This is a genomic window from Lentzea xinjiangensis, from assembly GCF_900110955.1.
GTDB lineage: Bacteria > Actinomycetota > Actinomycetes > Mycobacteriales > Pseudonocardiaceae > Lentzea > Lentzea xinjiangensis.
In genome coordinates, this window is the sequence record NZ_FOFR01000005.1 from 57672 (window position 1) to 288357 (window position 230686).

The window sequence follows — 230686 nt, forward strand, 5'->3', positions numbered from 1 at the left end:
CGCCGACGAGCCCGAGCCCGGACGCGTCCGAGGCCTTGCCCGCGCTCGCCGGCCAGTAGCGCTGCCGGTTGAACGGGTACGTGGGCAGCTCGACGCGCTTGCCGCCCGCGTAGAACGGCATCCAGTCGACGTTGACGCCGTCAACATGTACTTGACCGAGTGCAGTCACCATTGACTCAACGTCGGACTTGGTCCGCGTCAACGTCGGGATCATCCCGTCAACCATTGCCGTCAACTGCGCGTCCGGGCCGATCTCGACGAGCGTGGCGTCGCCCAGACGGGTGACGTTGTCGTGGAAGCGGACGGTGTCGCGGACGTGGCCGACCCAGTAATCGACCGTGGTGACGTCGCCGGAGGTCGACATCGGGATGACCGGCTCGTGGAAGGTGATCCCGCTGATCGCCTCGCGGAAGTCCTCCAGCATCGGCTCCATCAACAGCGAGTGGAACGCGTGGCTGACCTTGAGCCGCTTGTTCTTCCACCGCTCCGCGACCCGGAGGACCTCGTCCTCAACACCCGCGATCACCACCGAACGAGGCCCGTTGACCGCAGCGATCGACACGCCATCAGTCAGGTACTCACGCACCTCTTCTTCGGACGCGATCACCGACACCATCGCCCCGCCGGCCGGCAACGCCTGCATGAGCGCCGCCCGCGCCGTGACGAGGAGACACGCGTCGTCGAGGCTCAGCACCCCGGCGACATGGGCGGCGGCGATCTCACCGATCGAGTGACCGGCGAGCTGCGCGGGCCTGACGCCGAACGACTCCAGCAACCGGTACAGCGCCACCTCCACCGCGAAGATCGCGGGCTGCGCGTAGCCGGTCTGGTTCAGCGCCTCCTGGTCCTCACCCCACATCACGTCCCGCAACGCCGGGTCGAGGTTGACCAGCGCGGCGTCGAGGGCCTCGGCGAACACCGGGAACGCCTCGTACAGCTCCCGCGCCATCCCGGCGCGCTGAGAGCCCTGCCCGGAGAACACGACAGCGAGCGGCCGGTTCCGCGCCACGCCACTGGCGAGCTCGGCGCCGTTCCACAGCACCGCCCGGTGGTCGAACAGCGCGCGCGTGGTCGCCAACGAGAAGCCGACGTCCACAGTGGACGCACCGCCGTCGACCAGCGCGGTGACCCGCTCGACCTGAGCCCGCAGCGACGCCGCGGACTTCGCCGACACCACCAGCGGCACACCATCGGCCTGGATCGATCCCGGTTGACCGGCCCCCTGGGGGTTTTCGGCCCCCATCTCAATGATCTCAGGCAGGTCCGACAGTTCCCGGCCGCCCATTACACCGTCGGGGGCCTCCAGGATCACGTGCGCGTTGGTGCCGGAGACGCCGAACGAGGAGACGGCGGCGCGGCGGACGCGGTCGACGGCGGGCCAGGAGGTGTTGGCGGTGAGCAGCCGGACGGCGCCCGCTTCCCAGTCCACGTGGGACGACGGCGCGTCGACGTGGAGGGTCTGCGGCGCGAGGCCGTGGCGCAGCGCCTGCACCATCTTGATCACGCCCGCGACGCCCGCGGCGGCCTGCGTGTGGCCGATGTTCGACTTGATCGAACCGAGCAGCAGCGGTTCGGAGCGGTCCTGGCCGTAGGTCGCCAGCAGGGCCTGCGCCTCGATCGGGTCACCCAGCGTCGTGCCCGTGCCGTGGGCCTCGACGACGTCGACGTCCGAAGCGGACAGACCGGCGGAGGCCAGGGCCTGCCGGATGACTCGTTGCTGCGACGGGCCGTTGGGCGCAGTCAGACCGTTGGACGCGCCGTCCTGGTTGACCGCGGAACCGCGCACGACGGCGAGGATGTTGTGGCCGTTGCGAACCGCGTCGGACAGACGCTCCAGCACGACGACACCGACACCCTCGGACCAGCCGACGCCGTCGGCGGAGTCGGAGAACGCCTTGCACCGCCCGTCCGGGGAGAGCCCGCGCTGCCGCGAGAATCCGATGAACGCGCCGGGCGAGGCCAGCACGGTCACACCACCGGCCAGCGCCAGCGAGCACTCACCGGCCCGGAGAGCCTGCATCGCCCAGTGCATCGCGACCAACGACGACGAGCACGCCGTGTCGAGAGTGACCGCGGGTCCCTCGAAGCCGAACGTGTACGACACACGGCCGGAGACGACGGACGGCGAACCGCCGGTCGTCTGGTAGCCCTCGGAGTCGCCTTCGAGAAGCAGCGAGTAGTCGTTGTACATGACGCCGGCGAACACGCCGGTCGGGCTGCCCTTCAGCGCCACGGGATCGATGCCCGCGCGTTCCAGCGCCTCCCAGGACGTCTCCAGCAGCAGCCTCTGCTGCGCGTCGGTCGACACGGCCTCGCGCGGCGACATGCCGAAGAACTCGGGGTCGAACTGGTCGGCGTCGTGCAGGAAGCCACCGGACTTCGTGTAGGAGGTGCCGACGTGGTCGGGGTCCGGGTGGTAGAGCGAGTCGAGGTCCCAGCCGCGGTTGGCCGGGAACTCGGTGATGGCGTCGCGGCCGCCGACCACGAGGTCCCACAGCTCGTCCGGGCTCGCGACCCCGCCGGGGTAGCGGCAGGCCATGCCGACGATGACGATCGGGTCGTCCGACGTGGACGTCAGGGCGGGGAGCTGCGCGACGACGTCCGCCGCGCCGAACAGCTCGTCGTGCAGGAAGCCGGCGAGCACCGCGGCGGTCGGGTAGTCGAAGATCAGCGTGCTCGGCAGCCGCAGGCCGGTGACTCCGGTGAGGCGGTTGCGCAGGTCGACCGCGGTGAGCGAGTCGAAGCCGAGGTCCTGGAACGCCTTGGCCGGGTCGACCGCGGCGGTGCCGTCGTGGCCGAGCACGGCGGCGACCTCGGTGCGGACCAGGTCGAGCAGCGCGGTGAGCCGCGCTTCCGGAGCCATCGCGGTGAGCCGCTGGAGCAGACCGGAGTCGGCCTGCGCCGCGGCCCGCCTGGCCTTCACCCGGACCAGGCCGCGCAGCAGCGGGCGGACCTCGCCGTTGTCGCGCAGCGTCGCGAGGTCGAGCCGCAACGGCAGCAGCACCGCGTCCTCACCGGCGATCGCCGCGTCGAACAGCGCGAGGCCCTGCTCCACCGGCAGCGGCGGGGTGCCGCCGCGCGCCATGCGTTCGGCGTCGGCCTCCGACAGCATGCCGGTCTGGTCCCAGGCGCCCCACGCCAGCGAGACGGCCGGGAGCCCGGCGGCCCTGCGGTGTCCGGCGAGCGCGTCGAGGAAGGCGTTGCCCGCCGCGTAGTTGGCCTGTCCCGCCGCGCCGAACGTGCCGGCGGCGCTGGAGAAGAGGACGAAGTTGTCGAGGTCGCCGGCCAGCTCGTGGAGGTTCCAGGCGGCGTCGACCTTGGGCCGCAGCACCGCCGACAGGCGCTCGGGCGTGAGCGACTCGACCACGCCGTCGTCCAGCACACCGGCCGTGTGCACGACGCTGCGCACCTTGTGCTTCTTCAGCACCCTCCGCAGCGCCTTGCGGTCGGCGACGTCGCACTTGACGACGGTGACCTTGGCGTCCAGGTCGGGCAGCTCGCCCTTGCCGGACCGGCTGACCAGCACGAGCTCCTCGACGCCGTACCGCTGCACGAGGTGCCGGGCGATCACGCGCCCGAGCCCGCCGGTGCCGCCGGTGATCAGCACCGGCCCGGTGAACCCGGCCGGTTCCGCCGCCTCGGCCCGCGCGAGCCGCGCCGCGAACACCTGGCCGCCGCGCACCCGCAGCTGCGGCTCGTCGATCGCGAGGACCTGCTCGGAGACCTCGCCGTCGGTGTCGACCAGCGTGAACCGGCCGGGGTGCTCGTTCTGCGCGGCGCGGACGAGTCCGTGGACGGCGCTGGCGGCCAGGTCGTCCTGCCGCGTCAGGAACACGAGCCGTTCCGCGCGGTCCTCGGCGATCCAGCGCTGCACCAGTTCCAGCGCGCGGGCGGCGAGGGCGTGCGTCTGCTCGACGACTTCCCCGTCGCTGACGAGCTCCTCCACGACCACGGCCGCGGGACCCGCGTCGGGCAACGACACCGGCACCCAGTCGAGCCGGAACAGCGAGTCGCGGTCGACGGCGCTGACCTGCTGCGCGGACACCGCGCGCGTCACCAGCGACCTGATCGTGGCGACCGGCGCGCCCGTGGTGTCGGCGACCGCGATCACCCACGCGTCGCCGTCGCGGCGCAGCCGGACCCGGAGTGCCGTCGCGCCGGTGGCGTGCAGCGACACGCCCTCCCACGAGAACGGCAGCCCCGCCTGCGCACCGGCGAAGAACCCGCCGGCGTGCAGGGTGGCGTCGAGCAGCGCCGGGTGCAGCCCGAACGCCGTCCCGTCCACGCCCTCGGGAAGCGCGACCTCGGCGAACACCTCGCTGTCGGTGCGCCAGACCGCCCGCAGCCCCTGGAACACCGGCCCGTACTCGAACCCGTTCTGGGCGAACCGCTCGTAGGCGCCCTCGACGTTGACGCTGTCGGCGTCCGGCGGCCACGTGGCCGCATCGAAATCGGCAGCGTCGAAGTCGCTCGTCGTGGCGCCGCTCGCGAGAACACCGGTCGCGTGCCGCGTCCACGGCGCGTCCGAGCCGTCGGGCCGCGAGAACACCTCGACCGCGCGGCGCCCGTTCTCCTCGGCGCCGACCGCGACCTGCACCCTGATCGCGCCCTGCTCCGGCAGCACGAGCGGCGCGGCCAGCGTCAGCTCGTCGACGCGGTCGAGGCCGACCTCGTCGCCCGCCCTGACCGCGAGCTCCAGGAACGCCGTGCCGGGCAGCAGCACCCGGCCGAACACCGCGTGGTCGGCGAGCCACGGGTGCGAAGCGAGCGACAGGCGGCTGGTGAACAGGTGCCCGTCCGCCCCGGCGACGTCGACCGCCGCCCCGAGCAGCGGGTGCTCCACCCGCGTGAGACCCAGCGCGCCGACGTCACCGGCCTTGCGCACCGCCTTCGGCCAGAACACCTGGTGGTCGAACGCGTAGGTGGGCAGATCGATCTTCCGGCCACCCGCGTACAGCGACGTCCAGTCAACATTGACGCCGTCAACATGTACTTGACCGAGTGCGGTCAACATTGACGTGACTTCATCGCGGTCACGCCTCAACACCGCCGTGGAGCCGTCCACCATCGCGCTCAACTGCGCGTCGGGGCCAACTTCGAGCAACGTGACGTCGCCCAGCCGCGTGACGTTGTCGTGGAAGCGGACCGCGTCGCGGACGTGGCCGACCCAGTAGTCGACCGTGGTGACGTCGCCGGACGTCGACATCGGGATGACCGGCTCGTGGAAGGTGATCCCGCTGATCGCCTCGCGGAAGTCCTCCAGCATCGGCTCCATCAACGGCGAGTGGAACGCGTGGCTGACCTTGAGCCGCTTGTTCTTCCACCGCTGCGCGACGGCGAGCACTTCTTCTTCGACACCCGCGATCACCACAGCACGCGGACCGTTGACCGCAGCGATCGACACGCCATCAGTCAGATGCGGCAGCACCTCGTCCTCGGACGCGATGACCGACACCATCGCCCCACCCGCAGGCAACGCCTGCATGAGCGCCGCACGAGCCGTGACCAGCAGGCACGCATCCTCAAGACTCAACACCCCAGCGACGTGCGCGGCGGCGATCTCCCCGATCGAATGACCAACCAGGTGCTCCGGCGTCACACCGAACGACTCCAGCAACCGGTACAGCGCCACCTCGACCGCGAAGATCGCGGGCTGCGCGAACCCGGTCCGGTTCAGCGCCTCCTGGTCCTCACCCCACATCACGTCCCTGAGCGCGGGGTCGAGGTTGACCAGCGCGGCGTCGAGGGCCTCGGCGAACACCGGGAACGCCTCGTACAGCTCCCGCGCCATCCCGGCGCGCTGCGAGCCCTGCCCGGAGAACAGCACCGCCAGCGGCTTCCCGCCCGCGACGCCCTCGGCGACCACCTCGCCGTCGAGCACGACCGCCCGGTGGTCGAACAGCGCGCGCGTGGTCGCCAGCGAGAAACCGACGTCCACAGCGGATGCACCGCCGTGGACCAGCGCGGTGACCCGCTCGACCTGAGCCCGCAGCGACGCCGCGGACTTCGCCGACACCACCAGCGGGACGGAGCCCGTCCGCGGAGCAGGTGCCTGCGGCGAGGACTGCGGCGGCGAGGACTGCGGGGCCTCGATGATCACGTGGGCGTTGGTGCCGGAGACGCCGAACGAGGAGATGCCGGCGCGGCGCGCACGGGTCACCTCGGGCCAGGCGCGGGACTCGGTCAGCACCTCGACGGCGCCGGACTCCCAGTCGACCCGCGTGGTGGGGGTGCCGACGTGCAGGGTCCGCGGCAGCACGCCGTGGTGCAGCGCCTGCACCATCTTGATCACGCCCGCGACGCCGGCGGCGGCCTGCGTGTGGCCGATGTTCGACTTGACCGAGCCGACGTAGAGCGGCTCGTCGCGGTCCTGCCCGTACACCGCGAGCAGCGCCTGCGCCTCGATCGGGTCGCCGAGCCTGGTGGCCGTGCCGTGCGCCTCGACGGCGTCGACGTCCGCGGGCGTCAGGCCGGCCGAGGCGAGAGCCGAGCGGATCACGCGCTGCTGCGACGGGCCGTTGGGCGCCGTCAAGCCGTTGGACGCGCCGTCCTGGTTGACGGCGGAACCGCGCACGACGGCGAGGATCGTGTGGCCGTTGCGGATCGCGTCCGACCGGCGCTCCAGCACGAGCAGGCCCACGCCTTCACCCCAGCCGGTGCCGTCCGCGTCGTCGGAGAAGGCCTTGCAGCGCCCGTCGGCGGAAAGGCCGCGCTGGCGGGAGAACTCGACGTAGGTGCTGGGCGTCGACATGACCGTCACACCGCCGGCGACGGCGAGGGAGCACTCACCCGACCGCAGCGCCTGCGCGGCCAGGTGCAGCGCCACCAGCGACGAGGAGCACGCGGTGTCGACCGTGACGGCCGGCCCCTCGAACCCGAACGTGTAGGACACGCGGCCGGAGGCGATGCTGCCCGCGCTGCCCTGCCCCTGGTGCCCCTCGAACTCGGCACCGTCCAGGATGGACGCGTAGTCGTTGTACATGACACCGGTGAAGACACCGGTCGCGCTGCCGCGCAGGGAGCCGGGGTCGATGCCGGACCGCTCCAGCGCCTCCCACGTGGTCTCCAGCAGCAGGCGCTGCTGCGAGTCGGTGGCCAGGGCCTCGCGCGGGGACATGCCGAAGAACGCCGGGTCGAAGGCGCCCGCCTCGTGCAGGAAGCCGCCGGCGATCGAGTAGGTCGTGCCCGCGTGGTCGGGGTCGGGGTGGTAGATGCCGTCGACGTCCCAGCCGCGGTTCGCGGGGAACTCGGTGATGGCGTCGACGCCGTCGGCGACCAGGCGCCACAGGTCCTCGGGCGACGACACGCCGCCCGGGTAGCGGCAGGCCATGCCGACGATCACGATCGGGTCGTCGAGGGCGGCCACGGCCGCGGGCGCCGCGGAGACCGGCGCGGAGACCGGCGCGTCGGCGCCGAACAGCTCGTCGCGCAGGAACGCGGCGAGCGCCGCGGCGGTCGGGTAGTCGAACGTCAGCGTCGCGGGCAGCCGCAGCCCGGTGACCTCGCCGAGGCGGTTGCGCAGCTCGACGGCCGTCAGCGAGTCGAAGCCCAGCGACTGGAAGGCGCGCGACGGGTCGATCGACTCGCCGCCGCCGTGGCCGAGCACCGCGCCGACCTCGGCGCGCACCAGGTCGAGCACCGCCTCCAGGCGGCCCTGCTCGTCCAGGCCGGCGAGCTTCTGCACCAGCGAGGACGACGTGGCCGACGCCGCCGCGCGGCGGGCGCGCCCCTTCACCAGGCCCCGCAGCACCGCGGGGACCTCGCCGCGCGCCCGCAGGACCGGCAGGTCGAGCCGCAGCGGCAGCACCAGCGACGCGTCGCTGGACAGCGCGGCGTCGAACAGCTCCACGCCTTCGGCGGGCGTGATCGGCGGCATGCCGGAGCCGGCCAGCCGTTCGGCGTCGGCGCCGGACAGCATGCCGGTGTCCGCCCAGGCACCCCAGGCGAGCGACACGCCGGGCAGGCCACTGGCGCGCCGGTGCTCGACCAGCGCGTCGAGGAACGTGTTGCCGGCCGCGTAGTTGCCCTGCCCGGACGAGCCGAGGACGCCGGCGCCGGACGAGCAGACGACGAAGGCCGAGACGCCGGTCGCCAGCTCGTGGAGGTTCCAGGCGGCGTCGACCTTGGGCCGCAGCACCGCCGACAGGCGCTCGGGCGTGAGCGACTCGACGACACCGTCGTCGAGCACACCGGCGGCGTGCACGACGGACCGGATCCCGTGGCCTGTCAGGAGGTTCGCGACCGCGTGCCGGTCGGCGACGTCGCAGGCCACCACGGTGACCGCCGCGTCCACCCCGGCCACCCAGTCCGGGGTCTCGCCGCGGCGGCTGACGAGCACCAGCTCGCGGACACCGTGCGCGGCGACCAGGTGCCGCGCGATGACCTGGCCGAGCCCGCCGGTGCCGCCGGTGATCAGCACGGGTCCTTCCAGCACGACGGGGTCACCGGCGGCGATCCGGGCGATGCGCGGCACGAACACCTCGCCGCCGCGCACCCGGAGCTGCGGCTCGGCGCTCGCGAGGACCGCGTCCGGCAGGTCGCCGTCGGTCTCGACCAGCGCGAACCGGCCGGGGTGCTCCGACTGCGCGGCCCGCACGAGACCCCACACCGCCGACGCGCCCAGATCGTCGCGGCGCGTGACGAAGACGAGCTTCTCGGCCCGGTCGGCCGCGATCCACTCCTGGATCCTGGCCAGCACGCCGGCCGTCAGGGCGTGCGCCGCCTCGACCGGCGAGCCGGCCGGGGACTCCACGTGCTCCACGACGTGCGCGGCGGGCACCGCCTCGGTGAGCGTGACCGGCACCCAGTCCAGCCCGAACAGCGCGTCCTGCGCGGCGCCGAGCTGCTGCGCCGACACGGCGCGCGTCACGAGCGACCCGATCGTGGCGACCGGCGCACCGGCGGCGTCGGCGATGTCGATCTCCATCGCGCTCTCGCCCGTGGTCCGCAGCCGCACCCGCAGCTCCGTGGCGCCGACCGCGTGCAGCGCGACGTCCTCCCACGAGAACGGCACCGCGCCCTCGGCCTTCCGGTCGGCGAACGCCACCGCGTGCAGCGCCGCGTCGAGCAGCGCCGGGTGGAGGCCGAAGCCGGCGACCGGCACGTCCCCTGGCAGCGCGACCTCGGCGAACACCTCGTCGCCGCGCTTCCAGGCCGCGCGCAGCCCCTGGAACGAGTGCCCGTAGTCGAACCCGAGCTCCGCGAACCGCTCGTAGACGCCCTCGACCCGCACGGCTTCCGCTCCGGCGGGAGGCCACGCGGCCGCGTCGAAGCCGGCGGTCGTGGTGCCGGAGGCCAGGAAACCCGTGGCGTGCTCGGTCCACGGCAGGTCGCTGTCCTCGGGACGGCTGTGGATCGCCACCGGCCGGCGTTCGCCGCCGCCGACCCGGATCTGCACCTGGACGCCGCCGGTCTCGGGCAGCACGAGCGGCGCCGCGATCGTCAGCTCCTCGACGCGGTCGAGGCCCGCCTCGTCGGCGGCCCGCAGCGCGAGCTCGACGAGCGCCGCGCCGGGGACGAGCACCTTGCCGTGCAGCGAGTGGTCGCGCAGCCACGGGTGGGTGCGCAGCGACAGCCTGCTCGTGAACAGCAGGCCCTCGGCGCCGCCGTCCGGGCCGGCCAGTTCGACGGCGGCTCCGAGCAGCGGGTGCTCGACCGAGCCGAGGCCGGCCGACCGGACGTCCGACCTGGTGGAGACCTCCGGCCAGAACCACTGCCGCTCGAACGCGTACGTCGGCAGGTCGATCTTGCGGCCGTGCCGGCAGAACCGCGTCCAGTCAACATTGACGCCGTCAACGTTGATCCGGCTCAACGCCGTCAACATCGACTTGACTTCACCGCCGGTGCGCCGCACGGCGGGAACGCAGCCGTCGACCATCGCGGACAGCACACCGTCGGGCCCGATCTCCAGGAACGTCACCTCGGCCGGACCGGTGGCCAGACGCGTGACGTTGTCGTGGAAGCGGACCGTGTCGCGGACGTGGCCGACCCAGTAGTCGACCGTGGTGACGTCGCCGGACGTCGACATCGGGATGACCGGCTCGTGGAAGGTGATCCCGCTGATCGCCTCGCGGAAGTCCTCCAGCATCGGCTCCATCAACGGCGAGTGGAACGCGTGGCTGACCTTCAGCCGCTTGTTCTTCCACCGCTGCGCGATAGCGAGCACTTCTTCTTCGACACCCGCGATCACGACAGCACGCGGACCGTTGACCGCAGCGATCGACACACCATCAGTCAGGTGCGCACGCACCTCTTCTTCGGACACGATGACCGACACCATCGCCCCACCCGCAGGCAACGCCTGCATGAGCGAGGCTCGCGCGGTGACGAGCTGGCAGGCGTCCTCCAGGCTCAGCACGCCCGCGACGTGCGCGGCGGCGATCTCACCGATGGAGTGACCCGCGAGGTGGGCTGGCCGCACGCCGTAGAACTCGAACAGCCGGTACAGCGCCACCTGGAACGCGAACAGCGCGGGCTGCGCGTACCCGGTCCGGTTGAGCGCCTCCTCGTCGTCGCCCCACATGACCTCGCGGACGGCCGGGTCGAGGTGCACCAGCACCGCGTCCAGCGCCTCGGCGAACACCGGGAACGCCTCGTACAGCTCCCGGCCCATGCCGAGCCGCTGCGAGCCCTGCCCGCTGAACAGCACCGCCGGCTCCCCGGCCTTCGCGACGCCGGAGGCGAGCACCTCGCCGTCGAGCAGCACGGCCCGGTGCTCGAACGACGACCTGGTGGTCAGCAACGAGAACGCGATGTCCGCCGGTTCTCCCGGCCACGCCGTGATCCGCTCGACCTGCGCGGCCAGCGCGGCCGCCGACCGGGCCGACACCACCAGCGGCACCGGGATCGGCTCCTGCCGGATCGTTCCTCCTCGTCCCGCTCCCTCCTGGCCCGGCACCTCCTGGCCCGGCACCTCCGGTTCCGGGGCCTCGATGATCACGTGGGCGTTGGTGCCCGAGACGCCGAACGACGAGACGCCGGCGCGGCGCGGACGGGAAACCTCGGGCCACGAGGTCGCGGAGGTCACCAGCGAGACGTCGCCCGCGGTCCAGTCGATGTGGGTGGAGGGCTGGTCGACGTGCAGGGTCGCGGGCACGACGCCGTGGCGCATCGCCTGGACCATCTTGATGATGCCCGCGACACCGGCGGCGGCCTGGGTGTGGCCGATGTTGGACTTGATGGAGCCGAGCAGCAGCGGCGACGGGCGGTCCTGCCCGTAGACCGCGAGGAGTGCCTGGGCCTCGATCGGGTCACCCAGGGTGGTGCCGGTGCCGTGGGCCTCGACGACGTCGACGTCGGCCACCGACAGGCCGGCCGAGGCGAGAGCCGAGCGGATCACGCGCTGCTGCGACGGGCCGTTGGGCGCCGTCAAGCCGTTGGACGCGCCGTCCTGGTTGATCGCGGAGCCACGGACGATGGCGAGGATGGTGTGGCCGTTGCGGATCGCGTCCGACCGGCGCTCCAGCACCAGCAGGCCGACGCCCTCACCCCAGCCGGTGCCGTCGGCGGCGTCGGCGAAGGACTTGCAGCGGCCGTCCATCGCGAGCCCGCGCTGCTTCGAGAAGGCGACGAACGAGCCCGGCGTCGACATGACGGTCACACCGCCGGCCAGCGCGAGCGAGCACTCGCCGTTGCGCAGCGCGGAGGACGCGAGGTGCAGGGCCACCAGCGACGAGGAGCAGGCCGTGTCGACGGTGACGGCGGGGCCTTCCAGGCCGAAGGTGTAGGCGACGCGGCCGGACAGCACGCTCTGCGCGGTGCCGGTGCCCTGGTAGCCCTCGAAGATGTCGTCGGAGACCAGCGTCGAGTAGTCGTTGGACATCACGCCGGCGAACACCCCGGTCTTGGAGCCGCGCAGGGAGACCGGGTCGATGCCCGCGCGTTCGAAGGCCTCCCAGGCGGTCTGCAGCAGGAGCCGGTGCTGCACGTCGGTCGCGAGGGCCTCGCGCGGGGACATGCCGAAGAAGTCCGGGTCGAACGCCGGGGCGTCGTGCAGGAAGCCGCCCTGCATGACGTGGGTCTTGCCGGGGGCGTCCGGGTCCGGGTCGTACAGGCCGTCGAGGTCCCAGCCGCGGTTCGACGGGAAGCCGGTGACGCCGTCGCGTTCCTCGGCCACGAGGCGCCACAGGTCTTCCGGCGACGACACGCCGCCCGGGTAGTGGCAGGCCATGCCGACGATCACGATCGGGTCGTCGGCGAGCGGGGCGAGCGGCGCCTGCGCCGCCGGCACGTCCGCCGCGTCCGCGCCGAACAGCTCGTCGAGCAGGTAGGAAGCGAGGGCGCCGGCGGTCGGGTAGTCGAAGATCAGGGTGGCCGGCAGGCGGATGCCGGTCGACGCGGTCAGGCGGTTGCGCAGCTCGACGGCGGTCAGCGAGTCGAAGCCGAGGCCCTGGAACGTGCGCGTGCGGTCCACTTCGGACGCGCTGCCGTGGCCGAGCACCGCGGCGACCTCGGTCGCGACGAGGGTGAGCAGCGCTTCCCGGCGTTCGTCGTGGCCGAGGCGCGCCAGCTCCGCGGCGAGCCCGTCCGCCGCGACGGACCGGTCCGCGGCACGGCGCTTCGGCGTCTTGATCAGGCCGCGCAGCAACGGCGGCGGCGCGCCCTGGGAGCGCAGTGCCGGGAGGTCGAGGCGCAGCGGCAGCAGGACGGCGTCCGCGCCGGCGGCGGCGGCGTCGAACAGCGCGAGGCCCTCGGCGACCTTCAGCGGCGGCATGCCGGACCGGGTGATGCGCCGCATGTCGGTGTCCGACATCGTGGCGGTCATGCCCGAGGTCTGCTCCCACGCGCCCCACGCCAGTGCCACGGCGTGCTTGCCGGAGGCGCGGCGCACGCGCGCCAGCGCGTCGAGGAAGGCGTTGGCGGCGGCGTAGTTCGCCTGGCCGGCGCCGCCGAACGTGCCGGCGGCCGACGAGAACAGCACGAACGGAACGTCGGGCAGCAGTTCGTGCAGGTGCAGTGCCGCGTCGGCCTTGGGGCGCAGCACGGTGTCGATCCGCTCGGGCGTCAGGGACTCGACGACGCCGTCGTCGAGCACCGCGGCCGTGTGCACGACACCGCCGACGGAGTGCTTGGCCAGCAAGGACTCCAGTGCCGCGCGGTCGGAGACGTCGCACGCCTCGACGACCACGTCCGCCCCGAGCTCGCGCAGCGCCGAGACGTCCGCGGCACCGCTGCGCGAGACCAGCAGCAGCTCGCGGACGCCGTGCTCCTCGACGAGGTGCCGGGCCACGAGCCGGCCGAGGCCGCCGGTGCCACCGGTGATCAGCACGCGGCCGGACCACGTCAGCCGCTCGGCCGGCAGGGCCGCGCGCGCGAGCCGGGCCGCGAGGACGACGCCGTCGCGGATCGCGAGCACGGGCTCGTCGGTCGTCAACGCGTGCAGCACCGCGCCCGCGGACGCCTCGGCGAGGTCCAGGTCCACCAGCACGAACCGGCCGGGGTGCTCGGACTGCGCCGAGCGCACCAGGCCGAGCGCGGCGGCCGCGGCGAGGTCGTCGCCGTCCACCGCGCCGCGCGTCACGAACGCCAGCCGGCCGGAGGGCCGGGTCACGAACTCCTGGACCAGCGCCAGCACCCGCGCGCACGTGTCGCGGACATCGGTTCCCACCAGGGGAACCAGCGTCAGGTCGGCGTCGGTCAGGGCGTCCACGACCGGACCGGCGGCGAGCGACAGCACGTCCGGCCCGAGCACCGCGACGCTCTGCTCGGCGAACCCGGCCGGCAGCTCGACCGGGGCCCACTCGACGCGGAACAGCGAGTCGCGCTCCACCCCGGAACCCAGCTCGTCCACGGGGACCGGCCGCGTCTGCAGGGCCTCGACGGACGCGACGGGAGCACCGGTGGCGTCGGCGACGGCGATCTGCATCGAGCCGTCCTCGCCGCGCGAGAGCCGCACGCGCACCGCGGAAGCGCCCGCCGCGTGCAGGGTCACGCCCTGCCACGAGAACGGCAGCCCTCCCCTGCTGATCGAGCCGAGGTCGCCGAACCCGGCGGCGTGCATGCCGGCGTCGAGCAGCGCCGGGTGCAGCCCGAACGCCGCGCCGTCGGCGCCCTCGGGCAGCGACACCTCGGCGTAGACGACGCCGTCGCCGCCCCGCCAGACCGCCCGCAGGCCCTGGAAGATCGGGCCGTAGTCGAAGCCCATGTCGGTGAAGCGCTCGTAGGAGCCGGTGATGTCGACGGCCTCGGCGCCGGCGGGCGGCCACACCGAGGCGTCGAACGACACGGCGTTCGCGCCGGAGCCGAGCACACCGGAGGCGTGCTGGAGCCAGGGCGCGTCACCGGAGCCCTCGGGGCGCGAGAAGATCGCGATGCCGCGCCGCCCGGCGGAGTCGGGCGCGGCGACGGAGACCTGCACCTGGACGGCGGTGTCCGTGGTCAGGACGAGCGGTGCGGCGAGGGTCAGCTCCTCGACGCGGTCGCAGCCGGCCTCCTCGGCGGCCCTGATGGCGAGCTCGAGGAACGCGGTGCCGGCGAAGAGGACCCGGCCCATCACGACGTGGTCGGCGAGCCACGGGTGCGTGACGAGCGACAGCCGCGACGTGAACAGGTGCCCCGCCGACCCGGCCAGCTCCACGGCCGCGCCGAGCAGCGGGTGGCCGACCGAGGCGAGGCCCGCGCCGCGCACGTCACCGGACTGCGTCTTGGGGCGCGGCCAGAACCGCTGCCGCTGGAACGGGTAGGTCGGCAGGTCGGCGCGCTGCGCGCCGGTGCCCTCGAAGAGCTTCGCCCAGCCGACCGGGACGCCCGCGACGTGCAGGCGGGCCAGCGCCGTCACGAACGCCAGCTCCTCGCCGCGGTCCTTGCGCGCGGTGGGCACGGCGTCGTCGAGCATCGCGGACAGCACGCCGTCCGGGCCGACCTCGACGAACGTCTTGGCGCCCAGCGCCGTGACGGTGTCGTGGAAGCGGACGGCGTCGCGGACGTGCCGCACCCAGTAGTCGGCCTGCCGGACGTCCCCCGTGGTCACCACGGGGATCGCGGGGTCCTGGAACGTGATGCCGGAGATGGCCGCGCGGAAGTCCTCCAGCATCGGCTCCATCAGCGGCGAGTGGAAGGCGTGCGAGACGTTGAGCTGCCGGGTCTTGCGGTCGCCGAAGTGCTCGACGACGCGCCGGGCCTCGTCCTCGGCGCCGGCGATGACGACCGAGCGGGGGCCGTTGACGGCGGCGATGGAGACGCCGGGGGTGAGGTGCGGCAGGACCTCCTCCTCGGTGGCCTGCACGGCGATCATCACGCCACCGGCGGGCAGCGCCTGCATCAGCGAGGCGCGCGCGGTCACCAGGGTGCAGGCGTCCTCCAGGGAGAACACGCCGGCGACGTGCGCGGCCGCGATCTCGCCGATCGAGTGGCCCGCCACCTGCTCCGGCACCAGCCCGAACGACTCGAGCAGCCGGTACATCGCCACCTCGAAGGCGAACAGGGCGGGCTGCGTGTAGCGGGTCTGCTCCAGGGCCGCGGGGTCGTCACCCCACACGACCTGGCGCAGCGCCGGGTCGAGGTGGCCGAGTGCCTCGTCGAAGGCGGCGGCGAAGACGGGGAACCGGGCGTGCAGCTCGCGGCCCATGCCGAGGCGCTGCGATCCCTGACCGGAGAACAGGAACGCGAGCGTGGTCTCGTCGGCGGCCACGCCGCGGGCGAGCTCGGTGCCGTCCGGCAGCACGACGGCCCGCTGCTCGAACGACGCGCGCGCGGTCGCCAGCGTGAACGCGACGTCGAGCGGCGACAGGGCGGCCACGACCGACTCCAGCCGGGTCCGCTGCTCCTCCAGGGCGGCGGGCGTCCGGCCGGACAGCACCCACGGCAGCACGGCGGGCGCCTCGGCGGGGGTGGTCGCTTCGACGACCAGCGGCGGGGCCTGCTCCAGGATGACGTGCGCGTTCGTGCCCGAGACGCCGAACGCGGACACTCCGGCGCGCAGCGGCCGGTCGACCGAGGGCCACGGCCGGGCCTCGCGCAGCAGCGACACGTTGCCCTTGGTCCAGTCGACCTGGGTGGACGGCGTGCCGAGGTGCAGCGTCTTGGGCAGCACCCCGTTCTGCAGCGCCATGACGACCTTGATCACGCCGGCGACACCCGCGGCGCCCTGGGGGTGGCCGATGTTGGACTTGACCGACCCGAGGTAGAGGGGCTCCGTGCGGTCCTGCCCGTACACGGCGAGAATGGCCTGGGCCTCGATCGGGTCGCCCAGGGTGGTGCCCGTGCCGTGCGCCTCCACGGCGTCCACATCGGACGGTGCGAGGCCGCCGTTCTGCAGTGCCTGGCGGATGACGCGCTGCTGCGACGGCCCGTTCGGGGCGGTCAGGCCGTTGGAGGCGCCGTCCTGGTTGACGGCGGAACCGCGCACGACGGCGAGGATCTTGTCGCCGGCGCGCTGCGCGTCGGAGAGCCGCTTGAGCACGAGCACGCCGACGCCCTCCGACCAGCCGGTGCCGTCGGCGTCGTCGGAGAACGCCTTGCAGCGGCCGTCGCCGGCGAGGCCGCCCTGCGAGGTGAAGGCGGCGAACCCGGCGGGCGTCGTCATGACCGCGACACCGCCGGCCAGCGCGAGGTCGCACTCACCGGCGCGCAGGGCGGACGAGGCGAGGTGCAGGGCGACGAGCGAGGAGGAGCAGGCGGTGTCGACGGTGACGGCGGGCCCTTCCAGCCCGAGCAGGTAGGAGATGCGGCCGGACAGCACGGAGGCGGCGAACGCGGTGGTGGCGTAGAGGCCGACGTCCTCCCCCGAGCGCGAGAGCAGGTCGGCGTAGTCCTGCGAGGTGGTGCCCATGAACACGCCGGTCTTGGTGCCGCGCAGCGTCTGCGCGTTCACGCCCGCCCGTTCGAGGGCCTCCCAGGAGGTTTCGAGCAGGAGGCGCTGCTGCGGGTCCATGACGACGGCTTCGCGGGGCGAGATGCCGAAGAACCCGGCGTCGAACGACGCCGGGTCTTCGAGGAAGCCGCCCTCGATGGTGGCGGTGTCGAGCTCGGAGACGTCCCAGCCGCGATCGGCGGGGAACCCGCCGATCACGTCCCGTCCGTCCGCGACGACCTGCCAGAGGTCCTCCGGCGAGGCCACCCCGCCGGGGTACCGGCACCCGATGCCCACGATCGCGATCGGTTCCACCGCTGCCGCGATGAGCTGCTGGTTCTGCTTGCGCAGCCGGTCGATCTCCTTCAGTGACGACCGCAGAGCCTCGACGTACTGGTTAGCAGAGGTGGTCATCGCGCTTCCTTCTCGGATCGCCCGCTAGTTCATGGCGTCTCCGATCGCCAGACGCAGGAGGGCCTCGCCGTCCATGTCGTCGATCGATTCCGCCTCGGCTGCAAGCACAACATCTCCGGCGCTGTTGTTTTCCCCACTGTCCGCGGCGAGTTGGAGCACCAGGTCCAGCAGGCCGGCCTTGCGCAGGCGGCTGACCGGGATCGACGCCAGGGCGTCGCGGATGTGCGCGTCCGGGTCGTCGGCCTCGTCCGCGGCCTCGCCGAGCAGCTCGGTGCGGATGAACTGGGCCAGCGCCGCGGGCGTCGGGTAGTCGAACACCAGGGTGGCGGGCAGCGCCACGCCGGTGACCGCCTTGAGCCGGTTGCGCAGGTCCACGGCCGTCACCGAGTCGAAGCCCACGTCGCGGAACGCCCTGGACGGCCCGAACGCCTCGGCGCTCTCGAAGCCCAGCGTCGCCGCGGCCTCGGTGCGGACGAGGTCCAGAACCGTGCGCGTGCGCTCGGCCTCCGGCAGCGCCAGCAGCCGCTCCTTGAACCCGGAGTCCGCGGTTTCCGGCTCCTGCAGGGCCTTCTGGACCGACGGGATGCCCGACAGCAGCGGGCTCGGCCTCGACGCGGTGAAGCTCGGCGCGAACTTCTCCCAGTCCGTGTTGGTGATCGTGAGCGACGTGTGGCCGTCCTCGACCGCCTGTTGCAGCGCGGTGATCGCGAGGTCCGGCCGCATCGGGTGGACGCCGCGCCGGCGCAGCTGCTCGGCGCCCTCCTCGTTCTCCGTCGCCATTCCGGAGCCGGCCCACGCGCCCCAGGCGATCGACGTGGCCTGGAGGCCTCGTGCCCGGCGGTAGTGCGCGAGACCGTCGAGGTAGGCGTTCGAGGCGGCGTACGCGGGTTGCGCGCCGCTGCCCCAGCTCGCCGCGCCGGACGAGAAGAGGATGAACGCGTCCAGGTCGCCCGTGAGCTCGTGCAGCAGCCACGCCGACGTCATCTTGGCCTTGAGCAGCCGGTCGAGCTGGTCGATGCCGAGCGCGTCGGTCGGCGCGTTGCCCTCGACGACACCGGCCGCGTGCACGACGGCGCTGAGGTCCGGCACGCTGTCGATCACCGCCTTCAGGCTCTGGCGGTCCGAGACGTCGCAGGCCGCGATGGTGACGCGCGCGCCGAGCTCCTCCAGCTCGGCCCGAAGCTGCGCCGCACCGGGGGCCTGCTCGCCGCGGCGGCTGGTGAGCAGCACGTGCCCGGCGCCGCGGCCCGCGACCCAGCGGGCGACGTGGCCGCCCAGCGCGCCGGTGCCGCCGGTGATCAGGACCGTGCCGTGCGGGTTCCACTCGACCGGTTCCGGCGCGCGCTGCGCCGGGACGAGCCGCCTGGCGTGGACGCCGGTGTCGCGGACCGCGAGCTGGTCCTCGCCGCCGCCGTTGGTGATCGCGGCGACGAGACCCTGCTCGATCTGGCCGTCGACGACCTCCGGCAGGTCGACCAGGCCACCCCAGCGGCGCGGCAGGTCGAGCGCGGCGACCCGGCCCAGGCCCCACAGCGCCACCTGCTGCGGGTGGGCGACGGGGTCGTGGGCGCCGGTCGAGATCGCCTGCCTGGTGACCGCCCAGAACGGCGCGGTGCTGCCGGCGTCGCCGAGCGCCTGCAGCAGCAGGACGTTCAGCGCGAGGCCGGCGGGAGTCGACGTGAACTCGGGGTGCGGCTCGTCGTCGACGGCGAGCAGCGAGATCACGCCGACCGGTTCGATGCCGGCCAGCTCGGTGGCGAGCAGCGCGCGTTCGGCGTCCCTGCGGACGGTGACCCGCACGACGTCGTCGCCGAAGGCCCGCAGGACCCCCTCTACCCACTCGTCGTGGTCCTCCGGGACCGCGGCGAGCCAGGTGCCGTTGATGCCGGTCGCCTGGACGCCGCGCAGCAGCTGCCACGAGTCGCGGTAGCGCCATCCGTCCACAGTGGACTGGGCTTGCTGCCTCGCGCGCCATTCCCGCAGCGCCGGGACGACGTCGCCGGCGTCGACGCCGAGCGCCTCGGTGAGGCCGCCGTTCTCGACGAGCTGCCAGAACGCGCTGTCCTCCGCGCTGACGGCCTTCTCGGCCGCCTTCGGCCAGAACCTGCTGCGGCTGAACGGGTAGGTCGGCAGGTCGATCCTGCGACCTTCGCACCGCCAGCGGACGTCGAGGCCCGCGACCCACGCCTCGGCGAGCGAGGTGGTGAAGCGGTGCCGGTTGCCCTGGTCGCGGCGCAGCGAGCCGATCGCGACCAGCTCCGCGCCGTCGGCGTCGGCGGTGGCCTGCGCGGACATCGTCAGCACCGGGTGCGGGCTCGCCTCGACGAACACGCGGTAGCCGTCCTCGACGAGCAGGCGGGTGACCGCGGCGAACTCGATGGGCCGGCGGGCGTTCTCGTACCAGTAGGCGGCGTCGAGGACGGCGGTGTCGATCCGTTCCGCCTTGACCGTCGAGTAGAACGCGATGTCGCTGGAGCGCGGCGTGATGGTCCCGAGGAGGTCCAGCAGCTTCTCGCGCAGCGGTTCGACCTGCGGGCCGTGCGAGGCGACCGTCGAGGCCACCACCCGCGCGCGGATCTCCCGCTCCTGGCAGAGCCGCACGAACTCGTCGAGCTCCTCCAGCGCGCCGGCGACCGTGCAGGCGCTCGGGCTGTTGATGCCCGCGATGGACAGGGCGGGCCAGGGCTCGATGAGCTCGCGCGCCTGGTCGACGGGCAGCGCCACGGAGGCGACGGCGCCGTTGCCGACGAGCTCGTCCGCGAAGAGCTGCGAGCGCAGCACGACGATCCTGGCGGCGTCGTCGAGGCTGAGCGCCCCGGCGACGTAGGCGGCGGCGATCTCGCCCTGGGAGTGGCCGACGACCGCGGCGGGCTCGACGCCGTTCGCGCGCCACGTCTGGGCGAGCGACACCATGACCGCGAACAGCGTCGGCTGCAGGACCTCGATGCGTTCCAGCAGCTCCGCCTCGCCGCGCAGGACGTCGACGACCGACCAGCCGACGAGCTTGCCGATCGCCGCGTCGCACTCGCGGACCCAGTACGCGAACGTCTCGTCCTCGTCCAGCAGCTCGACCGCCATGCCGTGCCACTGCGAACCCTGACCGGGGAACACGAACACCGGCGCGCTCTCCTGCGCGACGCCCTGGACCACTTCGTCCCCGATGAGCACCGCACGGTGGTCGAACACCGACCTCGTCGTCAGCAACGAGTACGCGATGTCGTTCACATCGCCTTCCAGCGCGCGCACCTGCTCGATGCGGGCCCGCAGCGAGGCCGGCGACTTCGCCGACACCACCAGCGGAATCGATCCCGACTGTCCCCCCTGGGGGGAGTCCGAGGTCCCCACTCCAAGCGTCCCACGGGAGGCCGACGAATCCTGGTCCGCGAGATCGACGACGAGGGACTTGTCCACAGGCGCGGAGTTGTCCACAGCGGCGGAGGAGGCGGTTGACGCGGGTGCTTCCTCCAGGATCATGTGGGCGTTGGTGCCGGAGATGCCGAACGCGGAGACGCCGGCGCGGCGCGGGCGGCCGTCGCTCGACCACTCGCGGGGCTCGGTGAGCAGTGCGACGGAGCCCGCGGACCAGTCGATGTGGGACGATGGCGCGGCGACGTGCAGGGTCCGCGGCAGCAGGTTGTTGCGCAGGGCGAGCACCATCTTGATGACGCCGGCGACACCCGCGGCGGCCTGCGTGTGGCCGATGTTCGACTTCACCGAGCCCAGCCACAGCGGCGTCGACCGGTCCGCGCCGTAGGTGTTGATCAGGGCCTGGGCCTCGATCGGGTCACCCAGGGCCGTGCCGGTGCCGTGCGCCTCGACGGCGTCGACGTCGCCGACGGACAGACCGGCGTTCGCGAGAGCAGCACGGATCACGCGCTGCTGCGACGGGCCGTTGGGCGCGGTCAGGCCGTTGGACGCGCCGTCCTGGTTGACCGCCGAGCCGCGGATCACCGCGAGCACCTGGTGCCCGTTGCGCTCCGCGTCGGACAGCCGCTCCAGCACGACCATGCCGACACCCTCGGACCAGCCGGCGCCGTCCGCGTCGTCGGAGAACGCCTTCGACCGGCCGTCCGCCGCCAGCGCACCCTGGCGGGTGAGCTCGGCGAACGCGTACGGCGTGGTCATGATCGTCGCACCGCCGGACACCGCGAGCGAGCATTCACCGCTTCGCAGCGCCTGCACGGCGAGATGCATGGCCACGAGAGAGGCCGAGCACGCCGTATCAACGGTGACGGCCGGTCCCTCGAAGCCGAACGTGTAGGACAGGCGGCCGGAGATCACCGACGCCGCGAGGCCCGTGGCCGCGTGGCCCTCGGTGTCCTCGGCCGAGTTGGTGAGCAGCGTCGCGTAGTCCTGGCCGTTGGTGCCGACGAACACACCGGTCTGCGAGCCGCGCAGCGACAGCGGGTCGACGCCGACGCGTTCCAGCGCCTCCCAGGTGGTCTCCAGCAGGAACCGCTGCTGCGGGTCCATCGCCATCGCCTCGCGCGGCGAGATGCCGAAGAACGCGGGGTCGAAGTCCGCGGTCCCGGCGAGGAACCCGGCCTCGCGCGTGACCGAGGTCGCCAGCACCGACTCGAGGTCCCAGTCGCGGTCGTCCGGGAACGCGCCGATGCCGTCGCGCCCGTCGACCAGCAGCTGCCACAGCTGTTCGGGGGTGTTCACGTCGCCGGGGAAGCGGCAGGCCATGCCGACGATCGCGATCGGCTCGTCGGCACGCTGGGCCGCCACCTCGGTCTCGACGGGCCCGCCCCGCAGGTGGTCGGCGAGGCGGCGCGGCGTCGGGTAGTCGTAGACGAGCGACGCCGGCAGGGTCTTGCCGGTGGCGGCGGAAAGCTGGTTGCGCAGCTCGACCGCGGTCAGCGAGTCGAAGCCGAGGTCGCGGAACTCCTTGTCCACGCCCACCGCGTGCGGGCCGGCGTAGCCGAGCACCGACGCGACGGCCGTGCGCACGGTCTCCAGCACGTCACCGGTCATGACCGGCTTGCGCTCACGCGCCTTGGGCTTCTCGGGCAGGATCGCGATGGCGATGGTCGGCGCGTCTTCCGCGACCGCGTGCCACATCGACGCCACGGCCAGGTCCGGCCGCATCGTGATGGCGCTGAGGTCGGCGCCGACGCCGCCGGCCATGCCGGAACCGGCCCAGGCGCCCCAGGCGATCGACGTCGCCGGCAGGCCCTGCGCACGCCTGTCCCGCGCGATGGCGTCGAGCACGGCGTTGGCGGCGGCGTAGTTGGCCTGGCCGGGGTTGCCGAGCGCTCCCGCGACGGAGGAGAACAGCACGAACGCGTCCAGCTCGCGCTCGCGGGTCAGCTCGTCGAGGACGAGCGCGGAGGCGACCTTGGACCGGAACACGTCCGCGAACCGGTCCGGCGCGAGGCCTTCCAGCACGCCGTCGCTCAGCACGCCGGCGGTGTGGACGACGGCGTTCGGCCGGTACCGGTCCAGGAGCTGCCGCACGGCTTCGCGGTCCGCGACGTCGCACGCCACGACCTCCGCGCCCAGCTCCGCCCGCAGCTCCTCGGCGCCCGGTGCGGCGAGCCCGCGGCGGCTGACCAGGACGATCCGGTCGACGCCGCGGTCCTTGAGGTCGCGGGCGACGTGCGTGCCGAGCGCGCCGGTGCCGCCGGTGACGATGACGGTGCCGCGCGGCTCCCACATCGCGCCGGCCGGGGCCGCGGCGTCGTAGCGGCGGGCGAACACGCCCTCGGCGCGGATCTCGACCTCGGGTTCGTCGCCGGCGAGGACGGCCGCGAGCGGCGCGACGTCCCCGGTGACGTCGACCAGGCCGCCCCACTGCGCGGGCAGCTCCAGGGCGGCGACCCGGCCGAGGCCCCAGACGGCGCTCTGCGTCGGGCTCGTCCGCGCGCCGCGCGTCACGGCCCACACGGGGGTGGTGACGCCCTTGCGCGCCAACGACTGCACCAGTTCCATGGTCGCGATCACGCCGCGCGGCACGCCATTGGCGTCGGCCTCGTCGTCGAGGGCGAGCAGCGACACGATTCCGTCGAACGGCGTGTCCGGGACCTCCGGCACGATCGTGCCGCCGATCGCCGCCGCGACCTCGCGGGCGAAGTCGTCCTCGGCGCCGAGGACGAGCCAGGTGCCGGAGACCTCGCCGCGCGGGGTGATCTGCTCCCACGACTCGCGGTGGCGCCACGAGTCCGTGACGTGCTTCGTGCGGTCGACCGGCTCCACGTCGAGCACGGTCGGCCAGTAGCGCTCGCGCTGGAACGCGTACGTCGGCAGGTCGACCCGCCGTGCGCCCGTGCCGTCGAACAGCGCGCCCCAGTGCACGGTCGCGCCGCTGACGTGCAGGCGGGCGAGCCCGGCGACGAACGCCTGTTCCTCGCCGCGGTCCTTGCGCAACAACGTGATGCCGCTGACCATCGCGGACAGGACGCCGTCGGGGCCGATCTCCAGGAACGTGCTGCCGTCGAGCGCGCGCACCGTGTCGTGGAAGCGCACGGTCTCCCGCACGTGCCGGACCCAGTACTCGGGTTGCCGGACGTCCCCGTTCGTGACGAGCGGGATCGCGGGGCTGTTGAACGAGATCCCGGCGATGGCCGCGCGGAAGTCGTCCAGCACCGGCTCCATCAACGGCGAGTGGAAGGCGTGGCTGACCTGGAGCTGCTTGACCTTGCGCGGTGCGGCAGCGGTGAGCTGCTCGACGACCCGCTGCGCCTCCTGCTCGGCGCCGGCGATGACGACCGCGCGCGGGCCGTTGACGGCGGCGAGGGACACGCCGGGCGTGAGCAGTGGCGTGACCTCGTCCTCGCTCGCCTCGACCGCGAACATCGCGCCACCGGCGGGCAGTGCCTGCATCAGCGAGGCGCGGGCGGAGATGAGCGTGCACGCGTCTTCGAGGCTGAGGACCCCGGCGACGTGGGCGGCCGCGATCTCGCCGATGGAGTGGCCCGCGAGCCGGTCGGCCCTGATGCCGAACGACTCCGCCAGCCGGTACAGGGCCACCTCCAGGGCGAAGATCGCCGGCTGGGCGTTGCCGGTCCGGTTCAGCGCCTCGGCGTCGTCACCCCACATGACCGACCGCAGCACGGGGTCGAGGTGCGCGAGCACGGCGTCGAAGGCGTCGGCGAAGACCGGGAACCGCTCGTAGAGGTCCCGGCCCATGCCGAGGCGCTGCGAGCCCTGCCCGGTGAACAGCAGCGCGAGGTCGTGCTCGCCCGCCTCTCCCCTGGCGATCTCGACGCCGTCGACGAGCACCACCCGGTGCTCGAAGGCGCTGCGCGACACCGCCAGCGAGTAGGCGAGGTCGAGCTGCGGGGCGTCGACGGTGCCCAGTGCGGCGAGCTGGGCGGCCAGCGCCTCCGGCGACCGGCCGGACACCACGAGCGGCACCACCGACGCGGTGGTCGTGACCTCGGGGTTCTGGGCGGTGACGGCGGGCGCCTCCTCGATGATCACGTGCGCGTTCGTGCCGGAGACGCCGAACGACGACACACCGGCGCGGCGCGGGCGGCCGGTCGCGGGCCAGTCCCGCCTTTCCAGCAGCAGCTCGACGTCGCCGGTCCGCCAGTCCACGTTGGACGACGGCGCGTCGACGTGCAGGGTCTTCGGCAGCACGCCGTTGCGCAGCGCCATCACCATCTTGATCACACCGGCGACGCCGCCGGCGGACTGCGGGTGGCCGAGGTTGGACTTGACGGAACCGAGCAGCAACGGCGTCTCCCGGTCCTGCCCGTAGGTCGCGAGCACGGCCTGCGCCTCGATCGGGTCGCCGAGCGTGGTGCCCGTGCCGTGCGCCTCGACGGCGTCCACTTCGGACGGTGCCAGTCCGGCGTTGGCGAGGGCCTGCCGGATCACCCGCTGCTGCGACGGGCCGTTGGGCGCGGTCAGGCCGTTGGAGGCGCCGTCCTGGTTGACGGCGGAGCCGCGCAGGACGGCCAGCACCTCGTGGCCGTGGCGGCGTGCGTCCGACAGCCGTTCCAGCAGCACCACGCCGGCGCCCTCGGACCAGCCCGTGCCGTCGGCGGCCTCGGCGAACGCCTTGCAGCGCCCGTCCGGGGCCAGCCCGCCGGCCGCGGTGAACGCGGTGTAGGCGTTCGGCGTGCTCATGACCGCGACACCGCCGGCGAGCGCCAGGTCGCACTCGCCGTTGCGCAGGGCCTGCGCGGCCCAGTGCATCGCGACGAGCGACGAGGAGCAGGCCGTGTCGATCGTGACCGCGGGGCCTTCCAGGCCGAGCAGGTAGGAGATGCGGCCGGAGAGCACCGAGGCGGAGAACGCGGTCGTCGCGTAGGGGCCGGTCTCCTCGGCCGACCGGTTGAGCAGCGACTCGTAGTCCTGGCCGGTGGTGCCGACGAACACGCCGGTGGAGCTGCCCTTGAGGGTGGTGGGGTCGATGCCCGCGCGTTCGAGGGCCTCCCAGGACGTCTCCAGCAGCAACCGCTGCTGCGGGTCCATCACGACGGCCTCGCGCGGCGAGATGCCGAAGAAGCCCGCGTCGAAGTCGGCGACGCCGTCGAGGAAACCGCCCTCGAACGTGGCGCTGGTGAGCCGCTCCAGGTCCCAGCCGCGGTCGGCCGGGAACCGCGAGATCACGTCGCGTCCCTCGAACACGAGGTCCCACAGCGCTTCCGGCGTCGTCACGCCGCCGGGGTAGCGGCAGCCGATGCCGACGATCGCGATGGGGTCGTCGTTCACGTTCGCCGCCGCGCGGACCTCGACCTGCCGGGTGCCGCCGAACAGCTCGTCGCCCAGGTGCCGCGCCAGGCTGGTCGCGGTCGGGTAGTCGAAGACGAGGGTGGCGGGCAGCGCGAGGCCGGTGGCGGTCTTCAGCCGGTTGCGCATCTCGACGGCGGTGACCGAGTCGAAGCCCAGCTCGCGGAACGCGCGGCCGGCGGGGACCTGGTCGCTGTCGGCGTGGCCCAGGGTCTTCGCGGCCTCGGCGCGGACGAGGCCGAGCAGCGCGCGCTCGCGTTCGGCCTCGGTCAGCCCCGACAGCTGCCGGCGCAGCTCCGACTCCTCGACGACCTCGTGCGACGCGAGGGCCGCGCGGACCTCGGGGATGCCGCCGAGCAGCGGGCTCGGGCGTTCGGCGGTGAAGCTCGGCGCGAACTTCGCCCAGTCGATGTCGGTGACGGTGAGCTGCGTCTGGTCGTCGGCGACGGCCTGGCGCAGCACCTTCATGGCGAGCTCCGGCGGCATCGCGGCGATGCCGATCCGGTGCAGCGCCTCGTACATGCCGTGGTCGGCGGCCATGCCGGCGTCCGCCCACGCGCCCCACGCGATCGACGTCGCCTTCAGGCCGCGTGCGCGGCGCAGGTGGGCGAGGCCGTCGAGGTAGGCGTTGGCCGCGCCGTAGGCGGGCTGGCCACCGCTGCCCCAGCTCGCCGCGCCCGACGAGAACAGGATGAACCGCGCGTCGGGTGCGAGCTCGTGCAGGTGCCGGGCGGCGGTGATCTTCGTGTCGAGCAGGGCGGTGACGTCGTCGTAGCGCAGCTCGTCGATCGGGGCGTCGCCGGTGCCGATGCCGGCCGCGTGCACGACCGTCGTGAGGTCGTCGATGCTCGCGAGCAGTGCCGCCAGCGCCTCGCGGTCGGCCGCGTCGCAGGCGGCGACCGTGACCCTGGTGGTCTTCTCCAGCTCCGCCGCGAGCTCCCGGGCGCCCGGCGCGTCGAGGCCGCGCCGGCTGACGAGCACCAGGTGGGCGGCGCCCGCCCGGGCCATCCAGCGGGCGACGTGGCCGCCGAGCGCGCCCGTGCCGCCGGTGATCAGCACCGTGCCGGACGCCTCGAACTCGGGGCCGTGCGGGGAGCTCGCGCGGACGAGGCGCCGGGCGAACACGCCGTTGTCCCTGATCGCGACCTGGTCCTCGGAGCCGGTCAGCACCGCCGCGAACCGGTGCGCGGTCTTCTCGTCCAGCGTCGCGGGCAGGTCGACCAGCCCGCCCCAGCGGCGCGGCAGGTCCAGCGCGGCCACGCGGCCGAGGCCCCAGATCGCGGTCTGCTCCGGGTCGACCTCCTCGCCGGCGACGGCGACGGCGTTGCGGGTGACGGCCCAGATCGGTGCGGTGACACCGGCTTGCGCGAGTGCCTGGACGAGCGTGACGGTCGCCCGCAGGCCGGTCATGGCGATGACGCCGTCGATCGTCTCCGGCAGGCGTGCGACGAGGTCCTCGCGGCTGATCAGCTCGTCGACCTCGAGGTGCGCGGCGCCCAGCGCGTCGACCACGTCGGCGGCCGGGGCGCCGGAGGTGACGACGAGCCACGTCCCGGTGGGCGTGCCGCTGACGGGAACCGGGGTCCACTGGTCGCGGTAGCGCCACCTGTCCACAGTGGACTCCGCCTTGCGGCGGCTGCGCCATTGCGCGAGGGTGTGCGCGACGTCCCGCTCGACGCCCAGGTCCTCCAGGCCGCCGTTGTCGACGAGCTCCCAGAACTCGGCGTCCACCGGGTCGGAGGTGTCCTTGACGAGCGGCTCCGGCCAGAACCTCTGGTGGTCGAACGGGTAGGTCGGCAGCGCGACCCGCCTGGCGGCCGGGTACCGCCACCGGACGTCGAGCCCGGCGACCCACGCCTCGGCGAGCGAGGTGGCGAAGCGCCGCCTGCCGCCGTCGTCGCGGCGCAGCGAGCCGATCGCGACGAGCTCGGCGCCGATCGCCTCGGCAGTCTGCTGCGCGGGCAGCATCAGCACGGGGTGCGCGCTCGACTCGACCAGCACGCGGTGGCCGTCCCGCACGAGCTCCTCGACGACCCGCGCGAAGCTGACGGGCTGCCGGGCGTTCTGGAACCAGTACTCGGCGTCGAGGGTGGCGGTGTCGATCCGCCCGGCCGTGACGGTCGAGTAGAACGGCACGCTGCCCGACCGCGGCGTGATGTCCGCGAAGAGGTCCAGGATCCGCTCGCGCAGCCGGTCGACCTGCGCGCAGTGCGAGGCGACGGTCGAGCCGATCACGCGGGCCCGGACGTCGCGGGCGACGCAGCTCGCGACGAACTCCTCCAGCGCCGGGACGGCGCCGGCGACGGTGCAGGCGTGCGGGCTGTTGACGCCCGCGATGGCGAGCTCCGGCGGCAGCAGCTCCGCCACCTCGCTCGCGGGCAGGGCGATGCTGGCGACGGCGCCGTTGCCGACGAGCTCGTCCGCGAAGAGCTGCGAGCGCTGCACCACGATCCGCGCGGCCTGGTCGAGCGTGAGCGCGCCCGCGACGTAGGCGGCGGCGATCTCGCCCTGCGAGTGGCCGACGACCGCGGCGGGCTCGACGCCGTTGGCGCGCCACGTCTGGGCGAGCGAGATCATGATCGCGAACAGCGCGGGCTGCAGGACCTCGATGCGGTCCAGCAGCTCGGCGTCGCCGCGCAGCACCTCGATGACCGACCAGCCGACGTGCGCCGCGATGGCGCGGTCGGCCTCGGCCATCCAGTGCGCGAACGTCTCGTCCTCGTCGAGCAGCGCGACGGCCATGCCGTGCCACTGGCTGCCCTGGCCGGGGAAGACGAACACCGGGCCCGGCCCGGCGTCGGCCGCGGTGCCCTCGACGACCTCGTCGCCGACGATCACGGCTCGCTGGTCGAACCGGCTGCGCGCCGTCAGCGAGAAGCCGACGTCGTTCGCGGGCACGCCGGAGGCCACCAGCGCCTTGATCCGGTCGACCTGCGCGCGCAGCGACGCCGCCGACTTGGCCGAGATGGCCAGCGGAACCGCTGCCGCCTCCTGCGGAATCGATTCCGGCTGACCGGCCCCCCGGGGGGCGCCGGCCCCCACTCCCATCGTCTCAGGCAGGTCCGACACTTCCGGGGCCTCGAGGATGACGTGGGCGTTGGTGCCGCTGATGCCGAACGAGGACACGCCCGCACGGCGCGGCCGTGAGACCTCCGGCCAGTCGCGGGTGGACGTGAGCAGCTCGACGGCGCCCGCGTCCCACTCGACGTGCGAGGACGGCGCGGACACGTGCAGCGTGCGCGGCAGCACGCCGGTGCGCAGCGCCATGATCATCTTGATGACGCCGGCGACACCGGCGGCCGACTGGGTGTGGCCGATGTTCGACTTGACCGAGCCGAGGTAGAGCGGTTCCGCGCGCTCCTGGCCGTAGACCGCGAGCAGCGCCTGGGCCTCGATCGGGTCGCCCAGCGCGGTGCCGGTGCCGTGCGCCTCCACGGCGTCGACGTCCGCGGGGGCCAGGCCGGCCGACGCGAGCGCGGCGCGGATGACCCGCTGCTGCGACGGGCCGTTCGGCGCGGTGAGGCCGTTGGACGCGCCGTCCTGGTTGACCGCGGTGCCCTTCACGACCGCGAGGACGGGGTGGCCGTTGCGCACGGCGTCGGACTGGCGTTCCAGCACGAGCAGGCCGACGCCCTCGGAGAACCCGGTGCCGTCGGCGCCCTCCGAGAACGCCTTGCAGCGCCCGTCCGGCGACACGCCCCGCTGCCGGGAGATCTCGATGAACGTCGCGGGCGTCGACATCACCGCGACACCACCGGCGAGCGCGAGCGACGACTCGCCCGTGCGCAGCGACTGCACGGCCAGGTGCATCGCCACCAGCGACGACGAGCAGGCCGTGTCGATCGTGACGGCCGGTCCCTCCAGGCCGAGCACGTAGGAGACCCGGCCGGACGCGACCGACGGCGACGACCCGGTGCCGTGGTGGCCCTCGAACTCGCCGCCGAGCAGCTGCGCGTAGTCGTTGTACATGACACCGGCGAAGACACCGGTGTCGCTGCCGCGCAACGACACCGGGTCGATCCCGGCGCGTTCGAACGCCTCCCACGCCGTCTCCAGCAGCAGGCGCTGCTGCGAGTCGGTGGCCAGGGCCTCGCGCGGGGACATGCCGAAGAAGGCCGGGTCGAACTCGCCGGCGTCGTGCAGGAAGCCGCCGACGCGGGTGGACGAGGTGCCGGTGTCGTCGCCGGAGAACAACGCGTCGAGGTCCCAGCCGCGGTCGGACGGGAACTCGGAGATCGCGTCGGTGCCGTCCAGCACGAGCCGCCACAGGTCCTCGGGGGTCTTGACGCCACCGGGGAACCGGCAGGCCATGCCGACGACGACGATCGGGTCGTCGTCGGAGGCGGTGCGCGTGGCGACGGCGGCGCCGCCGTCCGCGCCGAACAGCTCGTCGCGCAGGAACGCCGCGAGCACGTGGGCGGTCGGGTAGTCGAACACCAGCGTGGCGGGCAGCCGCAGACCGGTGGCCGCGGTGAGGCGGTTGCGCAGGTCGACGGCGGTGAGCGAGTCGAAGCCGAGGTCGCGGAACGCGCGGGAGGCATCGAAGCCCTCCAGCGCGAGCACGGCGGCGACCTGCGCGCGGATCAGGTCGAGCAGGGCGTCGAGGCGTTCGGCGTCGCCCAGGGGACGCAGCTTCGCGGCCAGGCCGGTCGCCGCGTCCGAGCCGGCGACGGCGCGGCGCGCACGGGTGCGGATCAGGCCGCGCAGCACCGCGGGCACCTCGCCCTGCGCGCGCAACGTCGCGAGGTCGAGGCGCGCGGGCAGCAGCACCGCCTCGCCGGTGGCGAGCGCCGCGTCGAACAACGCGGTGCCCTGCTGCGGCGTGATCGGCGGCATTCCGGCGCGCACCAGGCGTTCCCGGTCGGCGTCGGTCAGCGAGCCGGTGAGGCCGACCGTGGCCTCCCACGTGCCCCAGGCCAGCGAGACGGTGTTCGGGCGGTGTTCGGCGAGCGCGTCGAGGAACGCGTTGCCCGCCGCGTAGTTGCCCTGCCCGGCGCCGCCGAGGATGCCGGCGGCGGAGGAGAAGAACACGATCCTGGCGTCGGGCAGCAGCTCGTGCAGGTGCCACGCGGCGTCGACCTTGGGACGCAGCACGGTGTCGAGCTGTTCGGGGGTGAGCGACTCGATGACGCCGTCGTCCAGCACGCCGGCGGTGTGCACGACCGACTTCACGGTGCGCTTCTCCAGCAGCCGCCGCAGCGCCTCGCGGTCGCTGACGTCGCACTTGACGACCTCGACGGTCGCGTCGACGTCCCAGTCGGGTGCGCGGCCGCTGCGGCTGGCGAGGACGAGCTCCGTGACGCCGTGCTCGGCGACGAGGTGCCGGGCGATCACGCCGCCGAGCCCGCCCGCGCCGGTGATCAGGACGGGGCTCTCCCAGGTGATCTCCCGGGTGATCTCCCGGGCCGCGGCGGCGCGGGCGAGCCGCGGCACCAGGACCTGTCCGCGGCGGAGGCGCAGCTGCGGTTCGCCCGCGGCGAGAGCCCGCGCCAGCACGGCGTCGTCGTCGACGTCGGCCAGCACGAACCGGCCGGGGTGCTCGGTCTGCGCCGACCGCACCAGGCCCCAGACGGCCTGCCCGGCCAGATCTCCTTCGCGGGTGACGAAGACGAGCCGTTCCGCGCGCTCGCCCGCGATCCACTCCTGGAGCTTGGCGAGGACGCGCGCCGTGAGGGTCCGCGTCGACTCGATGACGTCGCCGTCGCCCACGACGTGCTCGATGACCACGTCCTGCGCCGGCTCGGACGGCAAGGCGACGGGCGTCCACTCGACGCGGAACAACGAGTCGCGGTCGATCTCGTCGCGCGGCACCGTCACCGGCCGCACGACGAGCGACTCGACGGTGGCGACCGGCTGGCCCGTGGTGTCGGCGAGCGCGATCTCCATGTCGTCGCCGCGGGAGCGCAACCGGACCCGCAGCTCCGTCGCGCCGGTGGCGTGCAGCGACACGCCCTCCCACGAGAACGGCAGTCCCGCGCCGTCCTTCGCGAGCAGCGCGGCGTGCAGCGCGGAGTCCAGCAGCGCCGGGTGCAGGCCGAAGCCCTTGGTCTCCTGCGTCGTCACGACCTCGGCGTACACGTCGTCGCCGGCGCGCCACACCGCGCGCAGGCCCTGGAACGCGGGCCCGTACTCGAAGCCCATGTCCGCGAACCGCTCGTAGGCTCCTTCGACGTCAACGGGTTCCGCGGCCGGCGGCCACGCGGTCGCGTCGAAGTCGCCGGCCGCGCCGGTCCGGGACAGCGTGCCGGAGGCGTGCTCGGTCCACGGCGCGTCGTCCTCGGTGCGGGAGTAGATGACGACCGGGCGGCGTCCGTCGCCGTCCTCGGCCCGCACGGCGACCTGGAGCTGCACGGGCCCGTCGAGGACGAGCGGCGAGGAGATCGTGAGCTCGTCGAGCCTCTCGCACCCGACCTCGTCGCCGGCCCTGACCGCGAGCTCGACGAACGCCGTGCCGGGCAGCAGCACCGTGCCGCTGACGGCGTGATCGGCGAGCCACGGGTGCGACCGCGCCGACAGCCGTGACGTGAAGAGCAGGTCCTCGCTGCCCGCGACGCTGACGGCCGCGCCGAGCAGCGGGTGCTCGACCGCGCCGAGGCCGAGGCCGGCCGGGTCGCTCGCCCGGACCTGGCCGTCCGGCCAGAACCGCCGGCGCTGGAACGCGTAGGTGGGCAGGTCGACGAGCCGGCCGCCGCGGAAGAACTCGTCCCAGGTGACGTCGAGTCCCTGGACGTGGGCCCGCGCGAGCGCCGTGAGGAGCTGCTTGCGGCCGCCTTCGTCGCGCCGCAGCGTTCCGAGGACCACGGCGTCTGCGTCGTGCTCCTCCACGGTCTGCTCGACGCCGAACGTGAGGACCGGGTGCGCGCTGGGCTCGACGAAGAACCGGAACCCGTCGCGCAGCAGGGCGCTCGTGGCGTTCTGGAACTCGACGGTCTGGCGCAGGTTGGTGAACCAGTAGCCGGCGTCCATGATCGCGGTGTCGATCGGTTCGCCGGTCACGGTGGAGTACAGCGGGATGGTGCTCGTGCGCGGCCGCACGCCCGCCAGGTCGGCCAGCACGCGGTCGCGGATCGCCTCGACCTGCGGGGTGTGCGAGGCGTAGTCGACCGCGATCATCCGCGCCCGGACGCCCTGGGTCTCGCACTCCAGCACGATCTCCGAGAGCGCCTCGACGTTGCCCGCGACGACGGTGGCGCTCGGCCCGTTGACGGCGGCGACGGCGACCTCGTCGCCGAAGCGCGCGATCCTGGGCCGCACCTCGTCGACGGGCAGCGGCACCGACAGCATGCCGCCCTTGCGCGACAGCTCCTCGTCGACGGCCTGGCTGCGCAGGGCCACCACGAGGGCCGCGTCCTGCAGGCTGAGCGCCCCGGCGACCGCGGCCGCCGCGATCTCGCCCTGCGAGTGGCCGACGACGGCGTGCGGCTCGACGCCGTACGAGCGCCAGACCTCGGCCAGCGACACCATGACCGCCCACAGCACGGGCTGCACGACGTCGACGCGGTCCAGCGGCAGCTCGTCGGCGAGCACCTCGGTCAGCGACCAGTCCACGTACGGGCGCAGCGCCGCGTCGCACTCGGCGATCCTGGCGGCGAACACGTCGTTGGTGGCCAGCAGCTCGCGGCCCATGCCGACCCACTGCGAGCCCTGGCCGGGGAACACGAACACGGTCTTGCCCGCGGCCGTGACCTGCCCCGTGACCACGTCCTCGCCGACGACCACGGCGCGGTGGTCGAACCGCGCGCGCCTGGCCAGCGTGAACCCGACGTCCACGGCGTCGGCCTCGACCGCCCTGATCCGCTCGACCTGGGCCTGCACCGCCTCCGCGGACTTCGCCGAGACGAGCAGCGGAATCGATTCCGCCTGGGCCCCCCGGGGGGAGTCCGAGGTCCCCACTCCAAGCATCCCACGGGAGGCCGACGAATCCTGGTCCGCGAGATCGACGACGAGCGAGTTGTCCACAGGGAACGAGTTGTCCACAGAAACCGCGGAAGGGCTTGCGGCTTCGAGGATCAGGTGCGCGTTCGTGCCGGAGACGCCGAACGACGAGACACCCGCGCGACGCGGGCGCGAGACGGCGGGCCACTCGCGCGCCGAGGTCAGCAGCTCGACGCTGCCCGCCTCCCAGTCGACGTGCGAGGACGGTTCGGTGATGTGCAGGCTGCGGGGCAGGACGCCGTGCCGCAGCGCCTGCACCATCTTGATCACCGACGCGACGCCGGCGGCGGCCTGGGAGTGGCCGATGTTGGACTTGATCGAACCGAGCAGCAGCGGCTCGGCGCGGTCCTGGCCGTAGGTCGCGAGGAGCGCCTGCGCCTCGATCGGGTCACCGAGCGGGGTGCCGGTGCCGTGGGCCTCGACGGCGTCGACGTCGGCGGCGGTGAGGCCCGCCGAGGCCAGGGCCGCGCGGATCACCCGTTGCTGCGACGGGCCGTTGGGTGCGGTCAGGCCGTTGGAGGCGCCGTCCTGGTTGACCGCGGAGCCGCGGACGACCGCGAGGATCGGGTGGCCGTTGCGCAGCGCGTCGGACTGGCGCTCCAGCACGACCTGGCCGATGCCCTCGGCCCAGCCGACGCCGTCGGCGGAGTCGGAGAACGCCTTCGACCGGCCGTCCTCGGAGACGCCGCGCTGCCGCGAGAACTCGATGAACGTCGACGGCGTGGACATCACCGTCACACCGCCGGCCAGGGCGAGCGAGCACTCCCCCGACCGCAGCGACTGGATCGCCCAGTGCATCGCGACGAGCGACGACGAGCAGGCCGTGTCGACGGTGACGGCGGGTCCCTCGAACCCGAACACGTAGGACACGCGGCCGGAGGCCACGCTGCCCGCGCTGCCCTGCCCCTGGTGCCCTTCCAGGTCACCGCCGCCGACGACGGACTGGTAGTCGTTGTACATCAGGCCGGTGAACACACCGGTCGCGCTGCCCCGCAACGAGGTCGGGTCGATGCCGGCGCGTTCCAGGGCCTCCCACGCGGTCTCCAGCAGCAGGCGCTGCTGGGTGTCGGTTGCCAGCGCCTCGCGCGGCGACATGCCGAAGAACGACGGGTCGAACTCGGCCGCGTCGTGCAGGAAGCCGCCGGAGCGCGTGTAGGAGGTGCCGACGTGGTCGGGATCGGGGTGGTACAGGCCTTCGAGGTCCCAGCCGCGGTCGGCCGGGAAGCCGGTGACGGCGTCGACCTCGTCCATCACGAGCTGCCACAGCTCTTCCGGCGTCGTGACACCGCCGGGGTACCGGCAGGCCATGCCGACGATCACGATGGGATCGTCCGAAGTGGACACGAGCGCGGGCAGGTCCGGTGTGGTGCCGGTGCTGCCGAGCAGCTCGTCGCGCAGGTAGGCGGCCAGCGCGCCGGACGTCGGGTAGTCGAAGATCAGCGTCGCCGGCAGGCGGATGCCGGTCGCGGCGGTCAGGCGGTTGCGCAGCTCGACCGCGGTCAGCGAGTCGAAGCCGAGGTCGCGGAACTGGTGCGCCGGGTCGACCGCGTGTGCGCCGCTGTGCCCCAGCACGCCGGCGACCTCGGTGCGGACGACGTCGAGCAGCGCTTCGAGCCGTTCGTTCTCGCCCAGCGCGGAAAGCCGGGAGACGAGGGTGACGGCGGTGTCCGAGCCCGCGACGGAACGCTTGGAGCGCGTCCGGACCAGGCCGCGCAGCACCGGCGCCACCTCGCCCCTGGCGCGCAGCACCGCGAGGTCGAGCCGGAACGGCGCCAGTGCCGGACCGCCGTGCGCGACGGCGGCGTCGAACAGCTCGACGCCCTGCTCCACCGGGATCGGCGGCATGCCGGCGCGGCGCATCCGGTCGACGTCCGCTTCGGACAGATGTCCGGCCATGCCGCCTTCCCAGGCGCCCCAGGCGAGCGAGACGGTGTTGGGCCGGTGCGCGGCCAGGGCGTCGAGGAACGCGTTGGCCGCGGCGTAGTTGCCCTGTCCCGCGCTGCCGAGCGTGCCGGCGACGGACGAGAAGAGCACGAACCGGTCGAGGTCGCCCGCCAGCTCGTGCAGGTGCCAGGCGGCGTCGACCTTGGGCTTGAGCACCGCGGAGAGGCGTTCCGGCGTGAGCGACTCGATCACGCCGTCGTCCAGCACACCGGCGGCGTGCACGATCGACCGCACGGGGTGCTGCTCCAGCAGCTCCCGGACGGCCTCGCGGTCCGACACGTCGCACCGCACGACGGTGACGCGCGCGTCGATCTCGTCGGCCCAGCCGGGCTTCGCGCCGCGCCGGCTGACCAGCACCAGCTCGTCGACGCCCCGCGCGGCGAGGTGCTTCGCGATGACGCCGCCCAGACCGCCGGTGCCGCCGGTGATCAGGACCGGTCCCCGCCACGTGACCTCGCGGCGGGCGGCGCTCGCCCGCGCGAGCCGGGCGGCCTTCACCACGCCGTCGCGGATGACCAGCTCCGGCTCGTCGACGCCCAGTGCGCGCGGCACGAGCTCGCCGTCGTCGGCGTCGATGATGCCGAACCGGCCGGGGTGCTCGGTCTGCGCGGAGCGCACGAGGCCGCGCACCGCCGCGCCCGCGAGGCAGCCCATGCCGGTGACGAACACCAGCTTCTCGGGGCGCTCGTCGGCGATCCACTCCTGCAGCCGCGCCAGCGCCTTCGCCGCCAGCGCGTGCGTGGCTTCGACGACCTCGCCCTCCGCGACGACGTGCTCGACCACGACATCGGTCGCGGGCTCGGCCGGCAGCTCGACCTCGGTCCAGTCGAGCTCGAACAGCGAGTCGCGGTGCGCGGTGCCGAGCTGCCCGGCCGAGACCGCGCGCACCACCAGGGAGTCCACGGAGGCGACCGGCGCACCGGTGGTGTCGGCGATGGCGATGGCGAGGTTGCCGCCGTCGCGCGTCAGCTTCACGCGCAACGCCGTCGCGCCGGACGCGTGCAGCGACACGCCTTCCCACGAGAACGGCAGGCCGGCGCCGTCGTCGGTGAGCAACGCGGCGTGCAGCGCGGCGTCCAGCAGGGCCGGGTGCAGCCCGAAGCCCGTGGACTGCACGCCTTCGGGCAGCGCGACCTCCGCGAAGACCGTGTCGCCCGCCCGCCACGCCGCGCGCAGGCCCCGGAACGCGGGCCCGTACTCGAAGCCCATCTCCGCGAACCGCTCGTAGGCGTCGGTGACGTCGACCGCCTCGGCACGCGGCGGCCACTCGCCGAGCCCGGCGACCTCGGCGACCGCGGCGCCGGAGCCGAGGACACCGGTGGCGTGGTCGGTCCACGGCTCGTCGACCGCGTTCTCCGGCCGGGAGTGGATGGAGATCGACCGGCGGCCGTTCTCCTCGGCGCCGACGATCAACTGGACCTGGACGCCCCCGCTCTCCGGCAGCACCAGCGGCGCGGCGAGGGTGAGCTCCTCCACGCGGTCGAGGCCGGTTTCGTCCGCCGCCCGGACGGCCAGTTCGACCAGCGCCGCCCCCGGCACGAGCACCGCGCCGTGCACCGCGTGGTCGGCGAGCCACGACCTGCGCGACAGCCGCGCGGTGAACAGGTAGCCCGCTCCGCCGGCGAGTTCGACGGCCGCGCCGAGCACCGGGTGCTCCACGGCGCCGAGTCCGGCCGACCGGACGTCCGACTTCGCGGTGGTCTCCGGCCAGAACGGCTGGTGGTCGAACGCGTAGGTGGGCACGTCGACACGTCGTCCGCCGGCCAGCAGCGGCGTCCAGTCGACGTTGATGCCGTCAACATGTACTTGACCGAGTGCAGTCAACATTGACTCAACGTCGGACTTGGTCCGCGTCAACGTCGGAATCATTCCGTCAACCATCGCCGTCAACTGCGCGTCCGGGCCGATCTCGACGAGCGTGGCGTCACCGAGTCGCGTGACGTTGTCGTGGAAGCGGACCGCGTCGCGGACGTGGCCGACCCAGTAATCAACCGTGGTGACGTCGCCGGACGTCGACATCGGGATGACCGGCTCGTGGAAGGTGATCCCGCTGATCGCCTCGCGGAAGTCCTCCAGCATCGGCTCCATCAACGGCGAGTGGAACGCGTGGCTGACCTTGAGCCGCTTGTTCTTCCACCGCTCGGCGACCCGGAGGACCTCGTCCTCAACACCCGCGATCACCACCGAACGAGGCCCGTTGACCGCAGCGATCGACACGCCATCAGTCAGGTGCTCACGCACCTCTTCTTCGGACGCGATGACCGACACCATCGCCCCACCCGCAGGCAACGCCTGCATGAGCGCCGCACGAGCCGTGACCAGCAGGCACGCGTCCTCAAGACTCAACACCCCGGCGACGTGCGCGGCGGCGATCTCACCGATCGAGTGACCAACCAGGTGCTCCGGCGTCACACCGAACGACTCCAGCAACTGGTACAGCGCCACCTCCACCGCGAAGATCGCGGGCTGCGCGAACCCGGTCCGGTTCAGCGCGTCGGCGTCGTCGCCCCACATGACCTCGCGCACGCCTTGGAGGTGCTCCAAGACCTCGTCGAGCGCGTGCGCGAACACCGGGAACGTCTCGTACAGCTCGCGGCCCATGCCGAGCCGCTGCGACCCCTGCCCGGAGAAGGCGAACGCGAGCGGCTTGCCGCTCACCGACCCCCTGGCGACGACCTGCCCGCCGAGCACGACCGCCCGGTGGTCGAAGGTGGTCTTGAGGGCGAGCGAGTACCCGATGTCGCGCGGGTCGCCGTCGAGGGGCAGCACCCGGTCGAGCTGGGCGTCCAGCGACGCCGCCGACTTCGCCGACACCAGCCACGGCGTCGGAATCGATCCCGACTGGCCCCCCTGGGGGGAGACCGAGGTCCCCACTCCGATCATCTCACCGGAGGCCGACGGTTCCGCTGCCGGAAGATCGGCAACCGCCGAGTTGTCCACAGCGGCCGGGTTGTCCACAGAGACGGCGGACGGGGTTGCGGCTTCGAGGATGACGTGGGCGTTGGTGCCCGAGACGCCGAACGACGAGACGCCCGCGCGGCGGGGGCGGCCGACCTCGGGCCAGGGGGTGGCCTCGGTGACGAGGGTGACGTCGCCGGCTTCCCAGTCGACGTGGGTGGACGGCTCGTCGACGTGCAGCGTGGCGGGGACCAGGCCGTGGCGCATGGCGTGCACCATCTTGATCACGCCGGCGACGCCCGCGGCGGCCTGGGAGTGGCCGATGTTCGACTTGATCGAACCGAGCAGCAGCGGTTCGGAGCGGTCCTGGCCGTAGGTCGCCAGCAGGGCCTGCGCCTCGATCGGGTCACCCAGCGTCGTGCCGGTGCCGTGGGCCTCCACGACGTCGACGTCGGCGGCGGTCAGGCCCGCCGAGGCGAGAGCCGAGCGGATCACGCGCTGCTGCGACGGACCGTTGGGCGCGGTCAGGCCGTTGGAGGCACCGTCCTGGTTGATCGCGGAGCCGCGCACGACGGCGAGGATGGTGTGGCCGTTGCGGATGGCGTCGGACCGGCGTTCGAGGACCAGCAGGCCGACGCCCTCGGACCAGCCCACGCCGTCGGCGGCGTCGGCGAAGGACTTGCAGCGACCGTCCGCGGACAGGCCGCGCTGGCGGGAGAACTCGACGAACGTCGACGGCGTCGACATCACCGTCACACCGCCGGCCAGGGCCAGCGAGCACTCGCCGTTGCGCAGGGCCTGGGCGGCCAGGTGCAGGGCGACCAGGGACGAGGAGCAGGCGGTGTCGACGGTGACGGCCGGGCCCTCGAAGCCGAAGGTGTAGGAGACGCGGCCGGACGCGAACGTGCCGGCGCTGCCCATGCTCTGGTAGCCCTCGAACTCGCTGCCGCTGATCACCACCGAGTAGTCGGTGTACATGACGCCCGCGAACACCCCGGTCGCGCTGCCCCGCAGCGACACCGGGTCGATGCCCGCGCGCTCCAGGGACTCCCAGGCCGTCTCGAGCAGCAGGCGCTGCTGCGAGTCGGTGGCCAGGGCCTCGCGCGGGGACATGCCGAAGAACGCCGGGTCGAACAGCGGCGCGTCGTGCAGGAAGCCGCCGGAGCGGGTGTAGGAGGTGCCGGCGTGGTCGGGGTCGGGGTGGTAGAGCGAGCCGAGGTCCCAGCCGCGGTTGACGGGGAAGTCCGTGACCGCGTCGACGCCGTCGACGACCAGGCGCCACAGGTCCTCCGGCGACGACACGCCGCCCGGGTAGCGGCAGGCCATGCCGACGATCACGATCGGGTCGTCGGAGGCTTCGGCGCGCACCGGGGTGGACGGCAGGGCGGTGTCCGCGCCGAAGAGCTCGTCGCGCAGGTGGGACGCCAGCGCGTCCGCGTTCGGGTAGTCGAAGATCAGGGTCGCCGGCAGGCGCAGCCCGGTGACGGCGGTGAGCTGGTTGCGCAGCTCGATGGCGGTCAGCGAGTCGAAGCCGAGCGACTGGAAGGCGCGGCCGGGGTCGATCTCACCGGTGCCCGCGTGGCCGAGGACGGCGGCGACCTGGCCTCGCACGAGGTCCAGCAGCGCTTCGCGGCGCGCGGTCTCGTCGAGGGAGGCCAGGCGGCCGGTCAGCGACGCGGCGGTGCCGGAGCCCGCCACCGCCCGGCGCGGCCGGGTCTTGACCAGGCCGCGCAGCATCGGCGGGAGGTCGCCGCGGCCGCGCAGCACGGGCAGGTCGAGGCGCACGGGGACCGCGTTGCCGGCGCGGACGGCGGCGTCGAACAGCTCCACGCCCTGCTCGGCGGTGATGCCGGGGATTCCGGTGCGCGCCATGCGTTCCGCGTCCGCGCCGGCGAGCATGCCCGCGGTCCACGGGCCCCACGCGAGGGACGTGCCGGGCAGGCCGTTCGCGCGGCGGTGCTCCATCAGGGCGTCGAGGAAGGCGTTGGCGGCGGCGTAGTTGCCCTGGCCGGCCGTTCCGATCGTGCCCGCGACCGAGGAGAACACGACGAAGGCGTCGAGGTCGCCGGCGAGCTCGTGCAGGTGCCACGCGGCATCGACCTTGGGACGCAGCACGGTGTCGACGCGGTCCGGCGTCAAGGACTCGACGGTTCCGTCGTCGAGAACACCCGCCGTGTGGATGATGGCGTGGACCTCGTGACGTGCGAGCAGGTCGGCGACCGCGGCGCGGTCGGAGACGTCGCACGCCTCGACGGTCACCGAGGCGCCCAGCGCCTCCAGTTCCGCGACGTCGGCCTCGCCGCGCCGCGAGACCAGCAGCAGGTCGCGGACGCCGTGCGCGGCGACGAGGTGGCGGGCGATCAGCAGGCCGAGGCCGCCGGTGCCGCCGGTGACGAGGACCTTGCCCCGCCACGAGAACCCGCCGGCCGCGGCGAGCCTCGCCAGGCGCGGCGCGAAGACCTGCCCGCCGGCGACCCGGACCTGCGGCTCGTCCAGGGCGAAGACCTCCGCCGGAACGTCGCCGTCCGCCTCCACGAGCAGGAAACGGCCGGGGTGCTCGGTCTGCGCCGACCGCACCAGGCCCCACACCGCCGCCGCGCCCAGGTCGCCGGGACGCGTGACGAACGCGAGGCGCTCCTGCCGTCCATCGGCGATCCACTGCTGCAGGCGGGCCAGCACCCGCGAAGTCAGGGCGTGCGCGGCGTCGGCGGGGGAACCGTCGCCGGAGACGACGTGCTCCACCTCGGCCGCCGCGGTCTCGGCGGGCAGCGCGACGGGCGTCCAGTCGACGTGGAACAGCGCTTCCCGCGCGATGCCGGGGTCGCCGGTGGCGACCGGCCGGGTGACGAGGGAGCCGACCGAGACGACCGGCGTGCCGGTGAGGTCCGTCGCCTCGACCGAGAACGACTCGCCCTGCGGGCGGATGCGCACCCGCAGAGCGGAAGCGCCGGTCGCGTGCAGCGAGACGTCCTGCCACGCGAAGGGCATGCCGCCCTCGGCCGTGCTGAGGTCCGCGGCGTGCAGGGCGGCGTCGAGCAGCGCGGGGTGCAGGCCGTAGCGGTCGGTCTCCTCGGTGACGGCGACCTCGGCGTAGACCTCCTCGCCGCGCCGCCACGCCGCGCGCAGCCCCTGGAACGCCGGTCCGTAGGCGAAGCCGTCGTCCGCGAGGCGCTCGTAGAACCCGTCCAGGGCAACCGGTTCGGCGCCGACGGGCGGCCAGGCCGAGGCGTCGGAGCCGGCCGCCGGGGCGGACTCGGAGGTGCCGGAGGAGAGGAATCCCGTGCAGTGCTCGAGCCACGGCGTGTCCGGGTCGAGCCGGGAGTACACGGCGACGGGACGCCGGCCCGTGGCGTCCTGCGCGCCGACGGCGACCTGCACCTGCACCGGGTCGGTGAGCACCAGCGGCGCGGACAGGGTCAGCTCGTCGAGGCGGTCGAGGCCCAGCTCGTCACCCGCGCGCAACGCCAGCTCGACGAACGCCGTGCCGGGCAGCAGCACCCTGCCGCCGACGACGTGGTCGGCGAGCCACGGCTGGGAGGCGGCGGACAGCCGGCTGGTGAACAGCACGCCCTGGCCGTCGGCCTGCTCCACCGCCGCGCCGAGCAGCGGGTGGCCGACCGGGGTGAGGCCGAGCCCGGACGCGTCGGCGTTCTTGCCGGCCGACGGCCAGAAGCGCTGCCGCTGGAACGCGTACGTCGGCAGGTCGACCCTGGTGGCGCCCTCGTAGAACGGCGTCCAGTCGACCGGGGTGCCCTCCACGTGCAGGCGGGCGAGCGCGGCGATCAGGGACGGCGCTTCCGGCCGGTCCTTGCGCAGTGCCGGGATGCCGCCGCCGACCAGCGCGGACAGCACGCCGTCGGGGCCGATCTCCAGGAACCGCTTGTCCCCCAGGCTGGTCACGGTGTCGTGGAAGCGGACCGCGGCGCGGACGTGGCGGACCCAGTACTCGGCGTTGGCGACGTCGCCGAGGCCGGGGATCACCGGGGTGGAGAAGGTCAGGTCCTCGATGGCGGTGCGGAAGTCGTCGAGCATGGGGTCCATCAGCGGCGAGTGGAACGCGTGGCTGACGGGGAGCTGCTTCGTCTTGCGGCCGTCGAAGCGGGCGACGACGGCGCGGGCTTCCTCCTCCACACCGGCGATGACGAGGGAGTCGGGGCCGTTGATCGCGGCGATGGACACGCCCGGTGTGAGGTGCGGGGTGACCTCGGCTTCGGTGGCCTGCACCGCGATCATGACGCCGCCGGTGGGCAGCGCCTGCATGAGCCGGGCGCGCGCGGCGACGAGCCGCGCGGCGTCCGCGAGGGTGAACACGCCCGCGACGTGGGCGGCGGCGATCTCGCCGATCGAGTGGCCGGCCACGAAGTCGGGCCTGACGCCGAACGACTCGACGAGGCGGTACAGGGCCACTTGGAGCGCGAAGATCGCGGGCTGGGCGTTGCCGGTGCGGTCCAGGGCCTCCGCGTCGTCGCCCCACATCACGCCGAGGCCGTCCAAGTGGCGCGCGACCTCGTCGAACGCCTCGCGGAACACCGGGAACGCCTCGTACAGCTCGCGGCCCATGCCGAGGCGCTGCGAGCCCTGGCCGGTGAACAGCAGCGCGAGCTGCTTCTCGGTGGCGGTGCCGCGGGCGATCTCGGTGCCGTCGACGACGACCGCGCGGTGGTCGAACAGCGTGCGCCGCGACAGCGAGTACCCGACGTCCACCGGGTCGGCGGAGACCTCCGCCAGCCGCGCGAGCTGCCCGTCGAGCGCCGCCTCGGACTTGGCGGACACCAGCCACGGCACGCCCGCGGACCGGGACACCTGGATCGATCCCGACTGGCCGGCCCCCTGGGGGGAGCGAGCCCCCACTCCCATCGTCTCAGGCAGGTCCGACACTTCCGGCGCGTCCGGCTGCGGCGGCGCCTCCACGATCAGGTGCGCGTTGGTGCCGGAGACGCCGAACGACGAGACGCCGACGCGCCGCGGGCGGTCGACGGACGGCCACGGCGTGGCCGAGGTCAGCAGCGCGACGGCGCCCGCCTCCCAGTCGACGTGCGACGACGGCGACGTCACGTGCAGGGTGCGGGGCAGGACGCCGTGCCGCATCGCCTGCACGGCCTTGATCACCGAGGCGACACCGGCGGCGGCCTGCGTGTGGCCGATGTTCGACTTGACGGAGCCGATGTAGAGGGGGACGGCGCGGTCCTGGCCGTAGGTCGCGATCAGCGCGGCGGCCTCGATCGGGTCGCCCAGGGTCGTGCCGGTGCCGTGCGCCTCGACGGCGTCGACGTCGGTGTGGGACAGGCCGGCGGAGGCCAGGGCCGCGCGGATCACGCGTTGCTGCGAGGGGCCGTTCGGGGCGGTCAGGCCGTTCGAGGCGCCGTCCTGGTTGACGGCCGACCCGCGCAGCAGCCCCAGGACCTGGTGGCCCTGGGCGAGCGCGTCGGAGAGCCGCTCCAGCACCAGCACACCGGCGCCCTCGGACCAGCCGACGCCGTCGGCGGAGTCGGAGAACGCCTTGCAGCGGCCGTCCGCCGCCAGCCCGCGCTGCAGCGTGAACTCGACGAAGGCGTGCGGCGTCGCCATGATCGTGACGCCACCGGCCAGCGCCAGGGAGCACTCACCGGACCGCAACGCCTGCATCGCCAGGTGCATGGCGACCGACGACGAGGAGCACGCGGTGTCCACGGAGACGGCGGGGCCCTCGAAGCCGAAGGTGTAGGAGAGCCGGCCCGACAGCACGGACGCGATGAGGCCGGTGGAGGCGTGCCCGTCGCCGTCCACCGACACGAGGTCCGCGTAGTCCTGGCCGTTCGTGCCGACGAAGACGCCGGTCTGCGAGCCCCGCAGCGCGGCGGGGTCGAGGCCGGCCCGTTCCAGGGCCTCCCAGGTGAGCTCCAGCATCAGGCGCTGCTGCGGGTCCATGCCCAGCGCCTCGCGCGGGGAGATGCCGAAGAAGCCGGCGTCGAACGAGGCCAGGTCGGTCAGGAACCCGCCCTCCTGCGCCAGGGAGGCGCCGGCGCGCAACGCGGCCAGGTCCCAGCCGCGGTCGGCCGGGAACGGCGACACGAGGTCCCGTTCCTCGGCCACGGCCTGCCACAGCTCCTCGGGAGTGGTCACCCCGCCGGGGAAGCGGCACGACATGCCCACGATCGCGATGGGCTCGCTGTGCTTCTGCTCCAGCTCGAGGACGCGTTCACGAGTCCGGCGCAGCTCGACCGTGACCCGCCTCAGGTAGTCGGCAACCTTGTCCTGCTGCTCTTCCTGCACTGTCCGTCCTCATTTCGTGCGGGCAACACTGTGTTCTACGAGAGGTCGAGCAACTCGTCGTCGATGATGGTCAGGAGGTCCTCGACGGAGACGTCGCGGAGGTCGTCGTCCGAAGTGGACGCCGGCTTCCGCAGGCGCCCCAGCAGCTTCTCCAAGCGTTCGCGGATCGCGTCGTGGTCGGCGGCGGGGGCGGCGGCGACGGCGGCCTCGAGGCGGGCCAGCTCCGCCAGCGCGGAGCCCTCCACCGGCGAGGAGAGCCCGGCCAGCAGGTGCTCGGCGACCAGGCGCGGCGTCGGGTGGTCGAAGACCAGGGCGGAGGGCACCGGCAGGCCCGTCGCGGTCCTCAGCCGGTCGCGCATCTCCACGGCGGTCAGCGAGTCGAAGCCCTGGTCGCGGAACGCCTTGTCCGCGTGGATCGACTCGGCACCGGAGTGGCCGAGCACCGCGGCGGCCTCGGACCGCACCAGGTCCAGCAGCAGGCGCGCCCGGTCGGCCTCCGCGAGGCCCGCGAGCTTCTCCTGCAACGCGACCTCGGCACCGGCGGTGTCCTCGCCGGCCGACAGCGCGGCGATCGCCTCGGGGATCGCGGAGAACAGCGGCGAGGGGCGTGACGCGGTGAAGCCCGGCGCGAACCTGGCCCAGTCGGTGTTCGTGACGGTCAGCACGGTCTCGCCGTCCGCCACCGCCTGCGCCAGCGCGCTCAGCGCCGGCTCCGGGTCCATCGGCAGCACGCCGTGGCGGCGCAGCTGGTCGTAGGCGTGCGGGTCGGTCGCCATGCCGGCCTCGGCCCACGCGCCCCACTGCACGGACGTGGCCGCGAGGCCCTGGCCGCGGCGGAACTGCGCCAGGCCGTCCAGGTAGGCGTTCGCGGCCGAGTACGCGGGCTGGCCGCCACTGCCCCACGCGGCCGCGCCGGACGAGAACAGCACGAACGCGTCGAGGTCGCCGGTCAGCTCGTGCAGGTTGCGCGCCGACACCGCCTTGGCGCGCAGCACGTTCGCGAGCTGCTCGGCCGTGAGCGACGACAGGGGCGCGTCGCCGGAGTCGATGCCGGCGCAGTGCACGACGGCGGTCAGGCCGGGCAGCCGCGCCAGCAGCTCCTCGACGGCGGCGCGGTCGGCGACGTCGCAGGCCTCGACCGAGACCTCGGCGCCGAAGCCCTCCAGCTGTGCCACCAGGTGCTCGACGCCAGGGGTGGCCCGGCCGCGGCGGGAGGTCAGGACGATGTGCGAGGCGCCGCGCGCCGCGACGGAGCGGGCCACGAACCCGCCCAGCGCACCGGTGCCGCCGGTGATCAGGACGGTGCCGGACGGCGTCCAGTCCCCGCCGTGGTCACCGCGCGGCGCCGGCACGAGACGACGGGCGAACACACCGTTGCCGCGCACCGCGATCTGGTCCTCGCCCAGCGAGTTCGTCAGCGCCGCCTGCAATCCCTGCGCGATCTGGCCGTCCACGCTGCCGGGCAGGTCGACCAGGCCGCCCCAGCGGCGCGGCAGCTCCAGTGCGGCGACCCGGCCGAGACCCCACAGCGCGGTCTGCACCGGCGACGTCACGATGTCGCCGTACCCGGTCGACACGGCGCCGCGCGTGACCGTCCACACCGGAGCGTCGATGCCCTCCAGGGCCCGCAGCAGCTCCACCGTCGCGGTCAGCGGCCACGGCACCTCGCCGGAGCCGAAGTCGTCGGAGACGCCGAGCAGCGACACGACACCGGTGAACTCCCGGCCGGCGAGCCCGGCGACCTCGTCCGGGGTGACGGCGACGCCACCGAGGACGTCCACGACGTCGCGCGTCCAGGTGTCCCGCTCCCCCGGCGGGACGACGACCAGCCACGACCCGGTGAACGCCCCGGACAGCGACAGCCGGCTCCACGACTCCCGGTACCGCCAGGAGTCCACGACGGACTGGGAGCGCTGCCGGGTCCGCCACGTCGCGAGGGCCGGGACCACGGCCGCGGCCACGTCGGGGTCGAGGTCCAGCGCGGTCGCCAGCTCGTCGTTCTCGACGAGCTGCCAGAACGCCGTGTCGAGCGGGTCGGCGCCGCTCGCCGGGACCTCGGGCTCCGGCCAGAACCGCGCACGCTGGAACGGGTACGTCGGCAGGTCGACCCGGACCGCGCCGGTGCCCTCGAACAGCACGGACCAGTCGACCGGCACACCCGCGACGTGCAGGCGCGCCAGCGCCGACACCGCGGAAGCCTCCTCGGGCCGTTCGCGGCGCAGCAGCGGCACGACGACGGTGTCCAGCGGCACCGCGCCGGTCTCGGTCATCTCCGCCACCAGCGCCGACAGCACCCCGTCGGGGCCGAGCTCCAGGAACGCCGACACGCCCTGCCGGCCCAGCGCCCGCACGCCGTCGGCGAACCGCACGGCCTCGCGGACGTGCCGCACCCAGTACTCCGGCGCGGTGAGCTGCCCGCGCACGGCGGGCTGCCCGGTCACGTTCGACACGACCGGGATCTGCGGCTCGGAGAACGACAGTCCCTCGACGACCGCGCGGAAGTCGTCCAGCATCGGGTTCATCAAGGGCGAGTGAAACGCATGGCTGACCGGGAGACGCTTAGTCTTGCGGTCGGCGAACCGGCCGGCGAGCTCCGCCACCGCGTCCTCGGCGCCCGCGACGACCACCGACCGCGGCCCGTTGATCGCCGCCACGGACACGGCGGGCCCCAGCAGCGGCAGCACTTCCTCCTCCGTGGCCTGCAGCGCGACCATCGCGCCCCCCGGCGGCAGCGCCTGCATCAACCGCGACCGCGCGTCCACCAGCCGGCACGCGTCGCGCAGCGAGAACACCCCGGCCACGTGCGCGGCGGCGATCTCGCCGATCGAGTGCCCGCCCACGAAGTCCGGCCGCACGCCGAAGGACCGCGCCAGCCGGAACAGCGCGACCTCGACGGCGAACAGCGCCGGCTGCGTGTAGCGGGTCTCGTTCAGCGCGTCGGCGTCGTGGCCCCACATCACGTCGCGCAGCGCGGGGTCCAGGTGTTCCAGCACCTCGTCGAAAGCGGAGGCGAACACCGGGAACCGCTCGTAGAGCTCCCGGCCCATGCCGAGCCGCTGCGCGCCCTGTCCGGAGAACAGCACGGCCAGCGGCCGTTCGCAGGCGACCCCGCGCGCGATCTCCGCGCCGTCGACGACGACCGCGCGGTGCTCGAGCAGCGTCCGCGTCGACACCAGCGTCGCCGCCACGTCGAGCGCCGGGGCCTGCACCGAGCGGATCCGCTCCAGCTGCGCGTCCAGCGCGGCGGAGGTCTTGGCCGACACCACCCACGGCACCACCGAGGGAACGGAGGTCGGCTCCTGCGGCGTCACCTCGGTCTCGGGCGCCTGCTCCAGGATCACGTGCGCGTTCGTGCCGGAGACACCGAAGGCGGACACGCCGGCACGTCGTTTGCGCGAGACGGCGGGCCACGGCTGTTCCGCGGTCAGCAGCGCGACCCGGCCGCTGCTCCACTCGACGTGGCTGGACGGCTCGGTCACGTGCAACGTGCGCGGCAGGACGCCGTGCCGCAACGCCATCACCATCTTGATCACACCGGCGACGCCCGCGGCGGCCTGCGTGTGGCCGAGGTTCGACTTCACCGATCCCAGCCACAGCGGCACGTCGCGGTCCTGGCCGTAGGTCGCGAGCAGCGCCTGCGCCTCGATCGGGTCGCCCAGGGTCGTGCCGGTGCCGTGCGCCTCGACCGCGTCGACGTCCGAAGTGGACAGTCCGGCGGAGGCCAGGGCCTGGCGGATGACCCGTTGCTGCGACGGGCCGTTGGGCGCGGTCAGACCGTTGGACGCGCCGTCCTGGTTGATCGCCGAGCCGCGCAGCACGGCGAGGACCTGGTGGCCGTTGCGCAGCGCGTCCGAGAGCCGTTCCATGATCACCAGCCCGGCGCCCTCCGACCAGCCGGTGCCGTCGGCGGAGTCGGAGAACGCCTTGCAGCGCCCGTCCGCGGACAGCCCGCCCTGCCGGGAGAACTCCACGAACGTCTGCGGCGTCGACATGATCGTCACGCCGCCCGCGAGCGCGATCGACGACTCGCCCGACCGCAGCGACTGCGCGGCCCAGTGCAGCGCGACCAGGGACGAGGAGCAGGCGGTGTCGACGGTGACCGCCGGGCCCTGCAATCCCAGGGTGTACGCCACGCGGCCGGAGACGACGCTGCCCGCGGTCCCGGTCGTCCAGTAGCCCTCGGTGCCCGCGGGCGCGTCCAGCAGCCCGGCGCCGTAGTCGTGGTACATCACGCCGGCGAACACGCCGCCGTTGGTGCCGCGCAACGAGGCCGGGTCGATGCCCGCCCGTTCCAGGGCCTCCCACGACACCTCCAGCAGCAGCCGCTGCTGCGGGTCCATCGCGAGCGCCTCGCGGGGCGAGATCCCGAAGAACTCGGCGTCGAAGTCGGCGGCGTCGTGGAGGAAACCGCCCGAGCGCGTGTGCGAGGCGCCGTCGAAGAGCTTCTCCAGGTCCCAGTTGCGGTCGGTGGGGAACGGCGACACGACGTCCGCGCCCGACACCACCAGCCGCCACAGGTCCTCCGGCGACGACACCCCGCCGGGGTAGCGGCAGGCCATGCCGATGATCGCGATCGGCTCGTCCGGCGCGGACCGCGCCACCTCCGGCGACGGGACGGAGGCGCGCTCCCCCAGGAGCTGGGCCCGCAGGTGCCGGGCCAGCACCACGGGGGTCGGGTAGTCGAACGCGACCGGCGCGGACAGGTGCAGGCCCGTCGCCGCGGTCAGCCGGTTGCGCAGGTCCACCGCGGTCACCGAGGTCAGGCCGAGCTCGCGGAAGGTCTTCTTCGGCTCCGCGCGTTCCGCGCCGGTCAGCCCCAGCACGCCCGCGACCTCGGTGCGCACCAGGTTGAGCAGGAAGATGTCCTGCTCCTCCGGCGACATGGCGACCAGCCGCTGCCGTAACGCCGACAGGTCGCGCTCGTCCGGTGTGGCGAGCCGCGCGGACACGTCAATCAGGCCGCGCAGCAGCGCCGGCACCTCGGTCGAGGCCGTCTGCTCGCGCAGCGCGGCGCTGTTGATGCGCATGATCACGGCCTGCGCCAGGCCCGCGGAGGTCGCGACGTCGAACATCGCGGCGAACTCCTGCGTCGACAGCTCGCCCACCCGCGACGCCGTGGTCGGCGCGTCCGTCGACCCGACCGCGAGGAACGTCGCCGCCAGCTCCCGCTTGCGGCGGTAGCGGGCCAGCGCGTCGAGGAACGAGTTGGCCGCGGCCTGCTCACCGGAGCCGACCAGGCCGAGCGCTCCGGCGACCGTGCACAGCATGACGAACGCGCTGACGTCGCCGGACTTCGTGAGCTGGTGCAGGTTCACCGCTCCGTCCACGATGGAGCGGAAGACGTCCTCGCGCGGCACCGTCGGCGACGGCTTCGCCGGGTGCTCGCCCTCGGCGTGCACGACCGCGGTGATCGGCCGCTTCAGCTTGCCGAGCACCTCGGCGAGCGCGGCCCGGTCGGTGACGTCGCAGGCCGCCACCGCGACCTTCGCGCCCAATGCGGCCAGCTCCGACTCGAGCCGTGCGGTGGCCTCGTCGGCGCGGCCGCGCTGGCTGATCAGCAGCAGGTGCCGGGCGCCGTAGGCGGCCACGAGGTGCCTGGTCAGCGCGGCACCCATCCTGCCGTCCGCGCCGCTCACGACGACCGTGCGCCGGGGGTCGATCCGCAGCGCGTCGTCGCTGTCGACCGACGCCGACACGCGCTTGAGCCGCGGGATCAGCGCGATGCCCGACCGGATGGCGAGCTGCGGTTCGCCGGCGGCGACCGCGAACGGCAGCACCCCGGCCGAGGTGGGCAGGTCGTCGATGTCGAGGAGCGTGAACCGGTTCGGGAACTCGACCTGCAACGACCGCATCAGGCCCCACACCGGCGCGTGCACGAGGTCGCGCACGTCCTCGACACCGGCCGCGACCGCGTTGCGCGTCAGCACGACGAGGCGCGAGTGCGCGAACCGGTCCTCGTTCACCCACCGCCGCAGCACGCCGCCGACCTCGTGCAACGCCTTCTGCGCCGCCGCCGTCAGCCTGCCCCCGGTGTCCATGTCGTCGGGGCAGCACAGCACCACCACGTCCGGCACGGACTCACCGTCCACAAGGGACATATGGAGCGCGGCCGCGTCGGCGTGGGTGGCGACGTGCGCGCCGGCCGACGCGAGGGAGGCGGTCAGGCCGAACACGTCGGGGCCGACGACGGCCCAGCGCTTCGCCGGCTCCAGGCCGCTGGTGCGCACCGACGGCATCGGCGCCCAGTCCATGCGCAGCAACGACTCGTGCTGCCCTCCGCTCGCCGCCCGCAGCCGGGCCGGCCGGTCGAGCAGCACGTGCCGCGTGATCTTGCCGGAGGTCGTGCGCGGGATGTGGTCGATCTCGTAGAGCTCCTCCGGCACCTTGAAGTTCGACAGCTGCTCGCGGCAGGCGTCGTAGAGGAGCACGGGGTCGAAGCCCTGCTTGCCGGGCACGACGAACGCGATCGGCACCTCGCCGAGGATGTCGTGCGGCTTGCCGACCACCGCGGCGTCGGCGACGCCGGGCACCTTGAGCAGCACCTCCTCCACCTCGCCTGGGTGGATGTTCTCGCCGCCGCGGATGATCAGCTCCTTCACGCGGCCGGTGATCGTGAGGTAGCCGTAGACGTCGCGCCGGGCCAGGTCGCCGGTGCGGTACCAGCCGTTCGGCATCGCCTGCGCCGTCGCCTCCGGCTGGTTGTGGTAGCCCGCCATGAGGCTCGGGCCGCGCACCCACACCTCGCCCTCGACCTCGGCGTCCACGTCGACGGAGGTGTCCGGGTCGACCAGCCGCACCTGCAGCCCCGGCACCGGCAGGCCCACCGAGCCCGGCAGCCTGGTGCCGTGCGTCCAGTTCACCGCGATCAGGCCGCACGTCTCGGTGCTGCCGTACCCGTCGAGCAGCGGGACGCCGAACAGCGCCTCGAACTCCACGCGCAACGCCGACGGGCACGCGGCACCCGCGGTGAGGCACCGGGTGAGCGCGCTCGACGAGACCTCGCGCGTGCGCGCGACCTGCAGCAGGTGGTGGTACATGGCGGGAACACCGCACAGGAAGGTGTAGTCGTCGCCTTCCAGCGCGGTCAGCACCTCGTCGGCCGCGAACCCGTCGAGGATGCGCGCCGAGGCGCCGACCGCGGTGACGCCGACGACGCACAGCACGTGCGCGAGCGAGTGGTGCAACGGCAACGGCCACAGCACCCTGTCGTCCGGGTTCAGGCCGACGACGGGGGCGTAGCAGGCGGCGACCGACCACAGGCAGCTGCGCTGGGTCGAGAGCACGCCCTTGGGCTTGCCGGTGGTGCCGGAGGTGTAGAGCATGAACGCCACGTCGTCCAGGCTCTGGTCGTCGCGCGCCGCGACAGCCGGGTCCTTCGTCGTCAGGTCGTGGTAGGAGGAGATGGGACCACCGCGCGGGATCGGTTCGTCGCCGCTCACGACCACCTGGAGGTAGGGGCGGCCCGGCAGCAGCTTGCGGACCTGGTCGAGGTGCGCGACGTCGGTGATGACGACGCGCGCGCCGCTGTCGTCCAGCACGTAGGCGAGCTCGGCGTCGGCGGAGTGCGGGTTGAACGGCACCGCGACCGCGTTCGCGCGCGTGATCCCCAGGTAGCTCTCGATGGTGTCGACGCCGTTGCCCAGGAAGATCAGCGCCCGGTCCCCCGGTTGCAGCCGCAGCGCGGCGAGGTGCCCGCCGAGCCGCCGGGTCCGCCGCTCCAGCTCCGCGTACGTGACCGCGCGGCGCGAGTCCGCGAACGCGACCTTCTCCGGCGTGTTCGCGGCGTGGTGTCGCAGCAGCTCGGACAACGGCCGGATGAGCTCGGTTCGAAACATGCCGACGGCGCTCCCTATTTCCTGGCGACGAGGCTTGCACCTCGGGCGATGCTAGCCTCGGCCTCCTCGCGCCGGTAAGTAGGAAATCCCCTAGCACCCCCCTAGCACCCCCCTATCCTCCGGCCCGGAACTGCTTTCCCCTCGCCGACGAGTTTTGCGGAGCCCGGCCGGTGCTAATCTTTGATCACCGGCCCGGAAGAGAAGTGCCGAAGAAATAAAGGCTTCACTCCGCACAATGATTTATCGACTCCTCGGAGGGGCATTCAAATGACTCAGGCGCAGCAGGCGGTGAGCCTTCCCGGCTCGATCTTCACCGGCCTGACCGAAGTCAGCGACATCGCGGCCGACGGAAACGTCCTCGGAGTTGTCAACTACACGACCGAGTGCACCGGCCCGCGCGTCGAGAATGGTCTCCTCACGCTGGACCTGCACATGGCCGCCGACGCCGGCGAGGCATTCGCGGAGGTCTGGACGACCACCGGGCCCGTCGAGACCGGCGAGCACCACGGCGTCGTCTACGCCCACGACGGCGAGTACCTCCTCATCGCCGGCCGGATCGCCCCGACGGGCCGCTACACCGACGACACCCGGTCGGCCTACGTCGCGGCGCTCGACCTGATGGACACGCTCGGCTACAAGAACTGCTTCCGCATGTGGAACTTCATCAACCACATCAACGCCGACAACTGCGAGGGCCTCGAGATCTACCGGGACTTCTGCAAGGGCCGCGCGGAGGCGTTCGAGCTCTTCCACTTCGGCGACCAGGAGGTGCCGAGCGCGACCGGGATCGGGTCGCTGGGCGGCGGTATCGCGTTCTACTTCCTCGCCTCCCGCTCCGCCGCGCTCACGTCGGTGGAGAACTCCAAGCAGATGGCCGCCTACCACTACCCGAGGCAGTACGGCCCCCGCCCGCCCAAGTTCGCGCGGGCCACCTACCTCGCCTCCACGCACACCGACCGCAGGTCAGGGCAGATCTACGTGGCCGGCACCGCCAGCATCCGCGGCCACGAGACGCTGCACGCCGGTGACATCGCCGCGCAGGTGAAGCTGTCACTGGACAACATCGAGCACCTGATCTCCGACGAGAACCTGGCGGACTACGAGATCGCGCAGGGCAACTCCCTGCTCGACCTCGACAACATCAAGGTCTACGTCCGGCACCGCTCCGACATCCCGCTCGTGCGCAGGATGTGCGAGGAGCGCTTCTCCCCGAACGCCCGCGTCCAGTACCTCAACGTCGACGTCTGCCGCTCCGATCTCCTCGTGGAGATCGAGGGCGTCGTCGCCTGACCCCGCCGGCCGAACCAGGACCAGGAGCGAGACCGATGCCTCAGACGGTGAAGCTGACGGAGTTCACGACCACGCGGACCGACGCGCCGTGGATGACGCTGCCCGCGACGCAGCAGCCCCACTGGCACCACCACCCCGACTTCGACCTGATCGAAGCCGAACTGTCCGGCGCGCTCCCCCTCGTGGCGCATTCCGAAATTCGCGAGGCCAAACGTGCTCTTGGTCTCGCCGCCCTCGGTGAGGCGCGAGTGCTGCAGCTCGGCGACTGCGCGGAGTCCTTTTCCGACGCCGATCCGCTGACAACTTCCCGAAAGGTGCGGAACGTGCAGCGCGTCGCCGCCCGGATGGCGGAGCGGACCGGTCAGCAGGTGGCCCGGTTCGGGCGCATGGCGGGCCAGTACGCCAAGCCCCGGTCGAGCAACTTCGAAACCGTCGACGGAATCGAGCTGCCCTCTTTCCGCGGCGAGCTGATCAATTCGTTCGAGAACAGCGTCTCCGCCCGCCGGCACGACCCCGAGCGAATGTTGCGGGCCTACGACGCCTCGGCCGCCGTCATCCGGGAAGTGCGCGCCCATTGGTCGGGAATCGTCGAGGAACTGTCCGGTGGCCCGTGGGTAGCTCACGAGGCATTGGTGCTGGACTACGAGAACGCGCTCATCCGCACCGACGAGCGCACCGGCGAGCAGTTCCTCACCTCGACGCACTTCCCGTGGATCGGCGAGCGCACCCGCCAGCTCGACCACGCGCACGTCTCGATGTTCGCCGCCATCGCGAACCCCATCGGCGTCAAGGTCGGCCCGACCGCGGACCCCGAGACGGTGGTGCGCCTGTGCCAGGTGCTCGACCCGCACCACACGCCCGGCCGCCTGACCCTGATCGTCCGCATGGGCCGGGAGGACGTGCACGTCGCCCTGCCACCGATCGTGCGCGCCGTGCAGCGCGCCGGGCACCCGGTCGTCTGGGTCTCGGACCCCATGCACGGCAACACGGTCAAGGCGAAGTGTGGGCGAAAGACTCGACTTGTCAGCCATATCATCGAGGAGGCCACGGCGTTCCGGCACATCCTGGAGACCGAGGGCGCGCACGCGGCCGGACTGCACCTGGAAGTGGCCGCGACCGACGTGACGGAGTGCGTCGGCGGGCCCGTGCCCGACGAGTCGGCCCTCTCCGAGCGCTACGAGACCCTCTGCGACCCCCGCCTGAACCCCGACCAGGCGCTCGGAGTGATCGACTCGGTTTTCTGACCCCTACCGACGAGCACTGCGCAGACAGGGAAACAGATGACGTCACCGCAGCTGGCCGGCCGGGCCGCCGCCGACACCACCCCGGGGTCTGTTACGGCAGACGTCGCGGTGGTCGGCTGCGGCCCGGTCGGCCTCGTCCTGTCCATTCTCCTCGCGCACAAGGGATGGCGGGTCGTCATCCTGGAGAAGTACCGCGACCAGTACCCGTTCCCGCGGGTCGTGGCGTTCGACGGCGAGACGGCCCGCTCGTTCGCCTCCGCCGGCATCGGCGCCGAGCTGATGGAGCTCGGCGAACCGCTGGGGCAGTACATGTTCCAGAACGCCGAGGGCCGCGAGCTGTTCTCGTTCGAGGCGCCCTACGAGCCCGGCCGCGACGGCTGGCCCATCGCGACCGTGATGCACCAGCCCACGTTCGAGCGGGCCCTGCGCGCGCACGTCGCGACGCTGCCGAACATCACCACCCTGTTCGGGCACAAGGTGGAGGCGATCGAGGACAACGGCTCGGTCGTCTCGATCACCGCACCGGGACCGGACTTCGAGGGCCCGGTGACGGCCTCGTGGGTGGTCGGCTGCGACGGCGCGAACAGCTTCGTGCGCGACGTCATGGGCACGCGGATGATCGACCTCAACTTCAAGCACGACTGGCTGCTGGTCGACGTGGTCTTCCACGAGAAGCGCTCCTTCCGCCCCAACGACGTGCAGGTGTGCGACCCGGCCCGGCCGACCACGATCGTCGCGTCCGGCCGCGGGCACCGGCGCTGGGAGTTCATGCGGCTGCCCGGCGAGTCCATCGAGGAGCTGTCCACTCAGGAACGCATGTGGGAGCTCCTCGCCCCCTACGACGTGACCCCCGACAACGCCGATCTCACCCGCAACATCGTCTACACGTTCCAGGCGGCGATGGCGGACAAGTGGCGCGAGGGCCGGCTGCTGCTGGCCGGCGACTCCGCGCACCTGATGCCGCCGTTCGCGGGCCAGGGCATGTGCTCGGGCATCCGCGACGCGGTGAACCTCGCGTGGAAGCTCGACCTGGTGCTGCGCGACGTCGCCCGGGACTCGCTGCTCGACGCCTACCAGGCCGAGCGCTCCCGGCAGGTGCGGCACACCATCGAGATGTCCATCGAGGTGGGCAAGATCGTGTCGGAGCTGGACCCGGTCGCCGCGGCCCGGCGGGACGCGTTCCTGATCGCGATGCAGTCCAAGCCCGAGGGCGTCGACCTCGCCCCGTCCGCCTACGCGCTGGAGGACGGCGTCGTCCGGCGCCGCGCCGCCGGCGTCTCGCTGCCCGACGGCGAGCTGTCGCCGCAGGGCGTGGTGGCGCGGGGAACCGCGCGGGACCGCTTCGACGAGGTCGTCGGGCGCGGCTGGCAGCTCATCACGACGCTCGACCCGTACGAGGCCCTGGGCGAGGACGAGCTGGAGTTCCTCAAGGTGCTGGGGGCGCAGCTCGTGCGGGTGATGCCGGCCGGGATCCCGCCGAAGATCGTCCGGGCGCACGAGGTCGTGGACGTGGAGCGGACCTACCTGCCGTGGCTCGCCGGGCACAAGAAGGTGGCGGCCCTGGTGCGGCCGGACTACTACGTGTTCGGGTTCGCCGACGACCGGGCGGACCTGCCCGAGCTGGTGAAGGAGCTGAAGGAGCAGCTTCCGCTGCTGTGAGCCCGCACTGCGCGGAGAACAACCGTGCGGTGCGGGGACCGGCATGACTCGACGGGGTTGTCCTGCCGGTGCGAGGTCGAGGACTCCGCAGTCGCCGTCCTGTCACGGGAAGGAGGGGTGGCGCCACCGGGCGGCGCCACCCCTCCTGTCAGCCAGAGCGGCGGCGGGTTCTCACCAGGAGCACTCCGAGCCGGCACGCGAGCACCACGATCCGCCACCGTTCCCACGACGGTGGCGAAGCCGGAAAGCGCACCGAGCCCGCTCTCGACCTTCTCCCGCCACCGCTTCCCGCCCCTGTCCGGACCACGTTCCTCCGGAAGAGGCTCGGCCTCCAGGCCACCCGCGCCTGGATTGCAGGACAGACGCGGACGACCCTGCACCTGCGAGGCAGGCACCCGAAAACTCCACCCGTTCCGGCGATACGCCGCCGGAACGGGCAGGAATGGGCGGACAACCGTCACCCGACGGCGAGGCCGGCGTTCAGGTGGCTCTTCAAGCCGTGCTCGGCAGGTACGAGTGCAGGTCCGCGGGCAGGTCCTTGCGGTACTTCACGTTCAGCTTCCGGTAGACCCTGGTCAGGTGCTGCTCGATGGTCGACGGCGTGATGTAGAGCTTCGACGCGATCTCCCGGTTCGTGTACCCGACGGCCGCGAGCGCCGCCACCCGCCGCTCGGCGTCGGTCAGCGTGGCGATCGGGTCCACCGGCCTCTCCTCCGCCGGCGCGTCGTCGGCATCGGCCTTGCCGCGGGAGGGCAGCAGCTCCTCGGCCAGCTCCGCCGCGTCGCAGACGTTGGCGACGTGCCAGCCGCGCCGGGCGACGGTCCAGGCCCGGCGGTGCTCGCGCAGGGCCTGGTGGGCCTTGGACAGGTCGGCGAGGGCACGGGCCAGCTCGTACTGGTCGCCGTACTCCTCCAGGATCGCCACGGCGTCCTGGAGGAGCTGCGGCCGGTTGTGCGGCTGGTTGGTGGCCGCGAGCAGCCGCAACGCCACGCCTCGTGTGCGGGTGGCCTCCGGGCCCAGCCGCGCGAGCTGTTCGTTGATCAACCGCTTGGCCTCGTCCCGGTTGGCGCCGTGCTGCAGCCACGCCTCCGCGGCCGAGGTGCGCCACGGCACCACGCTGGGCTGGTCCACGCCCCAGGACGTCATGAGCTCACCGCAGGACAGGAAGTCCGCGAGAGCCGCGTAGTGCCGGGAGGTCGCGAGGTAGTGGTGGCCGCGGGCGTACAGGTAGTGCAAGCCGTACCGCGACTGGAACATCGCCTCGGGCACCGGCTGGTCCAGGAACGCGGCGGCCTCCTCGTGGCGTCCCCTCTTCGTGGCGGCGTTGACCAGGACCCCCAGCGGCAGCCCCACGGCGACGCCCCACCCGCCGGCGGGCATGAAGTCGAGCGCGTTCTGGGCGTGCTCGAAGGCGTTGGCCAGCTCGCCCCGCCGCAGCGACACCTCGGCCCGCACGCTCGAGAAGAACGCCCGCGCCACCGCGAGGTTCTTCGTCCGCGCCTCGTCCAGCAGCCGGTCGCACCACTGCGCCGCCACGTCCAGCCGGTCCGCGTACACCAGGGCCTGCAACGCGAGCATCGCCGACTCCGGGCCCCAGGAGCCGCTGTCGGACGGCCGCACCGCCTGCAGGACGTGCTCGGCGTCGGTGACCGAGGCGTCGTTGGAGCCGTAGGTCAGCACGTTGGCCAGCGCCGTGACCGCCTTGAGCATCGGGCCGGACGTGAGGCTCACCGTGCGCGTCTTCACGGGCTCGACCTGCGGGCGCCGGGCCAGCGTCGGGTGGGAGCAGGCGAGCCACAGCTCCATCGCCCGCTGCCCGCCGGACGGCGCGCGCCGGACCCGTTCCAGCGCCTCGGTCGCCTCGTCCACCAGGCAGTTCCACAGCATCGGCTGCACCAGGGAGGTCACGTCGCGGTCGGAGAGCTGGCCCGCCCGCATCGCCGGCACCACCGTGCCGAGCCGGCGGCCCGCGGCGGACGGGTTGACCCGCCACTCCACGCGCACGAGCTTCGCCGCGATGGCCGCCCGCCCGTGGACCTCGACGCACGCGCGGTGGGCCAGTTCCAGGTACCGCAGCGCCGTCTCGATCTGCTCGTCGCGCAACGCGTGCTCGGCGGCCTCCTCGAACACCGGGACCATCCACGGGTTCTCGGAGTGGTCGGCCATCACCAGGTAGGGGGCGACCTCGGTGGCCGGCGCGCCCTCGTCGTGCAGCAGCAGCGCCGCGCCGAGGTACATCTCCTTGCGGTCCTGTGTGGACAGGTCGTCCAGGACGGCCGCACGGGCCACCGGGTCGCGGAACCAGCCGTCGCGCAGCAACCCGGCCTCGTTCATGACGTCCAGCGCCGACATGACGGTCTCGGTGTCGACCCGGGCCAGGCGTCCCAGCGACTCCGGCGTCGCCTGCTCCCCCGTGACCGCCAACGCCCGCGCGACGGACAGCACGGGGTGGTCGCAGCGGTGCAGGCAGCTGACCAGCGCCCGCCGGAAAGCGGGGCCGATGACCAGCCCGCCGTCGTCCCGCGGCTTGCACAGCCGCTGGTCGTCGAGCAGCGACCGCACCAGCAGCGGGTTGCCGCCGGTGAGGTCCATCGCCTGCGCGGCGTGCGCGGGCGCCTCGAACAGCCCGTCCAGCGCGCCCAGCGGCGCGAGCTGGACGTCGCGGCAGTGCGGGTGCCGCAACAGCTCGGTGTGCAGGGGCGTGTGCGCGGCGCGCGGCGACGCGGTCTCGCTCAGCATCAGCAGCACCTTCGCCTGGCCGAGCCGGCGGATCAGGTAGAGCAGCCAGTGCAGCGACGACGAGTCGGCGTGCTGCACGTCGTCGACGCCGATCACCAGCGGCCGCTCGGCCGTCAGGTCCATCAGCGCGATGCACAGCGCGTGCAGCTGCCGGGCGGACGGCCCGTCGGCGGACCGGGCTGCCGCGTCGAGCAGCTCGTCCACCTCGGCCGGGGCGTCCAGCGGGTGGAAGATCTGGCTCACCACCCCGAAGGGCAGGTCGCGCTCGAACGCCGAGCAGCTCGCCTTCACGAAGCTCACCCCGGACGCCTCGCCGAACGCGTGCAGCAGCTCGGTCTTCCCGCTCGCCACCGGACCGGTCAGCAGCGCGACCCTTCCGGATCCTGACAGGGAGTCCGACAACAGCGCCTCCAAGGCGGCCCACTGCTCGTCGCGCTCGATCAGGCCCGCGAGCCGCGCCTCGGTCATGCTGTTGTCGGACGTCCCGGTCATGATGATGTACCTCTCGCCAGGAAAGCCGTCGTGCCACAGAGCGGCGGTGTCGATGAGTCACCGCCACGTCCCCCAGGAGCGGGCAGGAGAGTCGGCACCGAGCGTCGCAGGCGAGCACATCCGCATCAAATCGATACGTGCCGGTTCTAGGTTTTCTCCTGGACTGCCGGGCATCCCAACACTAGGGCTTCTCCTGGACAAGACCGCCTTCCCGGGACACGCGGCCGCACCGTCCGGCAGGCTCGCGGTCACCAGGCGCCAGCGCGGAGGGTGAAGTCATGAGCCAGCGGCCCGTCTTGTTCGTCAGTCTGCCGGAGAGCGGCCTGCTGAACCCGATGCTCGTGCTCGTGGAGGAGCTGTCGCGCCGCGGTGTCGAGAACCTGTGGTTCGCCACGGACGACAAGGCGCGCGACGAGGTGCGGGCGGCGGCGGTCGGGTCCCCGATCGAGTTCGTCTCGCTGGGCGACGTGGTGCCGGAGATGTCGTCGGTGACGTGGCCGGACGACGTCTACGCGAAGGTGACGCAGCGGTCGCGGTTCAAGGCGCGCAAGGCCGTCATCGCGCAGACGGACCGCCCGGAGCTGCGGATCCCCAAGTACCGCAAACTCTCCGCTCTCGTCGACGAGATCGAGCCGGCGCTGATGGTGATCGAGTCGATGTGCGTGTTCGGCTTCGAGGTCGCCATCACCAAGAACATCCCCTACGTGGTCAGCAACCCGTTCGTGCCGTCGAACCTGGTGACGTCCGCGGTGCCGATCGGCCCGTCCTACACGCCGAAGGACTTCCCCCGCCCGCACACCGGCCTGCCCGCCGACATGACCTGGACCCAGCGCTGGGCCAACAGGCTCTTCGGGTGGCGCACGCTCGCGATGGCGTTCTCGAAGCGGCACCGGGAACGCAACGCCCGCAACGACGCGATCATCGCCGAGCTGGGCATCTCGCCGGAGACGCGCGGCCAGTTCGCGCGAGTCGAGAAGTCCGAGCTGGTGCTGTGCTACTCGATCCCGGAGATGGACTACGAGTTCGACATCCCGGAGAAGATCCGCACGGTCGGCGCGCTGGTGCCGCCGCTGCCCCAGGCGGAGCCCGGTGAGCTCGGCGCGTGGCTGGACGCGCAGAAGTCCGTCGTCTACATGGGTTTCGGCACGATCACGCGGCTGACCCGCGAGCAGGTCGAGGCGTTCGTCCAGGTCGCCCGCACCCTCGACGGCCGGCACTCGGTGCTGTGGAAGCTGCCGCGCGACCAGCAGCGGTTCCTGCCCGGTGAGCTGCCCGGCAACCTGCGCATCGAGTCGTGGGTGCCCTCGCAGCTCGACGTGCTGGCGCACCCGAACGTCAAGCTGTTCTTCACGCACGCGGGCGGGAACGCCTACACCGAGAGCATCTACTTCGGCAAGCCGATGGTGTCGCGGCCGCTGTGGGTCGACTGCTACGACCAGGCCGTGCGCGCCGAGAGCTTCGGTGTCGGGCTGACGCTGGACAAGCCGCACACCGTCGACCCCGCGGACGTCGTGGACAAGCTCACCCGCGTCCTGGACAACCCGGAGTTCCGCGAGAACGCCGAACGCCTCGCCGCGCTGCAGCACGCCGCGGGCGGCCGCAAGACCGCGGCCGACCTGATCCTCTCCCTCCCGGCCCTGGCCCGGCGGGCGCCAGAAGAGCAGCCGGCGTCCCGGAAGCAGACGGCGTCCCAGAACTAGACGGCCCCAGAACCAGACGGCCCCAGAACCAGACGGCCCCAGAACCAGACGGCCCCAGAACTGAACGGCACCCCGAGTAGACGGCACCGAAGTGAGTTGACGATGAGCTACCGCTACCCCGTGTCGATGCCTTCGTTGCGCGGCAACGAGCTCGAGTACACGTCGAAGGCCGTGACCGACGGCTGGATCTCCTCGCAGGGCCCGTACGTGCCGCAGTTCGAGGAGGCTTTCGCCGCCTACAACAACGTCAAGCACGGCGTGGCCTGCTCGTCGGGCACGACCGCGCTGACGCTCGCGTTGCGCGCACTGGGTGTCGGACCGGGTGACGAGGTGATCGTGCCCGAGTTCACCATGATCGCCAGCGCGTGGGCGGTGACCTACACCGGCGCGACCCCCGTGTTCGTGGACTGCGCGGACGACCTGAACATCGACGTCGCGAAGATCGAGGAGAAGATCACCCCGCGCACCAAGGTGATCATGCCGGTGCACGTCTACGGCCGGCAGTGCGACATGGAGCCGATCCTCGAGCTCGCCTACGAGTACAACCTGCGCGTCGTCGAGGACTCGGCGGAGGCGCACGGCGTCCGGCCGACCGGTGACATCGCGGCGTTCTCGCTGTTCGCCAACAAGATCATCACCTCCGGTGAGGGCGGCATCTGCCTGACGAACGACCCGCACCTGGCGCGGCAGATGGCGCACCTGCGCGGCATGGCGTTCACCCGCGACCACAGCTTCCTGCACAAGAAGCTCGCCTACAACTTCCGGATGACCAACCTGCAGGCCGCGGTCGCGCTGGCGCAGACCGAACGCCTCGACGAGATCCTCGCGGCCCGCGCGCAGATCGAGAAGCGCTACGACGAGGGACTGCGGGGCATCAAGGGCATCACCCTCATGCCGCCGCGGGACGTGCTGTGGATGTACGACCTGCGCGCGGAGCGCCGGGACGAGCTGATGGCCCACCTCGCGGAGAACGGCATCGAGACCCGCCTCTTCTTCAAGCCGATGAGCAGGCAGCCCGGCTACCTGGACCCGGTGTGGCCGACGCTGAACGCGAACCGGTTCGCCGAGGACGGCCTGTACCTGCCCACCCACGCCGAGCTGACCGAGGAAGACCAGGACTACATCGTGCGGCACGTCCGCCAGTTCTACGGGGAATGAGACATGACGAGCACTGACCTGGTCCCGTTCATGCTGCGCCGTCCCGGCGCGCCGTTCCCTCCCCCGGAGTACGCGGACTTCCGCGAGCGACCCGGCCTGGTGAAGGCCGCGCTGCCGTCCGGCGAGACGGTGTGGCTGGTCACGCGGCACGAGGAGGTTCGCTCGGTCCTCACCGACCCGCGCATCAGCTCCAACCCCACGCACGAGGGCTTTCCGCGGCCGTCGCGCACCGTGGGCGCGCCGTCCGCGGACGACGTGCCGGGCTGGTTCGTGTCGCTGGACCCGCCCGACCACAACAGGTTCCGCAAGGCGCTGATCCCCGAGTTCACGGTGCGCCGCATCCGGTCGCTGCGCCCGGCGGTCGAGGAGATCGTCGACCGGTCGATCGACCAGATGACGGCCAAGGGCGACTCCGCCGACCTCGTCGAGGACTTCTCGCTCTCGGTGCCGTCGCTGGTGATCTCGTCGCTGCTGGGCGTGCCGAAGGTGGACCGCGACTTCTTCGAGGAGAAGACGAAGGTCCTGGTGACGCTGACGTCGACCGACGAGGAACGCGACAAGGCCTCCGAGCACCTGCTGCGCTACATCAACCGGCTGATCTCGATCAAGTCCAAGCGGCCGGGCGACGACCTCATCAGCAAGCTGCTCCAGGGCGGCCTGCTGACGCCCCAGGAGCTCTCCGGCGTCGCGATGCTGCTGCTGATCGCGGGCCACGAGACGACGGCGAACAACATCTCGCTCGGTGTCGTCACGTTGCTGCAGCAGAAGCAGTGGATCGGTGACGAGCGCGCGATCGAGGAGCTGCTGCGCTACCACTCGGTCGCGGACCTGGTGGCGTTGCGCGTGGCGGTCGAGGACGTGGAGATCGGCGGGCAGCTCGTCCGCAAGGGCGAGGGGATCGTGCCGCTCGTGGCGGGCGCGAACCACGACCCGGAGGTGTTCGAGCGGCCGCACGAGTTCGACCCGTCCCGTTCGGCGACGGGTCACGTGGCGTTCGGCTACGGCGTGCACCAGTGCCTCGGGCAGAACCTGGTGCGGCTGGAGATGGACGTCGCCTACCGCGGCCTGTTCCAGCGGCTGCCGAACCTCGAGATCGCGGTTCCGCTGGAGGAGCTGCAGTTCAAGTACGACGGGGTCCTCTTCGGACTCCACGCGCTCCCCGTGCGCTGGTGATGGGAAGGAACGTCATGGCTGGCATCAGTGTGGACACCGGAAAGTGCATCGGCTCGGCGCAGTGCGTGCTGGCCGCGCCGGACGTGTTCGACCAGGACGACGACGGGTTCGTCGTGGTGCTCGACGACAGCCCGTCGGGTGCGGCGGAGGCGGCCGCGCGCACGGCCCGCGGTCTCTGCCCGGCGCAGGCGATCTCCGTGCACGACTAGCGTCCGCGACCGCGGCGGGGTTTCGCGCGCTTGGCCGGTGGCTGCTGCCGCCGGTCCGGCGCGGGACCCCGCCGTTGCTGTTTCGCGGCCGGCTCGGCCGCGGGCCCGCGGGTGCTGTTGACGGTGCGGCCGCGGACGATGCCGATCAGGTGCTCGACCAGCTCGGGGTTCTCGTCGCGGATCGGGAACGCCAGCGCGACGCGCGACTGCGGGGCGTCGTCCAGCGGCGCGTGCTTGAGGTCCCTGCGGTGGTGCAGCCGGGCCAGCGACTGCGGCACGACCAGCAACCCGGCCCCGGCGGCGACGATCTCGACGGCGTCCGCGGTGGTCTCCGGCCGTTCGACCGGCGGCTGCCCAGGTGGGGAGTCCCAGTCGAGCGTGTCGTCGAGCGGCTGCCACAGGACGTGCCCGCCGAGGTCCTGGAGGGACAGTTCGCCGACGGCGGCGAACTCGTGGTCCTTCGGGAACACGACGACGGTGGTCTCGGTGTAGAGCGGGATGGCGTGCAGGTCCTCGCGGTCGCCGGGCAGCCTGAGCAGGGCCGCGTCGGCCTCGCCGGACCGCACCCTCGGCGCGGCTTCGGCGGCGGCGGTCAGCACGAGGGTCAGCGGGGTCTGCGGCAGGCGTTCCTGCCAGACGCGCGCCCACTTGCCCGGCGTCACACCGGGGACGTACGCGAGCGTGAACGATCCGGTCACGTGCTGAGGCTAGCCTGCCGCCGCTTCCGGCCGGACGAGCCGGTTACTCTTTTCGGCATGAAGTCGCAGCAGACCATGAAGCCCGCCACCGCCGCGAAGAAGCTGGGCGTGTACCTCGAGGCCACCCCCGAGGAGTTCCAGGCGGGTGTCGTGTCGCGCGACGAGCTCGACGAGCTGCAGGCCAACCCGCCGCAGTGGCTGCGCGACCTGCGCCGCAACGGCCCGCACCCCAAGCAGCTGATCGCGCAGAAGCTGGGGATCTCGACCTCGGGTCTCGTGCGCGCCGGCATCACCGAGGCGCTCACCACCGACCAGATCACCGCGATCAAGGAGGAGAACCCGGACTGGCTGGTGCGCGAGCGCGCCACCTACCGGGAGTTCCGCGCCGAGGAGGCGCGCCTCGCGGAGAAGGCGCGCCTCGCCGACGAAGACTGAGGTCACCAGGTCGGCAGGTCACCAGGTCAGCGGGAACTTCTCCAGGCCGCCCGCGAGGCGGCCGCCGGGGTGCGACTCGAGCTCGGCCTCCGGCACCGCGAGCCGCAGCGTCGGCAGGCGCTCGAACAGGGCGGTGTAGGCGACGGCGAGGATGATCCGCACGAGCGGGGCGCCGGTGCAGTGCCGCATGCCGTGGCCGAACGTGAAGTGGTGGTTGGGCGAGCGGGTGACGTCGAACGCGTGCGGGTTGTCGAACGCGCGGGGGTCGAAGTTGGCGAGGCTGAAGTCCAGCATCACCAGGTCGCCCTCCTTGATCGTGACGCCGCCGATCTCGATGTCCTCGCTCGCGTAGCGGGGCAGGACGGGCGAGCTGATGGTGGCGCGCATGACCTCGTCGACGGCGCGCGCCATGATCTCGGGGTCGGCCATGGCCTTCGCGCGCTGCTCGGGGTTGCGCAGGAACAGCAGCACGCCGAAGTCGAGGTGGCTCGCGAGGCCCGCGAGGCCGGTGAACAGCAGCGTGACGACGTGCAGGCCGATCTCGTCGTTGGTCAGGCCGGTCTCGATGAAGCGGGAGATGACGTCGTCGCCGAGGTCCGAGCGGCGCCGTTCGCCGATGTCGGCGGCGAAGCCGAACAGCGGGTCCATGCCCGCCTCGGCGGACTGCTGGTCGGACGCGCCGACGGTGTCCATCATGTCGAGGAGCGCGCGGCGGTCCTCGACGGGGATGCCGACCATGTCGCACAACGCCTGCTGCGAGTAGTCCATCGAGTAGGCGGCGTGCAGGTCGACCGGCGGGCCGGCGGCGATGATCGCGTCGAGCTTGGCGTGCGCGATGGCCTCGACGCGTTCGCGGCGCTCGATGACGCGGCGGGCGGCGAAGCTCTGGGTGTACAGGACGCGCTTCTTCTCGTGGCGTTCCTTCTCGACCTCGATGTCGTCGCTGGTGACGAGCATGTCGAGCATGGGGTTGCGCAGGAACCGCGGCGCGTTCGCCGGGTCCTTGTGGGACCGGCCGAGTTTCTGGTTCTGCAGCAGCGCTTTCACCTCGGCGTGCCGGGTGACGAGCCAGCCCTCGTCACCCGCCGGCGTCCGGATGCGGCACACCGGCGCCTGCTCCTGCAGCCGCAGCCGCAGCTCGCTGAACGTCAGGATCGACGGCAGTTCGACCCCGATCAGGGGCAGTTCCTGCGATGTGGTGGTCATGGACGCCTTCCCGGATTCTCTTCTGCCGAGCGCTGTCGGCTGGTTGTCAGGCCTTGACGGCGGTGAACGCGCCGAGCCAGTCCTCCACGACGCCCGCGACGAGGCCCGCGTCCTCCTTGACCATCGCCATGTGGTCGGTGGCGACGACGCGGATCTCGTCGGCGGGCACGTCGACCTCCTGCTCGGTCGTCACGAGGTCGGTGCCCCTGACCTCGTTGGCGCAGCGGATGAGCAGCTTCGGCGCCGACGTGTGCAGGCCGGTGTCGACGATGAGCGGGAACCAGTGCGCCATCGCGGACAGGCGGGCGCTGTTCATGGTCACCGCGGGCGAGTCCATGGTGGTGAAGTAGTTCGTCGTGACGGCGTCGAAGTCCATGCCCTCGCGGGAGTTGTAGTTCATGCTCAGGGTGTCGAGCATGATCACCGCTTCCGGGGTGACGCCCCAGGTCTGCTCGAGCACGGCGGCGGCGAAGCAGGCGAGCGTGCCGCCGGACGAATGTCCCACGAGGACGAACGGGTCGCCGTCGGTGCCGTCGAGGATGCTCTCCGCGATGAACCTCGCGGCGGCCTCGGTGGTGCGCGGCAGCGCCTCGCCCTCGCCGAAGCCGATGAGCGGCAGCGCCGACACGTGCCGTTTGCCCCGCAGGTGGGCGGCGAGCCGCGCGTACATGTGCACCCCGGCGGTCGCGCCGGGAGCGCTGACGCAGACCAGCCTGGGCAGCGCCGGCCCGTCGGCGAGCGTGACGGGGACGGGCAGGTCCTCCAGCTCGGCCGGGCTGTCGAACATCGGGCGCAGGGTGGCGACGGCCTTGAGCATCCGCAGCCCCTCGACGACCTTGCCCGCGGCGACGCTCTGCATGAACAGCCCGGCCACCGTGTCGTTCGCGCTGACCGCCGCGGCGGTGCCGGTGGGTCCGGTGATGGTGCCGAGCTCGGCGTCGACCCTGGCGGCGAGGGCCGCGGGCGTGCCGCTGTCGAACACGGCGCTGCCCGGCAGCGCGAGGGTGAGCAGGTCGTTGAGCTGGTTGCGCAGCTCGACGGCGATGAGCGAGTCGAAGCCCAGCTCCAGGAAGTTCTTCTCCGGGTCGATCCTGGAGCTGTCCGGGTGGCCGAGGAGCGCGGCGCAGGTGCCCACGACGAGGTCGCGAACCTGGATCGCGCGCTCGTCGGGGTCCGACTCGCGCAACCGGTCGAGCAGCGTGACGGCGGCCGGCCGGCTCTGCCGCGGGGCGGCCTGCTCGTCGACGAGGTCGCGCAGCAGCGGCATCACGCGCTGCTGCGGGGCGTGGCTCACGTGCATCGGGACGACGACGGGCCGGTCGGCGGCGAGCGCCGCGTCGAACAGCGCGAGGCCCTGCTCGACGGCGAGCGGGGGCGTGCCGGAGCGGGCGATGCGGTCCATGGTGGCCTCGCTGAGGCCCGCGGTCATGCCGCTGTGCTGTGCCCACGGTCCCCAGGCGATGCTGACGGTGCCGGGGCGGGTCGTCGCGAGCGCGTCGAGGTAGGCGTTGGCGGCGGCGTAGTTGCCCTGGCCGGGGGCGCCCACGACGCCGGCGGCCGAGCTGTAGAGGACGAGCCGCCGGAGGTCGTGCCGGGCCAGGAGGTGCGCGGCGTCGACCTTGGGGGCGAGGACCGCGGCGAGGCGGTCCGGGGTGAGCGCGTCGACGAGGGCGTCGTCGAGCACGCCGGCCGCGTGGACGGCGGTGGTGATCGGGCGTTCGGTGGCGGCGAACAGCGTCTGCACGTCGTCGGGGTTCGTGACGTCGGCGGCCGCGACGGTGACGGTGGCGCCCGCGCTCTCCAGCTCCTGCCTGAGCTCGCGCGCGCCGGGGGCGTCCTCGCCGCGGCGGCCGGCGAGCAGGAGGTGCCGGACGCCGTGCCGGGTGACCAGGTGCCGGGCGAGTTCGGCGCCGAGGCCGCCGGTGCCGCCGGTGATCAGGACGGTCTCGTCCTCCGCCCACTCGTGCCCGGTGCCGGGGTTCTCCGGCAGTTCCTTCAGCCGGGCGGCCCTGACCCTGCCCTCGCGGACGAGGACCTGCGGCTCGTCGCCGTTGACGAGGCGGGTGAGCAGGGCGCCCGAGACGTCGAGGCCGTCGGTGTCGACGAGCAGGAACCGGCCGGGGTGCTCGTTCTGCGCGCTGCGGACGAGGCCCCACACGGCCGCCGCGGCGGGGTCCTCGCCGGTGGCGGCGCCGCGGCTGACGAAGACGACGCGGGAGTTCTCGAACCCGAGCGCCTCCTGCAGGAAGCCCAGGGCGCGCCGGGTCTGGGCGTGCGCGCTGCGCGGGGTGCCGTCGCCGGTGACGGCGACGACGAACACGTCCGGCGTCCCGGCCTGGGCGGCTTCGGCGAGGGTGTCGCCATAGCCGGTGACGGACTGGCCCGCCGAGTACAGGACGTGGGCGAGGTCGAACTCGTCGCCGCCGATGATGGCCCAGCGCGCTCCCGTGACGGCCGGGGCGTCCGCGGTGGACCTCACCCAGCTGACCTCGTGCAGCGCGGGGCGGCCGGCGTTCGGCCGGGGCGCGGGGGCGGTGGTGGCGCGCGGCCAGAACCGCTCGGTGTCGAACGGGTAGGTGGGCAGGTCCGTCCTCGTGCCGGTCGCGGGCCAGGTGATCCCGGCGCCGGCGGTGTAGAGCCTGGCGAGCGCCGTGACGAACGCCGTGACCTCGTCCTCGTCCCGGCGCATCGCCGGGATGGCGCGGTCGACGAGCGGGGCGAGGACGGCGCTGGGGCCGATCTCGACGAACGTGGCGTCGCCGATGCCGCGGACGTCCTGGGCGAAGCGGACGGTGTCGCGGACGTGGTCCACCCAGTAGCCGGGCTCGTGCACGGGCTTCCGGCCCGCGAACGGGATCTTCGGGCTCCGGAACGTCAGCCCCTCGACGACCGCGCGGAGGTCGTCGAGGACGGGTTCCATCAGCGGCGAGTGGAAGGCGTGGCTGACCTGGAGCTGCTTGGTCCTGCGCGGGGCGAGGCGGGTGAGCCGTTCGACGACGTCGTGCACCTCCCCTTCGGCGCCGGCGAGGACGAGGGAGTCCTCGGCGTTGACGGCGGCGATGGAGACGCCGCCGGTCAGGTGCGGGGTGACCTCGTCCTCGGTGGCCTGGACGGCGATCATCACGCCGCCCGCGGGGAGCTGCTGCATGAGACGCGCGCGTTCGCGGACGAGCCGGGCGGCGTCCTCGAGCGTGAGCACGCCGGCGACGTGCGCGGCGGCGATCTCGCCGACCGAGTGGCCGGCGACGTGGTCGGCGCGGAAGCCGAAGCTCTCCAGCAGCCGGTACAGCGCGACCTCGAACGCGAACAGCGCGGGCTGCGTGCACCCGGTCCGGCCGAGCTCCTCCTCGTCCTCCCACATGACCCGCCGCAGGTCCGGCGGGAGGTGGCGCAGGGCCGCGTCGAGGGCCTCCCGGAACGCGGGGAACGCCTCGTAGAGCTGCTTGCCCATGCCGGCCCGCTGCGCGCCCTGCCCGGAGAACAGCGCGGCGAACGGTTTGCGCGCCACCACCCCTTCGGCGATCACCGCACCGTCCAGGACCACGGCCCGGTGGTCGAACGTCGTCGGGCGCGTGGTGAGCAGCGAGTACGCGATGTCCCGTGGGTCGCCGTCGAGGGCCCGGACCTGCTCGATGCGCGCCTTCAGCGCGGCGGGCGACTTCGCCGACACGACCAGCGGGTGCCTGCCCGCCAGGTCCTGGATCGATCCCGGCTGGCCCCCTCCGGGGGAGGCCGAGGTCCCCACTCCCATCGTCTCAGGGTGGTCTGACGATTCCGGGCCGGCCGGGGTGTGAGTGGACCGTTCAGGGGCGTCGGGGGCCTCCTGGATGATGACGTGGGCGTTGGTGCCGCTCACCCCGAAGGAGGACACGCCCGCACGACGGGGTTTCTCCCCGCGGGGCCAGGGGGTGGTCTCGGTGAGCAGCGAGACGTTGCCCGCGGACCAGTCGACGTGGGAGGACGGCGCCGTGACGTGCAGGGTGGGCGGCAGGGTGCCGTGGCGGAGCGCCTCGACGACCTTGATCACGCCGGCGACGCCCGCGGCGGCCTGGGTGTGGCCGATGTTGGACTTGACGGCGCCGAGCCTCAGCGGGGTCGCCCGGTCCTGGCCGTAGGTGGCGAGGAGGGCTTCGGCCTCGATCGGGTCGCCGAGCACGGTGCCGGTCCCGTGCGCCTCGACGACGTCGACGTCGGATGCGGACAGGCCCGCGGACGCCAGGGCGGCCTTGATCACCTCGCGCTGGGCGGGGCCGTTCGGGGCGGAGAGGCCGTTGGAGGCGCCGTCCTGGTTGACCGCGCTGCCCGCGACGACGGCGAGCACCGGGTGGCCGTGGCGGTGGGCGTCGGAGAGCTTCTCGGCGAGCAGCACGCCGACGCCTTCCGACCAGCCGGTGCCGTCGGCGTCGTCCGAGAACGCCTTGCAGCGGCCGGAGGTCGCGAGGCCACCCTGCCGGGTGAATCCGGCGAAGTTCGACGAGGTGGCCATGACGGTGACGCCGCCGGCCAGGGCCAGCGAGCACTCGCCGTTGCGCAGCGCGGCGGCGGCGAGGTGCAGTGCGACCAGGGAGGAGGAGCAGGCGGTGTCGACGGTGACGGCGGGGCCTTCGAAGCCGAAGGTGTAGGAGACGCGGCCGGAGATGACGCTGGCGGCGGTGCCCATGCCCGCGTGGCCCTCGACGTCCTCTTGGGAGGCCATCAGGACGTGGCCGTAGTCCTGGCCGTTGGTGCCGATGAACACGCCGGTGCGGGAGCCGCGCAACGTCGTCGGGTCGATGCCCGCGCGTTCGACGGCCTCCCAGGTGGTTTGCAGGAGCAGGCGTTGCTGGGGGTCCATCGCCAGTGCTTCGCGGGGCGAGATGCCGAAGAAGCCCGCGTCGAAGTCGGCGGCGTCGTAGAGGAACCCGCCCTGCAGGGTCGCGCTGGTGCCGCCGGCCAGGGCGCCCAGGTCCCAGCCGCGGTCGGTCGGGAAGCCGGTGATGGCGTCCCGGCCGGCCGCGACCAGCTCCCACAGGTCCTCGGAGGAGCGGACGCCGCCGGGGAAGCGGCACGCGATGCCCACGATCGCGACCGGCTCGTGCCTGCCGGACTCGACCTCCTCCAGGCGCCGGCGGGTCTGGGCGAGATCGGCGGTGACCCACTTCAGGTACTCAACGAGCTTCTCTTCGTTCGGCATCGCCGGAAACCTTCCGTCCGGTAAAGGGGTCAGCGCTCGGTGCGTCGGCCGAGTTCGTTGTCGATGAAGGCGAACACGTCGTCCACGGTCGCCGAGTTGATGCGGTCGCTCACCGCGTCCTCGTCGGGCTGGCTGCCGCCGTACCGGGCGAGCAGGGCGCGCAGGCGGGCGGCGACGCCGTCGCGGGCGAGGTCCTCGGCCGGGGTGGCGGCCAGGGCGGCCTCCAGCCGGTCGAGCTCGCCGGTGACCGACGCCGCGGTGTCGTCGCCGCCGAGCAGCTCGCCCGCGAGGTGGGCCGCGAGCTCCGCCGGGGTCGGGTGGTCGAAGACGAGTCCGGCGGGCAGCTTCAGCCCCGTCGCGGCGGCGAGGCTGTTGCGCAGCTCGACGGCGGTCAGCGAGTCGAAGCCGAGGTCGCGGAACTGCTTGCCGGTGTCGATCGCCGCGGGCGAGGAGTGCCCGAGGACGCCGGCCGCGTGGCCGCGGACGAGGTCGGTGAGGTACTTCGGGCGTTCCTCCTCCGGCAACGCGGCCAACGTCGCCGCGAGGTCCGGAGTGGACTCCGCGCCGGTGCCCGCGGTGCGCTTCCCGCCCCGCACGAGGCCGCGCAGCACCGCGGCGACCGGGCCGGTGGGGCGGCCGGTGCCGATGCGCGCGGGCACGAGCACCGCGTCGTCGCGGGACGTCGCGTCGTCGAACAGGGCCATGCCCTGCCGGACGGTCAGGGGCGGCATGCCGGTGCGGCCGATGCGGTCCATCGCGCCGTCCCGCAGACGTGCCGTCATGCCACCGGTTTGCTCCCACGGCCCCCACGCCAGCGAGGTGGCGACGAGTCCCCGCGCGCGCCGGTGTTCGGCCAGCGCGTCGAGGAAGGCGTTGGCGGCGGCGTAGTTGCCCTGGCCGGCGCTGCCGAGCACGCCCGACACCGACGAGTAGAGCACGAAGGCGTCGAGGTCCTGCTCCTTCGTGGCTTCGTGGAGGTTCCAGGCGCCGTCGACCTTGGGCCGGAAGACGGTGGCGAGCCGCTGCGGCGTGAGCGAGCCGATGGTGCCGTCGTCGAGCACGCCGGCGGTGTGGACGACGGCGGTGAGCTTGACGCCCTCGACGGCCTTCCTGACGGCGTCGAGGTCCGCGACGTCGCAGGCGGCGAACGTGGCGGTGGCGCCGTGCGCGGCCAGTTCGGCCTGCAGCGCCACGGCTTCCGGTGCGTCGCCGCCGCGCCGGGACAGCAGCAGCAGGCGCCGGACGCCGCGCTCGGCGACGAGGTGCCGGGCGAGCTCGGCGCCCAGCCCGCCGGTGCCGCCGGTGATCAGGACGGTGCCGTCCGGGTCCCACGCGGCCGGCTCGGCGGTGCCGGTGACGCGGGCGAGGCGGGCGACGCGCACCTGGCCGTCGCGGACGCGGGCCCAGGTCTCCCCCGCGTCGAGCAGGCCGGTGGGCAGCGGCGCGCTGCCGTCGGTGTCGACGAGCAGGAAGCGTCCCGGGTTCTCCGACTGGGCGGTGCGGACGAGGCCCTCGACGGTCGCGCCCGCCAGGCCGCTCGTCACGAACGCCAGGCGGTCTTCCGACCGTTGCACCAGTTCCAGCGCCCTGGCGGCGAACTCGTACGCCTCTTCGACGGTGTCGCCGGCGAACCGGACCTCGCGGACGTCGGCGGCGGGCCGGGTCTCGGGTGCGGGCACCCAGTCGAGGCGGAACAGCGAGTCCTGGTGCCGCTGGGCGGTGAGCGGTGCGCCGAAGACGACCTCGCGCGCCGACACGACGGGCGCTCCGGTGGTGTCGACCGCGGCGAACCCGCCGTCGCGCAGCCTCACCCGCAGCGTGCCGGCGCCGACCGCGTGCAGGCTGACGCCGTGCCATTCCACGGGCACCCCGGTGTCCTCGACGATCCTGGTCGCGGCGTCGAGCAACGCGGGGTGCACCCCGTAGAACCGGGCGTCCGGCACGTCTTCGGGCAGCGCGACCTCCGCGTACACGGCGTCACCCGACTGCCAGATCTGCTCGCCGATGGCGGTCGCGCCCTTCGGCGGCCACTCGGTGACGGTGAAGCCGGCGTGGTGCTCGCCTTCAGCGAGGGTGCCGGTGGCGATCTTCGTGAACGGCTCGTCGCCGTGTCGCGAGTAGACGGTGAGGGCGCGTTTGCCGCCGTCCGGTGCGCCGACCCAGACCTGGAGGTCGCCGGGCGTGAGCGGGCCGGTGACGACGAGGTGCTCGACCGTGCCGCAACCGACCTGGTCCGCCGCCCGGAAGGCGATCTCGGCGAAGGCCGTCTCCGGGAACGCGGCCGTGAGCCGGTTGGTGAACACGACGGCGTCCTCGCCCGCCACGGTCATCGCGGCGCCGAGCAGCGGGTGGTCGGCGGGCCCGAGGCCGAGACCGGTCGCGTCGGCGGGCCGGGCCAGCGGCGTCGGCCAGTAGCGGTCGTGGTCGAACGCGTAGGTCGGGAGGGTGACGCGTTTCGCGCCGGTGCCCTCGAACGCGGGTGCCCAGTCGACGTCGGTGCCCGCGACGTGCAGCCTGGCGAGGGCGGTGAGCCACGCCGTGGTCTCGTCGCGGTCCTTGCGCAGCGCGGGGACGGCGTCACCGACGAGCGCGGACAGCACACCGTCCGGCCCGATCTCGAGGAAGGCTCCGGTGCCGGCGGCTTCGAGCGTCGTGACGGCGTCGGCGAACCGCACGGTCTCCCGGACGTGCCGCACCCAGTACTCGGGCTCGGTGACCTCGGCTCCGGCCAGGCGGCCGGTGACGGTGGAGACGAGGGGGATGCGGGGCGCGGCGAAGTCCAGCGCCGTGACCACGGCGCGGAAGTCGTCCAGCATCGGCTCCATCAACGGCGAGTGAAACGCATGGCTGACCGGCAAACGCTTAGTCTTGCGCCCCTGCTCCGCGAACCCGTCGGCGAGCCGCTGGACCGCGTGCTCCTCGCCCGCGAGGACCAGCGACCTCGGCCCGTTGACGGCCGCGATCGACACCGAGTCCGTTGTCGTGACTTCTTCTTCGGCCGCCTCGACCGCGATCATGGCTCCTCCGGCGGGAAGTGCCTGCATGAGCGTGGCGCGCGCGTTGACGAGCTTGGCGGCGTCTTCGAGGCTCAGCACGCCCGCGACGTGCGCGGCGGCGATCTCGCCGACGGAGTGGCCGCCGACGTGGTCCGGTTCGACGCCGAAGGCCTCCGCGAGCCGGAACAGCGCCACCTCGACCGCGAACAGAGCGCGCTGCGCGTTCCCGGTCCGGTCGAGCGCCTCCGCGTCGTCGCCCCACATGACCTCGCGGACGCCGACGTGCTCCAGCACCTCGTCGAGCGCCGTGCGGAACGCCGGGAAGCGCTCGTAGAGCTCCTTGCCCATGCCGAGCCGCTGCGAGCCCTGCCCGGAGAACAGAACCGCCAGCCTGGGCCTGCCCGCCTGCCCGCGCGCGATCTCCACACCGTCGAGCAGCACGGCGCGGTGCTCGAACCGCGAGCGGGTGAGCAGCGTGAAGCCGACGTCGAACGGGTCGGCCTCGACCGCCGCGACCCGGTCGATCTGGGCGCGCAGCGAAGCCGGGGACTTCGCCGAGAAAACGAGCGGCGCCCCCTTGGGGGGACGCGAAGTCCCCACTCCGATCGTCTCACCCGGGTCTGACAGTTCCGGAACGGCCGGTGCGGCCTCCAAGATCACGTGGGCGTTCGTGCCGGAGATGCCGAACGACGACACACCGGCGCGCCGCGGGCGTTCGGTGGCGGGCCACGGCGTGTTCTCCTGCAACAGCCGGACGGCGCCCGCCGTCCAGTCGACGTGCGACGACGGCGCCGTGAAGTTGATCGTGCGGGGCAGCAGGCCGTGCCGCAGCGCCATCACCATCTTGATCACGCCGGCGACGCCCGCGGCGGCCTGCGTGTGGCCGATGTTGGACTTGATCGAGCCGAGCAGCAGCGGTTCGGAGCGGTCCTGGCCGTAGGTGGCGAGCAGGGCCTGGGCCTCGATCGGGTCGCCCAGGGTCGTGCCCGTGCCGTGCGCTTCCACGGCGTCGACGTCGGCGAACTTGAGGCCCGCCGAAGCCAGCGCCTGCCGGATCACCCGCTGCTGTGACGGACCGTTGGGGGCAGTCAGGCCGTTGGACGCGCCGTCCTGGTTGACCGCGGAACCACGCACGACCGCGAGCACGTCGTGACCGTTGGCCAGCGCATCGGACAGGCGTTCCACCACGAGCACGCCGATGCCTTCCGACCATGCCGTGCCATCGGCGTTGTCGGAGAAGGGTTTGCACCTGCCGTCACGCGCGAGGCCGTCCTGTAGCGAAAACTCCCTGAACGCACCCGGCGCCGACATGACCTGCACACCGCCGGCGAGCGCCAACGAGCACTCGCCGTTGCGCAGGGCCTGCACCGCCAAGTGCAGCGCCACCAACGCCGACGAGCACGCCGTGTCGATCGTCATGGACGGGCCTTCGAGCCCCAGCGCGTACGACACCCGGCCGGCGATGACGCTCGGCGACGTCCCGGTGCCCGAGTACCCCTCCAGGGCTTGCTCGGACGCGAGCACGAGGTGGGCGTAGTCCTGCCCGGACGCGCCGACGTAGACGCCTGTCCGGGACCCGCGCAGGGTCAGCGGGTCGATGCCGGTGCGCTCCAGCGCCTCCCACGACGTCTCCAGCACGAGCCGCTGGTGCGGGTCCATCGACACGGCCTCGCGCGGCGAGATGCCGAAGAACGCGGGGTCGAAGTCGGCGATGCCGTCGATGAAGCCGCCCTGCCCGGTGACGGACTGGCCGGCGCCGTCGCCGACGAGGTTCTCGTCCCAGCCGCGGTCGGACGGGAAGCCGGTGATCGCGTCGCGGCCGCCGAGGACGAGCTCCCACAGCTCCTCCGGCGTCGAGACGCCGCCGGGGAACCGGCAGGCGATGCCGACGATCGCGACGGCCTCGTCGGAGACCCGCACCGAGTCCTCGACGTCGGTGCGCCCGCCGAAGAGCTCGGCGAGCAGGTGCTCGGCCAGTGCCTGCGGGGTCGGGTAGTCGAACACCAGCGTCGCGGGCAGCGTGAGGCCCGTCGCCGTGCCGAGCCGGTTGCGCAGCTCCACCGAGGTCAGCGAGTCGAAGCCGAGCTGCCGGAACTCGCGGCCGGCGTCGATCGCGTCCGCCGCGGCGTGGCCGAGGACGGCCGCGGCCTCGCCGCGGACCAGGTCCACCAGGGTCCTGACGCGCTCGGCGGGCCGGACGTCCCGCAAGCCTTCGAGCGCGAGGGTGCCCTGAGTGCGCGCCGCCGTCCTGCGCCCGCCCCGCAGGAGGTTGCGCAGCAACGGGGGCACCACCGCGGTGGCGGCGGCAGCGCCCGTGACGATGCGGGCGGGCACGACGAGCGGCTCGTCGGCGCCGATGGCGGCGTCGAAGAGCGCGAGGCCGTGCTCCAGCGAGATCGGCGGCATCGAGGACTTCTCCAGCCGCTCCAGCGCGGCCGCGTCCATCTGCCCGGTCATGCCGACCTCGGAGGTCCACGCGCCCCAGGCCAGTGACACCGCGGGCAGGCCGAGGGAGCGCCGGTGCTGCGCCAGCGCGTCGAGGAAGGCGTTGCCCGCGGCGTAGTTGCCCTGCCCGGCGGTGCCGAGCACGCCGGACACCGACGAGTACAGGACGAAGTGCACGTCCGGCACCAGGGTGTGCAGGTTCCACGCGGCGTCGGCCTTGGGCCGCAACACCTTCTCCAGCCGTTCCGGTGTCATCGACGCGATCACGCCGTCGTCGAGGACACCGGCGGTGTGCACGACCGCGGTCACGTCGTGTCCATCGAGGACTTCGGCGAGCGCGTCGCGGTCCGCCACGTCGCAGGCCGCGATCGTGACGTCCGCGTCCAGCCGCCGCAGCTCCTCGGCTCCCGGCGCGTCGGGGCCGCGCCGGCTGAGCAGCAACAGCTTCCGCACGCCGCGGGCGACGAGGTGCCGGGCCAGTTCGGCGCCCAGGCCGCCCGTGCCGCCGGTGATGACCACGGTGCCGTCCGGGTCCCAGCCCGCCGGCACGGTGAGCACGATCTTGCCGATGTGCTGGGCGCGGCTCATGAACCGGAACGCGTCACGCGCCCTGCGCACGTCCCACGACCTGATCGGCAGCGGCTCCAGGACGTTGCGCCCGAACAGGTCCATGAGCGCGACGAGCATGCGCTGGATGTGGTCGGGGTGCGCCTCGCCGAGGTCGAACGGCCGGTAGAAGACGCCGGGGACGTTCTCGCGCAGGTCGGTCTTGCCCATCTCCAGGAACCGGCCGCCCTCGCCGAGCAGTCCCAGCGAGGCGTCGATGAACTCGCCGGTCAACGCGTTGAGCACCACGTCGACGCGCGGGAACCTCCGCGCGAACGACGTGTCGCGGGAGTTGCCGATGTGGTCGTCGTCGAGCCCGAGGCCGCGCAGCACGTCCCACTTGCCCTCGCTGGCGGTGGCGAACACTTCCGCGCCGAGGTGTTTCGCGAGCTGGATGGCGGCCATGCCGACGCCACCGGCGCCGGCGTGGACGAGGACCTTCTCCCCCGGCCGCACGGCGCCCAGCTCCACCAGCGCGTAGTAGGCGGTCAGGAACACCAGCGGCACCGACGCGCCCTGCTCGAACGTCCAGCCGGCCGGAAGCCTGGTGAGGTAGGGCTCCTCGATGACGCCGACCGGTCCCATGCCGCCGAACAGCATGCCGAACACGGCGTCGCCGACCTGGAGGTGCTCGACGTCGGGCCCGACCTCGGTGACGACGCCGGCGGCCTCGGCGCCGAACGAGCCGGCCTCGCCCGGGTACATGCCGAGCGCGTTCAGCACGTCGCGGAAGTTGAGGCCCGCCGCGCGAACGGCGACCCGGACCTGCTTGCCCCGCAGCGGCTCCGGTGTCCACGGCGCGAGGACGAGGTTGTCCAGGCTGCCCTTCGCGGTCGTGTCGAGGCGCCACGGCGTCGCGGGCGGCGGCACCAGCGCGGGCCCGGTCTGCAGGCGCGCCAGCCGTCCGGCGTGGACGGTGCCGTGGCGCACGACGAGCTGGGACTCCTCGGTGAGCAGCATGCCCGGGGTCAGCTCGCTGTGCTCGTCCAGGTCGACGAGCAGGAACCGGCCGGGGTTCTCGGCCTGCGCGGAGCGCACGAGGCCCCACGCGGCGGCCGCGGCGAGGTCGGTGACCGGTTCGTCGCCGATGGCCGCCGCGCCGCGGGTCACGAACACGACGCGCTCTTCGGCGTTCTGGAGGATCTCCAGCACCTGCCGGGTCGTCTCGTGCACGGTGGTGGCGTCGCCGCTGATCTCCACGACCCGCGCGTCGATCCCGGTGGCCTCGCCGACCGGCACGGGCACCCAGTCGACGCGGAACAGCGAGTCGTGCACGGGGTTGCCGGCCGGGCCGGCCGACGGCGTCCTGACCACGAGCGACTTCACCGACAGCACCGGCGCGCCCTCGACGTCGGCCGCGGTGACCTCGACGGCGTCGCCACCGGCGGGCTTGAGCCGGACGCGCAGCCGCGACGGCCCGATGGCGTGCAGGGACACGCCGTTCCACTCGAACGGCAGGCCCTGTCCGGCGCCGTCGACGAACGTGATCGCGTGCAGTGCCGCGTCGAGCAGCGCCGGGTGCACGCCGAACGTGGCGGCGTCGTCGGCGCTCTCCGGCAGCGCGACCTCGACGAGCACCTCGTCGCCGTGGCGCCACGCCTGCCGCAGCCCGCGGAAGACCGGCCCGTACGCGAGCCCGCCTTCGGCGAGGGTGTCGTAGAACCCTTCCAGGTCCAGGGGTGTCGCGGTGGCGGGCGGCCATTCGCCCGTGTCGAGCTGGGTTTGGTGCGGTCCCGCGGCGAGGGTGCCGCCGGCGTGCTGGACCCACTCGCCGGAGTGCTGCCGGGAGTGGATGCCGACGGGCCGGCGCCCGTGGTCGTCCGGTGGCCCGACGCGGACCTGGACGGCGACGGCGTCGCGGTCCGGCAGCACGAGCGGGACGACGATGGTGAGCCCGTCGACGCGGTCGCAGCCGACCAGGTCGCCCGCGCGGATCGCGAAGTCGAGGAACCCGGTGCCGGGGAACAGCACGGCGCCGCCGACGACGTGGTCGGCGAGCCACGGGTGCGTCGCGAGGCTGATCCGTCCGCTCAGGACGAACTCGTCGGCGCCGGCGACCGAGATGGCCGCGCTCAGCAGCGGGTGGCCGCCGGAGGTGAGCCCGTGCGCGGCGGGGTCGCCCGCGCGGCCACCGACCGCGGCCTTGGGCCAGAACCGCTCGTGGTCGAACGGGTAGGTCGGCAGGCTGATCAGCCGGCCGCCGGTCAGCCACGGCGTCCAGTCGACGGTGATGCCGTCGACGTGCAGGCGGCCGAGCGCGGTGGCCAGCGCCGCCGTCTCGGTCCGGTCCTTGCGCAGCGCCGGGACGGCGCCGTCGACCAGGGCGCTGAGCACGCCGTCCGGTCCGGCTTCGAGGAACCTGGTGGCCGGGATCCGCGCGACGTTGTCGGCGAACCGGACGGCGTCGCGCACGTGGCCGACCCAGTACTCGGGGTCGGTGACGTCACCGGTGGTGCTGATCGGGATCCGCGGCTGCCGGAACGCGATGTCGCCGATCGCCTCGCGGAAGCCGGCGAGCATCGGCTCCATCAGCGGAGAGTGGAACGCGTGGCTGACCTTGAGCCGCTTGGTCTTCTCGAACCGCCCGGCGACCGCGAGCACGTCGTTCTCGTCGCCCGCGATGACGACGCTCGTCGGCCCGTTGACGGCCGCGATCGACACGGTGCCGGTGAGGTGCCGGGTAACTTCCTCCTCGCTCGCCTGCACGGCCACCATCGCGCCGTTGCGCGGCAACGCCTGCATGAGGCTCGCGCGCGCCCGCACCAGCTTCGCCGCGTCCTGCAGGCTGAGCACTCCCGCGACGTGGGCCGCCGCGATCTCACCGATCGAGTGACCGGCGAGGTGGGCGGGCTTGATGCCGAACGCCTGGAGCAGCCGGTAGAGCGCCGTCTGGAACGCGAACAGCGCCGGTTGCGCGTTGCCGGTCTGGTTGAGCGCTTCCTCGTCGTCGCCCCAGACGACGCTCTTGAGGCCGGGGTCGAGATGCGCGAGCACGTCGTCGAACGCGTCCGCGAACTGCGGGAACCTCGCGTACAGCTCCTTGCCCATGCCGAGCCGCTGCGAGCCCTGTCCGGAGAACAGCACCGCGAGCACGTGCTCGCCCGCCACCCCGGCGGCGACCTCGGCGCCGTCGACGAGCACGGCCCGGTGCTCGAACAACGCCCGCGACCTCACCAGCGAGTAGGCGATGTCGACCGGCGCCGCCTCCAGCGCGCCGATCCGCTCGACCTGCCTGCGCAGCGCCGCCGCCGACTTCGCCGACACCACGATCGGAATCGATTCCGCCTGGGCCCCCCGGGGGGAGTCCGAGGTCCCCACTCCAAGCGTCCCACGGGAGGCCGACGAATCCTGGTCCGCGAGATCGACGACGAGGGAGTTGTCCACAGGCGCCGAGTTGTCCACAGAAATCGCGCAAGGGCTTGCGGCTTCGAGGATCACGTGGGCGTTCGTGCCGGAGATGCCGAACGACGACACACCCGCGCGCCACGGCCGGTCCACCGGGGGCCAGGCGGTGTTCTCGGTGAGCAGCGAGACCGCACCTGCGGACCAGTCGACGTGCGAGGACGGCTGGGTGACGTGCAGGGTGCGGGGCAGCAGGCCGTGCTGGAACGCCAGCACCATCTTGATCACGCCCGCCACACCGGCGGCGGCCTGCGTGTGGCCCAGGTTCGACTTCACCGAGCCCAACCGGAGCGGGTGGGCGCGGTCCTGCCCGTACACGGTCAGCAACGCCTGCGCCTCGATCGGGTCGCCCAGGACGGTGCCGGTGCCGTGCGCCTCGACCGCGTCCACATCGGACGGTGACAGGCCACCGGACGCAAGCGCTTGCCGGATCACCCGTTGCTGCGCGGGGCCGTTCGGCGCGGTGAGGCCGTTGGAGGCGCCGTCGGAGTTGAACGCCGAGCCGCGCACCACGGCCAGCACCGGGTGTCCGGCGGCGACGGCGTCGGAGAGCCGTTCGACGACGAGGACGCCGACGCCCTCGGACCAGCCGGTGCCGTCGGCGGAGTCCGAGAACGCCTTGCACAGGCCGTCCGGTGCGAGGCCGCCCTGCCGGGAGAAGCCGGAGAACGACGTCGGCGTCGCCATCACCGTGACGCCACCGGCCAGTGCCAGCGAGCACTCGCCGGCGCGCAGGGACTGGGCGGCGAGGTGCAGCGCCACCAGGGCCGACGAGCACGCCGTGTCGACGGTGACCGCCGGGCCCTCCAGCCCCAGCACGTACGAGATGCGGCCGGAGATCACCGAAGCGGCGAGCCCGGTTCCGGCGTGGCCTTCCAGGTCTTCGTTGGAGGCCATCACGACGTGCTGGTAGTCCTGCCCGTTGGTGCCGATGAACACGCCGGTGCGGGAACCGCGCAACGACGAGGGGTCCACGCCGGCGCGTTCGACGGCCTCCCACGACGTCTCCAGCAGCAGGCGCTGCTGGGGGTCCATGGCCAGCGCTTCGCGCGGGGAGATGCCGAAGAACGCCGGGTCGAAGTCCGCGACCCCGGTCAGGAACCCGCCGCGCGTCGTGGAGGTCCGCAGTGACGCGAGGTCCCAGCCGCGGTCCGCGGGGAAGTCCGACATCGCGTCCTCGCCCGCGACCAGCAGCCGCCACAGGTCCTCGGGCGAGTCGACGCCGTTCGGGAAGTGGCACGCCATGCCGACGATCGCGATGTCGTCGGTGGTCCGCACGACCGCTGCGTCCTCGGTCTCGGCGGCCTCGCCGAGCAGGGACGCGAGCAGGTGCTCGGCCAGCGCCCGCGGTGACGGGTAGTCGAACACGAGGCCGGCGGGCAGTGCCAAGCCGGTGATCTCGGTGAGCTGGTTGCGCAGTTCCACCGCGGTCAGCGAGTCGAAGCCGATGTCGCGGAACGCCTTGTCGCTCGCCACCGCCTCCTTGCCGGAGTGGCCGAGCACCCCGGCGGCCCGCGTGCGGACCAGCTCCAGGACGGGCTCGACGCGTTCGGCGGCGGGCAGTTCGCGCAGGCTGCGGCGCAGTTCGGCGGCGGCCGACTCGCTGTCGCGGCGTGCGGCGGCGAGGTCGTCCAGCACCTCGCGGGCGCCGGGCAGCTCGGCGAGCACGGGCGAGGGCCGCAGGCTCAGCAACGCGCCGAGCAGCTGCGGGTGGTGGAGGTCCGCGATCAGGGCGGTGGGCGCGGTCTCCGCGACGACGCCCCGCATCGCCGCGACCGCGAGCCGCGGATCCAAAGTGGACGCGCCGACGGACTTGATCGTCCGGGTGACGCGCTCCTGGCCGGCCATGCCGTCGCCGGCCCACGCGCCCCACGCGATCGACGTCGCCGGGAGGCCGTGGGCGTGGCGCCGGGCCGCGATGGCGTCGAGCACGGCGTTGGCGGCGGCGTAGTTGGCCTGGCCGGGGTTGCCGATCGCGCCCGCGACCGAGGAGAACAGCACGAACGCGTCCAGGTGCCGGTCCCGGGTCAGCTCGTCGAGCAGGAACGCGGATGTGACCTTCGCCCGGAAGACGTCCGCGAACCGCTCCGGCGTGAGCCCGTCGAGCACGCCGTCGTCGAGCACGCCGGCCGCGTGCACCACGGCTGTGACGTCCGGGGTGAGCGCCGCGGCCAGCTCGGCGCGGTCGGCGGCGTCGCACTTCACCACCTCGACGCCCGGTTCCGCCGCGATCTCCGCGGCACCCGGCGCGTCCGGGCCGCGCCGGCTCAGCAGCACGACCTTCTCGGCGCCGCGGGCGACGAGGTCGCGCGCCACGTGCCTGCCGAGCGCCCCGGTGCCGCCGGTGATCACGACGGTGCCGGTGGGCTGCCACTCCTGGGAGGTCGCAGGCGCGACGCGGATGCGCCGCCCGAACACCCCCGCCGCCCGGATGGCGGCTTGGTCCTCGTCGCTCGCGAGGACGGCCGCACACCGTTGCGCGGCCCGTTCGTCCAGTTCGGCGGGCAGGTCGACGAGACCGCCCCACCGGTTCGGGTGCTCCAGCGCGGCCACCCGGCCGAGTCCCCACACGCCGGCCTGCCAGGGTGCGCTGACGGCGTCCGCGCGTCCGGTCGACACCGCGCCGCGGGTCAGCACCCACAGCGGGGCCAGGACACCGGCGTCGCCGAGCGCCTGGATCACCGCGGTCGTCGCGGTGATCGGCGCGAGCTCACCGCCGTCCAGGGCCAGCAGGGAGACCACGCCGTCGAACGGCACCTGGGCGTGTTCCGCGAGTTTCTGCGCGAGGTGCTCGCGGCCGGTCTGCTCGGGGATCACCTCCGTGACGTCGCCGAGCGCGCGGACGAGCACCGGGTCGGCCGCCCCGATGACGAGCCACCGGCCCGGTTTCGCGGTGAGGCCCGCGACGGGCTGCCAGCTCTCCGCGTGCAGCCACGACTCCACAGTGGACTGCGCCTTGCGCTTGCCGCGCCACGCCGACAATGCCGGCAGGACGGCCGCGAGCGTCTCGCCGTCGAGGTCGAGCGTGGCGGCGAGCGACGCGACGTCCTGCTGTTCGACCGCCGTCCAGAACGCCGCGTCGGCCGGGTCCGCCGCGACCGCGCCGGTCGCCACCTCCGGCCAGAACCTCTCGTGCTGGAACGGGTACGTCGGCAGGTCGATGCCGCGGCCACCCCGGTAGAAGCTCGACCAGTCGACGTCGACGCCGCCGACGTGCAGCCGGGCGAGCGCCGCCAGGAACGCCTTGCCCTCGCCGCGGTCCTTGCGCAGCAGCGGGACGGCGCCGTCGACGAGTGCCGCGAGCACGCCGTCCGGCCCGATCTCCAGGAACGCGTTCGCGCCCTGTTCGCGGAGCTTGCCGGCGTTGTCGGCGAAGCGGACCGTGTCGCGGACGTGGCGGACCCAGTGCTCGGGGTCGGTGACGTCGCCGGTGGTCACGACCGGGATGGCCGGGGCGGTGAACGTGATGCCCTCGATCGCCCGCCGGAAGTCGTCGAGCATCGGCTCCATCAACGGCGAGTGGAACGCGTGGCTGACGGCGAGCTGCTTGGTCCTGCGGCCGTCGAAGCGGCTGGCGACCGCGCGTACTTCGTCTGCCGAGCCCGCGATGACCAGCGAGTCGGCCGCGTTGATCGCCGCGATGGACACGCCGGGGGTCAGGTGCGGAGCTACCTCGGCCTCGGTGGCCTGCAGGGCGATCATCACCCCGCCGACGGGCAGCGCCTGCATGAGCTCCGCGCGCGCCTTGACGAGCTTCGCCGCGTCTTCGAGGCTGAACGCCCCGGCGACGTGAGCGGCCGCGATCTCCCCGATCGAGTGCCCGGTGACCAGCCGCGGCACGATCCCGAACGACTCCACCAGGCGGTAGAGCGCGACCTCGACGGCGAACAGGGCGGGCTGGGTGTGTTCCGTCCGGTTCAGCGCCTCGGCGTCGTCGCCCCACATGACCTCGCGGACCCCGGGAAGGTGCGTGAGGACCTCGTCCAGGGCGTGCGCGAACACCGGGAACGCCTCGTACAGCTCCCGGCCCATGCCGAGCCGCTGCGACCCCTGTCCCGAGAACAGCAGGGCGAGCGTCTTCCCCGACGCCTCACCGCGGGCCAGCACCTCGCCGTCGACCAGGACAGCTCGGTGCTCGAACAACACGCGCCGATGCAGCAGCGAGTACCCGATGTCGAGCGCGTCCGCCTCCACCGCGCGGATCCGCTCGACCTGCGCGTCCAGCGCCGCCGCCGACTTCGCGGACACCACGAGCGGAATCGATTCCGCCTGGGCCCCCCGGGGGGAGTCCGAGGTCCCCACTCCAAGCGTCCCACGGGAGACCGACGAATCCTCGTCCACAAGATCGGTATCGGCCGAGTTGTCCACAGGGGACGAGTTGACCACAGGAACCGCGGAAGGGCTTGCGGCTTCGAGGATCACGTGGGCGTTGGTGCCGGAGAGGCCGAACGACGAGACGCCGGCGCGGGCGGGGCGGTCGACGGCGGGCCACGGGGTGGCGGAGGTGAGCAGTTCGACGGAGCCCGCGGACCAGTCGACGTGCGTGGACGGCGAGGTGACGTGCAGGGTGCGGGGCAGCAGGCCGTGCTGGAACGCCAGCACCATCTTGATCACGCCCGCCACACCGGCCGCGGCCTGCGTGTGACCCAGGTTCGACTTGATCGCGCCCAGGTACAGCGGGGCGCCGGCGCGGTCGCGGCCGTAGGTGGCGAGCAGCGCCTGGGCTTCGATGGGGTCGCCCAGCCTGGTGCCGGTGCCGTGCGCCTCGACGGCGTCGACGTCCGCGGCGGACAGGCCGGCGTTGGCGAGGGCCTGGCGGATGACGCGTTGCTGGGCGGGGCCGTTCGGGGCGGTGAGGCCGTTGGAGGCGCCGTCGGAGTTCACGGCCGAGCCGCGGACGACGGCCAGGACGGTGTGGCCGTGGCGGAGGGCGTCCGACTGGCGTTCCACGACCAGCACGCCGACGCCCTCGGCCCAGCCGGTGCCGTCGGCGTCGTCGGAGAAGGCGCGGCAGCGGGCGTCCGCGGCGAGACCGCCCTGGGCGTTGAAGCCGGCGAAGTTCATCGGCGTCGACATGACGGTGACGCCGCCGACGAGGGCGAGCGCCGACTCGCCCGACCGCAGTGACTGGGCGGCGAGGTGCAGGGCCACCAGGGAGGAGGAACAGGCGGTGTCGATGGTGAGCGCCGGGCCCTCGAACCCGAACGTGTAAGACAGGCGGCCGGAGATCACCGCGGCGGCGAGGCCGGTCGAGGCGTGGCCCTCGATGTCGCCGCGCGCCCGCAGCACGAGGTTGGTGTAGTCCTGGCCGTTCGTGCCGACGAACACGCCAGTCTTGGAGCCGCGCAACGTGGCGGCGTTGATGCCCGCGCGTTCGACGGCCTCCCACGCGACCTCGAGCAGCTGGCGTTGCTGCGGGTCCATGGCCAGTGCTTCGCGGGGTGAGATGCCGAAGAACGCCGGGTCGAACTCCGTCGCGCCGTAGAGGAAGCCGCCTTCGGCGGTGCCGCCGGCGGCCAGCGCGTCCTGCTCCCAGCCGCGGTCGGACGGGAAGCCGCCGATCGCGTCGGTGCCGTCGGCGAGCAGCCGCCACAGGTCCTCGGGTGTCGAGACGCCGCCGGGGAACCGGCAGGCCATGCCGACGATCACGATCGGGTCGTCGGCGCCGGGCGCATCCGGGCCGCCCTGCGCGACGACGTCGAGGTCGGCGCCCTCACCGGTGAGCTCGGCGAGCAGGTGCTCGGCCAGGACGAGCGGGGTCGGGTAGTCGAAGATCAGGGTGGCGGGCAGGGTCAGGCCGGTCGCCGCGGCCAGGGCGTTGCGCAGCTCGATCGCGGTCAGCGAGTCGAAGCCGAGCGCGCGGAACTCCTTGTCCGGGGCCACGGTGTCGGCGTTCGGGTAGCCGATGACCTTCGCGGCCTCGGCGCGCACCACGCCGGCGATCGTGCGCACGCGTTCGCCGGTGGGTTGCGCGACCAGTTTCGCGAGCAGGCCGCCGGCGACGACCTCACGCGCGGCGGTTCGCCGTCCCGTGCGGACGAGACCGCGCAGGATCGCGGGCACGTGGCCCCGCGCCACACCGCCGGGGGCGAGCGGCACCAGCACCGGCTCGCCGGAGCCGACGGCCGCGTCGAAGAGCGCGAGGCCCTGCTCGACCGTCAGCAGCGGCATCCGGCGCAGGTCGGCTGAGTCCAAAGTGGACGTCATGCCGGTGTCCCAGGCGCCCCAGGCCAGTGAGAGCGCGGGCAGGCCGAGGCCGTGGCGGTGGGTGGCGAGGGCGTCGAGGACCGCGTTGGCGGCGGCGTAGTTGCCCTGGCCGGCCGCGCCCATGACGCCGGACACCGACGAGTACAGGACGAGCAGCGCGTCTCCGGCGAGCTCGTGGAGGTGCCACGCGGCGTCGACCTTGGGGCGCATGACCTTCGACAACCGCTCGGGTGTCAGCGACCCGAGCACGCCGTCGTCGAGCACACCGGCGGCGTGGACGACGGCGGTGAGCCGCACTCCGCCGAGCAGGTCGGCGACGGCGGCGCGGTCGGTGACGTCGCAGGCCTTCACCTCGACGTCGGTGCCCAGCGCGGTCAGCTCGTCGCGCAAGTCGGCGGCGCCGGGCGCGTCCGGGCCGCGGCGGCTGACGAGCAGCAGCCGGCGCTGGCCGCGCCTCGCGAGGTGGCGGGCGAGGACGGCGCCGAGGCCTCCCGTGCCGCCGGTGATCAGCACGGTGCCGTCGAGGTCCCAGTCGCCGGTGGTGGTGGCGGCGCGCGCGAGCCTGCCCGCTCTCACCTCGCCGGCGCGCACGACGACCTGGGTCTCCCCCGCGTCGATCAGCGCGCCGAGGCCGGGCAGCAGCGCCTCCGACTCGGGCGCGTCGTCGAGGTCGGCGAGCAGGAACCGGCCGGGGTCCTCGTTCTGCGCGGACCGCACCAGCCCCCACACCGCGGCGGCCGCGACGTCGTCACCCGTGACGGCGCCGCGGGTGACGAAGATCAGCTTTCCGGTGGCTTCCTGGAGTGTGCGCAATGCTTCGGCGGCCAGCGCGTGCGCGGACTCCGGCGACTGGTCACCGCGGATGTGGACCACCGTCGCGTCACCGGGCCCAGGGGTGACGGGCCCAGGGGTGACGGGCACCCAGTCGAGGCGGAACAGCGAGTCGGTGCCCGGTGCCGCGGCCTGCTCGCCGAGCGGCTCGAACCGGACCCGTTCCGCGGACACCACCGGGTCGCCGGCCACGTCGACGGCGTTGAGCGCGATCTCACCGTCCACTGCGGACAGTGTGACGCGAACGACCTCGGCGGCGCTCGCGTGCAGGGAGACGCCGCGCCAGCGGGCCGGGACGCCGTCGAGGCCTAGGAACGCCGCGGCGTGCGTCGCGGCGTCGAGCAGGGCGGGGTGGACGCCGAAGCCCTTCGCGTCCACGGGCAGCGCGACCTCGGCGAACACCTCGTGGCCGCGCCGCCAGGCCGCCCGCAGCCCCTGGAACGCTTCCCCGTAGGGGGTTTCGTCGTAGAAGCCGTCGAGGTCGACGACGGTCGCGCCCCTCGGCGGCCACTCGGTGTCCCTGGCGGGCGCGGGAACGCCGTCGCCGAACACGCCGTGGGCGTGCTCGACCCAGTCGCGGTCGCCCCGGCGTGAGTGGAAGCGGAACACGCCATCACGTCCCACCTGGAACTGCACCTGCACGGCGCCGCTGTCCGGCAGCACCAGCGGTGTGGTCTGCGTGAGCTCCTCGACGCGGTCGTGGCCCGTGAGGTCGGCGGCGCGGAACGCCAGCTCCAGCACGCCCGCCGTCGGGAACACGACGTGGTCGGCGAGCCACGACGTCCTGCTCAGCGTTCCGGTGAGGATCAGCTCGCCGGAGCCCGCGACGGTCATCGCGGCCCCGAGCAGCGGGTGGTCGGCGGGCGCCAGGCCGAGGCCGGTGGCGTCGCCGGCGCTGACCGACACCGACGGCCAGTAGCGGTCGCGCTGGAACGCGTAGGTGGGGACGTCGACGCGTTCGCCGCCGGCGTAGAACGGTGTCCAGTCGACCGCGACACCCGCGACGTGCAGGCGGGCGAGGGCCGTGATGAACGCGGTGCGCTCGTCGCGGTCCCGGCGCTGCGCGGGAATCGCGCCGGTCAGCGCGGACAGCACGCCGTCGGGGCCGACCTCCAGCAACGTCCGGTCGCCCAGGGCGGTGACGGCGTCGTGGAACCGGACGGTGTCGCGGACGTGGCGCACCCAGTACTCGGGGTTCGCGACGTCGCCGGTCATGGGGATCGTCGGGCTGCGGAAGGTGATGCCGCCGATGGCTTCGCGGAACTCGGCGAGCACCGGGTCCATCAGCGGCGAGTGGAACGCGTGGCTGACGGCGAGCTGTGTGGTCTTGCGGCCCTCGAAGCGTTTGATGACCGCCCGGACCTCGGCCTCGGCGCCCGCGACGACCAGCGAGTCCGGGCTGTTGACCGCCGCGATGGAGACACCGGCGGTGAGGCGCGGAACCACCTCGTCCTCGGTGGCCTGCAACGCGATCATCACGCCACCCGGCGGCAGCTCCTCCATGAGGCGGGCGCGCGCGGTGACGAGCTTCGCGGCGTCTTCGAGGCTGAACACACCGGCGACGTGGGCGGCGGCGATCTCGCCGATGGAGTGGCCCGCCACGCGCGCGGCGGTGACGCCGAAGGACTCCAGCAGCCGGTAGAGGGCGACCTCGAAGGCGAACAGGGCGGGCTGGGTGGCGCCCGTCCGGTTCAGCGCTTCCTCGTCACCCCACATGATGTCGCGGAGACCGGCCGGGAGGTGGCTGAGCGCCTCGTCGAACGCCTCGCGGAAGACCGGGAACGCCTCGTGGAGCCCTTTGCCCATGCCGACGCGCTGCGCGCCCTGGCCGGAGAACAGCAACGCCGCCTCGGTGCGCCGCGCCAGCCCACTGGCGATCTCCACGCCGTCCAGCAACACGGCTCGGTGCTCGAACAACGCGCGCGTAGTCGCCAACGAGAACCCGATGTCCACCGGATCACCGTCGAGCGCGCACACCCGTTCGACCTGCGCCGCGAGAGAGGCTTCCGACTTCGCCGACACCAGCCACGGAATCGATTCCGCCTGGGCCCCCCGGGGGGAGTCCGAGGTCCCCACTCCAAGCGTCCCACGGGAGGCCGACGATTCCGGCTCGGCGAGATCGACATCGGCGGAGTTGTCCACAGGCGCCGAGTTGTCCACGGAAACCGGGGTGGGGGTTGCGCCTTCGAGGATGACGTGGGCGTTGGTGCCGGAGACGCCGAAGGACGAGACCGCGGCGCGCGGCGCGCGGCCGGAGGCGGGCCACGACACGGCCGAGGTGGCCAGTTGCACGGAGCCTGCGCTCCAGTCGACGTGGGTCGACGGGCGGGAGACGTGCAGGGTGGCGGGCACGACGCCGTGCCGCATCGCCTGGACCATCTTGATGACGCCGGCGACGCCGGCGGCGGCCTGGGTGTGGCCGATGTTCGACTTGACCGACCCCAGCAGCAGCGGTGCGGGGCGGTCCTGGCCGTAGGCGGCCAGGAGGCTGCGGGCCTCGATCGGGTCGCCGAGCGGGGTGCCGGTGCCGTGGGCCTCGACGACGTCCACATCGGATGGTGCCAGGCCGGCGCGGTCGAGGGCGGCGCGGATGACGCGTTGCTGGGCGCGGCCGTTGGGGGCGGTGAAGCCGTTGGAGGCACCGTCGGAGTTGACGGCCGACCCGCGCACCACGGCCAGCACGGGATAGCCCAAGGCCAGGGCGTCGGACAGGCGGGCCAGTGCGAGGACGCCGACGCCCTCGGACCAGCCGGTGCCGTCGGCGTCGTCGGAGAAGGCCTTGCAGCGGCCGTCCCGCGCCAGACCGCCCTGGCGGGAGAACTCGACCAGGGAACCGGGGGTGCACATGACGTTCACGCCGCCGGCCAGCGCCAGCGAGCACTCCCCCGCCCGCAACGAGTGCACGGCGAGGTGCAGTGCGACCAAGGAGGACGAGCAGGCGGTGTCGACGGTCAGCGTGGGACCTTCCAGTCCCAGCGCGTAGGAGATGCGGCCGGACTCGGCGGAGGCGGCGATGCCCGTGCCGACGTCACCGGTCGCGTCGTCGAGGCCGCGGATGAGCAGGTGTTCGTAGTCCTGGCCGTTGGTGCCGATGAACACGCCGGTGCGGGAACCGCGCAGCGACGCCGGGTCGATCCCGCTGCGCTCCAACGCTTCCCACGACACCTCGAGCAGCAACCGTTGCTGCGGGTCCATCGTGACGGCCTCGCGGGGCGAGATGCCGAAGAACGCCGGGTCGAAGTCGGCGATGCCGTCCAGGAAACCGCCCTGCACGGACACGCTGTGGCCGCGTTCGTCGGCTCCGCCGCCCAGCAGGGCGTCGACGTCCCAGCCGCGGTCGGCGGGGAACCCGGTGATCGCGTCGCGGCCGGACGACACGAGCTCCCACAGGTCTTCCGGCGAGCTGACGCCGCCGGGGTACCGGCAGGCCATGCCGATGATCGCGATCGGTTCGGTGGCGGCCGCGACGAGCTGCCGGTTCTGCTTGCGCAGCCGCTCGGCCTCCTTCATCGCGGCGCGGAGAGCCTCGACAACCTTCTCGCTGGAGGTACTCATTCATCAGCTCCGTCAAGCCGGCCGGACACGGTCATCCCGCCGGCAATTGCAGCAGCCGCGGCGGTAGCGATTTCCTCAGAGAAGCGCGCGACCGGCCGCACCCGGTGAGGGTGGGGCCGGTCGCGGGGAACGAGGGGTCAGTCGCCTTGGCCGTCGAGCGCGGCCTGGATCAGGTCGTCGACGCTCATCTCGTCGATGTCCTCCTCCACCGTCTCCGTTCCCTTGCCGATGAGCTGCATCAACGGTTCCAGCACGCCGATCTCGCGCAGCTGGGTGAGCGGCACCCTGGCCAGCAGGTCGCGGATCTCCGCCTCCTCCGAGTCCTCGGCGGCGGCGTCCGGGACCAGCTCGCTCAGCACGTGCCTCGCGAGCTCCTCCGGCGACGGGTGGTCGAACACCAGCGTCGACGCGAGCGACAGGCCCGTGGCGGCGTTGAGCTGGTTGCGCAGCTCCACCACCGCGAGCGAGTCGAACCCGAGGTCGCGGAACGGCCGGTCCGGGCGGACCGCGTCGACGTCGGCCTGGCCGAGCACCTCGGCCGCCCGCGTCCGCACCAGGTCGAGCACCTCGTCGAGGCGTTTCGCCGCGGGCAGCGCCAGCAGCCGATCCCGGAACGCGCCTTCCGCGACCGGCGGTTCGGCCGGGGCGTCGGCCGCGAGCTCGCGCAGCAACGGGTTCGGGCGGAACCCGCCGGAGAACCGGCCCTTGTCCACCGCCGCCACGACCGCGGTCGCCAGGCCCTCGCCGACGAGCTGCCGCAGCGCGACGCACGCCAGGGCGGGGTCCATCGACGCGATGCCGGCGCGTTTGGCGTTGGCCAGCGCGTCTTCGGTGCCGGCCATGCCGCCACCGCCCCACGCGCCCCACGCGATCGACGTCGCCGCCAGGCCGGCGCCGCGGCGGCGGTCCGCCAGCGCGTCGAGCATTGCGTTCGCCGCCGCGTAGTTGGCCTGGCCGGGGCTGCCGACCGACGACGACGCGGACGAGAACAGCACGAAGGCGTCCAGGCCGGTGGTCAGCTCGTCCAGCAGCAGCGCCGAGGTGACCTTGCTGCGGAACACCGCCTCGAACCGGTCCGGCGTCATCTTGTCCAGCACGCCGTCGTCGATGACGCCCGCGGTGTGCACGACGGCCGTCAACGGCTGCGGGATCTCGGCGAGCAGGGCCCGCACGGCCTCCCGGTCCGCCACGTCGCACGCGGTGATCGTGACGCCGGCGCCCAGGCCGGTCAGCTCCGCGCGCAGCTCGGCGGCTCCGGGTGCGTCCGGTCCGCTGCGGCTCACCAGGACCAGGTGCTCGGCGCCCTCGCGGGCGAGCATCCGGGCGACGTGGCCGCCGAGAGCACCGGTGCCGCCGGTGATCAGGACCGTGCCGCGCGGCTGCCACTGCTGTGCCGGGACGGGGGCCGGTGCGGCGACCAGCCGCCGGCCGAACACCCCGGTGGCCCGCACCGCGACCTGGTCCTCGCCGTCGAGTCCGGACAGCACGGACGTCAGCCCGTTCGCGGCCCGGTCGTCGATCACCGGCGGCAGGTCGACCAGACCGCCCCAGCGCTCGGGGTGCTCCAGCGCCACGACCCGGCCGAGGCCGTGGATGGCGGCCTGCGTGAGGTCCTGCGGACCGGTGCCGTTGACGGCGACGCCTTCGCGGGTCGCGCACCACAGCGGGGCGGTGATGCCCGCGTCGCCGAGCGCCTGGATCAGCGCGGCGGTGAGCAGCACGCCCGCGGGGGCGCCGGCCGTTCCGGTGTCGGCGCGGCCGAGCAGCGACAGCACACCGGCGAACGACGTGCCGAGGGACCGCAGTTCCGCGGCGATGGCCTCGCGGTCGGCGGCGGTGACGTCGACGCGCACGACGCTGACGCCGAGCGCGTCGACGACCGCGTCGCTCCAGTCGTCCTGTCCCGCGGTGACGACCAGCCAGGTGCTGGTCAGCTCACCGGTCCGGCCGGTGTCGAGCGGCTTCCAGGTGATGCGGTGCCGCCAGCTGTCGACGAGCGCGAGGTCGGTGCGCTGCTTGCGCCAGTCCAGCAGGGCAGGCAGGACCTGCGACAGCGCGTCGGTGTCGACGCTGAGCACGTTCTGCAGCGACCCGAAGTCCTCGCCCTCGACGGCGGCCCAGAACGCCGCGTCGTCGCTCGCCGGGGTGGCGGTCTTCGCGGAGGAGACCATCGTGGACGGCCAGAACCGCTGGTGCTGGAACGCGTAGGTCGGCAGCGTGATCCGGCGGCCGAGAGGACCGAAGAACGCGGCCCAGTCGACCTTCACGCCGCGGACGTGCAGGCGGGCGAGGGCCGCCACGATCGACTGCTCCTCGTCGCGGTCCTTGCGCAGCACCGGGATGCCGCCCTCGACCAGGCCGGACAGCGTCGCGTCCGGGCCGAGCTCGACGAACGTGGTGACGCCGCGGTCGGTGAGCGTGCGCACGTTGTCCGCGAACCGCACCGCTTCCCGCACGTGCCGGACCCAGTACTCCGGCTGCGTGACGTCGCCCTCGGCCACCACGGGGATGCGCGGACGGTGGAACGTCAGCGACTCCACAGTGGACCGGAACTCGTCCAGCATCGGGTCCATCAGCGGCGAGTGGAACGCGTGCGAGACGCGCAGCCGCTTGGACTTCCAGCGCCCGGCGATGGCGACCACCGCGTCCTGCGGGCCGGCGATGACGACCGACTCGGGGCCGTTGACCGCCGCGATCGCCACGCCGTCGGTGAGGTGCGGCAGCACGACGTCCTCGGCGGCCTGCACCGCGACCATCGCGCCGCCCGCGGGCAGGGCCTGCATGAGCGCCGACCGGACGGTGACGAGCTTCGCGGCGTCGGGCAGGCTGAGCACGCCGGCGACGTGGGCGGCCGCGATCTCGCCGATCGAGTGGCCCGCCAGGAAGTCCGGCTTGACACCCCACGACTCGACGAGCCGGAAGAGCGCGACCTCGACGGCGAACAGCGCGGGCTGCGTGGTGCCGGTGAGGTTCAGCTCCTCCTGGTCCTCGCCCCACACGACGTCCCTCAGCCCGGGGTCGAGGTGCTCCAGGACCTCGTCGAAGGCGGCCGCGAACGCCGGGAACCTGCCGTACAGGGCGCGGCCCATGCCGAGGCGCTGCGAGCCCTGGCCCGCGAAGAGGAACGCGAGCTTGCCGGAGCGGGCCACCTCGCCGCGCACCACCAGCGGGGTGCGGACGTCGGCCGCCAGCGCCGCCAGCGCGTCGGTCAGGTCCTCGCGGCTGCTCGCCAGCACGACCGCGCGCTGGTCGAACGAGGCCCGCGTCGTGGCGGCCGAGCGGGCGATGTCCGCCAGCTCCGCGTCCACGTCGAGCAGGCGGGCGGCCTGGTCGCGCAGGGCGGCGGGCGTGCGGCCGGACACCAGCACCGGCACGACGCCGAAGCTGTCCACAGATTGCTCAGCGTCCCCCTGACCAGCAACTTCGTTCGGTACGCTGGAAATCGGGGGGATCCCCGGCGGCGCCTCCAAGATCACGTGGGCGTTGGTGCCGCTGGCGCCGAAGGACGACACCGCGGCCCGCCGCACCCGGTCCACCGCGGGCCACGGCGTGCGTTCCTGCACCAGCCGCACGGCTCCGGCGCTCCAGTCGACGTGCGAGGAGGGCGTCGACGCGTGCAGGGTCTTGGGCAGCTCGCCCGCCCGCATCGCCATCACCATCTTGATCACGCCGGCGACGCCGGAGGCGGCCTGCGTGTGGCCGATGTTCGACTTGACCGCGCCCAGCAGCAGCGGCGCCGAGCGGTCCTGGCCGTAGACGGAGAGCAGCGCCTGCGCCTCGATCGGGTCGCCGAGCTTGGTGCCGGTGCCGTGCGCCTCCACCGCATCCACATCGGACGGACGCAGGCCGGCGGCCGCCAGCGCCTGCCGGATGACCCGCTGCTGGGCCGGCCCGGACGGGGCGGTGAGGCCGTTGGACGCGCCGTCGGAGTTGATCGCCGACCCCCGCACGACCGCGAGCACCTCGTGGCCGTTGCGCACCGCGTCCGACAGCCGTTCCACGACGAGCATGCCGACGCCTTCCGCCCAGCCGGTGCCGTCGGCGTCGTCGGAGAACGCCTTGCAGCGCCCGTCCTCTGACAACGCGCCCTGAGCGCTGAACTCGATGAACCCGACCGGCGTCGACATCACGCACACACCGCCGGCCAGTGCCATGTCGCACTCGCCTGCGCGCAGCGCCTGGGCCGCGAGGTGCAGCGACACGAGCGACGACGAGCAGGCGGTGTCGACCGAGACGGTCGGGCCCTGCAGGCCGAAGGTGTAGGCGAGGCGGCCGGACAGCAGCGACGCGGACTGCGCGGTCTGCCACTCCAGGCCGGTCTCCTCCGGCGACGGCCGGTACTCGCCGCTGCCACCGCCGACGAACACGCCGGTGACGCTGCCGCGGATCGTGCCGGGGTCGATGCCCGCGCGTTCCAGCGCCTCCCAGGCCGTCTCGAGCACGATGCGCTGCTGCGGGTCCATGACCATCGCCTCGCGCGGTGAGATCGAGAAGAAGTCCGGGTCGAAGTTCGGCACGTCGTAGAGGAAACCGCCGTGCCGGGTGACGCTCTGCCCGCCGTGCAGGGCGGCGAGGTCCCAGCCGCGGTCGGCGGGGAACTCGCCGATCGCGTCGACGCCGTCGAGCAGCAGCTTCCACAGGTCCTCCGGCGACCGCACGTCACCGGGGTAGCGGCAGGCCATGCCGACGATGGCGATCGGTTCGTCCGCCACCGCCCTCGCGGTGACGTGGACGTCCTCCGCGCCGCCGAGGAGCTCGGTGAGCAGGTGCCCGGCGAGCTCGTCCGGCGTCGGGTAGTCGAACACCAGCGTGGCGCTGAGCTGCAGGCCCGACTCGGCCTGGAGCTGGTTGCGCAGGTCGACGGCGGTGAGCGAGTCGAACCCGAGGTCGCGGAACGGCACGTCCGGCTCGATCGCGGCGGTCCCGTCGTGGCCGAGGACCAGCGCGGCCTTCTCGCGGACGAGGGTGAGCAGCGCGCCGTGGCGCTCGTACTCGGGCAGCGCCGTCAGGACCTGCTTGAGGGCCGGTTCGCCGACGGGCTCCCGCTGCTGCTCGAAGTCGCCGAACAGCGTGCCGGGCTGCCGGAACGTGTTCCAGTCGACGTCAGCGACGACGACGTTGGACCGTCCGCTCGCGACCGCCTGCCGCAGCGCGGTGATGGCGTTCGGGGCGTCGAGGACCGGCAGGCCGCTCATCCGCAGGTGCGCGGTCATGCTCTGGTCGGTCGTGCCTTCCCACGGCGCGTAGGCGATGGAGGTCGCCTTGAGGCCGCGGTCCCTGCGCTGCCGCGCGAACTCCTCGACGATGGCGCTGTGGGCGGCCTGCCGGGCCTGGCCGCGGAAGCCCCAGGTGCCGGCGACGGAACCGAACACCACGAACGCTTCCAGGTCGCGGTCGCCCAGCTGCTCGTCGAGCTCCCGCAGCGCGGCGGCGTCGCCGAGGTGGATCACCGCGGTGACGTCGTCGGTGAGCGTGCGGGTGGTGTTCTCGAACGCCTGCTCGAGCTGCTCGCCCATCGGCCCTTCGGCGCCGGACAGCAGGATCCGGCCGGTCGGCGTCCACGGCGTGGTGGCCTCGACGCGCCGCAGCCGCGGGACGAACGTGCCCTCGCGGGTGAACGCCACCTCCTCGTGCCGCGTGGGAACCGCCCAGGTGTCGGTGTCGACGCGGATCAGGCCGCCCCAGCGTTCGGGCTGCTCCAGCGCGGCGACACGGCCCTCGCCCCACACGGCGGGATCGTCGCTGACGCACCACAGCGGAGCGGTGATGTCGTTGTCCGCCAACGTCTTCAGAACCTCGAACGGGCTGGTGCCGCCGACGGAGAGCACACCGGCGTAGTCGCCCGGCACCAGTTCCGTGGCGGTGTCGCCGGCGAAACCGGCCGCGTCGCCGAGGACGAGCCAGGTGCCGTCGGTCGTGGTGGGCACCTCGTGCCGCTCCCACACCACCTCGTACAGCCAGTCGTCGGTGACGGACTTCGGCGTGGTCGTCGGCCAGAAGCGCTCCCGCTGGAACGCGTACGTGGGCAGCGGCACGCGCTTCGCGCCGGTGCCCGCGAAGTAGCGGGCCCAGTCGACGTCGGCGCCCCGGACGTGCAGGGTGCCGAGCGCGAGCGCGAACGCGCTGACCTCGTCGCGGTCCTTGCGTTGCGTCGCGACGGCTCCGTCGACCATCGCCGCGAGCACGCCGTCCGGGCCGATCTCGACGAACGTGTCGACGTGGCTCAGGCTCCGGACGTTGTCGTGGAAGCGGACCGTGTCGCGGACGTGGTTCACCCAGTAGTCGACGGTCGTCACGTCCCCGGTGGTGGCCATCGGGATGCGCGGCGCGGTGAACGTGATGTCCGAGATGGCCGCGCGGAAGTCGTCGAGCATCGGGTCCATCAACGGTGAGTGGAACGCGTGGCTGACGGCGAGCCGCTTGGTCTTCTCGAACTTGCCGGCGACCTTCGCGACCGCGGCGGCGTCACCGGCGATGACGACCGAGCCGGGCCCGTTGACCGCGGCGATCGACACCTTCCGCGACCTGCCGAGCTGCTTGCGCACCTCCTCCTCGGTCGCGAGGATCGACACCATCGCGCCGCCGGCCGGGAGCGCCTGCATGAGGCGGGCGCGTTCGCGGACGAGCCGCGCGGCGTCCTCGAGCGTCAGCACGCCGGCGATGTGCGCGGCGGCGATCTCGCCGATGGAGTGGCCGGCGACGTGGTCGGGCAGGACGCCGAGGCTCTGCACGAGCCTGGCGAGCGCGACCTCGACCGCGAACAGCGCGGGCTGGGTGTTGCCGGTCTGGTCGAGCAGCTCCCGGTCCTCGCCCCAGATGACGTCCCTGAGGTCCGGCCCGAGGTGGGCGAGCACCTCGTCGAAGGCCTCGCGGAACACGTCGAACCGCTCGTAGAGCTCCTTGCCCATGCCGAGGCGCTGCGCGCCCTGGCCGGTGAACAGGAACGCCGTCGTGCCCGCCTTGCGCGCCACACCGCCGGCGACCTCGACGCCGTCGACCAGCAGCGCCCGGTGCGCGAACTGCGCCCGCGTCGTCGCCGCCGAGAACGCCAGGTCCAGCGGATCGGCCTGGACCGCGCCGATGCGGTCGACCTGGGCGCGCAGCGCGGCCGCCGACTTCGCCGACACGACGAGCGGAATCCCCTTGGCGGGCCGCGCGGGGCCCGCCGCCGTCGTCTCACCGCGGTCCGGCAGCTCCGCCGCGGCCGGCGCCGACTCGATGATCACGTGCGCGTTCGTGCCGGAGAGGCCGAACGCGGAGACGCCCGCGCGCCGCGGACGACCGGTGGCGGGCCAGCCGGTGTTCTCGGTGAGCAGCGAGACCGGGCCGGAGGCCCAGTCGACGTGCGAGGTGGGGGCGTCGACGTGGAGGGTGCGGGGCAGCACGCCGTGGCGCATGGCCTCGACCATCTTGATGACGCCCGCGACACCGGCCGCCGCCTGGGCGTGGCCGATGTTCGACTTCACCGAGCCCAGGTACAGCGGCTCGGAGCGGCCGGCGAACGTCGAGAGCAGCGCCTGCGCCTCGATCGGGTCGCCCAGCGTCGTCCCGGTGCCGTGCGCTTCCACGGCGTCGATGTCGGTGACGGTCAGACCGGCGTCGGCGAGAGCGCGCCGGATGACCCGCTGCTGCGAGGGCCCGTTCGGCGCGGTCAGGCCGTTGGAGGCGCCGTCGGAGTTGACGGCCGAGCCGCGCACGATCGCCAGCACCTCGTGGCCGTTGGCCACGGCGTCGGACAGGCGCTCCAGGACGAGGATGCCCGCGCCCTCCGACCACGCCGTGCCGTCGGCGCCGTCGGCGAAGGCCTTGCAGCGGCCGTCCGGCGCGAGACCGCCCTGGGTGGTGAACTCGACGAACGAGTCGGGGCTCGACATGACCGAGACACCGCCCGCCAGCGCCAGGTCGCACTCGCCGGAACGAAGCGCCCGCATCGCCCAGTGCATCGCCACCAGCGACGACGAGCAGGCCGTGTCGATGGTGACCGCCGGTCCTTCGAGGCCGAGGACGTAGGCCAGCCGGCCGGACATCACCGACGCGGTGTTGCCGGTCGCGAGGTAGCCCTGGATGTCCGGGTCGACGCAGCGGCGCAGCACGTTCTCGTAGTCCTGGCCGTTCGTGCCGACGAACACGCCGGTCGTGCTGCCCTTGAGCGACAGCGGGTCGATGCCGGTGCGCTCCAGCGCCTCCCACGCCGTCTCGAGGACGAGGCGCTGCTGCGGGTCCATCGCGAGCGCCTCCCGCGGCGAGATGCCGAAGAAGTGCGCGTCGAAGTCCGCGACGCCGGTGAGGAACCCGGCCTCCAGCGACGCCGACGCGCCGGCGCCCAGCGCGGCCAGGTCCCAGCCGCGGTCGGCCGGGAACGGGCTGATGCCGTCACCGCCGCTCGACACCAGCTCCCAGAACTCCTCCGGCGACGTCACGCCGCCGGGGAAGCGGCAGCCGATGCCGACGATCGCGATCGGGTCGTCGTCGACGCGCGCCACGGCGACCTCGGCCGGCACGTCACCGACCTCGCCCAGCAGGAACTCCGCCAGGTCGTACGGGGTCGGGTAGTCGTAGAGCAGCGAGGCGGGCAGCGTCAGCTCGGTCGCGGCCTGCAGGCGGTTGCGCAGCTCCAGCGTCGTCAGCGAGTCGAAGCCGAGGTCGAGGAACGCGCGGTCCGGGTCGACGTCGGCGGCGTTGCCGTGGCCGAGGACGGCGGCGATCTGGCCGCGCACCAGGTCCAGGGCCGCGCGGTCGCGCTCGGCCTTCGACAGGCCCGCGAGCGCCCTGCGGAACTGCGGCTGCTCGGCCTCCACGACCTTCTCGGTGGTGTGGAAGCGCTTCACCTCGGGCAGGTCGCCGACCAGCGGTGCCGGACGCAGACCCGCGAGGGCGGGCAGGAACCGCTCCCAGTCGATCTCGGCGACCAGCACGGCCGCGTCGCCGTGCTCGATGGCCTGCTGCAGCGCCTGCAACGCGAGCGCGGGCTCCATCGGCGTGAAACCGCCGCGCTTCAGGCGTTCCGCGACACCGTCCGCGACGGCCATGCCGGCCCCGCCCCACGGTCCCCACGCGACCGAGGTGGCCGGAAGCCCCTGCAGGCGGCGGTGTTCGGCGAAGGCGTCGAGGAAGGCGTTGGCCGCGGCGTAGTTGCCCTGGCCCGCGCCGCCGATGACACCGGCGGTCGAGGCGAAGAGCACGAACGCGTCGAGGTCGCGCGTGAGCTCGTGCAGGTTGAGGGTCGCCTGGACCTTGGCGCGCAGCACGGCCGTGAACGACGTGGCGTCCATCGACTCGACGAGGCCGTCCTCGACGACGCCCGCCGCGTGGAACACCGACGTCACCGGGTGCTCGGCGAGCAGCGCGGCCAGCGCGTCGCGGTCGGCGACGTCGCAGGCCTTGACGACCACCCGCGGGTCGGTGACCTCCGCCGTGCCGGTGCGGCTGACGAGGACGACCTGCTCGGCGCCCCGGTCGAGCAGCCACCGCGCGACTTGCGTGCCGATCGCGCCGGTGCCGCCGGTGACGAGCACGCGGCCCGGCCGGTACTCGCGGTGCAGGGCGCTGGGCGCGCTGTGGACGAGGCGGCGGCCGTAGACGCCGGAGGGTCGCACCGCGACCTGGTCCTCCCCCGTGCCGGCCAGCACACCGGCGATGCGGCGCGCGGTGTTCGGGTCGAGGGTGTCGGGCAGGTCGATCAGGCCGCCCCAGCGCTGCGGGTGCTCCAGTGCGACGACGCGGCCGAGGCCCCAGACCGTCGCGAGCTCGGGGTGGGTGATCTGCTCGCCACCGCCGACGGACACCGCGCCCCGCGTGGCCACCCACAGCGGGGCCTCCTGGCCCGCGTCGCCGAGCGCCTGCACCACGACGGAGGTGCGGACCAGCGCGTCCTGCGCGCCGGCGCCGATCGCGAGCAGCGACAGCACACCGGCGTACTCGCCGTGGACCTGCTCGGCGAGCTCCTGCCGGGTGGACGCGGCGTGGACGACCACGGTCTCGACGCCGAGCGCGCCGACCAGCTCGGAGGCGTCGTGGTCGGTGAGGACCAGCCACGGGCCGGTGGGGGTCGCCTTGGCGCTGATGGGCTTCCAGGTGACCGCGTACCGCCAGGACTCCACGGTGGACCGCTGCTTGCGCGAACGCCACTGCGCCAGCGCGGCGAAGTCCTCGCGTTCGACGGCGGCCCAGAACTCGTCGTCGACGACGTCGCCGCCGGCGCCGTTCTCGGCGTCCGCCGGGACGGGCTCCGGCCAGAAGCGCTGGTGCTGGAACGGGTACGTCGGCAGCTCGACCGGCGTGCCGGCACCGGCGAAGTACTTCGCCCAGTCGACGGCCGTGCCGCGCACGTGCAGGCCGGCCAGCGCGGTCAGCAGCGTGACGACCTCGTCGCGGTCGCGGCGCAGCGCGGGAACCAGCACGGCCTGCTCGGTGAGCGACTCCTGCGCCATGCCGGTGAGCACGCCGTCCGGGCCGAGCTCCAGGAACGCCCGCACCCCGCGGCTCTCCAGGTGGGTGACCTTGTCGGCGAACCGGACGGCGTCGCGGACGTGCCGCACCCAGTGCTCGGGGTCGGTGACGTCGTCCGCGACGAGCGGGATCGACGGCTCGGCGAACCGGATGCCGCCGATCGCCGCGCGGAAGTCGTCGAGCACCGGCTCCATCAGCGGCGAGTGGAACGCGTGGCTCACCTTGAGCCGCTTGGTCTTCTCGAACCGGCTCGCGACCGCCTCGGTCTCGGCCTCGTCGCCCGCGATGACGACGGCGGCCGGGCCGTTGACGGCGGCGATCGACACGCGGCCGGTCAGCAGCGGCGTGACCTCGTCCTCGCCGGCCTGGACGGCGATCATCGCGCCGCCGGGCGGCAGCGCCTGCATCAGGCGGGCGCGGGCCGAGATCAGCGTGCACGCGTCGGCGAGGCCGAGCACGCCCGCGACGTGCGCGGCGGCGATCTCGCCGATGGAGTGGCCGGCCAGGTAGTCGGGCGTGACGCCCCACGACTCGACGAGCCGGTAGAGGGCGACCTCGACCGCGAAGATCGCGGGCTGGGCGTAGCCGGTCCGGTCGAGCGCGTCGGCGTCCTCGCCCCACATCACCTCCCGCAGCGGGCGGTCGAGGTCGGCGTCGAGGTGCGCGCACACCTCGTCGAGGGCGTCGGCGAACACCGGGTAGCGCTCGTACAGCTCACGGCCCATGCCGAGGCGCTGCGAACCCTGGCCGGTGAACAGGAACGCCGTGCGGCCGCGCGTGGTCTGCCCGCGGGTGACCGACGCGTCCGGCAGGCCGTCCCGCACCGCCGCCAGGCCGCGCAGCAGCTCGTCGCGGTCGCGGGCGACGACGACAGCACGCCGTTCGAACGTCGACCGCGTGGTGGCCAGCGAAGCGGCCAGGTCGATCAGGTCCGCGTCGACGCCGGCCAGGCGGCCGGCCATCTCCCGCAGCGCCTCGTCGGCCCGCGCCGAGAGCAGCACCGGCACCGCGCCGTGCTGGATCGATCCCGCCTCGCCCCCTCCGGGGGAGGACGAGGTCCCCACTCCCATCGTCTCATCGATGACCGACGACTCGGCCTCGGGAAGATCGACAACGGCGGGGTTGTCCACAGGCGCCGAGTTGTCCACAGGTTCGGGGGCTGCCTCCAGCACCACGTGCGCGTTGGTGCCGGACAGGCCGAACGACGAGACGCCGGCGCGGCGCGGGCGGCCGGTCTCGGGCCAGGGCTCCTCGGCGGTGAGCAGCTTGATCGCGCCGGAGGACCAGTCGACCTTCGTCGAGGGCTGGTCGACGTGCAGGGTGCGGGGCAGCACCCCGGCCCGCAGCGCCAGCACCATCTTGATGACGGAGGCGACACCCGAGGCCATCTGGGTGTGGCCGATGTTCGACTTCATCGAGCCGAGCAGCAGCGGGCGTTCCCGGTTCTGGCCGTAGGTGGCGAGCAGCGCCTGGGCCTCGATCGGGTCACCCAGGGCCGTGCCGGTGCCGTGGCCGTCGACGGCGTCCACCTCGGCCGGTTCCAGGCGCGCGTTCGCCAGCGCCTGCCGGATGACGCGCTGCTGGGACGGACCGTTCGGGGCGGTCAGGCCGTTGGAGGCGCCGTCCTGGTTCACGGCGGACCCGCGCACGACGGCGAGGACGCGGTGGCCGTTGCGGACCGCGTCGGACAGGCGCTCCAGCAGGACCAGGCCGACGCCCTCGGCGAGCGTCATGCCGTCGGCCGCGTCGGAGTAGGCCTTGCAGCGGCCGTCGCGGGCCAGCGCCCGCTGCCGGGAGAAGCCGACGAACGCGCCGGGCGTCGCCATGACCGACACACCACCGGCCAGTGCCAGGGTGCTCTCACCGTCGCGCAGCGACTGGCACGCCAGGTGCAGCGCCACCAGCGACGACGAGCACGCCGTGTCGAGGGTGACGGCCGGGCCCTCCAGGCCGAACAGGTAGGAGACGCGGCCGGACAGCACGCTGGAGAGCGTGCCGGTGATCATGTGGCCCTCGTCGCCGGGCTGGTCGGAGCCGCCCGCCGAGTAGTCCTGGTAGGAGGCGCCGATGAAGGCGCCGGTCAGGGTGCCCTTCAGCGACTGCGGGTCGATGCCGGCGCGTTCGATGGACTCCCAGGCGGTCTCGAGCAGCAGGCGCTGCTGCGGGTCCATCGAGAGGGCCTCGCGCGGGCTGATGCCGAAGAAGCCTGGGTCGAAGTCCGCGACGTCGTGCAGGAAACCGCCCTGCACCGAGTAGGCGCCGCCGGGGGCGTCCGGGTCGGGGTTGTAGAGCGCGTCGCCGTCCCAGCCGCGGTCGGCGGGGAAGCCCGAGATCGCGTCGACGCCGTTCATGACGAGGTCCCACAGGTCCTCCGGCGACGCCACGCCACCGGGGTAGCGGCAGGCCATGCCGATGATCGCGATCGGCTCGTCGGACGCGGCCGAGGCGACGACCGGCGCCGCCGCACCGGTGTCCGCGCCGAGGAGCTCGCCGAGCAGGAACTCGGTCAGCGCGAGCGGGCTCGGGTGGTCGAACACCATCGTCGTCGGCAGGGCCAGCCCCGTGGCGGCGGCGAGCTTGTTGCGCAGGTCGACCGCGGTGATCGAGTCGAAGCCGACCTCGCGGAACGCCCGGTGCTCGGTCAGCGCGTCGGTCGACGCCATGCCCAGCACCGACGCGGCCTCCGCGCGGACGAGGTCGAGGAGCTGCTGCTCGCGTTCGGCGGGCGGCAGGGCGCGCAGCTTGGCCGCGAGGTCGTTGTCCGCGCCCGGCGAGGCCTGCTCGGCGGCGACCGCGAGGGCGCGGACCTCCGGCAGCTCCTCGAAGAGCGTGGTCGGGCGCATCGCCGTGAACACCGGGTGGTAGCGGTCCCAGGCGATGTTGGCGATGGCGATCTCGGTCTCGTCGTCCTCGATCGCCCGCTGCAGGCCGGCGAGCGCCAGCCGCGCCTTCATGAACTCCAGGCCGCTGCGGCGGATCTGGTCGGTGTCGACGCGGCCGAGGCCGATGTCGTCGGACCAGATGCCCCACGAGATCGAGGTGCAGCGGAGCCCGCGGGCGCGGCGGTGCGCGGCCAGCGAGTTCAGGTAGGCGTTGCCGGCGACGTAGGAGGCGTGGTTGCCGGAGCCCCACATGCCGGAGATCGACGAGAACAGCACGAACGCGTCGAGGTCCTCGGTCAGCAGCGCGTCCAGGTTGGCCGCGCCGTCGACCTTCGCGGCGAGGATCTCCCGCAGGCCTTCCGCAGTGGACCCGTCGATCGAGTGCAGGCCGATCACCGCGGCGGTGTGGACGACCGAACGGATCCGGTGGCCGTCCGCGCGCAGGCCGTCGAGCATGCGTTCGACGTCGTCGCGGTTCGCGATGTCGCACGCCACGACGGTCGTGGGCGTGCCGAGCTGTTCCAGCTCCGCGACGAGCTCGCGGGCGCCGGGCGCGTCGAGACCGCGGCGGCTGGTCAGCACCAGGTGCTCGGCGCCCTTGTGCGCGAAGAAGCGGGCGACGTGCGGGCCGAGCGTGCCGGTGCCGCCGGTGATGATGGTCGTGCCGCGCGGCGTCCAGTCGCCCGCGGCCGGACGGGACGGGGCCCGCACGACGCGGCGGGCCAGGGTGCCCGACGCGCGGATCGCGAGCTGGTCCTCGTCGCCCGCGTTGACGAGCGCGGACACGAACCGTTGCGCGGCCCGCCGGTCGAGCTCCTCCGGCAGGTCGATGGAGCCGCCCCAGCGCTGCGGGTGCTCCAGCGCGGCGGTCCAGCCGACACCGATCGCCTGCATCTGCGCCGGGTGGGCGACGGAGTCGGAGCGGCCGGTGGACAGGGCGTTGCGGGAGACGTTCCAGACCGGCGCGGTGATGCCGGCGTCGCCGAGGGCGTTGATCAGGTTGACGGTGAGCAGCAGGCCGACGGGCAGGCCGAGCGTTCCCGGACGTTCGTCGGTGGGCAGCAGCGAGACGATGCCGTCCACGTGAACCAGTTCCTGACCGGTCAGTTCCGGATCGGTCAGCTTGGCGGTGATCGCGGCGCGGTCGTCGTCGGCGTCCAGCACGATCCGCCGGACGTCACCGAGCGCGTCGATGACGTCGGCGTCGTGGACGGCGTCCGTGGTGACGACGGCCCAGGTGCCGGTGAGCTTGCCGTTGTCCAGTCCGCGCAACGGCTTCCACGTCGTGCGGTAGCGCCAGGAGTCCGTGGTGGACTGGTCGCGGCTGCTCTGCCGCCAGGTGTTCAGCGCGGGCAGGACGGCGGCGAGCGTGGCCTCGTCGAGGTGCAGGCTCTGGGTGAGGGTGGCGAGGTCGGACTGCTCGACCGCCTGCCAGAACGCGGCGTCGGCCGGGTCGGACTCGCCGGGCGCCGCGACGGGGTGCTGCGGCGGGCCGATCCAGAAGCGCTCGTGCTGGAACGGGTAGGTGGGCAGGTCGACGCGGCGGGTGCTGGTGAAGCGCCACTTGACCGGGTAGCCGCGGACCCACAGCTCGGCGAGGCTCGTGAGGACGCGGTGCAGGCCGCCGATGTCGCGGCGCAACGTGCCGGTGACGACACCGCGCCTGCCCTCGAGCGCGTCCTGCACGCCCGGCGTGAGCACCGGGTGCGAGCTGACCTCGACGAACACCTGGTGACCCTCGTCGATGAGCCGGTCGACGGCCTCGGCGAGGTGGACGGTCCGGCGGAGGTTCGTGAACCAGTACCCGGCGTCGGTGTTCGCGTCGTTCCACTCACCGGTGACGGTGGAGAGGAACCGCGTGTGCGGGGTCAGCGGGGTGATGTCCCGCAGGTCGTCGAGGACGACGTCGCGGATGTCCTCCACCTGCGCCGAGTGCGAGGCGTAGTCGACCTCGATGCGGCGGACGCGGACGCCCTGCTCGACGAGCTTGCCGCACAGCGCGTCCAGCGCCTCCAGGTCACCGGAGACGGCGACGCTGCGCGGGCCGTTGGTGGCGGCGAGGCTGAGGCGGTCGCCCCACTCGTCCAGGTGCGGCCGGACGTCCTGGGCCGACAGGCCGATGGAGACGATGCTGCCGCGGCCCGACATCACCCGGCCGATGGCCTGGCTGCGCAGGGCGACGACCTGGGCCGCGTCCTCGAGGCTCAGCGCCCCCGAGACGGCGGCCGCCGCGATCTCACCCTGCGAGTGGCCGATCACCGCGTCCGGGGTGACGCCGAAGTCCTTCCAGACCTCGGCGAGCGACACCATCATCGCCCAGCTCGCCGGCTGCACCACGTCGACCCGGTCGAGGCTGCCGCCGGTGCGGATGACCTCGAGCAGGTTCCAGTCGGTGTGGGGTCGCAGCGCCGCGGCGCACTCGGCCATGCGGGCCGCGAACACCGGCGACTCGTCGAGCAGCTGCGCGCCCATGCCGACCCACTGCGAGCCCTGGCCGGGAAAGATGAACACGACCTTGCGTTCCAGGTCCGCGACACCGCGGGCGGTCTCCACACCGTCGATCAGGACCGCGCGGTGGTCGAAGCCCGGCTTGAGGCTGAGGCTGTAGGCGACGTCCGCCGGGTCGGCGGCGACACCGCGCACGTTGTCGATCTGGGCGCGCAGCGCCGCCTCCGACTTGGCCGACACCAGCCACGGAATCGATTCCGCCTGGCCCCCTCCGGGGGAGAACGAGGTCCCCACTCCGATCGTCTCACCGATGACCGACGACGCGGTCGCCGGAAGATCGACAACGGCCGGGTTGTCCACAGGCGCCGAGTTGTCCACAGGTTCCGGCGTGGCGCCCGACGGGCGCGCCGGCGTCGTTACGCTGGAAAGCGGGGGGACCCCCGCGGCCTGCTCCAGGATCACGTGGGCGTTGGTGCCGCTGATGCCGAAGGACGAGACGGCGCAGCGGCGGGCCCGGCCGGTGTCCGGCCAGGGCGTCGTGTCCTGCAGCAGCGAGATGGTGCCGGGGCTCCAGTCGACGTGCGTCGACGGCTCGTCGGCGTGCAGGGTGCGGGGCAGGACGCCGTGCTGCAGCGCCATCACCATCTTGATGACGGACGCGACACCGGCGGCGGACTGGGTGTGGCCGATGTTCGACTTCACCGAGCCGAGCAGCAGCGGGCGGTCGGCGTCGCGGTCGCGGCCGTAGGTGTTGAACAGCGCCTGGGCCTCGATCGGGTCGCCCAGCGACGTACCGGTGCCGTGGGCGTCGAGGGCGTCGATGTCGCCCGCCTCGACGCCGGCGTTGGCGAGGGCCTGCATGATCACGCGCTGCTGCGACGGGCCGTTCGGGGCGGACAGGCCGTTGGAGGCGCCGTCCTGGTTCACCGCCGAGCCGCGGATCACGGCGAGGACGCGGTGCCCGGCGGCGATCGCGTCGGACTGGCGCATCAGCAGCAGCATGCCGATGCCCTCGGAGAGGATCATGCCGTCGGCCGAGTCGGAGAACGACTTGCACCGGCCGTCGCGGGCCAGCGCCCGCTGGCGGGAGAACGCGATGAGCGGCTTCGGGTTCGGCATGATCGTCGCGCCACCGGCGACGGCGAACGCCGACTCACCGGTGCGCAGCGACTGGCACGCCAGGTGCAACGCCACCAGCGAGGAGGAGCACGCGGTGTCGACGGTGACGGCCGGGCCCTCGAAGCCGAACACGTAGGCGACGCGGCCGGACAGCACGGACGGCGAGGAGCCGGTGACCTGGTAGCCCTCTGAGCCGCCGTCACCGCCGCCGTACTCGATGTAGGAGGAGCCGACGAAGGCGCCGACCTTCTTGCCGCGCAACGTCGCCGGGTCGATGCCGGCGCGTTCGACGGCCTCCCACGTGGTCTCCAGCAGCAGGCGCTGCTGCGGGTCCATGCCGGTGGCCTCGCGCGGGGAGATGCCGAAGAACGCCGGGTCGAAGTCGCCAGCGCCGGGCAGGTAGCCGCCGGCGGTGGTGTAGGTGGTGCCGGGGCGGTCGGGGTCCGGGTCGTAGAGCTGCGCCATGTCGAAGCCGCGGTCGGCCGGGAACTCCGTGATCGCGTCCGTGCCGGCGAGCACCATCTCCCAGAACGCCTCGGGCGTGTTGGCGTCGCCGGGGAAGCGGCAGCTCATGCCGACGATCGCGATCGGCTCGTCGGAGTCGGTCTGCGCCACGTAGGCGAGGGCCTCCTCGGCGGAGCCGAGCAGTTCGGCGAGCAGGTGGTCGGCGAGCACGGCCGGCGTCGGGTAGTCGAAGACCAGCGTCGCGGGCAGCGGCAGACCGGTGGCGTCGGAGAGCTTCTTGCGCAGTTCGACGGCGGTCAGCGAGTCGAAGCCGATGTCGCGGAACGCGCGGTTCTCCCCCACCTCCTCGACGGAGCTGTGGCCGAGCGTCGCGGCGGCCTCGGCGCGGACGAGGTCGACCAGCCGGCGCCGCTGGTCCTCTTCGGACAGCGACCGCAGCGTCCTGGCGAACTCGGAGTCGTCGCGCTTGACCTCCTCGACGACGGCCAGGGCCTTGACCTCGGGCAGGTCGGACAGCAGCGGCGCCGGGCGGACCGAGGTGAACAGCGGGAAGTAGGTGTCCCAGTCGATGTCGGCGACGGTGACGCAGGTGTCGTCGTGCACCACGGCGCGGTTGAGCTCGACGACGGCCTGCTCGGGCCGCAGGAACGTCAGGCCGCGGCGCGCGAGGTTCTCGGACATGGCCTCGTGCGTGGCCATGCCGACCTCGGCCCAGGGGCCCCACGCGATCGACGTCGCGCGCAGGCCGCGGGCGCGGCGGGCCTCGGCGAGCGCGTCGCAGTAGGCGTTGGCGGCGCCGTAGGCCGCTTGGCCGCCGCTGCCCCACACGCCCGCGATCGAGCCGAACAGCACGAAGAAGTCGACCTCGCCGACGAGCTCGTCGAGGTTCGCGGCGCCGGTCACCTTGGCGGACAGCACGGTCGCGAAGTCCGGCAGCTCGGTGAGCTCCAGCGGGGCGTGCTGCGCGGCGCCCGCGGTGTGCACGACACCGGTCAGGTCGGGGATGTCCGCGATGACCGCGGCCAGGGCGTCGCGGTCGGCGACGTCGCAGGCCACGATCGAGACGCGCGGGCCGAGCTCTTCCAGCGCCGCCTTGAGTTCCGCGGCGCCCGGCGCGTCCATGCCGCGGCGGGAGGTCAGCACCAGGCCCTGCACGCCGCGTCCGGCGAGCCACTTCGCGGTCGTGGCGCCCAGGCCACCGGTGCCGCCGGTGATCAGGACGGTGCCGTGCGCGGTGTAGTCGGACGGCAGCGCGTCCACCGGGCGGTGCGCCAGCCGGCGGCCCAGGACGCCGGAGGAACGGACGGCGAGCTGGTCCTCGCCGCCGAGCCCGGCGACGCAGGAGACGAAGCGCCGCAACGCGTTCTCGTCCGGCGCGGCGGGCATGTCGATCAGGCCGGCCCAGCGCTGCGGGTACTCCAGGGCGGCGGCCCGGCCGAAGCCCCAGACCGCGGCCTGCGCGGCGGAGAGCGCGGTGTCGGAGGTCTCGGCGGCGACCGCGCCGGACGTCACCGTCCACATCGGCGTCTCGACCGACTTGACCAGCAGGATGGACTGTTCGAGGCCGGTGGTCAGGACGTCGGACGGCGACTCGTCCAGCGCCACGAGGGACACGACGAGGTCGCACTGCGGCACGTCGGTGACCGAGGTGACGACGGTGACCTCGGCACCGTGGGCGGCGAGCACCGCGCGGTAGGGCTCGGCGTCGACGGCCGGGGTCGTCACCACGGTGATGCGGCCGGACAGGACGGGCGTGCCCGTGACGCGGACGGGCGCCCACAGCACGCGGTAGCGCCAGGAGTCGAGCAGCGCCTTCTCCTGGTTGCCCGCGCGCCACGACGACAGCGCCGGGATGAGGGAGTCCAGCGAGGAGCGCTGCTCCTCGCCCAGCCGCAGCAGTGCGGCGAGCTCGCGGGCGTCGCCGCGTTCGATCGCCGCCCACAGCTTGGCGTCCGCCGGATCTGCCTCGGGTGCCGCCGCGGTGGTGGACCCGAGCGGCCAGTAGTACTCGTGCTGGAACGCGTACGTCGGCAGCGCGACCCGCCGGGCCGGGCCGAAGTACGCCTTCCAGTCGACGGTCACCCCGCAGGCGAAGAGGCGGCCCAGCGCGAGCGCGACCGACGCCTCCTCCGCGCGGTCCTTGCGCAGCACGGGGATCGCGCCGTCGACGAGCGCCGAGAGCGCACCCTCCGGGCCGATCTCCACGAACGTCGTCACGCCGGCGGCGCGGGCCGCCTCGACCGCGTCGTGGAAGCGGACGGTCTCGCGGACGTGCCGCACCCAGTACTCGGGCTGCCGGACCTCACCGCCGGCGAACAGCGGGATCGTGGGCTCGCTGAACGTCAGCCCCTCGACGACCGCGCGGAACTCGTCGAGCATCGGCTCCATCAACGGCGAGTGGAAGGCGTGCGAGACCGTGAGGTGCTTGGTCTTGCGGTCGCCGAACCGGTCGGCGACGGCGCGAACCTCCTGCTCGGTGCCCGCGATGGTGACCGAGGAGGGGCCGTTGATCGCGGCGATCGAGACGCCGGCCGTCAGCAGCGGCGTGACCTCGTCCTCGGTGGCCTGGATCGCGACCATGGCGCCACCGGCCGGCAGCGCCTGCATCAGGCGGGCGCGGGCGGAGACCAGCGTGCAGGCGTCGTCCAGCGACAGCACGCCGGCGACGTGCGCGGCGGCGATCTCGCCGATCGAGTGGCCGATCAGGGCGTTGACCTTGACGCCCCACGACCGCACGAGGCGGAACAGCGCCACCTCGAACGCGAACAGGGCGAGCTGGGCGTTGCCGGTCTGCCGCAGCTCCTCCTCGGAGGAGCCCCACATCACCTCGCGGACGGGCAGCCGGTCCAGCACCTCGTCGAGGGCGGCGGCGAACACCGGGTAGCGCTCGTACAGGTCACGGCCCATGCCCAGCCGCTGCGAGCCCTGCCCGGAGAACAGCAGCGCCACCTTGCCCGGCGCGACCTCGCCCTCCACCACGGCGGCGTCGGAGTTCTCCGTCGCCAGCGCGGCCAGCGACCGCAGCAGCGACTCCCGGTCGGCGGCGACCACGGCGGCCCGCTGCTCGAACGCCGACCGCGTCGTCGCCAGCGAGAACGCCAGGTCCCGCAACGACACGTCGGAGGACTCGACGAACGACCGCAGCCGCGCGGCCTGTCCCCGCACGGCGCGGCGGGTGCGGCCGGACAGCACCACCGGCACCACGGCGTCGCCGGACGGCGCGGACTCCGGAACGTCCGCGGCCGGGGGCTGCTCGATGATGATGTGCGCGTTGGTGCCCGAGATGCCGAACGAGGAGATGCCCGCCCGGCGCGGCCGCGAGACCTCGGGCCAGGCCCGCGGCGAGGTCAGCAGCTCGACGGCGCCCTCGGACCAGTCGACGTGCGAGGACGCGGTGGTGACGTGCAGCGTCTGCGGCAGCACGCCGTGGCGCATCGCCTGCACCATCTTGATCACACCGGCGACACCGGCGGCGGCCTGCGTGTGCCCCATGTTCGACTTGATCGAGCCGAGCAGCAGCGGCTCGGTGCGGTTCTGGCCGTAGGTGGCGAGTAGCGCCTGGGCCTCGATCGGGTCGCCCAGGGTCGTGCCGGTGCCGTGCGCCTCGACCGCGTCCACATCGGACGCCGAGAGACCGGCGTTCGCCAGCGCGGCGCGGATCACGCGCTGCTGCGCGGGGCCGTTCGGCGCCATCAGGCCGTTGGAGGCGCCGTCCTGGTTGACCGCGGAACCGCGGACGACGGCGAGGATCTGGTGCCCGTTGCGCACGGCGTCGGACATGCGCTCCAGCACGACCACGCCGGCGCCTTCGGACCAGCCCACGCCGTCGGCGGAGTCGGAGAACGCCTTGCACCGGCCGTCCGGCGCCAGGCCGCGCTGCCGGGAGAACTCGATCAGCGCGGTCGGCGTCGACATGACCGTGACGCCGCCGGCCAGCGCGAGCGAGCACTCCCCCGCCCGCAGTGCCTGCATCGCCCAGTGCATCGCGACCAGCGACGACGAGCACGCCGTGTCGACGGTGACGGCGGGCCCCTCCAGCCCGAGGGTGTAGGAGACGCGGCCGGACACGATGGACGGGGAGGTGCCGGAGCCCTGGAAGCCCTCGAAGTCACCGCCGCCCAGGCGGGCGCCGTAGTCGTTGTACATCACGCCCGCGAACACACCGGTCTGCGTGCCGCGCAACGACACCGGGTCGATGCCGGCGTGCTCGACCGCCTCCCACACGACCTCCAGCAGGATGCGCTGCTGCGAGTCGGTGCCCAGCGCCTCGCGGGGCGACATGCCGAAGAAGCCAGCGTCGAACTCACCGGCGTCGTGCAGGAAGCCGCCGGAGCGCGAGTAGGTGGTGCCGGGGTGGTCGGGGTCGGGGTGGTAGAGGTTCTCGAGGTCCCAGCCGCGGTTGGACGGCAGGCCCGACACGGCGTCGCCGCCCTCGGCCACCAGGCGCCACAGGTCGTCCGGCGAGCCGACGCCGTCCGGGTAGCGGCAGCCCATGCCGACGATCACGATCGGGTCGTCGGAGACACCGGCGCGCACCTCGGCGGGCACGGCGACGTCGGTCTCGCCGTCGAACAGCTCGTCGAGCAGGTGCGCGGCCAGGGCGTGCGGCGTCGGGTAGTCGAACACCATCGTCGCGGGCAGGCGCAGGCCGGTGACGGCGGTCAGCTGGTTGCGCAGCTCGACGGCGGTCAACGAGTCGAAGCCGAGGTCCTGGAACTGGCGGGCCGGCTCGACCTCGTCCCCCGACGCGTGCCCGAGCACCGCCGCGACCTGGCCGCGGACGAGTTCCAGCACCGCGTCCGACCGCTCCTCCGCGCCGAGGCCGGACAGGCGGCGGATCAGCGTGTCGGCGGTCTCCGCGCCGGCGGCCGCGCGCCGGTTCCGCACCCGGATCAGGCCGCGCAGCAACGGCGGCACCTCACCGCGCTGCCGCAGGACCGAGAGGTCCAGCCGCGCCGGCACGAGCACGGCGGCGGAGGACGCCACCGCGCGGTCGAACAGGGCGAGGCCCTGCTCGACGGTCAGCGGCGGCATGCCGGCGCGCGCCATGCGCTGGGCGTCCGCGTCGGCCAGCATGCCCTCGACCGCCCAGGCGCCCCACGCCAGGGACACGGTGTTCGGGCGGTGCCGCGCCAGGGCGTCCAGGAAGTGGTTGCCCGCCGCGTAGTTCGCCTGACCGGCCGTGCCCCACGTGCCCGCGAGCGACGAGAACAGCACGAGCGGCACGTCCGGCAGCGCACTGGCGAGGTGCCAGGCCGCGTCGACCTTGGGGCGCAGCACCGGGTGCAGGCGCTCCGGCGTCAGCGACGGGATCACCCCGTCGTCCAGCACACCGGCGCTGTGCACGACCGCCGTGATGTCGTGCTCGGCGACCAGGGCCGCCACCGCGGCGGCGTCCGCGACGTCGCACGCCACGACGGACGCGGTGGCGCCCAGCTCCTCCAGCTCCCGCACGTCACCCGTGCCGCGGCGGCTGACCAGCACGAGGTCGCGCACGCCGTGCTCGGTGACCAGGTGCCGCGCGACGACCTTGCCCAGGCCGCCCGTGCCGCCGGTGATCAGGACCTTCGAGCCCCACTCGATCCGGCCCTGGCCGGCCTCGGCGCGCGCCAGGCGTGGCGCGTGGGCCTCGCCGTCGCGCAGGGAGAGCTGCGGCTCCTCCGCCCCGGCGGCGGCGGCGAACGCGGCCCGCGACTGCGGGGTGCCGTCCAGCTCGACCAGCGAGAACCGGCCGGGGGACTCGGACTGCGCCGACCGCACCAGGCCCCACACCGCGGCGGCCGCGAGGTCACCGGCGCTCGTCACGAAGACGACGCGCTCGTCGCGTTCCTCCTGCAGCAGCCCGAGCACCCGTTCGGTCAGCTCGTGCGCCGACGCCACGACGTCGTCGGAACCGAGCACCGGCACGACGAGAACGCCGGCACCGGGGGTTCCGCCGAGCTCGAAGACGTCGTCGCCCAGCACGGTGAAGGCGGTGCCCTCCCGCGGCAGCGCCACCGGCACCCAGTCGACCTGGAACAGCGAGTCGCGGTCCGCGGTGGACTCGGTGGCGACCGCGCGCACCACGAGGGAGTCGACCGACGCGACCGGCGCACCGGTGCCGTCGACCGCCGCGATGGCGTAGGCGTTGTCACCGGAGCGGGTCAGGCGGACCCGCAGCGAGGAGGCGCCGGTCGCGTGCAGCGACACGCCCTCCCACGAGAACGGCAGCCCGGCCTCGCCCTCGCCGGAGACCAGGGCCGCGTGCAGCGCGGAGTCGAGCAGCGCCGGGTGCAGGCCGAACCCGGCCGGGTCGACGCCCTCGGGCAGCGCGACCTCGGCGTACACGGCGCCGTCCGCGCCGCGCCAGGCCGCGCGCAACCCCTGGAACACGGGCCCGTACTCGAAGCCCATCGCGGCGAAGTTGTCGTAGCAGCCCTCGACGTCCAGGGCGGTGGCGCCGGCGGGCGGCCACACCGCGGTGTCGAAGGAGACCTCCCGCGCGGGCGCGCCCAGCAGACCGATGGCGTGCTGCGTCCACGGTTCGTCGTCGGAGCCCTCGGCCCGCGAGTAGATCTTGACCGTGCGGCGGCCGTTCGCGTCGGCGTTGCCGATCCACAGCTGCACCTGGACGCCGCCGCGTTCGGGCACGACCAGCGGCGCGGTCAGCGTCAGCTCCTCGACGCGGTCGCAGCCGACCTCGTCGCCGGCGCGGATCGCGAGCTCCAGGTAGGCGGTGCCGGGCAGCAGGACCGCGCCGCGCACGGCGTGGTCGACGAGCCACGGGTGGGTCTGGCGGGTGAGGCGGCCGGTGAGCAGCGCGCCGTCCTGGTCGGCGAACGAGACGGTCGCCGTGAGCAGCGGGTGCTGTGCCGCGCCGAGACCGGCGGCGCGCGGGTCGTGGAAACCGCCGCCGCCGCGGGGCCAGTAGCGCTTGGCCTGGAACGCGTACGTGGGCAGGTCGACGCGGCGCGCGCCCGTGCCGGCGAAGTAGGCGTGCCAGTCGACCTTGGCGCCGCGGACGTGCAGGGCCGCCAGCGCGGACGTGATCGCCTCGACCTCGTCGCGGTCCTTGCGCAGCACCGGGATCGCGGTGATGTCGTCGGCGCTCTCCTGCGCCATCGCGGACAGCACGCCGTCCGGGCCGATCTCGACGAACCGGGTGACGCCGTGCGAGACCAGCCACCGGACGCCGTCGGCGAACCGGACGGCTTCGCGGGCGTGGCCCACCCAGTAGTCGGCCGTGGTGATCTGCTCGACGCGCGCCTGCTCGCCGGTGACGGTGGAGACCAGCGGGATGATCGGCGCCGCGAAGGTGATGTCCGCGATCGCCGAGCGGAACCGGTCGAGCACCGGCTCCATGAGCGGCGAGTGGAAGGCGTGCGAGACCGCGAGCTGCCGGGTCTTGCGGTCGGCGAACCGCTCGGCCACCGCGCGGGCCTCGTCCTCGACGCCGGCGATGACGAGCGACCGCGGGCCGTTGATCGCGGCGATGGAGACGCCGGCGGTGAGGTGCGGGGTGACCTCGTCCTCGGTGGCCTGGATCGCGATCATCACGCCACCGGCCGGGAGGTCCTGCATCAGCGTCGCGCGGGCGGTGACGAGCTTGCAGGCGTCCTCGAGGCTGAACACGCCGGCGACGTGGGCGGCGGCGATCTCGCCGATGGAGTGGCCCGCGACGAAGTCCGGCTTCAGGCCCCACGACTCGACGAGCCGGTACAGCGCGACCTCGATCGCGAACAGCGCGGGCTGCGTGTACCGGGTCTGGTCGAGCTCGCCGGAACTCCAGACGACGTCCTTGAGCGCCGGGTCGAGGTGCCGCAGGACGGTGTCGAACGCCTCGGCGAACACCGGGAACCGGGCGTGCAGCGCCCGGCCCATCCCGACGCGCTGCGCACCCTGGCCGGTGAACAGGAACGCCTGCTTGGCCCGCGCCGCGGTGCCCTGCACCACCCCGGGAGCGGGGGTGCCCGCCGCGAGCGCCGCCAGCCCGGCGCGCACGTCACCGACGATCGCGGCGCGGTGGTCGAACGCCGCGCGGGTGGTCGCGAGCGAGTAGGCGAGGTCCAGCTCCGGCGCGTCGACGGCCAGCAGCCGCTCCGCCTGCGCCCGCAGCGCCTCCCGCGACCGCCCCGACACGAGGAACGGCACCGCGCCCGCCTCGATCGGCGCCACGCCGGACTGGATCGATCCCGCCTCGGCCCCCTGCGGGGAGGACGAAGCCCCCACTCCCAGCGTCCCACGGGACTCCGGCGCAGCGTCCCCGCGAAGATCGGCTCCGGCGGAGTTGTCCACAGGGGCCGGGTTGTCCACAGGTTCGGGATCCGGGGCTTGCTCGATGATGGTGTGCGCGTTGGTGCCCGAGAGGCCGAACGACGAGACGGCGGCGCGCCGGGGCTGGCCGGTCTCCGGCCACGGGGTGTTGGTGGTGACCAGCCGGACGGCGCCGGACTCCCAGTCGACGTGGCTCGACGGGGTGTCGACGCCCAGCGTCTGCGGGACCAGGCCGTGGCGGATCGCCATGATCATCTTGATCACGCCGGCCACGCCGGCGGCGGCCTGGGTGTGGCTGATGTTCGACTTGACCGAGCCCAGGAGCAGGGGGCGCTCGGGCGCGCGGTTGCGGCCGTAGGTGGCGAGCAGGGCCTGCGCCTCGACCGGGTCGCCCAGGACGGTGCCGGTGCCGTGCGCCTCGACGACGTCGATCTGGTCGCTCGTCAGGCGGGCGTTCACCAGCGCGGACTTGATCACGCGCTGCTGCGACGGGCCGTTCGGGGCGGTCAGGCCGTTGGAGGCGCCGTCCTGGTTGACGGCGGAACCGCGCAGCACGGCCAGGACGGTGTGCCCGTTGCGCCGGGCGTCCGACAGGCGTTCCAGCACCAGCATGCCGACGCCCTCGGACCAGCCGGTGCCGTCGGCGGCGTCGGCGAACGAGCGGCAGCGGCCGTCGGAGGACAGGCCGCCCTGGCGCGAGAACTCGATGAAGGTGGCCGGGTTGGCCATGACGGTGACGCCACCGGCCAGCGCCAGGGACGACTCGCCGGCGCGCAGCGACTGCATCGCCAGGTGCATCGCCACCAGGGAGGAGGAGCAGGCCGTGTCCAGGGTGACGGACGGGCCGACGAAGCCGAGGGTGTAGGAGATGCGGCCCGAGATCACCGAGTTCGACGAGCCGAGCAGGACCATGCCCTCGCCGCCCTCGCCGGGGCCGAGCTGGTAGTCCTGGTTCATGGCGCCCGCGAAGACGGCGGTCTGGGTGCCCTTGAGCGAGTGCGGGTCGATGCCCGCGCGTTCCAGGGCCTCCCAGGTGACCTCGAGCAGCACGCGCTGCTGCGGGTTCATGCCCAGCGCCTCGCGCGGCGAGATGCCGAAGAAGTCGGCGTCGAAGTCGCCCGCGCCCTCGAGGAAACCGCCCTGGTCGCTCGACGACAGCGCGAGCATCTCGGGATCCCAGCCGCGGTCGGTCGGGAAGGCGCGGATGCCGTGCTCGCCGTTCACGACCATCTGCCACAGATCTTCGGGACTGCGCACCCCGCCGGGGAAGCGGCAGCCGATGCCCACGACGGCGATCGGTTCCGCCGCGGCCGCCTCGAGGTCCTGCAGACGCCGCTTCGTGCGCTGGAGGTCCGTACTGGCCCGGCGGAGGTAGTCCCGGAGCTTCTGTTCGTTGTCCATCCCTCAACCCATCTCGAGACGCGACCTGTCTGGAATCCTCGCTCCCGGGCGCCTGGCATACCCCTAGAAACGAATAGGGGCACCCCTGCGGCGAGGGGCGCCCCTGACGGTGGAAAGCACTTACCAGGTAACGGGAAGCTCCCGCAGCGAGTAGACGATGGCGCCGTCGCGGAACCGCAGCTCCTCCGCCGGTTTCGCGAGCGCCAGCGTCGGGATGCGGGTGATCAGCGTCAGCAGCGCCACCTGGAGCTCCACCCTGGACAGGAACTTCGCGATGCAGCTGTGGATGCCGTGGCCGAACGCGAGCGGCGTCGAGTCCTTGCGCGTGATGTCCAGCGTGTCGGCGTCGGCGTAGACGGTCTCGTCGCGGTCCGCGGACGACAGCAGCGCGATGACGCCCTCCCCCGCCTTGATCGGCTGGCCGGCGATCTCCAGGTCCACCTTGGCGACCCGGCCGACCCCGCACTGCATCACGTTCTGGTGCCGCAGCAGTTCCTCGACCGCGCTGACGATCAGGTCGGGGTTCTCCCGCAGCTTCACGAGCTGGTCGGGGTGTTCGAGCAGCGTGAGGATGCTCAGCGCGATCGACGACGCCGTGGTGTCGTAGCCCGCGGACAGCAGCATCATGCCGATGACGACGGCTTCTTCCTGCTTCAGCTCGCCCGCGGCCATCTGGTTGACGACGAGGCGGCCGAGCACGTCGTCGGTCGGTTCCTTCTCCTTGCGCGCCACCAGCTTCGTCAGGTAGCCGAACAACGCGCCGGCGGCGGCGTCGCGGTGGCCCTGCGACGACGTGGTCTCGACCAGGGTGTTGATCCAGCGGCCGAACGCCAGCCGGTCCTTGTAGGGCACGCCGAGCAGCTCGCACACGACGGTCAGCGGGATCGGGCGTGCGAAGTGCGTGACGAGGTCGACCGGCTGCGGGCCCTTGAGCAGCGCGTCGATCCTCTCGTCCACCAGCTTCTGCACCGCGGGCCGGACTTCCTCGGCCTTCTTCTTGGTGAACATCGACATGATCATGCGTCGGTAGCGGGTGTGCTCCGGGTCGTCGACGGTGACGAACGCGCCCGGCTGCGGGTCGACCGGGAACAGGTACCGCGGGTAGCCGGGGTTCATCACCTCGGCGGAGAACCGTTCCGTGTCCGCCAGAAGAGCCCGCACGTCGGCGTACCTGGACACGAGCCACGCCGTGTCGCCCGCCGGTGTCGTCACCTTCTGCACCGGCCGGTCGGCCCGCAGCTTCGCGTACTCCGGCGGCAGGTCCAGCGGCCTGTGCGGGTCGCGGGCGAAGGGGAACGGGCACGCCGAGGTCGGCGCGAGTGCTTCTTGCGTCATCGCGGGAACCTTCGCTCAGGAGGTGCGGAACCGGTTGATCGCGTCGATGTTCCTGGCGCGCAGCTCGTGGTCGAGCACGCCGAGGCCTTCGGACGGCGCGAGGCACAGCACGCCGACCTTGCCCTGGTGCACGTTGCGGTGCACGTCGTGCGCGGCCTGTCCCGTGTCGTCCATCGAGTACACCTTGGACACCGTCGGGTGGATCTTCCCCTTGGCGATCAAGCGGTTCGCCTCCCACGCCTCGCGGTAGTTCGCGAAGTGCGACGAGATGATGTGCTTGAGGTTCATCCACAGGTAGCGGTTGTCGTACTGGTGCAGGTACCCGGACGTCGAGGCGCAGGTGACGATCTTGCCGCCCTTGCGCGCCACGAACACGCTGGCACCGAACGTTTCCCGGCCGGGGTGCTCGAACACGATGTCCGGGTCCTCACCGCCGGTCAGCTCGCGGATCTTCGCGCCGAACCGCTTCCACTCGCGCGGGTCCTGCTCCTGCTCGTTCTTCCAGAACCTGTAGCCCTCCGCGGAACGGTCGATGATCAGTTCCGCGCCCATCGAGCGGCAGATCTCGGCCTTCTCCGGCGAGGACACCACGCAGACCGGTGTGGCGCCGCCGTTGAGCGCGAACTGCGTGGCGTAGGAGCCCAGGCCGCCGGACGCGCCCCAGATGAGCACGATGTCGCCCTGCTTCATGTTGCCGCCGTTGACAGACACGAGCTGCCGGTAGGCCGTGGAGTTGACCAGACCGGGGGACGCGGCCTCCTCCCACGTCAGGTGCTCGGGCTTCGGCATCAGCTGGTTCGCCTTCACCAGCGCCAGCTCGGCGAGGCCGCCGAAGTTCGTCTCGAAGCCCCAGATCCGCTGCTGCGGGTCCAGCATCGTGTCGTTGTGGCCGTCCGGGCGCTCCAGCGGCACGTCCAGGCAGTGCGCGACCACCCGGTCACCCGGCTTCCACACGGTCACACCGGGCCCGACGCGCAGCACCACACCGGCGAGGTCGGAACCCACGACGTGGTACGGCAGGTCGTGCTTGCCGCCCAGCTTGCGGAGGAACCCGAACGTCGACAGCGGCTCGAAGATCGACGTCCACACGGTGTTGTAGTTGATCGCGGACGCCATCACGGCGACCAGCGCCTCACCGGGCGCCAGCTCCGGCGTGGCGACCTCCCGCACCTTCAACGACTTGCGCGGATCCTTCTCCCACGTCGGAAGGCCCGCGAACATCTCAGCGTCGCCCTCCTCGACCACGACCGCGCGGTAGCTCTCGGGCACCGGCAGCGCCTCGAAGTCCCGTGCCCCGGCACTGTCCGATTCGATGGCGCTGAGGATCTCGCTCATCGACGCCCGCCTCCCACTTGATCGGCAACGAAGCCACCGTAGGGGCGCGGGTGCTAGGGAATGCCCGAGACAACCGGCGGCGAAGTCTAGGGAAAGACGTCCCCGCCGGTCCGGTTCGCTGGGGCCCGATACCCACATCGCCCTCGGGGAGTGCCGTGTGCTCGTCAGATTCCTGAACCGCCACCTCCGGCCGTACCGGGGGATGCTCGTGCTCCTGGTGGCGCTGCAGCTGGTCCAGACGGCCGCGACCCTGCTGCTGCCCACGCTCAACGCGCGGATCATCGACAACGGCGTGCTGCGGGGCGACGCCGGCTACATCTGGGCCACCGGCGCCACCATGCTCGGCGTGGCCGCGGTGCAGATCGTCACCGCGAGCGGCGCGACGCTGCTGAGCTCCCGGGTCGCCGCCGGCCTCGGGCGCGACCTGCGCACCAGGGTGTTCGGCAGGGTCATGGCCCTGTCGGCGCGCGAGGTCGACGAGATCGGCCCGCCGTCGCTCATCACCAGGACCGTCAACGACGTCCAGCAGGTCCAGAGCATCGTGCTCACCACCGCCGACGTCGCCGTGTCGGCGATCATCATGTGCACCGGCGGCGTCGCCCTCGCGCTCGTGCAGGACGTGCCGGTGTCCACGATCCTGGTGGCGCTCGTCGTCATCGTGATCACCGCCCTCACGTTGAGCCTCAAGCAGCTCACGCCGTACTACGACGCCATCCAGAAGCACCTCGACCGCATCACCCACCTGCTGCGCGAGCAGATCACCGGTGTGCGGGTGATCCGGGCGTTCGTCCGCGACCCGCACGAACGCGCCCGCTTCGACACCACCAACCACCACCTGTACCGCACGTCGTTGCGGATCGGGCGGGCCATGACCTCGATGCCGGTGATGGTCATGACCATCATGAACGTGCTGACCGTCGCGATCATCTGGTTCTCCGGCCACCGCATCGACGAGGGCACCATGCAGCTCGGCGCGCTGCTCGCGCTGCTGTCCTACGTCGCGCTGATCATCATCGCGATCATCATGGCGACGATGGTGTTCACCGAGGCGCCGCGTGCCGCCGTGTCCGCGGCCCGCGTGGACGAGGTGCTGCGGGCCGAGTCGAGCGTCGTGGCCCCGCGCACCCCCGTCGCGGAGCTGCCCGCGCGTGGCCTGCTGGAGCTGCGCGGCGCCACGTTCGGCTACCCCGGCGCGGAGAAACCGGTGCTGCGCGACATCACCCTGACCGCCAGGCCCGGCGAGACGGTCGCGATCCTCGGCAGCACGGGCAGCGGCAAGTCGACCCTGCTGTCGCTCGCGCTGCGGCTCTACGACGTCACCGAGGGCCAGGTGCGCGTCGGCGGCGTCGACGTCCGCGACCTGGACCCGGTGGCACTGCACAGGATCGTCGGTTACGTGCCGCAGAAGGCGCATCTGTTCAGCGGCACCATCGCGTCGAACCTGCGCTACGGCAAGGAGGACGCGACCGACGAGGAGCTGTGGCACGCCCTGGAGATCGCGCAGGCCGCCGAGTTCGTCCGGCCGATCGGGCTCGACGCGCCGATCGCGCAGGGCGGCTCGAACGTCTCCGGCGGGCAGCGGCAGCGGCTCGCCATCGCGCGGACCCTCGTGCGGCGGCCCGAGATCTACCTGCTCGACGACTGCTTCTCCGCGCTCGACCTCGCCACCGAGGCCCGGCTGCGCGCCGCCCTGGACCGCGAGCTGCGCGACGCCACGATCCTGCTGGTGACGCAGCGGATCAGCACCGTCGAGGCGGCCTCGCGGATCATCGTGCTGGAGGACGGCCAGGTCGTCGGCTCCGGCACGCACGCCGAGCTGATCGGCACCAACCAGACCTACCGGGAGATCGCCCTCTCCCAGCCCGTGAGAGGTGCCGTCCGATGACGCTGCTCGCCGAACCCGACGCCCCGGCCGAGACCGGGGAAGCGAAGAAGCCCGGCACCACGACGAGGCTGTTCGGGCTGCTGCTGCCCTACCGGGGCAAGCTGGCCGTGATCGCGGTGCTCGCGGCCGTGACGATCGGGCTCAACCTGCTCGGCCCCATCCTGCTCGGCCGCGCGACCGACATCGTCTTCGCCGGCCTCGTGAGCCGCGGCCTGCCCGCCGGCGCCACCGAGGAGCAGGTCCTCGCCCAGCTGCGCGAACGGGGCGAGAACACGCTCGCCAACGTCATCAGCACCGTCGACGTCGTGCCGGGCCAGGGCGTCGACTTCGACGCGCTCGGCCGGCTGCTGCTGCTCATCCTCGCCCTGTACCTGATCGGGTCGATCTCGATGCTGGTGCAGGGCAGGCTCGTCGCGCACATCGTCCAGCACGCCGTCTTCTCGCTGCGCGCGGAGATCAACGCGAAGCTGACCCGGCTGCCGCTGTCCTACTTCGACCGCAACCCGCGCGGAGAGGTGCTGTCCCGCGTCTCCAACGACGTCGACAACCTGCAACGCACCGTGCAGCTCTCGATCGGCCAGATGCTCACCTCGATGCTGTCGGTCGTGGGCGTGCTCGCGATCATGCTGGCGATCTCCGTCGAGCTCGCCCTGCTGGTGCTGGTGTGCGTGCCGGTCGCGCTGGCGCTGGCCGCGTGGATCTCCCGGCGCGCGCGGCCGAGGTTCGCCGAGCAGTGGCAGTCGACCGGCGCGCTCAGCGCGCACGTCGAGGAGATGTACAGCGGCCACGCGCTGATCACCGCCTTCGGCCGCCAGGAGCAGGCCGCGCGGGAGTTCGCCGAGCGCAACGAGACCATGTACCGGTCGTCGTTCGGCGCACAGGCGATCTCCGGGCTGATCGGGCCCGCGACCCGGTTCGTCACCGACCTGAACTACGTGCTGGTCGCGGTCGCGGGCGCGCTGCGGGTGGCCGGCGGGACCGTGTCGATCGGTGACGTGCAGGCGTTCATCCAGTACTCCGGCATGTTCTCCCGGCCGATCATCGACGTCGCGAACTTCTCCGGACAGCTCCAGTCCGGCCTCGCGTCCGCCCGGCGGGTGTTCGAGCTGCTGGACGAGCCGGAGCAGCCGCCGGCGCCCGCCCGGCCCGCGACCGTCTCACCGGTCCGCGGCCACGTCGAGTTCTCGCACGTCTCCTTCCGCTACACGCCGGAGAAACCGCTCATCGACGACCTGTCGCTGACCGCGGCTCCCGGGCAGCTCGTCGCGATCGTCGGGCCGACCGGCGCGGGCAAGACGACGCTGGGCAACCTGCTGCTGCGGTTCTACGACCCCGACAGCGGCCGGATCCTGCTCGACGGCACGGACATCACCCGGCTGACCAGGGAGGAGCTCAGGTCCTCCATCGGCCTCGTCTCGCAGGACACGTGGCTGTTCCAGGGCACGATCGCGGAGAACATCGCCTACGGGCGCCCCGGCGCGACCCGCGAGGAGGTCGTCGAGGCCGCGCGGGCGATGTGCGTGGACCGGTTCGTGCGGGCGCTGCCCGACGGCTACGACACCGTGCTCGACGAGGAGCACGGCGGGCTGTCCGCGGGAGAACGGCAGCTCATCACACTGGCCCGCGCCTTCCTCGCCCAGCCGGCGATCCTGCTGCTGGACGAGGCGACGTCGTCGATCGACACGCGCACCGAGGTCCTCATCCAGCAGGCCATGGCGTCGCTGCGGGCGGGCAGGACGAGCTTCGTGATCGCGCACCGGCTGTCCACGATCCGCAACGCCGACCTGATCGTCGTGATGGACCGGGGCGCGGTGGTGGAGCGCGGCACGCACGAGGAGCTGATGGCGGCGAACGGCTTCTACGCCCGCCTGTACTCAGCCTAGGACGAACGGGATCGGCAGGTCACCCAGCTCGGCGCGCTCCGCCTCGGTCGGGGCGCGCCGGCCCGTCCCCACCAGCAGCACGTCCTCGTCGCTCCAGGAGGCCGGGAACGCGCCGGCGACGCGCTCCAGGACCTCGCGGCACCGGGCGAGCGGCTCCGGCGGCGGCCCGGCCACGTGCGGCAGGTGCAGGACGAGGTCGAGGTGGTGCAGCGTCCACTCCCAGACGTAGGCGCCCAGGTAGTCGGCCGTGCTGAGCACCATGTTCCGGGTGCTGACCTTGAGCGACGGGTCGGCGAGCTGCGCGGCCCGCACGGCGGCCTGCCCCACGTCGTCGACGTGGAACTTCAGCATCCACGGCTCGCCGTAGGCCGCGGCGAGCCGGACGGTCAGCGCCGACAGCGGATCGTCGGACGGCTCGTGCGCGACCCCCCAGTACGTCACCGAGTCGTGCGTGACCGGGTCCGCGGTGGGGGTCACCAGCGTGATCAGCACGTCCTGCGCGTCGATCACGAGATGGCACACCAGGTCCCGCACCAGCCAGCCCGCGCACCCCGACGGCTGCCCGAAGTCGTCGTCGGCGAGGCCGGCGACCGAGGTGAGGAGCGCCCCCAGCGCTCGCGAAAAAAGATCCACAGCCGCAAACTACAGCGGCTGTGGATCCTCGGGAGGGTGGTTCACCAGCTGGCGGCGGCCAGCAGATCGCCGTACTCGTGCTCGGTGGCGACGTGCTTGAGGTCGGCCTCCACCATCATCTTCATCAGCGACGAGAAGTCGACCTCGGGCTTCCAGCCCAGCTCACCGCGCACGCGGGTGGTGTCGGCGCACAGGATCTCGACCTCGGCCGGGCGCACGAGGACCGGGTCGATGTAGACGTAGTCCTCCCAGTTGAGTCCCACGTGCTCGAACGCCAGGCGCACCGCGTCGCGCACCGAGTGCATCTCGCCGGTGCCGACGACGTAGTCCTCCGGCTCGTCCTGCTGCAGCATCAGGTGCATGGCGCGCACGTAGTCGCCGGCGAAGCCCCAGTCGCGCAACGCGTCCAGGTTGCCCAGCGCCAGCTTGTCCTGCAGGCCCAGCTTGATCTTCGCGACACCGAGCGAGATCTTGCGGGTCACGAACTCCGCGCCGCGGCGCGGCGACTCGTGGTTGAACAGGATGCCGCCGACCGCGTACATGCCGAACGACTCGCGGTAGTTGCGGGTGATGAAGTGGCCGTAGGCCTTCGCCACGCCGTACGGGCTGCGGGGGTGGAAGATCGTGGTCTCGCGCTGCGGCGTCTCGGCGGCCTTGCCGAACATCTCCGACGACGACGCCTGGTAGAAGCGGATGTGCTTGCCGGAGGTGCCGTTGTTGCGGCTGCTGGACAGGCCGGAGACGATGCGGATGGCCTCGAGCATCCGCAGCACGCCCATCGCGTTGACCTCGGTGACGAGCTCGGCCTGCTGCCACGACATCGGCACGAACGAGATGGCGCCGAGGTTGTAGACCTCGTCGGGCTGCACGAGGTCCACAGCGGACACCAGTGATGCCTGGTCCATCAGGTCACCGTCCACGAAGGACAGCTCCGACATGAGCCGGGACACCCGCGACTTGCGGGGGTTCGCCTGTCCCCTGATGAGTCCCCACACCTGGTAGCCCTGCTTGAGCAGGTGCTCGGCGAGGTACGACCCGTCCTGCCCGGTGATCCCGGTGATCAGTGCGCGCCTGGTCATCCCGTTTCCTCTCATCACCTTTTGCGAAGGTCCGCAACGGGACGGACCTGGATCCCTTGTCACGCTAGGGGTTCAGGCACTAGGGGATTCGCCGGAAACGAGTGCCGCCACGGCCTGCCGGTGCTCGGTGAGGTAGAAGTGGCCGCCCGGGAACACGTGCATCGCGAACGCACCGGTCGTGCGCTCGCCCCACTGCCGCACCTCGTCGACGGCCGCCTTCGGGTCGGCGTCACCGGTCAGCGCGGTCAGCGGGCACGACAGGGCCGGTCCCGGCCGGTAGCGGTAGGTCTCGGCGGCCCGGTAGTCGGCGCGGATCGCCGGCAGCACCATCCGGACCAGCTCCTCGTCGTCGAACACGCGCGCGTCGGTGCCCGCGAGCCTGCGGACCTCCGCGACCAGGCCCGCGTCGTCGCGCTGGTGCACGCGGTCGTCGCGGACGATCTGCGGGGCGCGGCGGCCGGAGACGAACAGGTGGGCGGGCTCGGCGCGCAGGGCGACCTCGAACGCGATCATCGCGCCCATGCTGTGCCCGAACAGGCGCAGCGGGCGGTCGCGGTCCAGCAGCGGCGCGACCGCGTCGGCGAGCCGGCGGATGTCGTCGACCAGCGGTTCCGACCTGCGGTCCTGCCGTCCCGGGTACTGGACCGCGACGAGCTCGGCGCGGCCCGCGAAGTGCGGGACGAACGGCCGGTACCAGCTCGCCGCGCCACCCGCGTGCGGGAAGCACACGACCAGGGGCGCGTCGCCGGGCGCTTCGGTGAGCCGCCGCAGCCAGAGACCGGTGTCGTGGGGGCGGGTTTCGGATGTGGACGCCACGCCCGCAGGCAACCACGGTTCGAGCTGAGGAAACGACTGGAACGGGCTAGGTTGGACCGCATGGGCAAGTCCCCGGCTGTGGAGCTCGAGGTGGAGGACCGCGTCGTGCGGATCTCCAACCCCGACCGCGTCTACTTCCCCGCGCGCGGGGAGACGAAACTGGACCTCGCGCACTACTACCTGTCCGTCGGCGACGGGATCGTCCGCGCGCTGCGGGACCGGCCGTGCATGCTGCACCGCTTCCCCGAGGGCGTGACCGGCGAGAAGGTGCACCAGAAGAGGCTCCCGCACGGCGCGCCGCCGTGGGTGCGGACGGTGCGGGTGCACTTCCCGCGTTTCAACCGCCATGCGGACGAGCTCCGCGTCACGCACCTCGCGGACGTGATCTGGGCCGTGCAGATGTCCACTGTGGAGTTCCACCCGTGGAACTCGCGCGCGGCCGACACCGAGAAGCCCGACGAGTGGCGCATCGACCTCGACCCCGGCCCCGCGTGCCCGTTCGACCGGGTGCGGCGGGTGGCCCTGGTGGCGCAGGAGGTGCTGGCCGAGCTGGGCGCGACCGGGTTCCCGAAGACGTCCGGGTCGAAGGGGCTGCACGTCTACGTGCGGATCAAGCCCGACCACGGGTTCCAGGACGTGCGCAAGGCCGCCCTGGCGTTCGCGCACGAGGTCGAACGGCGTGCGCCCGGCGACGTCGAGACCACGTGGTGGCGCAAGGACCGCGACCCGTCGCTGGTCTTCGTGGACTACAACCAGAACACGCGTGACCGCACCATCGCGTCGGCCTACTCGGTGCGCGGCAACCCGGAGGCGACGGTGTCCACGCCGATCCGGTGGGACGAGATCGCGGACGTCGACCCGCGGGACCTCACCATCGCGACCGTGCCGAAGCGCTACGCCGAGCTGGGCGACCTGCACGCCGGGATCGACGACGCGGCCTGGTCGATCGAACCGCTGCTGGAGTGGGCCGCCCGAGACGAACTCGAGGTTCCCGATGAGCAGTAGCCAGATCAAGTTCTCCTCGCTCGACCAGCCGCTGTTCGGCGGCGCGGTCAAGGGCGACCTGGTGGAGTACCTGGACTTCGTCGCCGACAGGTTCGTGCCGGTGCTCGCCGGGCGGCCGCTGTCGGTGTGGCGGGTCCTGCGCGGCCAAGACCCGTTCATGCAGAAGAACGTCCCCAAGTACACGCCGGACTACGTCAAGACCGTCGAAGTCTGGGCGGAAGCGTCGCACCGCCAGATCAAGTACGCGTTGTGCGACGACAAGCAGACGCTGATGTGGTTCGCGAACCAGCGAGCCGTCGAGTACCACGTGCCGTTGTTCCTCGGCGACCACCAGACCCACATGGTGCTGGACGTCGACCCGCCCGAGGGCGCGGACTTCTCCGTCGTCGTCCAGGCCGCGTTCCTGATCCGGGAGGCGCTCGCGCAGGCGGGTCTGGAGGGCGCGGTGAAGACCAGCGGGGCCAAGGGCGTGCACATCTTCGTGCCGCTGGAGAAGCACGACCCGGACGACGTGGCGGCGGCGACGCGGGCGCTCGCGGCACGAGCGGAGGAGCTCGACCCCTCGCTCGCCACCACCGCCTACATCCGGGCGGAGCGGGGCGGGAAGGTGTTCCTCGACTCGACGCGGGCCTGGGGCGCCACGGTCGTCGCCGCCTACAGCCCGCGGCTGCGCGAGGGCCTGCCGATCTCGTTCCCGGTGCCGTGGGAGTCGCTGGCCGGCGTCTCCCCCGCCGACTTCACCGTGCGGACGCGGTTCGACGGTGACCCGTGGACGTCGTTGATGCCCGCTCCTCAGCGGTTGCCCGCCGACCTGATCGCGCAGGGGCACACCATCCCGGTGGCGCGCGTGGTGGCCATGCACGAGGGGAAGCGCCGCAAGAGTCAGCGGGAACGGGAGAAGTAGGCGGCGACCGCGGCCGCGAGCGGCAGCGCCACGTGGGCGACGGTGGTGAACGTCGGCTCGCTGGCCGACACGTACTCGTTGGCGCGGACCAGGAGCCCGGCGGCCACGACCAGGTAGGCGGCGCACCTTGCCGCCCCGCCGGCCAGCGTGGCCGCCAGAGGGACCACGACCAAGCCGGTCGCGCTCGCGTAGTGCACGTACGCCGGAGCGTCCGCCGCGAGGGTCAGAACCGCGTCGGACAGCAGGAGCACCGGCGCGACCGCGCCGAGCCACGCCCGCTCCCGCCCGATCCGGTAGGCGGCCAGCACGGTGAGGCCGATGGCGGCGACGAGGAACAGCAGGCCCGCGGTCTGACCGGTCAGCGCGTCTCCCTCGGCCCCGATCACGTACAGGCCCACCGCGCCGAGCACGCCACCGGCGACCGCGAGCCACCACGGCGTCGCCGCCAGCGCAGTCGCCACCGCCGCCGCCGCGATGCCGAACAGGAGAGACTGGTAGGTGCCGCCGCTGCCACCGAGCAGACCGGTCGTGCCCGCGAGCAGGCCCAGCGCGGCGCCGGGCAGCCACGGGTGGTCGCGGCAGCTCAGCGCGAACAGCGCCGCTGCCAGCGCCCACGGCCACACCACGGCGAACAGCGAGGTGTAATAGCTCATGTCGCCCAGGTGGCCGAGCACCCCGCCGGGGACCGTCACGAGGCCGATGACCACGAGCACCAGCGCGAGTCCTGCGGTCAGGCGCGGCAGTGCGGTCACGATGGGCGGGGCTGCGGGTGCGGCTCCGGACGCGGTGCCGGACGACGCGGTGCCGGACGACGCGGTGCCGGACGACGCGGTGCCGGACGACGCGGTGCCGGACGCGGTTCCCGGTATCCGGCTGCCGACCGAGCCCGACACGGCCGAGCCGGTGCCCGACGCGGTGAGCACGGTCTGCCCCGGCCTCGTCGGAATCGATCCCGCGTGGCCCCCTCCGGGGGAGACCGAGGTCCCCACTCCCAGCGTCTCACGCGGGGCGGACGGCGCCGGGCGGCGGAGATCGGCATCGGCCGGGTTGTCCACAGGCGGCGAGTAGTCCACAGATCGCGGGGCGGGCGTTGACACGGCGGCCGGTGCGCTGAACGTCGGGGGCTTCTCCCCCAGCGCCTCGCGTGCCGCGCCCGCCACCATGCGGCTGTCGTCGTCGGCCAGGCGCCGCAGCGCCAGGCGTGCCGCCAGCACGCGTCCCTCGTGCGCCACCGTCAGCATCCGGCGCAGCTCCGGTATCGCCCCGGCCCGCACGCCCGGCAGCGAGTGGTCGATCGCGTCCTGCAGCTCCGCGGGCAGCGCGGCGGGCACCGAGACCGGGCGGGCGCGGCGGGCGATGCGCAGGTCGCCTCGCACGTCGAGCATCCACTTGCCGGGGGTCTGGTGCGGCGTCACCCGGCGGACGCGGTCGTAGACGTAGTCGTAGAGCTCGTCCAGGCCCACGTGGCCGTCCTGGTCGCGGTCGGCGTCGCCCGTTTCCAAGCCCTCGACCAGGGCCGAGGTGAACACCGACGGCTCACCCCCGGACGCGTCGGCCACCGACGCGCCCTCGAAGGCGTACTCCATGGCCGACGAGGCGGTGATCACGGCGCGGCCGCTGCCGCCGAACTGCTCCTCGATGCCCACCGAGCCGCCGGCGCGGGCGACCATGCCGCGGCCGAACGCGCCGGAGTAGCAGCAGTCCAGCAGCAGCACGATGCGGCGGGAGCGGGAGCGGTTCATGCGGCGGGCCACGAAGTCCGCGGAGACGGCGGTGCCCGCGAGGCGGGAGAGCTTGGTGCCGGAGGTGGCGAAGTGCAGCTCGCCGGCCTCGTCCTTCACGCCGTGGCCGGAGAAGTGCAGGACCAGCAGGTCGTCGGGCTCGCGGTCGGCGAAGAAGTCCTCGACGGCCTCGTTCACCTCGGCGGCCGTGGGGTTGATCAGCGTCCGCACGTCGAACGCGCCGATGTGCGGGTCGGCGAGGACCTCGCCCAGCCGCGCGGCGTCGTGGGCGGGGGCGCGCAACGAGGCCAGGCCGGGGTCGGCGAACTCGTGGCTCGCGATGATCAGGGCGTGGCGGCCGAGGTGGCGGCCCAGCCACGCGGAACGGAGCGCCAGCTCCTCCTCGGTGGGGTCGCCGGTCAGCTCCAGGGGGTCGCCGTCCGCCTCGACGGTCACGGACCGCTCGCGGCGCTGGCCGAGCCACGCGGACACGGCGTTGATCAGCGCGGCCAGGACCGTGGACTGGGAGATCGTGGTCAGCAGGGTGCCGAGCTCGTTCATGTCGAAGGCCTTGGCGCCCTCGGGGGCGGCACCGGGCACCCCGGAGACGGCGACGAGCTCCTGCAGCTCGGCTCGCAGGAACGCGGTGAGCTGCTCGACGCGCTCGTCGTCGGCCCCGTCCTCGCGCACGCGCAGTGTGACGTCGGTCATAGCTGCCTCCCAGTGGAGAGGTCGCTCACCGGGGCCGGAGCATTACGACGGGTCAGATCCCCGGAACGCGCCCCACCACAGACCCAGCACGGCGGCGACCAGCGTAGCGGTGATCCAGCCCGTGAAACCACTGCCGTCCAGGTACGCCCAGAACAGGCCGACGAACGGTGCGGGCACCATGAACACCGCGTCGACGCGCAACTGGGGGCGCAGGCCGCGGGGCGCGCGGACCTCCGGGTCGGGGCGCGCGGGGTTGTCCAGCCGCCGGCCGCGCGGGTGCTTCGTCACGGCCCGGCCGGACGGGTAGAGCGTCACGCCGTCGACCACGGCGACCCGCCCGCCGCGCAGCTCGACGGACACCGGCGACGGCAGCGTCACGAGCACCGGGTCGTAGTAGACGGGCAGCCACCGCTCCACCGGGCCGTCGACCTCCAGCCACGACCGCACCATCAGGCCCGACTGCAACCGGATCCGCCGCACGGACGCGGTGACCGGTGCGGACCTCGCCGACCGGACGGCCAGCAGCACCCGCACCCCGCCGGCGACCAGCACGAGCAGCGCCACCGCGCAGGAGAACGTCACGCCGCCCAGCGCGCGGTCGGTCTCCAGCAACAGGTCGGAACCGGGGATCACCGCGCGGGAGGGGTCCGCGGGGTCGAACGCCACCTGCGTCTGCCGCCCGACGAACCGCGCCCCGTCCTCGTGGGGGACGCGCGCCGAGCCGGACGGCCACCGCACCTCGACCGCGCCGTCGGCGAACGAGACGACCGAACCGACCTCGCGTGCGGTCATGGCCGCCAGGGCTGCTCGTCCGTCCGAATAGGACAGCCAAGACAGCAGCGCGACCACGAGGCAGACGAACAGCACGATCGCCGTGGCGAGAACGCCGTGGCGCAGCGCGCGGACCCGGGAACGCAACACGAGAAGCTCCCAACAGAGAGAAACGGCCCGGCGGGGAGACCCGCCGGGCCGTTCGGCAGCTAACCGCAGATCACTCGGTGAAGCCCATGTGGATGTAGTCGTACGGGCGGTTCGCGTACGCGACGGCACCGAAGTTCGCCACGTTGCTCTTCACCGCGACCGCGCCGGGCAGCTGGTAGAGCGGGAGCTGGTGGCCCAGTTCCCAGATCTTCTTGTCGGCCTCGTTGGCGATCTCGAGGCGCTTGGTGTCGTCCAGCTCGCCGACCGCCTGCTCGAGCAGCTTGTTGACCTCTTCCGAACCGACGCGGCCGTAGTTCTGGTTGGTGCTGGCCGGGTCGAGGTAGTAGATGCCCTTGCTGTCCGAGATCGGCGTGGCCGAGGCCAGCCAGCGGAAGCCGGTCATGTCGAAGTTGCCGACGTTGACGTACTGCTTGAAGAAGTCGGTCGACGGCACGGCCTGGATGTCGACCTTGGCGCCGATCTCCTTGAGCTGCGACTGCGTGAGCTTCGCGATCTGGTCGGAGATGGGGTTCGGCGTCGGGATGACGTAGCGGATCGCCAGTTCCTTGCCGTCCTTCTTGCGGGTCTCGCCCTCGAGCTTCCAGCCCAGCTCGTCGAGCTGCTTCTTCGCCGCTTCCTTGTCGAACGCGGCCACGGCCGAGTTGTCCTTGTAGCCCGCGGAACCGAGCAGGAAGAAGTGGTTGCCGGTGACCTGGGCGTCACCCTTCAGCATCTGGCCGAGCAGGGCCTTGCTGATGACCTTGGTGTCGATGCCCCTCATCAGGGCGACGCGGAGCTTCGGGTCCTTGAGGACCGAGGACTCGGCGCCGTTGAAGGTGATGTGCGAGTAGTCCGGCGTGATCGCCTGGCGGATCGTCACACCCTGCATGCCCTTGGCGCGCGTGAAGTTGTCGACGCTCGAGCCGATGTCGAAGAAGTCGATCTGGCCGTTGGCGAGCGCGTCCGCGAGCGCGGGGCGGTCGACCTGGCGGAAGGTGATCTTCTCCAGCTTGGGCTTCTCACCCCACCACGCGGGGTCGCGCACGACCGTCACGAGCTTGGCGGTGCGGTCGATCGTGCCGATCTTGAACGGACCGCCGGTGATCTTCGGCGCGTCGGCCCAGCCCTTGTTGAACTCCTCGGCGGAGGAGGACATCGCCTTCGGGTAGAAGGGCGTGAACAGGCCCTTCCACTCGGCGAACTTCTTCTTGAAGGTGACCTTGACGTCCTGGTCGGTGGCGCCCTTCTCGACCTTCTCGATGTCCTCGTAGCCGGTGGTGCCGGCGACCTCGAAGGTCTTGTCGGTGCCGTTGAGGGACTTCCACATCGCCTCGAAGTCCTGCCACGACAGCGCGGTGCCGTCCGACCACTTGGCCTTCGGGTTGAGCTTGTACTCGAGGACCTGCGGGTCCGTGGAGGCGAGCTTCGCGTCCTCGAGGTAGTCCTTGTTGATCTCGAACGTCGCGTCGGGCTTCTGCTTGAACATGCCCGGCATCACCGTGTCGATCATGCGGCGGCCGTCGGCGTTGGTGCCGTCGAGCTGGTTGTAGTTCCAGTTGTCCGGCAACTGGTCGACCGGCCAGCGGAACTCGCCGCCGTCCTTGACCTTGGACGCGTCCTGCGGGTTGATGTCCGCCTGGCCGATCGCGTTCTCCGCGCCCTTGAGCCCGGAGTTGGCGTTGTTGCTGGGCCCCCCACACGCGGTTAGCGTGAGGGCGACCGCGACGAGCGCGGACACTCCCACCGTGGTACGTCGACTCACTGTCGTGAACCTCCCTCGTGCCCGGACACCAGTTGCCGGGGACACTGTTCCTTCGTGCTCGCAGGTCTGCTGAGGCGACGGATGCATCAGAGGACCTGACGGATCTGGGCGAAGTGGCAGGCGGCCTCGTGGTCGGGGGCCTGCGTCTCGCGCGGTGGTTCGACCTCGATGCACACGCGCTGCTTCTCCGGCGGCAGCGACGCGTGCAGGAAGCAGCGGGTGCGGAACCGGCAGCCGGACGGCGGGTTCGCCGGGCTCGGCAGGTCGCCGGTGAGCAGGATCCGCTCCCGCTGGCGCTCCTTGACGGGATCGGGGATCGGGATCGCCGACAGCAGCGCCTGCGTGTACGGGTGGCGCGGCGTGTCGAACACCGAGTCCACCTCGCCGATCTCGACGATCTTCCCGAGGTACATGACGGCCACCCGGTCGGCGATGTGGCGCACCACCGACAGGTCGTGGGCGACGAACAGGTAGGCCAGGCCCAGCTTGGACTTGAGCTCCTCCAGCAGGTTGATGACACCCGCCTGGATGGAGACGTCCAGCGCCGACACCGGCTCGTCGAGCACGACGAGCTTGGGCTCCAGCGCGAGCGCTCGCGCGATGCCGATGCGCTGGCGCTGACCGCCGGAGAACTCGCCGGGGTAGCGCGAGAGCTGCTCGGGACGCAGGCCGACGAGGCGCATCAGCTCCGGCACGCGCCGGTTGATCTCGTCCTTGCCGTAGCCGTGGACCTGCATGGGCTCGGCGATGCAGTCGTGGATCGTCAGGCGCGGGTCGAGTGACGCCATCGGGTCCTGGAACACCACCGACATGTCGCGGCGGATCTCGAACCGGCGCTTGGCGTCGATGGCCGACACGTTGGTGCCGAGCACCGAGATCTCGCCGCTCATCGGCTTCTGCAGGCCGAGGATCTCCATCAGCGTCGTGGTCTTGCCGCAGCCCGACTCGCCGACGAGGCCGAGGGTCTCGCCCTCGCGGATGTCGAACGAGATGCCCGCGACGGCGTGCACGGTGCCGACGCGGCGCTTGAAGACCACGCCCTTGTTGACCGCGTACTCCTTGACGAGCCGGTCGAGCTCCAGCACGGTCTCGCGCTGCTCGCGCGGCACCTTGGCGACCTGGGGCTCTCCGATCACCTCGGCGCCGAAGATCTCCACCGCGGCCTCGGCGCCCTCGGCGTCGGTCGCGGCGATCTCGTTGGTGCGGATGCAGGCGGCGCGGTGCTCGGCCGAGCCGTCCACGTCGAACAGCGGTGGCTCGGCGGTGTGGCAGGCGTCGACGACCATCGGGCAGCGCGGCGCGAACGGGCAGCCGGGCGGCAGGTCGGTGAGCGACGGCGGCTGGCCCTTGATGGGCACGAGCGCCTGCTTCTCGCCCACGTCGAGGCGCGGGATCGAGCCGAGCAGGCCGAGCGTGTACGGCATGCGCGGCTGCCGGTAGATGTCGTCGACCAGGCCGGTCTCGACGGCGCGGCCCGCGTACATGACCATCAGCCGGTCCGCGAACCCGGCGACGACGCCGAGGTCGTGGGTGATGATCACGATGCCCGCGCCGGTGACCTCCTGCGCGGTCTCGAGCAGCTGCAGCACCTGGGCCTGCACCGTCACGTCGAGCGCGGTGGTCGGCTCGTCGGCGATGATCAGGTCCGGGTCGTTGGCGATCGCCATCGCGATCACCGCGCGCTGCCGCATGCCGCCGGAGAACTCGTGCGGGAACGCCTTGGCGCGCTCGGCGGCGTTCGGGATGCCGACGAGGTCGAGCAGCTCGACGGCGCGGTTCGCGGCGGCCTGCTTGGACACCTTGCGGTGCACCAGGATGGCCTCGGCGATCTGGTCGCCGACGGTGTAGACCGGCGTCAGCGCCGACAGCGGGTCCTGGAACACCATCGAGATGCGCCGGCCGCGGATCTTCGACAGCTCCGCGTCGTTCTGGCCGATCAGCTCGCGGCCCTGGAACTTGATGGAACCGCTGATGCGCGCCGAGGACGGCAGCAGGCCCATGACGGCGAGCGACGACACGGACTTGCCGGAACCGGACTCGCCCACGATGCCGAGGACCTCGCCGGGCGAGACCTGGTAGCTCAGGCCGCGCACGGCCCGCACGCGGCCGGACTCGCTGGGGAAGGACACGTGGAGGTCCTCGACCTGCAGAACCGGTCCCTCGCCGGCCGGGTCGGCCGGCGCGTCGAACTGGAGCTCCGAGGTGGTCATCAGGCGGCCTTCTCCTTGGTGTCCTTCTTCTCCCTGCGGCGCACGCGCGTGGAGGTGGGGTCGAGCGCGTCGCGGAGCCCGTCGCCGACCCAGTTCACCGCCAGCACGAACACGACGAGGAAGCCCGCCGGGAACAGGAACAGCCACGGGAAGGTCGTCGCGGACTCGGCGTTGCCGCCGATCAGGGTGCCGAGCGAGACGTCGGGCGACTGGACGCCGAACCCGAAGTAGCTCAGACCCGTCTCGGCGAGCACGGCGGAACCGACGTTGATGGTCGCGTCGATGATGAGCAGCGACGCCATGTTCGGCACGATGTGCTTGGCGATGATCTTGCGCGCGGGCTGGCCCATGAACTTGGCCGCCTTCACGAACTCGCGTTCCTTGAGGGTCAGCGTCATGCCGCGCACGATGCGGGCGGTGATCATCCACTGGAACGCCGCCAGCATCAGCACCAGCAGGAACCACGACTTGCCGCGGAACCACGGGCTGAGGATCGCGATGATCAGGAACGACGGCAGCACGAGCAGGAGGTCGACCACCCACATGAGCGCCTTGTCGGCGACACCGAGGAAGTAGCCGGCCGCCGCGCCGACGATCGCGGCCACGGTGGTCGAGATCAGCGCCACGAGCAGGCCGATGATCAACGACTTCTGCAGGCCGCGCATGGTCAGCGCGAACATGTCGGTACCGATCTTGTCGGTGCCGAAGATGTGGTCGGCGTAGGGGGGCTCCAGGAACGCCGAGTAGTCCTGCTGGTCGTAGCTCCACTTCGACAGCAGCGGGCCCACGAACGCCATCAGGTACATCCCGATGATGACCACCAGGCCGACCAGCGCCAGCTTGTTGCGCATGAAGCGGATGAGCACGAGCCTGCCGCGCGTCATCGCCTTGCCCGGTTCGGGCGCCGCGTCGACCGGGCTGCCGGAGGCGGCGCCGGTGGTTCCCGCGGAGTCGCCCTCGTTGAGGATCACGGTCACGTCGTCGTCACCTTGCCTAGTTCACGCGGATTCGGGGGTCGAGCGCGGCGTACAGCACGTCGGCGAGCCAACCGGAGAACAACACGCACACCGCGACGAACAGCGTCACCGTCGCCGTCACGTTCGTGTCCTGCGCCGAGATGCCGGTGACGAGCCAGTCACCCATGCCGAACCAGCCGAAGATCCGTTCGGTGAACGTGCCACCGACGACGAGCAGGCCGAACCCGAACGCGAACAGCGTCGCCATCGGGATCAGCGCGGTGCGCAGACCGTGCTTGAACAGCGCCCGGCGGCGGGTGAGGCCCTTGGCCTGGGCGGTGCGCAGGAAGTCGCTGCCGAGCACGTCGAGCATCGACGAGCGCTGGTAGCGGCTGTAGTAGGCGATCTGGCCGAGGGCGATCGCGAGCGTCGGCACGATGAGGTGCTGCAGGCGGTCGCCGAGGTGTTCGAACCAGTTGCCCTGGAAGCCCGGCGTCGTCTCACCCACGAAGATCAGCACGTTGGAGCCGACCGCGTCGTTGACGCCCTGCGCGCCCATCTTCAGCAGCGTGCCCAGCACGAACACCGGCGTGGACAGCAGTATGAAGCTGAACAGGGTCGCGAAGTAGTCGCTGAACTTGTACTGCCTGATCGCGCTCACCACGCCCAGCAGCACGCCGAACAGGATGCCGATCGTGATGCCGAGCAGGAACAGCCGCAGGCTCACGCCGATGCGCCGCCCGAGCTCGTCGGTGATCGGCCGGTCCGTGATGGTGCGGCCGAAGTCGCCCTGCACCACGCCGCCCATCCACGTGACGAACCGCTGCGGGATCGGCTGGTCGAGGTGGAGGTCTCGTTTCTTCGCCTCGATCGACGCAGCCGGTGGCGGCGGGTTGCGCTGCTGCAGCACCCCGATCGGGTCGAACGTGACGGAGGCCAACGTGAACGCGAGGAACGTCGCCACCAAGGCGAGCACCACGTAGTTGACCAACCGTCGCAACAGAAATCCGGCCACCCGTGTTCAGTCCTCTCCCCGGTGGTTGCGACGTCGGCTCACTGGATTGCAGTGGACGAGTTGCAAGAGGTTAACCGCCGATCCGGCGGACCGCTGCCCACCCCCACCATTCGCGAGGCCCGCTGACCGGGTCATAGTCACCCACGCGTGCTGGAAAGGACGGGCGAACTGCCGCATCAACAGTTGACTCTCGGCAATTGTGTGTCCAAGCGTGACCATTGTGCGTCCGGATCGCTGTATTCAGCGTGAAGTTCTGCCCCGCCACGATCTACTTGACGCATCCGGGTGAATGCATTGACCGGTAGACGTGGGACAAGCAGCGCAATGTGATCCGAAACCGGCATCACGCTGCGGAGCCATTCATGTCGGCACCGTCACTGCATCGATGCGGAGCAGCGCCGCGCTCCGACCGGCCCAGGACCCACTGGACCGAACGTCGTGAAGCACATCACACCTCGCGGAGAACAGCTCGCCCGCGACCGGACCCAGCGCCCCCAGGTGGCGGCGGGCGGCTAGCCGGCTCGCCAGAGCCGGCCTCCGGCGACCACGAACACCCCATCGCCGGCCTTCTCCACGGCCACGACCTCGCCGGAGGGCCCGTCCGCCGGTCGCTCGTCCTTTTCGGACACGAGCCGCACGCCGCCGTGGTCGACGAAGAGCGTCGGGGTGCCGTGCAGCGGCACGGGCGCGGTGAGGGGCTGGTCGTCGGAAACCGGGACGTCCGGCGTCGTCAGCTTCTTCCAGCCGGGACCCGTCCACCAGGCGAGCTTGCCCTTGCTGCGCCCGACGACGTGGCAGGTGCCGTCCCAGCAGCGGGCCGCCAGCGCGGCGTCGCCGTCCGGGAGCGTGGCCGTGGTCCACGTCGTGCCGTCGAACCGCCAGACCGCGGCGCTGACGGCGCCGCTGGCGATCTGCCAGCCCACGACCAGCGCGCCGTCGCCGTCGGGCGTCACGGCGAGCGGGAAGCGGAGCAGCTCCGGCGAGCTCTCCAGCACGGTGCCGCCGGACGGCTGACGGCTCCACGTGTCCGCCGCGTAGGTCCACACCGCGATGTCGAGGCCGGCCTTGGCGCTCTGCCAGGTGCCGATGATCAACGGGCCCTGCTTCGTGCGGACCGGGCCGATCAGCTCACCGGCGCCGTAGCCGCCGAACGTGCTGAAGCCCTGCGGCTTCTCGACGATCTGGCGGGTGTCACCGGTCCAGGCGCTCCACCGGACGTTGCCGTGCGCGCCGCCGCGTTCGCCGCCCACGCCGGTGATCGTGGCTCCGTCGGAGGAGATCCCGTACCAGTGCGCTTCCCTTCCGTACGGGGTGGCCGGGGTCAGCCTGGCGTTGGTGAGCGTGCCGTCGGCGGCGCGCAGGACCACCTCCGGGTGGTCGGCCGGGCGGGTGCCGATCACCAGCACGTCGCCGTGCGCGGCCAGCGCCTCCGGTGTGGCCGTGAGGTCGACGGCGGTGAAGCCCGCCGAGTCGTTCCCGCCGCCGGAGGAGCACCCGGCGAGGACCAGCACAACCGCGAGCGTCAGCCTCCGCATGCGGGCCAGTATGACCACATGCGCCCCGAACCCGGCCAGGTGTTGCACTTCTCCGAAGACCCCTCGATCACCCGCTTCGTCCCGCACCTCGCCGCCACCGCGCGGCAGCCCGGCGAGTACGTCCGGGCGGTGGACGCGCGGCGCTGTCCCGACTACTGGTTTCCCCGCCAGTGCCCGCGGGTGATGGCGTGGACGGGTCCCGGTTCGTCCGCGGCCGACCGCGACCGGATCGTCGGACCCGGCTGCGGTGAGAGGGTGCACGCCGTCGAGTACGGGTGGCTGGAACGCATGCGGACCGTCGAGCTGTACGCCTACCGGTTCGACGCCGCGCCGTTCCGGCCGTTCGAGGCGGACGGGGGAGGAGGCGGGTCCGCGGTGGTGGCGACCGAGCCGGTCGTGCCGCTGGGCCCGGCCGAACGGGTGGGCGACCTGTTCGCGCTGCACGAGGAGGCGGGGATCGCGCTGCGGGTGCTGCCCCGGTTGTGGCCGTTCTGCGACGAGGTCACGCGCAGTTCGCTCCAGTGGAGCGGCATCCGGTTGCGCAACGCCCTGCCGTCGCAGGGGGGATGACCGGGCTCATGCGGGTGCTGCTGGTGGAGTCGCCGGTCTGCGGGCTGCCCGACGCCGACGGCCTCGAAACCGTTCGGGGAGCGGGAGGTCGTCGCACGGATGTGCGCGGTGCCGCGGCGCGCGCGGGTGCGGATCGACCGGCGCGGGCGGCGCGTGCACCTCGGCGGCGCCGAGGTGGAGCTGACGCCGGAGGAGTTCGGCCTGTTCGCGTTCCTCGCCGAGAAGCCGGGCGGTGTTCACCCGCGAGCGCCGCAAGGTCCGGGAAGGCCTGGTAAACGTGGACGCATGGGACTTCTCAGCGGGATGATGGGGAACGCGTCGAAGCTCGACCCGAGGGCGGCCGCGCAGGAGTTCGGGCGCCTGCTGGCCCAGGGGGAACCGGTACACGCGGCGTACCAGCTGCTGCGCGACTCGTTCCTGTTCACCGACCGGCGGCTGATCATGGTCGACAAGCAGGGCGTGACGGGCAAGAAGGTCGAGTACCACTCGGTGCCGTACAAGGCGATCACGCAGTTCAGCGTGGAGACGGCCGGTCACTTCGACCTGGACGCCGAGCTGAAGATCTGGGTCTCGAGCAGTGACGTGCCGATCTGCAAGCAGTTCGGCAAGGGCGTCGACGTCTACGAGGTGCAGGCGCTGCTCGCGACGTTCGTGGCGCGGTAGTCACCGGCGGTCTCCCGCGCCGCGGGCCGGGCGGCCGGCCAGGTCTGCGAGCGCAGCGCGAGGACGGTCTCGCCCAGGCAGAGGACGATCGCGGCGGCGAGGTGGCCCGAGTCCGGCAGGAAGCCCAGCGCGGTGAGCACGGCGGGTGCGACCCGGCCGCGGAGCAGCACTCGCAGGACGGCGGCGGTGCAACGGGTGGTGGACATCTTCGGTTCCTCCCCACGGTTTTCGCTCTCACCCCCACGTCGAACAGGACCGTCCCGTTTCGACAGTGCGAGACCAGAATTCGTGCGCTGCAAGAGAAATCTCGTCATCGAGCGGACCAGGCAGCACGAAGCCCCCGCCGGGATCCGGCGGGGGCTTAGATCCTGCACGCGCGGCTCGAGACCGAGCTCGGCTACACGCTCATGGCCTCCGACACGCCGCCGGGCTTCGAGCACCGCTCCGGCTCCGCCATCACGGTGTCGTTGTCCGGCGACGAAGAGGTGCTGCGCGAGTACTTCGCCAAGCTCTCCGAAGGCGGCGAGGTCCGCACACCGCTCGAGAAGCAGATGTGGGGCGACGAGTACGGCGACCTCACCGGCAGGTTCGGCGTGAGCTGGATGGTCAACCTGGGCTGAGGCTTGCAAGACGGCCCCGCGGGAGGTGCTGTGGGCAGTGGCTCCGCCCGCCGCGGTGACGCATGATGTGGACCATGAGCGAGCGTCTGCGCGAGGTGGTCGGCCAACTCGCGGTCCGCCCAGGCGACCGGGTGCTGGAGATCGGCTGCGGCCAGGGCGTCGCCGCCGCGCTGGTGTGCGAGCTGCTGTCCACCGGCACGCTCACCGCGATCGACCGCTCCACGAAGATGGTCGAGGCCGCGACCCGCCGCAACGCCGCGCACGTGGCGTCGGGCAAAGCGGAGTTCCTCATCGCGTCGCTGGAGGACGTGCACCTCGGCGACCGCCGCTTCGACCTCGTCTTCGCCGTCCGCGTCGGGCTGTTCCACCGCGACCCGGATCGTGCGCACGCGCTGGTGCGCCCGTGGCTCGCGCCGGGAGGGCGGGTGCTGTCGTTCTTCGACGAGCCGGTCGGGGGACGGGCGCCGGGCGGGTGAGGTGGTGCCCGGACCGGCCACCACCCGTCCGAACCGGGCCGACGTCCCCGGAAGTCCCGGTCAGATCCGGCCGAACAGGTCGTCGATCAGCTTCTTCGACGGCTCGACGCCCGCGGGCGAGACCACCTCGATCTGCGTCTTGCCCTTGCGCGCGACCACGGTGTGCTGGGTGGTCTCCGACCCGCCCGCGGTGGTCTCGTAGGCCTCGTCGTGGAAGTTCGCGATGGCCTTGGCCGCCGCCGGCCTGGCCCTGGCGAACGCCGCGGCGGTCGCGCCGGTGGTGAACCGCACCTCGACCGGCATGCCGGGACCCACGTACGTGCAGGTGGTGACGGCCTTCTCGACGGTCTCCCGCTGTCCCTGCAACCGCAGGCCGAGCGCCTTGCCCACGACGGACGAGTTGGCGTTCGCGCAGTTCGGGCCGGTTCCGGCGGGCTGCTCGACGGTCGTCGGCGCCTGCGGGGCCTGCGCCGGCGCGGCCTGCGGGGCCGAGGTGCAGGCGGCGAGCAGCGACGCGGCGGCGAGGAGGGTGAGGCGCACACCCCTCCATCGGCGCCGCCGACCCCGCGTTACCCGAGGCGGCCCGGCGATGCGGGCGTGCGGCCGCTCGCGGTCCACACGGGATGGTCAGGGCCGCCCAGCTGAAACGACTCTCAGCGGACGGGGGCTAGCTTCGGCCACGAGGGGGCGACATGAAGATCGTGATTCCCGGTGGCACCGGGCAGGTGGGCGGCGTGCTCAGCCGCGCGTTCGCGGCGGCAGGCCACGAGGTGGTGGTCATCAGCCGGAGCAGCGGAGTGCGGTGGGACGGGCGGACGCTGGGCCCGTGGGCCCGCGAGATCGACGGGGCCGACGTGGTCGTCAACCTCGCCGGGCGCAGCGTGAGCTGCCGTTACACCGCGGAGAACCTCCGGCAGATGATGCGGTCGCGGATCGACTCGGCGCGGGTGGTCGGCGAGGCCGTCGCGCGGGCCGAGCGGCCGCCTCGGGTCTGGTTGCAGATGAGCACGGCGACGATCTACGCGCACCGGTTCGACGCGGCGAACGACGAGGAGACCGGGATCATCGGCGGGCGCGAGCCGGACGTGCCCGGGTACTGGGCCTACAGCGTCGAGATCGCCAAGCGGTGGGAGGCGGAGCTGGACGAGGCCGACACCCCGCACACCCGCAAGGTCGCGCTGCGGGCGGCGATGGTGATGAGCCCCGACCGGGGCGGTGTGTTCGACTACCTGTCGTGGCTCACCCGGCTCGGGCTCGGCGGGCCGGTCGCCGGTGGGCGGCAGTACGTCTCGTGGATCCACGACGACGACTTCGTGCGCGCGGTCGCGCTGCTGATCAGGGAACCGATCGCGGGCGCCGTCAACCTCGCGGCGCCGGGCCCGCTGCCGCAGCGGGACCTCATGCGCGAGCTCAGGAGGGCCTGGCGCGTCCCGGCCGGGCTGCCCGCGACGCGGTGGATGGCCGAGATCGGGGCGTTCGCGCTCAGGACCGACACCGAGCTGCTGCTGAAGAGCCGGCGGGTCGTTCCCGGCAGGCTCACGCGGGCGGGATTCGAGTTCCGCTTCCCGAACTGGCGGGAGGCGGCGCAGAATCTGGTCGAGCGCAGGAGGTGAGATGCCGAGGATCAACGACGTCGGCGGGCAGGACGGGTTCGGGCCGGTGCTCGAGGAGCTCGACGAACCGCCCTTCCACGCCGACTGGGAAGCGCACGTGCTCGCGATGAACCGCTCGCTGATCGGGCGGGGCATCTACAACCTGGACGAGTTCCGGGACGCCGTCGAGCGGACGATGACGCACGAGTCCTCGTACTACGAGAACTGGTTCCGGGCCATCCGGACGTTGCTCGAGGAGCGGGGCGTTGTCTGAGCGCTACCACGCGGGCGACCGGGTGCGGACGTCCGCGGTGGACCCGGACCACCACACCCGGCTGCCGCATTACGTACGCGGGTGCGTCGGCACGGTCGTCGGCGACGACGGCGTGCACCCGCTGGCGGACCTGCGGGCGCAGGGGGTGGAGCGTCCCCAGCAGGTCTACCTGGTGAGGTTCACGGCACGGGAACTGTTCGGCCACGGCGATCACAGCGTGACGCTGTCCCTTTGGGAGGGCTACCTCAGCGATGAGTGACGACCACGACGACTCCCCGATCGCCGCACGCGTGCGGGAGCTGGAAGCGGTCCTGGAGGAGAAGGGGCTGCTGGACGCGCGGGAGCTCGACCGCGTGCTGGAGGCGTTCACGGCCAAGGCCTCACCGGCCAACGGCTTCCGGGTGGTCGCCCGCGCGTGGACCGACGAGGACTTCAAGGCGCGGCTGCTGGAGAACGCGAACGAGGCGCTGCCAGAGCTCGGGTTGTCGATGGGCGGCGGGCTGCAGGTGCAACGACTGCACGTCGTCGAGAACACCGAGGACGTGCACAACGTCATCGTGTGCACGCTGTGCAGCTGCTACCCGCTCTCGCTGCTCGGACCGTCCCCCACCTGGTACAAGAGCCCGGCCTACCGGTCGAGGGTGGTCAGCCACCCGCGTGAGGTGCTGGAGCAGTTCGGGCTCACCCTGCCGGAGAGCACCGAGATCCGGGTGTGGGACGCGAACGCCGAGTCGCGGTACATGGTGCTCCCCCGCCGGCCGGAGGGCACCGAGCACCTCGGCGAGGAGGAGCTCGCGGCGCGGGTGACGCGCAACGGGCTGATCGGCACCGCGGCGGTCTGAGCCGGCGCCGAGGTCCCGTCGCGGCCGGCGGGACCTCGGCACCGGTGCCCTACCCGGTCTTCATGATGGCGTCGATGGCCTTGCCGAGCTGCGCGTACTTCTGCGTGTACAGCACCGGGAACACGCCGGGCGGGTCGGCCGGGCGCCCGGCGTCGACGTAGTCCATGCCGAGGTTGCCGAACACGACGACGATGTAGTCGCGCTTCTGCTTGCCGGGCAACGACTTCACGATGCCCGCGTCGGTACCGGCGGTGTTGACCCAGCCGGTCTTGTGCGCGAAGGTCACCTCGGCGGCCTCGTTGCACGGGCGCACGTCGCGGTCGTAGACCGCGTCGCCGACCCTGAGGGTGCCGTCCGGCTGGATCCAGCGCGCCGCCACCTGCTGCGGGATGCCCTGCACCGGGTAGTCGCGCCCGCACCAGTTCGGCGTGGACAGCATCTCGTTGTGGCCCTGGTTCGCGAGCGTCTGCTGGAAGAACTGCCGCGACGACGGCGAGAGCTCGTCGGCGGTGACCTGCCTGCCCTGCCCGGTCGTCCACAGCACGTTCGGGCCGCCGTTGACCAGCAGCAGGAGCTTGGCGGTGTCGAGGCCGCTCATGTTCGAGCCGCCCCAGCTGCTGCCGTTGCCGGGGTTGGTCCCGGTGACCATCAGCGTCGGCATGCCCAGGTCGGCGAACGTCCGGTTGACCTCGTCCCACGCGCCCAGGTCGTGGATCAGCTTGACCAGCGCGCAGGTGGACTCGTTCTGCGACTTCGTGATCATCTCGTCGAAGTGCTGCCGGACCCTCTTCACCGACGGCCCGCCGCACGCCTCGCGCACCGGGTTCGGGTCGTAGGCGTAGTCGGCGTCGAGGTCGATCCTGCCCTGGTCGGCCAGGCGCAGCACGCCGAAGCCGACCATCAGCTTCAGCACCGACGCCGGGTACGGCGAGGCGAAGTCGATCGGCGCGTTCTCCCGGCCCGGCAGCACGTCCTGCGTCCCCACACCGGTGAGGTCCCATTCGGCGTCGTCCCACCAGCGGTAGCGCACCTGGTCGGTGGACAGCGCCTGCGGCTGGACCGGCACCACGACCCCGTTCGGGTGCCGGGGGCTGAGCAGCACGTTCGCCACGGTCGTGGGACGACCGGCGGGATCGAGCCCGATGACGGCCACGTCCAGGTTCGGCGTCTGGTGCAGCGGCTTGCCGGTGGACAGCGCCCGTGCCCTGGTCCTCAGCTCGGCTGGGGTGGAGTCGTACTTCTCCTGCCGCCCCGCGGCCCGCGCGCCGGGCTCCGGCGGGGTCAGGTCGATGACGTCCTTGAAGTTCTGCGCGACGACCGCTTCCCGCAGGCGCTCCGCCAGCGGGGAGCTGTCCGCGGCGGCCACCGGCGCGGTGGTGGCGGCAGCCGTCGTGAGCGCCGCGCACAACGCGGTGATCCGCTTCAGCTTCATCCCAGCGTTGTACATCAGGAACCGATGGATCAGCGACTCGAAAGGACCACCGGCGTGTTGCCCACCGACCGCACGGACCGGGACAGCACCATCGCCACCGCCGCGAGCACGGGCAGCGCCGCGCAGCCGAGCAGGGTCGCGGTGATCCCGGCGACGCCCGACACCGGCCCGACGGCGAGCTGGGCCAGGGGCACCGCCACCAGCGACCCCAGCATGTCGTAGGAGTAGACCCGCGCGAGCCGGTCCTGCGGCACGTGCTGCTGCAGCGACGTCTCCCAGGCCACCCCGAACTGCTCCTGGCACAGCCCGCACGCGAACGCCGCGACCATGAGCAGCCACGGCTCCGGGCGCAGGGCGAGCGCCAGCGGCAGGAACGCGAACGCCACCACGCACACCGCGCCGAACAGCAGCGGTCTGCGCATCCTCGTCCGCAGCGCGACGAGAGCCCCCGCGACCATGCCCGCGGTCTGCGCGGCCAGCACGAAACCCCACGTCTCGCGGCCCATCACGGTGTCGGCGAGGACCGGGCCGAGGACCATCGTGCCACCCGCGTACGCCGCGTTGACGAAGGTGAAGGCCACGACGACGACCCACACCCAGGTCCGCGACACGAACTCCGCCCAGCCGGCCCGCAGCTCGGAGAGCGCACCGGGCCGGTGACCGGCGGGGACCTCCGCGGCCGCCACGCGCACGAACGAGAAGCACAGGCCGGCCAGGGCGAACGACAGCGCGTCCACCGCGAGACCCCAGCCCGGCCCGGCGAACGCGATCAGCAGGCCACCCAGCGACGCGCCCGCGATCATCGACGAGTTCCGCCCGAGGCGCAGCAGCGCGTTCGCCCGCTGCCGCTGCTCGGCGGGCACGGTCTGCGGCGCCAGCGCGGCGGAGGCGGGCAGGGAGAAGGCGCTCGACATGCCGTTCACGACCGCCAGCACCACGAACGCCGGGATCGACACCGCGCCGGTCAGCACCAGGACGGCCAGCAGGGCCTGGCTCGCCGCCGACACCGCGGACGAGCCGACGAGCACGAGCTGGCGGGGCAGCCGATCCGCGACGACGCCGCCCCACAGCAGGAACAGCACGTTCGCGGCCGAGCGCGCCGCCACGACGAGGCCGAGCGTCGTGACCGACTCGGTCACGTCCCGCACGGCGAACACGAGCGCGATCTGCGCCATCGCGTTTCCGGCCATCGTCGTCACGCGGGCGCCGAAGAGCCAGCGGAACGCCGGGTGCGCCAACGGCGCGAACGATCCCCCCATGATCGGCACCGTACTGCGCCGGGCTGCCGACGGGGAGCCGCCCGACCCCGAGCCGGGCGGCTCCCCGCGTCATCGCACCCTCGGGCGCGACGAGGCGATGACCACCGCCGCGGCGACGGTCACCAGGTTCTTCAGGATGTACTGCGCTTCGAACGACGCCCGCAGCGGACCCGGCCACATCTCACCGGCGAACAACACCAGCGGTGTCGACACCAGCACGACGTGCCCGATCAGCAGGACCGCGCAGCAGCGCGGTGCGCGGAAGCTCAGCAGGACCAGCGCGATCCCGATCTCGGTGATCGCGGCGGTCAGTCTCGCCCCGTCGGCGTGAATGATCCCGAACGTCAGCGCGGACACCGTGCGTTCGACGAGATCCTCGGCAGGGCTGCCACCGGGAAAGAGCTTCAGCACGCCGAACCAGAGGTACACGACCCCCAGCCCAATGCGCAGCAGCGGAATTCCCGCGTCGCCCGCGAAACGGGTGACGCGTTCTTCCGCGCTTTCGCGTCGTGCGGTTTCCGGACGTGCCATTTCGATCTCCCTCTCCTGTCTGACTGCCACCACCCAGCCAGACAGGAGGTGCCCAGACAAAGGTGCCCAGACAGGAGGTGCCGGACAGGAGATGTGAGGGCGGATCAGGCGCCCGGCTGCGGCGCGCTCTGCGGGTCGCCGAGCGGGTTGAGCAGGTCCGCCTTGCCCTCGAACGCGAACAGCAGCAGGTCGACCATGCGGAACGTGCTGGAGTCCGGTCCGAGCGTCGGCCGCCAGTACGGCGAGCGCACGATCGAGATCCGGCTGCCCTCCATCGCGCGGTGGAAGACCTCCGCGGTGATCCGCCCGCCGACCGGGCCCATCCGCCCGTTGCCGATCTCCGCCTCGCGCAGGACGTAGAACCACAGCGGGGTCGCCGTCACGAGCTGCGTCCGCTGCTCCTCCGACAGGCCCTCGACGACGGCGCCGCCGTTGCCCACGAGGATCTGCTCGGCGGTGAGCGGCTCGACGCCGAAGAGCGCGGCGATCTGCTGACCGGTCGCGAGCTCCATCATCGAGGCCCTGGTCAGGTTGCGGAACGCGAGGTTGCGCTCGATCTCGCGGAACACCGTGCCACGTCCGCCGAACGTGCCGGCGGGGAGCTGCGTCAACGGGTCGACCAGCAGCGTGTCGATCCGCTTGGCGACGTTGCCGCCGCCGAACTCGGCCGGTGGCACCAGGTCGTCGCGCTCGGCCTCGGCGAAGTCGTACAGGCGCCGGAAGTCCGCGATCCAGTTGCTGGGCAGCGTGAAGATCGGGCCCCGGTCGACGTCGTCGAGGTCGCCGGGCGTCTGCGAGCTCGGGTCGAAGTTGCCGCTCACGCCGGTGAACGTGAACAGCGCGAACAGCGTCCCCGGCCCGCCGGGCCCGGTCGAGTTGAACACCCGGTTCCACTGGTAGGCGGCGCGGACCTGGCTGTGCCCGAAGCGGTACGAGGCGACCGAGAACTCGATCGGCATGGTCGGCGAGTTGTCCCGCCCGTAGTGCCGGCCCGGCACCTCGAAGAACCTGCGGCCGTTGGCGAAGACGTCGTCCACGATCGCCGGGTCGACCAGGCGCGGCAGGAAGTCGGTCTTGAGCAGCCACTGGTAGTGCCGCACCACGAGCTCCTTGGCGGCGCGGAACAGCCGCTCGCCCGTGAGACCGGTGAGCGCGAGCTCGTCGACCACCCGGTTGTGGAAGCGGATGAACGCGAGGTGCGTCTGCGCCACCGCGAGGTTCTCGTCGTTGCGGGGGTCGGGGATCAGCGGGAGCCGCCGATCCGCCGCCGTGCCCGCCGTCCCGCCGCGGCGCGGCAGGTCGAAGCCCTCGAACGGCACGTTGGTGCCCTCGTCCGGGAACGGCACCGGCGTCGTGGTGCCGACCTTGAGCTTCACGCCGTCCTCGGCGTAGAACGCCTGGTCGTCCTTGTCGCGCGGACCGCGGCCGTAGACCGAGTCGAGGTCCAGCGCGGGCGAGCGGCCCTGCAGCAGCTCGTCGAGGTTGACGTCCTGGCCGAGCTGCGACTCGGTGCGGTCCATGGTCAGGTCGTGGTCGACGAACTGGCCCAGGTAGGTGAACCCGGCCGGTACCGCCGGGTCGTCGGCCTGCGGCACGTTCGCCGTGATCGCGGTCGCGAGGGCGACCCGCGTCTCCTCGTCCGTGCGCGGGCCTTTCGGCCCGAGCCGCGAGAACCGGAACCTGCGCAACTCCTCGGCCGTGGAGGGCTGACGCGTGAGGGCCTCCCCCTTGTCGTCGATTTCCAGAACACCTTCACCCACGACGAAAAAACTGTCGCGCACGTGCCTCTTCATCTACTCCCCCTGTTTCCCCTCTACCAGGCGACATGTTCTCCCCAACAAGCACCTGCCCCACCGCCAGTCTCCATACGGCGGAAATTACCGTCGAAGCTTTTGGTCATAACCAAAAGCCCATCACCGAACGGATACGAGGCAGCCGGGAATATTCCGGAGAATCGTCCGGCGGTGATCTTCCGTTGGTGGATCAATGATTCACGGCACGTAGCCGCTGTGCTGCGGAAGGGCGACGCCGGACGGGTGGTTTCAAGCGCCGCGAGACCGGGTACGCCTGCGGAATGCTCGAAGTCACGGTGACGAAGACGTCGCCTGCGTCCACCCTGCTCACCGTCTCCGGTGAACTCGCCGGCTCCGGCTCGGAACGTCTGCTCTCCCGGCTCGACCGCCTCCTCGACCAGGGCCACCGCTACGTCGTGCTGGACCTGTCCGCGGTGACCTTCTGCGACTCCAGCGGGGTGAGCGCCCTCGTGCGCGGGCACGCCCGCGCCTCCGCCGCGGCGGGCGGCCTGCGGCTCTCCGCGGCGTCCGACCAGGTGGCACGGGTGCTGGAGCTGTCGGGGCTGTCGCGAATGCTGGGTCTCAAGCCCGCGGTGGACGCGATGGGCGCCGTCGCCCCCTGACGACGGCTCCGCGCACGAACTCCACGCTCGGCCGTCCCGGTCCCGCCGGGCGCGACCGCCCGGCGGCTCCGCGATCTCCGGAAGTGCCATGATGGCGGGGTGGAGTCCACGCGCATCGACCGCTGGTTGTGGGCGGTCCGGCTGACGAAGACCCGGCCGGACGCCGCCGCGGCGTGCCGTGGCGGTCACGTGCGCATCAACGACAAGCCCGCGAAGGCCTCCGCCACCGTCGTACCGGGCGACCGGGTGCGCGCCCGCGTCGGCGACAAGACCAGGATCGTCGAGGTCGTGCGGGTGATCGGGAAGCGGGTGGGCGCGGCGGACGCGGCCACGTGCTTCATCGACCGCACTCCCCCGCCCCCGCCCGACGTCCCGATCGCGCGGCGCGACCGGGGTGCCGGACGGCCGACGAAGCGGGAGCGGCGCGTGCTGGACCGCTTCCGCACGCAGAGCTGACGAAACCCCGACTGCCGGGGCTAACCGGACCGCCGGGTTAGCCGCACCGCCGGGTTAGCCGCACCGCCGAGCCAGCCGCGCCGCCGGGCCAGCCACACCGCCGGAGCAAGCGCACCGCCAGGGCTGCCGCACCACCGGGCCAGCCGCGCCACCGGGCCAGCCACACCGCCGGAGCAAGCGCACCGCCGGGGCTGCCGCACCACCGGACCAGCCACACCACCGGACCAGCCACACCACCCGGCCCACCGGGCCGGCCGGACCTACCGAGGCGGCAGCACCACGTCCGCGAGCCGGGTCAGCGACGCGCCGAGCGGCAGGTCGACCCGCAGCGACGCGAACGGGTCGCCGCGCGTCTCGCCGCGGTTGATGATCACGACCGGGGTGCCGGCCCCGGCCGCGCGGCGCACGAACCTCAGCCCGGACATGACCGTGAGCGACGACCCCAGGACGAGCAGGGACTTCGCCCGGTCGACGAGCGAGTAGCACTGCTCGACGCGCGGGCGTGGCACGTTCTCGCCGAAGAACACGACGTCCGGCTTGAGCACGCCGCCGCACTCGCGGCAGCCGACCAGCCGGAAGTCCCTGACGAGCTCCTCCGGCAGGAAGACGTCGCCGTCCGGGTTGATCTCGTCGGTGGTCGCGTGGAAGTCCGGGTTGGCCTCGCGCAGCCGCCGGTCCAGCTCGGCGCGCGGCGAGAGCGACCGGCAGTCCAGGCAGATCACCCGGTCCAGGCCGCCGTGCAGCTCGACGACGTCCCTGGTGCCGGCGGCCTGGTGCAGGCCGTCGACGTTCTGGGTGATGACGCCGCACAGCTTGGCCGACAGCCGGGTGACGGCGTGGTGGCCGGCGTTGGGGTGCGCGCGGGCGATGGTGCGCCAGCCGACGTGGCTGCGGGCCCAGTAGCGCTGCCTGCCCTCCTCGCTGGTGGTGAACTCCTCGTAGGTCATCGGGGTGTGCTTGCGCAGGGACCCGCCCTCGCCGCGGTAGTCGGGGATGCCGGACTCCGTCGAGAGGCCCGCGCCGCTGAGCACCAGCACGCCGCCCTCCTCGACGATCGGGACGACGTCGGTGAGGGTCGAGGTGCGCGGCAGCGGCGGGCCCGGGGAAGACCAGGTCAAAGTGGGCCTTGTTCGCACCTCACCAGCTTACGTACCACCGGCGCAGTTCTGCCTCCGCCGCGGCCGCGTCACCGCTCGACGGGGCCGTGACCAGCGCGAACTGCCGTCCCGCCGGTGCCCGCAGGACCAACTCGTCTCCCTCGACGGCCGCTGCCGCCGAGCTGATCACCTGCGGTGCGCGCAACGACTGCGGCAGGTGCACCTCGGTCGGCGCGGGGCCGCCGTCGGAGTCCCAGACGAGCACGGCGAACGGAGAGGAGCCGACGAGCGCGCGGACGTTCGGCAGCGGGATCTGCTGCCAGCTCTGGTGGACGCGGTCCTCGTAGGCGAACGCGAGCGTGGTGCCCGCGACGGCCCGCGGGTAGACGCGGTCGACGAGGGCGCGGTCGACGTTGAGCACCGGCGTGCCGGTCTCGTCGAGCCTGACCGCCGAGAAGTGCTCGTCGTTCATGGCGTCGCCGTCGGTCTTGACCTTGGCCGGGTTGTCGTTCATCAGCTCGTGGTGGCGGCCGTGGTTGATGTCCCAGTGCCACTGGCTGCCCGAGAGCACGCTGCCGCGCGGCGCCGACCACCAGCGCGCGCCCGGCGCCGCGGAGTCGAGGCCCTGGTAGATCGCCTTGAGCACCGAGGAGGTCTTGTCGGAGGTGAAGCCGGCGACCGGGTGCCCGAACTCGGAGACGATCGCGGTGGTGCCGAGCGCGGCCGCCCGTTCCCGGATCGTGCCGAACGCCTGTGCGTACTGGCCGTCGCCCGCCTTGCCCGGCATGAGGACGCCCGACTGCGCCTTGCCGTCGCAGAAGTGCGCGTTGAACACGAACCGGCCCCCCAGCGCGGGCACCAGCGCCAGGCCACCGGGTTCGGCGAAGAACTCGACGTTCTGGTTCCAGAATTCCACACCCAAACCCGGGACTGATCCCGTGTTCATCTGAACACAGCAAGTCATGATCGGGAGGTCGGCAGCAACAGCGAGCGATCACACAACACGGGACACGTCACGCGTTCTGCAGCGTCGCAGGTATTTCCGGTCGAAGGTGCGGCGCCGCAACCTTCGCAGCCGGGAACAGCCGAGAACGGCTCGGAGACGCGCCACCAGTGTTCGCCTGCGCTGTGCGGCCAATCACCCCTTCGTCCTCAGCTGTCGAATCCCAGTCCCAGCCTGTCGAGAGTGCGCAGCCACAGGTTCCGCTTGCCCGCGCGGCGGTCCGCCCGGTCGAGGGACCACTTGGTGAGTCCGATTCCCGCTCGTGCCAGGGGATCCGGCGGGAACGGCAGGGGCTTCGTGCGCACCATGCTCAGTTCGGTGCGCGAAGTTCGTTCTCCCGCCAACCGGTCGAGCATGACCTCCGCGCCGAAGCGGGTCGCGCCCACACCGAGGCCGGTGTAGCCGGCGACGTAGGCGACGTTGCCGGCGTACGCGGTGCCGAAGAACGCGGAGAAGCGGGAACTGGTGGCGATGGCGCCACCCCAGGAGTGGCTGAAGCGCAGTCCTTCCAGTTGCGGGAAGCACTGGAAGAAGTTCCTGGCCAGTGTCAGGTTGGTTTCCGGGCGCTGATCGTGGTCGGCGGAGACGCGGCCGCCGTGGGGGTAGATCGCGTCGTAGCCTCCCCACAGGATTCTGTTGTCGGCGCTGAGCCGGAAGTAGTGGAAGCTGTTGGCCGAGTCGCTGAGCCCTTGGCGATTCCGCCAACCCACGGCGGCGAGTTGTTCGGCGTTCAACGGTTCGGTCATCAGTGCGTAGTCGTAGACCGGGACGATGTAGGGGCGCACCCGTTTGAGCAGGGATGGGAACACGTTGGTGGCCAGTGCGACCTTGCGGGCGTGGACCTTGCCGTACGGGGTGTGAGCGGTCATGCCGGCCCCGTCTCGGCCGAGAGCCGAGACGGGACTGTTCTCGTGGATTCGCACGCCGAGGCCCGCTACGGCTCGTTTGAGGCCCCAGGCGAGTTTGGCGGGGTGGAGCATGGCCACGCCGTGCCGATCGTGCAGTCCGCCGAGGAACGTGGGTGAGTCGACCTCGGCGCGCACCTGGTCACGGTCGAGGTAGTCCAGCCGGACACCGTGGCGGACAGCTACTTCGACTGCATCGCGCAGTTCGCCGACCTGGTGGGGTTCGGTGGCCACGTCGATCTCGCCGGTGCGTTCGAAGTCGCAGTCCAGCGAATAGCGGGCCACCGCGGCCTCGATTTCGTCGAGGTTGCGGGCGCCCAGTTCGGTGAGCCTGGTGATCTCGGCCGGCCAGCGGTCGAGGCCGTTGGCGAAACCGTGGGTGAGGCTGGCGGCGCAGAAACCGCCGTTGCGCCCGGAGGCGGCCCAGCCGATCTCCTTGGCCTCGATCAGGACCACGTCCCGCTGAGGGTCGCGTTCCTTCGCGATCAGCGCTGTCCACAAGCCCGTGTATCCGCCTCCGATCACGAGCAGGTCGCAGTGCTCCTCCCCTACCAGCGCGGGATTGGCCGGTGGTCTGCCCGGATCGTCCAGCCAGAACGGTGCCGGCTGCGCCTCGGCGAGCGATCGTGCGGGGTCCACGGCATTTCACACCTTTACGGGGTACGAGAGGGGCATCAGAGGAGGGGAGGGGTCAGCTGTTCAGATCTGCTGCACCGAAGGAAACGTGGAAGCGGGCGCACCACAGGGAGACGCTGCCGAGCTTGGTCAGGTCGGCGTTGTGGGGGATGGCGTAGTTCTGGTCACCCTGGTCGCCTTTGAGCGGTCCGAGGTCGAGGTGGTCACCGTCGTCGAAGGCGAACCAGCCGCCGATCCCGGCTTGGACGGGCTGGTCCGACAGCCAGATCCGCACATCGGGCCCGAGGCTGGTGCTGAGGTTCTCCAGGCGGAGGGTGCGCGTGCCGTCGGGTGCTTCCAGCACCTGCACCGTGCCGCTGGTGTCGTGTTCGTGGGAGATGAGCAAGGCGTGGGCGGTGACCTCGCCGGCGGGGCTCGCCTCACGGACCGACTTGTTCATGAACAGCAACCAGGGCTCGCTCACGACACCCATGAGCAGGGTCAGAATCCCCAGAGCTATCAGCAGCTTCCTGACCAACGGTTTCTTCAAAGTCGCAGGTACACGCATTACCGGTCCTCGTGGTTGTTGACGTGGTGGGGCCTGCTCGCTCGGTTCAGCTGAGCTTGGCCATGACATGCTTGATGTTGGTGAAGTCCTCGAGCGCATACGCCGAGAGGTCCTTGCCGTAGCCGGACTGCCCGTAACCGCCGTGCGGCATCTCGGAGACGAGCGGGAGGTGGTCGTTGATCCACACGCAGCCGAAGCGCAGCGCGCGGGAGACCCTCAACGCCCTGCCGACATCACGTGTCCAGACCGAGGACGCCAAGCCGTACGGAGTGCCGTTGGCGAACTCGATTGCCTGCGGCTCGCCGGAGAAGCGCTGCACGGTGATAACCGGCCCGAAGATCTCCGCTTGGCTGAGCTCGTCGTCCTGACGCACACCGACCACGACGGTCGGTTCGAGGAAACACCCCTGCTCTTCCGGACGGCGGCCACCGGTCACGATCTCGGTGTGGTCCGGCCTGCGGTCGAGGAACCCCTCGACCCTGGCGCGTTGTGCTGCGGAGTTGAGCGGTCCCAACGAGGTCAGCGGTGACATCGTGTCGCCGGTGCGGAAGTCACGCGCGTGCTCGACGAGTCCGGCCACCAGTTCGTCGTGGACACCGTCGGCCACCAGCACGCGCGTCGCCGCGGTGCAGTCCTGGCCCGCGTTGTAGTACCCGACACGGGTGATGATGTCGACGGCCGACTCCAGGTCCGCGTCGTCGAAGACGACGACGGGGGCCTTTCCGCCGAGTTCGAGGTGCACGCGCTTGAGGGTCTGCACGGCGGCGGTCGCGACAGCACGGCCGGCACCGGCAGATCCGGTCAGCGCGATCATGTCGACGTCGGGGTGCCGCGCCAGCGACGCGCCGGTCCGGCCATCACCGGTCACGACGTTGAGCACCCCCGATGGCAGTTCCTCCGCCGCCAGCTCAGCCAGCATCAGCGTCGTGAGCGGAGTGGTCTCGGAGGGCTTGAGCACGACCGTGTTCCCCGTCGCGAGCGCGGGGCCGATCTTCCAGGCGGCCATCTGCAACGGGTAGTTCCATGGCGTGATCTGCCCGATCACGCCCACCGGTTCGCGGCGGACCATCGAGGTGTAGCCGTCGAGGTACTCGCCTGCCGCCCGTCCCTCCACGACGCGCGCGGCGCCCGCGAAGAATCGGAGGTTGTCGATGGAGGCTGCGACCTCCTGCACGGCCGCGGCGAGGGGTTTGCCCGCGTTGCGGGCTTCGACTCGGCTGATCTCGCCGGCGTTGTCCTCGACGCGGTCGGCGATGCGGCGCAGCGCGTCCGACCGGTCCTTGGGCGTGCTGCCGGACCACCGGATGAACGCGTGCCGTGCCGCGGCGACGGCGAGATCGACCTCGGCCTCGGTGCCGCGTGGCGACCGGGCGAGCAGTTCACCGTTCGCGGGGTCGACGACGTCGTCGGCCTCACCAGCGGAGTCCACCGCTTCCCCGGCCACGTGGTGGCGCAGAACCACGGCCGGAGACGGCTGGCCGGGTTTCGACGGGTTCGTGTTGACGGGCATGTCACGTCCTTCTCGGTCGAGAGCGGTGCCGCGGCGCTGCCACGTCGCCACCCAGGGTTGGAACGACATGGCAGCCCTCGGCTCAAACGGTTGCGGGATCCTCGGCAGCGAACTCGACCGCCGGGAAGTCCAGCGGCACGTCGCTGAGGTGGTGCAGGTAGTTCGTCAGCGTGGTGGCGATCGCGTGACCGACGAGTTCAACGATCTCCGGATCGCCGTAGCCGGCCGCCCGCACCTCCGCCAGCTGGTCGTCCGACGGCCTCCCGCGATGCCGCACGACGCGCTGCACGAAGGTCAGCGCGGCCTGGACTTTCGGGTCCGACGCGTGTCCGGACCTGGCGGCGAGGATGTCCTCTTCGGACACACCGAACTCCCGGGCCGTGTCGCTGTGTGCGGCGAGACAGTAGGCGCAGCGGTTCTCGTTGGCCACCGCGATCGCCAGCTGCTCACCGACTTTGCCGCGGAAGGCGCCCTTGCCCAAAGCCCGGTCGAAGTCCAGCAGCGCACGGGTGAGCGGCGTCGACAGGGCGATGACCTCGCCCAGGTTGGGCACCCCGCCCCATGCTTTCCGCAGAAGGGCGCGAGCTTCCTGCTGTTGCGGATTCTGCGTTGACGGTCCTGCGGTTTCGATGCGCGACAACGAATTCTCCTCCTGGACGAATGTCTGTACCAGACAGTACAGAGACTGTACTGTCTGGTCAAGAAAATTTGCGATTCAACGCAGGACAGCAGCTGCAACCGCAGAGCCGCGGATTCCGCAGCGAACTCAGCAGGGTTCTACGCGTACGTGCCCCGCAGCGAGTGCCACTTCAAGCCCACCCTGGAACGGACGTGGCGCAGCACCGAAACGCCCCTCAGCCGACGCGAGTTCCATTCCGGTCGTTCAAAGGGTCCCCGTCTGCCCTCTGCCCCATCACGGGGACGAGAAAGACAGATAGAGATGTTGCCTTGCTGAGCACGGTCGAGGATCGACACCAACGCGTTGCGGGCGGCCACTCGGGCCGTCGACCGCCCATTCCCCGGCCGATTCAGAGGGCAGCACACCGTTGCCCAGGCGAACGTTGCGCTGCAGAGCCATCACTCAGGACGCCGTGGCAGGTCGACCATGTTCGACCCCGTCTGCGGGACTCTGCCCGCACAATGCGCCGGCAACACGTTCAGCGCCACCTCAAGCGCACCGCCAGTCGGCTCGCTGCCTGCTGCCAGGCGGGCCGATCTACCGCTGGATGCCCCAGGCACATGACGTCAACAATGGAGCCAGTCGCCATCGCTGGCCCTGAGAGGCGTTAGAGCTTGTCCCACGCCGCAGTCAGACAGGACCGCAGGATCGACTCCATCTCGTCGAAGTGGGACTGGTCGCAGATCAGCGGCGGCGACAGCTGCACGACCGGCTCGCCGCGGTCGTCGGCCCGGCAGTACAGGCCGTTCTCGAACAACGCCGGGGAGAGGTGGCCGCGCAGGACCCGCTCGGACTCCTCCGGCGTGAAGGTCTCCTTGCCGGCCTCGTCCTTCACGAGTTCGACGCCGTAGAAGTACCCGGCACCGCGCACGTCGCCGACGATCGGCAGGTCCAGCAATCGCTCCAGAGTGGACCGGAAGGCGTCCTCGTTCCGCCTCACATGACCGTAGAGGTCCTCACGTTCAAGGATGTCGAGGTTGGCGAGCGCGACCGCGCAGGACACGGGATGGCCGCCGTAGGTCGAGCCGTGCATGAACGTCGCCCCGTCCCGGAACGGTTCCATCAGCCTCTCGCTGATGAGCACGGCGCCCAGCGGGGCGTAGCCGGACGTCAGGCCCTTGGCCGTGGTGATCATGTCCGGCCGGTAGCCGTAGCGGTTGGCCCCGTAGTCGAACCCCAGCCGGCCAAAGGCGCAGATGACCTCGTCCGACACCAGCAGCACGTCGTGGCGGTCGCAGATCTCCCGCACCCGCTCGAAGTAGCCGGGCGGGGGCGGGAAGCAGCCGCCGGTGTTCTGCAACGGTTCCAGGAACACCGCGGCCACGGTGTCCGGGCCCTCGAACTCGATCGCCTGAGCGATCTGGTCGGCCGCCCACACTCCGAACGCGGCGTAGTCGCCGCCGTGCACGGGCGCGCGGTAGAAGTTCGTGTTCGGGACCTTCAGCGCGCTGGGCACCAGCGGCTCGAAGTCCTGTTTCGCACCGGGCAGGCCGGTGATGGACAACGCGCCGGCCGTCGTGCCGTGATAGGCCAGCGATCGGCTGACCACCTTGTGCTTGCGGGGCTTGCCCCGGAGCTTGAAGTACTGCTTCGCCAGCTTCCACGCGGTCTCGACGGACTCGCCACCGCTGACGGTGAAGAAGACCCGGTTCAGGTCACCCGGCGCGGTGGCGACCAGTCGTTCGGCGAGCTCGATGGCGGTGGGATGGGCGGCACCCCACAACGGGAAGTACCCGAGCTCCCTGCTCTGCTTGGCCGCGGCCTCTGCCAGCTCCTCACGGCCGTGGCCCACCTGGACCGCGAACAGGCCGGCCAGACCGTCGAGATATCGCTTTCCGTCGGCATCCCAGACGTGCACGCCGTCGCCGCGCACGATCACCGGCGGCGCCACCCCATCGCCGTGCCGGGTGAAGTGCATCCACAGGTGATCGCCAGCTGTCGCAGCGCGCGCGGCTCTGTGGCGGCGATCCGACGTTGTCGGGGAGATCCGCGATGACGGATCGTTGATGTCGAGGCTTGACAAGGTATTCCTCCAACCACGCAGTTTTGTACCGAACAGTACAAGTACTGTACTAATCGGTCAAGACTGGCGCAGCCACCACCTGCCGGGCGACCGGCGCCCGTGAGAAGTCGCGTCTATCGGAGGATCTGCTCGACCTCACGTCCAAGGCACAGTCGCAGTGTCGACGTGCTGCCGTGCACCTGCGAGAGCAGAACACCGCCCTGATATGCGGCGAGCAGTGCCTCGGCCGCGGAATCGGGCTCCGTGTCGGCACCGATCTCGCCGCTGTCGACCATGCGTTGGATGCCGGCGGCGATCAACGTCCGCCAACGCACGAAGGCGGCTTCGATCGAGGTTTTGACGTCCGGATCGTTCTCGCTGATCTCTGCGGCCAGAGCACCGAGCGGGCACCGCACCGGATCGTCGTCTTCCTCGTGGAGGCGAACAAGACGATCCGCCCACCGCCGCAGATCCTCACCGGTCGCGATGTCGTCGAGCCAGGGCCGCTGGGCCGCCAGCACGAGTTCGGTCTGACGTTCGACAACGCTCTGCACCAGGTCTGACTTCCCCGAGAAGAAGTGGTAGAACTGTCCCTTTCCGGTCTTGGACGCCTGCGCGATCTGGTCGATGCTGGTAGCGCGCACTCCCCTGCTGTAGAACAGCTCACACGCCACGTCGAGGATGCGCGCCAACGTCGCCCGCCCCTTGTCAGTACTGGGTGCCGCCTTCATGCGACACCGGGTTCGAACATGGTGGACATCCGGACGCAGAAACCTGACATGGCGCCCCTCCTTCACTAGCTCGCCGACCACGACCACCACTGGACTATACGGTACAAAGTTGCCGGCTCCGCGGGCGTGGCGTCATATCTGCGCGAGGCCATCTCAGGAGATCATCGAGCGGACCGGTCACGACAACACGCAGGCGGCCGCGAGAGGCGAGACTTCATCCGGGAGTCGATGGAGTAGCCGACGATCCGGTTGGAACAGACGTCCTTGACCGCACACGGGTACGACTTCCCTTCTGCGGTGCGGTGTTCGGTGATGCCGGCCAGCCACAACAGGTTCGGTGCGGTGGCGGTGAAGTAGCGCCGGACCAGGTCGTCGTGGACCGGCGGACCGACCTTCTTCCCGTTGCGGCCGCGTTTTTTGCCTAACGCGCTCTACCATCCCGCCGACGAGCAGATCCGCCACGCCGTCCGATCCGCCATCCGACCAGCCACGAGGGTCCCCGCTGTACTGACTGTCAGACGGGACTGGGGCGTGTCCCGTGCGGCTCCCCCGAGGGACGCACGGACGGTCGCAGTGCCGCTGCTACGAGATCTGTCCCGGAGGTGGGTGTGCGAGCGGGAACACCAGCGGCTCGACGAACGCGGGCTTCGCGACCCCGCCCGCCTCGTCCATCCGCGCCCGGAACCGGTGGTAGAAGGGCATCAGCAGGTCGCGTTCCCACTGCTGCGAGGTCTGACCCGCGTCGTACTTGCCCGCGTAGGGCTCGTTGAGCGGGTCGACGCCGACGACGAGCTTGAACTCGTCGGCGGGCAAGGCGTTCTTCACGTGCTCGAGCGCCGCGCCGGCCGCGCCGAGGAACGAGTCCTGGACGCCGTCGCGGTTGTGCCAGAAGTCGTAGGTGGCGGCGGTGACGGCGGTGTTGCTCTTCATGTTCTGGCCCCAGTGCACGCAGAGGCCGCACGACTCCCGGGGGTACCCGCTCGCGGCCCACGCGGGCGCGCCGTCGCCGGTGTACCAGCTCTCGGGGTTGAAGAGGTACCGCGAGTACAGGTCCTGGTGGAAGTCGAGGTAGACCCGGATCCCCTGGTCGGTGAACGCGCGCAGCTGGCTCGTCACGCCGTCGAGGTAGGTGTGGTCGATCCGGCCGCGCCGCGGCTCGATCCAGGCCCAGGGAGCGGTCGCAGCGGACCTCGGGGCGGTGAGGCAGCGGGGCCGGCCCCGCTGCCTCACCGGAGCACGCCGGTCCGCGCGATCAGCTGAACATCCCGGCGACCAGCTCGGCCGCCTTCGCCAGCAGCGGCTCGTCGGCGGGCGCGTCGGGCTCGGTGGCCTTGGTCGACAGCACGGCGATCACGATCGGCGAGCGGCCGGGCGGGAACGCGACACCGGCGTCGTTGGTGGTGCCGTGCTTGCCGGTGCCGGTCTTGTCGCCCCAGCGCCAGGCCGCCGGGAGCCCGGCGCGGATGCGGTTGCCGCCGGTGGTGTTGGCGAGCAGCCACTTCGTGAGCTGGTCGGCGTCGGCGCGGTCGAGGGCGTGCCCCAGGGTCAGCCGCGCGTAGCTCTGGCCGATGGCCCGCGGTGAGGTCGTGTCGGTGACGCGGCCAGGCTCGGCCGAGTTGAGCTCCGGCTCCCAGCGGTCGAGGCGCGTGACCGGGTCGCCGATCGAGCGGCTGAAGCGGCTGATCGCCGTCGGGCCGCCGAGCTCGCGCAGCAGCAGGTTGGCCGCGCAGTTGTCGCTGTAGGTGATGGTCGCCTCGCACAGCGCCGAGATCGTCATCCCGGCCGCGAGGTTCTCGGGCCTGCCGGTGATCGGGCCGTAGCCGGACTTGTCGACGTCGGCCTGCGTGTAGGTGATCACCTTGCCCAGCAACGTCCCGTCGTGGTCGCGCCGCAGGACCGCCGCCGCCGCGATGGTCTTGAACGTCGAGCACATCGGGAAGAGCTCGTCGGCCCGGTGCAGGACCGTGCGGCCGGTGGCCGTCTCCGCCGCGAACACGCCGAGGCGCGCGTTGTGCTGCCGTTCGAGCTCGCGCAACCTGCCGGTGATCGGCGACGCCTGCGCCTGGGCGGGCACCGCCACGGCCAGCGCCGCTCCGGCGCCCAGCGCCAGCACCGCACGTCGGTTGACACTCAACGTCTTGCCCCCTTCTGCTGAAACCTGTCCACAGGACAGGACGCGCGGGAGATCAACTGGTTGTCACTCGACTCGGCGCCAGCACCAGAGGAAGGCGAGCGCCGCGAGCAGCGACCCGGCCGAGGCGAACGAGCCGGCACCGAGGTAGATCACCCACTCGTCCGCGGTCGACCCCTCCGCGACCAGCGGGAACACCCACAGGGCCACGCCCAGCGCGAACGTCACGACGGCGACCACCGACCAGAACACCACCAGCACCACCCGGCCGGCACGGCGCGGCCCGGTGTGCGGCCGCAGGGATCCCCTGCGTTGCAGCCACCAGGACGCCAGCGCGGCGAGGGCCAGCGCGATGCCGTCGGCGGCGAGGGTGTCGCTCAGCCGGTGCCACTTCGCGGTGAGCGTGTAATGCCCGATCGCCGTCGCCCACGGCAGCACGAAGAAGAGCAGGACGCCCCGCCACTTCCACGGCACCACGATGATCGCGGCGAACAGCACGGTCATCGCGATCGTCGTGTGTCCACTCGGGAGGCTGTTGCGCGCGTAGTCGCCGGTGACCTCGACCAGCGCCGGTCGCGGCAGGACGAACCGCTTGAGCACCTGCGCGACGACCTGTCCCGCGACGATCACGCCGACGGCCGCGGCCGCCAGGTCCCAGCGCCGGCGCAGCGCCCCGGCCAGCGCCACCGCCACGACCGCGGCGGCCAGCGAGTACACGGTGATCTGGCCCAGCGCCTGCCAGGCGGCATCCGTCTCGGACACGTCGTCCCGGTCGGCGCCGCGCAGGGCCGCGTTCTCGATCGCCTGACCGGCCTTCGTCAGCACCGCGAGCACGTACACGACGGCCGCGAAGACGAACCCCGCCGCCGCGACCACCAGCCACCGCCGTCGATCCACGGGTGGCAGTGTGCCGCCGTTCGGCCTAACGCGCCGCGTGAAGATCAATGCGGGCGAGCACCGCGCCGATCGCGAGGTCCACCGCGTACTCGAACTCCGCCTGCCGGTCGAACTCCGCCAGGTGCGGCGCCGTCGCGACGACGGCCGGCAGTCCCGACGACTCCAGCACGGCCCGGCGCGCCCCGTCGTCGCCCCCGAACGACGGAGCCGCCGACACCTCGCGCAACAACGTCCCGATCATCGTCGCGAGCAGCACGCGCAGCAGGTGCACCGCCTGCTGCGCCGGCGCCCCCGCCGCCAGCAGCACCGCCAGCACCGCGTCGACGGGCGCGAGCCCCTCCAGCGACGACAACTGGCGGGTGAGCACCAGCGGCGCCGCACCGGGGTGGGCCAGGGCGCGGGAGCGGAAGGCGTGCGCGATGGCGCGCAGGTCGGCCCGCGGGTCACCGGCCGGCTCCGGCAGGACCAGGCCGCCGAGCAGGTGCTCGGCGACGGCGTCGAGCAGGCCGTCCTTGCCGTCGACGTGGTTGTAGAGGCTCTTCGCGTCCACACCGAGCACGCGTGCCACCGACCGCATGCCCACCGCGGCGACGCCGTCCGCGTCGATCACCCGCAGCGTCGCCGCGACGATCGACTCGCGGGACAGCAGCGGCGTGCGCGGGCGGCCTCGGCGGGTCTCGGTCACCCGGCCATTGTGCCTTGCGGATGCCCACGGTGTGGGTTTAACCTCGGGACGCAATAACCCACACCGTGGGTATTGGAGGGGTGCCGCGCTTCCCGTGCAACCGCGGGCAGGTCCGCGACGACGAACCGGCGGCCGTGGCCGAGCCGCGACCGCCGGAACGGAGATCGACACGCTCGTCCAGCCACGGCAGTCCACTGAGGAGCTTCGATGCGATCCCGTTTCGCCCTGCCGAGCGAGGACGTCCTGCGCGCCCGCGAGAAGCTGGTGCTCGACCACTTCCGGGACGAGGTGGCGCACGACTGGGACGCCACGCTGTCGACGTTCCCGCACCCCCACTACGAGATCATCGCCCAGATGGTCGTCCACGACGGCGACAGCGCGGTGCGGCAGTACTACGCCGACACGCGCGTGGCGTTCCCCGACCAGCACCACGAGCTGATCTCGTTCCGGCACAGCGTCGACGCCGTGATCGTGGAGTTCTGGCTGATCGGCACGCACCTCGGGCCGCTGGGCAAGATCCCCGCGACCGGCGGCGCGCACCGCACGCGCATGAACGCCTACTTCATCTTCGACGAGAACGAGAACCTCGTCGCCGAGCGGGTCTACTTCGACCAGCTCAGCGTGCTCAAGCAGGTGATCGGCGGGATCGACCGGAAGAAGCCCGGCGGGCTGCGCAAGCTGCTGCAGGTGCTGCGCGGCGTGCTCGCGATGTCGGGCGGTGAGCCGGACCGGCGCCTGGTCGACACCACGCCGCCGGCGTTCGACCGCTGACGCGCGCCCGGACGGGCGGGGTCACCGCCGGTCGGTGCCGCTCCAGCCGGAGGGGATCCGCTCGGTGGCCTCGGGGTCGACGGCGTGCCGGGCGAGGTGCCTGCCGGGCTTCGGCTTCTTGCCCAGCACCATCAGGACCACGGCCACGACCAGGCCGAGGGTGGCGAGCCCGGCCGCGACCGCGCGAGCGGCCGGGTGGTCCAGGACCAGCGTGCTGATGGTCAGCGCGAGCACGAGCGCCGCGATCGGACCGATGACCGCGATGTCGTGGCGGTCCTCGCCCGTCTCGACGGTCTCCACCGGCGCCCCCACAGGCGGCGTGACTTCGATCGTCTCGAAGTTCCCGCGCTGGTCGTAGGGCGGTGGCCGCAAGCCCGGAGGAACCGTCACGCGGCCATGCTGCCCGAGGAGGGCGCGTCGCCGCAAACCTCGCGATCCGGTCTGCTACGTGTTCCCCTGTCGGAGCTGGGGTGTCAGGAGGTTCGTCATGTGCCGGTGGCTCGCGTACTCCGGTTCGCCGGTCTTGCTCGAGGAGCTGCTCTACGCGCCGGAGAACTCGTTGGTCATGCAGTCCAAGCACGCCCGCCTCGGCGCGACCGCGGTGAACGGCGACGGGTTCGGCATCGGCTGGTACGGCAGCACGAGCACCCCGGGGCTGTTCCTGAGCACCGAGCCGGCCTGGAACGACCTCAACCTGCGGGAGCTGTCCGCGCAGATCACCGTCGACCGGGTCTTCGCGCACGTGCGGGCGTCCACCGGCGGCGCGGTGCAGCGCTCGAACTGCCACCCGTTCCGCTACCGGAACTGGTTGTGGATGCACAACGGTCTGATCGCGAAGTACCCGCTGGTGCGGCGCGAGCTCGTGCTGGCGGTCGACCCGGAGCTGTTCCCGCTCATCGAGGGCTCGACGGACTCCGAGGTCATGTTCTACCTCGCGGTCAGCTTCGGGCTGGAGCAGGACCCGCCCGGCGCCGTGGCGCGCATGGTCGCCTTCATCGAGGACGTCGGCAGGCGCGCGGGCGTCGAGCACCCGGTCCAGATGACCGTCGCGGTCACCGACGGCTCGACGACCTGGGCGTTCCGCTACTCGAGCCGCGGCAGGTCGCGGACGCTCTTCCACAGCACCGACGTCTCGACGCTGCGCCGCCAGTACCCGGACAACCCCGCGCTGCACGACCTCGCCGACGACTCGCGGCTCATCGTGTCCGAACCGCTGGGCGACCTGGTCGGGGCGTGGCAGGAGGTGCCGGAGTCGACGTGCGTGGTCGTGCGGCCCGCGGTCGAGGAGGAATTGCTGCCGTTCAAGCCGTGAGCGGTGCGTTGCGGGACGTCAGCTCCCGGACGCCCGGCGCAGCACGACCCACACCTCACCGGGCCGTTCCACCAGCCCAGGGTGCCAGAGCGGCGCGACGGCCCGGGTCAGCTCGTTCGCACGGTCCAGCAGGCCGCTGACCGCGGGCTCGCCGACGACGACCACCGCGGTCCAGTCCGTCCACGCGAGCAGGTGGTCCCGCGTCACCCCGAACCGCTGCTCCAGCACCGTCATCAGCTCGTGCCCGGTGTCCGGTCCCGCCTCGGCGTCGCCGACGTCGGGCACCTCGGCGTCCCGCGGCTCCCGGACGTCCTCCCGGACGTCCTCGCGGTCTTCCTCGACGTGGTGCTCCGACCAGACGTGCTTGGCGATCGAGTGGATGCTCGAGATCATGCCGTCGGTCTGTTCCTCGGTCATGACCAGCGTGACCGAACGTCCGTCGGTCAGCGTGAAGGTGAGTTCGGCCTCCGGGACGTCACCGCTTCCCGGCACCGCCTCCACGGCTCCGGCCACCTCGCCGCTCAGCACGGAGTCCGCGGGACTCTCGCGGCCCATGCGCAACGACGGCAGGTTGGCGGCCATGTCCACGACGAGCCGTGCCGCGGTGAAGAGTGCGTCCTTGTCGCGGAACTCCTTGCGGCTGCTGGTGAGCGTGCGCCCGATGCCGGTCGGACCCGCGTTGGCCTCCACCACGCCGCCGCGGTGCTCGCCATCCCATCTCGCGTGCACGACGACGCCGTTGGCCAGGCGCTTGCGGTAGTTCTCGACGTGGCCGTGGCGGGCGAACTCCCACCCGGCCACCGACTCGGGCCACTCCTCGTCGCGCAACGGCTTTCCTCCCGGCTGAATCGCACCATTCGACGCGGCGCGCCCGGAGGTCGTTCCGGGCTCATCGGCTCCGTGCGGGACGCGGCATAGGATCGGTGACGTGTTCGTGAAGCTCTGCGGTCTGCGCACCGAGTCCGACGTCGCCGTGGCGGTCGACGCGGGCGCCGACGCCGTTGGTTTCGTGCTGACGGCCAGCCCTCGCCAGATCGATGCCGACCTGGCGTGCGCACTCGTCGCAACCGTGCCGGCGCACGTGCTGACCGTCGCCGTCGTCCGTGGCATCACCGCCACCGAGGCGGGTGAACTGGCGCTGAAGACCGGTGTGCAGGCGTTGCAGTTGCACGGCGACTACCCGAAGGAAGCGTTCGACGAGCTGGCAGGCCTGCCGCTGCGGTTGGTCCGGGCCACCGCGCTGGGGCCGGACACCGACGTGCGGACCGGCGCGTTCGGCGAGGAGCTGCTGCTGATCGACTCGCCGGTGGCGGGTTCGGGTGAGCAGTGGGACATCACGCGGCTCGACGAGCGCCGCCCGTCGGGGCGGTGGCTGCTGGCGGGCGGGCTCTCGCCGGACACCGTCGCCGGGGCGATCGGCGTGGCGCGGCCGTGGGGGGTCGACGTGTCCAGCGGCATCGAGTCGAGCCGCGGGGTGAAGGACCACGGCCGGATGCGCGAGTTCGTCGCCGCCGCGCGCGGCTAGGCCGGACGATCCGCCGCTAGGCCGCGCGATACCCCGGGATCTCCTCCACCCGCTCGTACACGGGCAGTCCCCGTTCCCGCGCGATCCGCACGTCCTCGTCCGCACCCGCGGACTCGCCCGGCAGCCGTAGAACCGCGTCGCAGTGCCGCAGCAGCCGCTCGGCGGCCGGGTACATGATCTCCGCCGCGATCGGGTCCGCCGGCGACGCGCCGCCCGCGCCCCGCAGCACGGGCAGCGCCACCCACTCGCCGATCATCGGCACGTGCCCGCTGCGGAAGATCGGCCACGCCGCCTCCTCCAGCCGTTCGAGGTTGCGCGCCATCAGTGCGGGGTCGTCCCCGGTGCCCGAGCGGTACGGGCCTGCGATCAGAATCAGCATGGCTCCGACCCTAACGTGCAACACTCGGCAAAAACAAGGAGAAACGTGCATGCTGGCCGCCCAACGCCGTGATCTGCTGCTGGAACGACTGCGCACCGACGGCCGCATCGTCGCCAAAGACCTGGCCGCGGAAGTCGGCATCTCCGAGGACACGATCCGCCGGGACCTGCGGGACCTCGCGGCGGCCGGGCTCTGCCAACGCGTGTACGGCGGCGCGCTGCCGGTGTCACCCGCCATCGCCGACTACACAACGCGCCAAAACGTGCAGACCGACGGCAAGGAGCGGGTCGCGCGTGCGGCGGCCGCGTTGATCGAGCCCAACATGACCGTGATCCTCGACGGCGGCACGACCACTCTCGCCGTCGTACGCGCGCTGCCGCCCGATCTGCACGCCACGGTTGTCACCCACAGTCCGACGATCGCGAGCGCGTTGGAGACGCACGAGAACGTGGACGTCTACGTGATCGGCGGACGGCTGTTCAAGCACTCGATGGTCGCCTGCGGCGCCGCCGCTGTGGAGGCCGCACGGGGCGTGCACGCCGATGTGTTCCTGCTCGGCGTCACGGGTGTGCACCCCGAGGCGGGGCTCACGACCGGCGACGCGGACGAGGCCGCGATGAAACGCGCGCTCGCGCACCAGGCCGCGGACACCTACGTGCTGGCGAGCTCGGAGAAGATCGGCGCGGCGTCGCGGTTCTCGGTGCTGCCGTTCGCCGAGGTCGCCGGGGTGGTCACGGACGCGGACACCCCGCTCGTGCGCGGCCTGGAGGTGCCCGTCATCCCCGCGTGAGCCCTTGACCCGCCGTGGCACAGGAGGCACGCTGCGGAACCGATGAGTCTCGCTGACGAGCACGTCAAACCGGCGGTGCGCTGGGGCATCGGCCACGCCCTGCCGCGGACGGTGCTGCGCCTGGCCGCCCGCCGCGGTGACCTGCAGGGCCGCCTCACCGTCGAGGCGTCCACCGGCGCCGACCTGACCGGCCTGTTCGACGAGATCCGCGCCCACGGCCCGCTCGCCGCCACGAGGGTCGGCCACACCACCACCCGGCACGCGGTCGTCAAGGCGGTCCTGGGCGACGACGCCTTCGTCACCGCGCGCCCGCGGTTCGGCGCTGGCGTCCTCGGCAAGCTCGCCGCCTGGTCCGACACGGACGCGCTGCACCCCGTCCGCCCACCGTCGTTGCTCGCCGTCGAGCCGCCGGCGCACACCCGCTACCGCAAGCTCGTCACCCGCGTCTTCACCGCCCGCGCCGTCGAACGGCTGCGCGAACGCACGCAGCAGATCGCGAACGAGCTCCTCGACGGTCTCGACCCCACTCAGCCGGTCGACCTGGTCGAGGCCTACTGCGGCCTGCTGCCGGTCACCGTCATCAGCGAGATCCTCGGCGTCCCCGCGCGGGAGCGCGCGACCGTCCTCGCGCTGGGCGCGGCGGCCGCCCCGAGCCTGGACCTGGGCCTGTCGTGGCGCGTCTTCCGCGGCGTCGAGACCAGCCTCGCCACGTTCGACGCCTGGCTCACCCGCCACCTCGACGCCCTGCGCGCGAACCCCGGCGACAACCTGCTCAGCCACCTGATCACCGCCCGCGAGGACGGCGCCGGCCTCAGCGAACGCGAGCTCAAGGCCACCGCGGGACTCGTGCTGGCCGCCGGCTTCGAGACCACCGTCAACCTCCTCGGCAACGGCATCGCGCTGCTGAGCGGCAACCCCGGCCGGCTCGACGCCGTGCGGGCCGCCCCCGGGCTGTGGGGCAACGCCGTCGACGAGGTGCTGCGCTTCGACCCGCCGGTGCTGCTCACCGGCCGGCTGTGCGCCCGCGACACCGCGGTCGCCGGCGTTCCGGTCCGCCGCGGCCGGCTCGTCACGACGGTGCTCGCGGGCGCGAACCGCGACCCGGAGGTCTTCGCGAACCCCGGCGCGTTCGACGTCACCCGCCCGAACGCCCGCGACCACGTCTCGTTCGGCGCGGGCCGCCACCACTGCCTCGGCGCGCAGCTCGCGCGCATGGAGGGGGAGATCGGCCTGCGCACGATCTTCGAGCGCTTCCCCCGGTTGCGCCTCCTGCCCGGCGCGCGCCGCCGGCCGACCCGCGTCCTGCGCGGCTTCGAAAGCCTCCCGGCCGTTCTCGGCGGGTGACCGGCGGCCCGACCCGCGTGCTGTCCGCACCGGATCGTGGCTGTTCAGGCCCACCGGCCACCGATGGCCGCCCGCCGGGCCGGGGAGACGGCGCTCGTGACCGCCGCCCACCTCACCACGGCGGGCATCGGGTTCCACTTCTTCGACTACGGCGACGGCAGCGGCTGGGCGCCGGGCTGCATCGGCAAGCACGCCGAGGAGGCGTGCGTGCAGGCGGACATGAACCACTTCGTCGGCCTGGTCACGCGCCTGACGTGCGAGTTCGGCGTCGGCCGAACGGAGCATTTCCGCGAGCGCGCGTCCCGGACGACGTCCAGCCTCGTCTAATGGCGTGACGGGCCCCTGCACCCGCGCACCACGCGCGGGCATCGCCCGCTAGGCAGTGTTGGAGGAACAGTGTTCTCACGTTCACGTTCTCGCCTGCGCACCGCGGCCATCGCCGCGGTCGTGGGCGCGGGTGTGCTGACGGCGGCCACCCCCGCCGCCGCGGCACCTCTCGCGGGCACGCGCTCGTACCTCGTCATCACCGCGCCGGGAGCCACCGCCGGGGTCACGGCGTCGATCACGGGCAACAGCGGCACCGTGTGGAGCAGCTACGACGCGATCGGCGTCATCGTCGCCCACTCGGGCGCGGCCGACTTCGCGAGCCGGATGCGCGCCGTCGCCGGTGTGCAGAAGGTCGGCGCCACCCGCACGTCGGACGTCCCCGCCGAGGCGGCGAACCCGGCGATCCCCGCCGCTCCGGCGCAGGCGACGCCGGCGACGACCGAGCCGGTGCGCGCGGACATGAGCCAGATCGGCGCGGACAGGGCCTGGGCGGTCAACCCGGGGTCGGCGGGCGTCACGGTCGGGGTGCTCGACACCGGCGTCGACGACCTGCACGACGACCTCAAGCCCAACTTCGACGCGGCCAACTCCGCCTCCTGCGCCTACGGCAAGCTCGACACCCGCGCCGGGTCGTGGCGCGACACCGACACCCACGGCACGCACGTCGCCGGCACCATCGCGGCGGCGAAGAACGGCCGCGGCGTGGTCGGTGTCGCTCCCGGCGTCAAGATCGCCTCGGTGCGCATCGCCGAGCAGCCCAGCGGGCTGTTCTTCCCGGAGAACACCATCTGCGCCATGGTCTTCTCCGGTGACCGCGGCTTCGAGGTGACCAACAACAGCTACTACACCGATCCTTGGCTGTTCAACTGCCCGGACAACGCCGACCAGGACGCGATCCTGGAGGGCGTGCGGCGGGCCGTGGCCTACGCCGAGGGCAAGGGCGTGCTGAACGTCGCCGCGGCGGGCAACGAGAACTACAACCTCGCGAACAAGACCCGCGACTCGACGAGCCCGAACGACTCGACCCCGGTGCAGCGCACGGTCACCAACGCCTGCCTGAGCGTCCCGACCGAGGTCTCCGGCGTCGTCAGCGTCTCCTCGATCACCTCGGCCAACGGCAAGTCGTCGTTCTCCAACTACGGCACCGACAAGATCCACCTCGCCGCACCCGGTGACAGCGTCCACTCGACCGTGCCCGGCGGCCGCTACGGCGCCAAGTCCGGCACCTCGATGGCTTCCCCGCACGTCGCGGGCGTGGCGGCGCTGCTCAAGTCGGCCAACCCCACGGCCACCCCGGCCCGGCTCCGCGAGCTGCTCGCGGCCCAGGCCGACGACCTGAGCTGCACCGACAGCCGGTGCAGCGGCACCACCGCCAGGAACAACTTCTTCGGCGAGGGCCGCGTCGACGCGTTCGCCGCGGTCGGCACCGGCACCCCCGTCCCCGGCGGCGAGTTCGAGAACACCGCCGACGTCGCCATCCCGGACGCCGGTGCGGCGGTGACGAGCCCGATCACGGTCTCCGGCCTCACCGGCAACGCCCCGGCCGCGCTGAAGGTGGCCGTGAACATCACGCACACCTACCGCGGCGACCTGGTCATCGACCTGATCGCCCCGGACGGCACCGCCTACCGGCTCAAGGGCTCCGGCAACGACTCCGCCGACAACGTCGTGGCGACCTACTCGGTCGACGCCTCCGGCGAGGCCGCCAACGGCACGTGGAAGCTGCAGGTCCAGGACGTGGCGCGGGCCGACACCGGCTTCATCGACTCCTGGAAGCTGATTTTCTGACCGGCATTCGGACGAAACCCGGCGGCCGCGGCTAACTCCGGTCCGCGGTGAGCGATAGCAGGACGTGGAACCCGATCCGTGGCCGGCGGCCGCCGAGTCCCTCGACGAGCACGAACGCGACCAGGTGCTGGCCAGGCTGGCCGGCACCGTCGTGCAGCCCGGCCAGACCGAGCGGCTGGCCAGGGGTGAGCGGGACGTCGTGTTCCTGCTGCCCGACCGGCTCGTGCTGGTGCGGCCGGAGCCGTTCTGGACCGGCTCGCACGACCGCGGCCAGGTCGTGCGCATCCTGCTCGCCGCCGGTCACGTGCAGTTCGACCTGACCGGCGGCGAGAGCGTCGAGTTCTGGATCGACACCGAGCTCTCCCCCGCCGAGCCGTTCGTGGAGCAGGCCCGGAACTGGCTCGCGCCGCGCCGGAGCTCGGCGAGCGGCGCCGTCGCCGGGTTCGGGCTCGCGATCGTCCTCGCGCTGCTGTTCGCCTCCGGGCCGGTGGACCTGATTCCCGCCGACGACCGCCTCACCGCCCGCTCGACCTGCGGTGACTTCCTGCGGGCCGGTCTCGGCGAGCAGGTCGAGCTGCTCAGACGGCTGTTCGGGCAGGCGGGCAGGCCGGACGAGGCGGAGAAGCCGATGACGCTCGACGCGTCGAAGCGGCACTGCGGCGAGCACGGGGCCGCCACCCTCGACTCGCTCGTCACCGGGCGCTGAGCCCCTGGCCGCGCCGAAGGCCGCGGACCTCCGGCGCAGGCCCTATGGTGCGGAGGTGTTCGACACCCGCCAGCTCGAGATCTTCGCGACGGTGGCCAGAACGGGGTCGTTCAGCGCGGCCGCGCGGCTGCTGCACTGCTCCCAGCCCGCCGTCAGCCAGCAGATGCGCGCGCTGGAGCGGCAGGTGGGCGGCCCGCTGTTCGTGCGGACCGGCCGCGGGCTGCACCTCACCGAGGCCGGGCGGATCCTGGCGGACCGCGGCGCGACGCTGCTCGACCAGCTCGCGACGACCCACCAGCAGGTCAGCGCGATCGCGACGCACGACATCGGCACCATCCGGATCTGCGCGTTCCCCAGCGCCAACGTCTCGCTCGTGCCCGTGGCGGCGGCGATCCTGGCGCAGGAGCGGCCGCACCTGCGGCTCGAGCTGGTCGAGCAGGAGCCACCGGACTCGTTCGCCCTGCTCCGCGGCGGCGAGGTCGACCTGGTGATCAGCTTCAGCTACCAGGACGAGCCGCGCGACGAGACGGCGGTCAAGGGCATGCTGCGCGTGCCGCTGCTGCGCGAGCCGCTCGCGTTGCTCGTCCCCGCGGGTCATCGGCTCGCCGGCCGCGAGCGCGTGTCGCTGGCCGAGACCGCGCGGGAGCGCTGGATCGCGGGGTGCGTGCGGTGCCAGCGCGCCCTGCACCAGGCGTGCGGCGCGGCGGGGTTCACGCCCGACATCACCTGCTCGACCGACGACAACCTGGCCATCCAGAGCCTCGTCACGGCCGGGCTCGGGGTGGCGCTCGTGCCGCGGCTGCTGCTGTCGTTCCTGCAGCACCCCGGCCTGACCGCGGTCGAGGTGGAGTCGTCGGCCGAACGGCTCACCGCCCTGTACACGTGGCCGGACCTGATCCGCCTGCCGATCATGCGGGCCACCGTCGACGCGTTGATCTCCGCCGCCGCGAAGGCATAAGCGCGTCTTATGGGGCCCCAAGAGATGCCCCTCTACTGCGACCAGGCCGCACTGGCCATCGTGGGGTCATGGGGACGATCAGGACCACTCCGCGCACGTCCGGCTCGGTCCTGCCCGGTCTCGCCGTGGTCGGGGCCGGCGTCACGATCGCGATGGTCGTCTCCCTGGTGCAGCCCTCGGTCAGCGCGCTGACCGTCGCGGTGCTGCTCGGCGCCGTCGTCGCCAACGTCGTGACGCTGCCCGCGTCGGCCGGTCCCGGCATCAGGCTCGCCGGCCGCCGCCTGCTGCGGCTCGGTGTCGTGCTGCTCGGGCTCAAGCTGGTCTTCCAGGACGTCCTGAAGCTCGGCTACGAGGTCCTGGTGCTGGCGGTCGTCGCCGTCGTCGTGACGTTCGTCGTGACGCGGTGGCTCGGCAGGGTGCTCGGGGTGGGCGAGGGCCTGTCGCTGCTGATCGCCACCGGGTTCTCGATCTGCGGCGCCTCCGCGGTCGCCGCGATGAACAGCGTGCGCGAGCAGGACGAGCAGGACGTGGCCAAGGCGCTCGGCCTGGTGACGCTCTTCGGCACCGTCGCGATGTTCGGCCTGCCCGCGCTGCACCCGCTCACCGGCCTCTCCTCCGCGCAGTACGGGGTGTGGGCGGGGGGCAGCGTGCACGAGGTAGCCCAGGTCGTGGCCGCCGCCGGACCGGTCAGCGGCGCGCTCGCCATCGCGGTGGCGGTGAAGCTGACGCGGGTCGTGCTGCTCGCCCCGATGCTCGCCGCGGTGAGCTTCGCCGAACGGCTCAAGTACCCGGCCACCGGCCGGCGCCCGCCGCTCGTGCCGCTGTTCGTCCTCGGGTTCCTCGCGATGGCGGCGGTGCGCGCGACCGGCCTGGTGCCCGACGCCGTGCTGTCGGCGGCGACGTTCGTGGACACCGTGCTGCTGGCGGCGGGCATGTTCGCGCTGGGCACGGCCGTGCGGCTGCGCTCCCTCGCCCGCTCCGGCCCGGCGGTGCTGCTGCTGGGCCTGCTCTCGACCGTTCTGATCGTCGTCGTGGTGCTGACCGGAACGGTGCTGATCGGCTGATCTCCCGTTGACCAAGGAGGACCGCTCATGACGCACAGCCTGCTGTCACCCACGGCCACGCTCCTCGTGAGCGCCCTGCGCGGCGCGGTCGCCGGCGGAGGCGACGACGCCGCCGTCGCCGCGCGGGTCGCGGGCACCCTCGCCGGTCACCTGACCGACCCGTTCCTGCTGAGCGCGGCCCAGCGGGAACCCGATCCCACCGCCTACCGCCAGCACGTCCTGCACGTCGAGCCCGACGGCAGCTTCTCGGTCGTCGCCCTGGTCTGGCTGCCCGGCCAGGAGACGTGCGTCCACGACCACGTGTCGTGGTGCGTCGTGGGCACCTACGTCGGCGAGGAGGAGGAAACCACCTACCGGCTGCGCGGCGATCGGCTGGTTCCGTTGCGCGTCAACCGGACCCCGGAGGGCGTGGCGTCCTACCTGGTGCCGCCGGGCGACATCCACAAGGTGTGCAACAACTCGAGCTCGCTGGCGATCTCGCTGCACGTCTACGGAGCGGACATCGGTGTGCTGGGCACCAGCATCCGGCGCCGCTACGACCTGCCCGTCATCGGGCGGTGATGCCGCGCTCGATCGCCGCGCACGCGTTGCGCGATCGGGTCGCGCACCTGCGGAACGGCTGAGTAGTTGTACCGATGCCGCTCTCGGCCGCCATCGGCACGCTCGGAAGCGTGACCGAACTCGACCGGGCCAGGCTCGCCGCGACGGCCGGCTTCGCCACCACCACCGTCCTGCTGGCCCTGACCGCCGCCGCCTACCTCAACGACTCCCTGGAGGCGTTCGGCTGGCAGGGCGGCGAGTACGCGTACGCCTTCGTCCTCATCGCGCTCGGCTCCGCGCTGGCCGGCGGCGTGGTCAAGGCGCTGGCACCGAGGCCCTGGCGGCCGGCCGGGTCGGGCCTGCTCGTGGCGGGCGGGGCCGGTGTGGCGGTCGTGGTCCTGCTGGTGGCGCTGTTCGTGTGGGCGGTCGCGAACTGGAACCCGGCTTAGCCCGCGCAGGGCGGGCTAGCCGCCCACCGCCTGCGCCAGACCGCGCAGCACGAGGCTCAGCGCGCGGGCCAGTTGTTCGCGGTGCCCGTCGAGCATGTCCGCGGTGACGCCGCCGACCGTGGCCTGGGCGACGTCGTCGGTCGCCACCCGCAGCACCGCGCTCATGGCGGCTGCCTGCACCCGGACGTCGATCGCGCCGGACGGCTGGCCGAGCCGCCGCGCGAGCACGTCCACCAGCGCGGCCTCCGCCCGTTCGTGCAGCATGAGGTAGACGGCGCGCAACGCCGGTTCGCCGTGGGTGAGCCGCACGACGTCGAGCACCGCGTCCACGTCCTCGTCCGACGACGAGTCGACGACGGGGGTGTAGGCCTCGCGGAGGTGGTCGATCAGCTCGAGGTCGGCCGGCCAGGCGCGCAGGACGGCGCAGAACGCGTCGACGCTGCGGGTGAGCAACGGCTCGACGCAGCTCTCCTTGTGCGGGAAGTAGCGCCAGAACGTGCGTTCGGAAACACCGGCCGCCTGGGCGATCTGCTCGCCGGACGTGCCGGCCACGCCCTGCTCGGCGAACAGCCGTACCGCGTGGCGCGAGATGTCGAGGCGCTGCCGCTGACGTTGCTCCTCGCTGACCGGCGGCCGTCCCCGCCGGGGTGGGCCGTCGGCCGTGGCGATTTCTGGCACAACGTCCGTCATCGGCCGATTTAAGCACGTCACCCGGTCGGCACAATTATTGGCAGCATCTGCCAAGAAGCGCTACGGTCGGTGCATGAGCATTGACGCAGAGCGCCTGAAGCTGCCGCTGGCCAGGCCGAACGTCCTCGAACTCGCGCCGCTCTACGAGGTGCTGCGACGCGAGGCTCCGATCGCACCCGTCACCACGCCCGCGGGCGACCCCGCCTGGCTCGTCACCCGCTACGACGAGGTCCGCCTCCTGCTGGGCGACAAGCGCTTCGGCCGGTCGCACCCCGAACCCGAGAAGGCCTCGCGCATCTCGACCGCCGCCGTCCAGGACGGCCCGACCGGCGACTTCGAGACCGAGGAGGCCGACCACGCGCGCCTGCGCCGCCTGCTGACGCCCGCGTTCTCCGCCAAGCGGATGCGGAGGCTGGGCGAGAACATGGAGCAGCTCGTCGAGGGCTACCTGGACCGGCTCGTCGCCGAGCACGAGACCACCGGCGTGGTCGACCTGCACCGCGGGCTCGCGTTCCCGTTGCCGGTGGCCATGATCTGCCGGCTGCTCGGCGTGCCGGAGCAGGACACCGAGCTGTTCGCGTCGCTGTCCGAGCGCATGGCGGGCACCGCGATCGGCGAGGCGGCCCACGAGGCCCGCGAGGAGTTCTTCCGCTACATGGTCGGGCTCGTCGAGGCCAAGCGCCCGCAGCTCGGCGAGGACGTGATCTCCGACCTCGTCCGCGCCCAGAGCGAGGACCCGTCCTTCGACTACGCGGAGATGGTCCGCCTGTGCGTCGGCCTGCTGTTCGCGGGCCACGAGACCACCGTCAACCGCATCGGCCTCGGCGTGCTGTTCCTGCTCACCGAGCGGTCGCGCTGGGAGGCACTGGTCGCCGACCCCGCCGGCCGCGTCGACGCGGTGGTCGAGGAGGTCATGCGCCTCGGCGCGCCCGGCGACCTCGGCCTGCTGCGGTACGCGCGCGAGGACGTCGAGATCGCGGGCGTGACCATCCGCGCGGGCGACGCGCTGGTCCTCTCGATCAACGCCGCCAACCGCGACGCCGACGTCTACAGCGACGCGGAGGAGTTCAACCCCGACCGTCCCGAGAGGACGCACCTCGGTTTCGGCCACGGCGCGCACTTCTGCATCGGCGCGTCACTGGCCCGCACGGAGCTGCGCGTCGTGTTCTCGGCGCTGGCCCGCCGCCTGCCGGACCTGCGGCTCGCGAAGGACGTCGACTCGCTGCAGGTCCGCGCGACGCTCACCGGTGGCGTCGCCGAGCTGCCCGTCACCTGGAGGTCGGCGTGAGGGTCGTGGTGGACCAGGGCAGGTGCGTCGGCGCGGGCCAGTGCGTGCTGGCCGCGGACGACGTGTTCGACCAGCGCGACGAGGACGGCCTGGTCGACCTGCTCGACCCGAGCCCGCCCCAGTCACGGCTGGCGGACGTGCGGCACGCCGCGGCGGTGTGCCCGGCTTCGGCCATCGCCGTGGAGGACTGACCTCGCCCGCGGCGCCGGGTGAGCGCCGCAACGGCGGAAGCGGCGTTGCCGGGCCGGGGAGAGCCCCGGCCCGGCAACGCGGCGCGGTCATGAGGCCCGGACCCGCACCTCAGGTGCGCTGCAACGCCTCCGGGTACAGCCAGCTCCCGGGCGTGTCCTCGGCCGGGTTCGTGTAGTAGTCCCGCACGGCCGCGACGTACTCGTCCACGCTGATCGCCCCGTCCCCGTCGAGGTCGAGGTGCGAGAACGCGAGCCCGCACTCCGCCTCGGACAACCCGCGCGCCTTCAGCAGCACCCGGAACTCCGCCGCGTCGACCCGGCCGTCACCGTTGGTGTCGGCGATGTCGAGCAGCGCCCGCACGACCTCCAGGAAGTCGACGTTGATCGGTCCGCCCTCGACGAACGCCTCGATCATCGCGTCGCGGTACGCCCGCGGCCCGATGCGGCCGTCGCGGCCGGCGCCGCAGTGGCCGACGATCGCCTCCCAGAACCTGTCGTAGGCCTCCACCAGCTCCCGGCCGCGTTCCGACGACGCCGGCTCCCCGAACGCGAGCAGCAGCCGGTTGGCCAGCGCGTAGACGTCGGCGAGCTCGATGACCCCGTTGCGGTTGACGTCGTAGTGGGCGAAGGTCGCGTCGATCCTGTGCTGCAGCACCTGCTTCATGACCAGGCACTGTGAAGACGCGGCGACCCTTCGCGCAACGCCCGTCCCCCTCCTGGGTGGTGTTGTTCAGCCGACTCCGCGAAGCCGGTATAGTTATACCGGCACCCGCTGATGGAGGAACACGTTGATCGAGCTCAAGTCGCCCGCGGAGATCGCCCGCATGCACGTCACCGGCCAGTTCATCGCGGAGGTGCTCGACGAGCTCGCCGCCAGGGCCGAGGTGGGCGTGAACCTGCTCGATCTCGAACACCACGCGCGCCACATGCTCAAGGAGCGGGGCGCCGAGTCCTGCTACTGGGACTACTCGCCGTCGTTCGGCCGCGGCCCGTTCCGCAACGTCACCTGCCTGGCGGTGAACGACGCGGTGCTGCACGGCCTGCCGAAGAGCTACGTCCTGCAGGACAGCGACGTGCTGACCATGGACATCGCCGTCAGCATCGACGGCTGGGCGGCCGACTCGGCGATGACCGTCGTCGTCGGCACGCCCCGCGAGGAGGACCTGCACCTGGTCCGCACCACCGAGGTGGCGCTGGCGGCCGCGATCGAGGCGGCGCAGGTGGGCAACCGCATCGGCGACATCTCCGCGGCGATCGGGGAGGTCTGCGCCGAGCACGGCTACACGCCCAACCTGGAGTTCGGCGGGCACGGCATCGGCCGCACCATGCACGAGGCACCGCACATCTCGAACAACGGCCGCCGCAGGCACGGCATGAAGCTCAAACCCGGCCTGACCATCGCGATCGAGCCGTGGCTCGCCGCGACGACCGACAAGATCGTCTACGACGAGGACGGCTGGACCCTGCGGTCGGCCGACGGCTCGCGCACGGCCCACTCCGAGCACACCGTCGCGATCACCGAGGACGGCCCGCTGGTGCTCACCCGCCGCAAGAGCGAGCTGAGGCCTCAGGCGGGTCCCGAGGCCTCCGGGCAGCCTCAGGCGCGGTTGCCGTAGTCCACGAGCTCGACGAGGAGCCCGGTCGACGGCCCGAGGTGCGCGAACGCCACCCGCAGCCCCGGCCGGCCGCCCCGGCGGGGCTCCTCGTCGACGAGGACGGCGCCGCGGTCCCGCAGCGCGGCGAGGTCCGCGTCGATGTCGTCCACCTCGAACGCCACGTGGTTCAGGCCGGGACCGAGCCGCCGGAGGTGGCCGCGCACCGCGGCGTCCTCGCGCACCGGCGCCACCAGCTCGATCGAGGTGGTGTCGCCGGGGCACTGCCAGAACGAGGTGACCACGCCGTAGGTGTCCACGTCGTCGGAGTAGGTGCACTTCATGTCCATCAGGCCCAGCATCGGCGCCGCGGCCCCGAGGTCGGCGGTCACCACGCCGACGTGGTCGATGCGCAGGATCATCCCGACTTCCCCCGCGCGCTCGACACGGCGGCGACGAGGCCGCCGACGTCCTTGATGGCGAAGTACTCCTGCAGGTCCAGGCGGACGGCGAAGTGCTGCTCGATGCCGGTGAGCAGGCGCAGCGCGTCGTAGCTCGTCCAGTTGGCGAGCGCGTCGAACCTGGCGTCGGCCGAGATGTCCTCGGCCGGCAGGTCCGTCACCTGACCGACGAGGCCGGCGACCTCCGTGAAGACCTCAGACATCGGCGGACTCCCCTTCCACGACGAGGCTGGTCCAGTCGGGACCGATCTGCGGCCGCGGCACGACCGGCAGGGTGAAACGCCCTTCCCCCACCGGGGAGAAGCCGGCGTCCGGGTAGAACTCGGCCGCGGCCTTGTTGCGGCCGGTGGCGACGAAGTCGGCTTCGAGGCGCGCCGCCCCAGCCGAGGCGGCGCGGTCGGCGATGTGCTGGACGACGGTGTGCTCGACGCCCCTGGTGAAGACGCGGCAGCTCATCACGAAGTTCTCGATGAGCCAGTGCTCGTCGTGCTTCGACACCCAGACGCCGCCGACGATCCCCTCGGCGCCGAAGCGGTCCGCCACCTCGAAGACCAGCACCAGGTGGTCGGCGGACGCGGCCATCTCCCTGGTGCGGGCCTCCGGGTGCGGGGAGCCGGTCATGGTGAACTGGTTGGTGCGCTGCCCCAGCTGGACCAGCCGCGGCAGGCTGAACTCGTCGGCCTCGCGGACCGAGACGCGGATCTCCAGGCTGCGCAGGTAGTCCTGCACCGAGCTGAACGAGTCCGCGAACTCGGTGCGCTCGGCACGGGCCTTGTAGAGCCGGGTGCGTTCGCGGTCCGTCGCCGTCGTCGTCAGCACGTCGAAACAACCGCCGCGCTGCAACGCCGTCACGTGGTCGGCCGGGTCGCCGTCGAGGTGCACGACGGTGACCTCGGGCAGGGACCCGCGGACGAGCTGCGTCTCGAACGTGCTGTCGTCGGCGAAGACGAAGCTGTCCAGACCGAGGTTGAGCTGGCCGGCCAGCCCGCGGATGTTGTGGTCCTTGGGCTGCCAGTCGACCGCGCGGGCCGCGATGTCGTCGGGCCGGATCACCAGGTCCGGGTGCTCGGTCAGGACCTGGTCGACGATCGAGGCCTCGTTCTTGCTGCACAGCGCGAGCACCACGCCCTGCTTGCGGAGCTGGACCGCACGGCGCTGCATCTCGCGGAAGGCGTTGCCGGGGTACAGCGGCCCGATCTGGATCCCGCTCGGGCCGTCGTCGCCGACGACGCCACCCCACAGGGTGTTGTCCAGGTCGAGCACGAGCACCTTCTTGGCCATGCCGAGGAACGCGCGGCAGAAGTTCGCGGCCTCGTGCGCGTAGACCTGCTCGACCTCGGACGTCCACGCCGCGCTGGCGAAGCGGTAGAGCCGCTCGTCGCGCAGCCGCGCCGGGGCGTCCACCAGGTAGGCCTCCAGGTCCAGTGCGTGGACCTGGTCGTGCCGCAGCGCCATGCCCAGCAGGTCGCTGTTCAGCTCGCGCCAGGCGCGACCCAGGGCGGCCCTGCCGTCGAACGCCACGACACCGCGCACCTCGACCGGCGACAGCGGCACGGTGTGCACGAGAACCGCGCTGCCCGACCGGCCGGTGAACGCGCTCACCAGGTTGTCGAACATGGCGAAGCGGCCGCGGACGGCGCTCTGGAACGCCTCGGCGTCGTCCCAGTCGCGGGGGACGAACCAGTCGTCGTGCAGCAGGCACAGCGTGACCTGCGGCGCGAACTCCGCCAGCGGCGAGTCCTGGCTGCTCAGGTCGACGGCGAGCTGGTCGAAGCCGGACACGTGGATCTGCGGGGCGATCCCCTTGCCCAGCAACGCGACGCGCAGCAGCGGCGCCACCCCGGACGCGGTGAACGTGCCGGTGACGGCCACCCGCAACGGTGTGAGCCGGCCCAGCAGCTCCGCCGGCACCTTCGCGAGCAGTCGCCCGGCCTCGAGCAACGCCGGGACGTCGCGCAGCCGCCGCAGGTCGGCCGGCAGCGCCGGGTCCGCGGTGGCGCCGGGCTCGGTCAGCCGGCGGATCCGCGCCAGCATCTCTTTCGCTTCCATGATTCCCCTCAGATCGCCAGGAGCGTGCACAGCCAGTGCATGCCGCTGGCCGTGCTGGTCAGTGCCACGACGTCGCCGTCGGTGAGCTCTTCGGTGGTGAGGTAGTGCTCCAGCGACATGAGCTGGTCGGCGCACCCGACGTGGCCGTGCGCCGCGGCGACCTCGCTGTTGGTCCATTCAGGACCCTTGCCGAGGTCCTTGGCCAGCAACGTCATCGCCGGCACGCTGTCGTGCAGGTGCAGGAGCTTGCGCAGCTCGCCCGGCTCGACGCCGGCGCGGGCGCAGGCCCGGCGCACCACCTCGTGGTTGTTCGTGCGGATCGTCGAGACGAACTCGAACATCTTGCGGATGTCGCCCGCGAAGAACTCCTCCAGCCTCTTCTGGGGGCTCTTGACCCCGACGGCCTCCTGCCCGGTGAACGGGCGGGCTGCGGCACCGGCGTCCATCATCATGAAGTCGGCGTACCGGCCGTCGCTGATGATCTCGGTGGTGAGCCACCGGTTGCGCGGGTGGTCGCGTGTGACCACGGCCGCCGCGGCGCCGTCGGAGAAGATGCTGGTGTTGATCTCCATCCGGTTCCAGTACGGCTCGCACACCCGGTTGGCGCCGATGATCAGCGCCGTCCGGTAGTCCGGGTGCGTGGCGAACTTGCCCGCGACGACGTCGAACGCCGCCACTCCCCCGCCGCACGCCTGGGTCAGCAGGACGTTCTCCGAGCCGTGCGCGCCGATCTTGGCCTGCGTGGCGCCGGCCGCGTCCCAGTACAGGTGCTCGGACAGGTCGGACATGGCCAGCACGAGCAGGTCGACCTCGTGCGGCTGCACGCCCGCGCCGCTCAGCGCCTTGGCGCCCGCCTCAGCGGCGAGGTCGGTGAGCCCCACGCCGTCCTGCGCGCGGTGGAACGTGCGGTAGCCCCAGCTCAGCACGCGGTCGACGTCATCGGTGTAGCGGGCGGCGGCGGAGGCCACGTCGACGGGCTCGCCGACCACGTGCCCGAGCGACACGACTCCGAAGTGGACGGTCACGGGATCTCCTCGATGGTTGTGCCGGCGTCCGCCAGGAACCCGGCGGTGATCCGGTTGTGCGGGGTGCGCCGGTAGCGGAAGGCGATGTCGCCGGGTTCGGCGAGCAGCCGGCCGAGCACGACGTCCTCGACGCCCTTGCCGAGCACGACGCACGACAGCGAGAACACGTCCACCACGCGCCGGCCGCCCTCCCTGCTCAGCGCGACGGCGCCGCTGACGCCGTACTGGCCGAACTTGTCGCGGACGCGGATCGCGAGCACCTCGCGCCCCGGGCCGGGGAGGCCGGCGGTCTCGGTGCCCAGGGTGAAGTCCTTGGCCCTGGCCACCACCTCGGCGACCGCCGCCGCCGAGTCCTGGTCCACCGGCGCGAGGTCGACCTCGACGTTCAGGCCCGCGACGAAGTCGGCGAGCGACACCGTCCGCCGGTCGGCCCGCGGAGCCCGCGCCGGGGCCCTCTCCGGGGGCGGCAGGCGGTCGAGCAACCCGGACCGCAGGAGCTCGCCCGCCCACGCGTCGGGCTTCGCGCCCAGCCGCACGGTTCCGGCCGTGCCCTCCTGCGCGTCCTCCTCGGCGTCCTCCTCCGCGCCGGTGGCCGGGCCGACCGCCAGCAGGACCGCCGACCCGGCGGGAACGCCCGCCTCCCGCGCCAGCGCGCTGACCGGCTCGGGCCCGTCCCTGAGCACCACGCGGGCACCGGCGTGGCGCAACCGCCGCAGGTGCTCGTCGAGCGCCTCGGTCACCGAGCCCCGGTCCACCACCACGAGCCGCGGTGTCACGCCGTGCACCGCCCGGAGCACACCGGCCAGCTGAGCGGCGAGCCCGGCGAACACCGCCTCGGTGTACGGGATCTTCGCGAACTTGAACATCGCCGCGTGGTGGGCCTTGCCGGTGCCGGTGGAGCGCACGGCCCGTTCGGCGTCGACCACCCAGGCGTCCGGCCGGTCCGCCAGCAGTGCGCGGACCGCTTCCCTGGCCTCGTGGGCCGTGGCGGCCGTTCCCAGCGCCCTGCCGTCGTCGAGGTGCCCGAACGCCCGTTCCTCCGGCACCGCGGGCAGCACGACGACCAGGAACGACCCCCAGCGCCGGGCGGCGGCGGCAGCGGCGTCCACCGCGGTCGGCAGTTCGTCGCCCAGCTCCTCGAAGCGAGGGGCCACCACGAGCACGTCCGGCTCGGCCGCGGCCATCGCCGAGTCGTCGTCCAGGCACTGCTGCACGATCTGGTTGAACGGCCCGGTGGTGAAGGCGACGGGCAGCCCGGCGTCGTGCAGCGCCACCCCGAGGTAGGGCAGCAGCGGGTCGATCGTGTAGCTCGCCAGCAGCCCGACGCCCACGACGGGGCGGACGCCGGTCCTGCCGATCTCCTGCCAGCGGGTCCTCACCGCCGCGAGGTCGTCGCCCATCAGACCTCCACCCCCTTGGCGCGCAACGCCTCCCGGACGTCCCGGACGGTCCGCGCACCGGCGATCTCCTCGTAGTCGAACGACAGCCCGTAGGCCTCCTCCAGCGTCACGATCAGCTGGATGTGCCGCATGCTGGTCCAGCTCGCCAGCGTGTCCTGCCCGGCCTCGTCCGTGACGTGCGCCGGATCCACGTCCAGCGCGCCCGCCACCACGTCCGCGAAGGTCATGACCGTCCTCTCAGGCTGAGCGGTCGCAGATCCGTCCACACGCGACCGATGTGCGCCAGGCACTCGTCCTTCGTGCCGGTGGCGTCCGCGTCCCGCCAGCCCGGCGCGTTGTCCTTGTGGGCGGGCCAGAGCGCGTACTGCTCCTCGTCGTTGACGACGACCCGGTAGTCCATGACGTTCTCCCCCTTCTCAGTCGGCGAGTGCCGCGACGGGCTTCTTGACGGGTTCCGGCTCGGGCTCGTGGTCGGGCACGAGCGTCTCGACCTCGCGGACGTTGCGGTTGAGCAGGCCCGCGACTCCGACGCCGGCGCCCAGCACCCCGACGCCCACGAACAGCAGGCCGATGCCCGAGCCGGGGCCGGTGCCGACGAGCCAGCCGAACGTGCCGGCGAGCGCCGTGTCACCGCGCATCGCCGGCTCCAGCACCTTGTCCACCAGCGGTCCGGCGGCGGCGAAGCCGATCGGGACCGAGAGGTTCTCGAAGAAGTTGCGGGCGGCGAACACCCGGCCCTGGACGGCCGGATCGACCTTCTCCTGCCAGATGGTCTGCGCCAGGCCGTCGATGAACGGGATCGTCAGCTCGACGAAGAACATCGCGGCGGCCCAGGCGATCAGGCCGTCACCGACGCCGTAGACGATCCGGCCCACGATGCTGAACACCAGGATGGCGCCGAGCACCACGAGCATCTTGCGGCGCGGCGGCTTCATGACGCCGAGCAGGACGCCGCCGAGCACGCCGCCGACCGCGCCGATGCTCTGGACCAGGCCCAGGGTGCCCTCGTCACCCAGCGTGCGGGCCAGCACCAGCGGCACGATCAGCGCCCACGCGAGCGCGGCCAGCAAGCTGATGGAGAACAGCACGACCTGCACGGCGAGCAGCGGCGGCCGTTCGACGATGTAGCGGAAGCCGAACACGCAGTCCTGCCAGAAGGTGCTCTTCTCGCGGTCCTGCCCCGGCACCTTCGGGATGTGGACCACGAGCACCGAGATGATCGCAGCCACGTACGTGAGCCCGTCGACGAACAGGATCAGCTTGATGCCGGTGAGACCGAGCAGGGTGGCGGCCAGGGCCGGCGCGAAGATCACCGGGAAGCTCTTGACCGACCACATCATCGCGTTGGCGCGCAGGAACCTGCCCTTCTCGATCATCACCGCGATGGTCGCCCCGAACGCCGGCCCCTGGATCGCGAGCAGCGCGCCGGTCAGCACGTTGACGAGGTAGAGGTGCCAGAGCTGCGTCGAGTCCGACAGGAACAGGCCGAGCAGGATGAACGTGACGACGATCGACCCGATCTCGCTGACGATGATCGACCTCTTGCGGCTCCACCTGTCGATCAGGTGGCCGGCGACCGGGCTGAACAGCACGGTCGAGCCGAAGCCGCAGAACATCATCAGCGCCATCGAGGTGGCCGAGCCGGTCTGCTGCCACACCCAGATGCCGAGCGCGAAGTTCGTCATGCGGGTGCCCAGCGCGGACAGCAGCTGCCCCACCCACATGATCGTGAACGCGCCGAATCCCGAAGGCTTTGGCATTACCCCATCCTGTTCTGTGAGACGAGCCGGCGAAGCAGCTCTTCGATGTCACCGAGCATCCGGCGCGCGGTCTCGGGCAGGTACATCTCGGTGCCGTAGTTCATCTCGACGCGGATCCGGTCGCCGACGAGCGACCCGACGACGTCGATCCGGCCGGGCCACGCGGTGGCGGGGTCCTGCAGGACACCGAGCTCCTCCCGGCAGAGGTCGAACAGCTCGTCGGCGCTGGAGAGGTCGGTGAAGCCGAACGCGCCGGCGTAGTTCACGGTGAGCTGCGGGTTCGCCGTCTCCAGCCGCCGGCGCACGGCGGGATCCGGGTTGTTGTAGCGCAGCAGGCCGTAGCCGATGCCGTTGACGGGCACCCGCCCGAGCTGCTCGGCCACCGACCGGACGGCGGCCACGTCACCGCCGCCGGGCAGGGTGAGCCGGACCGGGTACATCACCTGGAACCAGCCGACCGTGCGGGACAGGTCGAGGCCGTCGAACAACGCCTCCCGTCCGTGGCCGGTGGTCGCGATCGTCCACTCCGGACTGCCGGACCGGTCGGCCGCCATTCGCACGGACGCCCAGACCAGCAGGTCGCTCACACCGACCCGGTGCGCCTTGGCCAGCGCGCGCAGCCGCGCGGTGGTCTCCGCGTCGATCGTCGTGTGGATGTCCGCCATGACACCGAACGTGTTGCGGCCGGGCAGGTCGGCGGTGATCTCCTCGGCGCCGGGCGCCTGCCGCTCCCAGTACTCGAGCTCCCTCAGCGGTCGCGGGCCGCGGGCGTACTCGTCGACGCGCAGCGCCCAGTCCCGGAACGCCGTCGTCTTGGGCCCGAGGTCGGCGGTCTGCCCGGCGAGCACCTGGCGCAGCGCGCTCTGGAAGTCCTCCAGGATGAGGCTGCGCGAGACGCCGTCGGTCACCAGGTGGTGGCAGATGACCATCACGCGGTCCGGCTCGTGGTCGCCGAGTCCGAAGTGGACGACCATGGCCAGCGGGCCGTCCACGAGGTCGAGCGTCGGGTGCACCTCGTTCAGGTGCCGCTCGATCGCCCGTTCCCGGTCGGCGGCGTCCGACACGTCGAACGACACGAACGGCATCGCGCTCTCAACGGGCCCGTGCGAGGCGTGCCAGTCGGTGCCCTCGCGCCGGAAGCGCAACCGCAGGCCGTCGTGGTGCGCCACCAGCGCGGCGGTGGCGCGTTCGAGCTGCTCGGGTGTGGCCGGCACCCGCAGCCGCAGGTAGTACGGGTGGTTGAAGTGGGCCGGTGCGGTCATCGAGGTCGCCAGCGCCTCGAAGAACCAGCGCTGGGCGCCGGTGGCCGGGAAGTCGCCCTCCACGGGCCCCTGCTCGGCCCCTGGCCGCGGAGCGGTCGCGGCGCACAGCTCGGCGATGGTCCGCTGCGCGGTGAGCTGCGCCGGCGTGAACCTGATGCCGGCCTGGTTCGCGAGCCACACCACCTGGATCGCCGTCATCGAGTCACCACCCAGCTCGAAGAAGTCGTCGTGCACGCCGACCTCCGGCAGCTTCAGCACCTCGCACCACACGGCCGCAAGCGCTTGCTGCTCCTCGGTCATCGGCACCCGGAGCAGTTCCGCGATGGTCCGCTTCGCGGTGAGCTGCGCCGGGGTGAACCTGATTCCGGCCTGGTTCGCGAGCCACACCACCTGGATCGCCGTCATCGAGTCACCACCCAGCTCGAAGAAGTCGTCGTGCACGCCGACTTCCCGGAGCTTCAGCACCTCGCACCACACAGCGGCCAGAGCGCGTTCCTCGTCGGTGCGCGGTGCTTCCGCGGTGCGCGGTTCCTCCGGCAGGTCGCCGCCGTGCACCAGGCGGGCGAGGGCGGTGCCCAGCACGACGCCCGGATCCCCTTCGGCCGTCAGCAGGTCGACGACGGACACCGCGGGGAAGCGCCGGGCGAGGCGGTCGGCCGCGTGGCCGAACACGCCCGGCCAGGGCGTGTCCTCGCGGCCGGACACCGCCAGCACCGCGAGCGACCCACCCGTGCGCCCGGTCCACCGCTCGATCGCCGCGCACAGCCGGGCGAACGCGATCTCGAACGCGCCGACGCCGCCCTCGAACAGGTCCTCCCACCACAGCACCAGCGCGGTCGTCTCCCCCGGCACACCGTCGAGCCCGGCCTCCGGGTCCAGCAGCGGGCGCAGCACCTGACCCGCCGGGGTCGTGCGCACGGTGAGGGGCAGGCCGAGCTCGTCCGCCCACGAGGACAGCACCGGCAGCACCCCGTCGACCGGCCGCGACGAGATGACGCTCATCGGCAGCGTCTCCGCAGTGGACACCGGGCGCTCGACGACGATCTGCGCGTCCGGGGCCGAGACCAGCTCGCCGAGCTGCGCGACGAAGGACTCCAGCAGACCGGCCGCGCCCTCGCCCGTGAACAGGTCGGCGCTGTACTCGAGCGTCGCGGCCAGCTCGCCGCGCTCCGTCGTGAGGGTCAGGAACAGGTCGAAGTCCAGGCTGGTGACCGGCACCTCCAGCGGCTCCAGGTCCAGGCCGGGCCACGACATCGCCTCGTCCGGCAGGTCGGCGTAGTTGAACGCGCACTGGTAGACGGGGTGGCGTCCGCGCTGACGCGGCAGCACGTGGGCCACGCTGGAGAACGGCACGTCCGAGTGCCGGTAGCCGTCCACCATCGCGCGGTGCACCCGGTGCAGCACCTGCCGGAACGTGAGCCGCCCGCCCAGGTCCACGCGGATCGGCAGCAGGTCGGTGAAGCAGCCGATGAGGTGCTCCACCTCCGGGCGGGGCCTGCCCTGCTGCGGCACGCTCAGCACAACGTCCGGCTGCGCGCTGCGCCGGTACAGCACCACCGCGTACGCCGCGAGCAGCGTCGCGAACGGTGTGCTGCCCTCGGCGCGGGCCAGCTCTCGCACCGTTTCCGCGACCGCGCCCGGAACGGCGGACGAGGTGCGTTCGGTGTCGTTGCGCTCAGGGCGTTCCGCCGGCAGCTCGAGCTGCGACGGGGCGTCGGCGAGGGAGGAGCGCCAGTGGTCGAGGTGCGGTTCGAGCGCCTCCTCGGTGAGCAGCTCCCGTTGCCAGGCCGCGTAGTCCGCGTACTGGACCTCCAGCTCGGGCAGCTCCCGGTGCGCGTAGCAGGCGGACAGCTCGGCGAGCAGCACGCCCCACGACGTGTTGTCGCAGACGATGTGGTGCATGCCGAGCAGCAGGTGGTGCTCGTCCACGCCCGTGCGCACCAGCCGGACCCGCAGCAGCGGTCCGTTCTCCAGGTCGTACACGTGGTTCGTGTGCTCGCGCAGGAACTCCTCCGGCCCGCCCTCGGCCTCGGGCAGCCAGCAGTCCATGCCGGCGTGCACCACCATCACCGGCCGGCCGTCGCGTTCGGCGAACGTCGTGCGCAGGATCTCGTGCCTGCCCACGACCTCGGCCACGGCGGCGCGCATCGCCGCCACGTCCAGCGAACCGCGCAGCAGGACCGCGAACGTGGTGTTCATCCGGGTCGTGGTGGGGTCGAGCTGCGTGGCCGCCCACATCCGCTGCTGGATCGCCGACAGCTCCAGTGCGCCGGAGCGCGGGACCGGCGACAGCGGGTGCCCGGTCTCCCCCGGCTCCTCGACGAGCCCCGCCAGCGCCTCGACGGTCGGGTGGGTGAACAGCGCGTGCAGCGACACGTCGACGCCGAACTCCGCGTACACCTTGGACAGGAGCTGCGTCGCGAGCAGCGAGTGCCCGCCGAGGGCGAAGAAGTCGTGCGTCACACCGACCTCGTCGAGCTTGAGCACCTCCCGCCACACCCTCGCCAGCCGTTCCTCGGTGGTGGTGCGCGGCGCGACCGGCGGCGTGTCGACGGCGACGGCCCGCACTGCGGGCGCCGCGCGTTCGGCCAGCGCGGCCGGGTCACCGAGGCCGGTGTCCAGCAGGTGGATCCGGTGCGCGCCGGCGTGCAGCGTGCGGGTCAGCAGGATCGCCAGTGCCGCGAACATCTCCGGCGTGTAGGGGACGTGGCCGAGCTTGTCGGCCTGGGGGTCGAACACGACGCCGACCGGCAGCGCCTTCGCCCAGTCCGCGAACCACACGGCGCGCACGCCCTCGGTCCGGTCCGCGAGCACGGCCAGCCGGTCGTCGAGGTGGCCGAACGCCCGCACGGACGGGCACACGACGAGGTACAACGGCGCGGAGGACCGTTCCCGGTACGCGGTGACCGCTGCCTCGAAGTCCTCCCAGGACGCGTCCAGCGCGTCACCGTGCCGCAGCCAGTCCTCCCACCGCAGCAGCACGACGTCGGCTGGCCGGCCGCCGTCGCCGCCGATCAGGTGCTGCGCGATCTGCTGGTAAGGCGCCATTTCGACGTCGACCGGCAGCCGCAGCACACCGTGGAGGACGTCCAGCGGCTCGCGCACGGGGTCCGCGGTGAACGTCGCCGCGACCGAGATCCGCTGCCGGCTCCGGAGGGACCGCTCCGGCTCGTCGGCGATCGCGGTCAGCACGGCGGTGAACTGCTCGCCCAGCTCGCGGACCGTCTCGTCGAGGTAGAGGTCGGCGTTGTAGCCGAGCACCCCGCGCAGCTCACCGTCCACTCTGGACAGCACGACGAACAGGTCGAAGTCGGTGAGCCCGTTGTCGACCTCGACCGGGGTCAGCTCGACGCCGCCCGCCGTCCGGGACAGGGGCGCCTCGGTGAGGCTCAGCATGGCCTGGAACAACGGGTTCCGGCTCGGGTCGCGCGGCGGGTCGACCGCCTCCACGACCCGTGCGTACGGGGCGTCCTGGTGGGCGTAGGCCTCGCTGATCGCGCGGTGCGTCGCGCGGATCACCTCGCTCGCCGGCGCGTCGGGCAGGTCGACCCGCAGCACCAGCATGTTCGCCAGCGAGCCGATCATCGACTCCAGCTCGGGACGGCCCCGGCCGCTGACCGGCATGCCGAGCAGCACCCGTTCCTGGCCGATCACCGCCGCGAACCCGCTCAGCACCACGGCGTTCAGCGAGACGCCCAGCTCGCGCGCTCTCGCGGCGAGCTTCGAGGTCAGGCCGGCGGGAACGACGAAGTGGCGCCGCCCGCCCGTGTGGGTTTGGACCGCGGGACGCGGCAGGTCGGGCGGCACGGTCGAGCGGGCCGGGCTGCCGGCGAGCTTCTCCCGCCAGTGGGCCAGGTGCCCGTCCATCACCTCGCCGGTCAGCCTGCGCCGCTCGGCCGCCGCGTACCGGGCGAACGACGCGGCCGGCTCGGGCAGCGTCGCGCCTCCGTAGCAGGCGGCGAGGTCGGCGCAGAAGACCTCCGCCGAGGCGGCGTCGAACACGATGTGGTGCGCGGTGACGAGCAGGAGGTGCTCCTCCTCGCCCAGCACCACGAGCCGGAACGCCACCAGCGGACCGGTGCCCAGGTCGAAGACGTGCCGGGCGTGCTCCCGCACGACCTCCCCGGCGCGACCGCGGTCCGCGGACAGGTCGGTCACCTCGATGGCGATCGGGACGGTGTCGTGCACCCGTTGCCGCAGCTCGCCGTCGCGGTCGAAGAACGTGGTGCGCAGGGCGGAGTGCCGGTCCACGACCCGGCCGACGGCGAGCTCGAGGGCGGCGCGGTCGAGCGGTCCGGTGAGCCGGAGCCCGAAAGGGATCGCGTAGGCGGGGTTGCCGGGGTCGAGGCGGTCGAGGAACCACAGTTGTTCCTGGGTGAACGACACCGGTTGGGAGCGGTCCGCGTGGCGCAGCCGCAGCTCCAGCAGCCGGCGCTGGTCCTCGGTCAGTGAGCTGGTCAGGTTGTCGGTCATGACTGGGAGATCTCCTGGGCGTCCCGCTCGCGGTCCAGTTCGGCCCGCAGCTCTTCCGGTGACATGTCGCGGATCTCGGCGAGCAGCCGGGCGAACTCGTCGTCCTGCGCCGGCTCGCGCTGTTCGGCCCGCAGCCGTTCGACCAGTGCGGTCAGCCGGGCGGGCGTCGGCGCCTCGAAGATCGCGCCGGCGGGCAGGGCGACACCGAGCCCGCCGGTGATCCGCGCCAGGACCTGGGTGGCCAGCAGCGAGTGCCCGCCCAGCTCGAAGTAGTCGTCGTCCGGGCCGATCCGGTCGATGCCGAGCAGCTCCTGCCAGATCGCGGTGATCACGGCGAGGTCGCCGCCCTGCGCCGGCACCGCGGCGGCCGCCGCGGCACGTCCGGGCTCGGCCTGCGGCGCCGTCGTGCCCGGCAGGTCCACCCAGTGCCGGACCCGCTCGAACGGGTACTGCGGCAGCGGAACCCGCCGGCGCCGCTCGTCCGCCGTCGGCGCGGCGAGGTCCACCGGAACGCCGGAGATCCACAGACGGCCCAGCGCGGTCAGCACCGTGTCGAGGTCGTGCTTGTCCTCGCGCGGGTGCCGCAACGACCCGAACGCCGCGTGGCCCCCGGCCGCCAGGTCGTGCTGCCGGGCCAGGGTGGTGAGCACGTTGCCGGGCCCGGCCTCCAGCAGGTTGACCGGTCCGCCGGCGAGCAGCGTGCGCAGCCCTTCGCTGAACCGCACGGCTTCCCGCGCGTGCCGCACCCAGTAGCCGGGGTCGGTCGCCTCCGCCGCGGTGATCCAGGTGCCGGAGACGTTGGAGGCGAACGGGACGCGCGGCGCCCGCAGCTCGACCTCGCCCACCCGCTCGGCGAACGCGCCGAGCACCGGGTCGACCATCGACGAGTGGAACGCGTGGGAGGTGTGCAGGCGGCGGCTGGGCACGCTCAGCCCCGCGGCGAACCGGTCGATCGCCTCGACCGTGCCCGCGACGGTGCTCATGGCCGGCGCGTTGCTCGCGGCCAGGCACACGTCGTCGGGCAGCTCCAGCTCGTCGGCGCCCATCGGCACCGAGAGCATGGCACCCGCGGGCAGCGCGTCCATCAGCTCACCGCGGGCCGTGACGAGCTTCAGCGCGTCCTCCGGGGAGAACACCCCGGCCAGGCACGCCGCCACGTACTCGCCGACGCTGTGGCCGAGCATCGCGGCCGGCCGCACGCCCCAGCGCTCCCAGAGCCGCGCGAGCGCGTACTCGACCGCGAACAGCGCGGGCTGGGTGAACCTGGTCCGCTGGAGCAGCCCGGCGTCGGCGAGGACCTCGTCCAGGTCGAACGGCAGGTGGGCAGCGCACTCGTCCAGCGCCGCGCGGAACACCGGCTCCTCGTCCGCGAGCCGCGCGGCCATGCCCGCGTGCTGCGAACCCTGGCCGGGGAACAGGAACACCACGTCCGCCCGGTCGCCGGCGCCGGTCCACGCCCCGGCCAGCGCCGCACCGGCCTCGGCGCGGTCACCGGCGACCACCGCGAGGCGGTGCCGCAGGGCGCGGCGCCCGGTCCGCAGGGTGTGCGAGACGTCCGCGAGCGGCGCGCCGGCACCGGCGAGGTGCCCGGCCAGCCGCTCCCGGCTCTCCCGCAACGACTCCTCGGACGCCGCCGACAGCACCAGCAGGTGCCGCGACCTGCCCGGCGCCATCGGTTCCGGTGACGGCGGCTCCTCCAGCACGGCGTGCGCGTTCGTGCCGCCCATGCCGAACCCGCTGACCCCGGCCCTGCGCGGCGACGGCCACGGCAGCGCCTCGCGGTTGACGAAGAACGGGCTGCGCTCCAGCCCGGTCCCGGGGCCGGTGAAGTACGGGCTCGGGGGCACCACACCGGCGCGCACGGCGAGCACCGCCTTGACGAACCCGGCGACGCCCGCGGCCGCGTCCAGGTGCCCGATCAGCGCCTTGACCGAGCCCAGGGCGCACGACTCGGGAGGGGTGGTGAACGCCTGCGTCAGCGCGGCCACCTCGATCGGGTCGCCGAGCGGTGTGGCGGTGCCGTGCGCCTCGACGTACCCGATCGTCGAGGAGTCCACTTCGGACAACTCGTGCGCCGCCCTGATCGCCCGCGCCTGGCCGTGGACGCTCGGCGCGGTGAAGCCCACCTTGCCCGCGCCGTCGTTGTTGACGGCCGTGCCCTTGACGACGGCGTGGATCGTGTCGCCGTCCGCGAGCGCGTCCTCCAGCCTGCGCAGCACCACGGCGGCGACGCCGTTGCCGGCGACCACGCCGTGGGCGTCGGCGTCGAACGGCAGGCAGCGCCCGTCGGCGGCGAGGATGCCGCCCTCGGTGTACCGGTACCCCTCGTGCACCGGCGGCCGGATCGAGACACCGCCGGCCAGCGCGGTGTCGCAGTCGCGGCCGAGCAGCGCCTGGCACGCGACGTGGATCGCGACCAGCGACGACGAGCACGCCGTCTGGACGGTGATCGCGGGCCCGGTCAGGTCGAGGTGGTAGGCGACCCTGCTGGCGAGCGTGTCCTTGTCGTTGGCCAGCAGCAGGTCGAGCGGCTGCAACCCGCCCGGCACGGCGGGGTTGTCCCACAGGTGCCTGAGCAGGTAGGTGTTGACGCTGGCCGACGCGTAGACGCCGATGCCCTCGCCGTCGCCGAGGTGCCCGGCGTGCTCCAGGGCGTGCCACGCGCACTCCAGGAACACCCGCTGCTGCGGGTCCAGCACGGCGGCGTCGCGCGGGCTGTAGCCGAACAGCTTGGCGTCGAAGAACTCGATGCCGTCCAGCGCGCCACCCATCGGCACGAAACCCGGCTCGGCGCGTCGTTGCGCGGACACCCCCGCTGCGTCGAGCTCATCGTCGGTGAAGCGGCGCACGCCGGCCTCACCGGCGAGCACGTGGTCCCAGAACTCATCCACTGTGGACGATCCGGGGAAGCGGCCGGCCATGCCGACGACCGCGATCTCCAGCCCGGTGTACCCGGTCACGACTTCCTCCCCCGTGTCAGCAAAGCCTTCCTGCCGCCGGCGGTCCGCGTCTCGGCCCGCCCGCCCCCGTCGAAGTGCGCCGCCAACGCCCTCACCGTCGGGTAGGTGAACAACGTGACCGTCGGCACGTCCCGCGCGAGCACCTCCGCCAGCCTGCTGCGCGCCTTGACCAGCAGGACCGAGTTGCCGCCGAGGTCGAAGAAGTTGTCGTCGGCGCCCACCCGGTCCGTCCGCAGGACCTCGCGCCACACCTCGGAGATCGCCCGCTCGGTCTGGTTGCCGACGGGCGCCACGACCCGTTCGGGCCGCACCGACTCCGGTTCCGGCAACGCCCGGCGGTCGAGCTTGCCGTTGGGGTTGCGCGGAATGGTGGGCACTTCCACGAACGCGCTCGGCACCATGTACTCCGGCAACCCCCGGCGCAGGTGTGCCCGCAGCTCCGCGGCGTCGATCCGGCGGCCTGCGGCGGCTACCGCGTAGGCGACCAGCCGGACGTCACCCGGCACGTCCTCGCGGGCGATGACCACCGCCGCCCGCACCGACGGGTGCCGGCTCACGGCGGTCTGGACCTCGCCCAGCTCGATCCGGTAGCCGCGCAGCTTGATCTGGTCGTCCATCCGGCGCAGGAACTCGATCCGCCCGTCCGGCAGGAACCTCGCGAGGTCGCCGGTGCGGTACAGCCGCCCACCGGCGAACGGGTCGGGCACGAACCTCTCGGCCGTCAGCTCCGGCCGGTTCAGGTACCCGCGCGCCACCTGCACGCCGCCCAGGCAGAGCTCTCCCGGCACCCCGATCGGCACCGGCTCGCGGTGCTCGTCGAGCACGTAGGCGGTGTTGCCCGCGATCGGCCGTCCGATCGGCAACGGGCTCTCCGTGCCGTCGCACTCCGACGAGGTGATCCAGATGCTCGCCTCGGTGGGCCCGTAGACGTTGAGGAACCGGCGGCCCGGCGCCCACGCGGCGGCCACCTCGTCCGGGCAGGCCTCGCCACCGGCCATCAGCGTGCGCAGGCCGGGCACCAGCGCCGGGTCGGTCAGCCGCAGCACGGTCGGCGGCAGGCAGGCCGTGTCGACCCGCTGCGAGGTGATCGTGCGGGCCAGGTCGGGGCCGGGTTGCAGGTCGTGCTGCGCCGCCAGCACTACCGTGGCGCCCGCGCTCAGCGTGACCACGATGTCGGCCACCGACACGTCGAAGCTGAACGACGCGAACTGCAGCATCCGGTTGCCCGGCCCGATGCCGAGCGTCCTGGCCAGCTCGTCCGCGAGGTTCACCACGCCCCGGTGCGGCAGCATGGCGCCCTTCGGCTTGCCGGTGGACCCGGAGGTGTAGATGACGTACGCCAGGTCGTCCGGTCCGGCGGTCCTCGGCAGGCGTTCGACGGGCTCCGCCGACAGGTCCGCCTCGTCCAGCGGCAGCGCGTCCACGCCGGGGAACCGCCCGGCGAGCCGCCCGAGCGTCACGACGACGCGCAGGCCGGAGTCGGAGACCATGTGGGCCAGCCGCTCCGCCGGGTACTCCGGGTCGAGCGGCACGTAGGCCGCGCCCGACTTGAGCACGCCCTGCTGCGCCACCACGAGCTCGATCGACCGCGGCAGGCTGATCCCGACCAGGTGGCCGCGCCCGATCCCCGCCGAGCGCAACCGGTGCGCGAGCTGGTTCGCCCGCTCGTCGAGCTCCCGGTAGGTCAGCTCCCGGTCCTCGAACACCAGCGCCACGGCATCGGGGGCGCGGTCCGCCGAGGCCTCGGCCAGCTCGTGCACCAGCACGCCGTCCAGCCGGGGTGCGGGCGGCGGGTTCCACTCCCGCACGAGCTGCGCGCGCTCGGCGGCGGTGATCATCGTCAGCCGGCCGACCGGGCACTCCGGGTCGGCGAGACCGGCCGAGAGCAACGTCTCCAGGTGGCCGAGCAGCCGGCGAGCGGTCGCCGGTTCGTACAGCGCGCTGTCGTACTCCAGCAGCCCGGTGATGCCGCCCTCGGTCGAGGTGACGGCCAGCTCCAGGTCCCACTTCGAGGTGCCCGAGTGCGACGCGACGCGGTCGACTCGCACCCGCGGCAGCGAGAAGATCTCGTGCTGGCCGTCCTCCATGCCGACGACCGTCTGGACCACCGGCTGGTGCGCGGTGCTGCGCGGCGGCGCGAGGGCCTCGACGAGGAGCTCGAACGGCAGCTCCTGGTGCTGCTGGGCGGCCAGCGTCGTGTCCCGCACCCGGTGCAGCAGCTCCCGGAAGCCGGTCGCGGGGTCCACGGTGGTGCGCAGGGCGACGGTGTTGACGAAGAAGCCGACGGCGTCCTCGGTCCCGGCCGGGCGGTTGCCCACGTTGGTGCCGACCACGATGTCATCGGCGCCGCAGTACCGGTGCAGCAGGACGTTCCACGCGGTCACCAGCACCATGAACGGTGTGACGCGCTCCGCGAGGCAGAACTCGTCGAGCCGCCGCTGGAGTGAAGCGGGCCAGGCGAAGCTCTCCGCCGCGCCGCGCATCCGCAGCACGGCCGGGCGCGGGTGGTCGGCCGGCAGCTCCAGCACGGGCGGCACCCCGGCGAGCTGCGCGGTCCAGTAGCCGAGCAGGCGGGCGCCGTCCGGGCCGTTCAGCCACTCGTTCTGCCACCGGCTGAAGTCGAGGTACTGCGCCGGCGCCGGGCCGAGGTCGCCGGACTCGTAGGCGGCCCGCCACTGCGCGAACAACAGCTGCGTGCTCCACCCGTCGCAGATGATGTGGTGCATCGACACCAGCAGCAGCGCGTCGGTCTCGTCGAAGACCACCAGTTCCGCGCGCAGCAACGGTCCCTCGGCCAGGTCGAACGGTTCCCGCGCGGCCTCGGCGGCGCGCTCCGCCGCGCAGGCGTCCCGGTCGGCGACGTCGAGGTCGGTCACCTGGAGCGCGAACTGCGGCTCCGGCAGGATCACCTGCCGCGGGTCGCCGTCGAGGTCGAGGAACACGGTCCGCAGCGCCTCGTGCCGCCGGCCGACCTGGGTCAGCGCGGCCGCGAGCGCCCCGGGATCGACGGATCCGCGCAGCCGGAAGGCGTACGGCACGTTGTGGACGGCGCTGCCGGGGTGGAGCTGGTCCAGCAGCCACAGCCGCCGCTGCCCGGAGGACACCGGGTGCACGTTGAACTCCTCGCCCCGCTCCGCGAGCCGCGCGAACACGGCCGCGCGCTTCTCGGGGTCCAGCGCTCTCAGGCGCCGCAACACGTCCTGCACGGTTTCCCTGCCTTTCACAGATCGAGCAGGTCGGCGACGGAGAGCGAGGACCTGGCCTCGGCTCGGATCGCGCCGACGCCCACGGGCGTGGTGCCACCGGTGCCGCGCAACCGCTCGACCTCGGTGGCGAGACCGGCGACGGTCGGGTGGTCGAACAGCGTCCGCATCGGCAGCCGGACACCCAGTTCGCTCTCGATGCGCGAGAGGATGCGGGCCGCCTTCATCGAATGCCCGCCCAGGTCGAAGAAGTTGGCGTCGCGGCCCACCGCCGCCGCGCCGAGCACCTGCCGCCACACGTCCGCGACGGCCGTCTCGGTGACCGTGCGCGGCTCGTCCGGTTCCTCGCCGGCGACCTCCGGGTCCGGCAGCGCCCGCAGGTCGAGCTTCCCGTTGCGGGTCAACGGCAACGTCTCCAGCGCGACCAGCGCGGACGGCACGAGGTAGGCGGGCAGCGTCTCGCGCACGTGCCGCATCAGCTCGTCGACCTGATCCTCGCCGGGCTGCTCCAGCACGACGTAACCGACCAGGCTGTGATCACCGGCGGCATCGGCCCGCGGCACGACAACGGCCTGGCGCACCAGTCCCGACGAGTGCAGGCAGGCCTCGACCTCGCCCGGCTCGATCCGGAACCCGCGGATCTTCACCTGCCGGTCGGCCCTGCCCAGGTACTCGAACGTGCCGTCGGCCCGCAACCGCGCCAGGTCACCGGTCCGGTAGAGCCGCGCACCGGGCTTGCCGCCCAGGTGGTCGGGCACGAACTTCTCGGCCGTGAGCGCGGGGTTGCCCACGTAACCGCGGGCGACGCCGTCGCCGCCGATGCACAGCTCGCCGACGGCCATGGGGGGCACCGGTTCCAGGTACTGGTCCAGCACGTAGAGCTGGGTGTTGCTCAGTGCCCGTCCCAGCGGGATGCGCCCTTCCGCGCGTTCGCACTCGTGGCTGGACGCGAACGTCGTGGTCTCGGTCGGGCCGTAGCCGTTCACGACGTGCTCGGGACCGCCGGGGTGCGCGACGAGCGCGGCGACCGCGTGCTCGTCCGGCTGCTCGCCGCCGAAGACGAAGTGGCGCAGCCCGGCCAGCGCCGCGGGCATCTCCCGCGCCACGTGCATGGCGACCGAGGTCGTCAGGAACAACGTGTCGATCTCGTTGGCCCGCAACCACTCCCCCAGCGCCGCCGGGTCGAGGGCGATGTCCTTGGGCAGGCCGACCAGCCGGCCGCCGTTGAGCAGCGCGCCCCAGATCTCGAACGTCGCCGCGTCGAACGTGGTGGTGGACGCCTGCGCGACCCGGTCACCGGGCGCGAACTCGACGTAGTTCGTGTCGCGGACGAGCCGGACGACGTTGCGGTGGCTGACGCAGACGCCCTTCGGCATCCCGGTCGAGCCGGAGGTGTACATGACGTACGCGAGGTCGTCCGCGCCGGTCGTCCGTTGTGGACGGTCGGCGGGGCAGGTCAGCACCATGGCCGACAGGTCGACCAAGCCGACACCGGACAGGTCCACGGCGCGGTCCGCCACCACGACGGTGGCACCGGCGTCGGCGCACAGCGCCCGCAGGCGGTCGAGCGGGTACTCCGGGTCGAGCGGCAGGTACGCGCCGCCGGCCTTGAGCACGGCGATCGCGGCGACGACCCAGTCCGCACCCCGTTCGGCGAGGATCCCCACCGGTGCTCCCACGCCCACGCCGAGCGTGCCGAGGTGGGCGGCGAGCCGGTTGGCGCGCTGGTCCAGCTCCCCGTAGGTGAGCCGCACGGGCCCGAACTCGACGGCGATGTCGTCGCGGTACCGGTCGGCGGTGTCCTCGAAGAGCTCGACCAGGGTGGCGTGCGGGTAGGCCGTCGCGTTGGCGTTGAGGTCGCGGACGATCCGGCCGCGCTCGTCGCCGGACAGCAGCGACAGGGTCGACAACCGCGCGTCCGGCGCGGCGGTGAGCTGGCCGAGCACGGTGGCGAACCGCTCGGTCAGGTCCACGACGTCGGCCCGCCGGTAGAGCGCGGTGCGGAACTTGACCCAGCCGCGCATCTCGCCGCTGCCGGAGTCGGGCAGCTGCAGTTCGAGGTCGTACAGGCCCTGGTCGCTGGTGCCCTGGGTGAACGTGAAGACGCACCCTCCCGCGGCCAGCGGACCGGCGAGCGGCGGCGGGGAGGCGAAGACGATCTGGAAGACCGGGTGCCGGTCCACGTCGCCCGCCTGGCCGAGCGCCTCGCAGACCCGGTGGAACGGCGTGTCGCGGTGGTCGAGCGCGTCCAGCACGGCGTCGCGCACCACGTCCATGGCCTCGCGGTAGGACGGGTCCGGACCCAGCCGCACCCGCAGCGCCAGCATGGTGACGAAGTAGCCGACCAGTTCGTGCGTGTCCGCGTGCTCACGGCCGGCGGACGGCGAGCCGACCACGATGTCCGACGAGCCGGTCAACCGGTGCAACAGCACGGAGAACGCGGTCAGCAGCACCATGAACGACGACGACCGGTGCGTGCTCGCCACGCGCCGGACCGCGTCGGCCAGTTCCTCGGGCACGACCAGCGGCAGCGCCTCGGCGGTGAAGTCCGGCCGGGCGGGCCGGGTGCGGATGTTCGGCAGCTCCAGCGGTTCCGGCAGGTCCGCCAGCGCCTCGCGCCAGTGCTCGGCGTCCCCGTCCGGTGGCGCGATCTCGCGGTAGGCGACCGGCGGCCGGGGCAGCGACACGCTCTCGCCGCCGACCGCGGCCTGGTAGCAGCGCGGCAGCTCGTCCTGGATCACCGCGACCGACGCGCCGTCGATCGCGATGTGGTGCACCAGCAGGACGAGCTGGTGGCGGTCGTCGTCCAGGCGCAGCAGGACGATCCGCAGCGGCAGCTTGCCGGAGAGGTCGACGCGGCGGCTGAGCTCGTTGGCCACCAGCGCCGCGGCGCGCGCCTCGCGCTCGGCGGGAGCGAGCTCGCGCAGGTCGCGCGTCGCGATCGACAGGCGCGCTTGGGGAGTCACCTCCGCGACGAGCGCGGTGCCGTCGAGGCGGTAGCCGGTGCGCAGCGGCTCGTGCCGGTTCACCACCGCGGTCAGCGCGGCGGCGAGCGCGTGGGGGTCCAGCTCACCGGTGATCTCCACGTACACCGGCACCGTGTTGAACGTGGCGTCCGGCGCGAGCTGGTCGGAGAACCAGATCTGCTGCTGACCGCGGGTGGCCGCGGGGCTCTGCTCGGTCACTGCACACCTTCCCTGGCGACCGAACGCACGACGTTCGTCACCGCTGCCGGGTCGTCCTTGAGGTAGAAGTGGCCGCCGGGCCGGACCACGAGGTCGAAGCGGGCGGCGGTGTGGTGCTGCCAGGCCGCCACGTCGGCGACGGTCGCGAGCGGGTCGTCGGTGCCGGCGAACGCGGTGATGGGCACGTCGATGGCGTCCGTCGTGCCGTGGAACCCGGCGCACACGGTCAGGTCCGCGCGCAGGGCCGGCAGGAGGAGGGCGAGCATCTCCCGGTGCGCCAGGAGGTCCGCGGGAACACCGCCGAGCCGCGTCATCCAGTCGACCAGACCGTCGTCGTCGAACAGGTGCGGCTGCTCACCGAACGGGAGGTGCGGCGCCTTGGCCGCCGACACGAACAGGTGCTCGACCGCGTCGCCCAGCCTGCGCGCGACGTCGAACGCGAGCAGCCCGCCCATGCTGTGACCGAAGAGCACCAGGGGTGGCCCGACCTCCGCCCGGATCGCCTCGGCGAGCGGCTGCGCGATCCGCGCCGCCTCCGTGGCGGCCGGCTCGGCGAACCGCCGTTCCCGTCCCGGCAGCACCGCGCACCACAGTTCGACCGAGTCGCCCAGCAGCTCCGCCCAGTCCCAGAACGCCGACGCGCCACCACCGGCGTACGGCACGCACACCACCCGCAGTGCCGCGTCCGGCCGGGGCCGAGGACGGACCAGCCAGCGGCTTCCCCCGTTTTCCTTCACGGCACGAAGCTACGAAGCGGCCCTTAGCGCACCCTTCGGGAAACCTGATGGCGCTCTTACCCCGGGCCACAACGCGATCGGGGCCACCTCCGCGGACACGAGGTCGCGGTGGTGGCCCCGAAGGCACGCGGCAGTGCTCAGCCGGCCTTCAGCACGACCGAGGGGTGGAAGAGGTCCGGTTCCGCCGGGCGCACGCCGATCTCGGCCATCTGCTCGAGGTACACCCGGTACCTCCGGCGTGCCTCGCCGTGCCTTCCCGCCGCCCGCAACGCCTTCACCAGCCGCACGTGCGCGCCTTCGTCGTAGGGGTCGAGCTCCAGCATCCGGACCAGGTACCCGACCTGCTGATCGGGGTCGCGCACTAGCTGGACCAACGCGCGCAGCACGGCCGTGTACCTCCCGCGCACTTCCTCCCGCGCCTGGATCGCCCACGGCTCATAGGGTTCCTCGGCCAGGAACTCGCCGAGGTACAGCTCGTCGGCGTCGGTCAGCAAGGACAGCGCCGACGGCTCACCCCGCCGGTGCGCGGCCAGGGCGGCGCTCGCGGCGCCGAGGAAGCCCGCCACGTCCAGGTCCACGAAGGACAGGTCGAGCGACACCGTGTCGCGGTCCGCGACGAGCGGCTCGGCGCCCGCGGGAAGTCCCGGCACGGACAACACCGCCCGCAGCGTCGACAGCAGCACCGACAACCGGTTCGCCGTGCGGTCCGACGCGTCGTCGGGCCACAGCAGCTCGACGAGCTGCGGGCGCGGCACCGGCCGTCCCCGGTGGGCGGTGAGGATCTTCAGCAGGTCCCGCGCCTTCTTCGACTGCCACGACGCGGCCGGCACCGCGGCGCCGTCGCGCAGGACCTGGAACCGGCCGAGGGTGCGCACGACGATCCGCGCGGCGCGCGGCAGGCCGATGCCGAGCACGTCGGCCATCCGGACGTCCGTGCGCACGCCGTGGCCGTGCAGCTCGTCCTCGAACCGCGTCACGTCCACGCCGCTCAGCCTCGCCGCCGCCAGCTCCGCGGCCGCCGCGCCCACCGGGTCGCCCGCCGCCCGCCAGACCGTCGCGGCCTCGGCCAGCAACGCCTCGCGGTCCGCCGACGTGACCGCCGCGAGCTGCAGCGCGTCGGCCAGTCCCGCCTTGTCACCCCGCCGCCCCGCCACCGCCCGTGCGGTGGCCGCGTCCGCCCGCGCGGTCTCGCGGTCGCCGGCCAGCGCGGCGACCCAGCCGCGGGCGAGCAGCGCGGGCACCTCCTGTGACCGCAGCACCCGGCTCTCGGCAACGGCCTCCTCGGCGAGCCGCCGCGCGGCCGCGAGGTCCTCGCCCGCCACGACCCTCGCGAGCGTCGCCTTGGCGAGCGGGCCGGCACCCGGCATCGCCAGCGCCTCGTCGAGGAACGCCTGCGCCTGGCCGGGTTCCCCGCGCCGGCGGTGCACCTCAGCCCTGATCAGCAGGGCGCGCGACGAGGCGGCGGCGCCGGACAGGGAGGCGTCGGTGAAGGTGGCGTCGGCGAGGGCGGCGTCGAACCGGCCGAGCCTCGCGTTGGCCAGCGCCCTGATGCTCCGGCAGCCGGGCTCGTGCCCGGTGAGGCCCGCCTGCCGGCCGATGACCACGACCTCGTCGATCTCGGCCAGCGCGTCGGCCGGTCCGGTCTCGGTGCGGAACCAGGCCCGTTCGGTGCGGATCATCAGCTCCAGCACCCGGTTGCCCGCCCGCCGGGAGCGCTCCACCGCCTGGCCGTAGTGCGACTCGAACGCGGCCCGGTCGCCGTCGTACCCGGCCAGCAACCCGAAAGCCCTGCTGCTCCACGCGAACGCGGCGTGCCCGCCGCGTCTTCGCGCGGTCAGCGCACACCTGTCGGCCAGTTCCCGCGCGCGTTCGTGCCGTCCCACCTCGCGGAACCAGCCCACGGCCAGCGACAGCAGCCGCACCTCGTCCACCGACGCGACCTCGTCGAACACCGTGCGCTCGACCAGGTCCACCGCGCGGGCGGTCTGTCCCGCGAGCGCGTGCAACTGCCCCATCCGCCACGACCGGCACGGCTTCAGCTCACCGGCGGCCTGCTCGTAGCAGTGCAGCGCACCGAGCCAGTCGCCCCGGTGCTGCCGCGCGAAGCCGGAGACCAGGTGCAGCCGCGGGTCGTCGACCTCCAGCCGGTCCACCGCCGCGAGCACCGCGTCGGCGTCGCCGCCCGCGACGATCTGCTCGTCCCTGCGCAGCAACAACTGCGCCACCAGGTCCGCCCTGCCCGCCGCGACGAGGTGCCGCAACGCCTCGGCGTGCGCGCCGGTGCGTTCGCAGAACACGGCCGCCTTCAACCGGATCTCCCCGTCGTCGGCGTCGCGGCGCAACAGCTCGCCGACCGGCTCGACAACTGTCCACTCCGGACCGCTCAGCAGCCCGCGCCGCGCGAGCCGCGGCAGCACCTCCCGCGCGTCGGCGAACCCGAGCGCCACGCACAGCGCCGTGCTCACCCTGCCGAGCAGCGCGATCGTGCGCACCAGCTCCCTGGTCTGCTCGGGTTCGCCCGCGAGCACCGAGGAAGCGAGCTGCGCCACCACGTCCCCGCTTTCGTCCGGCAACGCGCAGCCGCCGCTGAGCGCCTCCCGGTACAGCGCCACGGCGGCCGGCCGGCCGCCGGTGCGCGCCAGCACCGTCCCGGCGGCCTCGGCGCCGACGAGGGCGGCGACCTCCGGTTCGGTGAACGCGAGCTGCCGCGAGGTGATCTCCTCCGCCGCGGGGAGCGCGAACACCGGTTCCCCCCTGGTCAGCAGCACGAGGCGGAGGAGTGCCGGGCGGCGCAGGCACAACGCCTCGACGAACCGCGCCTCCCCGCTGCCCGGCGCGAGCGCGCCGGCGTTGTCGACGACCAGGACGACGGGCTCGTCGAGGTGCACGTCCAGCAGGCCGCGGATCAGGCCGGCGACGGTGTCGGCGCTCTGCGCGGTGGTGGTGACCAGGTCGGCGGGAAGGCGCGGAAGCCGGTGCCGCAACGCCCTCAGCAGCCCGCGCGACAACCGTTCGAGCGAGGTGCCGGCGGCGGCGTCCAGCCAGCAGGCGCGCCGCGCCGCCGCCCACGCGGCGACCGAGGTCGTCTTCCCCCAGCCGGGCCCCGCCTTGACCACGACCACCTCGTGGGCGGACGCGGCGTCGAGCGCCGAGCTCAGCGCGGGCCGGTCCACCAGCCTTGCGGGCAACGCGGGCTGCAGCATCTTCGAGCACCACTTCCTCGCCGGTCAACCTGACGAGGACGAGTGCACCAAGGCCCTGCATCCGTGCCGCATCGACGACCGATGCACGGATGTCGTGCCTGGTCAGACCGCCGAGGCGATGTCGCGCACGACCGTCAGCGCGCGCGGGCTGCCCTGGCCGCGGACACACCGCATGCACAGCGCGGCGGCGTCGTCGAGGTGCGCACGCGGGTTCTCCGCGTCGACCGCGCCGGCCGGGTAGAGCTCCAGCGCCCGTTCCCAGTGCGTGCGCGCCCAGTCGTGGTCGCCGCGCCGGTGCGCGACGTGCGCGAGTCCTTCGTGCGCCCGCGCCCGCACCATCGGCAGGGCCCCGGCCATCGCCAGTTCCTCGGCCTGCCACAGCATCGTCTCGGCCTCGCGCAGCCGGCCCGCCGCCAGGTACGTCTCGGCGAGCCCGTTCAACGCGTCGCCCTCCGGCTCCCGCAGGTCCATCCGGCGCGCGGACTCCAGCGCCTCGCGGCCCACCCGGACGGCGTCCTCGGTCCGCCCCAGCCGCCGGTACGTGACGCCGAGCCACGCCAGGGAGATGCCCTCGCCCCTGCTCATCCCGATCTCCCGGCTGAGCCGCACCGCCCGTTCCAGCGCGACGACCGCCTCGGCGTCCCGTCCGCGCAGCTGCGCCAGCCAGCCGATGTTGATCAGCACCACGACCTCGCCGCCGACGTACCCGTCGAGCTGGTGCACGGCCAGCGCGTCGCGGAACCGGGCCTCCGCCTCGGCGTGGCGGCCGAGGTTGCAGTCGACGAGGCCGAGGTCGATGGCCGAGTTGACCTCAGCCCGCTGGTCGCCGGTGGACCGCGCCAGCGCCACCGCCTCGGCGAAGCTGGCCGCCGCCGCCTCCAGCATGCCGGCCTGCACCTGCGACGCGCCCAGGTCGCGCAGACCGCCCACCGCGGCGGGCAGGTCGCCGAGCTCCCTGCTGATCGCGATCGCCCGGTCGAGGAACTCCAGCACCTCGCCGTGCCGGCCGGCCTCCCGCAGCGCGAACGCGATGGTGGTCAGCGCCATGGACTCGCCGCGGCGGTCACCCAGCGCCCGCGCCGCCTTCAACGCGTTGCGGGACAGCTCGAGGACTCCCGACCGCTGCCCCACCCTGGTCAGGTACGGCATGAGCAGGCAGGGAAGCTGCCACGCGTGCACGTGCCAGCCGTGCGTGCTCGCGTAGCCGGCCACCGCCACCATGTTCTTGTACTCGGCGCGGAGCTGGCGGATGTCGTCGTCCTCGGACTCGGACGCGGGCAGCTCCGCCGGCCAGCGCAGCTCCGGCTCGAACCCGCGCCGTCCCGGCATGCTGCGCCGGCCGCGCACGTCCGCGAGGTGCAGGTAGTAGTCGAACAACCGGTGCCGCGCGGTGTCCAGTTCGGACGGTGCGTGCGCCGCGCCGGCGAGATCACGGGCGCAGTCGCGGACGAGGTCGTGCAGGCAGTACCGGTCGGCCCTGCGCTGCATCAGCAGGTTGCACTCGACCAGTTCCTCCAGCACGTCCTGGGCGTCGAACACCGGCACCCCGGCGAGCGCCGCCGCGGCGTGGGCGTCGAAGTCGGCGCCGGGAACCAGGGACAGCAGCCGGAAGAGCTCCTGCCGGTCGGTGCCGAGGTGGTGGTAGGACAGGGCGAGCACACCGGCGACGCTCAGGTCGTTCGCGGTGAACGCGCGGGATCGGCGCTGCCGGTCCCGCAGCCGGTCGGCGAGGTGCGCGACGGTCCAGGGCCGGCGGCTGAACCGGGACGCGGCGATCCTGATGGCGAGCGGCAGCCTGCCGCACAGGGAGATCACCTCGGCGACGGCCTCCGGCTCGGCGTCGGCCCGCGGTCCCGCGATCCGGCGGAACAACGCCACCGCGTCGTCGCCGGGCAGCACGTCGAGCGAGACGGGCACGGCTCCCTCGATCGACATCAGGTGGCAGCGGCTCACCACGATCACCACCGCGCCGGGAGCGCCGGGCAGCAGCGCCCGGACCTGGTGCGCGTCCGCGGCGTTGTCCAGCACCACCAGCACGCGGCGGTGCGACACCTCGGTGAGCCAGAGCTCGCGGCGCGCGTCCGGATCCACCGGGACCTCCTCGGCCGGCACGCCGAGCTGGCGCAGCAGCACCTCCAGCGCGGCGCCGGCGGTCATCGGCGGGGTGCCCGCGGTGAAGCCGCGCAGGTCGACGTAGCAGCGCCCGTCCGGGAACCTGTCCTCCAGCCGGTGGGCCACGTGCACGGCCAGGGCGGTCTTGCCGATGCCGCCCATGCCCTCGATGGTGACGATCGCGGGCGACCGCGTGCCGATCGCCTCGACCAGCGAGTCCACTTCGGACTCCCGCCCGGTGAAGTCGGGGATGTCGAACGGCAGCGGCGACCGCCGCGGCGCGGCCGGCTGCGCGCGGAGCAGCTCCGCGTGCAGCTCCCGCAGCTCGGGACCGGGATCAGCACCGAGCTGGTCGGCCAGTGCCCGGCGCCCCTCCTCGAACACCGCCAGCGCGTCGCCGCGGCGACCGGCCCGGTCCAGCGCCCGCACCAGCGTGGCCCGCAACGACTCCCGCAACGGGTGCTCGGCGACCTGGCCCGCCAGCGGGCCGAGCAGGGAGGTGACCTCGCCCAGCTCCAGGCGCAGCTCCGCGAGCCGTTCCACGGCCTGCAACCGCTGTTCCGCCAGGACGTGCCCGGCCGCGTCGATCGACGCCGAGCCGAGCCCGGCCAGCACCGGCCCCCGCCACAGGTCGAGCGCGCCGTGCAACAGCTCCACCGCCCGCGCCGCCTCTCCGCGGCCGGCGAGGACCTCCGCGTCCCGCACCGCCGACCGGAACCGGTCGGCGTCGAGACTGCCGTCCGGCAGGTCGAGCCGGTAGCCGTGGGTGCTGGTGGCCAACCGGCCGCCACCACCCGTCACGACCCTGCGCACCGCGGCCGCCGCGTTGCACACCTGGCGGCGCGCGGTCTGCGGCGGGTCCTCCCACAGCTCGTCGATCAACCGGTCGAAGGTCACGACCGCACCGGCGTTGAGCAGCAGCAGCGCCAGCAACTTCTGCTGGCGCTCACCGCCGAGCGCGACCGAGCGCTCGGCGGACCACAGCTCCAGCGGGCCCAAAATGCGATATTCCATTCAGCCGCACGCTTTCCATCTCGGAGTACGACGGGTGGGGCCCAGCGTTGGACACCAGCGGTACCGCAGTGAGTTCATGAGATATCACCTTTTAGAGCGGCCATGCGGCTGAGAGATACGCCCATCCGGCTGTACCGATTCAGCACGGGGTGGAATCACCCAGAGAAACCACTCGCATACGGCCCGTCACAAGTTGACGAAGTGCGCGAACGCTGCAATATTCCCCACCGCAGCGACGAGGAAGGGAGGTTCCTCGCCGCGACGAAGAGGGGATCAAGAAAATGAGAAGTGCCGGTTTCTTCGGCGCGCTGCTGGCCGCCGCGCTGGTGGCCGTCACCATCGCCAGTTCCGCGTCGGACACCGAACCCACGGAATCGAACAGCAAGACCGCATTGGTCATCGGACCCTGCACGACAGGCGAGTGCTGACCGGCCGGGCTGTTCATCGAAATGGATGACCGGACACGTGCCGCGAAAGGCATGGCCTTCACCGGCGCCGCACTCGGAGTGATTCTGCTGGCCACCACCGCCGCCCAGTTACCGGCCGATGTGGCCGGGCGGGCGGTGAGCGCCCAGCGGGAGGCGTTCCGGCTGTTCTGGCCGCAAGGAATGCAGCTCTTCACCAACGCGGCGGGGCGCGAGTTCACGGTCGCCTACCACCACGACGAGGCCGGCACGTTCGTCCCGATCACCCGCACCACGGGTGACCGGGACTACCTGGCCGGCCTCGACCGCGGGTCCTACGCGGACCTGGCGAGACTGCTGGCCACCGTGGACGAGGTCCCGGCCGGGCACTGGCGCGACTGCCCGGCGGCGACGGTCGCCGACTGCGCCGCCGTCATCAACCAAGCCCCAACAACGCCCGCGACCAGCTATTTCTCCACCGATGCACCCTGCGGACGCACGGTGTTCACCGTCGAACGCCCGAGCCGGTCCACACCCGTCCGGCACGTCGTCCGCGTCGCCGTCGTGGATCTCCGATGCGCTCCGCGGTAGCCCGGGCGCTGGCGTTCGACCCGCGCACGACCGCGTTCGGCGCGGCCAGGACGCTGGTCGCGCTCGCCGAGCTGTCCGTGCTCGTGTTCACCTCGGACGCCGACCTCTTCCCCGCTGTCCCGAATACACCGGCAGGACCGCGATGCGACGGATTGCGCACCCTTTCACTTTGGTGTGCCGGCTCGTCACCCACGGCCCACACCGTTTTCCGAGCCGTGACGATCGCCGTTCTGGTGCTCGCCGCATCCGGCTACCGGCCCCGCTGGACGTGCATTCCGCAGTGGTACGCCACATTCAGCCTGGCCGCCGCGATGCACATCCCCAACGGCGGCGAGAACGTAGCCAGAACCGTCACCCTGCTGCTCATCCCGCTGTGCCTCGGCGACGACCGGATCTGGCATTGGCGACGCCCGGCGACACCATTGCCGGCGTGGTGGCGCGGCACGACCTTCGTCACCCATCTGGTGATTCGCCTGCAGGTCGCGATCGTGTATGGGCAGGCGGTGTGGATCAAGGTTGTTGAACCGGAATGGCGTAATGGCACGGCGATGCACCATGTGATACAGGACGCGTATTTCGGAGCCGTGCCGGAACTCGTCCCGCTGCTGGGATCAGGTTTCCTTATACCTGCGTTCACGTGGGGAACCGTCGTACTCGAAACCGCCATCGCCATCTGCGTGTTCGGAAATCCGCGGCTGCGACGCGCCGCGCTCGCGTTCGCCGTGGTGCTGCACGGCGGCATCATCGTCGTGCTCGGCCTCGCCAGCTTCGGCCTGGTGATGATCGGTTTCGTGGCACTGGCGAGCTGTGGCCGCAGCCTCCCCGACAGCAGCCTCCCCGACAGCAGCTCCTCCGGCAGCGTTCTGCCTGCGTCCCCGGCACCGGCGCGACCGGACCAGCCTGCTCGACCACGTTGAGCCGCAACACCACCTGCGCGCCGTGGCACCCGCGTGGCTGACGGATTCCAGCCCGGGGTGCGCACGCACGATCGAATCCCGCTGCCGTTGGTCGTTTCGGCGCAAGGAACCTCCGGGTCTCGGCCTACCTGAACCGCTCACCGTTGCGTCATCATGGGATTGCCTGCCCGGAGACCGGGCCGCGGCGTGAAGGGGAATCGACACCATGAGTTCATCAGGCTTGGAGCCGGACCTGGAAAGCCCGCTGATCGACCTCTCGGGCGTGCCGTTCACCAGCTTGCGCGACCTCGACGGCGATCTCCTGCGGCAGTCGCTGCGGCACGTCGTGGAACGGGCCGGTCATGTCAGCGCTCGCTACCGAAGCTCCAACCCCTCGGGCGGTGAGCGAATCGACTGACCATGGCGATTTCTCCCGCCTACCACCGCTTGTCGTGGGAGGACTTCGACACGTTCGCCCGTCTCGCCGGTGCGCCACCCATGATCGACCGGCTGCGCGGGGCCGAACACAGCAGGCGGAAGCTGTTGTTGCACGCGCTGCTGGAGGAGTCCGCGAAAACTCCGGAGCTGTTCGGGCCGTTACCGCCTGCCGAGGCAGTCCGGGAACTGCTCACACGAGCCGAGGACGCCTCGCCCGCGGCGTTCGGCCGGCTGCTGGATCATCCCTACACCGGAAGCTGGGCCGGCTACACGGTTCGGTTGCTGCGCAACGGCATCGACGGAGTTTGTCCAGTGTGGATACACCTCGGCCACGCGCACGCGCTCGCGGCGGCCGCGGCCATCAGGGCCGGCCTGGACTTCGAGATCACCGTGCCGCTGTGGGAAGGCAACGCGGCTCTGCCGTCTCTCGGCACAGCCTGGCTGCCAGCCCCCTCGTCGTTCTCCACCGCTCGGGTTCGCGGCAGCCGCGGCAGCTATGTGCTCTCCGGGGAGAACGGCAGGGTGCGGCTGCCCGCCGACCTGGGTTCCGACGGTCCCGGCTGGCACAGCCTGCACAGGTTCAGCTCGAGTGCGGGAGCGCACCGGTTCTCGGTGTGCCTGGACGACCTCGATCCCTACCGCGGGCTCTACGAACCGCTGCCACCGGATCGGCTGGCGAGCACGGAACTCGGCGCGTGGCACCGGCTGCTGGGCGAGGCGTGGGAGCTGCTGGTCGGTGCCGCGCCCGAGCTCGCCGGCCTGCTCGCCGCCGTCCTGGACTGCGTGGTGCCCAGGCCCGGCGTGCCGTTCCAGAGCCCGAGCGCGTCGACCGGTGAGGCGTTCGGCAGCGCCGTGATCGGTCTTCCGGCGGATGCGGCCGAGCTCGCCGCCACTCTGGTGCACGAGGCGCAGCACATCGTGCTGGGCGGGATCCTCCACCTCACCCAGCTCTGCGAGAGCGATGCCCGGGAGCGGATCTACGTGCCGTGGCGCGACGACCCCCGTCCCTTCAGCGGCGCCCTGCAGGGCGTCTACGCCTTCTTCGGTGTCACGGCGTTCTGGCGCAGCCTGGCCAAGGCCGAGACCGGCCCCTCCTGCCGCGCGAGGTTCGAGTTCGCTCACTGGCGCGGGCAGACGTGGCGAACGCTGGCGGTTCTGCGCCGCGACGGGACGCTGACCGGGGCCGGGCGGCGGTTCCTCGCCGGAATCGCGGAGATCCTCGGGCCCTGGCAGCACGAACCAGTGCCCGAGCACGTGGCGGAGCTGGCCGACGCGCTCGCGGCCGATCACCGGGCGGGGTGGCGCCTGCGGCACCTGCGGCCGGATCCCGCGGTGGTCTCCGCCGCGGCCGCCGCGTGGCGGGCAGGGCACGCCCGGCCTCCTGCCGTGCCGGCGCCCGCCGATCCGCCGCCGACGCCCGTTCCGGACGGATCGTGGTCACGCAGCCGGGCCACGCTGGTGAGGCTCGGTACGGGCAAAGGCGGCCACACGGACGTACGCGACATCTGGCCGACGGTTCCCGGAGCCACCGCCGCCGACTTCTCCTGGGCCACCGGCCGGTTCACCGACGCCGCCCGGAGCTACCGGGCGGAGCTGCGGGCGGATCCCGACCGGCCCACGGCCCTCGTCGGACTGGGACTCGCCCTCCTGGGCGACAACGGTCCCGGCCCGGCCGCGCGCGCTCTCCTGCACTGCCCGGAGCTGGTGCGCGCGGTGCACCGGGAACTCCGGCGCACCGCGCGCGACGTGCCGACGCCGGAGGAGCTGGCCGCGTGGCTGGGCCAGCTCGTCTCCGGGTGAGACGCGCCTACATCAGCATCGGGTCGATGTCGCAGTCGGCTCGCCCGCCCTTGATCGCGGCGATGGTTCCGGGATGCGCCTCCCCCAGCACCTTGCGGTACTTGTCGAGGACCGGTCCGCGGTAGGACTCGGCCTCCTCCGCCCGACCCGCGGACCGCAGGTCGTGCCCGAGGTTGAGCGACGCGGCCAGCGCGGTGGGGTGGTTGGCGCCCAGCACCCGCTCGCCGCGCTCGACGGCGTCGCGGTTCAGTGCGATCGCCTGCTCGAACTCGCCCAGCGCCGCGAGATCGCTCGCCAGGTTGATCGTGGCGATGATCGCGTACGGGTGGTTCGGCCCGATGCCGTTGCGGAAGAGTTCCAAGGCCCGTTCGTCGAGCACTCGGGCGTCAGCCGCCTCACCGCTGAGCCGCAACGTTACGGCCAGATTGACGGTCGCCGCGACGGTGTGCGGATGGTCCTCACCGAGGCTGCGCCGGTACTTCTCGAACGTCCTCTCACCGAGCTCCTTCGCCGAGGTGAGGTCGCCCGAGTGGCGGAGGTCGATCGAGTGCGCGAGGGCGCACGCCATGGTGGTCGGGTGGTCGTGTCCGTACACCAACCTGAACTGCTCGAACGCCGGAGTCGACAGGCTGAGCGCCCGGCTGTGGTCACCGTCCTTGCGCCGTGCCACGGACAACAGGAACGCGAAGGTCGCGTAGTCGGGGTTGTCCTCGCCGAACCGCGCCCGGAACAGCTCGGTGAACTTCTCCTGCTCGATGCGGGCTCGCGTGTACTCGCCCGCTTCGCGCCGGTCGACGATCAGCGCCGCGTTGCTGCCGAGCGTCTTCTGGTGGTCGGGCCCCAGCACCTCGACTCGCCGCCGGACGGTGTCCTCGTCGAGGTCCGCCGCCGCCCGGTACTCCCCGGACAGCCTCAGGCTGAGGGCGTGCTGGTAGGCCGCGTTGAGCGTCTCCGGATCGTCGTCGCCGAAGAGCCGCTTCGACTTGTGGTAGATCTCGTCGCTCAGTTTCGTCGCGGCGGCGAAATCGCCCTGCGCACGCAGGTCGATCACGATGTTGGTCTGCAGGGCGAACGTCTCTTCGCTGTCCTCTCCGGACACCTGGATCCGGCGCTGGAGGGTGAGCTGGTTGATCCGCGCGCCCTCCTCGTACCTGCCCAGCACCCAGAGGTAGAAGCCGAGCCTCGAAGCGACGTCGAGCGTTTGCGGGTGCGTCGGCCCGAGCTTGCGCTCGAAGCCCTCGTAGGCCCGCTCGGCCAGGCGCGCGGCTTCCTCGTGATCGCCCCAGGCGAAGAGGAAGCGCATCAGGTTGATGACGAGCTGGCGCACCCAGCTGTCGTCGCAGTCGACGATGTCGGCGGCGTACGCGTGCGGCAGCAGCTCGCGGTAGCGCGGCCAGTGACGGCTCGACTCGGGGTCGTTGGGGTCGAGGCTGGCCAGCAACTGGTGAGCGCCGTGCCGCATCTGGGCCTGGACCTGCGGCGCCATGACCCGGTTGCGCAGCACCAGCTGCACCAAGCGGTGCAGCTGCAGGGTGTTGCTGCCGTGGTCGATCTTCGCGAGGCCGTAGCGGTTGATGTCGCGGATCGCTCTCGCGAGCTTGATCGGGTCTCGCAGCGCCGCGTCCAGCTCCGGGGAGATCGACACCCGGCTGACACCGGTGAACAGGTCGCGGGAGATCGGTTCCGGCGAGAAGAAGGCGCAGATGTGCAGGATCTGGTGCGCCGCCGGGTTCCGGATCTTCAGCTCGTCGAACGACACGTTCCAGGCGGCGGCGACGGAGACCTCGTAGTCGGACGGGGCGGAGGTGTCGAGGATCTCCGCCACCGACTCGTCGAACAGGCGGAGGTACTCGCGCACCGGCATGCCCGTGACCGCTCGCCAGGCCGCCGCCTGCTCGAGCGCGAGCGGGAGGTCGCCCAGCTTCTCGGCCAGCTGGTTCGCGTCCTGCTCCTCGATCTCCGGACCGCGCTTGCCCAGCAGCTCGATGCTCTCCGCGCGGGTGAACACCGCGAGCTCGAGCGGCCGTGCGACGCCGGCCCAGTCCGGGTTGCGCGAGGTGATCAGCACTTCACCGGGTCCGTTGGTCGGGAAGAACGGGCGCACCTCCTCCGGGCTCTCGGCCGCGTCGAAGACGAGCAGCCAGCGCCGGAACGGGCGGCCGACGCGCAGCGCCTCGCGAACGGCCGGCACGGCGGTGTTCGCCTCGGACGCACCGGGCAGTCCGAGCTGCCGGGCGAGCTCGGTGAGACCGGCGCGGATCTGGGTCGGCCGAGCTGCCTCGATCCACCAGATGAGGTCGTAGTCCTGCAGGTGGCGATAGATGTACTCGGTTGCCATCTGCGTTTTGCCGATACCGCCCATGCCGTGCAGCGCCGACGGGAGGACAGCGGTGGTGCCACCCGCGGTCAGGCGTTTACCGAGCTGGTCGAGCAGTTCGACGCGGCCGGTGAAGTTAGGATTTCGAGGCGGCACGTTTCCCCAAATGGGTGGCGGGTCTTCCGGCCGCCGTTCGTGAAACACCCGCGAACCGGAGGAGGCGCGCACTGTCATACCGCTGGCTTCGGGAAGTCCTATAGCAGCAGGCTGAGCAGAATGGGCGTCCCGCCACGCGAGATCCGGGGCTTCAGATACCGTCGGTTTGCTCAGACCCTCAGCCATCTCGGGCGCAACCTCGCTCGCTGTGTGGTTCTTGATTGATTCCTGAATTGATTCAGATGAGGGCGAGTTGTCCTGCGCCACGGCGTTTCTCAGCCGGTCCGCCCGAGACAGGTAGGGACCCGACAGCGCTCTCATGACCGCGCTCTCGAGCTCGACGTCAGCAGCATTGGAGCTGGTGAGGACCGGGTCCGGGGTGTTGTCGGGATCGGCGATGGCGTTTCGCAGGTGATCTAGCACCGGTATTCGATCCCCGAATTCCTCGGCAGCCGTCCGAACGACCCCGGCGGTCTCCGACCGACGGGCACCGTTGAGCAGCAGCTCACGAACTGCCTCCGGGAATGCGAACGCACCTGAACCCGGGATGACCACGTTATCCCGGGAGTGCGAAGAGTAGTACAGGAGTCCGCTCAGCAGCAATTCGCCAAGATGTTCCGGGCCCGCTTCGGGAACGAAGCGGCGTCTTATCAACTGCACGACTTCGAGATGAGCGGGGACCGCCGCGAGCAACGTCGCCAGGCGCAACGCCGGGGGCGAGGCCAGACTCCGGAATCGGCCGACGTGGTCACGGGCGGAAACAGGCCGCGAGGGCTCCCCCACCGCCGGTTCACTGGTGGCCATCAGCACCGTTCCGGCGGCCGGCCCGCGGTGCCCTGCCGTGATCAGCCGCGCCCACCACCGCAGCCACCGCGGCTGCAGCTCGAGCACCGGTACGGGCACGGCACCGTTCCGGGCGTGCGCCGACGGATCCTCGTCCATCCACGCATCGGATAGCTGGATCGACCACCGGCTGTTGGGCCGCAACGGCCCCGGAACGGTCAAATCGGCCCTGTGCAACCTCATGGCACCGCGACCCCAGAGCCACTGCGGCAGCAGGTGGACGACGCTCACCGGCATCGACCGCGCCCACTGGGCCAGCACCGGGTGCAGGACCTCCGGCCGCCAGAGCTCACCGACGCCGTCCGTCACCAGGAGGGCGACCCTCCTGCCGGACACGTCCAGCACCTCCGCCGGGTCCCGCGCGGGCGCGCCGGCGGTCCCGCCGCGCAGCACCGGGACCGCCCTGCCATCCGCCCCGCGGACGACGTCGACCAGGCGGAACTGGATCGTGCGGAACGCCCCCAGCCGTGCCAGGAGCTCCATGAAGGCCACGACCTTGGGCCGCCACAAGGACATCGACGGACTGTTGTCCAGGATCACCGTCAAGTCCAGCCAACGCTCCGCTCTCGAACGGGTGACCGGCCACCACACACCGGTTTGCGCCGTCCGCTCGGCCGTCGCCACCTCGTCCAGGACCATCGCGTCGTCACGGGCGGAGGGAATCTCGCGCTTGAGCGGCCGCAGAGCGCGGAAGCAGTCCAGCGACTCCGCCAGCGCCGGACCGTCGGAGTGGGCGGGCACCAGATCAGGGGCCGCTTCGCCGTCGCCGTACCACGAGCCGGCAATCGAGGGTTCGCGAACTTCGCGCGGTGCCGTCGCACCGATCGGCTCCGGCTCGGGTTCCTCCGCCGCAGGCACGTCATGACCGGGAGGTTCGGCCACCTCGCCGGGTTCCGGCGGCGCGTGACCGGGTTCCGGCGGCGTCGAGGCAGGATCAGGGGCCCGGTTTCCCGTCGTGCCGTCCCGCATCGCGGCGGCCAGCCAGACGATGTCCGCAACTTCGGGCCAGTCGAGACCCTCGATGCCACCCATGTCACTGCTCCGTCAGTCTTCGCCACAGCGCATCGACGAGCCGCGGCCACGCCGCGTCGTCCGGCTGGTAAGCGCCCGAGGTGGCGAGGTAGACCGCGTCCAGCAACCGGTCCGCCGGGAGACCGCCCTCCGCCCGGCTCTTCTCGATGAACTCCCGCACGAGCCGTTCCCGGTGTTCGCCCTGCGGGTCCAGGAGGTGGTTGGCCACCATGGCCGCCAGTTGTTCGGCGCTCGGATCCTTGATCTCCAATTGCAGGACACGGCGCAGGAAGGCGGGAGGGAATTCACGCTCTCCGTTGCTCGTCATCACCACCACGGGAAAAGCCCGGCAGGCCACCCTGCCGTCCTCCACGGTCGCGGTCCCGTTCGGGTCGTTCGTGTGGACGGATACGGCACGCAGTTGTTCGCGAACTCGCGCCAGCTCCGGAATGACGAACTCGCCGTCCTCGAAGATGCTCAGCAGATCATTGGGCAGATCCGACTCGGATTTGTCCAGCTCGTCGATCAGCACGACCCGCGGCAAAGCGCTCGGCAGGAATGCCGTTCCCAGCGGGCCGAGCCGCACGAAGTCACCGATGGCGGTCTCCTCGGCACCGGCCGACCGCACGGCGGCGGATTGCACTCGGCCTATGGCGTCATAATCGTAGAGACCTGACGCGAGGGTCGTGCGGCTGGTGATGGGCCACCTCAGCACGCGGCCCAGCCGCAATTCCCTGGCGATGCGGTAGGCGAGGCTCGACTTCCCCACCCCAGGTTTTCCGGTCAGCAACAACGGCCGGCGCAAGTAGAGCGCGGCATTGACCACGTCGAGCTCGTGCGCGTCGACGTCCCATTCCGCCAGGTGGATTTCCGGCCCGAGCCTGCGATCCGCCTCGCCGTCGTCGTCCGGCGGCAGGACCTGCTCCGAGACCGGGCCGCCGCGGAAATCCCGCCAGGGTGGTGGGGGCGGCAGGATCTCGGTCAGGTCGATGTCGTGCATCGGCCGGCCCGTGCCGCGGTAGATCCACCAGTCAGGAGCGTCGAAGCCAGTGCGCCGACTGCCTGTTCCCCGTTCGTGCACGCTCATCCCCGGCCTCCGCCCGACGTCGGAGCCGCAGGTCCGTCGAGAGCGACCGTCCAGTTCGGGTCGTCGAGCAGCACCACGAGATCCCGCACGAGATCCCCTTCGGCCGCGGACAGCTGCGCGTGCCGGTGGCGGTCGGGCAGGCCGAGGATCCCTCCCTCACCGGAGACGAGCCAGGCGACGATCGCCCGCAGGTCCTCCGCGCGCGCCGCGGGGTGCCACAGCACCAACGGCAAACCCGCCCGCAACGCGGCGGTCAGCGCATCGGGCCCGGCACTCGGATCCGGACGCGGGGAAGGTGGTTCGTCCATCACCAAACCAACCCATCTGGATTCGCTCAGCACGGCGTCGATGGCATTCTCCTTGCCTTGCGGTGCACCGTACGGGTGAATTCTTTCCCACAGCGGGGTGTCACTGGAGCTGGATTCCCATCGCACGCGCCAAGGGCGATGCCAGTACGTGGCCCGCATTCGTTCCAGCGATCTCAAGCTCAGCACGTAGTCGTAGACGATTGGTCGTGGATCGCCTGACCTGCGCTCCTTCTTCCACGAACTGATCGGCAACCTTAGCAGCGGCCGGGGGAGCACGAAATCCAGTGCGACGGACACCGACTGCCCGGACCACCTGCCTTCGGCGTCGATGATCAAATCGTCTATTCGCTGCTCGAGCTCGTCGACGCGCACCTCGCCCACCTCACCCCGAAGCGGCGGCCAGTCCAGTGGATCGTCCTGGCGCCAGAAGGAAAGACGGCAGCGGTTGTCATCGATGCCGTCGAGCTCAACCACGATCATCAGCCGCAGCCGCGGTTCGGCCGGAAGCGGAGATCTCGCCGCCTGGCGTTCCTGCCGCGCGTTCGCACGGCGCAGGCCGCGGACTTTCCGGGCCGCCCAAGCCTTCAGCTCGGCACCATTGTCGCCGCCGAGTTCTTCCGCGAGGAGTTCGAGGAACTCGACCGCGGGAGGAATACCGTCCGGCCCGGCGTTGACGTCGGCGAGGTGGGTGAACGCGTCCCACACCGACCCGAAGCGGGGCATCGGCACCACCGAACCGGTCGCACGGCTCACGAGCATCGGCAGCCGTGCGGTCTCGGCGTCGGCCAGCAGCTCGCGCAGGACCTTCACCTCGTCACCGGTGAAAAGACCTCGCACGGCCAGGTCCGCGAGATCCGGGTCCGGCAGTACCGCCGCGGGTTCCGCGGGCGCGGTGCTGAGCGGCATCACGGCACCGTGCAGCCGCAACCACGCGTGCCCCTGGAACGACTTCACCGAGACGTCGATGCGGTGGTAGGAGTCCGGTGCGCTGCCGGCGTCGTCGAAGATCACCTCTTGGTAGAAGTGCGCGGAGGCGATGACAGCCAGCACGCTCCCGGAGTTCCTCAGCTCGGTCTTCGGGATGTCGGCTTCGAGGATCCGGCAGGCGTGGTTCAGCGCGTGCCCGACCCAGCCGTGCTCGTTCTGGCGGATGTCGCCGGCGTGCAGGACGACCCTCAGCTTGATCTTCGCCGCTTCGGCCTTGGTCGAGTTGTAGCGGCGGAGCTCGGCCACCAGGCGTTCGGGCAGCTTGTCGGCGAGCTCGCTCTTCGACACGGTCGACGGTACGAGAATCAAAGCGCCATCACCGCGATCCTCGGTAGCGCAGTGGCTCAGGTCGACGCCGACGTCGGCGAACGCGGCCTTCAACACACCGTAGAGCCCTTCGTGCACCACGAGAAGGTCATTCACCCGACGGTCGCGCCGGGTGAACTCCGCAACGTCCACCGCGATGATCGTCCGATGCTCAGTCGGTGAAAGTGACACAACCGTCCCTCCCGCGACACCACGCCGGCGCCCACCGGCGAGCTGCTGCGTCGATACCAGGTCAACGGCCTCGGCACTGCGCCGGATGACACACAACGCGCAGCTTCACCCATCGGCATCTCGACCCGCAGACATTCGCGGGTAACTACACCAGCAACACCTCCGGCGCACGAGCGGACTGGACCACCCGATCGGAGATTCAGCCGTTAGGACCAGAGCGACGCCACCCCGATCATCGGACGACCGCGAACGCCCGTTGCGGAATCCGCGGGGAACATCGGAGATTTAGATCGATCGGGGCAGTCACCGGCGTCCTGGTGCGTGAATCATGGAAGCATGGGGATCGGCCACTCCTTCTGGGGGATGCTCGAACCAGCCGACCGCACGGCGCTGCAGGCCGCGGCGACGCGGGTGGCGTTCGGCCCGGGATCGGTGATCTGCCACCAGGGGGACGAGTCGCGCAACGTGCTGGTGGTCTCGCGCGGGCGGGTGCGGGTGAGCCGGTTCTCCCCCAGCGGTGAGGAGGCGGTGCTCGCGGTCAGGGGGCCCGGCGAGATCATCGGTGAGCTCGCCGCCATCGACGGGCGGTGCCGGTCGGCGACCCTCACCGCCGTGGACCGCGTCGAGGGGGTGATGATCGCCGCGGGTTCGCTGAAGAGGTTGTGCACGGCGCATCCCGGGATCGCGTGGGCGATGTTGCGCGTCGTGGTGGCACGTCAACGGGACGCGAGCCAGCAGCAGGACCTCAGGACCGGGCCGTCGTTGCACCGCGTGGGCGCGGTGCTGCTCGACCTCGCGCACCGCGGGGCGAACGACATGATCACGACGGTGCCGCTGAGCCAGCGCGAGCTCGCGGGCATCGCGGGGATCTCGCGGGAGACCCTCGCCAGGGCGCTGAAGACGTTGCGGGACGCGGAGATCATCGCGACGAGCCGCACCAGCATCGAGATTCTGCGCGAGGACGAATTGCGTTCGCTGTGTGGCATCTGACGCAGACGTTGTGCCGTGGTGGCGCTTTCCTTGGTGCACAGGTCGCCGAGCACCCACCCAGGAGCCGTCATGAAGCGCCGCCAGCCGCCGGAAACCAGCTCTCGCAAGCAGTTGCGGCGGGCCCGCCGCAGGCACGCGGAGCGGGTGGTGTTCGCCGTCGTGTTCACCGCCGCCGAGCTGTGGGCGATCGCGGCCACCGTGGCGCTGCTCGAGGACGACGGCGTGCTGGCCATCGCCGTCTCCGTCGTGTTGTCGGCGGCGCTCATCGCCGTGTGGGACACCTGGCAGTCCGTGCTCGCGTCGGGGCGGGCACTGCGCTCACCGCTGCCGGAGCCGCGTCCCGCCGAGGGGGTCGAGCCGGAGCACCGGGTGGAGCTGGTGCGGGGCTGATCCCGGTGTGGCCGCGGCGAAGGGGGGCGCGGCCACACCACCTACGCCGGCCGGAGGCCGGCCAGGACGGGTTCGCCGACCGGCTCGAGCATCGCGCGCACGGCCGACGCGATGAGCGCCGACGGCGAGCCCGTCCCGTAGGGCGACGGGATCTCCCGCAACGCGGCCCGGTGCCCGCGGACGTCGTCGAGCCACGGCCGCACCGCGACGCCCAGCAGCGGGCCGGGAGGGACCAGGGTGCCGAACGTGCCCTCGATCTCCGGCCGCTCGGTGCTGCGCCGCACGACCACCACTGGCCTCTTCAGCACGCTGACCTCCTCCTGGATCCCGCCGGAGTCCGACACGATCACCGCGGCACCGTGCGCGAGGGCCAGGAACGTCCGGTAGGGCTGCGGCTCGATCACCCGCAGCCCGGGCAGCAGCCCGTCGAGGCCGAACGCGCTGACGCGGTGCGCGGTCCGCGGGTGCAGCGGCAGCACCACCGGCAGCGGCAGGTCGCCGAGCTCGCGCAGGATCGTCTCGAGGTTCCCGGCGTCGTCGACGTTCTCCGGCCGGTGGATCGTGGCCAGCGCGTAGCGGTCGCGGGTCAGCCCCCACGCCGACAGCGCCGCGCTCTCCTCGTCCGGTGACGGCAACGCGTGCGCCAGCGCCTCGACGACGGTGTTGCCGGTGACGGCGATCCGGCTGTCCGCCACGCCCTCGGCCAGGAGGTTGTGGCGGTTCAACGGGGTCGGCGCGCAGCACAGGTCGGCGAGGTGGTCGATGAGCACCCGGTTGTGCTCCTCCGGCATCGCGCGGTCGTAGCTGCGCAGGCCCGCCTCGACGTGCACCAGCGGGAGGTCGCAGGCGTTGGCCGCCAACGCTCCCGCGAGCGCCGACGTCGTGTCGCCCTGCACCACCACGGCCGCCGGGCGTTCGGCGGCCAGCACCTCGTCGACGGCCGCGACCGCGCGGCCGAGCTGGTCGCCCCGGCGCAGGCCGCCCAGGCGCAGCTCGTGGAAACCGCCCGGTTCCGGCACTTCCCGGCGGATGAGCGAGTACATCGAGCGGTCGTAGTGCTGACCGGTGTAGATCATGGTGCACGCGCTGCCGAAGTGGTCCACCAGCGGCGCGAGCTTGATCAGTTCGGGCCTCGTGCCGCAGACGATCGTCACGGTGTTCGTTTCGCGCACGGCGGCAAGCTACTTCATCGATCTTGACGTTTCCGGGCCGATCCCGCGCACGTTCACTCGAAAGCGTTGCCTGGCATATCGCTCGAAAGTGTTGCGGCAGAGGTGTGTCGTAGTGTGCGCGCTCATCTGAGGTGCGCGCCGACGCGTGTTTCGCCGAACCCAACGGAGAGTCCCGCTTGTCCGGTCATCTGGCGCTTGCTGTGTCCACTGTGCTGTACGGGCTGGGGATAGTCGCGCAGACCGTCGCCGCGCGCAGGGCCGACGACCGCCCCGGCGCAGGCGTGGGGCTGCTCGCGCGCCTGGCGTCGGACCGGTTGTACCTGCTCGGTTTCGCCGGCCAGGCCGGCGGTTTCGGGTTCGCCTTCCTCTCCCGCGAGCACCTGCCGCTCTACCTGGTGCAGGCCGGGTCCTCGTGCGCGGTCGGGCTGGCGACGGTGATCGGCGTGGTGCTGCTCGGCTGGCGGATCCGGCGCGTCGAGGTCGCGGTGCTGGCGGTCATGGCGTGCGGGCTGCTGCTGCTCACGGGCGCGGCGGCGCCGTCCTCGGCCCGCGAGCTCCCCCTGCTGCCGAGCCTGGCCGTGCTGGGTCTGCTGACCCTGGCGGTGCTCCCGCTGGCGCGCGCGCTCAAGTCCGCGACGCCGGTGCTGGCCGGCGTCGCCTTCGCGGTGGTCGCGGTGGCCGCGCGCACGGTGGCGGGAAAACCGCTGCCGGAGCTGGTGTCGCACCCGCTGACCTGGCTGATGGTGATCGCCGCGTTCGCCGGTCAGGCGTGCCTGGCGGCGTCCCTGCAACGCGGGTCGGCCACGTCCGCGGTGGCGTCGATGGACGCGACCACGGTGGTGATCAGCTCGGTCGCCGGGCTCGCGGTGATGGGCGACCGGATCGCGCCGGGCCGCGAGTGGTGGGTGGTGCTGGGGATCCTGCTCGTGGTGGGCGGCGTGCTGGTGCTCGGCGCCACCGCCGCGCCGGCCCGGCGGCTCGTCCCCGCCGGAGGTGAGCGGTGAAGCCGGTCGCCAGCGTCTCGCTGGACCTCGACAACCTCTGGGCCTACCTCAGGACGCACGGCGACCCCGGGTGGGAGCACCTGCCGAGCTTCCTGCCGTCCGCGGTGCCGAGGCTGCTCGACGTCTTCGGCGAACAAGGCCTGACCACCACGGTCTTCGTCGTCGGGGCGGACGCCGAGCGCGACGACGGCGCCGCGGCGGTCGCGGCGATCACCGCCGCCGGGCACGAGGTGGCCAACCACTCCTTCTGGCACCGGCCCTGGCTGCACCGGTACCCGGAGGCGGAGCTCGAAGCCGAGGTGGCGCGCGCGGAAGAGGCGATCACGGCCGCCGGCGCACCGCGCCCCACCGGGTTCCGCGGTCCCGGCTACAGCGTCACGCCCGGACTGCTCGACGTCCTCACCCGGCGCGGATACCGCTACGACGCCAGCGTTCTGCCCACGTGGATCGGCCCGCTCGCCCGCGCCTACCACAACCGGACCGCGGGCTCGACCGACGGCGGGGCCGACCTGTTCGGCGGCTTCGGCAGGGTCAGGGGCCCCAACGACGCCTACCGCTGGCGCGACAACGGCCTGGTCGAGCTGCCGGTGACGACGATGCCGCTGCTGCGGGTGCCCATCCACGGCGCCTACCTCCTGCAGCTGCACCAGCTCTCACCACGGCTCGCCCGCGGCTACTTCCGCACGGCGTTGCGGTTGTGCCGCGCCCGCGCCGTTTCCCCGTCGGTCCTGCTGCACCCGACCGACGTGCTCACCGCCGCCGAGGCACCGGGCATGGAGTTCTTCCCCGGCATGGCCGTGCCGGGCCGGGAGAAGGTCGCGCTGCTGGGCTGGGTGCTGTCGTCGCTGCGCGAGCACTTCGACGTCGTCGGCACCGGCGAGCACGTCACCCGCGTCGCGGCGACCGGGTTGCGCGAACGGGATCCGGTCACATGTGGCTGACGGCCGCGCTGCGCGTCCTGGCCTGCGCCGCGGTGGGGCTGGCCCCGCTGGAGGGCTACCTGCTGCAACTGCACGGCCAGTTGGCGAAAGTCGTGCCTGCGGCGCTGATCGCCGCCTGGGTGGTCTCGCTCGTGCGGCACCGCAGACTGCCCGCGCCGCACCCGCTGCACCTCCTGATCGCGCTGCTGGCGGTGGTCCTGCTCGCCACGTCCGCAGTGCACTCCGCCGAGCCGTTCACCCTCGAGTACCTGGTGCGGTGGGTGCCGTTCCTGGTGATCACGGTCGTCCTCGCCGACGTCGCCGCGCGCGAGGTCCCGGTCTGGGCCCTGCTCGCCTGCGCGGTCGGTGGCGCCGTGCTGGCGGCGACCGGCGGGCTGCTCAGCGTCCTCGGCGGGCAGCCGCGCGCGACCGGGCCGCTGGAGGATCCCAACGACCTGGCGTTCTTCCTCGTGGCGGCGCTGCCGCTGCTGGTCGCGCTGCCGGTGGGGGGCCGGTCGCGGATGCTGTTGTTGTTGCCCGGCGCCGTCCTGGTGGCCGGTGCGGCGGCGACGTTCTCCCGCGGTGGTGGCATCGCGCTGGCCTGCGCGCTGGTGTGGCTGGTCGCCCGGCGCGGCATCCCGGTCCGGGCGGTGGTGGTCACCGCCGCGGTGACCGGGGTGGCGGCGCTGGTGTTCGCCCAGGCCGCTCAGGCGGAGCTCGCGCGGGCGGTGCAGGAGAAGAGCCACATCGCGGGCACCAACGCCGACACCAGGGTGCTGCGCTGGCAGGCGGCCGCGCGGATGCTGGCCGACGACCCGCTGCTCGGGGTCGGGCCCGGCGGCTTCCGCCAGGGCTACGCCGCGGCCTCGCGCAACGCGGAGGTCGACGAGCAGACCCCGGTGGCGCACAACCTGTTCCTCGAAGTGGCCGCGGAGCTCGGGGTGACCGGCTTCGCGGTGCTCATCGGCCTGGTCGCGCTCGGGTTCGTCGCGGGTGAACGGGCCGTGCGCCGCGGCGGCGACCGGCGCGAGCCGGTGGCCGTCCAGGCCGCGCTGATCGCCGTGCTGGTCGCGTCGGTCTTCCTGTCCGAGCAGTACTACCTGCCCCTGTGGTCGCTCGTCGCCGTCGCCGTCGCGATCGAGCAGCGAGCCCTGAAGGAGAGTGGCCGATGCGCGTCCTCCACGTGATCAGCGAGATGGGCTCCGGTGGCGCGGAGGCGCTCGTCGCCGGCATGGCGAGGGCGGGCGGTGACGTCGGCTGGGAGTCCGCGGTGGCCAGCGGGGGCGGTTTCCGCGCCGAGGCGTTGCGGCGGGACGGGGTGCCCGTGTTCGACGTGCCGCCGGCCCGCAGGTCGCCGGCCGGCGTGCTGCGCGCGGCGTGGGCGACGCGGAGGGCCGTGCGCCGGTTCCGGCCCGATGTCGTGCTGGCGCACAACGTCTCCGCCAGCCTGGTCGCGAGGATCGCGGCGCCGCGGCGGCCGCTGGTGACGGTGTTCCACGGCGTCGCCGCGGCCGACGTGCCCGGTGCCGTCCGGGTCCTGCGCCGGGTCTCGGACACCGTCGTCGCCGTGGCGGCCGCCGCGCGGGAGCGGTTGCACGACACCGGTCTCACCTCGGTGGTCGTGATCCCCAACGCGGTCTTCCCCGAACCCGCCCGCACCGACCGCGCGACCGTGCGGGCGGCGCTCGGCACGCCGCCCCACGTGCCGGTCGCGCTGTGCCCGGCCCGGCTCGAACCGCAGAAGCGCCACGACGTGCTGCTCGACGCCTGGGGCCTGGTCCCCGGCGAGGCCGAGCTGTGGCTCGCGGGTGACGGCAGCCAGCGCGCCGCGCTGGAGGAACGCGCCCGCGGGCTCTCCGGCGTGCGGTTCCTGGGTACCCGCACCGACGTGCGCGACCTGCTGGAGGCCGCGGACGTCACGGTGCTGACCAGCGACTGGGAGGGCATGCCGATCGCGCTGCTCGAGTCGCTGGCCGCGCACCGCCCGGTGGTCGCGTCCGATGTGGACGGTGTACGCGAGGTCCTGGCGGGTGGTGGCGGGGTGCTGGTGCCGCGCCGCAGCCCCGGGCAGACCGCCAAGGCGCTGCGCGGCTTGCTGAGCTCCCCCACCGCGCGTTCGGTCGCCGCGTCCCGTGACGACGGACCGGGCGCGCACGCGTTGATGAAGTCCTACGACGAGCTGCTTCGTACCGTCCTGGAGGGACGATGAGGGTTCCCAGAGCTGTGCTGGAGGGGGTGCTGGCCGCGGTGGTGGCCGGTGCGCTCGTGCTGCTGGCGGTCGCCTGGCGCGACGGCGAGAGCGAGGGCAGGATCGCCCTGCTGGCCACACCGTCCACACCGGACAGCACCCAGTTCGGCGAGGTGACCTCGCTCGCCGCCCCCGCGGTGGTGCAGCTGGTGCGCAGCCCGTCGGTGCTGGACGCGGCGGCGAAGGCGGCGGGCACGTCGCCGGAGCGCATGGCCGGTGCCATCGCGGTCGAGCTGGTGCCGGCGTCCGGCGTCGCGCGGCTCACCGTGCGCGCGGACTCGGCCGAGCACGCGGCCACGGCGGTGACCGCCGTGGCCAAGGCCGTGATCGAGGCCGACCTGCTCGCGCCCGCCGCGCGGTTCCGGCTGGTCGACGACCGTCCCGAGACCGCGACGGTGACGCCGGACTGGCGGCTCGCCACCGGGCTCGCGCTGGTCGCGGCGGTGATCGCCGGAGTGGCCGTCGCGGCGCTGCGGCAGTTGCGCGGCAACGTCGCCGGACCCGCGCTCGCGGGCATCGGGCACCCGGTCGTCGTCGCGCACGACGGCGATCCCGGGCTCACCGAGCGGCTCACGGCGTTGTGCCTCGCGGCGGCACGCCCGGTGCGGGTGCTGCCGATCAGCCCGTCGCTCGCCGAACGGGCGGAGGAGCTCGCGCGGGCACTGCCGGACAAGGCTTCCGAGCCGGGGGACGGCACGGCGGTGATCGCGGTCGCCGAGAACCACCGGCGCACCGACCTCGCCACCGCTCTCGCGGTGCTGCCCACCTCGTCCGTGGTCGTGGCGGTGGTGCTGGCGTGATCACCACGACGAACCGGGCCGGTCTGGCCAGGGCGGTCCTCGTCGCGCTGGTGGCGCTCGCCGGAGCGGCCAGCGCCTTCCGCGCGTTGCGGCCGTCGTGGGAGGTGCCGTTGCCGACCGAGGAGAACCTGCCGGAGGAACGCATGCAGGACTTCCGCGACGCGCTGTACTTCCCGATCCGCGAGTTCCTGGGCGGCGGCAACCCGTACGACCCCGCCGTGATGTTCGCGCACTGGCCCGTGCGGCAGAACTTCAACCTCTACCAGCCCTACCACCTGGTGCTGCACCTGCCGTTCGCGCTGCCGGACTACCGGGTGGGCGCCGTCGCGTTCGCGCTGGCCTGCCTGGTGCTGCTGGTGGTCCTCTCGGTGATGGCCGCCGGCCGGGCACGCCTGCCGCTGGTCGCGGGCACCGTCGTGATCGGCACCCTGCTGGTGACGAGCCAGGTCGGCAAGGCGCAGATGTACATCGGCCAGGTCAACCCGCTGGTCGCGGTCAGCGTGGCCGGGGCGCTGGTGCTGCGGGAGTCGAACCCGAGGTGGGCGAGCGCGGCGCTCGCCCTCGCCTGGCTCAAGCCCCAGTTCGGGCTGCCGCTGGCCCTGCTGCTGTTCGTGCGCGGGAACCGGCGGGTCGCGCTCACGGGCACCGCCATCGCCGCCGCGGCGAGCCTGCCGGTGGCCGCGCTGCTCGTCGTGCGCGGCGGTGGGATCGGCGAGTTCGTGGCGGTGATCTCGCGCAACCTGGAGTGGGCCGCCGCCACGGGGTACGGCGCGGTCGACTCGATGACGGCCCAGCGCATCGACCTCCCGGCGGTCTTCTTCCGCACCACCGGATGGCTCCCTCCCGCGGCGGAACTGCTGGCGCTGTGCGGTGTTCTCGCCGTGACCGCGCTGCTGGCCCGCAGGCTGGACCGGCACGAGGGCGGCTCGGAGGTCGCGGACGTGGTGAGCTGCCTCGGCATCGTCGTCGCGCTCGTGCACCAGCCCGGCGACGTGCTGATCGCGGTTCCCGCCCTCGTCGCCCTGGCCGTCCTGTGCTGGCGGCGCCGGGCGGAGGCCCACTGGCGGTGGGCCGGATGCGCGGTCCTGCTGCTCGCGGTTCCGTTCGCCCACCTGCACTTCGTCGACACGGCCGTGAGAAGCCTCTTCGGGGCACGGGCGAGCGTCACCCTCGACGGACTGGCGGTCGTCGCGGCCTGGCTGGTGCTGGTGGTGTTCGCGGTGCGGCACACCCGGCGCGCCACATGACAGACGTGGCGGTGCGGGGGTCGCTGTGGCTCTTCGCGGTCAACCTGGTGAGCAAGAGCAGCCAGGTCGTGGTGACCCTCGCGCTCGCGGTGTTCCTCACCGAAGCCGACCTCGGCGCGGTGGCCCTGGTCGTGTCGGTGGTCAACATCGGCCAGGTCGTCCAGGCGATGGGCGTCTACGACGTCGTCAGCCGCACCGCTCTCGACCCGGCGCGCACGGCGGGCACGGTGCTCACGATGAGCGTCACGGCCGGTGCGGTGCTCGCCGTCGTGGTGATCGCCGCCGCGCACCCGATCGCCACCGCCCTCGGCGCCCCCGAGGCCGCCGGGATGCTGCGGCTCGCGGCGCTCACCCTGCCGTTCACGGCGGCGGGCGGCGTGCAGATGGCGTTGATGCACCGCGACCTCGACTTCCGGCGCCGGATGCTGCCCGACGCCGGCGGCATGCTGCTCGGGGCCGTGGTGACCGTGGCGCTGGCCGCGCGGGGCACCGGTCCCTCGGCGCTGGTGGCCGGTCTGCTGTGCACGGCGGTGGCGCAACCGGTGCTGGCGGCCGTCGCCGGGGCGCGGATCCGCCCGGCCTGGGACCGCACCGCAGCGGCGGAGGCCTCGTCCTGGATCGCCGTCGTCGGGCCGGGCGCCCTCATCGCCGTGCTGCTGATCAACGTCGACTACCTCGCGATCGGGCACGTGCTCGGCCCCGAGGCCGTCGGCGGCTACTCGCTCGCGTTCCGGATCGCCTGGGTGCCGTACATCGTGGTCGCGGTCGTGCTCGGCGGAGTGCTCTTCCCGATCTGCGCCGAGCTGGTCCGGAGTGGACGGACGGACCGGCTGCCCGCGACCCTGCACCGGTTCACCGTCGCGACCCTCGTGGTCACCGGTGGCCTGTACGTCGTCGTCGCCCTGCTGGCGGACGGTGTCGTAGTGCTCGGCGAGCAGTGGGCGCGCGCGGCGCCGGTCCTGGTCCTGCTGTGCGGCTACGGGTTCGGGCTGGGCCTGCTGCACGTCTGGTACCAGGTGATCAGGGCGGCCGGGCACGCCCGGCAGTACCTCGCCCTCGAAACCGTGCACCTCGTGGCGCTGCTGACGGCGCTGGTGTTCACCACCGAGCAGGGCGTGGTGGCGGTCGCGATCACCCAGGTGGCCGTGGTGTGGCTGCTCGTCCCGCTGACGTGGCTGGTGCTGGCCCGCAACGGTCTCGCGTTCCCCCTGCCGGTCCGCGCGCTCGCCGCGGTGGCCGCCGGCGGGCTCCTCTGCCTCGGGCTGAGCACCGTGCTGCCCGGGAGCACCGGTGTGGCCGGCCTCATCGCCACCGGATCGGCGCTGGCCGCCGCCTACTGCGCGGTCGCCCTGCCGCCGACCCGCACCGTCCTCATCG

113 protein-coding genes and 2 pseudogenes (2 of these 115 only partly in view) are annotated in these 230686 nt (G+C 72.5%); 51 read left to right on the forward strand and 64 right to left on the reverse strand.

Features of this window, described 5'->3' with window-relative positions:
- The 3 genes in view from BMW88_RS14100 to BMW88_RS14185 are tightly spaced (at most 35 nt apart) and all read right to left on the reverse strand, a layout consistent with a single transcriptional unit that may run on beyond the window.
- Positions 1 to 17203, reverse strand: partial view of a type I polyketide synthase gene (locus BMW88_RS14100; protein WP_089951165.1) — the 5' portion only. It extends 12608 nt beyond the left edge of the window; only the first 17203 of its 29811 coding nucleotides appear in the window; its start codon is at positions 17201 to 17203; its stop codon lies off the left edge, out of view.
- Positions 17204 to 17227: 24 nt separating this feature from the next.
- Positions 17228 to 44914 (reverse strand): type I polyketide synthase, encoded by a 27687-nt coding sequence (locus BMW88_RS42705; protein ID WP_218148058.1) that lies wholly within the window; start codon positions 44912 to 44914, stop codon positions 17228 to 17230.
- 35 nt (positions 44915 to 44949) lie between these two features.
- Positions 44950 to 52749, reverse strand: a complete 7800-nt coding sequence (locus tag BMW88_RS14185) for a type I polyketide synthase (RefSeq protein WP_089951166.1) — start codon at positions 52747 to 52749, stop codon at positions 44950 to 44952.
- A 267-nt stretch (positions 52750 to 53016) separates the two neighbouring features.
- Here BMW88_RS14185 and BMW88_RS14190 point away from each other — a divergent pair, with 267 nt between their 5' ends.
- Genes BMW88_RS14190 through mhpA form a run of 3 tightly spaced genes read left to right on the forward strand, consistent with a single transcriptional unit; the run spans position 53017 to position 56942 of the window.
- On the forward strand, positions 53017 to 54039 hold the full coding sequence (locus tag BMW88_RS14190; protein WP_089951167.1) for an FkbO/Hyg5 family chorismatase: 1023 nt from the start codon (positions 53017 to 53019) through the stop codon (positions 54037 to 54039).
- 35 nt (positions 54040 to 54074) lie between these two features.
- Positions 54075 to 55283 carry a 3-deoxy-7-phosphoheptulonate synthase gene (locus BMW88_RS14195; RefSeq protein WP_245777774.1) on the forward strand — a complete coding sequence of 403 codons (1209 nt, stop codon included), beginning with the start codon at positions 54075 to 54077 and terminating at the stop codon, positions 55281 to 55283.
- A 36-nt stretch (positions 55284 to 55319) separates the two neighbouring features.
- Positions 55320 to 56942 carry a bifunctional 3-(3-hydroxy-phenyl)propionate/3-hydroxycinnamic acid hydroxylase MhpA gene (mhpA, locus tag BMW88_RS14200; protein ID WP_089951168.1) on the forward strand — a complete coding sequence of 541 codons (1623 nt, stop codon included), beginning with the start codon at positions 55320 to 55322 and terminating at the stop codon, positions 56940 to 56942.
- A gap of 492 nt (positions 56943 to 57434) precedes the next feature.
- Here the strand turns inward: mhpA and BMW88_RS14205 are convergent, their stop codons facing one another.
- Positions 57435 to 60173 (reverse strand): helix-turn-helix transcriptional regulator, encoded by a 2739-nt coding sequence (locus BMW88_RS14205; protein WP_089951169.1) that lies wholly within the window; start codon positions 60171 to 60173, stop codon positions 57435 to 57437.
- Positions 60174 to 60451: 278 nt separating this feature from the next.
- Between BMW88_RS14205 and BMW88_RS14210 the strand changes: the two genes are divergently transcribed.
- From BMW88_RS14210 to BMW88_RS14225, 4 genes are all read left to right on the forward strand, one after another.
- Positions 60452 to 61873 carry a glycosyltransferase gene (locus BMW88_RS14210; RefSeq protein WP_089951170.1) on the forward strand — a complete coding sequence of 474 codons (1422 nt, stop codon included), beginning with the start codon at positions 60452 to 60454 and terminating at the stop codon, positions 61871 to 61873.
- Between the two features lie 102 nt (positions 61874 to 61975).
- Positions 61976 to 63031 (forward strand): DegT/DnrJ/EryC1/StrS family aminotransferase, encoded by a 1056-nt coding sequence (locus tag BMW88_RS14215; RefSeq protein ID WP_089951171.1) that lies wholly within the window; start codon positions 61976 to 61978, stop codon positions 63029 to 63031.
- Positions 63032 to 63034: 3 nt separating this feature from the next.
- Entirely contained in the window at positions 63035 to 64204 is a 1170-nt protein-coding gene (locus tag BMW88_RS14220; protein WP_089951172.1) for a cytochrome P450, read from the forward strand.
- A gap of 14 nt (positions 64205 to 64218) precedes the next feature.
- Entirely contained in the window at positions 64219 to 64413 is a 195-nt protein-coding gene (locus BMW88_RS14225; RefSeq protein ID WP_089951173.1) for a ferredoxin, read from the forward strand.
- Here the strand turns inward: BMW88_RS14225 and BMW88_RS14230 are convergent.
- Positions 64410 to 65111: a LysR family transcriptional regulator substrate-binding protein gene (locus BMW88_RS14230; protein WP_089951174.1), complete on the reverse strand. Its 702-nt coding sequence runs from the start codon at positions 65109 to 65111 to the stop codon at positions 64410 to 64412. The two genes, BMW88_RS14225 and BMW88_RS14230, sit on opposite strands and share 4 nt — an antisense overlap.
- Positions 65112 to 65186: 75 nt before the next feature.
- Between BMW88_RS14230 and BMW88_RS14235 the strand changes: the two genes are divergently transcribed.
- A complete protein-coding gene (locus tag BMW88_RS14235; RefSeq protein WP_089951341.1) occupies positions 65187 to 65546 on the forward strand; it encodes a DUF5997 family protein in 360 nt (119 codons plus the stop codon).
- A gap of 18 nt (positions 65547 to 65564) precedes the next feature.
- Here BMW88_RS14235 and BMW88_RS14240 read toward each other — a convergent pair whose 3' ends face one another.
- From BMW88_RS14240 to ccrA, 6 genes and pseudogenes are all read right to left on the reverse strand, one after another.
- Positions 65565 to 66752, reverse strand: a complete 1188-nt coding sequence (locus tag BMW88_RS14240; protein WP_089951175.1) for a cytochrome P450 — start codon at positions 66750 to 66752, stop codon at positions 65565 to 65567.
- Positions 66753 to 66798: 46 nt separating this feature from the next.
- Positions 66799 to 71925 (reverse strand): annotated as a pseudogene (locus tag BMW88_RS14245) (SDR family NAD(P)-dependent oxidoreductase); the annotation flags it as partial.
- Between the two features lie 29 nt (positions 71926 to 71954).
- Positions 71955 to 91967 carry a type I polyketide synthase gene (locus BMW88_RS43240; RefSeq protein WP_177221100.1) on the reverse strand — a complete coding sequence of 6671 codons (20013 nt, stop codon included), beginning with the start codon at positions 91965 to 91967 and terminating at the stop codon, positions 71955 to 71957.
- 137 nt (positions 91968 to 92104) lie between these two features.
- Positions 92105 to 118984, reverse strand: coding sequence for a type I polyketide synthase (locus tag BMW88_RS14255; protein ID WP_089951177.1), 26880 nt, complete (start codon positions 118982 to 118984; stop codon positions 92105 to 92107).
- Positions 118985 to 119104: 120 nt separating this feature from the next.
- Entirely contained in the window at positions 119105 to 120319 is a 1215-nt protein-coding gene (locus tag BMW88_RS14260; protein WP_089951178.1) for a cytochrome P450, read from the reverse strand.
- Positions 120320 to 120334: 15 nt separating this feature from the next.
- Positions 120335 to 121654, reverse strand: coding sequence for a crotonyl-CoA carboxylase/reductase (gene ccrA, locus BMW88_RS14265; RefSeq protein ID WP_089951179.1), 1320 nt, complete (start codon positions 121652 to 121654; stop codon positions 120335 to 120337).
- A 157-nt stretch (positions 121655 to 121811) separates the two neighbouring features.
- On the opposite strand from ccrA, the gene BMW88_RS14270 reads away from it, so the two are divergent.
- Positions 121812 to 123539: an ABC transporter ATP-binding protein gene (locus BMW88_RS14270; RefSeq protein WP_089951180.1), complete on the forward strand. Its 1728-nt coding sequence runs from the start codon at positions 121812 to 121814 to the stop codon at positions 123537 to 123539.
- The gene (locus BMW88_RS14275) at positions 123536 to 125422 is read left to right on the forward strand and encodes an ABC transporter ATP-binding protein (RefSeq protein ID WP_089951181.1); all 1887 of its coding nucleotides are present in this window, start codon (positions 123536 to 123538) and stop codon (positions 125420 to 125422) included. The genes BMW88_RS14270 and BMW88_RS14275 overlap by 4 nt, the downstream gene beginning before the upstream one ends.
- On the opposite strand, the gene BMW88_RS14280 is transcribed toward BMW88_RS14275, so the two are convergent.
- From BMW88_RS14280 to BMW88_RS14290, 3 genes are all read right to left on the reverse strand, one after another.
- Positions 125414 to 126055, reverse strand: a complete 642-nt coding sequence (locus tag BMW88_RS14280) for a maleylpyruvate isomerase N-terminal domain-containing protein (RefSeq protein ID WP_089951182.1) — start codon at positions 126053 to 126055, stop codon at positions 125414 to 125416. The genes BMW88_RS14275 and BMW88_RS14280 overlap by 9 nt on opposite strands.
- Positions 126056 to 126096: 41 nt before the next feature.
- Entirely contained in the window at positions 126097 to 127134 is a 1038-nt protein-coding gene (locus tag BMW88_RS14285) for a GDP-mannose 4,6-dehydratase (protein ID WP_089951183.1), read from the reverse strand.
- Between the two features lie 72 nt (positions 127135 to 127206).
- The gene (locus BMW88_RS14290) at positions 127207 to 127950 is read right to left on the reverse strand and encodes a thioesterase II family protein (protein WP_245777775.1); all 744 of its coding nucleotides are present in this window, start codon (positions 127948 to 127950) and stop codon (positions 127207 to 127209) included.
- A 60-nt stretch (positions 127951 to 128010) separates the two neighbouring features.
- On the opposite strand from BMW88_RS14290, the gene ligD reads away from it, so the two are divergent.
- Together ligD and BMW88_RS14300 are read left to right on the forward strand one after the other, a co-directional pair.
- Positions 128011 to 128955: a non-homologous end-joining DNA ligase gene (gene ligD / locus BMW88_RS14295; protein WP_089951184.1), complete on the forward strand. Its 945-nt coding sequence runs from the start codon at positions 128011 to 128013 to the stop codon at positions 128953 to 128955.
- Positions 128945 to 129859, forward strand: coding sequence for a DNA polymerase domain-containing protein (locus tag BMW88_RS14300; protein WP_089951185.1), 915 nt, complete (start codon positions 128945 to 128947; stop codon positions 129857 to 129859). The genes ligD and BMW88_RS14300 overlap by 11 nt, the downstream gene beginning before the upstream one ends.
- Here the strand turns inward: BMW88_RS14300 and BMW88_RS14305 are convergent.
- From BMW88_RS14305 to BMW88_RS14335, 7 genes are all read right to left on the reverse strand, one after another.
- Positions 129838 to 132291, reverse strand: coding sequence for a caspase family protein (locus BMW88_RS14305; RefSeq protein WP_089951186.1), 2454 nt, complete (start codon positions 132289 to 132291; stop codon positions 129838 to 129840). The two genes, BMW88_RS14300 and BMW88_RS14305, sit on opposite strands and share 22 nt — an antisense overlap.
- A 42-nt stretch (positions 132292 to 132333) precedes the next feature.
- A complete protein-coding gene (locus tag BMW88_RS14310) occupies positions 132334 to 133212 on the reverse strand; it encodes a hypothetical protein (RefSeq protein ID WP_089951187.1) in 879 nt (292 codons plus the stop codon).
- A 70-nt stretch (positions 133213 to 133282) separates the two neighbouring features.
- Positions 133283 to 134974 carry an ABC transporter family substrate-binding protein gene (locus tag BMW88_RS14315; RefSeq protein ID WP_245777776.1) on the reverse strand — a complete coding sequence of 564 codons (1692 nt, stop codon included), beginning with the start codon at positions 134972 to 134974 and terminating at the stop codon, positions 133283 to 133285.
- A gap of 86 nt (positions 134975 to 135060) precedes the next feature.
- The gene (locus BMW88_RS14320) at positions 135061 to 137184 is read right to left on the reverse strand and encodes an ABC transporter ATP-binding protein (protein WP_089951189.1); all 2124 of its coding nucleotides are present in this window, start codon (positions 137182 to 137184) and stop codon (positions 135061 to 135063) included.
- Positions 137184 to 138161 carry an ABC transporter permease gene (locus tag BMW88_RS14325; protein WP_218148059.1) on the reverse strand — a complete coding sequence of 326 codons (978 nt, stop codon included), beginning with the start codon at positions 138159 to 138161 and terminating at the stop codon, positions 137184 to 137186. Before BMW88_RS14325 ends, BMW88_RS14320 begins: the two co-directional genes overlap by 1 nt.
- Before the next feature lie 16 nt (positions 138162 to 138177).
- A complete protein-coding gene (locus BMW88_RS14330; protein ID WP_245777777.1) occupies positions 138178 to 139140 on the reverse strand; it encodes an ABC transporter permease in 963 nt (320 codons plus the stop codon).
- Between the two features lie 527 nt (positions 139141 to 139667).
- On the reverse strand, positions 139668 to 140690 hold the full coding sequence (locus BMW88_RS14335; RefSeq protein ID WP_089951191.1) for a hypothetical protein: 1023 nt from the start codon (positions 140688 to 140690) through the stop codon (positions 139668 to 139670).
- 18 nt (positions 140691 to 140708) lie between these two features.
- Here BMW88_RS14335 and BMW88_RS14340 point away from each other — a divergent pair, with 18 nt between their 5' ends.
- Complete coding sequence (locus BMW88_RS14340; RefSeq protein WP_089951192.1) at positions 140709 to 141260, forward strand: DUF6886 family protein; 552 nt, start codon at positions 140709 to 140711, stop codon at positions 141258 to 141260.
- 285 nt (positions 141261 to 141545) lie between these two features.
- Entirely contained in the window at positions 141546 to 141923 is a 378-nt protein-coding gene (locus tag BMW88_RS14345; protein ID WP_089951345.1) for a PH domain-containing protein, read from the forward strand.
- Here the strand turns inward: BMW88_RS14345 and BMW88_RS14350 are convergent.
- Positions 141881 to 142129, reverse strand: a complete 249-nt coding sequence (locus tag BMW88_RS14350; RefSeq protein WP_089951193.1) for a hypothetical protein — start codon at positions 142127 to 142129, stop codon at positions 141881 to 141883. The genes BMW88_RS14345 and BMW88_RS14350 overlap by 43 nt on opposite strands.
- Before the next feature lie 201 nt (positions 142130 to 142330).
- Here BMW88_RS14350 and BMW88_RS14355 point away from each other — a divergent pair, with 201 nt between their 5' ends.
- Positions 142331 to 142543: a VOC family protein gene (locus BMW88_RS14355; protein ID WP_089951194.1), complete on the forward strand. Its 213-nt coding sequence runs from the start codon at positions 142331 to 142333 to the stop codon at positions 142541 to 142543.
- 74 nt (positions 142544 to 142617) lie between these two features.
- Positions 142618 to 143019, forward strand: a complete 402-nt coding sequence (locus tag BMW88_RS14360) for a class I SAM-dependent methyltransferase (RefSeq protein ID WP_218148060.1) — start codon at positions 142618 to 142620, stop codon at positions 143017 to 143019.
- A gap of 60 nt (positions 143020 to 143079) precedes the next feature.
- Here BMW88_RS14360 and BMW88_RS14365 read toward each other — a convergent pair whose 3' ends face one another.
- Positions 143080 to 143559, reverse strand: a complete 480-nt coding sequence (locus BMW88_RS14365) for a hypothetical protein (RefSeq protein WP_089951196.1) — start codon at positions 143557 to 143559, stop codon at positions 143080 to 143082.
- A 152-nt stretch (positions 143560 to 143711) separates the two neighbouring features.
- On the opposite strand from BMW88_RS14365, the gene BMW88_RS14370 reads away from it, so the two are divergent.
- The 4 genes from BMW88_RS14370 to BMW88_RS14385 are packed head-to-tail and all read left to right on the forward strand — an operon-like array spanning position 143712 to position 145727.
- Entirely contained in the window at positions 143712 to 144632 is a 921-nt protein-coding gene (locus BMW88_RS14370; RefSeq protein ID WP_089951197.1) for an epimerase, read from the forward strand.
- Position 144633: 1 nt separating this feature from the next.
- The gene (locus BMW88_RS44300; protein WP_089951198.1) at positions 144634 to 144885 is read left to right on the forward strand and encodes an SH3-like domain-containing protein; all 252 of its coding nucleotides are present in this window, start codon (positions 144634 to 144636) and stop codon (positions 144883 to 144885) included.
- Positions 144878 to 145144, forward strand: a complete 267-nt coding sequence (locus tag BMW88_RS44305; protein ID WP_089951199.1) for an SH3-like domain-containing protein — start codon at positions 144878 to 144880, stop codon at positions 145142 to 145144. The genes BMW88_RS44300 and BMW88_RS44305 overlap by 8 nt, the downstream gene beginning before the upstream one ends.
- Positions 145137 to 145727, forward strand: coding sequence for a nitrile hydratase subunit alpha (locus BMW88_RS14385; protein WP_089951200.1), 591 nt, complete (start codon positions 145137 to 145139; stop codon positions 145725 to 145727). The genes BMW88_RS44305 and BMW88_RS14385 overlap by 8 nt, the downstream gene beginning before the upstream one ends.
- A 49-nt stretch (positions 145728 to 145776) precedes the next feature.
- Here BMW88_RS14385 and BMW88_RS14390 read toward each other — a convergent pair whose 3' ends face one another.
- The 4 genes from BMW88_RS14390 to BMW88_RS14405 all read right to left on the reverse strand — a co-directional run bounded on the left by BMW88_RS14390 (position 145777) and on the right by BMW88_RS14405 (position 150709).
- Entirely contained in the window at positions 145777 to 147159 is a 1383-nt protein-coding gene (locus BMW88_RS14390) for a serine hydrolase (protein ID WP_245777778.1), read from the reverse strand.
- A 29-nt stretch (positions 147160 to 147188) separates the two neighbouring features.
- Positions 147189 to 148418, reverse strand: a complete 1230-nt coding sequence (locus BMW88_RS14395; RefSeq protein WP_089951202.1) for an MFS transporter — start codon at positions 148416 to 148418, stop codon at positions 147189 to 147191.
- Between the two features lie 69 nt (positions 148419 to 148487).
- Positions 148488 to 148949: a DoxX family protein gene (locus BMW88_RS14400; RefSeq protein WP_143116072.1), complete on the reverse strand. Its 462-nt coding sequence runs from the start codon at positions 148947 to 148949 to the stop codon at positions 148488 to 148490.
- A gap of 104 nt (positions 148950 to 149053) precedes the next feature.
- Positions 149054 to 150709 (reverse strand): peroxidase family protein, encoded by a 1656-nt coding sequence (locus tag BMW88_RS14405; RefSeq protein ID WP_245777779.1) that lies wholly within the window; start codon positions 150707 to 150709, stop codon positions 149054 to 149056.
- A gap of 314 nt (positions 150710 to 151023) precedes the next feature.
- Between BMW88_RS14405 and BMW88_RS14410 the strand changes: the two genes are divergently transcribed.
- Complete coding sequence (locus BMW88_RS14410; RefSeq protein WP_089951205.1) at positions 151024 to 151365, forward strand: STAS domain-containing protein; 342 nt, start codon at positions 151024 to 151026, stop codon at positions 151363 to 151365.
- Positions 151366 to 151464: 99 nt separating this feature from the next.
- Positions 151465 to 151821: an RNA-binding S4 domain-containing protein gene (locus tag BMW88_RS14415; protein ID WP_089951206.1), complete on the forward strand. Its 357-nt coding sequence runs from the start codon at positions 151465 to 151467 to the stop codon at positions 151819 to 151821.
- Between the two features lie 260 nt (positions 151822 to 152081).
- On the opposite strand, the gene BMW88_RS14420 is transcribed toward BMW88_RS14415, so the two are convergent.
- The 13 genes and pseudogenes from BMW88_RS14420 to BMW88_RS14480 all read right to left on the reverse strand — a co-directional run bounded on the left by BMW88_RS14420 (position 152082) and on the right by BMW88_RS14480 (position 164644).
- Complete coding sequence (locus BMW88_RS14420) at positions 152082 to 152957, reverse strand: NAD-dependent protein deacetylase (RefSeq protein WP_089951207.1); 876 nt, start codon at positions 152955 to 152957, stop codon at positions 152082 to 152084.
- 1 nt (position 152958) lies between these two features.
- Complete coding sequence (locus BMW88_RS14425; RefSeq protein WP_089951208.1) at positions 152959 to 153834, reverse strand: hypothetical protein; 876 nt, start codon at positions 153832 to 153834, stop codon at positions 152959 to 152961.
- 236 nt (positions 153835 to 154070) lie between these two features.
- Positions 154071 to 155465: an NAD(P)/FAD-dependent oxidoreductase gene (locus tag BMW88_RS14430; protein ID WP_089951209.1), complete on the reverse strand. Its 1395-nt coding sequence runs from the start codon at positions 155463 to 155465 to the stop codon at positions 154071 to 154073.
- A gap of 52 nt (positions 155466 to 155517) precedes the next feature.
- Positions 155518 to 155991 (reverse strand): DM13 domain-containing protein, encoded by a 474-nt coding sequence (locus BMW88_RS14435; protein WP_245777780.1) that lies wholly within the window; start codon positions 155989 to 155991, stop codon positions 155518 to 155520.
- Positions 155992 to 156055: 64 nt separating this feature from the next.
- Positions 156056 to 157519 (reverse strand): gamma-aminobutyraldehyde dehydrogenase, encoded by a 1464-nt coding sequence (locus tag BMW88_RS14440; protein WP_089951346.1) that lies wholly within the window; start codon positions 157517 to 157519, stop codon positions 156056 to 156058.
- Positions 157520 to 157601: 82 nt separating this feature from the next.
- Positions 157602 to 158159: a carboxymuconolactone decarboxylase family protein gene (locus BMW88_RS14445; protein ID WP_143116073.1), complete on the reverse strand. Its 558-nt coding sequence runs from the start codon at positions 158157 to 158159 to the stop codon at positions 157602 to 157604.
- Between the two features lie 646 nt (positions 158160 to 158805).
- On the reverse strand, positions 158806 to 160185 hold the full coding sequence (locus BMW88_RS14450) for an aspartate aminotransferase family protein (RefSeq protein ID WP_281249403.1): 1380 nt from the start codon (positions 160183 to 160185) through the stop codon (positions 158806 to 158808).
- Positions 160186 to 160334: 149 nt separating this feature from the next.
- A complete protein-coding gene (locus BMW88_RS14455; protein ID WP_143116074.1) occupies positions 160335 to 161021 on the reverse strand; it encodes a TetR/AcrR family transcriptional regulator in 687 nt (228 codons plus the stop codon).
- A 110-nt stretch (positions 161022 to 161131) separates the two neighbouring features.
- Positions 161132 to 161362: pseudogene (locus BMW88_RS14460) on the reverse strand (IS3 family transposase); the annotation flags it as partial.
- Between the two features lie 151 nt (positions 161363 to 161513).
- Positions 161514 to 162161, reverse strand: a complete 648-nt coding sequence (locus BMW88_RS14465; RefSeq protein ID WP_177221101.1) for a hypothetical protein — start codon at positions 162159 to 162161, stop codon at positions 161514 to 161516.
- 22 nt (positions 162162 to 162183) lie between these two features.
- Entirely contained in the window at positions 162184 to 163044 is an 861-nt protein-coding gene (bla, locus tag BMW88_RS14470; protein ID WP_425434657.1) for a class A beta-lactamase, read from the reverse strand.
- A gap of 84 nt (positions 163045 to 163128) precedes the next feature.
- Entirely contained in the window at positions 163129 to 163959 is an 831-nt protein-coding gene (locus tag BMW88_RS14475) for a phosphatase PAP2 family protein (protein ID WP_245777781.1), read from the reverse strand.
- Positions 163960 to 163984: 25 nt separating this feature from the next.
- Positions 163985 to 164644, reverse strand: a complete 660-nt coding sequence (locus BMW88_RS14480) for a TetR/AcrR family transcriptional regulator (protein ID WP_089951215.1) — start codon at positions 164642 to 164644, stop codon at positions 163985 to 163987.
- Positions 164645 to 164851: 207 nt separating this feature from the next.
- Here BMW88_RS14480 and BMW88_RS14485 point away from each other — a divergent pair, with 207 nt between their 5' ends.
- On the forward strand, positions 164852 to 165415 hold the full coding sequence (locus tag BMW88_RS14485) for an ester cyclase (protein ID WP_089951216.1): 564 nt from the start codon (positions 164852 to 164854) through the stop codon (positions 165413 to 165415).
- 21 nt (positions 165416 to 165436) lie between these two features.
- Here BMW88_RS14485 and BMW88_RS14490 read toward each other — a convergent pair whose 3' ends face one another.
- On the reverse strand, positions 165437 to 165805 hold the full coding sequence (locus tag BMW88_RS14490) for a hypothetical protein (RefSeq protein ID WP_143116075.1): 369 nt from the start codon (positions 165803 to 165805) through the stop codon (positions 165437 to 165439).
- 97 nt (positions 165806 to 165902) lie between these two features.
- Here BMW88_RS14490 and BMW88_RS14495 point away from each other — a divergent pair, with 97 nt between their 5' ends.
- Positions 165903 to 166727 (forward strand): class II glutamine amidotransferase, encoded by an 825-nt coding sequence (locus tag BMW88_RS14495; protein ID WP_089951218.1) that lies wholly within the window; start codon positions 165903 to 165905, stop codon positions 166725 to 166727.
- An 18-nt stretch (positions 166728 to 166745) separates the two neighbouring features.
- Here BMW88_RS14495 and BMW88_RS14500 read toward each other — a convergent pair whose 3' ends face one another.
- Positions 166746 to 167555, reverse strand: a complete 810-nt coding sequence (locus BMW88_RS14500) for a hypothetical protein (protein WP_089951219.1) — start codon at positions 167553 to 167555, stop codon at positions 166746 to 166748.
- Positions 167556 to 167655: 100 nt separating this feature from the next.
- On the opposite strand from BMW88_RS14500, the gene BMW88_RS14505 reads away from it, so the two are divergent.
- Positions 167656 to 168252: a phosphoribosylanthranilate isomerase gene (locus tag BMW88_RS14505; RefSeq protein WP_089951220.1), complete on the forward strand. Its 597-nt coding sequence runs from the start codon at positions 167656 to 167658 to the stop codon at positions 168250 to 168252.
- Between the two features lie 16 nt (positions 168253 to 168268).
- Here BMW88_RS14505 and BMW88_RS14510 read toward each other — a convergent pair whose 3' ends face one another.
- Entirely contained in the window at positions 168269 to 168631 is a 363-nt protein-coding gene (locus BMW88_RS14510) for a DUF4406 domain-containing protein (protein ID WP_177221102.1), read from the reverse strand.
- Between the two features lie 49 nt (positions 168632 to 168680).
- Between BMW88_RS14510 and BMW88_RS14515 the strand changes: the two genes are divergently transcribed.
- From BMW88_RS14515 to BMW88_RS14555, 9 genes are all read left to right on the forward strand, one after another.
- Complete coding sequence (locus BMW88_RS14515; RefSeq protein WP_089951221.1) at positions 168681 to 169421, forward strand: DeoR/GlpR family DNA-binding transcription regulator; 741 nt, start codon at positions 168681 to 168683, stop codon at positions 169419 to 169421.
- A 42-nt stretch (positions 169422 to 169463) separates the two neighbouring features.
- On the forward strand, positions 169464 to 170765 hold the full coding sequence (locus BMW88_RS14520; RefSeq protein WP_089951222.1) for a cytochrome P450: 1302 nt from the start codon (positions 169464 to 169466) through the stop codon (positions 170763 to 170765).
- Positions 170766 to 170801: 36 nt separating this feature from the next.
- Positions 170802 to 171092 carry a hypothetical protein gene (locus BMW88_RS14525; RefSeq protein ID WP_177221103.1) on the forward strand — a complete coding sequence of 97 codons (291 nt, stop codon included), beginning with the start codon at positions 170802 to 170804 and terminating at the stop codon, positions 171090 to 171092.
- Positions 171093 to 171161: 69 nt separating this feature from the next.
- Positions 171162 to 172880, forward strand: coding sequence for a S8 family peptidase (locus BMW88_RS14530; RefSeq protein ID WP_089951224.1), 1719 nt, complete (start codon positions 171162 to 171164; stop codon positions 172878 to 172880).
- Positions 172881 to 172944: 64 nt separating this feature from the next.
- Positions 172945 to 173586, forward strand: a complete 642-nt coding sequence (locus BMW88_RS14535; protein WP_089951225.1) for a hypothetical protein — start codon at positions 172945 to 172947, stop codon at positions 173584 to 173586.
- A 55-nt stretch (positions 173587 to 173641) separates the two neighbouring features.
- Positions 173642 to 174544, forward strand: a complete 903-nt coding sequence (locus BMW88_RS14540; RefSeq protein WP_218148061.1) for a LysR family transcriptional regulator — start codon at positions 173642 to 173644, stop codon at positions 174542 to 174544.
- Between the two features lie 68 nt (positions 174545 to 174612).
- Positions 174613 to 175608, forward strand: a complete 996-nt coding sequence (locus BMW88_RS14545; RefSeq protein WP_089951226.1) for a YeiH family protein — start codon at positions 174613 to 174615, stop codon at positions 175606 to 175608.
- A 27-nt stretch (positions 175609 to 175635) separates the two neighbouring features.
- Positions 175636 to 176169: a cysteine dioxygenase family protein gene (locus tag BMW88_RS14550; protein ID WP_089951227.1), complete on the forward strand. Its 534-nt coding sequence runs from the start codon at positions 175636 to 175638 to the stop codon at positions 176167 to 176169.
- Between the two features lie 110 nt (positions 176170 to 176279).
- The gene (locus BMW88_RS14555; protein WP_143116076.1) at positions 176280 to 176597 is read left to right on the forward strand and encodes a hypothetical protein; all 318 of its coding nucleotides are present in this window, start codon (positions 176280 to 176282) and stop codon (positions 176595 to 176597) included.
- A gap of 15 nt (positions 176598 to 176612) precedes the next feature.
- Here the strand turns inward: BMW88_RS14555 and BMW88_RS14560 are convergent, their stop codons facing one another.
- Positions 176613 to 177287: a TetR family transcriptional regulator gene (locus BMW88_RS14560; RefSeq protein ID WP_089951229.1), complete on the reverse strand. Its 675-nt coding sequence runs from the start codon at positions 177285 to 177287 to the stop codon at positions 176613 to 176615.
- 73 nt (positions 177288 to 177360) lie between these two features.
- Here BMW88_RS14560 and BMW88_RS14565 point away from each other — a divergent pair, with 73 nt between their 5' ends.
- Both BMW88_RS14565 and BMW88_RS14570 read left to right on the forward strand, forming a co-directional pair.
- On the forward strand, positions 177361 to 178575 hold the full coding sequence (locus tag BMW88_RS14565; RefSeq protein WP_089951230.1) for a cytochrome P450: 1215 nt from the start codon (positions 177361 to 177363) through the stop codon (positions 178573 to 178575).
- On the forward strand, positions 178572 to 178766 hold the full coding sequence (locus BMW88_RS14570; RefSeq protein ID WP_089951231.1) for a ferredoxin: 195 nt from the start codon (positions 178572 to 178574) through the stop codon (positions 178764 to 178766). Before BMW88_RS14565 ends, BMW88_RS14570 begins: the two co-directional genes overlap by 4 nt.
- A 109-nt stretch (positions 178767 to 178875) precedes the next feature.
- On the opposite strand, the gene BMW88_RS14575 is transcribed toward BMW88_RS14570, so the two are convergent.
- Positions 178876 to 179430, reverse strand: a complete 555-nt coding sequence (locus tag BMW88_RS14575) for an EF-hand domain-containing protein (protein WP_089951232.1) — start codon at positions 179428 to 179430, stop codon at positions 178876 to 178878.
- Between the two features lie 124 nt (positions 179431 to 179554).
- On the opposite strand from BMW88_RS14575, the gene map reads away from it, so the two are divergent.
- Positions 179555 to 180382 (forward strand): type I methionyl aminopeptidase, encoded by an 828-nt coding sequence (gene map, locus BMW88_RS14580; protein ID WP_089951233.1) that lies wholly within the window; start codon positions 179555 to 179557, stop codon positions 180380 to 180382.
- Here the strand turns inward: map and BMW88_RS14585 are convergent.
- The 15 genes from BMW88_RS14585 to BMW88_RS14655 form a co-directional block, all read right to left on the reverse strand.
- Positions 180364 to 180780 carry a VOC family protein gene (locus tag BMW88_RS14585; protein ID WP_089951234.1) on the reverse strand — a complete coding sequence of 139 codons (417 nt, stop codon included), beginning with the start codon at positions 180778 to 180780 and terminating at the stop codon, positions 180364 to 180366. The two genes, map and BMW88_RS14585, sit on opposite strands and share 19 nt — an antisense overlap.
- Positions 180777 to 181022, reverse strand: coding sequence for an acyl carrier protein (locus BMW88_RS14590; RefSeq protein WP_089951235.1), 246 nt, complete (start codon positions 181020 to 181022; stop codon positions 180777 to 180779). Before BMW88_RS14590 ends, BMW88_RS14585 begins: the two co-directional genes overlap by 4 nt.
- On the reverse strand, positions 181015 to 182868 hold the full coding sequence (locus tag BMW88_RS14595) for an HAD-IIIC family phosphatase (protein ID WP_089951236.1): 1854 nt from the start codon (positions 182866 to 182868) through the stop codon (positions 181015 to 181017). Before BMW88_RS14595 ends, BMW88_RS14590 begins: the two co-directional genes overlap by 8 nt.
- A gap of 8 nt (positions 182869 to 182876) precedes the next feature.
- Positions 182877 to 183893, reverse strand: coding sequence for a 3-oxoacyl-ACP synthase III family protein (locus BMW88_RS14600; RefSeq protein WP_089951237.1), 1017 nt, complete (start codon positions 183891 to 183893; stop codon positions 182877 to 182879).
- Entirely contained in the window at positions 183890 to 185293 is a 1404-nt protein-coding gene (locus BMW88_RS14605) for a hypothetical protein (RefSeq protein WP_089951238.1), read from the reverse strand. The genes BMW88_RS14600 and BMW88_RS14605 overlap by 4 nt, the downstream gene beginning before the upstream one ends.
- On the reverse strand, positions 185293 to 185520 hold the full coding sequence (locus BMW88_RS14610) for an acyl carrier protein (protein ID WP_089951239.1): 228 nt from the start codon (positions 185518 to 185520) through the stop codon (positions 185293 to 185295). Before BMW88_RS14610 ends, BMW88_RS14605 begins: the two co-directional genes overlap by 1 nt.
- On the reverse strand, positions 185517 to 185693 hold the full coding sequence (locus tag BMW88_RS14615) for an MbtH family protein (protein WP_089951240.1): 177 nt from the start codon (positions 185691 to 185693) through the stop codon (positions 185517 to 185519). The genes BMW88_RS14610 and BMW88_RS14615 overlap by 4 nt, the downstream gene beginning before the upstream one ends.
- 16 nt (positions 185694 to 185709) lie before the next feature.
- Positions 185710 to 187053: an MFS transporter gene (locus BMW88_RS14620; RefSeq protein ID WP_089951241.1), complete on the reverse strand. Its 1344-nt coding sequence runs from the start codon at positions 187051 to 187053 to the stop codon at positions 185710 to 185712.
- Positions 187053 to 192788: a condensation domain-containing protein gene (locus tag BMW88_RS14625; protein ID WP_089951242.1), complete on the reverse strand. Its 5736-nt coding sequence runs from the start codon at positions 192786 to 192788 to the stop codon at positions 187053 to 187055. The genes BMW88_RS14620 and BMW88_RS14625 overlap by 1 nt, the downstream gene beginning before the upstream one ends.
- Positions 192785 to 195748 (reverse strand): type I polyketide synthase, encoded by a 2964-nt coding sequence (locus tag BMW88_RS14630; RefSeq protein ID WP_245777782.1) that lies wholly within the window; start codon positions 195746 to 195748, stop codon positions 192785 to 192787. Before BMW88_RS14630 ends, BMW88_RS14625 begins: the two co-directional genes overlap by 4 nt.
- On the reverse strand, positions 195745 to 198954 hold the full coding sequence (locus BMW88_RS14635) for a non-ribosomal peptide synthetase (RefSeq protein ID WP_177221104.1): 3210 nt from the start codon (positions 198952 to 198954) through the stop codon (positions 195745 to 195747). Before BMW88_RS14635 ends, BMW88_RS14630 begins: the two co-directional genes overlap by 4 nt.
- A gap of 14 nt (positions 198955 to 198968) precedes the next feature.
- Complete coding sequence (locus BMW88_RS14640; RefSeq protein WP_177221105.1) at positions 198969 to 202136, reverse strand: non-ribosomal peptide synthetase; 3168 nt, start codon at positions 202134 to 202136, stop codon at positions 198969 to 198971.
- On the reverse strand, positions 202133 to 202873 hold the full coding sequence (locus BMW88_RS14645) for a thioesterase II family protein (protein ID WP_089951245.1): 741 nt from the start codon (positions 202871 to 202873) through the stop codon (positions 202133 to 202135). Before BMW88_RS14645 ends, BMW88_RS14640 begins: the two co-directional genes overlap by 4 nt.
- 137 nt (positions 202874 to 203010) lie before the next feature.
- Positions 203011 to 206076, reverse strand: coding sequence for an AfsR/SARP family transcriptional regulator (locus BMW88_RS14650; protein ID WP_089951246.1), 3066 nt, complete (start codon positions 206074 to 206076; stop codon positions 203011 to 203013).
- A 102-nt stretch (positions 206077 to 206178) separates the two neighbouring features.
- Positions 206179 to 209202, reverse strand: coding sequence for an AfsR/SARP family transcriptional regulator (locus BMW88_RS14655; protein ID WP_089951247.1), 3024 nt, complete (start codon positions 209200 to 209202; stop codon positions 206179 to 206181).
- Between the two features lie 281 nt (positions 209203 to 209483).
- Here BMW88_RS14655 and BMW88_RS41830 point away from each other — a divergent pair, with 281 nt between their 5' ends.
- The 5 genes from BMW88_RS41830 to BMW88_RS14675 all read left to right on the forward strand — a co-directional run bounded on the left by BMW88_RS41830 (position 209484) and on the right by BMW88_RS14675 (position 213331).
- A complete protein-coding gene (locus tag BMW88_RS41830; protein ID WP_177221106.1) occupies positions 209484 to 209630 on the forward strand; it encodes a hypothetical protein in 147 nt (48 codons plus the stop codon).
- A 51-nt stretch (positions 209631 to 209681) separates the two neighbouring features.
- The gene (locus tag BMW88_RS14660) at positions 209682 to 210197 is read left to right on the forward strand and encodes a hypothetical protein (protein ID WP_089951248.1); all 516 of its coding nucleotides are present in this window, start codon (positions 209682 to 209684) and stop codon (positions 210195 to 210197) included.
- A complete protein-coding gene (locus tag BMW88_RS14665) occupies positions 210182 to 211114 on the forward strand; it encodes a sporulation-delaying protein SdpB family protein (protein ID WP_089951249.1) in 933 nt (310 codons plus the stop codon). Before BMW88_RS14660 ends, BMW88_RS14665 begins: the two co-directional genes overlap by 16 nt.
- A gap of 220 nt (positions 211115 to 211334) precedes the next feature.
- Positions 211335 to 211511 carry a hypothetical protein gene (locus tag BMW88_RS14670; protein WP_245777783.1) on the forward strand — a complete coding sequence of 59 codons (177 nt, stop codon included), beginning with the start codon at positions 211335 to 211337 and terminating at the stop codon, positions 211509 to 211511.
- Positions 211512 to 211513: 2 nt separating this feature from the next.
- A complete protein-coding gene (locus BMW88_RS14675) occupies positions 211514 to 213331 on the forward strand; it encodes an HEXXH motif domain-containing protein (RefSeq protein ID WP_089951251.1) in 1818 nt (605 codons plus the stop codon).
- A gap of 7 nt (positions 213332 to 213338) precedes the next feature.
- Here the strand turns inward: BMW88_RS14675 and fxsT are convergent, their stop codons facing one another.
- Genes fxsT through BMW88_RS14690 form a run of 3 tightly spaced genes read right to left on the reverse strand, consistent with a single transcriptional unit; the run spans position 213339 to position 220463 of the window.
- On the reverse strand, positions 213339 to 217679 hold the full coding sequence (gene fxsT, locus BMW88_RS14680; RefSeq protein WP_089951252.1) for an FxSxx-COOH system tetratricopeptide repeat protein: 4341 nt from the start codon (positions 217677 to 217679) through the stop codon (positions 213339 to 213341).
- A gap of 1 nt (position 217680) precedes the next feature.
- Positions 217681 to 218745 carry an AAA family ATPase gene (locus tag BMW88_RS14685; protein WP_089951253.1) on the reverse strand — a complete coding sequence of 355 codons (1065 nt, stop codon included), beginning with the start codon at positions 218743 to 218745 and terminating at the stop codon, positions 217681 to 217683.
- Positions 218742 to 220463: a VMAP-C domain-containing protein gene (locus BMW88_RS14690; protein ID WP_143116077.1), complete on the reverse strand. Its 1722-nt coding sequence runs from the start codon at positions 220461 to 220463 to the stop codon at positions 218742 to 218744. The genes BMW88_RS14685 and BMW88_RS14690 overlap by 4 nt, the downstream gene beginning before the upstream one ends.
- Positions 220464 to 220874: 411 nt before the next feature.
- Here BMW88_RS14690 and BMW88_RS14695 point away from each other — a divergent pair, with 411 nt between their 5' ends.
- Positions 220875 to 221528 (forward strand): Crp/Fnr family transcriptional regulator, encoded by a 654-nt coding sequence (locus tag BMW88_RS14695; protein WP_089951255.1) that lies wholly within the window; start codon positions 220875 to 220877, stop codon positions 221526 to 221528.
- Between the two features lie 69 nt (positions 221529 to 221597).
- Positions 221598 to 221918 (forward strand): hypothetical protein, encoded by a 321-nt coding sequence (locus tag BMW88_RS14700; RefSeq protein WP_089951256.1) that lies wholly within the window; start codon positions 221598 to 221600, stop codon positions 221916 to 221918.
- A gap of 41 nt (positions 221919 to 221959) precedes the next feature.
- Here BMW88_RS14700 and wecB read toward each other — a convergent pair whose 3' ends face one another.
- The gene (gene wecB, locus BMW88_RS14705; protein ID WP_089951257.1) at positions 221960 to 223090 is read right to left on the reverse strand and encodes a non-hydrolyzing UDP-N-acetylglucosamine 2-epimerase; all 1131 of its coding nucleotides are present in this window, start codon (positions 223088 to 223090) and stop codon (positions 221960 to 221962) included.
- Positions 223091 to 223290: 200 nt separating this feature from the next.
- On the opposite strand from wecB, the gene BMW88_RS14710 reads away from it, so the two are divergent.
- The 7 genes in view from BMW88_RS14710 to BMW88_RS14740 are tightly spaced (each overlapping or abutting the next) and all read left to right on the forward strand, a layout consistent with a single transcriptional unit that may run on beyond the window.
- The gene (locus tag BMW88_RS14710; RefSeq protein ID WP_245777784.1) at positions 223291 to 224094 is read left to right on the forward strand and encodes a hypothetical protein; all 804 of its coding nucleotides are present in this window, start codon (positions 223291 to 223293) and stop codon (positions 224092 to 224094) included.
- Positions 224091 to 225035: a polysaccharide deacetylase family protein gene (locus tag BMW88_RS14715; protein WP_089951258.1), complete on the forward strand. Its 945-nt coding sequence runs from the start codon at positions 224091 to 224093 to the stop codon at positions 225033 to 225035. Before BMW88_RS14710 ends, BMW88_RS14715 begins: the two co-directional genes overlap by 4 nt.
- Positions 225026 to 226201, forward strand: coding sequence for an O-antigen ligase family protein (locus BMW88_RS14720; RefSeq protein ID WP_089951259.1), 1176 nt, complete (start codon positions 225026 to 225028; stop codon positions 226199 to 226201). Before BMW88_RS14715 ends, BMW88_RS14720 begins: the two co-directional genes overlap by 10 nt.
- Positions 226183 to 227223: a glycosyltransferase gene (locus tag BMW88_RS14725; RefSeq protein ID WP_089951260.1), complete on the forward strand. Its 1041-nt coding sequence runs from the start codon at positions 226183 to 226185 to the stop codon at positions 227221 to 227223. Before BMW88_RS14720 ends, BMW88_RS14725 begins: the two co-directional genes overlap by 19 nt.
- Positions 227220 to 228062 carry a hypothetical protein gene (locus BMW88_RS14730; RefSeq protein ID WP_089951261.1) on the forward strand — a complete coding sequence of 281 codons (843 nt, stop codon included), beginning with the start codon at positions 227220 to 227222 and terminating at the stop codon, positions 228060 to 228062. The genes BMW88_RS14725 and BMW88_RS14730 overlap by 4 nt, the downstream gene beginning before the upstream one ends.
- Complete coding sequence (locus tag BMW88_RS14735; RefSeq protein WP_245777785.1) at positions 228059 to 229309, forward strand: glycosyltransferase 87 family protein; 1251 nt, start codon at positions 228059 to 228061, stop codon at positions 229307 to 229309. The genes BMW88_RS14730 and BMW88_RS14735 overlap by 4 nt, the downstream gene beginning before the upstream one ends.
- Positions 229306 to 230686, forward strand: the 5' portion of a protein-coding gene (locus tag BMW88_RS14740; protein WP_089951262.1) for an oligosaccharide flippase family protein. 20 nt of this gene lie beyond the right edge of the window; 1381 of the gene's 1401 nt are visible here — the first part of the coding sequence; the start codon lies at positions 229306 to 229308; the stop codon falls past the right edge of the window. Before BMW88_RS14735 ends, BMW88_RS14740 begins: the two co-directional genes overlap by 4 nt.

Excerpts from the sequence above, each read along its gene's own strand:
- BMW88_RS14440 (WP_089951346.1), bottom strand. The coding sequence starts at position 157,519 with ATGCCCGTCAACACGAACCCGTCGAAACCCGGCCAGCCGTCTCCGGCC.
- BMW88_RS14620 (WP_089951241.1), bottom strand. The coding sequence starts at position 187,053 with ATGCCAAAGCCTTCGGGATTCGGCGCGTTCACGATCATGTGGGTGGGG.
- BMW88_RS14305 (WP_089951186.1), bottom strand. The coding sequence starts at position 132,291 with ATGACCGACGTCACACTGCGCGTGCGCGAGGACGGGGCCGACGACGAG.
- BMW88_RS14235 (WP_089951341.1), top strand. The coding sequence starts at position 65,187 with ATGAAGCCCGCCACCGCCGCGAAGAAGCTGGGCGTGTACCTCGAGGCC.
- mhpA (WP_089951168.1), top strand. The coding sequence starts at position 55,320 with ATGACGTCACCGCAGCTGGCCGGCCGGGCCGCCGCCGACACCACCCCG.
- BMW88_RS14225 (WP_089951173.1), top strand. The coding sequence starts at position 64,219 with ATGGCTGGCATCAGTGTGGACACCGGAAAGTGCATCGGCTCGGCGCAG.
- BMW88_RS14665 (WP_089951249.1), top strand. The coding sequence starts at position 210,182 with ATGCGCTCCGCGGTAGCCCGGGCGCTGGCGTTCGACCCGCGCACGACC.
- BMW88_RS14560 (WP_089951229.1), bottom strand. The coding sequence starts at position 177,287 with ATGACGGACGTTGTGCCAGAAATCGCCACGGCCGACGGCCCACCCCGG.
- BMW88_RS14725 (WP_089951260.1), top strand. The coding sequence starts at position 226,183 with ATGCGCGTCCTCCACGTGATCAGCGAGATGGGCTCCGGTGGCGCGGAG.
- BMW88_RS14410 (WP_089951205.1), top strand. The coding sequence starts at position 151,024 with ATGCTCGAAGTCACGGTGACGAAGACGTCGCCTGCGTCCACCCTGCTC.
- BMW88_RS14650 (WP_089951246.1), bottom strand. The coding sequence starts at position 206,076 with ATGCTGCAGCCCGCGTTGCCCGCAAGGCTGGTGGACCGGCCCGCGCTG.
- BMW88_RS14395 (WP_089951202.1), bottom strand. The coding sequence starts at position 148,418 with ATGGGGGGATCGTTCGCGCCGTTGGCGCACCCGGCGTTCCGCTGGCTC.
- BMW88_RS14195 (WP_245777774.1), top strand. The coding sequence starts at position 54,075 with ATGCCTCAGACGGTGAAGCTGACGGAGTTCACGACCACGCGGACCGAC.
- BMW88_RS14350 (WP_089951193.1), bottom strand. The coding sequence starts at position 142,129 with ATGTCCACCACCCGTTGCACCGCCGCCGTCCTGCGAGTGCTGCTCCGC.
- BMW88_RS14595 (WP_089951236.1), bottom strand. The coding sequence starts at position 182,868 with ATGGAAGCGAAAGAGATGCTGGCGCGGATCCGCCGGCTGACCGAGCCC.
- BMW88_RS14370 (WP_089951197.1), top strand. The coding sequence starts at position 143,712 with ATGAAGATCGTGATTCCCGGTGGCACCGGGCAGGTGGGCGGCGTGCTC.
- BMW88_RS14210 (WP_089951170.1), top strand. The coding sequence starts at position 60,452 with ATGAGCCAGCGGCCCGTCTTGTTCGTCAGTCTGCCGGAGAGCGGCCTG.
- BMW88_RS14545 (WP_089951226.1), top strand. The coding sequence starts at position 174,613 with ATGGGGACGATCAGGACCACTCCGCGCACGTCCGGCTCGGTCCTGCCC.
- ligD (WP_089951184.1), top strand. The coding sequence starts at position 128,011 with ATGGGCAAGTCCCCGGCTGTGGAGCTCGAGGTGGAGGACCGCGTCGTG.
- BMW88_RS14340 (WP_089951192.1), top strand. The coding sequence starts at position 140,709 with ATGCGCCCCGAACCCGGCCAGGTGTTGCACTTCTCCGAAGACCCCTCG.
- BMW88_RS14355 (WP_089951194.1), top strand. The coding sequence starts at position 142,331 with ATGGCCTCCGACACGCCGCCGGGCTTCGAGCACCGCTCCGGCTCCGCC.
- BMW88_RS41830 (WP_177221106.1), top strand. The coding sequence starts at position 209,484 with ATGAGAAGTGCCGGTTTCTTCGGCGCGCTGCTGGCCGCCGCGCTGGTG.
- BMW88_RS14390 (WP_245777778.1), bottom strand. The coding sequence starts at position 147,159 with ATGAAGCTGAAGCGGATCACCGCGTTGTGCGCGGCGCTCACGACGGCT.
- BMW88_RS14385 (WP_089951200.1), top strand. The coding sequence starts at position 145,137 with ATGAGTGACGACCACGACGACTCCCCGATCGCCGCACGCGTGCGGGAG.
- BMW88_RS14300 (WP_089951185.1), top strand. The coding sequence starts at position 128,945 with ATGAGCAGTAGCCAGATCAAGTTCTCCTCGCTCGACCAGCCGCTGTTC.
- BMW88_RS14260 (WP_089951178.1), bottom strand. The coding sequence starts at position 120,319 with ATGACGCAAGAAGCACTCGCGCCGACCTCGGCGTGCCCGTTCCCCTTC.
- BMW88_RS14695 (WP_089951255.1), top strand. The coding sequence starts at position 220,875 with ATGGGGATCGGCCACTCCTTCTGGGGGATGCTCGAACCAGCCGACCGC.
- BMW88_RS14485 (WP_089951216.1), top strand. The coding sequence starts at position 164,852 with ATGCGATCCCGTTTCGCCCTGCCGAGCGAGGACGTCCTGCGCGCCCGC.
- BMW88_RS14190 (WP_089951167.1), top strand. The coding sequence starts at position 53,017 with ATGACTCAGGCGCAGCAGGCGGTGAGCCTTCCCGGCTCGATCTTCACC.
- fxsT (WP_089951252.1), bottom strand. The coding sequence starts at position 217,679 with ATGGGTGGCATCGAGGGTCTCGACTGGCCCGAAGTTGCGGACATCGTC.
- BMW88_RS14615 (WP_089951240.1), bottom strand. The coding sequence starts at position 185,693 with ATGGACTACCGGGTCGTCGTCAACGACGAGGAGCAGTACGCGCTCTGG.
- BMW88_RS14185 (WP_089951166.1), bottom strand. The coding sequence starts at position 52,749 with ATGTTTCGAACCGAGCTCATCCGGCCGTTGTCCGAGCTGCTGCGACAC.
- BMW88_RS14215 (WP_089951171.1), top strand. The coding sequence starts at position 61,976 with ATGAGCTACCGCTACCCCGTGTCGATGCCTTCGTTGCGCGGCAACGAG.
- BMW88_RS14720 (WP_089951259.1), top strand. The coding sequence starts at position 225,026 with ATGTGGCTGACGGCCGCGCTGCGCGTCCTGGCCTGCGCCGCGGTGGGG.
- BMW88_RS14205 (WP_089951169.1), bottom strand. The coding sequence starts at position 60,173 with ATGACCGGGACGTCCGACAACAGCATGACCGAGGCGCGGCTCGCGGGC.
- BMW88_RS14240 (WP_089951175.1), bottom strand. The coding sequence starts at position 66,752 with ATGACCACCACATCGCAGGAACTGCCCCTGATCGGGGTCGAACTGCCG.
- BMW88_RS14610 (WP_089951239.1), bottom strand. The coding sequence starts at position 185,520 with ATGACCTTCGCGGACGTGGTGGCGGGCGCGCTGGACGTGGATCCGGCG.
- BMW88_RS14515 (WP_089951221.1), top strand. The coding sequence starts at position 168,681 with ATGCTGGCCGCCCAACGCCGTGATCTGCTGCTGGAACGACTGCGCACC.
- BMW88_RS14335 (WP_089951191.1), bottom strand. The coding sequence starts at position 140,690 with ATGCGGAGGCTGACGCTCGCGGTTGTGCTGGTCCTCGCCGGGTGCTCC.
- BMW88_RS14360 (WP_218148060.1), top strand. The coding sequence starts at position 142,618 with ATGAGCGAGCGTCTGCGCGAGGTGGTCGGCCAACTCGCGGTCCGCCCA.
- BMW88_RS14700 (WP_089951256.1), top strand. The coding sequence starts at position 221,598 with ATGAAGCGCCGCCAGCCGCCGGAAACCAGCTCTCGCAAGCAGTTGCGG.
- BMW88_RS14345 (WP_089951345.1), top strand. The coding sequence starts at position 141,546 with ATGGGACTTCTCAGCGGGATGATGGGGAACGCGTCGAAGCTCGACCCG.
- ccrA (WP_089951179.1), bottom strand. The coding sequence starts at position 121,654 with ATGAGCGAGATCCTCAGCGCCATCGAATCGGACAGTGCCGGGGCACGG.
- BMW88_RS14400 (WP_143116072.1), bottom strand. The coding sequence starts at position 148,949 with ATGGCACGTCCGGAAACCGCACGACGCGAAAGCGCGGAAGAACGCGTC.
- BMW88_RS14625 (WP_089951242.1), bottom strand. The coding sequence starts at position 192,788 with ATGACCGACAACCTGACCAGCTCACTGACCGAGGACCAGCGCCGGCTG.
- BMW88_RS14685 (WP_089951253.1), bottom strand. The coding sequence starts at position 218,745 with ATGAGCGTGCACGAACGGGGAACAGGCAGTCGGCGCACTGGCTTCGAC.
- BMW88_RS14730 (WP_089951261.1), top strand. The coding sequence starts at position 227,220 with ATGAGGGTTCCCAGAGCTGTGCTGGAGGGGGTGCTGGCCGCGGTGGTG.
- BMW88_RS14590 (WP_089951235.1), bottom strand. The coding sequence starts at position 181,022 with ATGTCTGAGGTCTTCACGGAGGTCGCCGGCCTCGTCGGTCAGGTGACG.
- BMW88_RS14510 (WP_177221102.1), bottom strand. The coding sequence starts at position 168,631 with ATGCTGATTCTGATCGCAGGCCCGTACCGCTCGGGCACCGGGGACGAC.
- BMW88_RS14495 (WP_089951218.1), top strand. The coding sequence starts at position 165,903 with ATGTGCCGGTGGCTCGCGTACTCCGGTTCGCCGGTCTTGCTCGAGGAG.
- BMW88_RS14320 (WP_089951189.1), bottom strand. The coding sequence starts at position 137,184 with ATGACCACCTCGGAGCTCCAGTTCGACGCGCCGGCCGACCCGGCCGGC.
- BMW88_RS14575 (WP_089951232.1), bottom strand. The coding sequence starts at position 179,430 with ATGAAGCAGGTGCTGCAGCACAGGATCGACGCGACCTTCGCCCACTAC.
- BMW88_RS14660 (WP_089951248.1), top strand. The coding sequence starts at position 209,682 with ATGGCCTTCACCGGCGCCGCACTCGGAGTGATTCTGCTGGCCACCACC.
- BMW88_RS14565 (WP_089951230.1), top strand. The coding sequence starts at position 177,361 with ATGAGCATTGACGCAGAGCGCCTGAAGCTGCCGCTGGCCAGGCCGAAC.
- BMW88_RS43240 (WP_177221100.1), bottom strand. The coding sequence starts at position 91,967 with ATGAGTACCTCCAGCGAGAAGGTTGTCGAGGCTCTCCGCGCCGCGATG.
- BMW88_RS14255 (WP_089951177.1), bottom strand. The coding sequence starts at position 118,984 with ATGGACAACGAACAGAAGCTCCGGGACTACCTCCGCCGGGCCAGTACG.
- BMW88_RS44300 (WP_089951198.1), top strand. The coding sequence starts at position 144,634 with ATGCCGAGGATCAACGACGTCGGCGGGCAGGACGGGTTCGGGCCGGTG.
- BMW88_RS14675 (WP_089951251.1), top strand. The coding sequence starts at position 211,514 with ATGGCGATTTCTCCCGCCTACCACCGCTTGTCGTGGGAGGACTTCGAC.
- BMW88_RS14285 (WP_089951183.1), bottom strand. The coding sequence starts at position 127,134 with ATGACCAGGCGCGCACTGATCACCGGGATCACCGGGCAGGACGGGTCG.
- BMW88_RS14605 (WP_089951238.1), bottom strand. The coding sequence starts at position 185,293 with ATGGGCGACGACCTCGCGGCGGTGAGGACCCGCTGGCAGGAGATCGGC.
- BMW88_RS14655 (WP_089951247.1), bottom strand. The coding sequence starts at position 209,202 with ATGGAATATCGCATTTTGGGCCCGCTGGAGCTGTGGTCCGCCGAGCGC.
- BMW88_RS14585 (WP_089951234.1), bottom strand. The coding sequence starts at position 180,780 with ATGATCCTGCGCATCGACCACGTCGGCGTGGTGACCGCCGACCTCGGG.
- BMW88_RS14520 (WP_089951222.1), top strand. The coding sequence starts at position 169,464 with ATGAGTCTCGCTGACGAGCACGTCAAACCGGCGGTGCGCTGGGGCATC.
- BMW88_RS14550 (WP_089951227.1), top strand. The coding sequence starts at position 175,636 with ATGACGCACAGCCTGCTGTCACCCACGGCCACGCTCCTCGTGAGCGCC.
- BMW88_RS14220 (WP_089951172.1), top strand. The coding sequence starts at position 63,035 with ATGACGAGCACTGACCTGGTCCCGTTCATGCTGCGCCGTCCCGGCGCG.
- BMW88_RS14275 (WP_089951181.1), top strand. The coding sequence starts at position 123,536 with ATGACGCTGCTCGCCGAACCCGACGCCCCGGCCGAGACCGGGGAAGCG.